Origin of the sequence: Variovorax sp. UMC13 (genome assembly GCF_014170375.1) — a bacterium.
Classification (GTDB): Bacteria; Pseudomonadota; Gammaproteobacteria; order Burkholderiales; family Burkholderiaceae_C; genus Variovorax.
On sequence record NZ_LZZW01000015.1, the window covers coordinates 1 to 226,562 of the forward strand.

Genomic DNA, 226,562 nt, shown 5'->3' on the forward strand with positions numbered 1-226,562 from the left:
GCTGCCGTCGAGCAATGCCGACTACCTGAACAACCCGAAACCGGTCTATCCCGCCATGAGCAAACGCTTGGGCGAGCAGGGCAAGACAATCGTCCGCGTGCTGATCGGTGTCGATGGCCTGCCCAAGAGCGCCAGCATCCGCGAGTCGAGCGGCTACGAACGCCTCGACGAAGCCGCGCGCACGGCCGTCCTGAGCTGGCGTTACGTGCCGGGCAAACGCAATGGGGTCGTTGAACCGATGGAGTTCAACGTGCCGATCAACTGGGTTCTCAACTAATTTTTCTGGAGCAGTTTCGTATGGATTCCCACTTTGGCCTGATGAACGTATGGAGTCAGGGCGACTTCGTCACGAAGTTCGTTGCCGTCCTGTTGATCGGCATGTCGCTGGCATCCTGGATCGTCATCTTCATCAAGGCGCTCGACGTCATCAAGTACAAGCGCTTGGCACGCCACTCGCAGGACTTCTGGCACAGCGAGGACTTCGCCACCGCGCTGAACAAGCTGGGCAAGGACGAGAGCAACCCCTTCCGCGGCCTGGCCCTGGAAGGCCGCGAAGCCGCCGCCCACCACCGCAACACCAAGGCGCACCTGCATGACGCGCTGGACGTGAGCGACTGGATCACGCGCGCCCTGCGCAACGGCATCGACGAATTCACCGCCCGCCTGCAATCGGGCCTGGCGATCCTCGCCTCGGTGGGCTCGACTGCACCCTTCATCGGCCTGTTCGGCACGGTGTGGGGCATCTACCACGCGCTGATGAGCATCGGCTCGGCCGGCCAGGCCACGATCGACAAGGTCGCGGGCCCGATCGGCGAGGCGCTGATCATGACCGCGCTCGGCCTGGCCGTGGCCATCCCCGCGGTGCTGGGCTACAACACCCTGGTGCGCGGCAACAAGTTCGTGCTGACCAAGCTCAACAGCTTCGCCCACGACCTGCACGCCTACTTCGTGACCGGCGCGCGCGTCCAGGCGACCGACGCGACCATCGTGCCGCTCAAGAAGGGCTGAGACCATGCGCCCCCAAGCTGAAACCCGTCGGGAGGCATGACCCATGGCCTTCGGTACCCAAGACGAACCCGATGAGGTGATGAACGAGATCAACATGACGCCGCTGGTCGACGTCATGCTGGTGCTCCTGATCATCTTCATCATCACGGTGCCCGTGATGAAGCACGCGGTGAACATCGACCTGCCCCAGGCGACCAGCGAGCCCGAGCAGACCAAGCCGCAGAACATCCTGTTTACGGTGGCCGCCGACGGCAGCTACTACTGGAACGAGAACAAGATCGAAGACAGCGCCCTGCCCCAGCTGCTCGCCGCCGAGGCCGCCAAGGATCCGCAGCCCGAGCTGCACATCCGCGGCGACAAGGCCGTGCGCTACGAACGCGTGGCGCAAGCCATGTCGGCCGCGCGCGAAGCCGGCGTGCGCAAGATCGGCTTCATCACCGAGCCGAACACCGCCAAGTAAGGCCCATCGAAACGACTGAAAAAAATCGATCGCAGTGATTGACCAAATTATTGCGAATCATTATCATTCAGTCATCGTTTCGATAAAGGAACTCCAGATGCAAGCCAACCCCATCGCCTCCTCCGTCCTGAGCCACCCTTCGCTCGACCAAGCGGGCAGCGGCATGGTCTCCGTTCAGGCCACGCGGCCGACGCCGATGGTGGAAAGCACCGACCTGCTGCGCGGCAGCAAGACGGTCGGGATCATGCACAACGGCTCGCTGTACCGCCTGCAAGCCACCAAACTCGGCAAGCTGATCCTCACCAAGTAAGCGATCAGCCCGCCTCTCGCGCAAGTTTCATCGTGGGGCGACTCGCGGAGATCACTCTCCAAAGGGTCGTTTTTTGCTAGCCAACGGCTTGCCGACTAGCCAAGCTTTTTTTCCACCTTGATGCCACCCAAAAAAACGCCGACCCGAGGGTCGGCGTTTTGCTTTGGCGGGGCCTGGAAGCGCTTACAGGCCGAGCGCGGCGATGCCGGCCTTGGCGATCTGCGCATCCTCGTTCGACTTCACGCCGCTGACGCCAACGGCGCCGATGACCTGGCCGTCCTTGACGATCGGCACGCCGCCTTCGAGCAGGCCCTGCACCAGCGGCGCGGTCAGGAAGGCGGTGCGGCCGCCGTTGATGATGTCCTCGTAGACCTTGCTCTCGCGGCGGCCCAGCGCGGCCGTGTGGGCCTTGGCCGGTGCGATGTGCGCCGACAGGGCGGCCGCGCCGTCCAGGCGCTGCAGCCACAGCAGGTTGCCGGCGTCGTCGGAGATCGCGATCGTCACGGCCCAGTTGTTCTTCAGGGCTTCGGCTTCGGCCGATGCGGCGATGGTCTTGACGTCGGCGAGTTCGAGAAAGGACTTGGTCTTCATGGCGTATGGCTGGTTGAGTGAACCCGCAAGCATACCGTTTGGGCTCCCAAAACCCTGATCGCGGGAGGGCGGACCGTCGGACGGTTTTTGCCGTACCCTTGGGCTCGCGCCACCTAGAATGTGCCATCTGCAGTCCTGCAGCCAACCCTGGAGCTTCAGCAATGAACGACCGCGTCACCACCCTCGACACCACCGCCGGCTACGGCCAGGCGCTGCCGCAGGCCGAACGCCAGCGTGTCCTGCGCAATACCTACTGGCTGCTGGCCCTGAGCCTGCTGCCCACCGTCCTGGGCGCCTGGCTGGGCGTCTCCACCGGCATCACCCGTTCGCTCAGCGGCGGCTTCGGGCTGATGGTCTTCATGGTCGGCGCCTTCGGCTTCATGTTCGCCATCGAGAAGACCAAGAACTCGGCCGCCGGCGTGCCGGTGCTGCTGGCCTTCACCTTCTTCATGGGCCTGATGCTCTCGCGCCTGATCGCGATGGTGCTGGGCTTCAAGAACGGCTCCGAACTCATCATGACGGCCTTCGGCGGCACCGCCGGCGTGTTCTTCGTGATGGCCTCGCTGGCGACCGTCATCAAGCGCGACCTGTCGGGCATGGGCAAGTGGCTGTTCGTCGGCGCGATGGTGCTGATGATCGGCGCGGTCATCAACGTGTTCGTCGGCTCGAGCGCCGGCATGCTGGCGATCTCGGTCGCCGCCATCGGCATCTTCTCGGCCTTCATGCTGTACGACCTGAAGCAGATCATGGACGGCGGCGAGACCAACTACATCAGCGCCACGCTCGCGCTGTACCTCGACCTGTTCAACGTGTTCCAGAGCCTGCTGGCCCTGCTGGGCATCTTCGGCGGCGAGCGCGACTGAACACGCTCCGGCACCTCATGAAGAAAGGCCCCGCGGGGCCTTTTTTCATGCGCGTTCGAACACCGCGATCGACTCGACGTGTGCCGTGTGCGGGAACATGTTCACCATGCCGGCCGCGGTGCAGCGGTAGCCCGCCTGGTGCACCAGCAATCCGGCATCGCGCGCCAGCGTCGACGGGTTGCAGCTCACGTAGACGATGCGCCCCGGCGGCGTCCAGCCATCGCTGCGCTCGCCCTGCTGGTGCAGGTCGGCCAGCGCCTTGGCCAGCGCGAACGCGCCTTCGCGTGGCGGGTCGACCAGCCACTTGTCGGCCGCACCGTCGGCCACCAGCATCTCGGGCGTCATCTCGAACAGGTCGCGGGCCACGAAGCGGGTGGCGGCCAGGGCACCGCGCGCCGGCAGCGCCGGGCGGTTGCGCTGGAAGTTGTCGGTGGCGCGGGCCACCAGCGTGTCGCTGCCCTCGATGCCCAGCACCTCGCGCGCCCGCGTCGCCAGCGGCAGGGTGAAGTTGCCCAGGCCGCAGAACCAGTCGATCACGCGCTCGTCGGGCTGCACGTCGAGCAGGCGCAGCGCACGGCCCACCAGCACACGGTTGATGTTGGGATTGACCTGGGTGAAGTCGGTCGGCTTGAAGGGCATGGTGACGCCGAACTCCGGCAGCCCGTAGGCCAGCAGCGGGCCGCCCTCGTCGAGCAGCTTCACCGTGTCCGGGCCCTTGGGCTGCAGCCACCACTGCACGCCCTCGTTCTGCGCCGCGAAGTCGCGCAGGCGCTGCAGGTCGGCCGCCGACAGCGGCTGCAGGTGCCGCAGCACCAGCGCGATCACGCCGAGCCTGGTGCTGTCGGGCGCATCGCCGCAGGCCAGCTCGATCTGCGGGCAGGTGTCGCGCGCATCGAGCGAACCGATCAGCGCGCGCAGCGGCATCAGCATCTCGCTGACCTGCGCGGGCAGCACCGGGCAGACCTCCATGTCGGCCAGGTAGCGGCTCTTGCGTTCGTGGAAGCCGATCAGCACCGTGCCCTTCTTGACCACGTAGCGCACCGACAGCCGGGCCCGGTAGCGGTAGTGCCAGGTCGGGCCCGCGAGCGGCCGCAGCATGGTTTCGGGGCGCACCTTGCCCAGGTGCCAGAGGTTGTCCTCCAGCGCCCGCTGCTTGACCGCCACCTGGGCCGCCGCGTCGAGGTGCTGCATCTTGCAGCCGCCGCAGGCGCCGGTGTGCAGGCCGAAATGCGGGCAGCCCGGGCGCACGCGCTGCGAGGACTCGCGCCGGATGGCGGTCACCGTGCCCTGGGCCCAGTTGTTCTTCTTGCGGTGCTGGTTGAACTTCACTTCCTCGAACGGCAGCGCGCCTTCGATGAAGACCACCATGCCGTCGGCCTTGTGGGCCACGCCCTGCGCGTCGAGGTCGAGCGACTCGACCTTGAGCCATTCATCTTCATAGGGTGCGGGCACTGCGTCCGCCTTGTCTGCTGTCGTCGAATCCGTCATGGGGAAATTGTCTCAGGCTGCCGATGGCGGCATCACATAACGATGCGGCGCGCGGCCCTGGGGGCCGCGCGCCGCACGGGAGGAGGAAAGGAAGGGGCTTAGCGCGAAGGCAGGTAGCGCGCGGGGTCGACCGGCTTGCCCTGGCGGCGGATCTCGAAATGCAGCTTCACACGGTCGGCGTCGCTGTTGCCCATCTCGGCGATCTTCTGGCCCTTCTGCACCGACTGGTCTTCCTTCACCAGCAGCGCCTGGTTGTGCGCATAGGCCGTGAGGTAGGTGTTGTTGTGCTTCAGGATGATCAGGTTGCCGTAGCCGCGCAGGCCGGCGCCGGCGTACACCACGCGGCCGTCCGCCGCGGCCAGCACCGCATCGCCGGCCTTGCCGCTGATGTCCAGGCCCTTGTTCTTGGCTTCGTCGAAGCCCGCGATCAGCGAACCTTGCGCGGGCCAGATCCAACCCAGGTCTTCGTCACCCGACGCGGCCGCGGGCGGCGTCGCGGGCTTGGCAGGCGCGCTGGCGGCGGCGGCGGGCGCCGACGCGACGATCGCGGGTTGCGGCGTCACCGGGCGCGTGACCACGCCGTTGGGCTCGACGGTGGCTGCCGGAGCGGCGGCGGTCGTCGCGGTCGGCGGCACCACGCGCAGCACCTGTCCCACCTCGATCAGGTCGGGGTTGTCCAGGGCGTTCCAGCGCGCGATGTTCTGCCAGGTCTGGCCGGTCTCGTTGGCGATGCGGCGAATGGTGTCGCCGGGCCGTACCGAGTAGTAGCCGGGCTTGCCGTAGTTCTCGATGCCTTGCAGGGGCTTGCCCGAGGCGTCAGTCGTGATGGGAGGAAGGCCCGTGCCCGGTGCGTTCCCTGTGCTCGTGCGGGACATGGTGCCGCGGTCTTCGACCGGCACGGGACCACTGGGTGTGGAACAGCCCGCAATCACGAGCGTCGCCACCAGCGCCAAGCCGGTCCACCAGCTCCGATTGCCAAAACCCTGCATGTGTTCTTCCTTCAAGCAATCCCCGATTTTAGGGGGACAAAATGAACCGCCTCGAGAATGCCCCGCTGCAGTCCCTTGGCCGTCTTGTCGATCACGACCAGCGCCTGTCCGCCGCTGGCCGAATGCGTGGGCGCCACGATGCGGCCACCCACGGCCAGTTGTTCGATCCAGGCCTCGGGCACGGCCTCGCCGCCGGCCGCGGCGATGATGCCCGCGTAGGGCCCGCCCTTCGCGTAGCCGATCATGCCGTCGCCCAGGATCAGGTGCAGCGTGGCCAGGCGGAAATGGCGGATGTTGGTGCGGGCCCGCTCGTGCAGGCCGCGCAGACGTTCGATGCTGTACACCTCGCTGGCCACGTGGCTCAGCACGGTCGCCTGGTAGCCGCAGCCGGTGCCGATCTCCAGCACCCGGCCCAGCTTGTCGTTGGGCTTGCCGGCCAGCGCGGGCGCGCCCAGCAGCAGCTCGATCATTCGGGCCACGACGTTGGGCTTGGAGATGGTCTGGCCCAGGCCGATCGGCAGGCTGGTGTCTTCGTAGGCCTGGTTGACCAGCGCGCTGTCGACGAAGCGGTGCCGCTCGACGGCGCCCATCGCACGCAGCACGCGCGCATCGGACACGCCCTGCGCGGCCAGCCGCTGCACCATGCGCGCGCGCACCGCATCGGACGCCATCGAGGGTGTGGCCGACACCGCTGGCGCCATCGGCACCGACGGTTGGCGGCCGCGCGGCGCCCCCGGCGCGGCGGGCGTCAGGCGCACGGGAAAGCCGGGCCTTGCGGGCGGTGGGCTGGCCATCAGCAGGGTCCTGCGCCGCGCGCAGGCACCGTCAGGCCGGGAGATCGGAGGAAGGACTTCACCGCAGCAACCGCGCCACCGTCTCGCCCCATTGCCCGAGATTGGCGTGGTCGGTCAGGTCGATCTGCAGCGGCGTGAGCGCCACGTGGCCCGCGGCCGTGGCGTGGAAATCGGTGCCCTCGCCGCTGTCCTTGGCGCCGCCGGCGCCGGCGATCCAGTACATGGTCTCGCCGCGCGGGCTCTCCTGCGTGACGACCTTCTCCGATGCATGGCGGCGCCCCAGGCGGCACACCTTGATCGGCTTGAGTTCGTCGAAGGGCAGGTTCGGCACGTTGACGTTGAGAAGCCAGGCCGGCCCTTCGAGCATGCGCTCGCGCTCGATGCGCTCGACCAGCCGGCGCGCCACGCGCGCGGCCGCGTCGACATGGGCCCAGCCCTTCTGGGTCTGCGAGAAGGCGATCGCCGGGATGCCGAACAGGTAGGCCTCCATGGCGGCGCCCACGGTGCCCGAATAGATGGTGTCGTCGCCCATGTTGGCGCCGTTGTTGATGCCGGACACCACCAGGTCGGGCCGGTAGTCGAGCACACCCTTGAGCGCGATGTGCACGCAGTCGGCCGGCGTGCCGGTCACGTAGCGGAAGCCGTTGTGGGCCTGGTGCACGTAGAGCGGCGCCTGCAGCGTCAGGGCGTTCGACTTGGCGCTGTTGTTGTGCTCGGGTGCGATGACCTCGACCTCGGCCACGTCCTTGAGCGCATCGTGCAAGGCGACGAGGCCGGGAGCCTGGAAGCCGTCGTCGTTGGAAATGAGTATCTTCATGGCGTCTGGGAGTGGCCGCGATTGTAGGCGGCGGGCCGTCACGGCAGGGACAAGAGCGCCGGGGCGCGCGACCTATCATCGCCCCGAATCACCGTCCGAACGACCCTCGAAGGAGACATCTTCATGCATGCTTGGCTTTGCGAAAACCCCACCGGCGTCGACGCCCTCACCTGGACCGAGCAGCCCACGCCCACACCCGGCCCCGGCCAGGTGCTGCTCGAGATCAAGGCCGCGAGCCTCAACTTTCCAGACCTGCTGATCGTCCAGAACAAGTACCAGATCAAGCCGCCACTGCCCTTCGTGCCGGGCTCGGAGTACGCGGGCGTGGTGCGCGCCGTGGGCGAAGGCGTCAAGCACCTGAAGATCGGCCAGAACGTCGCCTGCCTGTCGGGCACCGGCGGCTTCGCCACCCACACGCTCGCCACCGCGGCCCTCTGCATGCCCCTGCCCGACGGTTTCAGCCACGTCGACGCGGCCGCCTTCATCATGACCTACGGCACCTCCTGGCATGCGCTCATGGACCGCGCCCAGCTCAAGGCCGGCGAGACCGTGCTGGTGCTCGGCGCGGCCGGTGGCGTCGGCACCGCCGCCATCCAGATCGCCAAAGCCGCGGGTGCCAAGGTCATTGCGGCCGCATCCACCGACGAGAAATGCGCGCTTTGCGAATCGATCGGCGCCGATATCAGCATCAACTACAGCAAGCATGCATTGCCCGGCGGTTTCCGCGATGCCATCAAGGCCGCCACGGACGGCAAAGGCCCGGATGTGATCTATGACCCGGTGGGCGGCGATTTCGCCGAACCGGCTTTCCGCTCGATCGCCTGGCGCGGACGCTATCTGGTGGTGGGATTCGCGGCCGGTGGCATTCCGGCACTGCCGCTGAATTTGACGCTGCTCAAGGGCGCTTCGCTGGTCGGCGTGTTCTGGGGCGATTTCGCCAAGCGCGAACCGCAGGCCAACGCCCAAATGATGGGCGAATTGGCCCAATGGTATGCCCAGGGAAAGATCAAGCCCGTGATCGACCAGACCATGCCGATGGCCGAATTGAAGGCCGCCTACGCCTACATAGGCTCGCGCGGGGTCAAAGGCAAGCTGGTCATGGTGAACTGAGGCGCTCCCGCCAATAAAAAAGGCCCGCACATGCGGGCCTTTTCATTGGGAGAACAGAAGGCCGGGGCGCTTCGCCTCACGTTCGGCTCACTTGATTTCGTAGTCGGACAGCGACTTGCCGGCGGCCAGCGCTTCGGTCACCCAGCGCGGCTTGCGGCCACGGCCACCCGACCAGGTTTCGCCCGTCGGGCCACGGTACTTCGCCGCCGCCTTGACGGGTGCGGCCACGACGTTGCGCTTGCCTGCGGCGCGCGTCGTCAGCTTGAGGTCGCTGGCGGTCAGGCCGTATTCAGCGATCTTCTGGCGCAGTTCGTCGATCACACCTGCGCGCTCGTGATTGCGCAGCTCTTCCGCCTGCGCCCGCAATTGAGCGATGTGCTCTTCGTTCTTTTTGATCTGTGAATTGATGTCGGCAAGGGTGGAGGCCATCGAAGTTCTCATTCGGATTGAAAGGAAAAATTTTAATTCAGAATCCTATAGACACAAGCGACGGTAACAAAAAATAGGTTCCGTCTTACAAGTCGCTTTGGTCAGGGCAATTTTTGAACCTTCTGGCTGACATCGACTCCACCGGCTTGGCTTTTATCGCCTGCCCGCGTGACCGCCGTTCGACGCACGCACCAAATAGACGCAACCGCCACGGGAACAGCGCGCGCCCCGCTCAATTGGGAAGCTGGGCAGCGCTGCATCACCACCGGTAAAGCGAATTACAAAGAGAAAAACAGCGTGCAGGGACCACCCGCATCTGCTTAGAATTCCATCTGCGTTGGGGGGGTAGCTCAGCTGGGAGAGCGCCGCGTTCGCAATGCGGAGGTCGGGAGTTCGATCCTCCTCCTCTCCACCAACCGCCCATGAAAAAGCCCCGGTATAGACCATCGGGGCTTTTTTTCGGATTCGCAATTTCGCGAGGGGACGAACCGGGCGACTCAGGCGCCCAGCGCCAGATGTTGCCCGTGCAGCGCCTGCGCCGCGGGCGAAGCCAGGAAGGCGATGGTCTGGGCCGCCACCGCGGTCGACACCCAATCCGAGGGGTTCGCGTCCGGCATCGCCTGCCGGTTGGCCGGCGTGTCGAGAACGCTCGGCGCGATGCTGTTGACGCGAACGCCGTGCGGCGCGAGTTCGGCCGCCATCGCCTCCACCAGCCGCTGCAGCGCGCTCTTGGAGGCGATGTAGGCGGACATCGCCGCCAGGCCGCGGCCCGCGACCTTCGCGCTCACCGCGATCACGCTGCCCTGGCCGCGCGCGATCATCAAGGGCGCGAAGGCCTGCGCCACGGCCACGAAGGACCAGGCGTTGAGATCCATCATCCGGTCCCAGCTCGCGCGATCGAGCGCATGCACCGTCGGCCCCATCTCGAAGCCGCCCGCGGTGTGCACCACGGTATCGACATGCTGGAACACCTGCGCGATGCGCGCGGCCGCCGCCTTCATGCTGGCGTCGGACGTCACGTCGGCCGCGACCAGCAGATGCTGCGAGTTGTTGAGTCCCGGAAAGGCATCGACCAGTTGCTGTTCGTTGCGGCCGATGAGCGCGATGCGCGCGCCCTCGTCCAGGAATCGCTGCACCGTCGCGCGCCCCAACGCGCCTGCCGCACCCGTGATGACGACGTGCGCCGGGGGTGTGGATGAGGAGGAAACAGAAGAGGTCATGAAGTTTTTTCCAAAGAAGTTGAGCGGATGGTACGACAGCGCTTTTTCTGTGGCTATAATCGCAGTCTTGCCTGATAGCAGCAATGCTTCTCAGGGGCTCTTAGCTCAGTTGGTAGAGCAGCGGACTCTTAATCCGTAGGTCGAGTGTTCGAGTCACTCAGGGCCCACCATTAATTACCAAGAAAATCAAAGACTTAGCGAGCAATCGCTGAGTCTTTTTTTTCGCCTGCGCTTCGCTGAGCGCCCGTGTCCGAACCGTGTCCGAAATTTTCTCGTGCCGGTCACCGTCCCGCGCGGGGGGCCTCGCTCGCGCCCCTTGCCCGGGGCAATGCGGTCTCACTGGCGCTTCGAACAGGATAGCGCGAGATGACCGCCCGCGCGCAAGGCGCGCTCTGCGCGGCCGATGGAGGCGATGGCGCACCACTCGGTCTCAGCGCGCGGTGGCCGCGGCCTGAGCCGCACTTCTGAGCCGCACGCCTGGGCCCTGCGGCGGCGGCTCAGTCCCTCCCTTTCTCCTGCCCTGCGCCCGACGGCATCTGCCGGGCCAGGAGGTACGCGAAGGCGTCGCCCGCATGCCGCGCAGCCGTGAAGATGGCCGTGCGGTCCTTGCGCAGCACATGCAGCCACGCCTGAAGACAGACCGCATGACCTTCGACGCTCGCCCCGAGGAGCCCGATGTGACCGAGCACGAAGGCGCTGCCGAGTTCGGCCACGAGCTCCTCGAACGCATACGCCGCCTCCCCGAAGCGTCCGCCGAATGACCGTGCGAGCCGCTGCGGATGGCCGGTCCAGTGCACCAGCTCGCGCATGGCCGTGGCGCAATAGGCTTCGTGACTCGCGAACCGCTCCACGTCAGGCATGAGGATCCTGTCGGCGCGTGGGGCGTATGCCGCGCGCGCGAAGCCGTGGCGGATGTCGGGCCGGCATCCGCCGATCAGGCGCATCGCCCCCTCCACGGGCGAGCATTTTTTCCCCGGGCTCTGCGCTGGCTGCGCGCCGTGCGCCCTGGCCTGCGGCAAGCCTGCGATCTGCGCCACGTTGAACAGCCAGAACGGCTTGCACAGCACGACACCGGGCGGGCGCCGCGTGCGGTCGGCCACGCCGTCGATGTCCTCGGGCGCTTCTGCGCGCCACGCCTTGCGCTCGAAGTGCGCGCACATGACGGCCCTCTCGCCGCGACGCACCTGCGCGCCAAGCGCCCACGCCTGCCTGTGCGTGAGCCAGACGTTCGATGGATAGGCATGTTCGATGGCCGCATCCCAGAGCAGCAGCACATTTGCCCCATAGTAGTGAAGCCCGGTCGATGCGTTGCGCGGCACGCCGCGCGAAGCCGCCCGCGTCCAGCGCGCGCGAAAGACGTTGTCGCCCTGGGCCAGCATGGTGACGATGCGGTCCGTCACGTCCTGGCGCACGTCTGTGCGTTGATCGCACCATTGCCCGGCTGCCGGGGCCCGCCCAGTCACTGCCTTGGGAGAGTCCTCGGGGGGTGCGGGGGGAACGCCCGCGGATGTGCGGATGTCCGCGCACGATGTGCGCGAGGCCCCGGGGCTGGAAATGGGTGGAGTTGTGCACATGGCCGGGCCTTTCTGCGGGGTATGCCGCGGTGGTTGAACATCTGCCTTCGGAGCCGCCTCGGCGCATGAGGAGCGAGCGCAAGGGCCGATGTCCGGCAAGCGACCGGAAGCCGCAGCCGAGCGCAGCGAGGACCGGGTGAGGACGGTGGCGAAGCCCGAAGTGCTGGACAGCGAACCGGGCGAGCTATGCGTCGATGAAGAGGTGGTCCGCAGGCAGTCCAGCGCGGCATGCCCCGCCTTGGCCCTGTGGGCCAACCGGATTCATGGGTACGGCACTCGAATGTGGCACGCGATGTGGCACTCGGATGTGGCACGCGGACGCGGCATTCGCCCGTGGACTGCGGCGCAGCGCCCCTGCACGAAGGACGCGGGAGCGCGCGACATCAGGCCGGGGCGCGTCTAGCGCCATGGGTCGCACGGCGTCGAAGCCTCGGCCTGCAGGATGCCGGAAAGCGCATTGGCAAGCCGCCATGGCTGCGACCGCGCGCAGGCTTTGCGGCGCTCCCAGCAGGTCGAAGAGCTTCCCGAGTGACCGGCAGAAGGCCACTGAGCGGACAGTCCCCTCATGCATCCATCCCTCCAGGGTATTTGAGGGCAAGCCCAGGACCTCGCGATATCCCAGAGATGAAAAGACTCAATGACCTAAGAAAAATTGACTTGAAACCCTAGATATCGCAATACTGAATAACCTAAAAACAGCCGTCCGAGTCCGCCATGGCTACACCGTCTGAAAGCGTCGCCGCATCGCTTGCCGTCCTGACGACGCTGCAGGATCAGGACGTTGTTGCGAGCCGCACGAGCCTGATGCTCCGTACGCACCGGCAGCGGTCTCTCAGCTGACGCCACCGGATGGCGATGAACTGCAAAACGCTGACGTTCCCACCGATGGGGCAAGGCAGGAACTGGTAAAGGACTGCACCGCCTTCGCGAACGCGGGTGGTGGGACGATCCTGTATGGGATGGCCGAAGAAGACGTCGAGGGCGCACCTGCGGCAGCGTCACCCTCCCCCGTCACCGCCCCAGGTGTTGGCGGCGACTCGCTCACCGATGTCTTCGGAAGCAACACAAGCCCGCCCCACTGGGCCGGTTTGAGATCACGGAGATCGCCGTGCCTGGCGGTCGGATCGTCGCTGTTGAGATCGAAGCTTCATCGACGGCACATCAAAGTCTCCTCGATCGCCGGAACTACAACGTGCAGGTCCAGCACTGAGCCGATGCTCGACTTTCGGATCCGCGATGTCATGCGTCGTCGAGGTCGCACCCTGTTGAGTTCGGCGCCGGGTCGATAGCCGCAGGATTGTGCGCGCTCACGGTCTGGGGAGACTAGCGCGCAGGCCTCGAAGCGGCTTGGCCTGTCAGGGCGAGGTTCAGACTTCGCGAGGCCGTGCTGTTTCCAGTCGGAACAGCATCACCCCCGTTTCCCCACTCAAGGTGCTCTTGACTGGAACGGGCACTCCTTGGACCGAGCAGATGCTCAACCCGGGTCCGACATCCAGCTTGGCGGCGCCTTTTTGCATCACACGCAACACAGCAGCGGATGCCGTCTTGCATGGCGGCAGCGATACGTTGCCGGTCGCCCCACTGTTTGCATACGGCGCACGCGTTGCACATGCGATGAAGTTCTCGGAGGATTCGTGCACCCACCGTCCCCACCAAGGCCCCCCATGAAGTTCTACTTCCACGCTGCCACGCGACGCCGCCAGTGCACCGTCCTGCTTATTTTCTCCAGCCTCAGCCTGTGGGCAGGAGCCGCCTGCGCACAACCCACGTATCGGATCGCGACGGAGGGGACCTATCCGCCGTGGAGCTTCAAGGATTCGCAGGGCACGCTGCAGGGCTGGGACGTCGACATCGCCAAGGCGCTGTGCGAACGGATGCGGGCCCGGTGCGAGATCGTCGCGCAAGACTGGGACGGGATCATTCCGGGGCTCATGGCGCGCAAGTACGATCTGATCGTGGCGAGCATGGCGATTACCCCGCAGCGTCTGCAGCGCGTGGATTTCTCGGACAAATACAAGGAGACGGTCTCGCGCTTCATCGCCAGGAAGGGCACGCCTGCGGACGTGAGCCCGGACGCGCTTGCCGGAAAGGCAATCGGGGTGCAGCGCGGTTCGATCCAGGCGGGCTATCTCACGCAGAACTACAAGAACGCCAACATCAAGTTCTATGACACGCCGCAAGCGGCCGAACTTGATCTCGTCGCCGACCGGGTCCAGTACATCTTTGGCAATGTGGTCACGTATCACGTCGGCTTCATGACGACCCCGCAGGCGAGCGACTTTGCATTCACTGGCCCGGACATGAAGGGCGGCCTCCTGGGCGAAGGCAATGGCATCGCCATGCGCAAGGGTGACGCCGAGATGCGCGCCAGGGTGAATGCCGCGCTGGCCGCCATTCGCGCCGACGGCACGTACGATCGGATCACGGCGAAGTACTTTCCGTTCAAGCTGATGTGACGGCATGGCAGAAGCAGACCTTCTCCACGGTTTCGGCGGGCAGCTGATGCGGGGCGCAGCGACCACGGTCCAGTTGGCACTGGCCTCCCTGGCGGTCGGCACGCTGCTGGGTGCCGGGGGCTGCTGGCTGCAGCTCTCGACCCGCACGGCCCCGCGAACGGTGGGCTATGCCTACGCCGCGGTCATCCGAAGCGTGCCCGACCTCCTGCTTGTCTTCGCCGTCTTCTTCGGCGGTGCCATGACGCTTGCCACCTTGACCGGTCGTCATGTCGAGGTCGATGCGTTTCTCGCCGGCGCCATCGCGCTGGGCCTGTCCTTTGGCGCCTACGCGTCGGAGATCGCGCGGGGAGCACTGCTCAGCGTTCCGGATGCCCAGCGCGAAGCCGCGAAGACGCTGGGCCTGAGTCGGGCGCAGACCATGTGGACGGTCACGCTGCCACAGGCAGCGCGCGCCGCCCTGGCCCCCTTCGGCAACCAGACGATCGTGCTGCTCAAGCAGACGTCCATCGTCTCCATCGTCGGGTGCGACGAGGTCATGCGCAAGGCGGCGGAGGCCTCCGGAGCCACGCGCGAACCCTTCACTATGTACCTTGCAGCCGCCTGCATCTACCTTGCGCTGACGGGCATCATGAGTCTGGGGCTCGAGTGGACTGAGCGCCGGGTCTCGCGCCTCGACACACGGTGAACGGCAATGTTTGACATCAGTTTATGGTGGTCGGCCATGCCAGCGCTGATCAACGGTGCGTGGCTCACGCTGACGCTCACCACCCTTGCCGTGCTGGCGGGCATCGCACTGGCCCTGCCGGTGGCGATGTGCCGCAACGCGCCGCTCGCGGGGCTGCGCGCAATAGCCAATGCCTACATTCTGTTCGTCCGCGGCACGCCAGCGTTGGTCCAGCTCTTTCTGCTGTATTACGGCTCGGGCCAGTTCGAACTGATACGTCACTCTTTCATGTGGCCCGTGTTGCGCGATCCCTTCTGGTGCGTAGTGATCGCACTCGGACTGAACTCCGCCGCGTACACGGGCAAGACGCTGGCGTCTGCGCTGGCCACAGTTCCCGCCAGCATGCGCGAAGGCGCGTTCGTGCTCGGTCTCAGTCGACTGCAGGCCTTCTGGCAGATCGAGCTTCCCCTGGCCGTGCGATCGGCTTTGCCGGTTCTCGGCAACGAGATCGTCCTGACCTGCAAGGCGACGTCGCTCGCCAGCACCGTGACCCTGATGGAGCTCACGGGGACCGCGCGGCTGCTCGCGGCCGAGTCCTATGCACCGTACGAAGTCTTCTTTGGTGCGGGGCTCGTCTATCTGGCGCTCAACTACACCGTGCTGCACGGCATGCGCCGGCTGGAAAAGTTCCTGGGCCGCTCGCGCTGACGCCATTCATCCCGTCATACCCATCACACCCATCACACCCATCACACCTCGCTCCATGAACTTCATCACCCTCGGCCCCGCAGGCAGCAATCACGAAGTCGTGACGCATCGCTACCTGGCGCTTCACGGCATCCGCGAACGCGCGAGCGTCGCCCTGACCCGCGATTTTGAGCAAGGCGCCCAGGCAGTGCTGGATGGCAGTGCCGATTTCCTGGTCCAGTGCGCCGTACACCCGGCTACCGGTCCTACCGTGGCGAGGTTCTTCGATGGCCTGTACGTGATCGATACCTTCATCTCGGCCAGTCAGGACCTCGCGATCATTCAACGCAACGATGTCGAACGGCCGCTGTCACTCGCTGCCATGCGCCCGACGCTCGACTACATCGAACGCGGCCAGTGGGAGCGCATTGAACTGGTGGACACTGTCGCCGAGGTCACCGAGGGACTGGCCCAGGGAACGTACGAAGCCGGGCTCGGCTACGCCTCGATCGTTCAGGCCCATGCCGAACGCCTGCGCGTCGTGCAGTTCATCGGCACTGTCGACGACGCATGGCTGGTCTACGGCCGGACTCGCTTGAGCGAGGGTCGCATCACGGCGTGGCGAGACAGCCCCGCAGGCAGAGTCTTCCGCCGGGAGGCTTGAACATGGCCAAGCATGAACCTTCGACGGTGATCGCCGTGACCGGCATGTCCAAGCATTTCGGCGCACATCGGGTGCTCAACGACATTCATCTGAACGTTGCGGCTGGACAGCGCGTGGTCGTGTGCGGGCCGTCCGGCTCGGGCAAATCGACCCTCGCACGTTGCATCAGTGGCTTGGAGGGCTACGGCAGCGGCACTCTCACGGTCAACGGGACCCTCGTTTCACCGCGGATGCGCCATGCGGATCGGGTACAGGTGAACATTGGCATGGTGTTCCAGCAGTTCAACCTCTTTCCGCATCTGAGTGTGCTCGAGAACTGCATGTTGGCCCAACGCTGGGTCAGGCGTCGTCCCGGTGAAGAGGCCAAGCGCATCGCGCTGGAGCATCTCGAGAGGGTGCGGCTGGCTGACAAGGCATCAGCCTATCCGGCCCGGCTGTCAGGCGGACAGCAGCAACGGGTCGCAATTGCCCGCGCACTCTGCATGAATCCATCGGTGATGCTGTTTGACGAAGCCACTTCCGCGCTGGACCCGGAGATGGTCAAGGAGGTGCTGGACACGATGATTGCGCTGGCGAGCGAAGGCATGACGATGGTCTGCATCACCCACGAGATGGGCTTCGCGAGAGCGGTGGCCGACAAGATCGTGTTCATGGACGGTGGGCAGATCGTGCATGAAGCTTCGCCCGATACGTTCTTCGGTGAAGACGCGGACCCGCGCGTCCGAAAATTTCTCCGCCAGGTTCTCTAGTTTCAGCACCGGCCGGGCTGGCGCCAGCATCGCGCGGGTCTCGTCGCTCATTGGTGTTGCCGGGCCATGCCTGTCGACGGGTGCGAGACGGCCGGGCCTGCCGGCACCACGCTGCGAACTCGAGCCACGAGATGGCCAGACGTGGTCTCTCAACCGAATCCTCAAAGGTGTGCATCGCACCGACCCTGTCGGCGAGCAACCAACCGAACCAATGCCCGTGTGACGACGAGATCCTCGTCGTCCCTACGCCAGGAAGCGACGGGCAACGCCTCAGTTCCAGGGGACCGGGGGCCAGCCGTCAGGCATGCCTAGCAAGAATGGGAGTTGGCCTGGCCTGCGAACGTGCGCACCATAGGAATACCAAGAGATGCAAAGGACGCCGCCATGCGCACACTGTTGATCGACAACCACGACTCGTTCACCTACAACCTCTTCCAGTATCTGACGGCCTCCAATGCGGAAGCACCCCTGGTGGTCAAGAACGACGAGATGAGCTGGGATGATGTCGAGCGCCTCGATTTCGACAACATCGTGATCTCTCCAGGTCCTGGGCGGCCGCAGCACTCAAGGGATCTCGGCCTCTCGGCGGACGCACTGAGGCGAGCGCGCGTGCCGCTGCTGGGCGTGTGCCTCGGGCACCAGGCCATCGGACACTTTTGCGGGGCAACCGTGGATCTGGCGATGCGGCCCATGCACGGCCGCCTGGATCGCATCTCTCATTCACAGCGAGACCTGTTTCGAGGCATTCCCGATCGGTTCGAAGCGGTCCGGTATCACTCGCTGGCGGTCACCCATCTTCCTCGCGACCTCCTGCCGCTCGCCTGGGCAGGGGATGGCACGTTGATGGCGATGCGCCATGCGGCCAAGCCCTGGTGGGGCGTGCAGTTTCATCCGGAGTCCATCTGCACCGAGTACGGCGCCAGATTGCTGCGCAACTTCAGGGAACTGACGGACGAATGGCGCACCGCGCCGCCTCGGCGCGACCCCATGGGGAGCTTCGTTCCCGCCTTTCGTGTCGGACGCCCGCCGGATCTGCGCAGTCACGCGCGCTGCCTGGATGTATTTCCCAAGGCAGACGCCGCGTTCACCCTGCTTTTCGCCGAAGCGGACGCCTCGTTCTGGCTGGACAGCAGTCTCAGCGACCGGGGTCGCGCGCGCTTTTCCTTCATGGGGGATGCCAACGGGCCCCATGCCAGCACGCTGAGCTACAACTCGAGTGCGACCTGCCTCGAGATCCGTCGCAGCGCCGCCGTCGAGTCACGCAATCAGAGCATCTTCGACTATCTGCGCAATGAGATCACCGGACGTCGCCCCGAGGGCGACCTTCTCCCGTTCGACTTCACTGGCGGCTTCGTCGGCTATCTGGGCTATGAGCTCAAGCAGGAGCTCGGCGGGCAGGACATGCACGACGCGTCCACGCCGGACGCGATGGGTCTGATGTCAGACAGGTTCATCGCTTTTGACCACGCACAGCAGCAGACCTGGATCGTGTGCCTCGACGGGCACAGCCTGTGCGACGAGAACCATGCATGGCTAGAGGCGACCGAGCGCTCCTTGAGGCAGCTCGAGGCACAGCCTCCCCATTCTGCCGATGTGCCCGCAGCGGCTGTCGGCACGCTTGAATGGCGAGTGGATCTGCAGAAGTACCATGCGCTGGTCCTGCGATGCCAGGAAGAGATCCTCCAGGGCGAAACCTACGAGGTGTGCCTGACCAACCAGCTCAGCGGCGAGGGCACCCTCGACGTGGTGGCCGTGTACAACGTGCTACGCGCTCGCAACCCGGCACCGTACGCAGCGCTGTTCCGGTGCGCGGGCGTCTCGGTACTCTGCGCCTCGCCCGAACTCTTCCTGCGCATCGGCGAAGACCGCACGGTCGAGGCGCGCCCCATCAAGGGAACCGCACCACGCGGCGCGACCTCTGACGAGGACCAGGTCATTGCAGCCCGACTCCGAACCGACGAGAAATCCCGCGCCGAGAACCTCATGATCGTGGACCTGCTGCGCAACGATCTGAATCGGGTCTGCGATCCCGCCAGTGTCCATGTTCCGAACCTCTTCGACGTGGAGACGTTCGCGACCGTCCATCAACTGGTCAGCTCGATCCGGGGCCGCCTGCGGCCGGACCGACATCCGGTGGACTGCGTGCGCGCGGCCTTCCCGGGTGGATCGATGACAGGCGCACCGAAGATCCGAACCATGAAGATCATCGACGAGCTGGAGGGCTGCGCGCGAGGGGTGTATTCGGGAAGCATGGGATATTTTTCGCTCAGCGGTGCGGTGCAGCTCAACATCGTCATCCGAACCATCGTGTGTGCCAACGGCCGTGTGTCGGTCGGCTCGGGAGGCGCCATCGTGGCGATGTCGGACCCCGCAGCGGAGGTGCAGGAAATCGTGCTCAAGGCGCATGCCCAACAGGAGGTGCTGCGCGAGTGCGGCGCCGCCCCGTCGGCGCTCGCGGCGGATACGGGCCGCCCGCCTCCCCCGAGCGTCGATGCCTAGCGTCCGCGGCCGAGCGATCGAGATGCCCGGTCCTGCAGCAAACCGAAGAGGTATCGCGTTGATGCTCTGCGCGATGGGTGGGTACGCCCTCAATGACACATTCGTCAAACTCGCCACCCAGCAGCTTCCGCCGGGTCAGGTGCTTCTCGTGCGCAGCGTCTTTGCGCTGGCAATCCTGCTCCTGATCGCCCACGCCACCGGCGATCTGCGGCGGGCACGGTCGTTGCGCCAGCTCGCTGTGGCACTGCGATGCCTTTGGGAAGTGGCGGCAGCAGTGACCTCCGTGCTGGCGCTTTCCCTCGCGCCGCAGGTCACGGCAACCGCCATCATGATGTCCGCACCTGTGCTCACTGGCCTGGCCAGCTACGCACTGGGATCGGAAACGCCCGACGGGCGCCGCACTGTTGCGACGCTCGTCGGACTGGGCGGCGTCCTGCTGGTCATGCAACCTGGCTTCGCCATGCCCTCTTCGGCTGGCTGGGGGCTTGCCTATGCCGCCCTTTGCGCCGGCTCGCTTGCAGGCCGGGACCTTGCCACCCGAAGCATCCCGACCGATGTCCCCTCATCGATGATTGCAGCCGTGGCAACACTCGCCACGTGCGTCGTCGGGGCAGTGATGTGCGCGGCACAGGGGTGGCGAACCTTGCAGCTCGCCGAGACGGCGCTGCTGGGGCTGGCGGCAGTCTGCGCCGCGTTCGCTGGCCTGGCACTCGTTGCCGCATGCAGGGACGTCGCGCTCTCGGTCGTCGCGCCGTTTCGTTTCAGTCTCGTGGTCTGGGCAACCTTGCTGGGCTATCTTTTCTCGGGCGAGAAGCCCGATCTTCTTTCGGCACTGGGCATCCTGAGCATCTGTGCCGCAGGACTGCTGCTGTTGCGTTTCAACAGGACAAGTTCGACCATACGGCCGTGATCCGGAGCGCCAAGGCTGACTGATCTGCCCTCACCTGCTCCGTGAAATCTTCGGGCGCAAGCCGATCTGCAGCCGCCGATGCGAAACGCAGGCGGTCGCTCGCGGACCTCAAGGCGATTCACGGTGCGCACCGTTTTCAGTCACGCATGGACAAGACAATCGAAAGGTAGGAAACAGGCGGCTGAAGAATGACCTCGATGCCGTGCGGCGTGGTGGCATCGAAGAGCAGCGAATCGCCGGGATTCAGGCGGGCGAGACGCTGGCCATGGCGATAGATCAACCCGCCCTTGAGCAGATGAAGAAACTTGAGCCCCTGATGCCGGCCCGCTGGATACGGCCGGGCATCGGCGGCGAGGGTGACGAGATGGGGCTCGACAAGGAGCTTGCCGGACAGCAGATGGCCCAGCAGCTCGTGCCGATAGCCCACCAGTGCGCCGACGCCATTGACCAGGACGCCATGGCCGGAGGGCACATGGAAGAAGGCGGCGGGCTTGGGTTTTCTGGAGAAGAATCGAGTCATCGAGAGATCAGGCCCTTGGCACGTCGTTTGAAGCCTGTGTCGAGGAATGCAGTAGCTCAAGTCCTCCTTGCGCGTCCAGGTGCCAGGGGCCCTTGCGTGTCGAAACGGTGCTTCCAGGGAGCGCTGCCGCCAGACGCGGCGAGCTGATGTGCCGGGCTCTGCTGCGGCGATGCATGCAGTGCGGGCAGCGCCTTGTTCGCGCGCTCCGATCTTTGCCCGCCCTCTTGGAGAACTTCAGTTGCGGGCAATAGGCTGCCGGCTTCTCGCTGCTCATCCGCGCCACCCTGCAGCGCCCAGATCCGACGCAGGTTCCTTCGTCAAGCGTGAGACATATCGGACATTCACAATGGCACCCGTGTCCCGATGACTTCGTCCTCGAGCCGGCAGGTCTCCTCAATGATCAGCGCATAGAGCGCGTGAAGAAACGACGGATTGAGCCGGTTTGCGGCCGCAAAATCGGCAGCGCGCTGTTGGACGACGCCAATGCGCTGGGGCTGCATCATGGGTATGTCGTGGATCTTCTTGTGAGCGCCGATGCGCATGCAGCAGTCCAATCGCTGCCGCAGCGACTCGAGCAATGCGCGATCGATTTGGTCGAGCTCCCGGCGAAGGTCCTCCAGGATGTCCAGCGCAGATCCCGACGCAGCGCCTCCTTGGAACCGGGCGCAGTCAGGGGGCGGTGCGGCGGGACTCGCGAGGGATGACGACGCTCTCGCCACACGAGAGCCTTGCAGCTCGGCGTTGTCTGTCGTTCCGGTGAAAAATCGCTCTGGATGGGTCATGATTCTTCTTTCTCGGCTCAATCGAGCTTCAGGCCTTGGCGCTTGATGATTCCGCTCAATGCGGCCGTATCCTCTCGTACCCTCTCAGCGAGCACTTCCGATGAACTGCCCACAGCCTGGTAGCCCTGCGCGAACAGCTTCTGACGCACTTCAGTGCTTCTGACGATCTCGCCGATCACTTGAGAGAGGCGGGCCACGATGGGCGCCGGCATGGTCGCGGGCGCTGCAGCAGCCGTCCATATCTCCAGCTGGAATCCGGCGATGCCCACTTCGCTCAGTGCGGGGTAGCTCGGCACAAGCGGTGAGCGCGTCGCGGAGGTCACGCCGACAGCGCGCAAGCGGCCCGCGCGAATCTGCACGTCCGCCAGGCCTGGCGGCAACAGGGCCAGCTGGATCTGGCCGCCCGCCAGACCCGCTATCACCTGCGGATTGCCGAGGTAGGGAACATGGACGGGTGTGATGCCGGACTGCGCCTTGAGCAGTTCCATGCCCAGATGCCCGATGGTGCCGACACCTGGCGTTCCGTAGCTCCATGCATCACCCGCCGTGCGTGCCGCGGCAAGAAGAGCCTGTGGATCCGCGCCCGGCGCATCGGCTGGGGCCGCAAGAAGGAGCGGTGCTGTACAGATCAGGCTGATCGGCGCGAGATCCTTCTGAGGATCGTAGGGCGTCGCAGGGTTCAGCACCTTGGCGATCGTCATGTTTCCGTTGATCAGCATGCCGATGGTGTGCTCGTCCGTCGACCTCGCCACGATGGCTGCGGCAATGTTGCCGCTTGCGCCCGGATGGTTCTCGACAATCACCGGCTGACCGATCGCCCTTCTCAATGGCTCGGCCAAGGTGCGTGCCACCAGGTCGGGCGAGGAGCCTGCGGCGAATCCCACCACGATCCGCAGAGGCCGAGTCGGCCACGACGAAAGCACAGCAACAGGGTCGATCCCCTGCTCGGAACGCGAGGCACCGCCCTGAACCGCAGCGATCTGGGCGTTCGCCGCAGCAGCAAGGAACAAGGCGCCCAGCGTACAAAGTGCACGGGACGCCAGCGCGTGGAAGGTGGGTGATTTCATGACGATTGCAGGGGGTAGAGAGGCCTTCAGTCTTCTCGTTCATGTCGCGTCCATCAACTGTTGCACGCAGTGCAATTGCGCCGGAGCGCCCCCTCGTCCAGCGTGAGAAACCGACAACAGACTTCCCTGCGCAAAGCGCCCTGCGCCTCCCGCAGTCCGCTCCCTCGCGTGCATCGCATGCAATTTCACGTACCGGACGGACAGCAGCAGCGGCCCAGAATTGGCACGCTTCCTGCCCATTTTCCGGAGCCGACCTCAAGCATTCCACGGCTGCCGCAGCCGTGATGCACGCCTCCGTCCCGCCAGGAAAGGAGGGCCCGACGCGGTTGCGTCACGCATTGGATCGGCCCTCAGGACCTCCCAATCCTGCTAGTTACGCGCGTTGCCTCGCGTCGCTCTAATGGTGCGTCCACTCTGGGAACACTCATGAAGATCTTCACAGGCACGGCCGAAACATTGCCCGCCGGAATGCTTCTTGCCATGGCGCGCTACCGCCACCAAGTCTTCGTCGAACGACTCGGCTGGACATTGCAGTCACACGCGGGGATGGAGTTCGACCAGTTCGATCGACGCGACACGGTGTATGTGGTGGCCTGCGACCCACAGGCGCGCGTCATCGGCACTGCGCGCCTGCTGCCTACGCATCGTCCGTACCTGCTCGCAGAGGTCTTTCCCGAGCTGCTGGGAGATGCGCCTGCGCCGAGAACGCCCCTGGTGTGGGAGATCTCTCGGTTTGCCGCTGTCAAGCTGGAAGATGACAAGGCCCGCAGCACGATGTTCAGTACGAGCTTCTCGCTGGATCTCTTGCGCGCCGCGATGGCCGTCGCCCGGTCGGCAGGCGCACGTCGATTGATCAGCGTGTCCCCCGTGGGCATCGAGCGAATCCTGCGCCGGGGCGGCTTCAGGATCGAGCGGGCCGCGGCGCCCCTGTGCATTGATGGTCAGGCGCTGTTTGCCTGCTGGCTGGAACTTCAGCCGTGTGCGCAGCCAGTGCGATGTGATCGAAGGCAAGCTGGCAGCCGCAGTTATCCTGCATCGCCATAGCAGCCGGCACGCCACGCGGCACTGCGCTGCGATAGGCGCGGGGTCCCTCAGCTGAGCAAGCCGAGAACGATTGCACGTGCGACGGCGGCCGTCCGGTTGGCTGCTTGCAGCTTCATGATCACATTTCGCAAGTGGAAATTGGCCGTGTGTTCCGAAACCCTCAGGATGTCCCCGACCTCTCCCGATGTCTTTCCGTCGGCCATCCATCTCGCAACCTCCGCTTCGCGAGCGGTGAGTACGGGTGTTGCGTCGCCGCGGTCTTCACGCAGGGCATCGGCTATTGCCATGTGGGCGACATTGGCCAAGCAACGCAGGTAGGCCTCGTGCGCGTTCAGCTCAGCTGGCGTCAGCGCATCGTGCGCACGTGCAAGCGACAGCATTCCCACGTGGCCGCTTCCATCGAAGCACGATTGTGACCACCCGACTCTCAGTCCGAACGAACGGGCTTCGTCCCACATCTGAGGCGTGCTGTGGAACAATTCATTGCTCCAGACGACAGGGACAAGGCTGCGCATCCCGTGGCGCACCGTCGGATCGCTCGCCAAATAGTTGGCACTGAGATATCTTTCACGCCATGCTGCATCGTAGTTGCTGAGCAGCACGAACCTGGGATTGCTGAAGGGCGCTGGCGTTCGCACTCCATAGGCGCAATGCTCGAAGCCGAGAAGGCGCGCTGCGCGTTCGATCACGCCGAAGATCTCAGGGGCGGCGTGCATGCGACCGATGCCGTCGAGGAGATCTTGGGTCCAGGCCGTTGTCGGAGAGGCGTTGGTGGAGGTTTCGGCTGTCATGGGGTGGCGCGCTCAGCTTGGCTCAGTCGCGACTCACGGGGTTGTGGCGATGCAAAGTCAGCGCCTACACGCCCGTTCGGATTCGTCACTGCAAGCGCGCATGAATCGGCTGTCGTCTCGCGGACGGCCCGGCGCTGTCGGCATCCGGTCGGTCTCAGCTCGCATCGGCAGCACAGTGCACATCTGGAACGAATGCTTCTGCAGCCCACTCGAACGCCGCATTTCACACCCATCGATCAAGGCCGTGCCGTCGTGAAACACCCTTCTCCCGACCTCGCTTGCAGGGCGGACTCGTGCCCGCCGGATGGGACGATGCTGTCACATCACTGGACCTTGGATCTTCACGGTTCAGACAAAACTTCCATGGTTTCTGCCATGCCCGTCGCGTCTGTCCCCCTGAGTACGCTTGTGCTGTGCCATGCGACAAGGCACCCAATCCCGCACCCGTGCCACCGCGTGGCGCAATAGCCGAGATGCGAAACGTGTATCTCCTGCTCATGGAGCAATTCGTTCTGCCGGACGCGGTGGGTCCGCAGCAGGCCTTTGCAGCCGCAAACGAGATCCTGGCGCGCAGCGGGGCGCCGCAGGCGTATCGCCTCGGACTCTATGCAGCACGTGCAGGCGCAACGATCAGCTCCAGCGGCCCGGCGATGTGGACGGAAGGGTTACCCGAGACCGTCCCGTCGAGGCGTGGCACTGTGTTCTTGATCGGAGGGCTGGCCCCTGTCCCCGGGGGCGCGGCGCGCCTCGAGACATCGAAATTGCAAGCTTGGCTGCGGCGTCATGCACCACGCTTTGAACGGCGGGCGTCCATCGGACAAGCTGCCGCCGTGCTTGCGCACCAGGCCGGAAGTTCTGACAGGCCCCCGGGCTGCCGGTGGATCGTCGTGGACAACACGGAGGCGACCACCACCGCCCTGGCCATGATCGAACGCGACATGGGGTCAGCCATGGCACTGGCGATCGCGCGTCAGCTCGCTGCCGCATTTGGTCTCGAGGCGGTGCTGGCCCAGGGCATCGCGCGGACGCAGGCACCGACAGATGCACGATTGGACAGGCTTCACCAATGGATGGGCAAACGCCTCTCGGAGTCGATCACCGTCCAGAGCATGGCCACCTACCTGGCAATGACGCCGCGAACTTTTGCACGCTTCTACCGTCGGGCGACAGGAACAACCCCGGCCCGGGATGTCGTCCGAATGCGGCTGGAGAAGGCCTGCTGGCTCCTCGCCACCGAATGGTCCACCCTCAAGGCCGTTGCGCACGCGTGCGGCTTCTCATCCGAGGAAGTCATGCGGCGCACGTTTATTCGTCATCTCCACGTTTCACCCAAGGCCTACCGCCAGCGCCTCAGACAGACACCGAGTGACCGCAAGGCCCATGAGGAACCGCCTGCGCGCGAGCCCTGAATCCCCGACCATCTCGCCGAGCGATACCGGACCGAGTGCCAATGAGCTCACGACACTCTGCAGCGCCCCATCACGATGCGGTAAGACCGGCGCATCTGCATACCTGAACTGGGATGCCCGGGAACGGTTCTGCCTGACACGCGGAGCGGATCAAGGCCCGCTCCTCTTGGCCTGTGCCGTGCGTGCGAGCACCGCAGCGGCCCAGCGCCCGGGTTGCCACAGCCGCGCCGAGACGGTGAGCACATCGCGTTGGCGTCCTTCGAGGGAACGCGCTTGGCTAGCAAGCCGTCGGTCTGTGAGAGCTGCCCGTCCGCAAGGCCCCCGGCAACACCTTGCCACCTCCCAGCCGCCGGGCAGGTGATGGCAACCCAAGCGTCGCGATATCGCCGCCGTCGGGCGCATCCACCCAGTGCCTACCGCCGTGGAGCATGGCGGTGGTCCACGCGGTGGAGTCAGAGAGCGCTTGGCTTGAGGATGCCGGTGAAATCAAGATTCAGACACGGGCTCAACCGACCGAACGGACAAGTTCCTACGTTGCAAGAACGTAGCCCGTGCCGCGAACCGAATGCAGCGGCAAATGCATGCCCATCTGCTTTGCCTTTCGCCGTACGCGGCTGGCGATCGCGTCGATCCGGTGATCGTCGAAGTCAAATATGTCGCCGCCAAGAGCCCGGATGAGGTCGTCGCGACTGACTGCCAGGCCCTGGGAGCGAAAGAGGCAGGCGATGACAGCGCGCTCACTGGTGGTCAGCTTCATCTGGCGACCCTCCGGGTCGCTCAAGATCCAATCTCCCTCGAACAGCTGCCAAGCCCCCGCTCGCGTCGCGCCAGCTGCGGCGGTGCCTCCGCCTGCGTTCAAGCCACCAGTAGGCTCGATGTGCAACCGTCGTCCGATCGCATTCAAAGTCTCCGCCAGCTCCTCGATGACCACCGGTTTGGCCAGATAGGCATCTGCACCCTGGCGCAATCCGTGCAGGCGGTCTTCCAGCCGCCCACGGGCCGTTACCAGTACCACGCCAATACGGCGATTCCTCCGCAGGTGCGATGCAATGGACAGGCCACTCTCGCCGGGCAGGCCGATGTCAACCACGGCGATGTCGCAAGGTGCAAGCGCAAAAGCCCTGTAGAAGGCCGGCGCTGCGGAAAAACCGTGCACCTCGAAGCCGAACTCCCCAAGCGAGAAGACCATTTCTTCACGGAGATCGTCTTCGTCCTCAATCACGTGGACCCTCATCAGCGGAGCAGAACGTATGGGTGACATGTCGATCATTGTAAATTCGCATGAATCCTGCTCCCCCGGTGAGGACATGTACTTCACCTTCCCCATGCGTCTCTTGCCACTCTTTGTCAGCTTCTTCCGCGTGCTTCGCACGATGCACCGCGGCCTCTGCGCGCTGGCTTGGGTGATGGCAGCAAGCTTGCCCGCGCAAGCGATGCAGCTCTCGGCGTCCGACGGGCTGCACGATGGAAAGCCACTTGTCGGCGTGGCCGTGCAGCACGATATCGAGGGCCGTTGGCAAGTAGAGGATCTGCACCGCGGCCCCCAGCGGCATGCGTTTGAATCGCTGGGCGATTCGCTGGAAGCCGGCTTCACCCGCGACACGGTCTGGCTGCGCTTCTCCGTGACGCGCACGCAGGACGCTCCGACGCGCTGGCTGCTACGCGTGCGCCCCGCCCGCCTGAACCAGGCGACGCTGTATGCACCGGACGGCCGCGGCGGATTCATCGAAACGGCGCTTGGCGATCAGCGACCCTTCGTTGATCGGCCGCTCGCGGACCACAACCTGATCTATCCGATTGAGGTAGCGACGACCGCCGGCGACTACTACCTGCGACTTCGCAATGACGGCGCAGCATTGCGCGCGGAGCTGGACCTGTGGCAACCCGACGGCTTCGCCCGCGCCCGGACCAAAGACTACACCGCCATCGGTGTCCTCCTGGGCGCGGCGATGCTGTCGATTTGCATGAACCTGATCTTCATGGTCTGGCTGAAAGATTCACTCTACGGTCATTACGCCCTGTACGTACTGTGCATTGCCGGACTGTCCGTGGCGCGCCAGGGTTACTTGGCCGAATGGATTCTGGACACGCGCCCGGAGCGCGTGGCGCAGGCGGTGCTGGCAATGAACTGCCTCTTCAATGTAGTCGCCACTCTTTTCATGTCACGCATCTTCGGATTCCGAGAGCACTGGCGACCCGCGGCTCGCTTCTTCGACGCAGTCGCAGTATTCAACCTGCTTGCACTGGGCGTGTCCCTGACGGAATTCCACAGTTCGATCGGCGCCTGGGTAGGCCTCGGTAGCGCTGCGTCCACCCTCTTTGGCGCCCTGTTCGTAAGCTATCTGCTCCTCGTACGTCGGCAGTTTCAGTATCTGCTACCCGCAGCAGCCTTCTCGGTCGGCACGGTGCTCGGACTGTACAGCTTGCTGAAGCTCTGGCTGGGCGATCGCGTCCCCGGCGTTGCGCCCGGCCACATCTACATGCTGAGCAGTCTGACGCATCTGATCCTGCTGAACATCGCGGTCGCGGACCGGACACGCCGCGCGGAGCGCGACATCCGGCGTGAGCGCCGCCAGGCGATGCGGATTCGCCTCGAGGCCGAGCAGGTGCTCGAGTCGACCGTTGCTCGCCGAACCGTCGAGCTGGCCAGCACGAATGGCACATTGCGCGACGAGATCGACAAGCGCATTCGCCTCGAGACTCGCCTTCTGGAATCGCTTGACATCACCCGCAAAGCCGCCGAACAGCAACAGGAATTCGTCTCGATGGTCTCGCACGAGTTCCGCACACCGTTGGCGATCATCGACGCCGCGGCGCAATCGCTCGACCTGTCGAAGGTTCGAGAAGAACCCGCGGTGAAGCTGCGAACGGCAAAGATTCGGCGCTCGGTGCAGCGCCTGTCCATGCTCATCGAGAATATTCTGCTTTCTGATCGCTTGCAGCTCCAATACCGTGCGCTGCGGCTGGAGCCAGTCGATCTGTACATGCTCGCACGCGGCCTGTGCCACACCCTCAACTTGCGAGGGGCAGAACGGCTGCAACTCACGGCACCAGGCGGGTTGCCGGAGGTGCAATGCGACCGCTCGCTCGTGGAGATCGGGCTTCAGAACCTAATGCACAACGCCTTGAAGTACTCTCCGCCGGACAGCAACGTCCAGGTCACGTTGCGCCAAGTCGACGAGACGGTGCAGATCGACGTGTCCGATCGGGGCGGCGGCGTTCCAAAGGCGGACGTTGAGCAGATCTTTGAGAAGTACTTCCGCTCCGACACCGTGTCGACCGTCTCGGGTTCAGGGCTGGGTCTTCATCTCTCGCGCGAGATCGCACGCCGCCACGGCGGCGATGTGCGGCTGATCGAGACCGGCACGGAGGGCTCGACCTTTCGCATGGTCCTGCCGATGGTCGCCGCCCCTTCACAGCTCGCAGCCACCAATCCCGGGCCGACGCGCACGGCGTGAATGCTTGTACGAAGCGGCCAGGCGGCTCGGGAGACACGCGCTATTCCGAGCGCATGGACGACATCATTCCTTGAGATCGGCGGTGGCGCCCGTCGCTCCTCTTCGCGCATCGAGAAGGGCCCGCCCCACCCTGCGACGCGGTCGTTCGCTCGTAGTACCAGCGCAGCGCGGCTGCACGCTAAAGTATGCGTCGCAATCAACAGGCAGGGGGACACTTGCTCCCGTGAATTATGCAGAGGCAGCGGAGTGGCGCATCGGGCGCATCAGGCGCATTGCGGCGCAAAACGGCTATCGGGGTCCTGGTCTTCCTAGGTGCGAATCTCGACATCGCCGCTCAGGCAGAAGAGGTTCAGACGCTCGCGCCGGTGACGGTTGATGCACGGGGGCGGACAGAGGCCGTACAGGCGATACCGGCTGCGGTCGCCGTGCTTGAGGGGCATGAACTCGACGCACAACGGGTCAGGCGCATGGAGGATCTCGAGCAGCAGCTACCGAGCACGAGCATCGCGACGCCAGACGCGCGGAGGCTGAGCATCGGGGTGCGCGGCATTGGCCGCAATCCGAGCAATGACGGCCTCGAGAGCAGCACCGGGGTGTATTTGGACAACGTCTACCTCGGCCGCGTCGGCATGGCGGTGTTCGACCTTCTGGACGTCGAGCGTGTCGAGCTGCTGCGCGGGCCCCAGGGGACTCTGTTCGGAAAAAACACCACCGCCGGCGTGCTGCGCATCCAGACTCGCGCGCCAACGTTCGACGCCGAGCGCAGCGTACAGCTGTCGTTCGGCCAGCGCGAACTCAGCGAGGGCCGGGCCATCTTCTCAGGCCCGCTTTCCGACAATCTGGCGGGGCGCCTTGTCGTCTATCGTTCGCATGAGGGCGGGTCGATCAGCAACCTTTACAACGGCGATCGTCTTGGCGGCGGCGAACATTACGGTGCACGCGGTCAGCTGCTGCTGCGACACGCCGGCGACTTCAGTTTGCGCATGATCGCAGAACACCACCGCGAACGATCGAGCAGCGGCACAGCCGTGAACTATGGCCTGGGGCCGGGTCTGGCGATGGCACGCGCGCTTGCCGGCGGTGCAACGGGTATCGTCACAGACCCGCAGCGGCGAGAGGTCAACATCGATGGAGAGGAATCGGTGCGAAGCGACCAGAATGCACTGTCGGCAGAAGCGCGCTGGAAGTTCGGATCGGGAGCAGAAATCACCTCAATCACTGCAGCGCGAGACTGGCGCTTCCGACGCGTCACTGACGACAACCTCAACATCCCGGTTCTGCTCGAGGGCGGAAGTGCCTTGCGGCAGCAGCAGATCTCGCAGGAACTGCGGCTGGCCGGCCCCCTCGGCGGCCGAGTCGACTATGTAGCCGGTTTTTACCTCCTGCGGCAGCGTCTGCGAAACCAGAGTTGGACTGACTTCGGTAGCCGCGCCGACATCGTTCTGCAAGGTAACGCCGTGCCGGTGTTCGCCAATTCCTCGAGCATCAATTTTGGCGCGCTTGACACCCAGAGCTACGCGTTGTTCTCGCAGGCGACGTTGCACGCAACACCCGAACTCGACCTCACGGCGGGACTTCGGGTGACGCAGGAAGACAGGAAGGCCCGCACGCAGCGTGGCGACTCGACCGGGGGCTCGCCAGCCACAGCCTTCCTGCGCGACAACGCACTCGTGCTCGGGGCCTACGACACCGGTGCACTGCGCATCCGACAGACCAGTCCGTCGGGGCTTCTGAGCGCGAGCTACCGCATCGCGCCGACGCTGATGGCCTATGCCGGACTGGCCCACGGCGAGAAGTCCGGCGGCGTCAACCTTGCAGGCCCGGGCGCGGCACCCGGGCCGCTGGGGGCAAAGTCGCTCATCCTCGGGCCGGAGCGCGTCGACAGTCTCGACGCCGGCATCAAGAGCCGCTTTCTGGACGATCGCCTGCATCTCAACGTGAGCACATTCTTCGCCAGCGTCCGCGGGTATCAGACAGCCTATTTCGTACCCTCGGGCGCAGGCGTGGGCAACTATGTACAGATCCTGACGAACGCAGGAGATCTGCGATCTCGTGGCGTCGAGCTGGAACTCAGAGCGCTGCCCATGCATGGACTTAACCTCAGGGGCAGCCTCTCATTCAACGACGCACGCTACCGGCGGTACGACAACGCACCGTGCCCTTCGGAGATCGCCGTCCCACAACCTGCGGCGCGCTGCGACCTGTCACGCCGGCAGGTTGCCGGTGCGCCGCGTTGGATGGTCAGCCTTGGAGGCGAGTACCGCTACAGCTTGTCGGCATCGGTGAAACATACGCTGTCCGCGGTCTACGCGTGGCGTTCGGGCCAGGACGGCACGCTGGACGCCTCGGTCTACGCGCGCGTTCCGGGCTATGGGGTGCTGAACGTCTCGACGAACTGGGAGTGGATTCGCGGCACTCACGCGTGGACACTGGCGCTCTGGGCGCGTAATGCCCTCGACAAGCGCTATTTCCAAGCAGTGACCGCCACAGCCAACGGTGCCTACCTGGCCACCATTGGAGCGCCCCGAACGGTCGGGGTCTCGCTACGTGTCGACTTCTGAGGGCGTACCGGCTGTTGCCCGTCGAACAGAGAGCAAAGCCGCGCGGGGCGCGCCCATGGGATGCTCCGAGCGAGCCGGCGATCAAGCGCGAATTGGCCAGCGCATGAAACTGGCATGCGCGCATTGCTTGGTGAAGCATCTGTCCGTGCGGCGGGCCGATCAGGCCGAAGCGCAGCCCTTGCTCGATCGGGATCTGTTCAGAAGGCGCTCATTGCGTGAAGAGCGTCCTGAGCCCCCGGCGAGTCGACTCTGGTCCGGGTAAGGGCGCAAGCAAGCCGCTCCGGCACCAAGGGTGCACCGCCCGCAGTGCCTAGCCGCAGGGCCTAGCGTTCGCGAAGGGCCTCACGGGCACGGTTCAGAGGCTTGGTCAGGTACTCCCAGACTGTCTTCTTTCCTGTGCCAATGTCCGCCGTTGCCACCATGCCCGGCACAATCGGAAACCGCTGCCCACTCTTGCTCAGAAGCACGTCGGAGTTGGTACGGACCAGCACCGGGTAGTAGACAACCTCGGGTTTGACCTCATCGCGCAGGGTGTCCGGTGCGATGTTCACCACTTCCCCGTCCAGACCGCCGTAGACGGAATAGTCGTACGCAGTGATCTTCACCAACGCTTTTTGGCCTGGGTGGATAAACGCGATATCGCGGGGGGAGATGCGGGCTTCGACCAAGAGTTGATCGTCAAGCGGCACCAGTGTCATCAGCGAGCCGTTGGGCGCGACAACGCCTCCGATGGTCGTGACGTCCAAGCTCTTGACGATGCCGCGTACAGGCGAGAGCAGGGTCAGCCGGCCGAGCGTGTCGGCTCGGCCCCGCACGACCGAGGACAACGACTTCACCTCGGCGTCCGCCTTGGCCAGCTCTTCGCGACTGCGCACCATATACCCGGAGCGCGCCTCGGCGATCTTGAGTTCCAGCTCGGCCCCTTGGCGCTGGAGTCGGATCAGTTCGACATTGCTCGCGGCGCCGCTGGCCACCAAGGAGCGGGTGATCTCCAGCTCGCTGCGCACAAGGGTCAGTGCTTGGCCCAGCCCTGCGACCGTTTCGCTCAGGCTTGCACGTCGCGAGCGAAATAGCGCCGACTCCGACGCCGTGAGCTGGGGCCAGCCGCGCAGTTCGGCTGGAAAGTTGATGCTGGCCTGTCCTTCGACCTCTGCGCGCAGGCGCACACTGCTGGCCAGAGCGGCTCGATAGCGCGACGCAGACTCTTCCACATTCGACTCACCGCGTGTGGGATCGAGCTGAGCTAGCACTTCGCCTTTCTCGACGATCTGGCCTTCGCGCACACGCAGTCCGATCAGGATGCCCCCCTCGAGAGACTGCACGCGCTGCTCTCGCGAACTCGGAATCACTTTGCCGGTACCGCTTGAGACTTCATCGATCTGGAAGTACCACGCCCAGCCAAAGAAGGTGATCAGGAGCAGCGCGACCAGGCGCACGACGCGGGTGGACTTGCTCGCGCGGACCTCGTCATAGTCGTCCAGATCCGGCTCGTGGGTCCGGCCGCGGGCATGCTTGGTTGGGCCTGGCTGGACCAGCGCCGCCTTCGCGCTCATGATGCGCTCCCTTCGCGCGGCTGGCCTTTCGGCCGAGGCATTGATGTGACCGCATTGGCATTGGCATTGGCATTGGCATTGGCAGCTGATCCCCTGCGCAACCGCGCCAGTACTTCGTCGCGCGCCCCATCCATCACGATGGCACCGCCGTCCACCACGATGACCCGGTCCGCCGCTTCCAGCACAGCCGGACGATGGGTCGCAATCAACAGGGTACGGCCCGGGGCCAACGCGCGAAGCATCTTGATGACCTCGCGCTCCGCGCCTTCGTCGAGCGCAGCAGTTGGCTCGTCGAGCAAGAGCACCCGAGGCTGGCGCAGCATCAGCCGCGCGAGCAGGAGGCTCTGTCGCTGTCCGCCGGACAGACCTAGACCGCCTTCCAGAACAGGATGGTTAAGACCTGAGGGCAGTCGTTGCACGAAAGCCCATGCGCCCACCGCCTGCAGTGCAGCGGTCAGCTCGCCGTCCGTCGCATGCGGTGCGCCAAGCGTCAGGTTTTCACGCAGCGTGCCATGGAACAGGCGTGCATTCTGCGAAAGAAGAGCCACATCCCGGCGCACATCGGCTGGATCGATGTGCGCCAACGCCACGCCGTCCAGCAACACCAGTCCATCCCTGGCATCCAGGAGGCCCGAGAGGGCCTGGAGCAACGTCGACTTGCCTGCGCCGTTGCGCCCCAGCACGGCAATGCGTTCGCCCGGCTGGATCTTCAACGTCTGCACGACCAGCGCCGCGGTTTGGCCATCGTGGCTGAACGATGCCTGGCGCAATTCGAAGCCACCCTCCAATGCGGCGCGGTGGATACGCGTGCCTTCAGGGGCGTGATCCACGGGCAACTGCATCAGGTGATCCAGCGCCTGGCTGGCCACCTTGCCTTGCTGCCAGCGGTTGAGCACCTGGGTCACACCCGCGAGTGGTGCGAGCATGCGGCTTGACAGGATGGACGCGGCCACCAGCACGCCGGTGCTCATTTCACCAGCCATCACCATCGGAGCGCCGAAAAACACCACCACTGCGAAAGCACCTCCCTGCACCGTCTGCAGCCAGTTGTTCAGCCCATTGAGCAAGGCCCGCAGCTTGAGTCCCGATTCGGCACTGACGGCGTTGTAGTGATTCCATTGATTCTGAAACCGGGGCTCAGCCTGCAAAACCTTGATGTCCTCAATGCCCTGGACCGCTTCAACCAGCATGGCGTTGCGCAGAGCGGCCTCACGCATGCTCGACTGTGCCAGCTCGCGCAGCCTGCGCTGGGCGAAGAGGCTCGGCAGCAGCAGCATGGCAAACGCGGCCAGCGGCACCAAGACCAGCGGGCCGGCAATGAACCAAAAGACAATGCAGAACAAGACGAAGAAGGGCAGGTCCGCAGCTGCGACCACCGTCGTGGACGTGAGCATCTCGCGCATCGGCTCCAGTTCGCGTATTTGCGAGATGAAACTTCCGGTCGCGCGCGGGCGCGCCGTGTTGCGCACCCTCAGTGCATGACCGAACACGCGGTCGGAGATGCGAAGATCCGCGCGCTTTCCGAGCACGTCGGTGATGCGCATGCGCGCGCCTCGCATCAACGATGCGAAAAGCAGGGACAGCAGCACGCCACCGAAGAGCACCCAAAGCGTGGGCGATGATTGTGCTGGCACCACCCGGTCGTACACCTGCATGGAGAACAGTATCCCGCCGAGGGCCATCAGATTCGTGACGAACGAGGCGATCAATACGTGCCAGTACGGCCGAAGATCGGCCAGGACGATACGACGCAGCCAGTGCTGTTCCACTGGAGTGATATACCCATCCACACGTGAATCGGGGGCCGATTGCAGCGGGCGAAGCACGGCGACCACTTGGACGTGGGGCTGAAGCTCTTCGATGGTTCTCGTGGTTTCCGCGCCTTGGTCGCCGCTGAACATCAGGCGCAGACCTTCTGCAGTGAGCGCGGTGACGACGGCCACCTGACCGCTGGCGAGTTGAACGACAACGGGTAGCCGCCAGGATGTGAGCTTTTCGAGCCGGGTGTCAACGTAGCGCAGCGTCAGGCCCGCCTGTCTTGCCATTTGACGCGAACTCTCCTCCGGCGACAGCTCCCCGCTCCAGTCCGCCGCCACACGGATGTGCTCGCGCGACGCTTGCAGGTGGTAGTGAGTGCAAAGCGCCAACACGGCGTCGATCCAGCCGTCGCGCACTGCGGGCGGGGCACCACCGGCGCGTGGGTCGGCCCCTCGGGTCGCCGCATCTGGGGCTGGCGGCTTTGGCGAGCCTGCGCTCACGCGCGCTGCCTCTGGTGAGAAAGTCGCGTTCAATTGCTGCTCCCTGCAGTGGCCACGTGCGGCTCGTCGATGGCCAGGGCCGTGCGCAGCCGATCGGTTTGGTAGAGGCAGTGCACGTCCAGGCGCCGGAGCTCGTGCTCGCTCTCAGCCTGCTCGAAGCGAGCCCCGTGATATTCCTGCTCCGCGTTGAGCAGGTCGAGAAGCGAACGCGAGCCGAGCTGCAAATACTGCTGCTGGTAGAGATCGCGCGTATCGCGAATGCTCTGGACCCGTGCGGCCAGGACGGGCAGGCGTTGCGCCTGACCTTGCGATTGCGTCACCGCATCGTCCAGCGACTGTCGAACGCTCAGCAGCACTTGCGCGAGTGACGCCTCGGCCGCGTTGAGGGCATACGCCGCGGCGCGTTGACGCGCTTGGTTGCCCCCGCCCTCGTACAGAGGCATGGAGAAGTTCAACCCCACCGTCGTGGTCACTGCGTTGTCGCCAGGCAAGCGAGAGCGCGCGTCAAGACCTCGTCCTATCGAGCCATCAAGCGAGAGGGTGGGAAGCAATTGGGCGTCCGCCGCACGCAAGGCGGCCTGCGCCACAGCGCGCCGAGCCTGCGCCAACTGGACCGCTGGGGGATGGGGGGTGCGCACGTCCGCCACGAAATGGCACGCCCCGTCGAGTGCTGTCGGCGAGGCCTGTGCGACAGCAATGGGCAAGTGAGCCCCAGTCAGCTGCATCAGGTTGGCCTTCCAGCGCGCGTACTGCGCATCAGCCGTCAGCTGCTGCGCCCGGGCCGCTTCTACCCGCGACTGAGCCTGCGCCACATCCGAGCGGGAACTTGCCCCCTTGCGCTGGCGCTCCATCACGAGGTCGGCAAGCGCCTGAACCCCCCGGACCTGCTCGCGAGCGATCTCTCCGAGCGCCTGCTGCCGACGGACCTCCAGCCAGGCGAGCGCAGTCTCGCGCGCCACATCGTCCACCGACACCAGGAGCTGTGCACGCGTGGCAGCCACGGAGGCCTCGGCCTGACCGATCGCGCTCGCCACTTTTCCGAAGTCATAGAGCATCTGGGACACAGAGAGTGCCGCCGTTTGCACGCGACGACTGTCGTAGGCGCCGATGTTTCCGTTGCTGATCTGGGAGCCGATGCCGCCGCGCACCTGCGGGTAGTAGCCTGCGCGAGCGGCGGCGGTACCCTCCCCCGCCTGCAAGACTTCCTGCACCGAGGTTCGAACGGCGGGATGCCACTCGACGGCAGCGCGCGCGGCCTGTGTCAGGGTCATCGGCTCGACGGTCGCAGCCTGCCCGGAGCTCAGCGGGCCCTCGGCAGTCTGGGCGCGCCCCGCGGTTGCCAATGCAAGGAGGCACGTCCCCACGACGCAGGCACGGGCACTGGTTGATAGTTTGCGCAAAGCGCACAGGGAGAGAGAGGGCATGAGTGGGCCGAAGGGGCAGAATTTCAGACGGGCGCGTTTGAAGGCGGGATGAACACGCTGCACGGGCGTTATGCCCACGCCCCTGTGCCGGCAGTGCGAGGGCGCAGCGGTGCACGCGCACCATGGCAATGCACCCGCACGCGTGCCCCGCCGGCTGACGGGGAGGACGCGAGAGTTGCTGGGAAAGCTCGGTAGGTCTGGGGCGGCGGGAAGGACACGCAACCCTGCGCCACGCGACCGTCTTCAGCCGGGTGGAGGGCGTTACCGAGCTTCGGTTTTCAGGTTTTCTTCACCAGGTCCAGGCATTGCTGCCGCCGCCAGGATGTCCGGCGCACAGTTTCCTTTGTGTCGTCGAACACCACCTTGTATTGGCACACGAGGAAATTTTCAGACTGAGGCAGTTTGAACTTGAAGTTGTAGTCCCACTCGGTGCCCTGCGGCCCCTGGCTCACCAGCAGTGGCTGGCCGAGGAGGTTTTGCACCTGCGTCGGCGGCAGCCCCACAGGGACCTCCGGAAACCTCTGAGCTTGAGAGATCGAGCCGTCGCGCAGGAACGGTTCCTTGAAATCGGGTCGCCGCGCATCGACGTCCCGGTACTCCAGTTTCGCCGGATTGCTCACGACGTCCACGGGATTGCGATTGCCCACGGCAGCACAGCCACCGAGGATTGCAGCTGCTGCCATCACACCTGACAGCGAAGTGAAGCGGATCGTTTTCATAGAATTTTGGTATTTTTTAGGCGTCGAATCGTGCGTCACAGACGCACCGCAAAGCAGAGCTGGCATTCCCGAGGTCCACCAGCTCTGCGCCCTCAGACGTACATGACCGAGGTGTGGTGAATATCCTCATCCAATGCGCTGACAGACGGTGGCGTGTACGCGCTCGTGTCGATCAACGCACCTGCGTCACTCCAGGCCGCGGGCGAGGCCGCTTCAGCTTGCGGAGCCGCTGTCGGGAGCGCAGATGTCAGCAGGGCCTCCAACGAGGATTCGCTTGCGCTGTGCCCGCGCAGGAGATCCGTCCAGGTCATTGCTTCCGCATCGGTTTCCAGCGAGCTTTCTGCCACTGTCTCGCGGCCGGCCGCAGCGTCCAGATCAAGTGCTTCCGGCGGCGCGACGGCAGGTGCAGGATCCGCAGCGAAAGTCACATTCAATGTCTGGGTCGCGACGTTGCTTACGTCCCCGTCGCCGTCCGTCACCTGATAAGTGAGAACTTCGGTGTAGGCCTCCGGCTTCGCCTGGTAGGTGAATTCGCCAGTCGCGAAATTCACCACGAGTGTGCCGCCGGCCTCCGTGGTGATGGTCACTGCCTTCGTCAGCTCGCTGTAGGAATAGTTCGGAGCGCCTGCATCTGCCGCGACCGTCATGACGCCCGTCTCGCTGTCGTATGTATAGACATCGCCGTCGATCGTCAACGACGACACATGGCCACCATCCGCTCCGAAGCCCTGGCCCTCGCCGAGACCGCCCGCCAGAAGATTGCCCGAAGCTGGTGCGCCCACAGTGCCTTGGAGCACCTCATCGAGCTGGCTGGTATCGGAGATGATCAACCCGTTCGTGTTGGTGCCCGCCCCCCCCTCGCTGCCGTCGTAAGCAATAGGATCGACTTGGGCTTGGTGCGTGCTATCGAGGCTGTTGCCGATGCCGATTGCATAGGAATGAATGTCCCTGCCGGCTACAAACTCTACCCATTGCGATTCCCGCGAAGCAGTGATCCCGTTGCCACTGGTTGGTTCGCCGTCGGTGAAGAAATACGAGACGTTCTGCACATTCGGCCCGACGAGCTTGCCCTGCGCGTCGTAACCGCTGGACCCCATGGCCGCCTGCAGGGCAGCCCAGTAGTTTGTGCTGCCACTGGCGCTGAGGGCGTTGATCGTCGAGATTGCCACCACCGGGTCCATCCAGTCCACCCGCGCCTGCCCCCCTGTGCTGAACGTGACCAGCTTGACCTTCACGTCACCATAGCTGTCATAGCTTTCGATCAGGTTCTCGATGGCCTGTTTCGCACGCTCCAGGCGCGACGGGTTTTCGTTGCCCATGCTTCCCGAGAGATCCAGAATCACCATCAGGTTCGTCTGGAGCGGCTCGACATTCACGGTCATCGCGCCGTCGCCCAGGACCGGTGCGTCGTCCTGGACCGTCACGACGATGTTCGCTACCGGGCTGGTGTTTACGCCGTCGCTGACGGTTGCGGCGAAATTCAGCGACAGCGCATCCTCTCCGCTGGCTGGGTGGTCTATCGCTCCGGTCAGGGTCGCCGTATAGACGGCGGTGAAGTTTCCAGCACCCGTCTGGCTTACCGGACCGACCTGGATCGACATCACCTGCGTAGAGATCCCATCGACCGTCGTGGTGCCGGTCAAGGTGGTCGTGGAGGCATTCCAGCTCCAGACGACTGGCTGCCCGCCGGAGGTAGAGCCCGCGGGCCCGACCAGCGAGACCGTCAGATCCGAAGGCACGGTGCCTGTATCTCCGTCGGCGATGGAGAGGGTTCCTGTGGTCACAGTCGCAGGAGCCGGACCGCTGTGGATGCCGTCGGGCAGACCCTCTTCGTAGAGGGTACCCCCCGCCGTCACGCTGACAGTAGGAGCCTCATTGGTATCCTGCTCCGACAGCGTCACGGCAATGTCCGTTTCACCACCACTGCCATCGCTCGCGCGCACTGTCAGTGCGTGGACATTGGGACCTGCCTCGTAGTCATTGGCCTGAGCTGCTACGCCCGCGGGCGTGAGCCTGATCTGGCCGATCGCGTCGATCTCGAACCACCCGCTCTCATTGCCAGCAACAATGGCGTACGTGACTGAGGGGCTGTCGCCATCGGTCGTCTGCACGACGCCCAGAATGGCCGTCTGCGGGCTGTTCTCCTCGTAACCGAAATCGTAGGTATCGACTGGAGCGCCGTTGTCGGGGTCGACAAAGACCGGCGCATCGTTGACCGGCGTCACCGTCACGTTCACGGTGCTCGTGGTCGTGCCGCCATTGCCATCGCTGACAACTACCGTGAAGCTGTCGGTGCCGTTGAAGTTCGTGCCCGGGTTGTAGCTGTAGCTGCCGTCGGGATTGAGCACCACCGTGCCGTTGGCCGGCGAGGTGCCCACCGCATAGCTCAGGTCATCGCCATCCACGTCGCTGCCCACCACCCGGCCTTCCAGCGGCGTGTCCTCGGGCGTGGTGAGCGTGTAGTTCGGCGCCGCGGGCGCATCGTTGACCGGCGCTACGGTCACGTTCACGGTGCTCGTGGTCGTGCCGCCATTGCCGTCGCTGACCACCACCGTGAAGCTGTCGGCACCGTTGAAGTTGGTGCCCGGGTTGTAGCTGTAGCTGCCGTCGGGATTGAGCACCACCGTGCCGTTGGCCGGCGGCGTGCCCACCGCATAACTCAAGTCGTCGCCGTCCACGTCGCTGCCCACCACCCGGCCTTCCAGCGGCGTGTCCTCGGGCGTGGTGAGCGTGTAGTTCGGCACCGCGGGCGCATCGTTGACCGGCGTCACCGTCACGTTCACGGTGCTCGTGGTCGTGCCGCCATTGCCGTCGCTGACCACCACCGTGAAGCTGTCGGTGCCCTGGTAGTCCGCGTCGGGGGTGTAGGTGTACTCGCCGCTCTCCGCGTCGAGGGTCACAGTGCCGTGCTGTGGAGACTCGCCCACGGTAAACGCGAGAGTGTCGCCATCGACATCCTCGGCAGTGACTTTCCCGTCCACTGGCTGATCTTCCAGCGTCGAGAGGGGAGGCGCGCTAGCCGTGGGAGCCTGGTTCTCCGGCGGCTCCACAGTCACCGGCACGCCAACCACTGAGGAACCACCCTTGCCGTCGTCGATCGTCACTTCGAACGCATCAGAGCCCTGGTAGCCCGACTCAGGCGTGTAGGTGAACTCGCCCGTCGCCGGATCGAGCGTGACGGAGCCATGCACAGGAAGCTTGCTGAGCGTGTAGCTCACCACGTCCCCGTCCGCATCGCGCCCGACCACACGGCCTTGACCCACTTCCCCGGCACGCAGGCCGAGCGCATGTGCCTCCCCGCTCGGAGGCTGATTCACGACAAGAGAAGGAGCGGCACCGCCGCCGCCTCCGCCGCCACTCGCGGCCGCGCCGACTCCCAGCAGCGCCAAGCCGGCAAGCAGCCAAGCCGGGATGCCCTCTGTGGGCAGCACCGGCGCGCCGTCGAGCCACTCGATTTCAGTGAAATGGAACTCGCTCCAGGGCGAGGAATACTGCCCCCACCACAGGACGCCGGCGTCGTCCTCAAGAAGCAGGTCGTTGCGTCCATTGTCCGGATAGCCGGCAAAGAAGCCAGGGATGAGGGTTGTGCTCCCGTCGCGCAGGACCAAGGTCAGATCGTCTCCATGGCGTTCGAACCTGGCTACCTTTTCAGGCGCAATCTTCAGTTGGACGATGGAGGGGCGCTCGAGCGACGGGGCCTCCACCGTGGTCGCGGTGGCCGTAGCGCCATCCTTGGGGACAACTTGCATTTCAATGGTTCCTTTGGTTTGTTGCGGGCTGCCGAAGACAAGCGGCAGCCGACAGCCCTGCGCCCTGCGCGGGGTATCTCCCTCTCGATGGACCTGATTGGCCCACCGCAGGCTCGACAAAAATAGTAGCGAAGCGTGTCGCAAAGTTCTTGACGGAAAGTGTCGGCAATAGGAACTTTCTTCTAGCTCGCTCGACGAGGGGCGCCATTCGCAACCCAAACCATGTGAAGTAGTTCGCGCTTGCGTCCATTCGTTTGAATTCGCGGCCTTGCAAGCGACGCGCGCAGGAGACCCGTCGAGCGCGTGAATCTTTCCGACGCGGGACAAAACTCTCCGGCTGGAGCCAGGCCTTCGGTCACCTTTGGCAAGACGCGGTCCATCCAACGGCTCAGACGCTCAGAGCGTCGGCGAGTCGAGCACCGACGACTGATCAGGGACGACTGAAGCGGACCGGCGACTGCACGCCCGTCGGTGCAAGGTCCGAGGAAGACGTTATCGCGGCCTGGGCATGTCCGACAGCACCTCAGCGCGCCTGGCGGGCGGCGGCGGGCGCGCGAGGCTGGCGCTCGTGCGCTGTCGAAGCCGAGATGCTTGATACCCAGTGGGCAGGCGACTTGCCTGCGAAATCGCCCAGAAAACCTCACGCCTAGTGACGGTCAGCGTGAAGGCGCCGGCAAGTTCCGCAGAGTCCAGCGCGCGAATATCCTGCCGGTCATCGAGATCTGCGAGAAGCCAAGCATCTGCGCGAACGACGGGTCCGCCATCGTCTGCAGACGTCGCCCACAAGCGGTTTTGGCGGTGCAGGGTCTGTACGGCTACCCTCCGTCGCGAATCATCGCCCAGGCACCCTGAGGTGAAGTCTTCGAGCTTGTGAACACCGATCAGGGCGAGGCTGACATGAAAGTGCCCTCTTGTGCAGCGCAGGTTCTGCGATCGATTCAAGGGCATGATGACTACGCTCAGGCGGCCAACAACCCGGCAAGCTTCCTGACGATTCATGGCATTCTCAAACGTGCAGTGAGCGGGAAATACACCGCACGCAATGCAAGACTCGGGGCAGACGGCGACCGACGCATCGCTTACTTTCCTGCGCGCCGGAAGGACCAAATGATCCCCATCGAAGACTTGAGCGTAGCCTGCGCAAGGTGGCACGTCGCATCAGATGCCTATGCCACCCAATTGATCATGCTGGAGAATGGGCGACCGGACGGAATCCAGGAATTGCGCCGGCTCTGTGCTCAGCTCGAAGAATGTCGGCAAGCCGTTGATGCACTCACCGTGAAGTGAAGTTCCCGAGCGCCGGGGGATTCGTGCAAGCAGACGGCCTAGGATTTGCGCCTGCGCTTGCGCACTCTTAGAGCCTCACGAGATGCGTCGACACGTTCGGTCATCTGGGCAGCGATCGATCGGGAGTGGCGCCGGCGCAGCCAAGAGTTCGCAAGCACCAGAACTGCGAGGGCGAACAACGCAAAGATCTGCGGATAGGTCATCTTGAACCTCCTTGATCTCCATGCTATCCAGAGATAGCGTCGTTATAGACTCCCGAAGTCGGAGGCTGCCCCGGGCGTTGTGACTTCCTTGGGGATACGGGTATTTACTTAGGTCAGAAATCTGCTTCGGGCCTCTCCTCTTTGCATTGCAGGCCCCGGCAGGGCACGTCGCTTGGCGTCCGGCAACACGGACTCCTCTGTATTCGATCTGCGAGACGCTCGTGCACGAGCGTGTGATGACGTTCGATGAATCGACAAAGACCTAAGGCATGGGCTGGACCTTCGAGCTGCCAAGGGGGACGCTGGAGAAGGCTTCCTATGTGCGGAAGATCCACTTCAGGGACCGGCCATCGGCACAACATCACCACGACTGGGTGGCAACGCCTCCCTTCAGACTGGGCGTATCGGTGGACTTCGAGGACAGTGGATCGCGCTCGTGGTCCGAGTGCGGTCCGCATCAGGGTTGCACGTTGAGGTGCCAAGAAACACGCGCCAGAGGCTGTCGTGGCAGCGCATTCGTGCTCATTCCAAAGTGAAGCCAAGTTCCAACGACCGAACGCTCGAGCGTCTGCACTGGTCTCGCTGAAGCCGACAGGATGCAGGCACGGCCTGCAGACTCATACTGCGTTCCCTATCAGCGTGCCCACATCGCATGTGCTACCTCACTCGCGCGATGCGTTCTTTGAGTGTCTCGCCCAGATCCAGAGGGCACAAGCGTGTGACAAAAGTCGCAGCGTTTCTACTTTCCACCTTGGCGGCAAGTATTTGTTGATCTGCCTCGCGGCCCTGCCCGTAAATGCGCTACACCGTAGGTCTGGATCAACTGTGACAAATCGAATGGGAGATGCGCGATGAACTTCAATACCCATAGCGAAGCAGAGTGGCACGCAGCCACTGATCAGTATGCAGAAGCTCTGCGGCGGTTGGCCGCTGGCGAGAGCGGCGCGCGTGATGCTCTTCTGGACGCCTACCGGCGCCTCCGGATTGTCGGGCTACCGGTCGCACCGCCAACTGCGGCTCCGTACAGCGAGCCAATGCGGGAAAGTGGCAGGTGGTAAGCGCGTCCGCTCCCGTGAGTGGCACTGCTTTCCACGCCAGGGCGACTCAGCCTCGCAGCGGGCCACCGCAGGGCCGGCCGTCGGTCATTCGGGTTCACTCCTGATCCGCCCCGACACAGGCGGGCTTCACTCTTCAGGAAGTATCCCAAGTATCGACGTTCCGCCCTGAAGGGCGGCAATGGCCGACAACAGGGAGTGCGGTTGCACTGGCTTGCTCAGGTGATAGTCGAAGCCCGCCTCCAGGGCGCGTTCGCGGTCCTGCGGGCGGGAGAAGGCGGTGAGTGCGATGGCAAGGATGCGGGGACGCTCAAATGTGCTCGTCAGATCGCGCAAGGTTCGCATCAGCTCGTAGCCATCTCGTCCCGGCAGTCCGATGTCGCTGATCAACACGAACGGCCAGCGCTGCCGGACGGCTTCCAGCGCGGCGTCGTAGTTGTCGGCCACGCGTACCTTTGCGCCCAGTTCTGTGAGCATCATGGCCAGCATCTCGCTGGCCTCGACGTTGTCCTCGACGACCAGGACCTCAAGGCCTTCCAGGGGTTGATCGCCCGGCAGCATGGTCGCGGCAGGCCGTCGCGCGGACAGCACCTGATCAGCTTGAACACTTGCATCGGATACGCGCAGCGTCACCGTCAACGTTGCCCCTTGGTCAACGCCCGGGCTTTGTGCCGTGGCGTCGCCGCCATGGAGGTGGGCCAAGTGCTTGACGATCGACAGCCCCAGGCCCAAGCCCCCATGGGCGCGGTTGTCTGGTGAATCGCTCTGGCTGAAGCGGTCGAAGAGGTGCTCGAGAAAATCGGGGCGGATGCCGCGCCCGTGATCTTGAACGACCAGTCTGAGCATCTCGCCTTCACGTGCCAGTGAGACGCGAATGACGCCACCCTCCTTGGAGAACTTGATGGCGTTCGTCATCAAATTCCAGACGATCTGCTGCAGGCGAGTCGAGTCCAGCCAACTCATCTGCCCCTGCGGTGCCAAATCGAGTTCAAGCCGGAGCTGCTTCTTCTCAAGGGGCGAGCGGAGGCCCTCGATGGACTCGCTCACGAGGGTCGACGCGTCACACCATTGCCGGTCCAACCGCAGCTTGCCCGAACTGATGCGCGACACATCGAGGATGTCCGAGATGATGCGCGCTTGGGCGTGCACGCTGCGGTCGATGGCCTCCAGTGCGCGCAGCATCTCAGGCGCGGCGCCACGCTTCTTGAGGATGTGCACCCATCCTGAAATGGAGTTGAGCGGCGTACGAAGCTCGTGTGACAGCACGGCGACGAAATCGTCCTTGGTGCGACTGTGTCGTTCGGCGACGGTTCGGGCGGCCTGCTCCCGCTCGAGGATTTCCTGGCGGCGCCGGTCCAGTTCCTGGCGCTCTGAAACATCCACGGCAATGCCGATGCGCAGTCCCGGTTCCACGTGCGCAGAGATGCTCCATTGAAGGTACACCCAACTTCCATCGGCCCGCACGAGCGGAAACTCACCTTGCCATGCGGCGCCGACCTCGATGGAGGTGATGGTGCGCTCCTGCACGAAATCCACCCAATCAGGCGGAGCGAAGCTCCAGACCGGCTGGCCCAGCAGCTCCTTGAGAGGTCGACCCAGCATGACCTCCAAGGCAGGATTGATGTCGACAAAATTCCCGTTGGCGTGAATGAGTGCAATGCCGCTCATGGCCTGGCTGAACACGGCACGGAAACGAACGTCGCTGCGACGCAGGTTGTCCTCTGCCATGCGGGCCCGGATCAGAGCCTGCAAGGTCGCGATGAGCACCGCGGGTTCGACGGGGTGAACCAGGTAGGCATCGGCACCCGCGTTCAGCCCCGCCACCTTGTCCGCGTTTTCCACATAGGTCGCCGACAGATGGATCACCGGCAGCAGTGCCGTGGCGACATCCATGCGCAGCAGTCGACAGACCTCGAAACCGTCGATGTCCGGCAGGTGGACGTCGAGCACCACGGCGGAAATTCCCGTCGGGGCCATGGCAACCGCGGCAGAGCCGGTGCCGGCTTCCTGCGTCAGGAAGCCGGCCGCTCGGATGATGCGTGCCGTCGAGTAACGTGTGGCCGGGTTGTCATCGACCACCAGCACCGTGTGCAGCGCTCGGTCGATGGTGGCGTTGATGAGAGGCCCTTCGGTCACGCGGACTCCTGCTCGGCCACGGGAGAGACATGCAAGGGAAGAATCACGGAGAACGTCGAGCCTTTGCCGAGCTCGCTGTCGAGTTCGACCCGGCCGCCAAGGATCTCGGCGAGTTGCTTGCTCAGGGACAAGCCCAGGCCCGTACCGCGCAATCGCTTCTGCACCGGTGAGTCGACCTGGGAGAAGTCATTGAAAACAGCAGCGTGGAACTTGGGCTCGATGCCGATGCCGGTGTCGAGTACGGAGAACCGAATCGTCTGATCGTCCTGCCGTCGCGCCGACACCCGCACCTCGCCGTGCGTGGTGAACTTCAAGGCGTTCGCGATGAAGTTGCGAAGGATCTGCGACAACTTGCGATCGTCGGTGTAGAGCTTGGGCAGATCGACCGGCTCTTCGAAAACGAGTGTCACACCTGGGTTGATCAGTACCGACTTGAACATGCCGCGCAGCGCAGAGAATAGGTCGACCATTTCGAACCAGGCAGGCGAAATCTCGACCCGCCCCGCTTCGATCTTGGCCAGGTCGAGAAGGTCGTCGACCATCTCCGCGAACTCGGTTGCCATCGATTGGATGAAGTCGACCTGCTTGGCCTGTTCACTGGTGAGCGGACCATCCACACGGTCACTCAGCAGCCGCGCGATGCTTCGAATGGCGTTCACGGGCGTGCGAAATTCATGGCTCATGTAGGCTAGGAAGCGGCTCTTGAGCTCGGTGGCACGCTTGAGCTGCTCTGCCTGCCCATCGAGCTCGGCATACAGGGCCACGACGCCGCGGTTGGTCTCCTCGAGTTCGGCACGAAGCTCCTCGCTCTCTTGGCGCGCAGCCGCGAGGAGCGCACTCATCTCGGCACTCGGAGGGGCGGCAGGGAATGCCGAAATCAAGTCCGTCACGCTCTAACCTCCTGTCGGATCACCACCACCGTGGCATCGTCGCGCCCGCGTGAAAAATCCCGAAAAAGAATGGCCGCAGCGAGGGTGGGATCGCGCTCCAGCACGGGAAGGATGGGGGCCGTGTCCCAACGAGACGCCAAGCCGTCACTGTGAACAATTGTCACCCCATGCTGGGGCATTTGCAGTGTGCTCTGGTCTGGCTTGCGAATCTGGACCCCGGCCGTACCGTGCTGCGTCACCATGGAGCGGTCGAACACGCCCGAGACGATGCGCGCGACCACATTTCCTGCGCCCGCACAAGAAACGGTCTGGTTCTCGCCGTCAATGCGCAAAGCGCAGATGGCTGCGCCGCGCGTCGTCTGGAGTCGCGCATGCGTGCGCTCGACCAGGTGGCGCAAATCGTCTGCAGCATCCGCCGCGAATTCATCCAGTGCTGACTGCGATGCCGCAGCCGCATGAGGCCCGTGACCCAAGCCGTCGGCGACCAATACTGTCGCGGTCATGTCATCGAGCGCGACACTCCACGCATCTCCGCAGACCGACTCCCCTTGTATAGGCACACAGATCGCCCCGAACGCGTAGTGCTGGACATCCAGGGACTTGACCCGTTCAGCGGGCTCCTGGGCGCGCCTTACGCGCGCGACGCAGATGGTCCCGCCGGGAACCGTCGAATGCATTTCGAAGCTGCTGGCTTGGCGACGAATCGCGCCCAGGCCCGTGCCGGGTGAGCCGTGTCCGGTGGAATAGCCGTCCTCCATGGAGCGGGCGACGCTCGAAATGCCTGGGCCCTCGTCGAGGCTGATCACCTCGACATCGTCGAAAGGCAAGCGCACAGCGATGAGCAGGCGCCCTTGCGACGCGTGCCGCAAGAGGTTCGTCCCGAGCTCGGTGATGATCAGGGCGAGCTTGCCTGTCTCGACGTCGCCCCAGCCCAGTTCGGCACAGAGGTACGAAGCATGACGGCGTGCTTCCCCGATGCGGCTCGCGTCGTCGATCGGGAATACGGCATGCGTCCAGCCTCGCATCACTTCCATCGGGTGATGCTCACTCGGGTGCCCTGGCCCGGCGCAGATTGGACGTCGAAATCGTTGACCAGGCGCTTGCTCCCAGGCAGGCCCAGTCCCATGCCGCCACCACTGGTCCAGCCATCGGTCAGCGCGAGCTTCATGTCCGCGATACCAGGCCCATCGTCCTCAAAGTGGAGCTGCAATCCGCGCCTGCCGTTGCTCTCCAAGAACTCCCACCGCATCCGGCCGCCGCCGCCGTGGACGAGCGTGTTGCGAGACAGCTCGCTGGCCGCCGTGATCATCTTGGTCTGATCTACCAACGAGAACTTCAATTGCTGGCACAGCGTGCGCACCAATTGGCGGCTCGCAACAATATTCTGTTCCGATGTGAGGGGCAGGGTCCCCGAGGTTTCAGTCGACAAGGCCAGCCTCCCGGCGTGACCGCTCGAGAAGCTGCATACCGCGCTCCACGTTGAGTGCGGTGCGAACGCCTTCGAGAGACAAGCCGAGTTCGACCAGCGTGATGGCGACGGCCGGCTGCATGCCGACCACGACGGTTGTGGCGGAAAGAATCCTCGCAATACCCGAGATGCTCGCAAGCATGCGTCCGACGAAGGAATCCACGATCTCCAGTGCCGAGATGTCGATGAGAACGCCGTTGGCGCCCGTCTTGGCAATCTTTTCCGCCAGGTCCTCCTGCAGCGCCATGGCCGTCTGGTCCTGCATGTCGACCTGGATCGTGACGAGCAGCACGCTGCCCATGCGCAGGATTGGAATGCGTTCCGTCATGGGCTTACGGCCTCGCGCGTGACGCGCCAGCCCGTTTTCTGCAGCGCGACCGACAGGGCATCCGCCAGCGTCGCCTTGGTGGTAATGCCTTGCAGATCGATGCCGAGGTGCACGATGGTTTGCGCAATCTGCGGACGGATGCCACTGATGATGCAATCCGCGCCCATGAGGCGAATGGCACTGACGGTCTTCAAGAGGTGCTGGGCGACCAGGGTGTCCACTGTGGGCACACCCGTGATGTCGATGATGGCAAGACCGGATTCGGTTTCGGCGATTTTCTGCAGCAGCGTCTCCATCACGATCTGCGTGCGGTTGCTGTCGAGCGTGCCGATCATCGGGACAGCAAGTACGTCCTCCCAAAGCTTGATCACAGGGGTGGAGAGCTCGAGCAGCTCTTCCTGCTGACGCTTGATGATGTCTTCGCGCGCCTGCTGGAAAATCGAGACCGTATGCTGGGCGATCTTGTCAACCATCGTGGTCGCGGCCCAAATCGCCTCCATGAGCGCTGCAGAATCCGTACCGAACTGTTGCTGCAGTCCTGTGAACAGGGGCTTCTTGAGCGCCAGCATGAACAGGCTCGTCTCCCCGGCAGACTGACCGCGTGCGGCCCGCGAGCGCGACAGCGACTCGAGGACGTTGCGAAGCTCAGCCCAACCAGCGCCCTGAAGTGTCAAGGGGTCGCCCCCGGCGCTGAGGGCGGTGTGTAGCGCCTTGGAAACCTCGCGCGCTTCCGCCTCCATGGATCGCCGGGAAGCGGCGTCCTTCGCCCCGGCCTCTTCGACCCAGCTTTGAACAACCGCCTCCCCTCCGCCGTTGAGCGTCGAAAGGATGGCTGCGTATTCCCTCTTCATGTGTACCTGCGCGATCTGTGATTGTGGTGAGCAAGGCGTCGCCGGGCTCTGGAAATCTGTCGTGCGATTCTAGGCAGGTTGGTCAAACCACAGGTCAGGTGCTGACCCGAGATCGCCTCGCCATCGCGCACAGGTGGAGCCTCAAGCCTTTCGTCACCCCCCTGGGGAACCCTCAACTCAGCCCAAGGTGATGCGCATTCTCATGCTGTCTCCCGCGTTCCCGAGCCCTCCAAGCGGCGCAGGCCCCGCATCGGCAAGCTTGGCGCCCTCTTTGGAGAGGAAGGCCTCTGTCAGTTCGACAACCGCTGGCCGCGACCGCCCGTCCAGCCCCTGGGGTGCGTCAGACGCGCTGACATGAGCGGCCGCCAGCGACACGTTGCGCGCGGACCTTCGAAGCACATCTGACAAGGTCGGCCCGCCGTGCTTTGCCCGGGCGCGGCGCCGTCCGCCGACGGCTCACCGCGCAAGGAAGGCTGGTCAGGCAAGAAACGCAGGACACGCTGCCGCGTGCACTGTGCCTAGGTTGCCGATTCGGGCGACACACAGGAGCTGCCCCGCGGTGGCGCTGCGACGCCCTCCTCCTGCCGCGCGGCATAGCCCTCGGGATCGGCGATCCAGTCCTGCACCGCAGCATGCGACCAGCCACAGGCGCGCCCACCGAGATGCACGGGTCGCGGGAATCGGCCTTGTGCGATGCGCCTATAGAGCGTCGCGCGGCTGAGCGCAGTGATGCGCAAGACGGACGCCAGCCTGTAGAAAGCGGGGGTGGTCACCGCGGCCGTCGGCGCCATGCCGCAACCGCCTTCTGCATCATGTGGACAAGCCATGGACGTGCTCCTTTCACCAAGGTACCGGTTTGCAGCCGTCGCGCCGGGTGCCCCCCGCAACGGCATGCAAACATGGGCCGCCACTCGGCCCATCAAACTCGTTCGCTCGTTCGCTCGCGCGGTCGAGCTTGACGACATCGATCGCACCCGGGCGGCTGCTGCGCCGAAGCGTCGCACACCGACGCTCGTCGCCGCGCGACCACCGGTGCGCGATGCGCTGACGCTTTGGACAGCCGGCGGATCGTCCTGGCGCCATGCGCGCCCGGCTCGGCGTTTGCGCTCAGCGCCGCTGAGCCTCGGACCTCCCTGCAGTTCGCCGCCTGATGGGCGGGGCCAAGCGCGTGACGTCCACCGGTGCGTACAGCCACCGGTGCGTGGGCGCGCAGGCTTCGCGCTGTGCCATCGACCCCTGGCGGGTCGGGCCATCGGCCTGCCCGTCTCACGGCGCGGCCAGGTTTCAAGGCGCCAGGGCCTGCGCCGATGCGCCGGATCATGGTGGGGTCCTCGTGAAGAACAAGGGCTGATACGGCCTCAGGACCAGGTCTTTGTTGACCACCACGCTCACCGCGGACCCAGGCCGCACCGTCAGGGTCGGCTGGACGCTCATGCTGCGTCGGGTGAGATCCTGGCCCACCTCGTTGATGGACGACTGCACGCCGTCGCGCAGGGCGATCACCGTCCGGTCATCCCCCTGCACAAAGCGGTCTTGCGGCGCGGCCAGTTCCGCCCCGACGCCCAGCAGCGTCGACAGCGCAGCCGCAGACAGGATGCGATCCCAGTGCCAGTCGACACCGTCCTCCAGGCCCGCATAGCCCGCAGGATCGACACCAGGCAGGCGATCGAGCGCTATCGACGAGGCATCGGGCAGGATCAGGCGCGTCCAAATCAGGAGAACGCGGCGCTGACCGAAACTCACCTGACTGTCATAGCGCCCGATCAACCTGGACCCCTGCGGAATCAGAAGATGTTGTCCGCTGGCGGTGTCATAGACACCCTGCGTCACGGTGGCGATCACCTGACCCGGAAGATCGGAGTTGATGCCTGTGGCAAGCGCTGCCGGGATGATGGCGCCTGCCATGACCTGGTACGGTGACAGAGGCGGCAGAAGCGGCGCCGTATTGCGACTCGTGGATGTATCCTGCGCCGGCGACGCGCCAGCAAAGCGCTCTTTCTCGGCCTGCTGACCCTGGGCCCGCGTCGGATCCTGCTCACCCGTTCCGGAGCGGGGTGAACCGGGGGACGACGCACCCGCGACACGGGGGTCAAATGGCTGTGGCGCCCCTGCCGTCGGGCTGGCGTCAGCCTCCACAGGCATGGCTCGCGCCGCGCTGCGCGCGATCGGCGTCTGGCCAGCGCCAGCGCGTTGGAAGAACACCGGCGAACGCGCCGCCTCTTCGGCCGCCAACCGGGCCGCCTGGGCAGCATCGCCGCCTGCGACATTGCCCTGGCTCGGGCCCGATGGCGTGACATTGCCCACGGCGGGCCCCGGATCGCCAGGGCGCGGCTCACCGAGCACGGGCGGCGCGGAGGCCACCGCAGGCGGAATGCCTGCGTAGTCGCGCGGGAGGCGTTCGAGGCCATCCGCACGCGCGACGCGCTCGACGTTGTGCAGCTCGATGCCGCTGCCGTGCATGCGCGGCGATGCCCGAAGCGACCAGAGCGTGGCACCCAGCACCGCAACAGCCAGGACACCGGTCCCCAGCGCCAGCATGCGCCGGCTCAGACGCTTGACCGGACGCGGCCGAGCCCGCAGCGGCATCTCCTGCGGGGGCACTTTCGGGGCGGCGGTGACCTCCGCCTGCTGGGAGTCGTGCGGCTCGCGTCCGTCGTGCGCGCTCATGCTCACTCCTTGGGCCGGGCTGCGGCAACGTCGTTGCGCTCGATGCGAACGGCCTGCCCCTTGTCCCCGCCCAGACGAAGTTCGGCCGCGCCGAAGAGCCGGTCGATCACATAGTAGGGTGAACGAAACCGATAGTTGACCAGCTGGGCGTCGCCCTTGGGACCGATGACGAACAGAGGAGGGAGTTCGCCCTGCGCAATGCCGTCGGGAAACTGGACATAGACCCGCTGCCCGTCGTCAAAGGCGCGCAGCGGCCTCCAGGCCGGGCTGTCGCCGGTGATGGCATAGCGAAACCGAAGCTGCTCCAGGGCCACACCGGCGGCCACAGGCGCTTCGCGCTGGGCATCTCGCGCCTGCCGTTGCAGGGCCAGCAGCCGGTCGCGCGGGTAGTCCCATGACACCGACGCCATCCATGCCTGCGGCGTGGCTGTCAATTCGAGCAGGTAGGTTCGCCGGTTGGTCGACAGCACCAGGTTGGTCCGCAAGCCCGCGCGAGTCGGCTTCACGAGAATGTTCACCCGCTGCGTCGTGCCGGTGCCGCTGACCGTGTCGCCGACGATCCAGCGCACGGTGTCCCCGGCCGACACGGTCCCGAGTTCCTCTCCGGGCTCCAGGGCGATGACGGTCACCCGCCCTGGGCTGGTGTACACCTGGTACAGCGCGCCATCGGCATAGGGCCAGACCTGGATGGCGTTGACATAGCCCTCGCGTGTCGGCGCGATGCGTGCGTCCTCATTGGCGCGCGCAACGCGGGCCTTCTCATCGGCCGGCTCCGCGCCAGCCTTCGCCGCCAACTCGTCGGGCAAGGCCTTGAGCTGCGAGGGCAACGGAAGCGGCGCGGGCACCGCGACCACCTCGACCGGCGCAACTGCGGGAGATGCAGGGAGTGGATCAGGCGGCGTCGGCATCGCCACGGGCGGCGCTTGGTCCAGCGCGATCTCCGGGGGCGCCTTGCCCGGCGTCGTGCAGCCGACCACGCATGCGATGAAGCCGGACGAGACCAGCAGATGCAGCCCGCGGCTCACGACGGTGCCCCTCTGCCGGACTCCAGCTCGCGGCTCCACGACAGGCCGTTGACGTAGATGCCCAGCGGATTGCGCCGCAACCGCTGCTCGGTGCGCGGCGGCTGCAGCACCACCGACAGCACCGCCGTCCATCGCTCCACCCTGTCCGGTGCCCCGTTCGCGTAGCCGCGCTCGATCCAGCGAAGTTGGAAGGATGACTCGCTCGCTCGCACGACGCTCGTGACCTCGACAACCATCGAATGCCGGCCGATCTGCGCAAAGGGGTCGCTGGTGCGGGCGTGGTCGTTGAGCGTCGCGGCGCCGCGATCGGTGGTGTACTCGTAGGCGTCGAGCCAGTTTTGGCGCACCACGATCGGGTCGATGGACAGCGAGCGCACATTGCTCACGAAACGCGCAAGATGGTGCGCGATCTGGGCGTCGCTGGGCTTGTAGGGTGTGCTCGCCTCGCCAATGGCGCGCACCACGCCCGCGCTGTCGACTTCCACGACATAGGGCGTGACCTGCGACTGAGCGCTGCGCCACACGAAGCCGCCGGCCATCAGCAGCGCCAGTGTCAGGCTCCCGAAGGCCATGAGGCGCCAGTTCCTGGCCTGCGCCCGGGCGCTGCCGATGCGTTCGTCCCAGACTTGCGCGGCAGCCTGGTAGGGCGTCACGGGCTCAGGGGTGTCCGAGTACCGCACGCGCGGTCGTTTGAATGGCATGGCTTTCTCCTATGGGTTCGTGTCGTCACGCAGGCTCGGCCCGCTCGCATTGCCACCCTGGTCGCCGGAGCGCAGGGTGTGAGCGACAGTGGTCGCCGCATGGGCCACCTGCTGGCGCCGTCGCATCTGGCGTGCCCAGCCAGGCTCCGCAGATGGGGAGGCGTCCCCGGCGGTGGCGGCCGAGCGAGCGCCGGGAGCGGACGTGGCGGGCCGAGACGCCGCCGCCGCCGGCCCCCCCGCACCCGGGCTCACTGTCGATGCCGTCGTCGACGTTGCGGACGTTACCGACGCCGGCGATCTCGCGGCGTTGGACGAGGCCGCACCGGGGGCCAGGCGTGTGGCGGCAGCGAGTGCCGACCCCGCGCCTGTCAGGGCCGCAGCGCTCCCGAAGGCCACGCCCGCCGCGCCCACCGCCGTGCCCGCGGCCGCACCGGCGCCGAGCTGCGGCGCGCCGGCCACGAGACCCGTCGCCACGGCAGGCCCGAAGATGCCCAGCCCCAGCATCGAGAGCGACGCCAGCATGATCACGAGGGCATGGTCGATGGAAGGCTCTGCATCCGGCGCCAGCGTGAACTCGTCGAACAAGCCGCTGCCGATCCCGACGATCACCGCGAGCACCAGGACCTTCACGCCACTGGAGACGACGTTGCCCAGCACCCGCTCCGCGAGAAAGGCCGTCCGGTTCCACAGCGCAAAGGGGACCAGGACGAAACCCGCCAGTGTGGTCAGCTTGAACTCGATCAATGTCACGAAGAGCTGCACCGAGAGCACGAAGAACGTCAGGATCAGGACCAGCCAGGCCAGCAGGAGCACGACGAGCACATCGAGGTGCGCGAAGACCTCCGGAAAACCGGTCAGATCGCTGATCTGCGCCATGATTGGCGCGGCGGCGTCCAGGCCGATGCGCGCAAGGCGCCCGGGCTGCAACAGCTGCGACTGCGGCATGCCCGCCCCGGATGCGAGCAGGCCCAGACCCGCGAAGGAGCGGAACACGACGCCGGCCAGCGCATTGAAGTTGTTGAGGATGAAGGCGAAGGCGCCCACATAGAGGATCTTGCGCAGGAAGCGGGCCATCACGTCGTCACCGCTGCCGCCAGCGGCTTGCCCCATCGCCCAGAACAAGCCCGCCAGTGTCATGTCGATCGCCACCAGGGTCCCCGTCAGGAAGGCGACCTCTCCTGCGAGCAGCCCGAAGCCGGAATCGATGTAGCGCGAGAAGACGTCCAGGAAACGGTCGATGACCGAGACGTTGTCCATCACCGGCCCCGCCGGGATGGGCGCCGTTGCGCAGCCGTCCCGATCAGCGGCGGCAGCCACCTCGCCATGGCAGCGCCGCAGATCCGCCCGCTCTGGGCGGCCTCGGAAGGAACGTGCTCTTCCTTGAACGTCAGCACGGGCGTCGAGGCGACGGGTGTGCACATGGCGCTCAGCTCCCGTAGAAGTTCACTTCATGCGGGGTGTACGGTGTCCCGCGACCATGGAAGCGTCGGCGCACCTCCCGAGCCCTCTGCTCCGCTGCCAGGTGCCGGGCCTCCAGCAGTGCGACGGCACGGTCCTGGGTGATACGCAACTGATGTCCCTGAATGGTCTGCCTGGCCTGGAGCGCCAGCAGCTCGTTGGTTGCCTGCGCCGCCTGCAGGGCGCCCTCTGCGGACTGGCTGCGCCTCAGCAGATCGGTGAGCGCTTGCTCATCGGAGACAAGGTTCTGCATGGACTGCGCCTGGACGCGGGTGGCGGTGCGCAGCGCGTCGAGTGCTTGACGCCCTCGCACCTGCGCATCCCCGGCCATCTGCCGGCCTGAATGCGCACTGGTGTAGGCCTGCGGATACAGCCGCGCGAATTCGTCCTCCAGCTTCGACACGGTGAATGCCAGCCCTTGTGCCTGCTCGATGAGCTCCCGCGTGGCGGCCAGCGAGGCCTGGAGCCGCGCCAGCGCGCTGAAGTCAAGGGACGCGAGATGGCGGGCCTGATTGCTCAGCATCTGTGCTTCATTGCGAAGCTGACGGACCTGGTTGTCGATCTGCTCGAGCGCTCGCGCGGCGGTCAGGACGTTCTGGACCAGATTGGTGGGATCGACCACGACCCACTGCGCCCGGGCCGTTGGCGCACCGGCGATGAGCGCAGCCGCAAGAAGGGTGAACGCGTGATTCTTCATCAGAGCTTCTCCTGAGGCATTCCAGAAAAAGGCGCAACGGCTGCGCCGGGCAACGTTCCTCGGGTCGATGAGCTCAGCAGGTCCGCCGCCCAATCGAGACCCCGATGGCGCAACCAGGCGGCTGCGAACGCGGCACCGGGGGACACGGCCACGCCGTGTGACGATGTCGCGCCACCCGACGTCGAGAGCGACGCCTCGACGGCATCGATTGCGCGCTGGTCCTGAGGCGATGAAGCGCCGGCGAAAGCCAGGGCCACGGGCCCGAGCCCCAGGTCGAAGACGCGATTGCCCACATGCGACTGGTAGTAGTAGTCGCGCCTGGGCTGAGCCTGCGTGACCAAGTCGATCTGCCGGCTGTTGAGTCCGAAACCTTCATAGATGTGTCGGATCTGCGGCTCGCTCGCCTGGGCATTCGGCAGAAAGATGCGACTTGCGCAACTCTCGACGATCGCCGGCGCAATGGAGGAGTCCCGGATGTCAGCAAGCGACTGGGTTGCGAAGACCACCGATACGTTTTTCTTGCGCAAGGTCTTGAGCCACTGCCGCAGGCGTGCGGCAAACACCGGCGCGTCCAGGAAGAGCCAGGCCTCATCCAGGATGAGCAGCGCCGGAGCGCCGTCAAAGCGCGCATCGAGGCGCGAGAAGAGATATCCGAGCACAGCCAGCGCCGCGGCCTTGCTGTGCATGAGCTCCTCCATCTCGAAGCATTGGACGCCGGCGTCGCCCAGGCGGTCCGACTCGGCGTCCAGCAGGAGCCCGTGCGGCCCACCAAGCATGTAGGGCTGCAGCGCCTGGCGCAGGGCATTCGACTGCAGCAGCAATGACAGCCCGGTGATCGTGCGCTCCTCGCGGGGCGCACTCGCCAGACTCGCCAGTGCCGACCACACGGCAGCCCGCTCCGGCGGCCCGACCACCACCCCTTCGTGGGACAGCCGGTCTTCGACCCATCCGGCTGCCCATGCGCGCTGATCCTCGCGGTCGATGGAGGCGAGCGGCTGGAAGGCAATGGCCCGGTCCGCCCCGAGGTCGTAGTGCTCGCCGCCAAGGCCGAGCACGGTAGCGCGCATCGAGCGCCCCATGTCGAACGCAAAGATGCGCGAGGCCGGATAGCGGCGGAACTGCATCGCCAATGTCGCCAGCAGCACCGACTTGCCCATGCCGGTGGGTCCGACGACCAGGGTGTGGCCCACATCGCCGACATGGGTCACGAGACGAAACGGCGTGGCCCCGTCCGTGCGCGTCACGATCAGCGGCGGACCGTCGAGATGCGCATTGCGCTCCGGGCCCGCCCACACGGCCGATACGGGCAGCATGTGGGCTAGGTTGAGCGTCGAGATCAGGGGCTGGCGCACATTGGCGTACGCGTGTCCAGGAAGCGACGAGAGCCAGGCATCGACAGCATTGAGTGTCTCCGCGATGGTCACGAAGCCGCGCGACTGGATGGCCCGTTCGATGGCACGCAACTTCTCGTCGGCTCCGTAAGCCTCGGCGTCAAGCACCACGACGGTCGCCGTGATGTAGCCGAAGGCAACCTGATCACTGCCGAGGTCCTGGAGCGCCGCATCGGCATCCAGGGCCTTGTTGGCAGCGTCGGAGTCGACCAGCGGACTCTCCTGCTGGAATACCGTCTCGCGCAGCAGCGCGACGATGCTCTTGCGCTTGGCGAACCACTGGCGACGCAGCCTCGCCAGCTCGCGCTCGGCCTGCGACTTGTCCAGGCAGAGGAAGCGGTTGCACCATCGATAGGCCAACCCCAGGCGGTTGAGGTCGTCCAGAAGGCCTGGCCAAGTGGAAGACGGGAAGCCCCGCACAGTCAGGACGCGCAGATGCCGATCACCCAGCATCGGCGACAGCCCTGCGGCGAGCGCCGCGTCGGCGAGCCAGGCATCCAGGTGCATCGGCACCTCGGGCACGGCCACCCTCTGACGGTGCGCGGAGACGCAACCGTGCAAGTAGGTCAGCGTCTGTGCATCATCGAGCCAGGCCGCCTCTGGCATCACGCCCTCAAAAAGTCCGAAGAACCGTCCCGTCTCCGCGACGAAGGCCTCCAGCCGCTCCCGCCAGTCCGTGGCCTGCCCCGCAGCCTGTTCGTACAGCAGCCCTGCGGCACGCGCGCGTGCCTGCTCGCCCGGGAGGAACATCACGGTGAGGTGGTAGATGCTCTCGAAATGGCGAGCTTCTTCCTCGAACGCGGCGCGCCGCTCCTCGTCGACCAGCCATGCCAGCGGTTCGGGGAACGACGAGACGGGATAGTTCGCGGACGGACGGCGCTCCGCTTCCACGAACAGGGCCCACCCGGAGCCCAGCCGTCGCAGTGCATTGTTCAGCCGAGCCGTGGTGGCGGCCAACTCGCTCGGCGTGGCGCTGTCCAGATCGGGGCCCCTGAAGCGCGCAGTTCGCTGAAAGGACCCATCCTTGTTGAGTACGACGCCGGGTGCCACCAGGGCAGCCCAGGGCAGCCAGTCGGCGAGCAAGGAGGGCCGCGCTCGGTATTCAGCAAGGTGCATCATGGCGGTCCTTCCTCACGCGTCCAGCATGACGGGGTGCTTGATGTGGCGCGCGAAGACCTGCATGAACTGCGGGTCTGTCCGAGCCCCCCAGACGGCCAGTGCGTGGCCGATGAGCCACAAGGCAAGGCCGGGCAACCAAAGTTGCAGACCCAGGCCCACCGCCGCGGCCAGGGTTCCGTTGGCAATGGCCACCGTCCGTGGCGCGCCCGCCAGCAGGATCGGCTCGGTCAGCGCGCGATGCAGGGGCACCTCGAAGCCGGCCGCCGTCGGTGCGTCGGCCCCGTCGCCCACCGCTGCGAATGGGTGGTTCATGCCAGCACCACGCCGCCGGAAAAACTGAAGAAGGTCAGGAAGAAGGACGACGCCGCAAATGCGATCGACAGGCCGAAGACGATCTGCACGAGCTTGCGAAATCCCCCGCTGCTGTCTCCGAAGGCCAGTGTGAGTCCCGTCGCGATGATGATGATGACCGCGATGATCCGGGCCACAGGTCCCTGGATCGACTCGAGCACGGACTGCAGTGGCGCCTCCCAAGGCATGTTCGACCCCGCCGCATGCACTGGCACCGTGCCCAAAGTCAGGAGCACGGTGCCGAGCGTGGCGCGAAGACGCGCCCAACGGCGCGAAGCGATACGTGTCATGGATTCTCTCCAGTGGCTTGAATGAGGGCGGGGCAGACGGCAGGCGAAGGGCTGTGGGCGGCCCCGCCCGCCACGCTCTGTGGCTCGAGCCGGTAGGCGCGCCCGTCGAAGCCAGTGACGCGCACGATCTCCTCGACCCTTCGGGCCCGTCCGCGCCCGCGCAGGAAGACAATGACGTTGACGGTCTCGGCAATGAGCGCGCAGGGGATCGTCACGCAGGCTTCCTGCACCAGCTGCTCGATGCGCGTGAGCGCACCGGCTGCCGAGCCCGCATGCACGGTCGCAATGCCACCCGGGTGTCCGGTGCCCCAGGCCTTGAGCAAGTCGAGGGCCTCGGCGCCGCGCACTTCGCCGACCACGATGCGGTCGGGCCGCATCCGCAGGGTTGCTCGCACCAGATCGGCCATCGTGCTGACGCCTGGCTCCGTGCGCATGGCGACATGATCATCGCTGCCGCACTGCAGCTCGAGGGTGTCCTCCAGAACCACGACCCGGGCGCCCAGTTGCGCAATCTCGTGGAGCAAGGCGTTGGCCAGCGTGGTCTTTCCCGTGCTCGTGCCGCCAGCGATGACGATATTGAGTTCGTCGCGCACAGCGACTTGCAGGAACGAGGCCTGTGCCTGCGACATCACGCCATCACCCACGAAATCAGCCAGGGTGAGAATGCGCAGTGCGCGCTTGCGTATGGCAAAGGACGGGGCATGCACGAGGGGCGGTAGCACGCCGAGAAAGCGTTCCCCGGTCTCCGGCAACTCGGCGGAGAGAATCGGCGCGCCCGGGTGGACTTCCGTGCGCACATGCGCTGCCACGAGCCGGATGATCCTCTCGGCCGCCTCCGGCGCCATCACAAGGCCCATCGACGCACGGCCGGTCCCCAGCCGATCTACCCACAGAGAGCCATCGGGGTTGAGCATGACCTCGGCCACCTCGGGATCCTCCAAGGCCGCGGCGATCTCCGCACCCATTGCACTGCGCAGCATTCGGATGCGCCGCTCGAGCGGCGCAGCGAACTGACCGGCCTCGGTCTTCATGGCCGGCTCCGCTGCAGAGAGTCGGCCCCGATCGAATCCTGCCCGTCAGGCGAAGCCGATTGGGGGACGTCGCGCGCATCGACGGCGGCGATCCCGTCCTCCACCTCACGCGCCAGGCTGCGGCCGCGTTGAAGGTGGCGCACCAGCTGATCAAAGAACTGTGTGTAGCGCAGCCGTCCCTGCGCTCGCACCGCCTCCTGCTGGCTCTCCGGCACGGGCAGCGCGAGCGCCAGGGAGTGCCGAATGAAGAGAACCATCGTTTCCGTCAGGATGGCCTGGTCACGCTGCAGGAGTCCGAGCTGGCGCGACAGCCGGTCAAGGCGCCGGACGATGGCTTCCCCCTGCTGATCCGCCTGGGGCGCCAGGAAGCGAGACAAGGCCGCAGCGATCAGCGAGGATTTCGAGACGCCCCGAACGGCGGCGACCTCCGCGAGCCGGGTCGCCTGCTCGGGCTCGATGAAGATGTTCAGGCGGGCGCGGGTCACAGGACAATCCCGTCGTCGGCATCCATTGCCGTCGTGCGTGCGACGCTCGCACGGGGGCGCTGATGCACCGGCGCGCGAGAGAGGATGTCGTCCATGTCCTCAAACCCATGAAGAAGGTCCTGACTCTTTGAGAACGGCATCTCGGCGACCACGTCAAGTGACGTCCGCGGCGCGCCCTCGCCACCGAGGCCAGGATGAACCACAGTGCCGTGCGCATCCTCCATGGCGGGCAGTGGCGAGAACGCGCTCCAGTCGTCCGGGCGCGAGGCGGGTCGATCCGCGTAGCCCCTGGTGCTCAGGGGCGGCGGTGCACGAAGACGCCGCACAAAGTTGCGATCGTCGTAGTACACCAGCTTCTTTGCCTTGATCGGGGGGTACCCGGAGACCATGACCAACGCCTCGTCCGCGGGCAGTTGCATCACCTCTCCGGGCGTCAGCAATGGGCGCGCCGTCTCCTGGCGCGAGACCATCAAGTGAGCGAGCCATGGCGCAAGGCGATGACCGGCATAGTTTCGCTGCGCTCGCAATTCGGTAGCGGTGCCCAGCGCTTCGGACAGGCGCTTGGCCGTGCGCTCGTCATTGGTGGCAAACGCCACGCGCACATGGCAGTTGTCCAGGATCGAATGGTTCTGACCGTAGGTCTTGTCCAGCTGATTGAGCGAATGCGCGATCAGGTAGGCGCGAAGACCGTACCCGGCCATGAAGGCCAGCGCGCTCTCGAAGAAGTCCAGGCGCCCCAGTGCGGGAAACTCGTCAAGCATGAACAGCAGCTTGTGCTTGCGCTCGGCGCCCTCGACCTCGTCGAGTGATTCGGTCAATCTGCGGCCGATCTGGTTGAGCATCAGCCGGATCAGCGGCCGCGTGCGAACGAGATCCGACGGCGGCACGCCCAGGTAGAGGGAAACCGGATACGGCGATGCGATCAGGTCCTGAATGCGCCAGTCACAATGCGAGGTCACCCGTGCGACGATCGGATCTCGATACAGCGCCAGAAAACTCACAGCCGTCGACAGCACGCCAGAACGCTCGTTCTCGCTCTTGTTGAGAAGTTCGCGGGCCGTCGAGGCCACCACCGGGTGCACCTGTCCGGGCCGCGGCCCGCCCCCGCTGCCTTGCGAGAGATGTGGCGTGTGCAGCATCCGGCGCAGCGTGGCCTCGAAGGAGCAGGCGGGATTGGAGAGAAAGTTTGCCAGCCCGTGCAAGGACTTGTCCTCGCATGCGTAGAGCACATGCAGCATGGCGCCGACGAGCAAGGAATGGCTGGTCTTCTCCCAGTGGTCGCGGCGCTCCAGTCCCCCCTGGGGATCGACGAGCATGTCAGCGATGTTCTGAACATCGCGCACCTCGTGCATTCCACGCCTGACCTCGAGCAGCGGGTTGTTTGCGGCCGATCGCACATCCGTCGGGTTGAACAGGAGGCAGTGGGAGAAGCGTTCGCGCCAGCCCGCGGTGAGATGCCAGTTCTCGCCCTTGATGTCATGGATCACGGCAGACCCGGGCCAGGACAGCAAAGTAGGAACCACCAGACCGACGCCTTTGCCCGTGCGCGTGGGTGCGCATGCAAGGACGTGCTCAGGCCCCCCGTGTCGCAGATACGCCGCATCGGGCTCCCCCGTATGCCCCAGGAAGACGCCATGCGGGCGCATCAGCCCCGACATGGCGATCGTCTTGCGATCGGCCCAATGCGCCGAGCCGTAGGTCGTCACGCGGCCCGTCGTGCGGGCGCGCCACACCGCCATTCCTATCGCAATGCTCGCAGAGACCACCCCGCTGGCAGCAGCGAGCACGCCGCCACGCAGAAACACCTCGGGCGCATAGGTGCCGTAAAAATACCACCACTCGAAGAGCATCCAGGGCGCATAGACGGGTGTGGAGAGCACCTCGAACCAATGCGCACCGAGGCGGCTCTGATAGCCCAACGCTGCTGCGGTCAACTGCGTCGACGCCCAGACGCCACCCAGGGCCGTGCCCAGCACCGTGGCAACCTGGCTCACCAGAATGCCTGTGTGCTCGCCCTTGAGATATTGATTCAGCATAGGCGTTCCTTGAGGAGGGGCTGAAGTTGACAGAATCGTTCCGCATCGCCGCCCGCATCGATACAGGTTCCGGGTGACGACGAGGTCTGCACGGGAATCAAGTCTGAAGCGGTATCGCCAGGATCTGCACCCGAGCCAGCGCAGCGCAGCGCACGTCATCGCGACGGGACGTGGCTGCCGCCCTGCCAGTGCGGCCTGGGCGAGCCACCGGCGAGGTCATCAGGTGTGCGCCGGGGCACACCGAGGCCCACAGCGCCGTCACGCGGGGCAGCCAAGTCACTTCACGGCTCAGGCACGGGCTGACCAACAGATGCATGCCGCCCGTGATGGACGGACAAGCGCCAGGGGATGCCTTGCGAGCTCGCAGCGCAAGGGCCAACGGTGCGCGGCCGGTGGAGACGATGGGGCTGCACCTTCCCGATTGCGCGTGGCCAGACGCGGCCATGGATGTGCACTGCAGCTGCACGGCCGCCGCCGCGCGATCTCGTGCGCACGGCGACGGCCGTAACGGCTTCACCAACCAGCAGGTTGCGGCGCTGCAGGACGTCATGAACAGGGCGTTTGAAAACGGCTTGTGCAGCTTCAGCAGCGGCAACGTCACCTGTGGCACGGGCAGCAAGGCCACCGGCACGGGCGCAACTGTCATCGGTCCGAATGCTGTCGCCAACGGGGACGACACGACCGCCATCGGCAACGGTGCGCAAGCGAACTTCGCGGGCTCGGTCGCGATCGGTGCCGGTGCGAGGGCGCCGGCTGACCCCACCACCGCAGTGGGCAACAACGCGATCGCTGCAGGTAACAATTCGGTCGCGCTGGGCGCCAATACGGTGGCCTTGCGCAACAACTCCGTCGCGCGGGGCAAGGGCTCGGTTGCCACCCGCGAGAACACCGTGTCGGTGGGCGACGCGTCCGCAGGCCTGACGCGTCAGATCACGAATGTCGCGGCTGGTACGCAGGCGACCGACGCGGCCAACCTGGGACAAGTCGAGCAGGCCGTGAACGCAGCGACGCAGGATGCCCGGACCTACGCTGCGAAGGGCGTGGCTGCAGCATTGGCCATGCCGCAGATGCCGGCGCTCGCGCCCGGCAAACACTGGACCGGCGTCGCCGTGGCGAGCCTCCTCTGGAGAAAGCGCTGTGGGCGCGGCCTGGGGTTACCAGGTGAACGAGGCACTGAACGTCGGCGTGGGCATTGCCGGCGCGATGAGCAACGGCCCCAGCCGGGTTGCGACACGCGTTCAGTTGGGCTACGCTTGGTAAGGCGCACGCCTTCGTAGAGAAAGTGGGAGTCCAGCTCGACCTGTCCGGCTCCCACGGACTGCCTTTTTCAAGCGCGCTCAACGGGATGGGCGCGCAGCCTCACATTCATGCGATTCCTTTCCTCAAGTCGAATTGCACCCGTCCTCGGCAGAAGCTTCGATGCGCACCTTTGACAAGGCGGGGCTGGCACAGCCCAGGGTCACTCGCAAGCGCTCAGAGGCATTGAGGCGCGCGCTGCATACAGACCGCGCTCCCTTATTCCTGGCTTGCGTTACGCTTTTCTCTGCCTGCGTCCTGGGTGCCGTCTGGATGGCGTATGAACAGGGGGTGCAACGAGCGCAACGACGTGCGTCCGAACTCTCGGTCGGCGTGCTGCGCCGCGCCGAGCTCATTGCCACGCAGATTGACGCGGCCATGGCGGCAGCCAGCATGGATGTCGATCCAGCCACAACGTGTGGCATCGACGACATTGCGCGCATGCTGGCCGTCCAGTCGCGCTACAGCCACATCGGCGCATTGGCACGTATCGCCCCGGCCACCGGCCTCATCCTCTGCTCGACATTCGGCCCCGAGGCGAACGGCTTCGCACTTCCCCTCCCTGACCACGTCCGGCGGGAGCGCAGCGTCCGCCTGTCTGTCCGGCCGGTGCCCGCGGGTGCGGACTACTTCGTGATCGCCCAAGGGGATGTCGCAGCGTTCGTGCACAGCGGCGTTGCATCCATGTTCCTGCCGACCATCAAGGATGTCTCGCTGGGCGCCTTCATCAAGGACGGCGGGCCGATCGTCCTGCATCGCGGCACTCCTCACCTCGCCAGCCTTCGGAGACTCGAGCAGACCGGGGCCTCGGCCTCTTTCGACGGCAGCCGACTGCTGAGCCTGAGTGCATCGCGCACGTCCGACTACATCGCCTTCGTGGACTTTCCCGCGACATGGGTGCGAGCGCGCATCTATGACGCCGCGGCTTGGTTCATCCCTCTGGGGGCGGTACTGGGTCTGGCGCTCTCCGCCCTGCTCTTTCTATTCCTTCGAAACTTCACCTCGCTGCCGGCAGCGTTGCGCCGCGCGCTTCAGACAGACCGCGTCTACATGGAGTACCAGCCGATCGTCGACATGCGCAGTGGGCGTTGCGTCGGCGCGGAGGCGCTCGTTCGATGGAGGCGAGGCGGTGTTCTCGTTCCCCCGGACCGATTCATCGGTGCTGCCGAGCGCTCAGGCCTCATGCCGCTCGTCACACGTCGCGTGGTCCAGCTTGTGGCCGCCGACACGGCTCAGTTCCTGCGCAAGCATCCAGAAATGCATGTGAGCATCAACTTTTCTGCCTTGGACCTTCGCTCCGGCCTGGCCGTGGAACTACTCACCAAGCTGCTGGCGACGACCGGGCTGCCGGCACGGAACTACTGGCTCGAGGTCACCGAAACCAGTTTTGTTCGGGAGGACATGAGCCAGGTGATCAATCAGATCCGCGCCTTGGGCGTGCGAGTGGCCATCGATGACTTCGGCACGGGCTACGCCAACTTGGACGTCCTTGCCGGGACGAAGGCCGATCTGCTGAAGATCGACAGGCAGTTTGTACATGCCGCCGTCGGTCACGGCCAAGCGTCAGAAGTTGCGCTGGCCATTTTCGGCTTGGCGCGAACGCTCTGCCTTGAAATGGTCGCTGAAGGCGTCGAAACACAAGCACAGGCAGAGTTTCTAATCGGCTGCGGTGTTCAGTACGCGCAAGGCTGGTTGTTTGGGCGGCCGAACTCTGTTGCGGCTCTGAGCCAGTGGCTCGATGAGACACAGCGTGGCGTCTCGGAGGGCTGATCGTCGATGAGGCCCGCATGAAGGAGACCCTGAGGATCAGCAAGGGTCTGATCGTGGCCGAGGCGGTGATGATGGGCATGGCGCCGGACTTCGGCCGCTCGCAGGCCCACGATGTGGTCTACGACGCATGTAGCGTGGTCAACGAAACGGGCGGCACGCTGACCGAGGTGGTGGCGGCGCTGCCGGCAGGGACGCGCCACTTTGATCACGCGACCATCGGTCGACTCAAGGAGCCGGAGAACTACCTGGGTCTGGCGCCGCAGATGCTCGATCGGGCACTCACGCTGTCATCGCTGATGCCCTGAAAGGGGCTGGCCAGGAGAAAGGCTGCAACGGGGCTATCGAAGTGCCCAATATCGGCGCGTTCGTCGCCCTGATGCGCACGCGCAGTACGCACGACTGTGCTGTCATGCGCCTCCGATGCCAACCGTGACCTTGCCGCTGCCATCACACGCCTGACACTTGGCACCGTCGGCAGTGCGTCCCGTGCCCCCACACTCGCGACACAACCCCTCGCCGGTTCCAGGGCTGCCCGGCGCAGCTTCGTCACCGGGGTGAGGAGACTGAACGTGGTCCGATGCACCACGATCCTCCCCTCCTGCATCCGAGTTGGCCGACGGCGCCTTGGCCCCTGAGGCAATCGGGATCAGCTTGGTGACGCTGACCGATACGGGGTCGCTTGCAGGAAAAGACTCCTCGATGCCGTGATCGAGCGCATCTTCGCTCGGAACCTCCGTGGTGGGCGAATGTTCGACGCTCGCGCGCGCCCCATGGTCCGCGGAAGTGGGAAACGGGAAGGCAGAGACACCTTCCTTGTTCTGCGACGTAAGATTCTTCTTCATAGTGCTTCCTTGTACTCATGCCAAGTCGACTGGGTGTGCACGATAGATCCAATCTCTTGTCGAAGCTTCAGAACATCCCGGCGCCCTGCGCGGAATCGAGCAGCGCCTGCGTTAGCTCCGAAAACTGCGTCTCAAGATTGCCTGAGGGACTGGCCACGTGCGTGGCGGCCCAGACCAGCCGCCCTTCTTTCAAGTCCGTCAGGCGACCACTGGCTGCATAGCCGGTGTTGACCTCGCCGCCGCCGATCGGCGCACTGAGGCCAATGCCCGCTCCACCACCACGACCGAAACTGAATCCGCCGATCCCAACAGAAAGCCCTGAGCCGGCGCTTGCAGTCGCGGGAGTCATGGTCACCGTGAGGACCGCGCGCGCGCCCAACGCTTGCGCCGTGGGAATGAGTTGTGCGTCCAACTCCCTGTCCTGAACGAGAGGGGTGCCTGCAGGCACAGGAACTGGCGTTGCGCCTTTGGCCAGAACGCCGCGCGCCAGCCGATCTTGGCAGATCTGGCGCACAGCAGTGTCGTAGGCGTCGCAGGCAATCAGCACCCGCTGGCCTTGCAGCAGCCGGGACTGTGCGTTGAATGCGGGATCCGCCCACTGCGCTTCGAGCTTCGGGCCCGTGGTGCACCCTGTTGCCGCGAAGGTCACCAGCGCCACCGTGCCAAGGATGCGAAAAGGAGCGAGTCTGTGCATACGCGCATCCTGGCCTGCTCGTTCGAGTGTCCTGAAGGAATGGCGGGAAAGACCTTGTAGGAAGTTGCCCTCAGCATCAGTTCCCAGTCTGAGCTATCTGGGTACTGAACTTCGGGTCCCGTCCATGGCGCCCCATCGACCCGCGCCGGGCGTTGCGGCATGCCGAAGGTGGCTTTTTCGTACGTCGATGTCGTCACCGTCCGACGCAACCCCACCCGCCTCCGGACCTAGTGTTTCTCCACCATTGGAGAAGCACATGATCAAGGACATTCGTCAGCAGGTTGGCGACCGCAAAGACAACAACCGCATCTACGTCTGGGGCATTGCGGTCGTCATTTTCTTAGTGGTCGCAGCTGTCGCAGCGAACGCGTTCTTCTGGAGCTCCGATCCCAAGCCGGCGATTGCGGACACGGCGATACGACAGCCGGCCCCTGACCCAGTGGGGAATCAGGCGCCGAAGTGATCGGGCAAGGCATGGCAAAAGAGAGACGTCCTCGCGTCACTGGCCGAGCGTTCCGGTGGATGCTGCTCTTTCTGGTTTTCCTTGCGCTTGCGATCGTGGCTGTGGTCACGGTGTTCCATCTGCAGCCTGAGCATTTTGTCGATCCGCCGTCCGCGCCCAAGCCGCCCATGCACAACGCTCCGAAATAGCCGGCCGCTCGCCGTCCCTCAACGTTGCATCCGCGATCGGAGTGCGGTTTTCTCCAATGTCCCCCAAACGCTGGAGGGGCCGACAGCCATCCAGTGGATGCCTGTATTACTTTGAGTGCGAGCACTTAACGAAGGCGCAACGCGCGTGCGGTGGGCAATGGGAATGGCGAGTGCTGCACACGATCCGCTGTCGGCGCTTTCGCGATGGGACATGCTTTCAAGGCATCGCTGAGCCCCGGGTCATATGGAAACGGCCCCGATCTCGGACATGTCGTCACACTCAGCCTGCGCCTGCTCGCCCTCCCCTGGCACGGCAGCGGGAGGCTCTGCGAGCGCGGGAGCTGCGCCGCCTGGAGCCGTGCCAGCATTGCACGCATCGCACCGGCTCCAGGTTCGGGGCTGGTGCAGGTCAGGCAAAGACGCACTTGCTGCTGACGCTGATATTGCAAGACCAGACTTTCCTGCGACCGAGCCCGCTGCGCACGCCCCGGATTTCGATAGCGCTGCCCCCGTCAATGGAGTGTTCTCTAATGCGGCCTATGTTGTTCTCTCGCAGCCGAGGGCGGGCGGGATCGCCACGCCGGGATTGCCGACTTGATCTTCGGCATGCGAAGTCGCCAGCGAGGCGGGCGCATATCCTGCAAGCCAAGCTGCGAGAGCTCGTCGCGCCCTTTCTGGGTGATCGCCAGTACCTGGGCGGCAGGACGGGAGCCCGCCAGGGCAAGAGGATCAGAGGGCGCGGGAACGAGTGCAATCACGAGGCCGGCGGCTCGGAGCACCCGGACACTGTCAATTTCCTCGCTACGGTAGAACGATACGGGCAGTCGAGATCCCGCGATTTGCCTGAGCAAGTTCATGGTCATTTCATTACCTCCTTGTGGCTTGACCAGCTTCGACGGAAGGAAAGATAGCCCCTGCCGCGCAAGATTTCAAGGGTGGCAATCGGCAGTTCAAAGGGATCGGCCGAAGGAGATGTGCCGGCGTTCCATGTCCCTGGTCGGCAGGGTTTTCGGAAGCGCTGAGCCTCTGTCCGGATCAGCCGTTGTCGTACGGGTGTCGACGAAGATCGGCGCGGGGTCGTCTACACAGTGCAGCAAGCGGGTTGATCTCGGCTTCTGACCCCGCTCAGGATCTGGCGCCTTGACGGCCAAATAGAGCGGCGCCCTGCTGCGAGCGCCTCGCAGCGTTGCCCGTCAGAAAGTGCGCACAGGGCACCTTCGGGGGGTCTTGAACTCGCGAACACATCCCCTAGATAGCCGTTCGGAAGCGCTGGAGACGCCTCCGGCTCATTCTTCTGTTCAACCCATCGTATGGAGGAAATTGCCATGTACCGATCGCTTTTTCCGCGCGACGTGTTCGCCGAACTGGACCGCCTTCAGCGGGAGATGCAGCAAGCTTTCGATTTGTCGCCCACCATCCGCGGCTTCGGCCGCAACGGATTCCCGGCGCTCAATGTGGGGACCACGCCCACCGCCATCGAGGTCTACGCGTTCGCCCCCGGCGTTGACCCTGCCAAGATCGAGGTCCAGCTCGATCGCGGCCTGCTGACGATTGCCGGCGAACGCAAGAGCCCGCTGCCCGAGGCCGAAGGTGGAAGCCGGTCGACGGTGCACATCAACGAACGCTTCGAAGGCAGCTTCCGCCGCGTGCTGACGCTGCCCGAGGATGCCGACCCGGACGCGGTCGAGGCGCGCTATCGCGACGGCGTGCTGCAGATCAGCATCCAGCGCCGCGCGGCCTCCCAACCACGGCGCATCGCTGTCCAGTAAAGGGCAGATGTCTTTCTCTTCAATCCGAAAAAGAAAGGAGCTCATCATGACTACCGCCCAGACCGCCACCGCCACCGCCAAGAACCCCGACGCCCTTGCGACGGCCCGGCTGCCGTCCGAGCGCCCGCGCTATAGCGACTCGACGCTTACGCCACCCGTCGACGTGGTCGAGGACGACGGCGGCATCACGCTCTATGCCGACCTTCCCGGCGTGCCGCGCGACAAGCTGACGCTCAACGTCGAATCCGACACCCTCACCATCGAGGGCGAATCGGCACTGCCCGTGCCGGACGGCCTGCAGTCCAGCCACACAGAGGTCGGACTGGCGCGCTTCCGCCGGCTGTTCACACTCAGCAAGGAGCTCGACACTGAGCAGGTCTCGGCCGAGTTCTCGCAGGGCGTGCTGCGCCTTCGCATTCCCAAGGCACAGCACGCACAGCCGCGCCGCATCGATGTCAAAGTCGGCTAGCGCCCCATAGCGGCGGGGCGAGCCCTCTCGAGAACGCACCTTGTCGAGCAATTTCACGCTGTACCTTTATCGCACCCTTGGAGAAAGGTGGATGTCATGTCTTCGCGATTTGGCTTTTCTGTTTCAGAACGTCCTGGCGGTCCGCCCCGCAGGACAGCAGGCACGTCACGCCGGCCCGTGATGAGCGACAAACAGATCGAGGCATACCTGATCACGCGTGACGCTTTGCGTCGTCTCAAGCGTGCAGCGCTGCCCCCGCGGCATCGACCGAATCCGAATGTGATCGCGACTACGCAGTCGGAGAATCGAAATGCGCAACTGCGCCTTCGTGACGCCGACGCGGCGTAGACCCGCGGATGCGGCTCGGTACGTGCGTGCGCCACCTCTCTCCCGCGGGCGCCCAATCCAGGGCGACGCCACTGACGCCCGCACCACGCGCAGCTGCGAAGCGCCTCGAAGCAGGCTCGCGCGCGTGCGGCAGCAAGCCGCAACTTCAGTGGCCCAGGAATGGCCAAGGCGACGCTCGGCTGTCAGACAAGCGCGGCGCCTTCCCCACTGGAGGCGGTGTAATTCGCTCAGCGGCTCGAGGGTACGGTCCAGCAAGCGAAGGCCTCGATGCGCCCACTCAGGTCGAGGCGTTCGGCGCCTACGCCTCCGGCACCGGGCTGCCAACAGGATTCCCGTGTGAGCAAAAAAAAGAAGCCCACCGAAGTGGGCTCTTGAATGCTGGGCATCCTGAAGGGTAGATGCCAAGCAGCTCTCGCGTGGTGAACATGGGGCAGACAGAGGGCCTGTGCTGTGGGAAAAAAGCCCATCCCGTGGGTGCCATCTCCTCACGTGCGTGCTTCACGAAGGGCGCCGTGCAGTAGCCGAGCTTCTCGACAACCAAGCGCCTAATTCCTACATGGCGGTTCGAGGGCATGTGTATACCGGAGCATTCGACAACGGACGCGACGATGACGAAACTCCAACAACTGCCCAGCGCTGCCGAGGAGGGTTGAAATGCAGCTGCCCCATCTTGCCTTGACGGTGGTCGAAGATCCTGGCCATGACGGCTTCTATCACTGGCTGTTGTTGCGCTCGACAGAAGATGGTCGGCCCGTCGAACACTCTGCATCAGATCAGAGCTTTTCTTCCATTGTCGAAGCGTTCAGCGCCGGCACCACGCGTTGGACTGAGCTGACCGTTAAAGAAGATGAGGACGCTGACCCGGTCGGAGACAACATCGATCCATGAGAGCCAGCGCGCTGGCATCGACGAATCGGCAAGGAGCGCCCAGGGCCTCTGTCACCGAGTCTGTCTTGGGGACCAGCCGTTGCTCGAAGGGATCGATCTCACTATTTGAAAGCGACACCCATGAGAACCAAAGAGTATCGCGGCCGCACCTATGACGCCGCCTCAACGGCCGTTTCCGCCGGCGTGTACCGCGGCGTCTACGACATCGACAGCACGAGCCCCTCGGTGACGGATGGTGTGATTAACGAAGCCACAGAGGGTACGTTTCCCACGAAGAGACAGGCCGAAGAGGCCGCTGCAGCGGCGGCCCAACGTTGGATCGATAGCGAAGCGGACAAGACCTGAGGTCTACCCGCATCACACGCGAGGTGCACATGACACGCAGAGATCGAATGCTCGAAGCCTTTGACAGGTTGGCTGTCGCAGAGATGGACGACGTTGCAACCTTTGGCAGAAGTGAAACAGCAACGGCTGCGCCGGTGGCGCGTCCCGTTGTGCCTTCGCAAAGTCAAAGGTCAGGCCGAAGTGGCTGGAGCTGGGTCATTGGTGCCTGCGCCATCGGCTTGGTATTTCTTGCGACACGCAGATGAGATGAAGATGGCAAGCGCGAACTCAGCATGAATGTCGGCTAGGGCAACACGGGATTCTCTGAGGAGCATCCCATGCAGGCGAGATCATTCGAAATCCGGCAGACGCCGAGCGCGTCGCCCTTACGAGAAACACGAGTTGCGCTAGTGGAAAAAAATCTTTGAGGCGTCCGGTAGACGCTCCGAACGGCCGTCGCCTCGGCTGGTGTGATTGACCACGGACGTGGCACCCACCTTGGTCTGCCCGAGCGCGGAACGGCCGAGCATGTGCCGCGGACCGCGGCATCAAAGAATCAGACGGGTCCTGGACCTTCCCTGCGATGCGCTGCATGAATAGGCGGGGTTCGTGCGCACAGGCCCGTGGGGCGTTGTCCCTACGCAGGCCAGGGCCTGGGAAGGGCATAAACAGTGATGCCCATTTCCCTGCTACGACAGCTCGCGCTCAAAGAGTTACCGTTCACCGTTACCGGCGGCGAAGACGTCGATGCCGTCCACATTCTCGCAATTGCGGGACATGTCCACGCCGTGATCGCCTCAGCCGTGCGGTCCCCTCTTGGTTGGCGCAACCCGTCGGCCGTGGTGCATTCGATCACCGCTTCAGGTCGCCGCATGCTGAGGTTGTTCCCACAGCGGGACCATGATGGCGGCCGCGCAGCCGGTACAGACGCGTAGTGGATGTGCGAGGCGTATCCGAGCTTCGAGAGGATGGAACCTATCGGGTCGGCCTTACATCGGCACGGCGCCAGAAGCGCCATTGCTCGGTCGCTTCTGCCTGCTCTCAAGCGATGCATGTCGAGTGTGTCGAAAGCCATAAATCGCGCTCCACTGCGACGACGGAGTTCGCTCCCCAGCTCATGAGCGATGCAACGCGCTTGCAGGTCGCCATGCAGGGCACGTCGGCGCCCATCTGGGGCCAGGCGGCCCAGCTCTGCGTCGGACAGGTTGGTCGGGTCGATCATGCGGCATTTCTGCGGCCCTGCAGGAACCATGCGGCCGGCAATGAAAACGTCCTGCGACCCGATCGGCAGACGATCGCGGCTTGCCGGGCCGATGCTGTCCGACACGATTCGCCCTCCCACTGGCCGCCCCATGTTCTGGCCGCCGCGCAGCTTCGCTCGACCGGACAGCATGGAGGACGCTCGTACCTTCGCGGCCCGGCAGATCCGGCCCGGATCGACCTCAGCGAAGAGCCCCGGCACACGTCGCTGCCAGTGCCGGCGCGCTGCGCTCGCTGAACGGCTGGCCCTTCTCCGCACGTCGTTCCCGGCCACGGGACCATGACCTGCTGATCGCAGGCAAGCACGCCGCACGCCCGGCAGGCCTGCCCTTCTTGGGCAATGCGGCCCAGAAAAGCCCGCGATTGGACAGCGGGCCCATCAACCCTTGCGCCTGTGCTGAGGGTGGGCCCTGAGTGACTCGAACACTCGACCTACGGATTAAGAGTCCGTCAAATTAACCTTCTTCGGTATCACGCGAGATTTTCTGAGAGCGTAATTTCTCTTTGAAAATCATATAGTTATCTTTAAAATCGGACCTGCCGGGTCTCAGGTCGATCCGGGACATCCTTTCAGTTTTCGGACACGAACAGGACACGGTCGATCCCAAACCTACGCGATTCGGCCCCCGTCGGATCCCCGACACGGAGAAACGCCATGCCACTTCTCAGCGTCAAGGCCATCGAGGCCCACAAGCCCGCCGCGACGGCCTACAAGCTCACGCTGGACCGCGGTCTGCAGATGCGCATCGCGCCGGACGGCGCGCGCACCTTGCTGGTTCGCTACACAGTCCAGGGCACGACAGCGGAGCGGCAGTACCGACTGCCGCAGACCTATGGCGATGCGCCCGGCCAGCTCAAGCTGGCCGCCGCACGCGCCGAAGCCCATCGCATTCGCGCGCTTGCCCGCGAAGGCATCGACTGGCCTGCGCAGGAAGAAGCACGTCTGCGCGACGCGCACCAGGCGCGCACGCAGCAGGAGGCGGAGGCGGCGCTCACCTTCGGCGCAGCGCTGCGCGAGTACGTGGAGAGGAAGCGCCGCGCCCGGGACGGCCTGGCGCTCAAGGCGCGCACCCGCGCGGACTATCTGGGGATGATCACGCCAGGCCGCGTCTCGGCGCAGGGCCGGCGGTTTGCAGACGGCGAGCTGCTGCCCATCGCGCACATTCCAGTGGCGCGCCTGCAGGCCGCGGACATCCGTGCGATCTACGAGCGCCAGCTCGCACGCTCCGAGCGCCAGGCGGTGTATGCGATGCAGGTGCTGCGCGCCGTGCTGAGGTGGCATGGCGTGGTGGTGCCCGACAACCCTCTCGGTCGGGAGACGGCCGGGCGTCATCGGATCGTGCTGGCCTCGCCCAAGGGCGATCCCGCCCCGATCCCGCCGGAGCGCCTGGGCGCCTGGTGGAACGCCGCGCAGGCGTTCGATCGTGTGGCAGCCGACTACTACCGCTTCCAGCTGCTCACCGGGTGCCGCGGCGCGGAGATCCTGGGCAACAAGCGTTTCGGGTATGCGCCCCTGAAGGTGGGCGATGTGGACCTCCAGGGCGCGCGCGTGACGCTGCGCGACACCAAGAACCGGGCCGACCACAAGTTGCTGCTCTCACGCCAAGCGCTGGCCATCGCGCAGGCACGCTGCGCGGGCCGCCCGAGCGATGCGGCACTGTTCCCGATCGTGGATGCGCGCAAGACACTCGCGCGCATCAACGCCGCCGCCGGCACGCAGGTCCAAGGGCACGGCCTGCGTGTCACCTTCGCCAGCATCGCCGAGGAGCTCGTCTCCGGGGGCATTCTCAAGCGCATGATGAACCATGCCGCAGGCGGGGACGTGACGCTGGGCCACTACGTGGGCAAGGGAGAGGCCGCGCTGCGCGCGGGCTGGCAGACGGTGGCCGACTACGTGGAGGCCGCTGCAGCTCAGGCGGCACAGGCAGCACAGGCAGCGCCGCCCGCCTGACGCACCGCAGGAGGAACCGTCGGAACGGACGTCTTTGGCATCGGGCATCCCCGCCCCCTGCCCTAAGGTCTCTTGTCAGAGCGACTGATCGACTCACGCCGGTCGACATCGATGCCTTCGTGACGGCAAGTCACTGATTTCAAAAGGTTTTTCTCGAGATTCCGGAAAATCACGAAATGGGTCAGAAATCGGTGCAGTCCAACGGACGGCACTGGCCTGGAGCGCTGGGTGCTCAGGCGTTCCAACACTCGAAAACGGTTCACGCGGCCCGCTTGAAAGCCTGAAGGCTGCGGCGGAAGCGGGTCGGGCGTCCGTTCTTGCCAAAATTGCCATAGAACCTACGATCTCGCCATGAGCACGATGAATATTTCCCTGCCCGACACGCTCAAGGCCTTCGTGGACGCGCAAGTCGAGAAGCGGGCGTTTGGTACCAGCAGCGAGTATGTGCGCGAGCTGATTCGCAAAGACCAGGATCGGGCACGGCTGCGGGAGCTGCTGCTAGACGGTGCCGACTCGGCCCCGGCGGCGCCCGCCGACGGGGTCTATTTCAAGGAACTGCGTGATCGTGTGCGCGGGGCGCGCAAGGCAAGCGCGCAAAAGTGACTGTCAAGCAGGTCGTTCCCCGCGACAGGCCAACACGGATGTCGATGACGTCATTGCGTATGACTTGAGCGGAGCTGCAGAACGCGCCGCCATCGGCTTCGTCGATGCCTTGGAGGTGGCGTACGCGCATAGGCAACGAGGCATACCATGGCCTTGGTATGTAACACGGCCAAGATATGCAAATTAGCCTTGTTACTCAAAGACAGCGCCAACATGCCTTCAGACCAAAACGCCAGCGGCCGCGCCAACCACGCAGAAAGCCTGTTTGATGAGCTGTTCCTTGCCATGGTCGGCAAGTTGATGTCTTCCAAGACGAGCTTGCCAAGGCCCCAGACATGCGGGCGAAGCAGGGCTCCTCCGAGCATGCGGTCGAGGTGAAGACCCCCTCCGAAAGCCGCGCTGACAGGGGTGATCCCTCTCTTGTCCTAGGTGTGAAGTGTCAAGAGGTTCTTGCGAGTCATCGAGAGACGCGAGACAGGGGCCACGAGATTGATGCCGTGGTGCGGCCGGTGCCAGTTGTAGAAGTGATTCCACACAGGCAGGGCCTCGCGGCGCTGGTCTGAGTTCGCGTAGGCGTGGCCATAGGCCCATTCGCGTAGCGCGGACTGGATGAAGCGTTCGGCCTTGCCGTTGGTCTGCGGGCGATACGCCCTGGTGAACTTCTGGCCGATGCCCAGCTCCAGGCATGCCTCGCCGAACAGCCCCGAGCGGAACGACATGCCGTTGTCGGTCAACACTCGCTCGATCGTGACGCCCATGCTCGCGAAGTAGCCCACGGCAGCCCGCAGGAACGCCTCGGCGCTGAGCTTGGTCTCGTCGGGGTACACCCGCGTGAAGGCCAGGCGGCTATGGTCGTCCACAGCCACGAAGACGAAGTCCCAGCCGACGTTTCGGGCACGCTGCGCTCGGTCGCCGGTGATGCGGTGGCCGACCTTGTCGAAGCGCCCCAGCTTCTTGATGTCGATGTGCAGCAGCTCGCCAGGGTTGTCGCGCTCGTAGCGTTGCACCGGCTCGTCCGGGCGCAGGTCGCTCAGTCGAGACAGCCCGGCACGACGCAACACGCGGCTGACGGTCGCCCCGGACACGCCCATGTAAGAGGCGATGCGTGCCTGCAGGAAGAGCTTGCGGCGCAACTCCACGATGGCCAGGGCCACATGAGGCTCGATGGAGCGAGGTGACTTCTCGGGGCGAGAGGACTTGTCCAGCAGGCCTGCCGCACCATCGACCAGGTAGCGGGCCAGCCACTTGCGTGCAGTGACGGCGCTGACACCATGTGCGAGAGCCGCATCTGATGCGCTGACGCCACGCTCAGTGATGTCGTGAACCATCTCCAGGCGGCGCAGGTACGTCAATCGGGCATTCTTATGGGTGTTCATCCGGTTTTGGGTTTTGAGTGGATTGGGGGTTTGGCGATTTCCAGTCTCTCAAAACTTCTCCGGGTGAACACCCGAAACAACCTATGGGCCTTCACACCTAGGCCGAGCTGCAGCCAAGTTGCAGCACAGTCAAGCGGCGCTTATTCCGATGACGTGCGCTCTGTGGCAGTGATGTGCCTCAACCACGCCAGTTTGCTCTGGCGGAACAGTCATGGGTTTCTCCGAAAATTACGTTCCCGACATGGCTGTGGGCCTCGTTCCCCTGAAAACGGTTTAGTCGCTTCCGCAGGCCAAGGCTTGGAGGGCATGGACCAAGAGCCACCGGCCCGTTGTCCGCCCCCCCAAGGCAGGCACGGGCGGGGGACTTGCTACCTGACTGCGCCAGCGGCGCGCTGCAAATGCCTCTTTGGGTCTAAAATGCATCTTTCAACGGAAATGCCTTTTTCAGTTAGGACTTCGCAATGCCAAGCGACGAATCGGATTTGGAGTTGCTCCGCGAGATCAAGCACCGCACCGGCTGGGCGCCGGATGGCAAGTGGCGGAACACCTGGGTCGAAGTCAAAGATGGTGTACACAACGCGCGAGACTTGAGATCAACGCTCTTCAATTTGGCATACGCGGTAAAGGCAGATCCTGACAGCGATGCTCTCGCGGTGCTGATGAACAGCAGGATTTCGTCTAAACGCTTGGACGAAGAGCTGGCGATGTTCTCAGGGGTCGCGTCTCCTGAGCTCGTCTCAAGAATCAAGGTGTTGCATTGCAAAGACCCAGCAGACTCTCACCTCCACATAAAGGATCCCGGTTTCGCAAACTGGCTTGAGGAGCGCATGCGAGAGCGTCAAGCAGCTGCAGGGAAGTCAGCCACCAAGCATTCTGTAGCTGGCTTGATGTACTTGCTCACCCTTCGACGCAGCGAGCCGCTGACGGCTGCGCAAATCGGGGAGCTGGCCGGCGCGAGCCATCCAACGGTGGCGTATGTGCTAAAGCTGATGGAGCAACAAGGCGCAATCCATCGCGCAAACGGCCTCGTGCGGTTCGACAGGTTCCAGATATTCCCGTGGACGCGGTGGCTCAACCTTGAGGTCGGAACGCGCAAAAAGGTCTCATTCGTGGACATATCGGGACACGCCAGGTCGCCAGAAAGCATGGTGCGCCGGCTTGCGAAATTGAACCGCGCCGATGTCGCAGTTGGTGGCCTGCTGGGAGCAAAGCACTATTTCCCAAGCCTCGACATGGCCGGCACGACGAGGCTGGACCTTGTTGTTCACGGCACGCCGTCGCGCTCGCTGTCATTCATCGATGAGCTCGATCCCGCTCTGGCGCCATCAAAGGAGGCCAATGCGAGAGCCTCGGTTGTCGTGCACTTCCTCCCAAGGGCAGAACCGTTCTTCGAGCAAGACCAGGAAGGAAACCGATGGGCAGACCCGATCGTGTGTATGTCGGATCTGCAGGAAGCAGGATTCGACCAGCAGGCTGAGGACCTCTTACAAAACCTCGCGTTCAATCGCGCCTGATATGAAACTACTGATCAACCCCAGGACCGTGGTGAATCAAGTGGCCTTGGCCTTGCCCGAGAGCTGCAGAGGCGACGTGATCATCATCGGCAGCCTCGCAGCTGGCTACCATTTCTTCAGAGAAAATACAGACGACGGCCTGCGCACAAAAGACGTCGATTGCATGATAGCGCCACACGCCAAATCGATCGTTGCAGCCCAAAAGGTGACTGAGCAGCTCATTGATTCTGGATGGGGCTTCAGAGACGGTCAAGAGTGGAGCAAGCCAGGCACCAGTGATCAACCGGTCGAACAGCTGCCTCTGGTCCGCCTGCGTCCTCCCGGCCAGACAGAATGGTTCCTCGAACTGCTCGTTGCGCCCGCAGAGCTGCCTGACGAGGAGGCGGAGATACCTGGCCGGCGACTCGAGAGGTTCGAAACGAAAAAGGGCAGTTTTGCGCTCTGCAGCTTCGGATTCCTCGCCGTGACAGAAGTGGATCCCGTCGTAAGTGATCACGGCGTGCGCGTTGCTCGTGCGGAAATGATGGCGTTGGCCAATCTGCTGCACCACCCCGTCATCGGACCTGCCACGATGTCCGGGCACTTTGCTCAACGAAAGATCAAGCGCTCCAACAAGGATCTGGGCCGGGTCCTGGGCCTTGCGTTTCTCGCAGAACGTGCTCAGGAGGACTCTACGACAACATGGGCGCAGGCCTGGCAGGCGGCACTGGCAGCCAAGTTTCCTCGTCAAGCGGCGCGACTTCTCGCCCGATCTTGCGATGGAATCAAAGCACTTCTAGACAGCCCACAAGCCCTTGAAGAGGCGCTTTTGACGCTGAATCTGGGGCTACTCTACAAGTTCAACCTCGACGATCGAGCACTCGCGGCCATTGGTCAACGCTTCATGGAAGATGTCGCGCGACCGGCACGAACTCTTGCGAAATCGATGCAATGAAGGACACGGACGGCTTGGAACCCATCGTTCGAATTGCCGGTGTCGTGGCCACACACGGCCAACGAGCGCTGGCGGCCTCTTTGTCCACGCGGTTCGAGACGCAGCAGATCCAGATCTTCGACGAAAAAGCGAGAACGGTGGAACTCATGAACAAGGCCATCCCGGACGCTCTGGTCACCGGCCATGAAGACCTTATCGGCAGTTTGAAGTTGCCAGATCTCGATGATCGCCATGCCTCGCGGCAGCCATCCGGTGCAACGCAAGCGTGGTCGTCACCTTCAACGAGCGGGACTTTCCCGTCGAAGCTCTGTCAACCTTGGGCGTCGAAGTTCAGCACCCAGACGAGTTCATCGACAACCTCTTCGATCTGGATCAGGCCGCCGTCGTGTCGCAGCGCAGAAGCAGCGCAGCACCCCCCGGAGTCCCCCCATCGAAGCGGACCGATATCCGAGGATCCTGTTGAAGCAAGCCTTTCAAGGACGGTTCGAGACATGTCCAGGTTCAGATCTGTCCTGTAGCAGCGAGGATCGAGCCTTTTCGAACGACTCCGCCAAACGCAACGTTCAAGGCGCAGGTTGTTGCGCAGCGTGTCAACGCCGATGAGATCTGCCCCCCAGGTGCGTCAGAGATCGGCGGAATTCAACATCTCGACTTCACGCTCATCGTCAGTGAAGCAATCTCACGCGCCAAGGCGGTGAATGACGCAGACCAGATGATTGTGAAGGTCGACGGGGTGATGGGCGGAAAGCCCTGTTTCAAGGGGACTCGGCTACCCATCGAAATGGTTTTGTCGTCGCTCGAAAAAGGCGATCTCGGAAGACCTCTTCGCTGAAGAATGCTCTCACCAGAGGGCAAGTTCAGGCTGCGCGGTGTGCGCACAGGACCATCCCCAACGAGGGCAGCCCGTGCGGCTTGGCGCTGCCAAGCCGCACGGGCAATGAAATTACTGATCCAGGAGCGCCTGAGTTCATGCTGAACGCCAAGCTGAGCAAACGAGATGCACGCGGAACGCGATGCTCGCGCCGCGGGCGCCCAAAGGGGGGGCCGCGGGCGTCATTGCGCATCGTTCTGGCTGGGGGCCGGCGGCGACGCGTGCCGTTGCCCGCTCCGCGCGATGCTTGCTGCGAACTCCTCCGCGAAGAGCCGCCGCCGCGCCGGTGTGAGTTGCTTCCCCAAGGGCAGCGAAGCACTGCCGCTGCGCAGTGTCAAGGCGCCTGACCGATCGCGCTCGAGCCGTACCCAGCAAGCATGAAAGTCGACCTCCCGCTCGCGACCGCCGTGGCTGGTTTCGATGTGGACAGCACCGGCCTCGACACGGATTCGCTCGCCGTCGTTCGCATGGCGCGCATACACCAGCCCGGCGATGCAGAGCGCGGCCAGCTGACATCCACAGAAGAACATCACGAGCGGATAGCCGGCGACCCAGAAGCCCGCGCCGACGAGAGCCATGAGCAACGCGAGTGCGCCGATATGCCAGAAGAAGGTGCTTGGCCGCATGGCGCAGTTGCGCGTGAGCTTCCAGGCGGCAGGCTGCATGGACGTGGGCGTTTCCTGCGCTGTCCGGGACGAGGTGGGTGGCGGAGTCGGCATAGGCGCGAACAAATCGAGATGGATGGCCGGCCTGGGCAACCGTTGTGCCCGGGCATGGAAATACCTTCCGGGCCCCGGGCCGAAGACCCGGCGATCTCCAAATTCAGGCGCGATCCCGGCCCGCTGCCTGGCGGCGACCGTACCGTGACCAGCTTTCCTTGTCCCCATGGTCGGCTCCGCGCGCTCGGGCGCACGGACCGCAGAGTCGTCGCCAGGTCGATCGGGCGCGCGCTGCAGATCGCGCCAGCGCCCCGGAGAGGCAAGCGCCGAAAACGTGGTTGCGGCAACGCCGGCCGCACGGCACGCCCCGGGTCGCGCGTGGCCAGAGGTGCCATGCGCACCACCGGGGAATCCTGACGTGCCGCACCGCGGGCACCACCAGACTCGTCGCGCGCGTCTAGGATTGCGCAGGCTTCGAATCGCTGGGTTGGTTGCGGTCGGAGAACTGCTCCGAGGGCGGACCCAGGCGCCCGCTGTCGCCTCCCTTCGCGTGCGTCGTGCCTCCGGTACGCGCCATGTTGCCTCGGCCCGCGTAGATTTCGTCATCGTCGAAATTCAATGGCGCCCTGTCTTCTGCGCCGCCACCGCTCACAGTGGCGCCCGGCACCGGGGTGTCTTGGCCATGAGGGCCGATTGCGTCCAGCGGGCCGGCAACGTCCTGCGGCTCGTCGTCTTGCGGCTTCGCGATTGTCATGAGGGGCTCCTTGAATGAAAGCCCTGATGTTGACCCACGCAGCCGCGATGCGCGGCCGCATGCAGCGCATCAGCCTGCCGGACCGCGCCTACGCACCGGTGCGAGGAAGCTTCTACGCAACGCACTGTCGAATGTTGCGCGCTGACTGTCCCTCGGGCTGCGCTAGCCGGGCACGTCCCTTGCCAAGTCGCTGCACCCTCCAACTGACGGCTGTGCCATGACGACTTACACATCGGACGGACGTTCCGTCCCCGACGCCCCCCCGCATGGCGCATCCGCCCATGACGAGCACCACGCGATACCCGCGGGCTGGAGGCGATGGCTGTTCGCCACCAACCACAAGGACATCGGGAGCCTGTACCTCCTCTTCAGCCTGACGATGCTGATGGCGGGCGGCGTGCTGGCGCTGCTGATCCGGGCGGAGCTTTTCAGGCCCGGGCTGCAGCTCTTCAATCCCGAGGTGTACAACCAGTTCGTCACCATCCATGGGTTGGTGATGGTGTTCGGCGCGATCATGCCGGCCTTCGTGGGCTTCGCGAACTGGATGGTGCCGCTACAGATCGGCGCCTCGGACATGGCGTTCGCGCGCATGAACAATTTCAGTTTCTGGCTGCTTCCGCCAGCGGCCATCTTGCTGATCGCGCCCTTCTTCATGGACATCGGTTCGGCGGCGTCGGGCTGGACGCTCTACCCGCCTCTGAGCCTGCAGATGGGTCCGGCCATGGACTTCTCGATCTTCGCCGTGCACATCATGGGCGCCAGCTCGATCATGGGCGCCATCAACATCGTGGTCACCATCCTCAACATGCGTGCGCCGCGCATGACGCTGATGAAGATGCCCATGTTCTGCTGGACCTGGCTGATCACCGCCTATCTGCTGATCGCCGTCATGCCCGTTCTGGCGGGCGCTGTGACCATGCTGCTCACCGACCGCCACTTCGGCACCGCCTTCTTTCAGCCAGCAGGCGGCGGAGATCCGGTGCTGTTTCAGCACATCTTCTGGTTCTTCGGCCATCCCGAGGTCTACATCATGATCCTGCCGGCCTTCGGAATTATCAGCCAGGTGGTGCCGGCGTTTTCGCGCAAGCGACTGTTCGGCTATGCGTCGATGGTCTACGCCACCGCGTCGATCGCGATCCTCTCGTTCATTGTCTGGGCGCACCACATGTTCACCACCGGCATGCCGGTGACGGGGCAGCTCTTCTTCATGTACGCGACGATGCTGGTGTCGGTGCCGACGGCGGTCAAGGTATTCAACTGGGTCGCCACCATGTGGATGGGCTCGATCACCACGGAGACCCCGATGCTGTTCGCGATCGGCTTCATCTTCGTGTTCAGCATGGGCGGCTTTACCGGGCTGATCCTGTCGGTCTCGCCGATCGATATCCAGGTCCATGACACGCACTATGTCGTGGCTCACTTCCACTATGTGCTGGTGGCAGGATCGCTGTTCGCCATGTTCGCCGGCTACTACTACTGGTCACCCAAGTGGACCGGCGTGATGTATCGGGAGCGCCGCGGGCAGATCCACTTCTGGGTCTCCCTCGTCAGCTTCAACGTCGCGTTTTTCCCGCTGCATTTTCTGGGCCTGGCGGGCATGCCGCGGCGCTACGCAGACTATCCCATGCAGTTCGCGGACTTCAATGCCGTGGCCAGCGTCGGCGGGTTCGCGTTCGGACTCGCGCAGGCCTATTTCGTCCTGTTCATCGTGCTGCCGGCGCTGCGTGGACGCGGTGAGCCGGCACCCGCCAAGCCCTGGGAGGGCGCCGAGGGGCTGGAATGGGAGGTCCCCTCGCCTGCGCCTTTCCATACCTTCGAGACCCCGCCTCGCCTCGACCCGACCGCCACACGCGTCATTGGCTGAGACAGCGAAGCGCCGAGACCGTCGTCATGAACAACGCTGCCTGGCTCCTTGTCGGAGGACTGCTGGGTTGGGGGCTGAGCTTCGCGCTGGCGTACTGGCGGGAAACTCGCCAGCCGGTGACCCTGCACATCCTGCTTGGCGCCGTCGTTGCCGGCATCGCCCAGTGGGCGGTGCGAGGGTTCTAGACCCGAGGCCCTTGCGGCGCATGAACGCCGTGCGCGGCGGAGCCGGAGAAACCGCCCCGCTCGGCATGGACCAGCGACTGCGTGGCATGGAGGCCCTCGGGCGTCCAATGGTGACCTGGAGAAAGTACATCGACCCCGGCTTCGGAGGCTGGCAGCGCATGCGTGCGCAGGCCGAGTGCCGGATTGTGGACCCCCTTGCGCTTCGAGGCCGGCGTGTGTGTCCGGAGGTCCAGCCTGGCCTGCGAACGAAAGCTTCGCGCGCGCGCGCCGCGCTCGGCAACGCTGGCGTCGAAGCGCAGCCCATCGGCGCTGTGGTCGCCGCGCAGCCAGTCGAAGATGACCTGCAGCTCGTAGTCGGTAAAGACACCGAACATCTCCGCACGCTCGCCCTGCAGCAACTGCCAGAAACGCGAGCCGCTCGGATCGGCACCCTTGACGATCCAGCCCTTGGCCTCCAGCGCGCCGAGAAAGGCGCCGACTGGTTCGCCGCCGCCGAGCCACTCGTTGACCGTGCGCCCGCCGATGCGGCAATAGTCTGAATGCGCCCCGGCGCCGGCGGCGGATTTGGCCGTGAAGATCCGCAGCACCTCGGCGTCCACATCGAAGGCCTTGATGGCCGCCGTGGTTCCCAGCCCCAGATCGTTGAGCCGATAGCCCGTGCGGACCCGGCGCCAATACCCGGCCGCGTCGCCATAGCGCGATGCATTGAGCGCTACCGCGTCGATCGCCTTCTTCGCATGGCCGCTGTCGGTGTTGTCCACGGTCACGTGCAGGGTGAAGTAATACGGGTCGATTCCGAGTTCGTCGAGTTCGAAGGCCGTGATGAGCAGGTGCAAGGGCAACTGCTCGTAGCCCAGATTGAAGCCGATCACTTCGGGCAGCATGCGCTGCGTCACCACGCCCAGGGCCAGCTGGATGGCCCCCTGCTCGAAGTACTCGTCGGGCAGATGGGCACCGCAAGTGAGCCCGTTCGCGTCGAGCAGCTTCTTGTACAGGAGCACATGGTTCTTGGTCTCGTCGCCGTTTCCGAGCTCTTCCAGATAGGTCTGCGCCAGTCCGCTCATCCGCGGATCGGCGCGATGCCGCAACGTGCCATAGAGCCACGACCCGTCGACCAGCTTGGTCGGCGCCACGCTCTGCAGGAAGTTCAAGGCGTGGGCGCGGTTCGAGAAATAGCGCCGCGGCGCCCCCTCCTTGCGGCTGGCCAGATAGGCCTGGTAGGCGCAGGTGGCCCGACGCGCCGAAGCTTCCATCCAGTCGGACAGGCCCGCAGGCGAGTCCGGGAGATCGTCGGGCTGCTGCGCCACCCTGTCGATCGCCTGGCCAAGCAGCAACTCCGCACGCCGGCGGGCCGCGTTCTTGTCGGCGCGGGGGTGGAGCAGCGAGTGATAGACATCACGGAACAGCGCCTGCGATGCGATCGCCGGGGCCGTGGAGGCCACGGCGGCGAGATAGCGGTCGTCCGAGCAGGCATAGCGCTGGGGGCCCGGCGTCGGCAAGTTGGCCTGCGCAGGAGCGGACGAAGCGCCGGATGCGACGGCCGAAAGAGGGACTGGCGACGAGGCGTTCGTCCGATCAGGGGGCGAGATAAAAGGCGTGGGTGAGGTTGCGGCTGTCATGCACCAAGAATCCACCTTCTGGACTTGGCCGGCTTCAGGATTCGGACCCTCTGCCTGTGGGACAGCGTGCCGGCGCGCCATGGGTCGCTGTACGACAGCCCCAATTGCGGCACGCCGGAAAACACCTTGCCCCCGGCGTCAGACTGTGCCGCGCAGCGCCGGCAGCACCTGCGCGCCGAACACGTCGATGAAGCCCTCCTGGTCGCGGCCCACCTGGTGCAGGTCGATGGCCTCGACGCCGAGTGCGGCACAAGCCTGTAGATGTGCGACGTGGGCCTGCGGATCGCTCGAGACGAAGACATGCGACTGCATCGCTTCGGCCGTCAGATGACGGGTGGCCGCATCGAAATCCTCCGGCTGGCGCAGCTCGGTGTTCGCGTCGCCTGGCGCCGCATTGAAGCGCCAGTTTTCATGCGCCTGCTGCAGCGCTTCGGCTTCCGACGGCGCCCAGCTCAGATCGACCTTGAGGAAGACGGGTTTGCCGCTGCCCCCGCCGCGCCGGAATGCGGCGATGGTGCTGCGCAGCGCTTCGACGTCACGCCCGACCGTCAGCAAGCCGTCGGCCCAGCCGCCCAGCCATTGAGCAGTGTCGGCACTGGTGGCAGCCCCGACCAGAAGCGGCGGCGTGGCCGGACGGCACCACAGCCGCGCGTCGCGCAGCATCGGGGGCCCTTCGGTCGTCACCCGTTCTCCGGCGAACAGGGCCTTGATGGCCATCGCGGCATTGAAGAGCCGCTGGTTGCGTCCGGCCTTCGGCGGCCATTCGGGGCCGGCCACGGCCTCGTTCACCGCTTCTCCGCTGCCCAGCGCCACCCACGGCAGGCGGCCGGGAAACATCGCGGCCAGCGTGGCGATGGCCTGCGCCAGCACCACCGGCTGGTAGCGCCACCCGCCCGGTACGGTGACCGTGCCGAAGTGCAGGCGTTCGGTCGCCTGCATCGCGGCCCCAAGCCATGACCAGGTGAAGGCGGATTCGCCTTGCGTGGGCGACCAAGGCTGCAGGTGGTCGGAACTGAAGGCGCCGTCGAAGCCGGCCTGTTCGGCGCGCTGCACCCAGCCCAACAGCGCTCGCGGCGGGAACTGCTCCTGTGAAACGTGATAGCTGTAGACCGTCATGCCAGCGCGCTGGCAAGGCGCATGCCGCCCGCTCGCTTCAAGCCTGCGCGCCCAGGCGCCGGTGGATGGTCGAAGCGGCAATGGCCGCACCGCCCGCGGCCACGGCGATCTGGTTGAGACCCTGCGCGACATCGCCGATCGCGTAGAGGCCGTCGACGTCGCTCGCATGGTGCGCATCCACCACCACGTAGCCGCTGTCATCGGTCGTCGCGCCGAGCGCACGGGCGAACTGCGCGTGCACATCGAGGCCGAGCGCGCAGTACAGCGCGTCGCGGCGCGTCTCGCGTTCGCCATGCACCACCGTGACCTGCCCGTTCCAATGGCGGATGCTGCGCACCGGCTCCTCGGGGCATACGATGCCGGCGCGGCCGAGGCGCAGACGCTCTTCGACGGAAAGCACCCCTGCCCCGCCTTCCATGAAGAGCACCAGATCGGCCGTGAAATGCCGCAGGTAGATCGCCTCGCCGACGCCGTGCGCCCCGTCGGCATAGACGCCGACGGCGCGGTCGATCACCTCGTAGGCGTCGCACACCGGGCAGTAGCGCAACGCGCCGGCACGCAACGCCTCCAGCACATGCGGCATCGCGGGAGGAATGTCGGTGGCGCCGGTGGCCAGCAACAGACATTTGCCGCGCGCAGAACCGCCCTTCCAGTGCACGGCGAAGCCATCCGGATCGTGCTGCACCCGCTGCGCCGTGGCGACGACCGAACGCACCGGGTATTGCCGCAGCTGCGTGCGCAGCGCCTCCAGCAGCGTGCTGCCCGCGATTCCGTCCACGAAGCCAGGATAGTTGTGGGACTGCGGGATCTTCGAGAGGCGGCTCTGGTTGGCGTCGATCAGCACTACCGAGCGGCGAAAGCGTGCGAGGTAGATCGCCGCGGTGAGTCCTGCCGGGCCGCCACCGACGATCACGACGTCGGCGGACGTTGCGGTCGGGGCTGTGTTGTCGTGGTCGGCTTCCATGCGTTTGATGTGACGGCGCCCCGACGTGGGGGCGCGCTTGTGCAATGCGTCGGCATGAGCAAGCGGCGTGCCGCAAAGCACCTCGGCATCGCTTCAGCGGCACTTTCCAAAACTGCACCTGGGCAATGGGACGACACCTACACGCGCGCTTGGGCACGGTTGCCAGCCTTGGCCTTTTCACCCGCCGGAGTACCCCATGCCCATCAAGTCGATCAACGATCTTTTCGTCCACGAAATTTCCGACACGTACAACGCAGAGGAGCAGACGACACGGTCGTTGCCGAAGCTCGCGCGTGCCGCGACCGACCCCGAACTCCAGAAGGCTTTCGAGGAGCATCCGGAGGAAACTCGCGGCCAGGGGGAGCGACTCGAACAGGTTGCAGAGCTGTGCGGCTTCAAGCGCAAGCGCATCAGGTGCGACGGCATGGAAGGTCTGTTGAAGAAGCCATGTCGCTGGTCGACCGGATCGGCGCCGGACCCATCCTCGATGCCGCGCTGACCGGCTCTGCGCAGAAGGCCGAGCACTACGAAATCGCAGGCTATACCTCGCTGTGCCTCCTGGCCGAGAAGCTCGGTCTCTCTGACGCGGTGCCGCTGCCGCAGGCGACGCTTGCGGAAGAACAGGCAACCGACCAGCGTCTCGGTCTGCTGCCCAGGCCACGCAGATCGAAGAAGCCGTCGGCTGAGGGACATCCACCCGGCGCAGGGCGGCGTTGCGGCGCGTTCCCCCCTGTTCCGCCCTCCGACCGAAGCGCGTTCCGCGTACCGCTGACGCGGGCGGTGAGCACATGGCTTGCCGCGGGCTGGGCAGCAATGCCCGCCCCCCCCACGGAGCCCGCGATGAACCCAGTGCCTCAGCCTGCCTGCCCGCACCTTCCCTGGAGCCCCGCGCACCGGGCCTTGCGCCTCCAGCGAATGCAGTTGCCGCAGCCTCGATGCGCACTCGGCCGTTTCGCCGACGGCGTGCGCGGTCACTAGCGCTGCAGCTCAGGCGATCGAGAATGTCCCGGCGACGTGGCGCGGCAGATCGTCTTCGCGCGAAAGGCGCGCGACAGGGGTGCTTCAATGACGCGCACACGCGAAGCGCCCGGAAAAATATGCAGCATCAAAAGCAGCGCCCCCCTCGCACTCAGGCACGGTTGCGCAACACCACCAGCCGCGAGAGTCCGAGCAGGTTCACCGGCTCCAGTGCAAGGACCCGCCAATCGTGCGCGAGGATCTGTTCCTCGTAGCGGAAGTCGGAACGAAAGCCGACATGCTCGGCGGCCGACCGCACTGCCCGCTCCAGCAGCCACCATGCCCGGCTGCCGCTGAAATGATTGAGCACCACGATGGTCCCGCCGGGCTTGCACACCCGCCGAATCTCGCGCACCAGCTCCGCCGGGCGCGGCGTGACCGACAGCACGTAAGGCACGGTGACGCAGTCGAAGCTCGCATCCGGAAAGCGCATGCACTCGGCGTCCATCTGCTCGATGCCGATGCGGTGGGTCGGCAGCCGGGCCGAACGTTCGCGCGCCCGAGCGAGCATGGCCTGCGACAGGTCGATGCCAACGATGTCCGCGGTCGACGGATACCCCGCCAACGCGAGCCCCGTGCCCACGCCCACCTCCAGCAAGGTCCCGGGCGCCAATGCGCGCACCACCGTCGTCATGCGGCGGCGGCCGGGCTCGAGCACTTGACCGAACATCAGGTCGTAGAGCGGTGCGAGTCGCGCATAGGTGCGTGCCACGCCCGATTCGGACCCCTCGGTGTCGGGCACCGACGCCACGGCTGTCGGCACGTCGGCGCCGGTATGGGCCTGCGTTTGCGCATCGCGCATGGCGTTCTCGTTCACTGGCATCGTCGCTGCTTCAAAAAGTGGGCGGGTCGGTCGCATGCGCAGCGCAAGCAAGCGGGATGCCCGGCGCGCGACGCGCAGCGGCCCATCGCGCGGCACCCCGTTTGCCTCGCTCTCGGACACAGGAGGCGTGTGCGTCGCCCTACCGACCCGGTTCTCTTCTCAGGAAACGAAATGCATCAACCATTCACCGTGCAGGACCTCTTCCTGCACCACAAGGTGACCGACCTTCATTGCGCACCTGGCCTCGATCTTGCCGCCTGCGCCGTACGATCGGCCGACAGCGAGAACGACAGTTACGTGTCCCGCATCTGGGCCTTCGCGCTCGACGGATCAATGGCCCGCCAGATGACACATGGGCCTGGACTTGACCAGGCGCCCTGCTGGTCCCCCACCGGCGATCGACTCGCTTTCCTGTCCAGCAGGGGCGGTGCCTCGCCGCAGGTCTTCCTGATGCAGCGCGACGGCGGCGAGGCGTGCCAGCTCGGCCGCTTCAGCGAATCCGTGACCCAAATGAAGTGGGCACCGCACGGGCGATCGCTGATGGTGTGTGCAGCGGTTCGGGTAGATCCTGAACTGCGCGGCAAGCCCTCATCTGCCCCGCCGCCCGAACGCAAGGCGTCCGCGCCTGAAATTGCCTGGCGGCTGCCCTACAAGGAAGACGGCATCGGCTACTTGCTGCAGCGGCAGATTCACCTGTTCTCGCTCGATGCGCGAAGCGGCGAGCATGCGCAGATCACGGACGGCGCATTCGACGTCATGGCCTTCGACATTTCTGCGGACGGCAAGCAGATCGCCTATTCGCGGTCGCGTGAAGGCCGATTTGCGCACGCCACCGACCTGTGGACCTGCGACGTCGAGGGCAAGCACCACCGGAGGCTGACGCGCGAACATGCCATCGTGATGCAGCCCGTCTGGTCGCCGGACGGCCGCTTCATCGCGTTCACCGGCGCCAAGGAAGACGGCGATGCAGAGCCCAAGCTGTGGCTGTTCGACGTCGCCACCGAAGAGGTCCGGATGCTGGGCGACGAATCCTTCGATGTCGCCGATCCGCAAGCGCTGAAATGGACGCGTGATGGCGCAGCCCTCATGTGCCCACGCGCTTGGCGAGGCCGCCACCAGATCGTGTCGATCTCTGTGCCCGGCGGCGACCTGAACGTCATCGCCGCAGGCGATCGGCAACTCGGCACCTTCGCGCTGACCGACAAGCACTTTGCCTATTCCATCGATCATCCTTCGCTGCCGAGCGAACTGTGGTCCTGCGCGCTGGACGGCAGCGGCCAGAGGCAGATCAGCGACCTGAATCCGTGGTGGAAGGAACGCACGCCCATCGAAGCCGAGATCCGCTCCTTCGAAGTGCCCGACGGCCACGGCGGCACCGAGATGGTCGAAGGCTGGCTGCTGCGGCAGCGGGGCGCCAATGGCCGGCAGCCGCTGCTCAACGACATGCACGGCGGACCGGCCAGCTACGCCCTGCTCGATTTCGACACCAACGTTTTCTGGCAGGTGCTGTGCGCGCGTGGATGGTCGGTGCTGGCATTGAACGCCGTCGGGTCCTCGAGCTACGGCCGCGAGTTCTGCCAGCGGCTGGCCGGGCATTGGGGCGAGTACGACCTGCCGCAACACGTCGCCGCCATCGAGCAACTGCAGCAGGAAGGCCTGGTGGACGAACGCGTCGCCTGCTCCGGGAAATCCTATGGCGGCTACCTGAGCGCGTGGGCCACCGGGCACACGGCGCTGTTCCGAGCGGCGGTGGTCATGGCGCCGGTGGGCAACATCGAAACCCACTATGGGACCTCGGACGGTGGCTACTATGCCGACCCCTACTACGTCGCCTCGGCGCCGCATTTCGATCGCGGCGTGGCGCGCGCGCTCTCGCCGCTGCATCACATCGAGAAGTCGCGCACGCCGACGCTGTTCCTTCAAGGCAAGGAAGACGAGCGCTGCCCCAAGTGCCAGTCCGAAGAATTGTTCGTGAGTCTTGCGCGCGCGGGAGACACGCCGGCCGAGCTCGTTCTCTATCCCGGTGAGTACCACGGGTTCCTGGGCACCGGCAACCCCTCGTGTCGGGAGGATGCCGCGGGCCGCATCATCGATTGGGTCTGTCGCTACAGCGTGCTGCCGGTCGAGCCGCTCGAGCCGGAGCGCTCGGAGGAGCCAGCGGGGTCTGCCCAAAGCAGGCGAGCGCAAGACCACGAACAAGAGGTGTCTCTGGCGCTGAAATGATCGAAGAGGCAAGGTTGAGCGCGCTACCCATGAAGGTTCTTCTGGTTGAAGACGATCACCTCCTGGCGGCGCAGCTGGGACAGGTCATCCGGGCGATGGAGGGTGCCGAGCTGGTCCACGCCGCCGTGAACGACCGCGACGCATGCGACTGGATCGCTGCTCATCCCGACGGTTGGGACCTGGCGCTGGTCGACGTTTTCCTTGCCGCCGGACATGGCTTCAAAGTGCTTCGGCAATGCGCCGACCGATCGCCGCGACAGCGCGTGGTGCTGATGTCCAGCTATACCCGCGAACCGATGCGCCAGCGCGCGCTGGAAGCGGGGGCGGATGCGTTCTTCGACAAGACCGAACCGGAGAGACTTATCGACTTCTGCATCGATCTCCTCAAGAGTCGGCGCACGGCTTCCGCCGAAGACAAGGCCGACCCAAGCGATCGATGAGCGACCGGCGCGCCTCTGCGGCCCGCCTGGGCACGGGGCTTGCCGCAGGGAGCGCATGAAGAACACTCCGATTTCGCGTGAATCCAGCCCCATGCTTACGGTCTCCGCCTGGGGCCAGGGCCGGAACCTGCGCGCCTACTTCGACGGCCTGTACGCCACGCGCGACCCGTACGGCACGGCGCATCGATGGTACGAACAACGCAAGCGGAACATTTTGCTGAGTTCGCTGCCGCATCCCACCTACGAGCAGGTGTTCGAACCGGCTTGCGGTACCGGGGAGCTGACGCGCGAGCTCGCAGCCCGGTCATCGCATGTGCTGGCGAGCGACTTCTGCGAGCACGCGGTGGCGCAGGCGCGTGGGCGGCTGCAGATGTTCGACAACGTGAGCTTCGGCAACCACCGCATCCCTGCGCAGTGGCCGGCAAGCGACCCGTCGTTCGATCTGATCGTCGTGAGCGAGGTCTGTTCTTTCCTCCACCCTACCGAGATCCAGGACGTTGCGCAACGCTGCGCGGAGTCCATGGCGCCCGATGGCGTTCTGGTGATCTGCGACTGGCGTTGGCCCTTCGACGCGCGTGTCACGGACGCCGATGAAGCGCACAAGATGTTCGATGACTTGCCGCTCCATCCCCTGGTCCAGCATGCAGAGGAAGACTTCCTGTTGAGCGTGTGGAGCAACGACCCCCGTTCGGTGGCCCGGCGGGAGTCGCTTGTCTGACCGCCTGCGCGCGGCCTGCACCACCGCTCAGCCGTCGACCTTCGTTGAGCGGAAATAGGGCTGAGACGACTCCATGAAGGCGTGGTGCAGCCGCGCCAGTTCGAGTGCCTGCGCCTGCGCCTCTGCGCGCCCCTCTGCAGCGCCGTTGCGCATGGCGTTCACGGCGGCTTCGAAACGCACGGTGGCGGCTTTCCACGCCTCGTAGCGCGCGTGAAATTCGCGCCAGTCCAGCGCGTCTTCGGCGCGCGGCCCCTCCAGCGGCGTCTCGCCTCCCGCGGCCTGCACTTCCCAGGGACTGAATTGGACGTTCGGCCCTTCGATGAAGTTGTCTGCGGCGCGCTTGAGATCGGATGCGGACGGCGCGGCCTCCGCGGGCTCGATGCGGCCCGCGGCGTCCTAAGGGTCGGTGTGCTTCATGGAAAGAGGTCCTCCAAGATCAGTGAGGGTTGTTCAACCGCAGCCCGCGCACGCCTGCCAGGAATTGCGCGACCCGTGCGGGCGTACCGAGAGATTTCGAATGGGTCCCGCATCGCTCATTGCGGACCGACCATGAGCCGCGTGCGCGCGTGCTCGGCGCTCGCCACGTCTTCGGCAGGAATCCAGGTGTCCCGCTGATAGTCGAAGGTATGCACGACGGCAACGACCAGCAAGCCGACGAAGGACAACGCCGCCAGCACCCACATGTACCAGATCAACGCAAAGCCGCACAGCGTGGAGAGGCCCGCCACGGCCACGCCCGCCCAGGTGTTGCGCGGCATGTGAATCGGCCGATAGCCCTGAAGCGGGCGCGCGTAGCCTCCCTTCTTCATGTCGTGCCAGGCGTCGAGCTCGTGCACACGCGGCGTGAACGCGAAGTTGTAGGGCGGCGGCGGCGATGCGGTGGACCATTCGAGCGTGCGGCCGTCCCACGGATCGCCCGTGAGGTCGACGAGCGACGCGCGCCGGCGGAAGCTCACGTACATCTGCACCAGGAAGCAGGCGATGCCCAGCGCGATCAAGCCCGTGCCGAACGCCGAGATTCGGAACCAGATCTCGACGGCCGGGTCCTCGAAGCGGCTCATGCGGCGCGTGACGCCCATCAGTCCGAGCACGTAGCCCGGCATGATCGCGAGGTAGAAACCGACGACCCACAGCCAGAACGAGCACTTGCCCCAGAATGACTCGAGCCTGTAGCCGAAAGCTTTCGGAAACCAGTAGTTCATGCCGGCGAACAGGCCGAAGAGCACCCCGCCGATGATCACGTTGTGGAAGTGCGAGACCAGGAAGAGGCTGTTGTGCAGCACGAAGTCCGCCGGCGGCACCGCCAGCAGCACACCCGTCATGCCGCCGATCACGAAAGTCACCATGAAGGCCACGGTCCACATCATCGGCAGCTCGAAGCGGATGCGGCCGCGGTACATGGTGAAGAGCCAGTTGAATATCTTCGCACCGGTCGGGATCGAGATGATCATGGTGGTGATGCCGAAGAAGGAGTTGACGCTCGCACCCGAGCCCATTGTGAAGAAGTGGTGGAGCCACACGAGGTACGACAGGACCGTGATCACCACAGTGGCGTAGACCATCGACGCATAGCCGAAGAGCCGCTTGCCCGTGAAGGTCGAGACCACCTCGGAGTAGATGCCGAAAGCGGGCAGGATGAGGATGTAGACCTCCGGATGGCCCCATATCCAGATGAGGTTGATGTACATCATGGGATTTCCGCCGAAGTCGCTGGTGAAGAAGTTGGTGCCGACGTAGCGGTCCATCGCCAGCAGTCCCAGCACCGCGGTCAGCACCGGAAAGGCGGCGACGATCAACACGTTGGTGCACAGCGCGGTCCAGGTGAAGATCGGCATCTTCATCAGGTTCATGCCAGGTGCGCGCATCTTGATGATCGTCGCGATCAGGTTGATACCCGACAGCAGCGTGCCGACGCCCGCGATCTGCAGCGACCAGATGTAGTAATCCACCCCCACGCCGGGGCTGAAGTCGAGGTTCGACAGAGGCGGATAGGCGAGCCAGCCGGTGCGCGCGAACTCGCCGACGAAGAGCGACATCATCACCAGCACGGCGCCGCCCACGGTCATCCAGAAGCTGAGGTTGTTGAGATACGGAAAGGCCACGTCGCGCGCGCCGATCTGCAGCGGCACCACGTAGTTCATCAAGCCGGTGACGAGCGGCATCGACACGAAGAAGATCATGATGACGCCGTGCGCCGTAAAGATCTGGTCGTAGTGGTGCGGCGGCAGATAGCCTTCTGCGCCGCCCACGGCGATGGCCTGCTGGAGCCGCAGCATGACGGCGTCGGCGAAGCCGCGCAGCAGCATCACCAGCCCGAGCACCATGTACATGATCCCGATCCTCTTGTGGTCGATGCTGGTGAACCAGTCTCGCCAGAGCCGCCCCCACAGTCCGAAGTATGTGATGGCCCCCAGCAGCGCTGCGCCTATGAGGGCGACCATCGCGAAGGTGTAGAGCAGGATGGGTTCGTGAAATGGAATGGCGCTGGCGTCGAGCCGCCCGAGGAGGAGCGAAGTGGAGGGGCTGGGGTCGGTCATCTGGGGTGCCTGGCGAGATCGCGCGCGAAGATGCGCAGCCACCCGCCGTGGCAATCCGTGTGCCTGCTCGGGTCGGGCACCGTCAATGCAGCTTGAGTTCCGGCTGGTAGGTACGCCCCAGCCAGTCGCTCAGCAGGCGTGCCAGCGCGCCCCGCCATCCGTGGATGGCCAGCTCGTGCCTGCGGTAGAGCGCGGCGTACACCAGCCTTGCGCTCAGGCCTTGAACGTACTGGTCCCGACTGTGGCGGCCGAAGCGCGTGGTGAGATTGCCCGCAGCGCCACGGTCGCCGAGGGACACGATGGCGCCGGCGCTCTCGAAGCGGAAAGGCGCCACGGCCTGCCCCGCTGCGCGGGCCTTCAGCGCTGCCGCGAGATAGCGAGCCTGGGCCGACGCGATCTGTGCCGTGTAGGGCGCAGGCCGCCCATCGGCGGGGTCGACCCATTCGGCGCAGTCGCCGATGGCATAGATGTCCGGCAGTCCTGCGCAGCGCAGTTCGGCATCGACCTGCACCCGGCACGAGCGCGTGCGCGGCAGGCTCGGCATCTGCTCGAACACACGCGGCCCGCGGATGCCGGCGGTCCAGATGCGAAGCTGCGCATCGATGCGGCGCCCGCTCTGAAGCTGCACGCCCTGTGCGTCGATACCGGCGACGCGTTCGCCGAGGACGAGGTCGACCTGCCGTGCCTGGAGCGCGCGGGCCGCATAGACCGATACCTCGGACGGATTGGCGCTCAGCAGGCGGTCCGCGGCTTCGACCACCGTGAGCTGCACCTTCGAGCGTTCCAGCGTCGGCTCGTGCACCCAGAGCGCATCGATCGCGTGATTGATCTCGGCCGCCAACTCGACGCCGGTGGCGCCGCCGCCGATGACCACCACAGACAGCCGGTCCTGCTCGCCCCGAGCGACACGAAAGGCGCCCACCAGGAGGGCGTCGCGAATCTGCACGGCCTGGTCGGTGTTGTTGAGGAAGAGGCAATGCTCGCGCGCGCCTGGCGTTCCGAAGTCGTTCTCCTCGCTGCCCAACGCCAGCACCAGCCGGGCGTAGGAAATCGTGCGCTCGGGAAGAACGTCTTCGCCGTCGGGTCCGAGCAGCGGCGCCAGTGTCATCGTGTGGCCGACTGGGTCGACCTGTTGAATGTCACCGATCTCGAACCGGTAGCCGTGGGCGGTCGCATGGCCAAGGAACGAGCTCTCGGCAGCGACCGGGCTCTGCATCGCGGTGGCGATCTCGTGCAGCCGCGGCTTCCAGATATGGCCCAGGGCGCGGTCCACCAGCACGACCGACGGGGGATCGCCGTTTCGGCTTTTCTCGCGCGCTTGTCTGCTCAGGCGCGTGACGAGTTCCAGTCCTCCCGCGCCGCCGCCCACTACCACCGTGGGTCCGTCGCGCCAACGCGTCGCGGGTTCTGTGTAGGTCTCCAAGGCTTGGGGCTGGGTGGAACCATCGGAAGGCGCGGTGGGCTCGGTGAACATACGCCGCACGATGGCAAACCACGTTCCCGGCGGGCACGCGTGGTAAGCACGACACGCGTGGCATGGCATGCGCGGGAACGGCGATTGCCCGCCGGTGCGGATCACCTTCAGAAGATGCACATGGCGATATCCACAGAAACGTCCAATTCCGCGGCGGGCCCTTCCAGCGCCGGCGCCACCGGGTCGCATCCGGGGGCGGGACCCGCAACAGGAGGCCGTCAAGACGCCCGACGGCGTCGAGTTCCTGCATGCGGGGAGCGGCAACTCGCTGGGCAGCGCCTGACCGCCGGCGGCCAGTCCAACATCGCGTCGCGTGACGCACTGCCCGACACCAACGCCGAGGACGAACGGGAGGCCAAGGGCCGCAGCGCCGGCGAAGGCGGCTCCGAAGCACACCCATGACCGAAGGCGCGGTCGACCCACTACAGCCACCGCGCCAGGACGAGCGGCCGGTCTTCCTCAACCCGCTGAAAGTCCACCTGCCGGTCACGGCGACGGTGTCTCTGGGTCACCGCATCTCCGGACTGCTGCTGGTCCTGGTGTTGCCGCTGGTGGCCTACCTTCTGCACCGAAGCCTCGCCGCGGACGCCGACCTGAGCGGCTGGGCGTCCGCGTTGCGGAGCTGGCCCGGCCGCTTCGTCCTGCTGCTGTTGACATGGGCAGCGGTGCACCACACCGCTGCGGGCGTGCGGCACCTTCTGTTCGATGCGGGCTACGGCAACCGCTACCGCCAGGCCCGGCGCACCGCCTGGACAGTGCACGGGATCGCGATCGCGGTCACCCTGCTGGCGCTGGTGGCCATGGTGTGGGGAGCCGTGCGATGAAAGCCGTCCACGGCGCCGTGCGCAGTTGGGCGCTTCAGCGCGCCACGGCGGTGCTTGCCCTGGCACTCTTGCTGTACTTCCTTCTGCATCTTGCGCTCGCCCCACCTGCCACGCAGGCCGAGTGGCGCGCGTGGCTGCTGGCGCCGGCGATGCGCCTGGCGATGCTGCTGTTCTTCATCGCGGTCGCGCTGCATGCGTGGGTTGGCGTGCGCGACGTGATCCTCGACTACATCAAACCTCTCGGCCTTCGGCTGGGCGCCCTGCTGCTGCTGGCGCTCTGGCTGGCCGGCACCGTCGGCTGGGTGGGTCTCTCGCTTTCTCCGGCGGCGTGATGCCGCGCAACACCAGGAACCCACCGTGAAACTCTCCATCTACCGCTACGAGCCCGAGAAGAGCGCCAAGCCGCGCATGGTCGACTACGAGATCGAACTCCAGGGCGAGCGCATGCTGCTCGACGTGCTGGAACGGCTCAAGGCCGTGGATCCGAGCGTGAGCTACCGGCGCTCCTGCCGCGAAGGCGTCTGCGGCTCGGACGCGATGAACATCAACGGGCGCAATGGCCTGGCCTGCCTGACCAACATCCGCACGCTGAAGGAACCCGTCGTGCTGCGACCATTGCCGGGCTTCCCGGTGATCCGCGACCTGGTGGTCGACATGACGCGCTTCTATCGCCAGTACTACGCGGTGCGCCCGCACGTCATCGCCCACGCGCCGCCGCCCGAGCGCGAACGCCTGCAATCGCCCGAGCAGCGCGAGGCGATCGATGGCCTGTACGAGTGCATCCTCTGCGCCTGCTGCTCGAGTTCGTGCCCGTCCTACTGGTGGAACCCGGAGCGCTTCCTCGGGCCCGCGGCGCTGCTCCAGGCAGCCCGCTTCATCGCCGACTCGCGGGACGACGACACCGACCGGCGTCTGGAGGAACTCAACGATGCCTACAAGCTCTTCCGGTGCCGCGTGATCATGAACTGTGCGGACGTGTGCCCGAAGGGCCTGAACCCGGCCGCTGCGATCGAAGGACTGCGTACCGCGATCGTCAAACGCAGCTTTTGATCGCATGAGATGCCGGCACCGCGGGCGCCGGCTCTGCCGTCAGCTGCCCTCCTGCTGCTGCGGCGGCTCGGCCGCGCCGGCCTCTCGCGCGACGCCCCGAACATCGAGCCCCGGCGACGTCGCGAGCAGTGCCTCCATGCTCGCCCGGCGAGCGGGATCGACCGCGTCGACCACCAGCAGATACACGCCCCGCGTGATGACTTTCGATAGGTTGTGCTCGTAGGGTGCGCCGGCCCCCCCGCCCGGCGCGATGCGAGAGGCGGCGCCTGCCGTGGGCCGCCCGTTGCCGACGAGGAAGTTGCCCTCCACCGGACCGGCCTCGTCCTGCAGCACCTCGATCCTGACGGTGCCGGGCGGCAAGCCCGCGTCGAGCAAGGCAGTGCGAGCCGCCTCGGCGTGCTCGAAGCTGTCGAAGCTGCGGAGCAGGCCGGGTTCCGACGCGCCGGCGCTGGTCATGGCACGTCAAGGGGCGGAACCACGGACGTCGTCGGCGCCATGGCGGTGCCCATCAGGCTCGCGTCCTGCAGCGTGAGGTCGCGCACCAGGTCACGCAGGCGTGTGAGGTGCAGCGCCTCCTGGTCGCGGGCCAGCAGGCAGCTGTCGGCGATGCCGTTGTGGCCGCTGGCCTGCGCGAGCGCGATCAACAGATCCCAGCCGGCGTTGTCGATCAGCTCGGCATCGAGCATGACGTGCAGCGACTGGACCAGCGACGTGCGCGGATCGTTCATCGCCTGCACCATGCCCATGGTCTCGACGCCGACCAGGTCGGCGCAAGGCGTCTGTGCGGTGGGGTCGGCGCCGAGCGATTCCAGGGCCTTCACCAGGATGCCGAAATGCTGAGCCTCTTCGTCCCGGTTTGTCTCGAGCATGGCGAGAGCTTCGCCCGGCAGCGCGACCGTCGCGACACGGCACTTGGCCAACAGCGTGTCGTAGAGCCGCACGCCGCCGCGCTCGAACGCCAGTCGCTCGCCGAGTTTGTCGACCAGCACTTGAGGCCGCGAACCGGTGACCATGTCCACGCCCGACTTCAGCATGCCCTTGGCCGTGCCCGGCACCGGCACCGAGCCGAGACTTTCGCTGCCCTGCGCGTACTCGGCGCGGATAGCGAGGTCGTCGCGCCCGTTGTTGCGGTCGGGAAAGAAGCCGCTCAGGCCGGCCTCGAGTTCGGCAGTATCGAACGGGGACATCTGCACGCCAGTGCGGTTGATGCCCAGGTGGGTCTTGGTTTCCATGGGGTGCTCCTTCGTTGGATGGGTGCAATGGGTGCGATGGGTGCAGGACTCAGGCGGTCCGGACGTTCGGTGCCGGCTGCTCGAGACCGGCCGCCGGGTCGGCGCGCAGTTCGGTGCCCGGCCGCCAGCGGTAGCCCGACGCCACCGCGTTCGAGGGCGAGCCGGCCGAGTTGATGTGCTGGCGATAGGCGAGCGAGCGTTCGCTTTCCTGCTCCTTCGGCACGAACTGGGTGCCGTAGGCGCGCAAGTCGACCTCCGCCGCCAGCACCTGGCGGATGAACTCGCGCTGCGAGGCGATCGGAATCGGGTCCGGCAAAGTGGCCGGAAGAATCTCTGCGACGTCGCGGCGCTCGATTTTCTGGAACTGCTCGATGGCCACATGCAGCTGGCCCAGCTCGTAGTCCAGGAAGCGCTCCCATATCGCGCGAATGCGCGGGTTGCTTTCCTGCGTGGCACAGCCGTGGTAGTTGTAGACCTCCATGGCTTCGTGCAGCACCCACTTCTCGAGCCAGGTCTCGGTCGGATCGATGATCGATTCGTACTGCGTGGTGTGCTGCTCCTCGATCGATGCGATCTCGGCATACAGCAGCCGGGCCATGGGGTCGGAGAACAGCGGCCCGACGTTCATGTAGTAGTTGTGGGTCTGCTGCTCCGACGCCATGATGGTCAGCGCATGCAGCTTCGACAGCGGCGCGGCCGTGGTGCGGTCGTAGTGCTCGCGCAGGTCGTCCATCGGGTCGCGATGCTCTTCGACGGTCGGGCGACCCGGCAGGATGTCGGTGTAGCTCTGCAGGATGTTGTTGGCGTCCTTGCCTTCGAGCCGGTCGAGCAGCGCCGAGTAGCGGTGCATGTGGTCGAAGTCTTCGAGCAGTCCGAAGCGGTAGACCTGCGCGAGGTACGGGTCGGGCTCCCGCAGCGCCACGCCGGCCGTCACGTCGATGGCCACCTGCTCGTAGGCGATGGTGGTTTCCAGCGGCGAATGGTCCGCACCGAGCAGCCAGTTGACCGTGGTGGCCTGGTGCTGCTCCACCCGCCGAAGCTGCGCCAGCACCGGCTGCAGCGAGCGGTTCATGCGGGCGCACGCGTGGGAGAAGTTCAGGGCTTCGATCTCGAGCCCGTTCATCAAAATGATGCGCACGCGGGTGTAAGCGTCGTCATCGAGCTTGCTGATCGGCTTTTGAACCATGTCGCGCCAGGTGAAGCGCTGCCGGTCCAGTGGCATGCCGCGGTTGTCCAGGATGTTCAATGTCATGTCGGTTTCCAAGGTGGGGTGGGACGAGAGGGCCGAGAAGCCCGGGCCTGGCACCTCGGCAAGGCAGATGCCTGCGAGGCGCCGAAGGGCATGGCACGCGCGTTGCCCTTCACATCTCCTCAATCGCCGCACTCGGCGCACCCTCTGACGACCCTCTCTCTCTGGAGCCACTGATGACAACGATTGCCACGGACGAACTGACCGACGGGCAGCTGGTCGACTTGCCGCCCGAAGCCGGCGACGTGAACGCGCCGCGCTTCGAACCGAACGACGATTGGCTGCGCAACACCGATGCCGCCTCGCAGAAAACGGCGATGTGGCGCTGGTTTGCCACGCGCTACGAAGAACTGGAGACCTCCACGCCGCATAACAAGGAGGGCAACTTCTTCTTCGGCAGGAAGGACCCTCCGGTGAGCGCGCAAGGGGTGCTGCGCGAGCGGTTCGGCGCGGTCGTGCCACCGGAGGTGCTGGCCGGCCTCGTCAGCGCGCTCCAGGCCAAGGCCGGTGACGCATGGGCCAAGGTGGAAATGGACAAGCTCAGCAGTTGAACGTCGCCCGGCGCATCAGTGTGCATCGGTGCGCGTCGCCGTCTTGGCTTTAGCGCCCGGCCGGAGTGCCGACGGTGCGGTGCAGCGTGCCGGCAGACGACGCGGCCGGCGGCGCCTCCCGCATCTGGGCGCGGTGCGCGATGTCGGCCGAGAGCCGCTCCGTGAGATCGGGCAGCATGCGGTGCGACGCATAGCCGCCGACGGCTTTCCAGCCGACCGGCAGCTCTTCAACCGGGTTCACGGTGACCCAGACGATGGCTTCCACCACCTTCTGCGGGTCGTCCATGGCCACCATCGTTGGCACATGGCCGCTGTAGTTGGCGGTGTGTTGGAAGAATGGAGTCGCCGCAGCCCACGGCATGACCGTCACGACCTGAACGCCGTCGAGGCCGGCCAGCCGCAGTTCTTCGTTCAACGTGCGCCCGAGGCTCAGCACGCCGGCCTTGCTGGCCGCGTACGAGGCCTGGTAGGCCAGCGGCACCTGGCTTTCCACCGAACCGATGTTGACCAGCACGCCGGCCCCCCGCGCGCGGAACTGCCGAAGCGCGACATGGCTGCCGTAGATCGCGCCCTTGAGATTGATGTCGATCAGCCGCGCATGGTCCTGCAGCGGGATGTCGTCGAACCGGCCGATGGCGCCCACGCCGGCGTTGTTGATCCAGACATCGACACCGCCGAAGTGCGCGACCGCCGCCGCCATCAGCCGCTCGATGTCGCCCGGGTTCGCGACGTCGGCACCGACGACAAGCGCGCGACCGCCGGCTGCGGTGAGCTCGCTGGCAACGGTCGTCAGCGCATCGACACTGCGCGCCGCAACGACCACGTTCGCGCGGGCCGCACCCAGGCGCAGCGCCACGCCGCGTCCGAAGCCGCTGGACGCGCCCGTGACGACGAAGGTCTTGCCGGCGATGCGGCGCTCGTCGTCGGGTCCGGCCCGCGGCGAGATCGCGCAGCCGGCCAGGGATGCGACGCAGAGCGCGAGGGACGCGAGCCGGGCCGCGGTGAAAGGCAGAGAAGGCATGGTTCCCTTTTCGTCGGTGAGGTTTGCTCGGTTCAGCCGCGAGCGCACAAGGCCCTGCACGCTTCGACGAAGCGTGCAGCGGCGCGGGCCTCGCGGTCCTCGCCGCCGAGGCCGGCCTGGCGAGCCATGGGCATGTCGTCGGCGCCCTGCGCGCTTCCGCCGCATGCGCTGAGCGCGATGGCGAGCGATCGGCGCAGGGGTTCCGGGAGCGTCGCTTCCTTCACCAGCAGTGCCGCGGCAATCCGTGCGGCGCGTGGGGAGAGATCGACTGCCTGTTCGTAGAGAGGACCAATGCGCATGCGCTTCAGCCGGCAACGCACATACCCGACGCGCTCGACGCCGGCGGCCCGCGGGCGCTTAGGTGGTCGCACACGGCGGCGTACACAGCGCCACGAATCCTCGATGAACAGAAGACCTACGACGGCCGTCCCGGCCAGTACGACCTCGAAGAACATCGGCGCCAGGATCGGCACGCCCACCTCCGCGAGCATCTGCCGCCGCCGTGCGCGTTGGGCTTGGCCGCTGGCGTCGACATCTGGGTTGGACCGGGTGTCGGGAAAGGGGGTGCTTGCGTGCCGCATCGGCGCGGCGCAGGCCGCGCGGCGGAAAACCATGCCGTACGGATCGTGCGCAGGGCCCACGCTGCCGCCTCCCTGCACACGACCGGCTGCACCGGGCACGCGGGTTGCCGCTGACGCGCATGCACAAGGAAGAACAACGCAGCGGGCGAAAGCCCTTGGACACGCGCGAAAAAATGCCCGCAGCCGTCGTGTTCGACATGGACGGCCTGCTGCTCAACACCGAAGCCCTGGCCAGACGCGCCATGCGCCTGGCCGGCACCGAACTCGGCGTCGAGCTGCCCGAAGCTTTCTGCGCGCTGATGATTGGCGTACCGGTCGACGGCTGCCGCCGCCTGCTGCTCGAGCACTACCAGGACGCGTTGTCTGCCGACGATCTCTTCGCGGCATCGACACGGCACCTGAAGGCCCAGATCGACGCGGGCGAGATGCATCTCAAGCCGGGTGTGCAGGAACTGCTCGACCTGCTCGACGAGCACCACATGCCGCGCGCCGTGGCCACGTCCTCATCGCGCGACAAGGCGGCGCACCACCTTTCACGCGCCGGCATCCGGCATCGCTTCGACGCGCTACTCACGCGGGACGATGTCTCGCAGGGCAAGCCGCACCCCGACCTCTACCTCGCCGCCGCCCGGGCATTGGGAATGGCGCCTTCACATTGCCTGGCCCTCGAAGACTCCTACAACGGCGTGCGGGCGGCCAGCGCGGCCGGCATGCCGGTGGTCATGGTGCCGGATCTTCTTGCGCCCACCGACGAGATGCGCCGACTGAGCCGCGCCGTGATGCACGACCTGCACGAGGTGGCCGACATGCTGCGCGCACGCATGGTCAGCGACACCTCGCCGTTGCAGCCGGTGCCGGCGGGCGGCTGACCGGGCCATCCGCCAGCGGCACGTCGCTTGCCACTCGGAGGTATCGCTAACAGCAGGGAGCCATCTCCCGCCCACCCCGTGACACGCAAGAACCTCGTCATCGCCCGCGTCGGCCAGAACTCACTTCATCCCGCCTGGCTCGCCGCCTCCCAGGACCGCAACTGGGATCTTTACCTGTGCCCCTACCAACCGCTCTCCCCGCAAGACGCCTTCGACCTGCGGCTGGGCGACGTGATGCCCGGCCCCAAATGGACCGGGCTCGCGCAGCTGCTCACGCACTGGAGCGGATGGCGCGAGTACGAGCGCATCTGGCTTCCCGACGACGACATCTTCGCGAGCTCGACCACCATCGACCGCATGTTCGAATTCGCCGCCGCGCTCGACTTCGACCTGTGCGCGCCGGCGCTGCACGAGAGCTCGTACTACGCCCACTTCGACACCATGCGCAACACGCGCTGTCTGGCTCGCCGCTGCGGCTTCGTCGTCGAGATCATGGTGCCTTGCTTCAGCGCCGGCGCGCTGGACCGGCTGATCCCGACGCTGGAGCTGACGCCCACCGGCTGGGGCTGGGGCCTCGACTCTCTCTGGCCCAAGCTGCTCGACTATCGCAAGGTCGGCCTCATCGATGCGGCACCGGTGCTGCACACCCGGCCGGTGGGCATGTTCCGCGACGACGACCTCGCGCGCAGGGTGCGCGCCGAGTCCGACCGCATCATGGCCGAGCACGACTGCGCGCAGGTGCACACCACCTTCGAGGCCATCGGCGCCGACCTGTCGCCGCTCGACCTTTCTGCAGAAGCGCTTGCCGCCCTTCTTGCAGACGGCTGGCGCTATCTGTGGCGCAGCGAGCCGATGGTTTTGGCCTGGCTGCTTGCGGCACAGCGCCCCGCGGCCGGCTGGCCGGACTACCCGATCGCGGGGCGCCCGTCATGTGCAGCACGCTGAGCACCGGCACGGCAGCGCTCGACGACGCTGCGATCGAGCCGCCTCCGAGGCGCCTGTCGCTCTCGCGGCTGCATGAGCTACCGCAGCAAGTGCGCCGGCCCGCCTTCGACCCCGCCGCCCTGCAGACCGGCATCCTGCATTTGGGTTGCGGTTCGTTCCACCGCGCCCACCAGGCCTTGCTGACGCAGCTGGCGATCGAGGCCGAGCACGGCGTGAGCCGCCGCGCGGCCGGGCGGGCATTGCCGCCCTGGGGGATCGCCGCCTGCAGCCTGCGCTCGCCCGCCATCACGCAGGCACTCACGGCGCAGGACGGCCTCTACACCGTGCTCGAACGCGGGCCCGAGCGCACGGGCGCCATCGTGGTCGGCACGCTGCGGCGCGCGCTCTACGTGCCGGAGAACCTGGCCTGGATCGACCTCGCCTTTCGTGACGCCGACATTCGCATCGTGAGCCTCACGGTGACGGCAGGCGGCTACTGCACCGACGCGGCCGGCCGGCTCGACGTGCAGCGTGCGGACGTGCAGTCGGACTTGCGCGCGCCCTGCCCGCAGACGGCCATCGGGCTGCTGGTGCGCGGCCTGCGGCATCGGCGCGACAGCGGCGTCGCGCCGCCGGTGCTGCTGTCCTGCGACAACCTGCCGGGCAACGGCCGCATCCTTCGGCAGGCCTGCATCGACTTCGCCGCGTTGCACGACGACGCACTGGCCGGCTGGATCGCGCGCGAGGTGCAGTTTCCATCGACCATGGTCGACCGCATCGTGCCCGGCGCCAGTCCCGAGGACCGCGACGACGCGCGCGCCGCGCACGGCCTCGAAGACGCGGCCCCGGTCTCCGCCGAGCCCTACCACCAGTGGGTCATCGAACGCTTCGACGGACCCCGGCCGCGCTGGGACGCCGCCGGCGCGGAGTACGTCTCGGACGTCGGGCCATGGGAGGCCTCGAAGCTGCGCCTGCTGAACGGTGGCCACCTGGCGCTCGCCTGGCCCGGCCGGCTGGCCGGCTGCAGCGCCGTGGCCGACGCGATGGCCGTTCCCGGACTCTCCGCCTTCGTGCTGCGCTTCATGCTGGACGAACAGAAGCCGACGCTGCCGCCCAGCAACCACGACATCGACCTCTATGCGCGGCAGCTGCTGGCGCGTTGGCGCAGCCGCAGCATCTCGCACCCGCTAGACCAGATCACGCGCGACGGATCGGCCAAGCTGCCCGCTCGTGTGGCGGCGTCGCTGCTGGAGAACCGCCGCGCGGGCCGTCCGGTGCCCTGCACGGTGCTCGCCGTCGCCGCGTGGATGCGGTGCATTGCGGGACGCGACGACGGCAGCAGGACGATGGCGTTCGACGACGAACTCGGCGCCCGTCTCCGCGCGCATGTCGCCGATGTTGCCGACGACCCGGCCGCGCTGGTCAACCGGCTGCTGGCGTGCCGCGAGGTTTTCGACGACGCGTTGGCGCACGACGCGGCCCTGCGACTGGCGCTGAAGGAAGCGGTCGTGCTGCTGCAGCAGCGCGGCGCCCGCGCGGCGTTGCCGCTGTGGGCCGGCGGCAGCACGCGCTGAAGCCCGCACGGCGCGGAAGTGCCTGAAGCACCTCAGTCCGGCGCGGCGCCGCGGCCGCGCCGGATGTCGCGCCGTATTTCGCGCCGCCATTGCGAGACCCGCGAGAACGGAAGCGCGCCGCCGATCATGCCGCCGATGGACGACAGGTGATTGACCGTTCGCAGCGCTTCGAGCGCGAGCTCCTGCATCACCACGCGCTCGCTGATCTCCTCGCCTTCCGAGACGCGCGACAGCGCATGCATCACGTACAGGCCGAGCAGGGCCGACAGCGCGAAGAGGAATTCCCAGTGGGCAAATCCGAGCACCACCATGTCTTCGGCGCGCGAGGGAGAGATCCATCGAGCGATCAGTGCCAGTTCGCTCTGGGCGAGCCACTGCGCAATGGCGCCGCCGAGCAACGGCGCGGCGCCGCCGGCCAGCGCCGCCACCAGGCCAATGGCGGCGAGGTAGGCGGTGCCGCGGCCCTGCGGTGCCAGCTTGAGGCCGATGTTGCCGGTCGCCAAACCGATGCCGCCCGATGCGGCGCCCATCAGCACGTGCAGCAGGTACAGCAGCACGAGCCGGACCTCCGCCAGATCGGCAGCGGCAGCGAACACCAGGCCCAGCATGCTGGCGAAGTACGCGGGCAGCGCCACGGCGAGGATCGCCTTGTTCGACAGTCGGTCCGACAGCCGCCCCCAGAGGTACAACGCAACGGCGTTGGCGAACTGGCTGGTGACCCACAGCGTCGTCACCGTCCCGAGGCCGTAGTTCAGCTGCTGGAGCAGGTACACCGTGAGTAAGGGTGCGGCGATGTTGCTCGCCACGTTCCACGCGCCCAGCAGGATCAGCAGACGGCGAAAGTTGGTGTCGTGCAGCGGCTCGGCCAGCATCGTCCGCCACGTGGGGTGCGGCCCCGGTGGCGCCATCAGCGGCTCGGGCGTCCGTGCCAGGCACCACGAACTCGCCAGGCCGGCCACGCCGGCACCAACGAAGGCCGCGGGATAAGCCAGGCGCGGATCGCCGAAGGGCGCATGGTCGATCAGGAAACCGGCCGACAGCGTGCCGGCGCAGGCGAGCACGCTGGCGATGAGAAGACGGCGGCCGAAGAACGCACCGAGGCTCGCCGCCGGCAGCAATTGGTGAATCCAGGAATTGATGGCACCCGCGGCCACCGAACCCAGCACCGCCACCAACAGCTGCCCGCCGACCAGCAGGCCCACGCGCGGCCCGGCCTGCGGCAGGAACGGCAGCACGGCCAGCAGGAGGATGATCAGCCGCGCGCCGGTGACGGCGCTCACGCCGATCAGCTTGCGCTGCCGCAGGCGTTCCACCAAGAGCGTGGTGGGCAACTGTGCCGCCTGCGCCATGAAGGGGATGGCGGCGAGCAGGCCGATGGTCATCGGGTCGGCCCCCAGGCTGAGCGCGAACGCCACCAGCACCACGCCGCCGGACCAGGCGCCGGTGATGCTGGCCCAGGCCGCGTCCCAGACGAGCTTGCGCTTGCCGGCGGCCAGTGCCTCGGCGGACACCTCGGGGACCGGAAGCAGCGCGCTAAGCATTGGTCGGTGTGCGCCCCGGTCGGGGCGACGCGCCCGGCGCGCCCCCCGCGTCTCGCGCCGTCGCGTCTTCGGCTCCGAAATACAGACTCCCGAGGCCGCTCGGCCGCACGTCGCGCAACAGGCGCGCCTGGGCGGCGGTCAACGCGCCGGCGCTCCCGCCGGGCTGGCGCTGCCGCGCACGCACGCATGCAAGCAGGTGGAACAGACTGAAGGCCATGGGCGCCTGGCCGGTGGTGCTGGCGCGCGCTCAGGCGGCCAGCGCCTCCTCTTCGTCTTGGGCAATCGGGCGCTGCGGCGCGATGGTGCCGCCGCGCGCCAGATGCAGGGCGATCTTGCGGCTCTCCATCCACGTCACGAGGTTCCGGTTGAAGCCGTCGTGCATCGGCCACCGGTAGTGGTGCCCCTCCGGCTCAGTGCGCATGTCGCCCCATCGTGGAAGATGGCGATGCACTGCGGCCAGCTCTTCCCCCGGGTCGATGCCTCGACGGCGCAGCATGTCGTAAAAAGGTCCGCCCGCCCGGTCCATTGGCTTGGTGTGCTGCATCGGGACGGCGTCGACGATGCTCAGCCGACCCTGGCCCTGCAGCAGCGAAGACCACGCGTAGTCGATGCCCCAGGTGCATGCGGTGAGCAGGAAGGTCGGCTCCATGAGTTCATCGAGCGCAGCCTGCGAAAAGCACGGGGCCATGACCTCGACGAAGTTCACGCGCCGCACGCGACACGACGGATTGCGGATGTTGATCAGGTGGTTGGCGTGGCTGCCCCAGGCGATCGCCGGCTGGGCCACATACAGCGACGCCTTCTCGCACCAATCGAAGAAGCGCGACACGTCACCCGGTGAAAACAGCAGGTCGTCGTCGAGCAGCAGGTGGAAGCGGTACCGCGGGCCGGCGCTGCGCCGGCTCCACGCCCGGAACGCCTCGAACTTGTTGATGCTCTCGTCGCAAAAGATCTCGACATCGGGATCGCCGCGGTCTGCCTCGCTGGCGCCGGCCCAAGCGTTGATGCAGCAGTCCCAATTGCGTCCGGGGTCTTCCTCGAGCATTTGCCGGTGGAGCGAGTGCCGGCCGGCACGGACGAAGACAAGGTGTTGGCGCATCGGGCGAGCCTGAAGTGGGAGTGCGTCCCCCTGGCAAGGCACGTGCCGCCATGCGCACCACGGCCTGCCTGGGAGGAACCCCTCGCTGCACGCCGCCCGGTCCTGCTGGAAGTCAAGACCGACCCGAACGTGCCTGCGCTGCCGCCGCACATCAACTTCGAGCAGGCGAAGAAGTTCGGCCGGGCCGTGATTAAGCGCGGTGCGGGCGGCCGCTCCATGCTGGCGCGCATCATCGGCCAGGCCACGGCGGGTTGACGCGCGAGCGCGGCCCGCGCGACGACCCTGCATCGGGCCACAACGGGTCGCAAGCCGCTCAGCCTTTTTTCCCTTCCCCGTGCACGCGGCCCGACCCGCTGGCCTCGTACAGCGCACCCTCCGGGTCGTGCGGCGCTTCGGGCTTCTGCTGCCTGTCGGCCTGCTTGGCCGACATCTTGTCGCCCAGCGATGGCGCGATCTTGGCCATGGTCGTATTCAGGACCGACATCGCGCCGACCTTCACGTCGCGCCCGCCCTCGACCGCCGCCTTCAGGATGGCTTCGGCCACCTTTTCAGGCTCGATCATCGGATCGGGCAGCTTCGGCTCGCGGTCCATGTAGTTCTTGGCATTTTCCGGGTACGGCGTGTCGACCGCGGTCGGCTGGATGAGCGTGATGGACACCGGCGCTTTGTCGATGTCCTCGATCTCGACCCGCAACGCGTCCGTGAAACCCTTCACGGCGTGCTTGGAGGCCGAGTAGATGCCCTGCAGCGGAATGACCGCATCCGAGACCTCGCTGCCGATGTTGATGAGCGCACCGCCCTGCCCCTTCAGGTGTGGCAACGCGGCGAGCGAGCCGTTGAAGACGCCCCAGAAGTTGGTGTCGAAGAGCCGGCGGGCGTCTTCCTCGCTCACTTCGTCGATCCGCGCGTAGATCGAAACGCCTGCATCGTTGACCCAGGTGTCGATGCGCCCGAATTCCGCGATGGCACGCGCGGCGACCTCCTCCACCTGCTGACGATCGGCCACGTCGACCGCGCACGCCAGCGCTTTCGCGCCGTTCTTGGAGAGCTCCTGCACCACGTCGTCCAGCACCGCGTCGCTGCGCGCGGCCAGCACGACCGACGCGCCACGCTCGGCGGCCATCCGTGCGGTACACAAGCCGATGCCGCTGGACGCGCCGGTGATGACGATGACCTGTTCTGCAAGTGGCTTCAATCCATTTGCCATGGAATCTTCTTCGGGTTGGGAAAGACAAAAAGAAACGACGGGGGGCCCGCGCCTCATCGCGCCACGGGAATGCGTACACCCGTCGGGTGGGTCGCCTCGTACGCCTCCTGGCAGGGCACGCAGCGCTCGCTGAACGGCAGCGCCTCCAGCCGGGCGAACGGGATCGCGGTGCCGCAGTCGATGCACAGGCCGTAGCTGCCGCCGTGCAGGCGCTCGCGCGCTTCGGCGATCTGGCGCAGTTCCTGGATGTCGCGCTCCTTCTCGGCGTAACGCGCCGCATCTCGGATGCGCTCCTCACCCTGTTCCCTAAGGTCGCCGACCTGCAGGTGCGGCTCGCGTGAGGGTGTTTCCGCAGCCTCTTCGTTGACCGCGCGAACCTCTGCCTGCAGCTCGCGCTCCCGCGCGTCGAGCCGGACCGAGAGGGCGGCCTGTTGGATGGGCGTCAAAGTCGAATCGGACATGGTCGTGTTCCCGTCGTCGGACGGGCGGCAAGCTGCGTGCCCGGGTGCCTGCCGGCATCGAGGTCGCCGCTCCTGCTGCGTTCCCCACGCGATGAATGAGGGTCGTGGGCCAGGTGACGGCGCAGGAAGGATTGACTGCAGTTTTTTGCATAGCGACGCGGCATGAATTCGGCGGGCCCGACTTGTCGGTTGGCTTGTTCCAGACGATCGCTGGCGAGTGGCGTGTCGAAGGCGCGGGCACACGGTTTGCCCCACCTGCGCGGAGCCCTTCAACTTTTCATTTGATCGACCGCGCCCGTGGCCTTCTGTAGACCGACGTTTGACACCGATGCGCTGGACGCGTCGAACGCGAATCACCGTGCCTGCGAAGCCGGCGCCGCCCCGGGCGTCTCGCGCCGGGCGGCGGTCGTCTGGCTGGGACTGGCGGCCACGGCAACGGCGGCGGCTGTCGAGGACATGCGCAGAGCGCCCGCTTCACAGCAAGCCGCGGCCGTCGCGCCGCCAGCGCTGGACGCGGCGGAGGCCGGCTTCCTTGCCTTCTCTCGAAGCATGACTGGCCACGGCGATCTGGCACCGCAAACGGCGCAGCGCATCTATGCAGCCATGGCGCAGCGGTCGGCCGACTTTCCGATGCAGGCGCAGCGTCTTGCGCAACTCGCCAGGACTGCGGGCGACCCGAGTGCCCTGCTGACCAGCGCGAGCGAAGCCGGCCTGCGCGACACCGCACTGGCGGTGGTGGCGGCCTGGTACACCGGCACGGTGGGCAGCGGCGGCCGTGCGTCGGTGGTCGCCTATGCCGACGCGTTGATGTATGCGCTGGTGCGCGATGCGCAGACCGCGCCCACCTATTGCGCCGACGGCCCCGCCTGGTGGACGCGCGACCCGCCGCCCATCGGCGTGTCGCCACCCGTCGAGAAGGCAGCCACCGCGCCGCCGACCACCGGCTTCCCGATGCCCACCACCGGTTCGCCACCACCGCCACGCACCGAGCCGCAAGGCAGCACGCCGGCCGGAGGCGCGAAGTGAGCCGCGGCGTGGCCTTCGACGCCGCCGGCGATGCGACCGCCGACGCCGTGATCGTCGGCTCCGGCGTGGTCGGCGCGATGATCGCCGACCAGCTCGCCGCCGCCGGCCACTCGGTGCTGGTGCTCGAGGCCGGGCCGCGCATCGACCGCGCCCAGGTGGTGGAGAACTGGCGCAACATGCCCTTCGAGAACCGGGTGGGCTCGGACTACCAGGGGCTCTATCCGCAGTCGCCGCTGGCGCCCGCGCCGCTCTACTTTCCGAAGAACGACTACGTCGCCACCAGCGGCCCGAGCGGCGGCAGTTTTCTGCAGGGCTACCTGCGCGTGGTCGGTGGCACCACCTGGCACTGGGCGGCCTCATCGTGGCGCCATCTGCCGGTCGACCTGCGCATGCGCAGCGTCTATGGTGTCGGGCGCGACTGGCCCATCACCTACGACCAACTGGAGCCCTACTACTGCCGCGCCGAAGAGGGCATGGGCGTGGCGGGCCCGAACGATCCAGCGCAGCAGTCGCCCGTCGAGCGCAGCCGCCCCTACCCGATGGACATGATCCCGTGGGGCTACGGCGACCGCCGCTTTGCGGAGGTGGTCAACCCACACGGCTACCGATCCGTGCCCATTCCCCAGGGCCGCAACACCATTCCTTGGGAGGGCCGCCCGGCCTGCTGCGGCAACAATAACTGCCAACCGATCTGCCCGATCGGCGCGATGTACAACGGCATCCACCATGTGCAGGCGGCCGAGCGCAAGGGCGCCACGGTGCTGGCCGAGGCGGTGGTCTACCGCATCGACACCGACGAGAACAATCGCGTGAGCGCCGTGCACTGGTACGACGCGCAGCGCCGCTCGCACCGGGCATCCGGCAAAGCCTTCGTGCTGGCCTGCAACGCGGTCGAGACGCCGCGGCTGCTGCTGCTCGCGGCCAACGACCGCAACCCGAACGGCATCGCCAACCGTTCCGACCAGGTCGGCCGGAACATGATGGATCACTCCGGCTTCCACTGCACCTTCCTCGCGCGCGAGCCGATCTGGACCGGCCGCGGCCCGGCACAGAGCAGCTGCCTGGTGGGTCCGCGCGACGGCGCCTTCCGCGCGCAGTACTCGGCCAACAAGATGATCCTCAACAACATCACGCGGGTCGGGCCGGCCACCACGCAGGCGCTCAAGCTGGGCCTGGTGGGGCGCGAGCTGGACGACGAGATCCGCCGGCGCACCGCGCACGGCGTCGACCTGTCGATCAGCCTCGAACCGCTGCCCGAGCCGGGCAACCGGCTCACGCTGAGCCGCACCCGGCGCGATCCCTTGGGGCTGGCATGCCCCGACATCCACTACGACGTCGGTGACTACGTACACAAGGGCGCCGAGGCCGCGCGCCGCCAGCTCGAACACATCGGCAGCCTGTTCGGCGCAGTGGAGTTCCACATCACCAGCAGCCTGAACGCCAACAACCACGTGATGGGCTCGACCGTCATGGGCGCGGACCCGAATGACTCGGTGGTCGACGGCAACTGCCGCGCGCACGACCACGCCAACCTGTGGCTGCCCGGCGGCTCGGCAATGCCTTCGGCCAGCGTGGTGAACAGCACGCTGAGCATGGTCGCGCTGGGCCTGCGCTCGGCCGACGACGTGGCGCGTACGCTGAGCGGAGGGCGGTGACGTGGAGCGCGACGACGCAGTGGCCCCCGGCGTGTCGCTTACGGGCGCATGGTGGCAATCGCTGCTGCAGCGCCTCCTGCTGGTGACGCTGTTGCTGGCGTACTGGTTCGGCATGCCGGCCGATGCACAGACCGCGCCCGCGCCAGCCGATGCCACGCTGGTCGAGAGGGGCCGGTACCTGGCCATCGCCGGCGACTGCGCCGCCTGCCATACGAACACGAATGCGGGCAAGCCCTTCGCTGGCGGCTACAGCATCCAGTCGCCGCTGGGCGTCATCGTCGCGACCAACATCACGCCGTCGAAGACAGCCGGCATCGGTCACTACACCGAGGCGCAGTTCGCCCGGGCGTTGCGCCAGGGCGTGCGCGCCGACGGCAGCCACCTGTATCCGGCCATGCCGTACACCGCGTACACGCAGCTGACCGACGACGACACGCGGGCGCTGTACGCCTATTTCATGCACGGCGTGGCCCCGGTTGACGAGGCGCCGACGGCGACCGGGTTGCCGTTTCCGTTCAACGTGCGCGCGTCGATGGCGGTGTGGAACCTGATGTTCCTGGACGACCGGCGCTTCGTGCCCGACGGATCGCGCAGCCAGCAGGTCAACCGCGGTGCCTACCTCGCGAACGCGCTGGCCCACTGCGGCACCTGTCACACGCCGCGCAACGCACTGATGGCCGAGCGAGGCCGGCGCTTTCTGGCTGGAGGACAAGTCGGCGCCTACTACGCACCCAACATCACGCCCGACGCGGGCGGCATCGGCCGCTGGAGTGACGCCGAACTGCTGGCGTATTTGCGCACCGGTCACGTCGTTGGACGGTCGCAGGCCAGCGGTCCCATGGCGGAGGCCGTGGAGAAGAGCTTTCAGCATCTGGCGGTCGAGGATCTTTCGGCCATCGTGGCCTACCTGAAGACCGTACCGCCGCAGGTGGAGCCGCGGCAGGCGCGGTCAACCGCCGACTATGGCAAGCCGTCCCAACTCGAGCCGGCCCTGCGCGGCACCTCCGGGCCGAACGAGCGCGACAGCCTGGGCAGCGGCGCCGCGCTGTTCAGCGGCAACTGCGCGAGCTGCCACCAGCCCGACGGAAGCGGCAGCCGCAGCCAGTTCTATCCCGCCCTGTTCGGCAACACCACCACCGGCTCGGTGCATGCCGACAACCTCGTCGCGGCCATCCTGTTCGGGGTCGAACGCACGGTGGGCAGCCGACAGGTGTTGATGCCGCGCTTCGACAAGGATTCGCGCGTCAACCAGTTGTCCGACGCGCAGATCGCCGACCTCGCGAACTACGTGCTGGGCCAGTTCGGCAACCCGGCCGTGTCGGTGCGCGCAGAGGACGTGGCGCAGACGCGGGCAGGTGGCCCGCGGCCCTTCCTGGCGAAGGTCCAGCCCGTCATGGCACCCGTGGCCGCGGCGGCCGCATTGCTGGTGCTGGCCGCGCTGGGGTGGCGGGCCGTGCGGCGGCGCCGCGGTGCCGCCTCAGCCCGCGCGAAACACGCATGAATGTCAGCGTTCAATGCCGGCGCGCGCCCAGCGCAAGCGCACGGGGATCGCCTTGACGCGGGCACCTTGCTCTGCTCGGCATGGTGCGCAAGTGATATCAGCGGACTGCATTCCAAGTAGTAGTCCGCCACGTACCCCGGCCGCAATGTCGAACGGCGTCATCGGTAGGCCACGGCGACGCCTCGATGGGTCCACCAGTGCGAGCGACGCAACGACGGCGATCGGTATCATCTGACGGAGTGTGGCACCGGCGAGCGAGGCAGATCGCCTGCGCCCTCAGGCCCGGTGCGCAAGCCCCCCAGGTGCGACAGCCGAAGAGGTTGACCGGTTCCAGCGTCAGCACACGCGCCAGTCATGCGCCAGGACCTGTTCCTCGTACCGGAAGTCGGAGCGGAAGCCTACGGGGTCGGCGGAAGAGCACGGCCCTCTTCAGCAAATACCACGCCGGGCTGCCGCTCAGATGGCGCAGCACCACGATCGTTCCGCCTGGCTTGCACACGCGCCGAATCTCGCGCACCACTTCCGCCGGCCGCGGCGTGACCGACAGCACATAGGGCGCGCTGACGCAGTGGAAACTCGCATCGGGGAAGCGCACGCGCTCGGCATTCATCGACTTCAGGACGACGCGATGCGCCGCCAGGCGCGCCGCGGGCGCGCGGGCTCGCGCAAGTCTGTCCACCGCCCCTTCGCGCCCCTGCACCCGGGCGCAGAAGCTCGGCCCGTTGATGAAATGCGGCGCCCGATGGCGGCGTCGGCACTCATCAGCAGGGGCTTCCAGAAAGGGTGGCGGGTCATGCACAGGCAACAGCAACCGGATGCCCGACGGTCCCGCGACCGAGTCGCAGGCACCTCCGCTGCCCCAGCCACCGGCCATGTCATTGACCTCTTCCGCCTCCTCCGTCCCACCCGACTCCGTGCCGGCGCACTCAGCCGACGAGACACCAAGCGGCACGCCGCAAAGTGGCGAGGGCCCCTGCCCACGCTGCGGTGGCAGCGGCCGCCTGACCTGCACCGATTCCCCGGATTGCGAAGGCAGCGGCCCGTGACGGTCATCGTCGGAGACGCCTGAGGGGCATCGCACCTCGCCTTCAGTACTTCTCTTCTTCTCCTCTTCTTCAGTTCCTGAAAGCACGCACCCTTGAACCAGCCCGCACAGCAACAGGACCCGACCTGCCGCGAGGCCCCCTGGCCTGCTGCGGACCACGGCGAGCAGAGCTACCGGGCTACCAGGACTCGGGCCACCTGGCCAGCAAGGCGGTGCTGCTCTCCGGCGGCGACACGGCATTGGACGTGCCGCGGCGATCGGGACCGATGGAACGAACTGCATCCTGCCCCACGGGGAGACGATCCGACCCACTGCAGGAGCTTCGCGCGCGAGCTGTCGGCATTCCTGCGCACGCTCCAACTCGGACTGCACGGCCGCCCCATCTGCAGACCGCGTCGGTGTTTGGTCCAGGACTGCGCTGCGATGCACGCCGGTCCCTTGCGAACCGGTGTTCAGGCGCCCGACGCTGCATTTCGCGTGCCGGCGGAAGAGGCCGCGTCCCGGCGGGTCGAAGTGCATGGCCGACAGCCGGTGACTACTGGTTGATGCACTTCGACACGACCTTCGGCGTGATGCTTCGCGAGGTGGATCCACCGCGGCGGCGACGCGCCGATGCTGCAGTGCGGCCCAATCGCCAGCAACCGGGCATTGCCGTCGCGCGGCGACTCCGGCATGACGGCACGTCTCTTGCCGGGAACACCGTGCGAAATCCGCCTTCGCATGACGCCCCGATGCCCCCTCCGCTTCCAGCCCTGACAACCCGCATGACCAACCCAACTTCTCCTGAGGCCTTCGGTGGCTACACCGTCAGTGTGCGGTTGCATCGGCGCCGTTTGATCATGCACGTTGCACAGGACGCCCTGGTGAAGCTGGGCGCGCGGCCGCACGACGGTGCCGATCAGCTCCGAACGCTCAACAGGCACATGCCGCGCTTCCATGCGCTGGCCCTCCAGTTCGGGGCGCGCGACGCCGGCTCCGAGGTCACGATTCGCGCCGACGACGTATGGTGGTCGGCCGATGAATGGACGGAGGACACGGCGCAGACATAGCGTGTCCATGGCCACGTCGGTCAGAGCGCCGGCTTGGCAACCATCAGCCAGAAGATCGCGACGAAGAGGAGGAAGGCCGGCACGCCCAGCGCGAACCACCAGCGGAACAGCTGCCAGTAGCGCCGCGGCAGCGGAGTCTGCTCGCGCGCCGCCGCTGCGGCCAGGTCCCGCAGCCGGATCTGCAGCCACACGACCGGGAACCAGCATAGCAGCGCGAGCACGTAGCCGACGATCGACAGCCTGAGCCAAGGCGTGGCCAGCGGGAAGCCCGCCAGGTGGACCATCCAGAAGCCGGTGAGTGGCTGCAGCAACGCCGTGGTGGCGGTGAACAGCCAGTCGGCCCGCACCACCATCCGCGCCACCACGGCCACCGCACGCACGTCGCGCGACAGCGTGCTCGCCAACAGGTGGAACGCTGAGCCGATGCCGGTGCCGAACAGCACGGTCGAGGAGAGCACATGCAGCCATTTGACGACGAGGTATTCCATGGTGCGAGCGGGTTCAGCGGCGGCGGGGCGGCCCGTCGAGCGCCCAGGCCACGACGATCGCTGCGCACATCGGCAGGTTCTTAGATAGCGGCCCGAAGGGATGGAGCCAGAAATGCGGCATCGTCAGCGTGATGGCTGCCATGTAGAAGCCAATCAGCAGCAGTTGCAGCGGCCACAGCAGGCGTGAGCGCAGCGCCGCCGGCAAGGCCAGCGTGCCGATCCCCAGTGAGAGGTCGAACAGCGCCGCAGCGCTCAGCAGCAGTTCGGCCCAGGCGCCGTGCGCGCCGACCTGCGCCAGCAGGTCCAGGCTTTGCGCGCGCGGGTAGAGGCCGATCGACACGACGAAGGTCCAGATCCAGACGAAGGCGATCGACAGCCGCAGCAGGGGTGCCAGCCAGCGCAGCCACGCGCGCTGGCGCAACGGCTCGGCGTCGGCCGGCGCGATGAAGGTGCGATGCGCGCGCGGCGGGCGCTGCAGCCACCGGCTGATGTCGTCGGCAGGCGCCGCATTGCCCCGCAGCAGCATGCCGGCGGTTTCGGCATCGAGAAAGCTGTGGCGTGATCGGCCGGCCAGCGAAGCACCCGCGAGGAACAGGCCGCGCGGCATCGGCAGCACCCGGGCGCCGCCGCAGTATCCGAGCTGCCGCCGCAGGTCGCGCAGGTACCCGCGGAAGCTCACCGGCGCGGGGCCGACGAAGGCGACCGTGCGCGTGCCGACCGGCCGCGCACGCACCAATGCCTGCACGCCCGCGACCACGTCGTCCAGATGGATCGGCTGCAGCGGCTGCCGCCCGCCTTCGGGCAAAGCCAGCACCGGCAGCACGGCCAGGGCCGCGAACAGGTTGGCGCTGGCGCCTTCGCTACCCCACACCAGCGACGGCCGCACGATCGCCGATGCGATCTGCAGGCCGCGCAGATGGCGGTCTGCCAGACCCTTGCTGCGGTGGTAGCCGCTGGCTGCATCGTCGGCGGCGCCAAGCGCGGACACCTGCACCACCAGACGGACACCGCAGGCAGCGCAGGCATCGAACAGCGCCGCGGGCGCGCGGTGATGCACCGCGTCGAAGTCTCCCGCCGTGTGTTCGCGCAGGATGCCGGCGGCGTTGATCACCACGTCGCCCGGGCGCAGATGGGTCATCCAGAAGGTAGCGTCGGGCACGCTGGCCAAGTCCACGGCGAGCCAAGCCGCGTGCGTCACCGGCCAGCGCGCCGCGCCGGCTGCGGCGCCGGGGTCGCGCGAGGTGCAAAGCAGCGGTTCACCCTCGCGCGCAAAGGCGTCGGCCAGTGCATGGCCGAGAAAGCCCGAGGCGCCGACGATCACGACCCGCACCATTCCCCCCTGCGCACCCGGCCGTCAGCGCCGGCCGCGGTTCGCTGCCAGGCAGCCTGCGGCCAGACCGAGCGCGAAGCCGGCATAGACCAGCACCATCGAGGACTTCGACAAATGGTGCTCGAAGCCGGGCGTGAAGCGCTTGGGCGTCAGCGTGTAGTCGACGGTGCAGGCGACAGCGGAAGCGACCGCCGCACCGGCCAGCGCGGCCGGAACCGACCGGGCACGCCGACGGTTGCCGTGGAGCCAGGCGTAGAGCACTGCCCAGAGCGTGGCGGTTCCGTGGTGGATGACATAGCCGGTCGCCGTGTGACGCCAAGTCGGCACATGGACACCGAAAGCCTCGTCGCGCCACAGCCAGTGGCTTGTGGCGTTGGTGGGTGCGCTGCAACTGCCGACATCGCGCTCGCCACGCCACAGCAACACCAGCGTTGAGAGAAAGCTGGCGGCGCCGCCGGCGATCAAGCCGGTGCGCATCGCAGGCGATGGCGGCCGGGGCGGCGAAAGCGAGCGGCGTGTCATGCAGCGATCATGGCGACGCAAGCCGTGCGCGCTTGTGCGGCAGGGTGAAGGTCCGCGTCGGCGTGCGCCGCAGCGACCCGTTGCAGAGCCACCGACATATGGGGCGCATTTCAAAAGAGGCGCACGCGGTCAGCGCTCCTGCCGCGTCGGGTTCTGTCCTTGCTGGCCGTTCTGGCTGCCTTGCTTGTTCTGGCCCTGTTGGTTGCCCTTGCTGCTTTGTCCTTGCTCGCCCTTCTGATTGCTCTGTCCCTGCTGGCCCCCCTGGTTGTTCTGGCCCTGCTGGTTCTTCTGGCCTTGCTGCTTGTTCTGCTGTGTCATGGTGTCTCTCCTGTTGACTGAGGTGTTGGCGGAATCGCCGCAAATGCCCTGGCAAACCGGATTCCCGGCACCTGCTTCGCCGGACCGTCGACGCAGCACCGGGGCCCGCCCCGGGGGGCACTGCAGGAAAAGGGGTGATTCCTTTACATGCCGCGCGGGGCGCCGGCGTGCCCAGCGCTTGCATCCTCTGCGGCAAGCGGCATGTCGGCGGACGCCTCTCAGCTCCTGGCGTCGGACGACGCGTCTTGCTCGTGCGGCAACCTGAGCGGGGTGTCGCCCTGTACGACCGTGTGCGTGGCACCGCGCCCACGCCGCCTTTCTCGACCTGAGGCTTGCGCTCCAGGCGATCAGCATGTGCTGCATGCCGGCTCATGCGTTCCCCCGGGGCATGTGCAATGCCGCCATCGTGCCCGCGCTTCAGTGCTTTGCGGTGGCGTTGGGGGTTTCGTCGCGCAACAGGAACTCGCGGGTGATCGCGGGCAGCTGCTGCGCCAACCAGTCTGCCATGGCGATCTCTTCCTGCAGGATCTCCTCGCAGACGCGCTGCGTTTCGGCATCGTTGCAGACGGCTGCCGCAGCTGCCAGGGTGCGGTAGCTGGCGATCTCCATGTGCTCGAAGGCATAGCTGCTGATGCTGGCCTTGACCACTTCGTCAGAGACGAACATCCCGCTCATGCCCTGGGCCATCGCGACGATGCGGCCGGTAATGTCCTTGACGGCTGAGGTGTCACCTCCGCGCCGGTCGATGCAGCTGCGCACGAGCGTGGCCTGGCGCCGCGTCTCCTGCAGATGCTGCTCGATGCGTTGCTTGAGAATCGGGTAGTTTTCCAGTCTGGCAGCCGTGGCGGCGAGCATCTTCTCGGCCTGCTCTTCCATCGCGTGCGCATCGCGCAGCCAGTCCATCAGGTTGTCTTCGGCTCGGGTGGTCATTGCGGTCCTTCGTCAGGGGGTTGGGGGGGGGCGGCTCCTGCAGCCTCTCGGCGCGGCGCCTGCGCGCGGTGCGGCAAGACAGATGCCCGTTGGGGCCGCCGGCCTAGGCGGGCAGCTGCTGCCGGCGTCGGCAAGAGTGGCCGCAAGAATTTCCGGTTGATCGGCCGCGCGCGTCAACGGTGCCCGGAGCCCATCCAGCCGCTCCGTACCGAAGGCCAGCGAGACCGGCGGCCTGCCGGCGCAGTGGTTCTCGGCATGCCCTTTGCCCGATCTGCGCGCTGCGGCACTGGTCCCGCGCGCCCGGGAGCACCATGGCCACCAGCCTGCTGGCATTGCTGGACGACATCACGACATTGCTCGACGACCTGTCGGTGCTGGCCAAGGTGGCCGCCCGCAAGACCGCCGGCGTGGTGGGCGACGACCTGGCGCTCAATGCACAGCAGGTCTCGGGCTTGCGGGCCGACCGCGAATTGCCGGTGGTCTGGGGCGTCGCCAAGGGCTCTTTCCGGAACAAGGCCATCCTGGTGCCCGCCGCGCTCGCCATCAGCGCGTTCGCGCCCTCGGCGATCACGCCGCTGTTGATGCTCGGCGGCGCCTACCTGTGCTACGAAGGCGTCGAGAAGCTGGCGCCGCCGTGGCTGCACGGCCTTGGCGAGGCGAGCGCGGCCGACCCGCAGCGCACGACCGCCGCGGCCGGCACGCTGCGGGACGTGCGCGCCCTCGAGCAGGTCCGGATCCGCGGCGCGGTGCGCACCGACTTCGTGCTCTCCGCCGAAATCATCACCATCACCCTGGGCACCGTGAGGGGCAGCCCGTTCCTCGCCCAGGTGATCGTGATGGCCGTGGTGGCCGTGCTGATGACGGTGGGCGTCTACGGCCTGGTCGCGGTCATCGTCAAGCTGGACGATGCCGGGCTGTATCTGAGCCGCCAGCCCGGTGCACGGGCCGCAGTCGGGCGCGGCATCCTCGCCGCCGCGCCCTGGTTCCTGCGGGCGCTCTCGGTGGCCGGCACAGCGGCGATGTTCCTGGTCGGCGGAGCCATCCTGACGCACGGTGTGACCGCGCTGCATGCCGGCATCGAGCAGATGGCAGCCGCCACGGCGGTCTGGCCCGGCGGCGAACTCTGGGAGGCTGCGGCACGTGCGCTGCTGAACATCGCCTTCGGCATCGGCGCCGGCGCGGTCGTGCTGGCCGGCATGGTGCTGGTCAGGCGCCTGCGCCGCTGACCGGCGCCACGGACCGGTCGTCCGGCGCGGGAATGTGGCTTGCCGCACGCCTGCATGGCACACACGACATCCTCCGCCGCATCGATCCGGCCCGGTTGGGGGCGCCTCGCGGCCTGGGACAGCACACTGGCCCTGGCGGCCGACCCCTACCGCTTCATCTCGCGCGCGTGCGCGGCACACGGCACGCGAGGCGTGCGCGGCCGCCTGCTGCTGCAGCCCACCGCGTTTCTCACAGGTACGGCCGCAGCGCGCGTGTTCTACGAATCCCCGCAGCTGATGCGCCACGATGCTGCACCCGGCGCGCTGCTGGCCACGCTGCTGGGGCGCGGCGGTGTGCAGACACTCGACGGCGCGGCGCATCAGCACCGCAAGGCGGTATTCCTGCACCTGCTGCACGGCCCGGCGGTCGGCGCGCTACTGCAGGCGGCCGAGGCCCGCTGGGCGCACTGCGTGCAGCTGCGCAGTGCAGCCGATGCGTCAAACGGCGAACCGCTGTATCCGCTCATGCAGCATTGGCTCTTCGAGACCGCCATGCAGTGGGCCGGCGTGCCGATGCCGTCCGGCGCCGACCATGCGCGCTGCGAAGCGGCGATGGTGGACCTGTTCGACCGCGCGGCCTCCTCCGTGCCGGGCCACCTGCGGGCACGTGCGTCCCGCAAGTGGCTGGAGCGCTGGCTTGGCCGCTGCATCGACAGGGCACGCAACGAGGAGGTGGTGTTCCGCCCGGGCGGTGCAGCGCTGGCCCTCGCCCTGCACCGCGACCCGGGCGGCGCGTGGCTGCCTACCCAGGTGGCGGCCGTGGAGCTTCTGAACGTGCTGCGCCCGATCGTCGCGGTATCGGTTTTCGTCACCTGGTGCCAGCATGCGCTGGTGCTGCATCCAGAAGGACGAGGCCTGCTGGACAGCGACCGCGGCGTGCTGGCCTTCGTGCAGGAGGTGCGCCGCTTCTACCCGTTCTTTCCGGCGGCGACGGCGCGGGTGCACGGCGCGTTTGAAGCGGATGGTATGGATTTCAGGGACGGCGAACGGGTGCTGCTGGATTTGTACGGTACCAACCGCGATCCGCAGCACTGGGAGGAGCCGGACGCCTTCCGGCCCGCCCGCTTCCTGCGGGCCGCGCCGGGACGCTTCAGCTTCGTGCCCCAGGGCGGCGGCGATGCAGCGTTGCACCACCGCTGTCCGGGCGAGGATTTCGCGGTGGCCCTGATGGCGCTGGCAGTGAACAAGCTGGCTCACTGCGCGCGCTGCGAGGCGTCTGCGCAAGACCTTTCGATCGACATGCGTCGGCTACCGGCCTTGCCGCGCACCGGTTTGCGCGTCCGCTTCCTGTGCGAGCGTGTCAATGCGATCCGACACGGGCATCCGCCGCCGCCGATGCGCCGGCCTCCGGAGGACCTACATCCCGTCCGGTCAGTGCATTGAATCATCACCCGCACGCGGGCCGATTCGCGAAGCCCGCCGTCCCCTCTCTCCCCTTTTTTTCCACTGGTACAAAGGAGTTCACCATGGCTGTCAAGACGATCAAGGAACTGTTCATCCACGAGCTGTCGGATACCTACAGCGCCGAAAAGCAGATGACCCGCTCGCTGCCCAAGATGGCGCGCGCCGCGTCCGACGAACAGTTGGCCCAGGCCTTCCGCGACCACCTGGAGGAAACGCGCGCGCAGGTCGAGCGCATTGACCGGATCGTCGAGCTCACGGGCCTCAAGCTCAAGCGCATCAAGTGCGCCGCAATGGAAGGCCTGGTCGAGGAAGGCAACGACCTCATCGACGAGATCGACAAGGGCCCGGTGCTGGACGTGGCGCTTATCGGGGCGGCACAGAAAGTGGAGCACTACGAGATCGCCGGCTACACCACCCTGGTGCTGTTAGCGACCAAGCTCGGTTTCAAGGATGCGCTGCCGCTGCTCGAAGCGTCACTGGGCGAGGAGAAAGCGACCGACGAGAAGCTCGGCACACTGGGCCAGGCCGCATCCATCGAGGAAGCGGTCGAGAGCTGACCCATCGCCGCGACGCCGAGCCGCGGCAGCGGCTCCGGCGCTTGCAGTGGTCCGCGCGCGGCGCATGCAGCGCCACCGCGCCTCCAGCAGCGGGCCGAGGTTGGGCGCCAGCACCGCGCCGGTGACCGTGGCCCCGCCCGGGTCCGGCAGCGAGTCAGGCCGCAACCGCAGTCCACCGGTCCACCTGCACCATCGGGCGGCGGCAGCCGTGTCAGGAGAAGCAGCCTCGCCATCGGCGGGATTTCCGGGAAGCTGTGCCCCTTTTGCTCGCACGGCACTGCTCGATGGCGGTCGACGACGACGCGTTGCGCCAGCCACACCGTGAACTCGTGCCCGTCAATCAAGACCGCGAAGACCGCGATCATGGGAACTGTCGGCTCCAGCAGCAGCGCCCTCAGCGCACTGCCATCTGCACAAACATCGCAAGACAATGGGTCCATTCCCGCCTGCGCTGCTGCGCTCGATCGCGGTGGGGCGCTGGCACCTTCAGTCCGCAAAGCCCGCCACGGTCCGCGCAGCAGGACCACCCGCATCCACAGTGACAGCGCGAGGCCCGTTGAATCGTTCATCTTTGCGGCCCTCAGGCGCGCAGCGCGACCGAGCCGGGAAGATTGCCGCGAGCCGATCGCGGCAGACTGCGTCGCGATCGACATCGATCGCACAGCACCCGTGCGACTCAGCCGCTGCCGCGTGGCGTGCGGCCGGCGCCTCCGCCGCCCTTGCGCGCCGAGATCTGGTTCTGCGGACCTGCGCCCATGGCTTGCCGGTCATGCCTGCTGGCCGGCGTGCGCCGGCCCTGGTTCGTCTGGGTCGGCGCCTGGTTCCCGGTCTTGTTGTGGTCGTTGGCGAACTTGCCCGTGCCAGGCTCCTGCTGATCGGGCTGCTGGTGATGCTGCGCGGCACGGGTTTGCAGTTGGGCAGGACTGCCGACCTGGTCCTTCTCGGGGTGCTTTTGACGCGACTGCTCGTCGCGAAGGAAATCAAGCTTCTTGCTCATGGGCCTCTCCATCTGGGCTGAAAGTCCGTGGATCCGGACAGGCAGACCGAGGGCAAATGGCGGTCCCGGCAGGTCGACCGACGGACGCCGGCCGTGCACGTCATGAACTTCAGTTGCAGTCGCGCGCTGGACAGCGTCCATTCGTGCATGCGCGCGCACCACGCCCTGAGTCTCGGGGCAACATCCAGTCCACCTGGTCAACCACGCCGCCGCGCCAACAGTACACCAGGATCGGACTCGCCACGACGCCGCCTGGCCGAGGCGGGAGCCCCCGCACTCGCGCTGCGCATCTGTGCGCGTGAATTGCCGCCCAGCCGGTTCGGCACCGCCGACGGCGCGCAGCGCAGATGGGTGGGCCGCGTCCCGGCTGTCAGCGATCGGGGACGTGACCGCGCCGGGCCGCCTTTGCATTGGTGTCACTGCTGATGCAGGCCGATGGGGTCGACCGCCCGAGCGGGGAGCGGGCAAGCGGCGCAGCGGTGGCGCCACCTCAGGCGACGAGCCCGGCCACCAAGCGCAGGTGCTGCGCCTCGGCGGCGGCGAGGTACCAGTCCTTCTCCCAGACCCGGGCCTGCAGGTCGCCCAGCGTGATGGATGCGCCTTCGACCAACTCGGCGAAACCGTCGCGCTCAAGGCGCTGGCCCGATTCGATCTCGGCGAGCACGTTCCTGACCTGCGTGGCGCAGGAGCGCAGTGCGCCCTGGAGCTGCAGGTCCATTTGCAGCTTGCGCTCGTGGATCAGCAGCTCGCAGTCTTGCGACAGGAAGCGCCGCTCCCGCCGGAATGCCGCCATGATGGAGATGCCGGCGGAGTACACGTTGGACTTGCCGAAGAAGTAGAGCTCCTGGCCGGCGCGCTGCCACTGGCGGACCTCCTGCGCGATGCGGCGGCCGGCGTCCGCGTCGCCGCCAAGGGTCCACAGTTCCAGCACCAGGGCGCGATCGGTCGGCGCCTCGGCCTGCTGGCGCAAGAACTCGCTCACCATCTGCTGGTCGACCGTACCGAAGAGCCGGATGTCAGGGCGGGTGCAAGGCAGGGATTCGCTCATGGCATGCCGACGGCGGATGCCGTTGCGCGGTGCAGGCGGGCCGCAGGCGGCGTGGTGTGGTTCGATGTCATGGAAGCTGCTCGGATCCTTGGGAACCAGGCCGCGGCAAGCCGCGTTCCTGGGCTCCGCCGCGCGCCAGGTAGCGCGCCGCGAGGTCGACCGGCGGCGGCAGGCTGCCTGCGTCGGCGCGCGCAGCCAGCCAGCGCTCGCAGGCCGCATGCCCGCGTTGGCGCAGCGCCTCGAACAGCTCCATGCTCACCGTGCGCTTGATCGACGGCTCGGTCTCCAGCGGCGTCCCGCCGTCGGGCAGGCTCACCACATGCAGCCTGACGCCGGCGCCGTCGGCGGCGCGGTTCGCGCTATCGATGGTGCGCAACTCGGCCAGCATGCCCTGGATAGAGGCGATCTCGTTGATGCGGTTGAGGATGTTCTTGGCCGTGACTGGCGTTTCGTCGCGCTCCTGCGGCGTGAGCTCCACCAACAGGATGTCCACATCGGGCGACGGCTCGTACAGCGGCCACAGCGCAGGGTTGCCCGCATAGCTGCCGTCCCAGTAGGCCTGCCCGTCGATCTGCACGGCCTGGAACAGCAGCGGCGCGCACGCCGATGCGAGCAAGGCCTGCACACTCTGGCTGCCCGGCCCGAACACCCGGCAGCGACCTGTGTTCACATTGACAGCGCTGGTGAACAGGGCCGTAGGGCCCGGCGCGTTGAGCACCTTGGTCTCCACGATGCCCGACAGCACCAGCCGCAGCGGTTCGAGCGCGAGCGGATTGGCCTGGTAGGGCGACAGCAGCGGCATGGCGTCGTCCCAGATGCCCAGGCCCGGCTTGCGCAGCGGCGACAGCATCCAGGTCATCGGGATCGCAGCCGTGGCGATGCCGTGCCAAAGGCGGCTGAGGTGGGAACGGGCGCCTTGGCGCCCCCCTGCGGCCAAACCGCACACCAGCGCAGCGCCGTTGAGCGCCCCGGCGCTGGTGCCGCTTACGCGGCCGATGTCGATCGCCTCCTCATCGAGCAGGCGGTCCAGCACGCCCCAGGTGAACGCGCCGTGCGCACCGCCCCCCTGCAGGGCCAGCTGCAGCTGCGGCCTGCCACGCGGCGCGGGGGCAGAGTTGGCGGCCACCGTACTCACTTGCGGTGGTGGCGCATGGCGCCGTCCTGGCCAGCCGCCAGCCTGTTCGCCCGTGCGAGCTGGGCACGCAGCATGGGCGCGGTTGCCGCCGCGCTGCGAGGTGGAGGCAGGCTGATCCGCACGTCGATCGGCATCGGCATCAGCGCGCCGATGCTGCGGCGCTGCGCATGGGTTCGGTCTCCTCCTCCCCTGCCTGACCGTCGGCGAGCCGCTCGCTCAGCCACCGGACGACCAGCCGGCCATACGATTCCAGCCAGGCTGGGTCGGTCAGCTGGTGGTCGGCGCCCGGCAGCGTGTGGCGCGACAGCGATCGGGCGCGCGTGAAGGCCGCCGCATAGCTGGCGGCGACGGCCAGTGGCATCACCTGGTCGTTGCCGGATTCGACCAGCAGCACATCACTCTTGAAGCGCGCACAGCACGCCAGCGCCCGGTTCTGGGAGGGTGCGAGATGCTGCTCGCGATAGCGCGCCACCACATCGCGGTCCAGCGTTTCCTTGGGCGCCGACCAGTCCGCATCGGCGTAGATCGCGGGCGAGCGCAGGATCAGATGGCGCACCGGCCTGGCGACGGCCAGGAAGGCGCCCACGTAGGCTCCAAAGCTGAACCCGGCCACGGAGATCGGCCCGCCGTGCACGGCGCGCTCGAGGGCACGGAATTTCTGCAGCGCCTGGTGCAGTGCCGATGCACGACTGACCTGGGCGCGCCGGGCCGCAGGCCAGCTGCTGTCCGGCAGGTCGGCACGCCGGCAGATCCAGCCGTGGCCTTCCAGCCGTACCCGCAAGACGTCGAACTGGTGCTGGCCGTCGTCGTCCCAGCCGGGGAGTACCAACAGGCCGGGGGATGAATTCGGATGGATCGGAACGGGCGCCATTGCAGATGGGTAGCAATCGGCGTTCCCGCGCGGCTGGACGCGGTCGCGCGGCGCGGCATCGCATTTGCCGGTCAGGCCTGACACTTCACTCTCAGACCACCATGGAGAACCTCTCATGCGAGCGACTCGAACCCGCACCCGGCCAGGCCGGTCACTTCTCACGATCTGCATGGCCGCGGGCGCCATGGCAGCCGGACCGGCCGCCGCGCACGCGCCGACCACGGCCGACACCGTCGGCGGCACCGCGTCGGACAAGACGACTGAACGAGCGACGTGCCCAGATCGATGACCCGTCCCGCCGACCCGAAACCGCCGGACTCCCTGTCGTCCGATCGTGCCGCACATGGCACCGCCCTGCTGATCATCGACATGATCAGCTGCTGGGACTTTCCCGACGCGGACGCCCTGATGCACTGCGCTGTCGCCATCGCAGCCCCGATCGCGCAGCTGAAGAGCCACTGCGCGGCCGCGGGCGTGCCCACGATCTACTGCAACGACAACCGCGGCCGCTGGCGTTCGGATTTCCGCTCCCTGGTCGACAGCGCGCTGGCTTGCGGCGGCAAGGGCGGCGAGATCGCACGGCGCCTGGCGCCCGGCCCGGAGGACTACTTCGTGCTCAAGCCCATGCAGTCGAGCTTCTTCGAGACGCCGCTTGCCTCGCTGCTCAAGTACCTGGACGTGCACCGCCTGATCCTCACGGGCATCTCCAGCGACCAGTGCGTCATGGCCAGCGCCATGGAGGCGGGCCTGCGCGCCCTGGACGTGGTGGTGCCGCAGGAAGCCGTCGCGTCGCAGACGCCTGAGCGCAACGAGGCCGCACTGCGCCAGTTCAGGGAAACCCACAAGCTCGAGGTCGTCTCGGTGCGCAGCCTCGTGCGACAGCTGGCGGTACCGAAAGTCCGGCGCTGAAGCGGGTCTGGCGCGAGGCCTGGCGTGCGCCGCGTCCACGGTGCAAGGCAGCAGACCTTGCAGCCGGTGCAGCCGGTGCACGTCAGTCTTCCGGAGACCGAATTGCCCACCGGCAGACGGGTACACCGATTGCCAGTCCGTCCGCGGAACGCCGCTACGCTTTCGGTGGCATCGCAGCCTTCGCTTCGACAGCTGGGGACGGCCCAACACGCAGGAGGATCCATGCAGGTCTTCGACACCCGCACGCGGGGCCCACGCTGACGCGCATGTCCGACCTTCGCGGCCCGGACCCGGAGGAACGCTTCGACGTGGCCGTCGCCGGCGCCGGGGTGGCCGGGCTCGGCTGCGCTGGCGTGCTGGCCGGTGCCGGGCTCCGAGTGGCGGTGTGCGAGCGCGCGGCCTACGCCGGCGGGCGCGCGGCCAGCTGGCTCGACGAGCAGACCGGAATGCGGGTCGACATCGGCCCGCATGTCATCACCAGCGAGCACAGGAACTACCTGGCACTGCTGCAGCTCGCGGGCACGACGCAGCAGATCGTGTGGCAGCCCGAGCCGTTGATCACACTGCTGGACGCCGGCCGTGTGCTGCGCATGCGCGCACCCGCGTGGCCAGCACCGCTGCACGGCCTGGCCAACCTGCGCCAGGCGCTGCACTGCGTCGCCCCTCGACCTCCTGTCGAACGCACGCGTGGCTTGGGCCGCCGCGCGCCTGACTTCGCCTGAACTGCGTCGTCTGGACGGCCTGGACGCACTCAGCTACCTGCTCTCCATGGGTGTGTCCGAGCGCTCCATCCATTGGTTCTGGACATCGGCCATGCTGGCCCTGCTCAACCTGCCGCTGGCGCGCTGCTCGGCCGCGTCGGTCATGCGCGTGTTCCGCCTGCTGGTCGGACGCAGCGGCTATTGCTTCGGTTTCCCGCGTATTGCGCTGGCCGACCTGTTCGTGCCTGGCTGTCACCGCATGGTCGAGCAGGCCGGTGGACAGCTGCGGCTCGAAGAACAAGTCCACGCCGTGGCGGTCGAGCAAGGCCGGTTCGCCGGTTTCGTGCTGTCAGGTGGACGCTTGCTGCGAGCCCGCGCCGGCGTGCTGGCACTGCCACCGCAGGCGCTGGCCCACTTGGCGCGGGATGATCCGGCCGTGGCCTCGGCCTTCCCGGCGGCGCGGCCTGACTGGTTCGCACCCAGCCCCTACGTCAGCACGCTGCTGTGGCTGGACCGCAAGGTGACATCCGACCGCTTCTGGGCCCGTGTCTACGCGCCGCAGGACCTCAACACCGACTTCTACGACCTGGTGAACATTCGCGGCGATCTGGCGGGCGGCCCCTCGGTGATCGCGAGCAACGCCATCCACGTTCCCGAGGCGCATCGGCTGGAGGATGCACACCTGGTGCAGCGTACGCGCCGCGAACTGCTGCAGTTCGCGCCGCGCGCCCGCAAGGCGCGGGTGCTGCATACGCGCGTGCACCGTATCCCCATGGCCGTGCCCTGCGCCGTCCCGGGCAACGAATCGCTGCGCCCGCCGACGGCCAGCAGCCTGCCCGGCCTGTTCGTCGCGGGGGACTGGACGGACACGGGGCTTCCGTTCTCCATGGAGAGTGCCGCGCGCTCCGGCGCACTGGCTGCCGAGGCGGTCAGCGATGCCGTCGGGCGCAGCCTGCGCGTGGCGCTGGAGCCACCCGGCACCACGGGCTTGATCGCCTGGCTGGGAAAGCGCGCTTAGGCACGCGCGCCGGCACCGACACAGCGCCGTCCCGGGGCGCCTTGAACCGGCCTCATGCCGCGCTGAGGCCAGGCAGCCCCGCAGGTCTGCTGTCTTCCAGCGGAATCATCCCGGCTGCCCGGCGCATCGCCGTCGCCAGGTACCACCATCGGCGCTCTCTTGGCAAGGCGGGCCGGCGCGCGAAGCGGGCACCAAACGTGAGCCATGCGGCACTCGGTACACCCGCGGTCGTGCAGGCATCACTGCAGGCGAAGCGCGCGCCCCGGCGAGGATGAGCGCGCGAATTGTTTGCAGCAACTCTTGCATCAGGAACTCCCGTTTGCCGAAAGCGCTGCTTCCTGTACGGGCTCGCCGATCTGCAACGGGTGCCGCCCCGTTCGATCCGCAAATCGCCCCGTGACCGGGCACAGCTGGCTTGCACGGCGCCACGAGCCGCCGCGCGGCCTTGATACCGTGGGGATTGCCGCCCCGCCCGAACGCCAAATCATGGTCCCGGTTCCCGGTCAATGGCGCTGTGCGTCGCGCCGCAGGTCGGCAGGCACCAGTGGTTCTTCGGCGGGTAGCGCTGCGGCAATCCTCGTCGCCAAGGGACAGGTTCCGGCCTGCGCGTGGAGCAATCCGTGTGCATGGTCCACCCACAGCCCTCTTCTGAACCACGGTGTGCCGGCCGGCGCGGCATCACGCATGCCGCCCCAGGCGGACTGCTCGCACGGCGGCCCTGGTCTTGTTGGCCTCGTCACAAAGCACAGAACGGGTCCTGTCTCGGCCCTGTCTCGCCGTCACGGCCTTCGCACGGCATGCCCGACTGCTTCAGGGGTCTGCGGCCGGGTTGGCATGGCGCGCCCGGAAATCGGCCAGTTCCGCTGCGTCCGGCAATGCCAGCCGCAAGCTGCAGATCACGCAGACCGCGTCCTCGTCCGCGCGATAGCGCTGTAGCTCCGTCGTGCAGTTCGGGCAGTAGATAAAACTCGCAAGCCTGGGTTCATGCGTCGGTGGATGCGGTGCCTCCACCAGGGCCACGGCCTCGGACATCGCACGGGCCAGCCGGGTCGTCTCCAGCCGTGCATGCTCGCTGCATCACTCGCATGCGCCACCAGGCAGACCGCCCGGGCCGCGAGCTCCCGAGCGGATGGTTCTGCGCTGTCGCTGCGCCGCAGCGGCAACTGGCGCTTGTCTGCGTCGCGGCTCTCGCGAACTGCCGCAGCGGCACGACGACGCCATGGGCGTCACGCGTTCTTAGTGATACATCCGCGGACGGCTGGGGCAGCGGAGCTGGTTTGCTGATGTACCGCTGTGCCGGAGTGCAGGCGCCCCCCGCGCCCGGCCGACCCCGTGCGCTGACGCGACGGGGTCTTCGAGGAGGAGGTGTCCCGTAGACCCCGGCGGCCGTTCCGACCGGTGCGGTTCGGCGCATGCCCGGCGGGGGCCCTTGACCGACGCGCAGGCCCAATGCCTTGAACCATAATGAAATGTCGTATGGCGCGTTGCGCCGAACGCCGTCACCTCGACGCGGATCTTGCGAAGGATGTCCCGAGAATGTCCACCGACGCTGCACCCCACTCCTCCGACGGGGACGACCCCGGCCCCCTGGCCGGGGACCACCGTTTCCAGGTCCTGGTCGACGCCATCAAGGACTACGCGATCTATCTGCTCGACGAAAAAGGCCACGTCAGCAGCTGGAACACCGGCGCCCAGCGGCTCAAGGGCTACACGGCCGAGGAGATCATGGGCCAGCATTTCAGCCGTTTCTACACACCCGAGGACATCGACGCCGGCCTTCCTGCACGGGCGCTGGCGACTGCGCGCGCCCAGGGGAAGTTCGAGGCCCAGGGCTGGCGGGTCAGGAAGGACGAAACCCGTTTCTGGACGAGCGTTCACATCGAGCCGGTGCTCGAGCTCGACGGCAGGGTGATCGGCTTCGCCAAGGTCACGCGCGACATGTCGGAGATGCTGCATTCCGAGCGGGCGCTGATCGCGAGCGAGGAGAGGTTCCGCCTTCTGGTCCAGGGCGTGCGCGACTACGCGATCTACATGCTCGATCCCGTGGGGCGCGTGAGCAACTGGAACGCGGGCGCCCAGCTGATCAAGGGCTACGCCGCGCACGAGATCCTCGGTCAGCATTTCTCGCGCTTCTACACGCCGGAGGACCGCCAGCGAGGTGAACCCGCCCGCGCACTCCAGGTCGCGCTGAGCCAGAGGAAGTACGAGAGCGAAGCCTGGCGCCTGAGGAAGGACGGATCGCGGTTCTGGGCGAGCGTGGTCATCGACCCGCTCTACGACGAACAGGGTCAGCACATCGGCTTCGCGAAGATCACGCGTGACATCACGGAGCGAAAGCGCGCCCAGGACGACATGGATCGCGCACGGGACGCGCTCGCGCACGCCCAGAAGCTCGAGGCCATCGGCCGCCTGACCGGCGGTGTGGCGCACGACTTCAACAATCTGCTGACGATCATCCGCTCGTCCGCGGAACTGCTTCGAAGGACCGGGCATGACGAGGTACGGCGTGCACGCTACGTCCAAGCCATCGCCGACACGGCCGACCGCGCCGCGCTGCTGACGCGCCAGCTGCTGGCGTTTGCGCGGCAGCAGCCGTTGCGCCCCGAGGTCTTTCGCCCCGACGCGCGAATCACTGCCATGACGCAGATGATCGAGACGCTGCTGGGCGCGACAGTCCGCCTGGAGATGCAGTTTCCCGACAGCCTGGGACCGGTGGAGGCGGACGCCGGCCAGTTCGACACGGCAATCCTCAACATGGTCATCAATGCACGGGACGCCATGCCGCAGGGCGGCCGCCTGAGGATCTCTGCCCGTGACGCCGACAACGTGCCGTCCGTGCGCGCGCATGCAGCCGCCCCCGGCCAGTTCGTGGCGATTTCGCTGGAGGACTCGGGCTCGGGCATCGACCCGGGAGCGATCGAGCGCATCTTCGAGCCCTTCTTCACCACCAAGCCGGTCAACAAGGGAACCGGCCTGGGACTCAGCCAGGCTTACGGCTTCGCCAAGCAATCCGGCGGCGAAATCGACGTGAGCAGCCGCGCAGGCGAGGGAACCTGCTTCACCCTCTACCTTCGCCGCGCCACAGGTCAGCCCCTCGTCGCCGATCCCGAGGCGGTGGCGACCCGCCCCGAGCCGAACCGCCCGCTGTCGATCCTGATGGTCGAGGACAACAACGAGATCGGCGAATTCGGGCTCGGTCTTCTGACGGAAATGGGGCATTCGGCAGTTCGGGTGGCCAATGCGGACGCAGCGCTCAGCCTCCTGCAGGACCAACACGACGACTTCGACCTGGTCTTCACCGATGTGGTGATGCCGGGGAAGAACGGCTTCGAGCTTGCCAAGGAGATTCGCCTGAGATGGCCGGACCTGCCGGTTGCGCTGACCAGCGGCTACAGCCATGTCCTGGCGGACGATCGCAGCCGGGAGTTCGAACTCCTGCACAAGCCCTACTCTCTTCGGGAACTGCAGGCGCTGTTCGAGCGCGTCGTGCCGCGTTCCAGAGAAAGTCGACGAATCTCGCCGTAGTCGATTCCGGGGCGGTGCCAGCGTTGCACCACGGCCCACGCCGCCGGTGCGCGTCGCAAGGTCGCCGGGGGCTGCGAGGCCGATGAACCGTTGGCCATCGGTGCCGCGCGAAGCGCGTTGGCATACCCATCGAGGCGGTGCGCGCATCGCTCGACAGGCGAGAAGCGTCTCTGACCGCCTCCTACCATCTTGGCTCAGCTTCTTAGTTGGGGGGGCGCAGGCGTGGCCTGATGCAGAGACGCCTACGCGCGACGTGGGTCTGGCGAGCATGCCGTCTGCAGTTCAATGCTAAGCGGAGGTCGGCAGTGCCGCCTACGGCCCCAACGCTGCAGTGCGACATGGCCTGGAACGACGTTGGCTTGCGCCGCCCTGAAGCCCCGCATCCGGTCGACGCCCAACATCGTGCATGGATCACGTGTTTGAACTCGAAGAGTCATGCGCCTCCAGCCCGACGACCACGTTGCGTGCGCTTTTTACCTCGTGTGGAAATCGATCAATTCCTACGGTGCCGCAGAGCGCCCCGCGCAACTCTTCCCTTCCCACACACCCAAAAGGAGCTCAATAATGACTGCCGCCCGAACCCCTTCCGACGCCTGCAGCCTGCTCGACGCGGATCATAGAAACGTGAAGAAGCTGTTCAAGGAGTTCGAGCCGCTGGCGCAATCGAAGGCCAAGAGCGCACCGCAAAAGCGACGTGAACTGGCCGACCAGATCTGCCTGGAGCTGACCGTGCACGCGCAGATCGAAGAGGAGATCTTCTACCCGGCACTGCGGGCCGCGATCAAGGCGGAAGACCTACTGGACGAAGCCGAGGTCGAGCATGCCAGCGCAAAGGACTTGATCGCGCAGATCCAGGATGGCGACGAGAATGATCACAGGTGGTGCGCGAAGGTCATCGTGCTCGGCGAGTACATCGACCACCACGTGAAGGAAGAGCGCAACGAGATCTTCGTCAAGGCGCGGGCCGCGCGTCAGCTCGATCTCGTGGCAATGCGCGACCAGCTGATGGCACGCAAGGAACAGTTGATGGAAGAGATGATGGCTGCGGCGTAGCCGCCGCGCTGATGCAGAAGATCAGCCCGCCCGCGCGGGCTTTTTCGTGCTCAGTGCCGGCGCACCAGAGGGTGCTGCCCATTTCGCCCGATCGTACCTGCTGACGCTGGTCAGCCGACACGGGCGATCCTGTGGCGAGTCGGATGGTTCTTGGCCCACCCCGTTCGGCGCAGGGCCGCCGGGCCTCTACCCTGCCCTTCCCGAGCGAGACGGCGCAGTCACGACTGAGGTGAGGTCGATCCTGCGCGCCAGACGGCCGGCCCGGTTGCCGGTCCGACCGCCGTGGCCGGGGCCTCTGCGAACGATCTTCAGCTGACAACGGGTAGAACCACGCTCGCGAACGGGCGCACCTGGAGGATGTTCAGCGACTGGTCCATGGCCATGCTGGAGTGGACCGACTCGACGAAATGGATCTTCCGCAGCTTCTCCCCTGGAATCGAGCTGGACCTGTACAAGACAGACCCCGCCACAGCGGCGCCGCTTTTCAGGGCATGGGCAACCACGGACGACTGGCACCGGATGATCTGAATTGCCCGGGCGGCCTCCAGACGCATGGTCCGCCGCAGCAAAGCTGCGGAGCACAACCATCCATGGCTGCGCACCGTCGATGCATCCTGGCGACGACGCTCTTTTCGTCTTGACGGCGGCAGGATGAGCTGCCGCTAGCGCGGGTAAAGGAGCGCTGGATCGATCTGGCGACCGTCGCGCAGCATCGTTTCGACCCCCGCTGCAGGCAATGCCGCGCTGAACCAGTAGCCTTGCATCTGGTCGCAGTGGCTGGCCGCCAGGAGAGCCGCCTGCCCCTCGCTTTCGACGCCTTCGGCGAGCACCTTGGCCTTCAATTGGTGCGCCATCGTGATGATGGCGCGGGTGATCGACACGTCCTCCGCCGGCGCGGTGACGTCGGGCACCAGCGAGCGGTCGATCTTGACGACGTCCACCGGCAGACGGCGCAAGTAGCTCAGGCTCGAGTAGCCGGTGCCGAAATCATCGAGCGAGACTTCTACGCCGAGCGCGCGCAGCGCTCGCAGGTGCTCCACCGCCTGCTCGAGGTTGCCGATCAGCATGCTCTCGGTGACCTCGACGCCGAACAGCCGCGCGTCGAGGCCAGCCGAGGCGAGCAGGAGTTCGATGCGCTGTGCCAGGTCCGGCTGCATCAACTGGCGCGCCGAGAGGTTGACCGACATGCGCACCGGGGGCAGCCCGGCGTCCTGCCAAGCCGCGGCCTGCTCGATGGCGCGGCGCAGCACCCAGTCGCCGATGGCAACGATCAGACCGCTCTCTTCGGCGACGGGAACGAAGCGGTCCGGCGCCATGCGGCCCATCGTCGGGTGCTGCCAGCGCAGCAACGCCTCGACGCCAACAATGCCGCCGTGCGCAAGATCCACTTGCGGCTGGTAGTGCAGATCGAACTGCTCATCGCGCAGCGCCTTGCGCAACGCTGTCTCCAGCGCCAGGCGTTCGGGGTCGTCGTCGTGCGGCGTACCGGCGTAGACGCTGGCCTGGTTGCGGCCCAGGTGCTTGGCCTGGTGCAGCGCGGCGTTGGCGCGGCGCAGCAAGGTGTCTGCCTGGTCGCCGTCGGCGGGTGCCGAGGCGATGCCGATGCTGCAGGTGACATAGACCTCGTGCTCCTCGATTCGCATCGTCTGGGCGATGCCGTCGAGCAGTGCTTGCGCCGTTTGCAGCGACGGTACCGAAGGGGCCGGCATCACGATCACGAACTCGTCTTCGCTGCGGCGCGCCACCAGATCGACACTGCGCACGGTGGCGACGATTCGCTGAGCCACTTCACGTAACACTGCGTCGCCGATGTGTGGGCCGAGGCCGTCGTTGATACGCTTGAAACGGTCGAGCACTAGGACCAACACCGCGGTCTGCGTGCCGCCCTGCAAGGTCGCGCTCAGACGCTCCAGGAGCAGTTGCCGGTTCGGCAGCCCGGTCAGTTCGTCGAACTGCAGCAGTTGCAGGATGCGGCGCTCGGCGGCGCGGCGTTCCCGCAGGTCGGTGATGCAGACATGGGCGAAGGAGACCCCGTCGCTGGTGACCAGGCTCACGGAGACGCTCACCGGAATCTCGTGACCCGCCAGGTGGCGGACGTTGGTCTCGAAACGCAGCGAACCTCGGTCGCACAGTTCGCGCCAGTGCCGCGGCCACTGCACTGCATCGACCTGCGTGTCGATGTCGGGCACGCGCAGTCGCAGCAATTGCTCGCGGTCCAGGCCCAGCAGTCGGCACGCCGCCGCGTTGGCATCCCTGTAGGCACCGTCGGGCCCGACCTGCAGCAGCGCATCGTGGGCCTGTTCGACGGCGTGGCGCGTGAGTTGCAACTGGTGCTGCGCCTGCTCACGTTCGCTCACGTCGCGCGCAGACGGGATCAGCCAGACCACCCGCCCTTCCAGGTCGTAGAGCGGCAGCAGCGAGAAGTCCATCGACAGGGCGACGCCGCCGCTCGTGGCCACTCGCACGTCGAAGCGCGAGACCTCGCCGCGCAGCGCTGCGGCCAGGGCCTGCTGGAGTCGCCGCCGCGAGATCTCGCAGGCTTGCCACCAGGGGGTGGTGTCGAAACGCTGGCCGAGCACCTGCTCCGGCGCGCTGCCGATGGCCCGCAATGCCGCCTGGTTGGCATAGCGCAGCACCCCGTCGGTGTCGAGCAGCCCGGCGAAAATCGACGGGCCCAGCCGGTCCAATACCTCCTGCACCGTGGTCTGCAGGTCTGTCGGGACAAGGCGGGCCGGCACTGACGTCAGCCCGGCATCGTGATGCGGGGCACTTTGAAGGGCTCGTTCCTCAGGCATTTCGACAGTTTGTCCTGCAGCCTGCACCCAGGACATGCGCAGTTGCACTCCAAAAGACCGTATCAGATCGATGGTCGCTGCGCGGCAGTCACCTTGCGCGCCGGGCGCGACCTTTTCCGGGGCGTTGTCCAAGGCCGGTCCCGGTTGCCCTCATGACAGCGTCAGGCGCTCATGCGCAGGTACTGCATCGCCCGCAGGCCAAGGGGAGTGATCTGCAAAACCACCGCCGGCTTTTGCAAATTGATCGTCCAGGGGGGGATGTCGGCATCGACGTGGCCGGCGTCGTGAAGCACGCGCAGTTTCTCGATGTCGTCGGCGTCCGTCAACTCGACGGGCAGCGGCTTGCCTTTCAAGCTGTGAAGCAGTTCCATCGGCATGGTTACCTCGGCAAAAGTAAGAAGTACGTGCTATTTGAAGCAACCAATGCCTCCCCGGGCAACAGGCCGTACGGCATATGCCTGCGTCTGCTGCAGCACTGCACAGACACCTGGCACCGGCATGACTCTAGACAGCTTCGATCGTACAAAGTCGCGCGCGGCCGAGCCAGCGGCCCGTCAGCAAGGGTGCTGCCCGTAGCACAACGGCCGGCTGCTCGGCGTCTGCAGAGTGCGGCTGTCAGCGATCCGGAGCGCCGGACGCGATCCGATGGACGCGCTCGCGGACGGCCAGCACCCGCATCAAGGGCACGCAGGTTCGCTGAACATCTCGGCAGGCGCCCCTGGAAACCGATCGTCTTGCTCGGCCTCCCATCGAGTTATCTCGGGACCGCGCTGCTGCCCAGAAGGTGAATCCGCTTGACCGCACGATGACCTGCCCGAGTGACCTGGGGATGAATGTGGGCTGCACAGAGCTCGGCGACGGGCAGCAGTGCCACCGCCGGGCGCTTCTCGATTACGTTGGCGACGGCCTCGCCGAGAAAGAAGTCTTCGTCTTCTGCAAGCCGTTGCAGCAGACCGATGTCCTCGAGGTTCAGCGACGGAACGAGGGATACCACCACGTCGCCCCGCGCCGAGGCAAGGAGGCTGCGAACAAAGGCGCTCAATGCGCCCTGGTCCTTCGCGATCGGCGACTGGTCCGGATGCAGATCGGTCACCTCGATGCCCTTGTCGTGCGCTTCGCGGACCGCAGCCAGGAAGGCTGCTCCCGACTCGAACACGGCGCGCGTCTCTCCGTCATGCGAGAGGAAGACCACATTTCCGATGAGAGGCGAACCGGTCGCAAGCACGTGGTGGTCGCTTGTATCGGCATCGTCCAGGATGTATCCCCCCAGGTGCTGAACGAGGGGATGGTATGCAAAGCGTTCGCTTTGTTCGAGAACCGCGGAGCGCGAAAGCAGATGGAATACGTCTTCGTGGAAAGATGCAGAGGCATCGAAGTAATCCCGGAGCACGGCCCGGCCCTCCTCCGAGGCAGGCCACGCGGTCTCGTCCGGAACGGTCGCGGGATGCCGCGGGTCACCCTTGGGCAAGCTGTCGAAGAAATCTGTCATCGATGTACTTTCCTCAAAGTCGGCTGGGGCATGGCGCCTGGTTGCTGCAGCCCGGGATGCTAGCCGAACGGCACCTCGCTCGAGGGTTGTTCACGGCCTGCCCAGCCATTGCAATGCCGTCCGACGGGGCAGTGGAAGCGCGTCGGTGCGCCATGCGTGCGTCGCGTATCGATCGGTGTCCGATGCCGCCTTCGAGCAAGACGCGGTCAAGTGCGCCGAGCTGGCAAGACGCTGCGGACGCTGGCTAATGGAAGAAGCGCCAGTCCAGGCCCACCCGGCGCTGATCGACTTCGCGGCTCAGCAGGAAACAGGCATGTCGCTCACAAGACCGCACCCAGCGCATGCCATCGGTCCGACCGCTTGAACAGCAGCGCCTGACGCGCACAGGCGCGAGACGGACACGTCGGACTCCGATGGACATCCGAGATGCTTGTGCGACGTCGACGTCCTCCGCGGTCCGCGGGATCCGGTTTCTTCGAACGCGAGCTTGCCGGCACACCGACCAAGCCAGCTCGCTTCGGGCGACCGCGCCGCGCTCAAATGCTCAAGGAAGGGCCGTCGTCGTCGAGTTGAAGCGACTGCTTCTGGGCCCGGGTGAGCGAAGCGATATGGGCTTCGAGTCGACGATCCCACCCCGCCTTGATCTGACGCGCGATATCGCTTGCGGATACCAGCTCCTCCCCGGACGAGACGCTCAGAATCGCCAGCGGGACGATCGCATTCTGTGACGCAAGGTCATCGACAAACTTCAGCACTGCCGCGCTGTTATCGAAGTGGCCATGGGTGGGGTCACTGCTCAACAGCAGGACAAGCTCCTGCAAACGTGTCCCGTCCTCCGCCAGATCGACATGGCAGGTGCTGCCTCGCACTGGATCAACCGATGCGAGGTCCGCCACGGGGATCGATGCGAAGAAGTCATAGTCCATCGCAGCAAGGGCGTAGAGGCCAAAGGAACCGAGCTTCGGTCGATGGGCGACGCGCAGGGCCCCGAGTTGCGTTCCTCCAGCGGCGTTGGGCGTCCGGTAGACGTTGAGGTCCATGGGCTTCTTCACGTCGGTGGCTTGCTTGAACTGCAGCCACAGGAGTCTCAAGCCGCCCTTGGGAACGAGCCCGTCACCGGAGACCAACAGCAAGAGATCGGCGCCAACCGAGATCTCCTTGAGAGCAGGCTTGAGCTTCTTGTGAATCTCGCCGGCGTAGACATCGAGGACTGACCCCAGGAGCTTCTTCGCGCAGTCAAGCTGCCTTTGCAGCTCGACCACGAAGTCAGAGGTCATGACGTCCTCTTTGTCGAGCTGCAGGATCGATTTTTTCCCGCTCAAGGATGCGTGCGTCAGTGCCCAATAGAGGCCCGCCGGATTGATGCCCCCTTTGAACTGGCCGAGCACGCCGAGCCTGAGCCCGGTTGCGAATTGACGCCATGCCAAGACCGTGTTCCTCACCAACTCCCTGAAGTCATTCCGCAAGGAAAGGAACTCGACATGGTATGGATCGATCCACTCGCATATCTCGAACAACTGGTCGGCGGTGGCCTTCGCAGCCTTGGCAGCATCCAGCTCCTGGGACAGCGTGTGAAGCTGGCTCTCGAGGCTGCGCGTACGGGTCAATGCCGCCGCCAGGTCCTGCTGTGACTGCTTGAGCTCCTCTTTTTTCGCAGCGAGCTCCGCTGCGGGTACGGCGCCGATCTTGCGAAGTATCCAGCGCCTGGGGAGAAAATTTGACATGCGAGCGTGCGGTTGGCAAGGGGTGACGATCGTAGCGCTGTGCCGCGGCTGCGCGCGCCTTCGCACCGAGAGGATCGACGCCTTGCCGCCCCGCGCCCGTGCCGTGACCGCCTGGCCTGCTCCGATCTCGGGGGCACGCTGGGTAGCCGGACGACCAGTCAAGGGGCGCACCTGCGGCGTCGTCTCCCTGCACAGGTCGCGCTCCACGCGATCGACGCTCCAGCCCCGACCTTTGGGTGCCGTTCGCAGCCTCCGATGATCGGATGTGCCGTCTGCGAATGCGCGCATGGCGCTGCGGCGATCGTCACGACAGGAAGAGAAAGCGCTGCGAAGGTAGCGTCCGAGAAGAAGAATGAGCTTCCGTCACCTCGCTTTGCGCCGGCCAGCGACTGCCTGTGTGCCCTAAGGAGGCTCAGAAGGGATGAAGTGGGAGCAAGGACCTCGTCCGATGCACACCTTGGCCTCCGGCAGGCACTGCGTCGGCAATGACTGCCCGCGTCGCCGACTCGCGGCGGCGCGGCAATAGAGCATCGCCCCCGGCGCGGCGGACACGCCGGCAACCGAACGTGAGGCGCTCAAGGCTCCGACGTCGTGGCTCAAGACAGCGCAGGCCTCGCCGAGCCTGCCGGCCTGAGGCGTTCTCGCGGAGCGTTCAGGCAAACACGAGACCGCGCGACACGCCGTCGCGAGCGCCGGCTTGACCCTAAACGGTGCGCAACTCCAGCCCGGGACCGGCGCTGCCGCCGCGCGTTGGGCCCTGGCACCCCTGAACTGAAGAGACAGACAATCGGGGAATGCAACATACCCCGAACCAGCTCAACCAGTACTTTGCCGATTGCCTCAGCGGCAGCTACGACGACCTTCCTGAGCCCAAGCCCGAGATTGCGATTTCGGATGATCATGAGCAGATCATCAAGATCGCCCGCCCCGAGGGCGGCTACGACGTCTACCGGCGCAAGCCAGGCAGTGAGTGGGAAGACGCCGGCCCATTGAGCGTCAACGGGGCCGCGTAACCTTCCAGACTGCGCCTGCGGCACGCAGATGCCCGGCCCCAGGACACATCCGCCACGCTGACCTCCAGCATGCGCGCCGCGCCAGGCTGTTCTGGCCACCGCGAATCGAGGGCCTCACAACGTCGTGCGCCCAGCCGCGGCGGATTCGCTCGCCGCCGGGCTTTCGCATCGTCCGGCCGATCACGGCGCCATGCGTCGCAACGGCCAGCGCTTCGGCACATGGGCGAAAAACGCATCTCGGCATGTTCGCCTGCAGGCGATCACGACAAAGACCAGGACATTTGTGACGGATGAACGAACTGCTGATGCCATGAATGAACCAGAACCCTCGTCCGAGGAATCGATGCTGCGCAAAGTGTTCGAGGCATCGCCCTCGTTCCTTCACGTGCTGCGCGGACCCAGCTTCATTTTCGAGTACGCCAACGAGGCCTACTACCGGCTGGTCGGTCGACGCGACCTGATAGGACGCCCTGCATTTGAAGCCATGCCCGAAGCTGCCGGAAATTTTCCGGCGCTGATCGCTGGCGTCATGGAAACTCATCAGCCTTTCCATGGCCATGAAGTCCCCGTCATGCTTGCGCGCACCCGTGACGGCGAGCCGGAAGAGCGCCTGATCGACCTGATCTATACGCCGCTGATTGATGCGGACGGCCACTGCACCCGCGTCCTGGGCCATGGCACAGACGTGACAGACAATGTTCGGTTGCGTCAACGTGCCGAGGAGGCGGAACGACGCTCCCACCGACGCCTGACGGATGCACTGTCAGCGGGACGCATGATCGCGTGGGAGTGGAACGTCCAGAGCGACGTCCTGACCAGTCGCGGCGCCTGGCTGGAGCTTTTCGATCGCACAGAACAGCTGTTCGCCACCGGCACGCAAGCCCTGGCCTTCCTGCACCCTGACGATCGTGCTGCACGGGCGGAGACGGTACGGCAGGCCGTGGCTTCTGAGACCTCCTGGCACCTGCAATACCGCGCGCTGCATCCGGATGGAGGCACCGTATGGCTCGAAGAGCGCGCCGCTTTGTCTCGCGACCCGACGACGGATCAGCAGATCGTCACGGGCCTGGTGTGGGACATCAGCGGCAGAAAGAAGGCCGAAGAAGAGCTTCAATTGGCCGACAGGCGAAAAAACGACTTCCTGGCGACGCTGTCGCATGAGCTTCGCAACCCTCTGGCGCCGATCCGCAGCGGGCTGCAGATTCTCAAGCTTCGGATGCCGGATGACCAGCAGATCAACAAGACCCGGTCGATCATGGAGCGTCAGATGAGCCACCTCGTGCGGCTGATCGACGACCTGATGGAGGTGAGTCGCATCAGTCGTGGCAAAGTCGTGCTGCGTCCCAAGCGACTTCTTCTCGGATCCGTCCTGTCCACGGCGATCGAAGCCGCGTGGCCTTCGATCGAAGCGAAGTCGCTTCAGCTCGAGCAGGTCCTCGGAGAGACGCTGGCCGTCGATGGCGACAAGGACAGGTTGACGCAGGTCTTTGCCAATCTTCTGAGCAATGCAGTGAAATTCAGCCCGGACCATTCGACGCTGAGGCTGACGATGCACCGCGAAGAAAACGAGGCCGTCGTCGTCGTCGAGGACGAGGGGCAGGGAATCGATGCTGTCTCGCTGCCGACGGTGTTCGACCTCTATGCCCAGGGCCCGTCGCATCAGATGAGCGGAAGCCTGGGGATCGGTCTGGCGCTGGTCAAGCAACTGGTGGAGCTCCACCACGGCAGCATTGCGGCCCGGAGCGAGGGGAAGGACCGCGGAAGTGCGTTCACGGTCCGCTTGCCGCTTGCATCCACCGAAGCAGCCATGCAGGATCTCACTGAAGCGGGCGAACCGATGGAGGTGCGCTTCTCGGAACGTCCACGGGTCCTGGTCGTCGACGACAACCAGGATGCGGCAGATACCCTGGTCACGTGCCTCCGACTCGAGGGGTACTCGGTGGACGTGGCCTACGACGGCTTTGCGGCGCTCGACGTCTTCAACAGGCATTCTCCCGGCCTGGTGCTGCTGGACATCGGGATGCCCGAAATCGACGGGTATGAGGTAGCACGACGCATCAGGCAGTCTGACGCCGGAAAGCTCGCGAAGCTCGTTGCATTGACAGGCTGGGGCCAGCCTGAAGACAAGGCACGGGTGTTGGCCGCCGGATTTGATCAGCATCTGACCAAACCAGTGGAACTGGAAGCGCTGGCCATGGCGCTGGGTTCGGAGAAGCAGTAGCGAAGCTGGACCTCCACGATGGGCCATGCGCTGACCTTCAGGTGCGTGCATCACGACGACGAGGCTCATGCTGAACGCTGACCGTCCGGGCTGAGGATGGACCGCCTCACAGCCGAGAGCTGCAGCCAAGGCAAGCCAGGCTGATCGGCCACGGGCACCGCGCCGCTGGCGAACCCGCGGCCCTCCCCCGCGTACCAAGCTGCCGCATCGCTTCGACTGCGCGGCGCTGTTCGGGCAGCCCGTCGCGCGGGGGCTCGAACGCAGCCTCGATGTGCGCCCGGGCGAGCGCGACACGGCAGTAGTCAACCGCCACTGCGTGCTCGGCGTGCTCTCCGACGAGTGCGCCTTCCTGGGCTGGCAAGCTCGAGCAAAGCACCTCAACGCACATCCACGCACACCGGTCATCCGGCCGACATACGCCATGCCAGCATCCTTGAACCCCTTCACTTTCTGGCTCGGCCTCTCGGGAATGGCCCCGAGCTGGTTTGTCGGTGCTGCGCCTGCGCCCCACGCGACCGGCTCGACACGCGGCAGCTTCACTCGCGGCGTCTGCCCGGAGGGCACGTACGCGCTGTTCCTTCCGCCGCCCTCGCGCAACCCCCTGTCACTGCTCGTGATGCTCCACGGGTGCTCGCAGACCGGCGAGGACTTCGCAGCAGCCACCGCCATGAACGAGGCTGCGGCCGACGCCGGTTTTGCGGTGCTGTATCCGGCGCAATCGGCGCGCGCGAATGCCCACCTCTGCTGGAACTGGTTCCAGCCTTCGCACCAGCAGCGGGGCCGGGGTGAGCCGGCCATGCTGGCTGCGATGACGCTCGCGGTCATCGGCGCGCACCGCATCGACCGCAGACGCGTGTACGTCGCGGGCCTTTCGGCCGGAGGGGCCATGGCCGCGGTACTGGGCGAGGCGTATCCGGACATATTCGCCGCAGTCGGCGTGCACTCGGGCGTCGCAACGCAAGTCGCCATCGACGCCAGCACCGCGCTGGCGGCGATGCGAGGCGTGGGCAACGCGTCCTGCGACACGCCAACCGGCGTGGCGACCATCGTCTTCCACGGCGACGCGGATGACACCGTCCATCCGAGCAATGTCGCGCGCTTGATGGCTGCGTGCGCCGGGAACGATGTCGTGATCGACCATCAGCGCATCGAGGAAGGCGGTCGTGAGAGCACGCGTACCCGATACAAGACGCAAGACGGCACAGTGATCGCCGAGCACTGGAATGTTCACGGCGCCCGGCATGCCTGGTCGGGTGGTTCGGGCGAGGGGTCGTTCGCCGACGAACGAGGACCCGATGCGAGCGCGAGGATGCTGCAATTCTTCAAGGCGCATCCCCGGCCGCCGGAGTCCGACGATCGCAGCTCGACAGGCTTGTGCGACGTCAGGGGCTGAGTTGCCCTGCGAAGGGGAACGTCGCTGCCGATCGATGGCGGCCCTCGGCAGGTGCGAGCGCCCCGGCTTGCATGGGTGAAAGTCAGGCGCGGCGTGCGGCATGCGATCGCGGGCCGGACCCGTCTCAACGCTGGAGTCCAATGGCGTCAACTCGGCAAGGGTCTTCGCCACGATGGCCCCTGCGGCCGGCCGTCCTGAGCCGCGGCTGCAGTCGTATCTCGGCCGACGGGCCCGGCAGCGGCTGCAGGCTCCTTCACGCGCCCTGCGCTCTTGCGCTGCGGCAGGTGCTGTCCGACAAGACGTGCCCGGGGGGCAACGGGGCTGGGCAAGGAGCGGATGCAGCGAGGCGGAGATCATCGCCGTCTCAGGCTTCCCGAGCGGCGACCGAGGAAGTCTCCTCACTAGAGTGATTCGGCCAGGAGGCCCGCAGGGAGGCGACCGGCCGTACGAAGTCAGGCTGGAAGCATCGGCGACTGCCGTCGCCGAACGCCACGGTGACAGACAGCGCATCCGCCGCCACCACGACCCCGCGTCCGTAGCGCTTCACGGCCACCGACTGTTCGACATCGAACAGACCGGTCGCACGCCGTGGGGTGGATGGCACCTCGGGCACCACGATCCGAGTGGCCATCGCCGCCTCGTGCGCTGCGATGCGTCGGCAGCTGTCGCACGTGCCGCACCTTGCGCTCTCGGTGCCGTCGAGATCGGCCAGCAGGACCTGCCAACGGCATTGCCCTGTCTGCGCATAGAAGACCATGCGCTCGAGCGCGGCCTGGTCTTCCGCGCGGCGCGCGCGGTAGCTCGACGCCATCGCTTCGAAGTGGTCGTCTGCAACGTCGGGCCGCCTCACGCACAGGGTGCCCTCGCGCGTCGCACCGATCACCTTCTCCTGACGCAGCAAGGCGAGAGCGGCCTGCACCTTGTTGCGTGGTCGCTCCAGGGCCGACATCAGGGTCGCTGCGGTCCACCCCGCGCCTTCGGTCTGCGGGGCGAGCAGTTGACGGTGCACGGCCCGCAGGTCGACCGCCGACGGGTATCGGCCGCCAAGGAAGAACTGCTGTACCGCCCTGTCGCGCGGGTGAAACAGCAAGGTGCAGGCGGCCGGTTCCCCGTCGCGACCGGCGCGGCCCGTCTCCTGGTAGTACGCCTCGAGGCTCGGTGGCAGGTGGTAGTGGACGACAAAGCGGATGTCCGCCTTGTCGATGCCCATGCCAAAGGCGTTGGTCGCGACCATCACCCGTGTGTCGCCGCTCATGAAGCCATCCTGCGCGAGGCGCCGATCGGCGGCCGCGAGCTTGCCATGGTAGAGCCCGACGGAGACGTCAGCAGCCCTCAGCGCCTCGAAGACCCGTTCGGCGGCCCTCACGGTGGCCGCGTAGACGATGCCGCTGCCGGCCTGCGTCGCGGCAAGGCAGAGCACGCGCTCGATCTTCGCCGTGTCGTCCTTCACGGCCTCGACCGCGTAGTGGAGGTTTTCGCGGAAGGCCCCGGCCTGGACGAGTCCGTTCGAGGGGATGTGGAGCCGCTTCATGATCTCGGCGGCCACGTCCTCGCCAGCCGTCGCAGTCAGCGCCAGGACCGTCGGATCGCCCAGTGCGCGGACCGCGCCCTCGAGCTCGAGAAATGCCGGGCGGAAGTCGTGCCCCCATTGCGCAATACAGTGGGCTTCGTCGACCGCCAGCAATGACACACGCCGCTGGCGCAATCGCCGCACGAAATCGTTGTCCGCCAGGCGCTCCGGCGTCGCGAGGATGATCCGCGCGAGCCCGCTGTCGACCGCCTGCTCGGCTTCGGCCAGCTCGCGCGCTGCAAGCTGGCTGTTGAACTGGACTGCGGCGATCCCTCTCTCCCGAAGCTTTTCGCACTGATCCTTCATGAGCGAGATCAAGGGCGAGACCACCAGCGTGCAGCCATCGAGCAGCACCGCGGGCAGCTGGTAGCACAGCGACTTGCCGGCGCCCGTGGGCATCACCGCCAGTGTGGACTGGCCTGCGAGCACCCGCTCGATGACTTCCGCCTGGCCGGCGCGCAGGCGGGAGAGACCAAAGACCGTGCGCAAGGCCTTGCGCGCCTCCCTCATCGACGGCGGGGCGCGCTGCGCGCGCACGTCGCCCGTGGAACCGACGGCGGCAGCGCCTGTCTGCGAATTCGATGCATGCGACGTCCCTGTCCTTGTGGTCATCCCGGCTCCTGCGTGAGAGGGTCATTGGAGCCAGGACGCTCAGCCCGAGAGCCGCAGAAAATCGCCACCGTCCCGGTAGGACGCCATCGTTTTCGCTGCCACGCCGCACCCGCGTGCAGCCGATCGGCCGGGGCTGCGCCAGACCCTGCGGTCCTCGCGGGCCTGGCCATGGAGCCCCCCCGGTCGGGGCGTCGACCGCAGCCGGCAGGTCGTGCGAGTCCGCGCAGCCATTCGGGCGCCTGCCGCGATCGTGGCGGGCTTGAGAGCAATGGACCTTCACAAGGGTGCTACGCACCCCGCGGTTACGGCCCGGCCTGCGGATCAGCCGGAGTCCAGGCAAGCCTGCACGCCCTCAGACTTCACGCGCGCTCGGAATGGAAGCGCGCACGTGCATGTCATAGAGATAGTTGTCGGGCAGCCCCAGACGTCGGCACGACTGAACGGCCGGGCTCGAAGGCAGCAACAGGCGGTCGGCCTGGCGACCCACTCGCTGAATCAGCGGTCGCTCCCAGGGGCGAAGCCCATGCTCGGCCTTCAGGCCGAGATCGTCGCGCAACCAGGCCGGCGTGATGTCGACCGCGGCGCGCGTCAGCAGTCGCTGCAGCGCGCGCAGCGGCCTCGGAAAGGCCGCCGCGCTGCCCACGATGTCCAGGAACGCGAAGATCGTGGGTGAAGCCTCGAGTCCGGGGCGCATGGCCTCGAACAACCTCGCCCTGTCCGCATCGCACGCGGGGGCCTGCAGCGCGCCGTAGCGTCGTGCTGCAGACCCTGCCTCCGCATAGAAGCGGTCGACGTCGACCTCGCTCAAAGGATGAACGAAGTGGCGGTAGGCCTCCACGAATCCGAAACTCGCGGTGGCTTGAACCCAGTTCAGCAGCTCGACATCGTCGGCTCGGTAGCTCTTGCCAGTGCTTGTCCTTCCCGTGACCTGCCCATGGGCGCGCCCGACGCCGGCGATCATCGCCTCGGCCTTGCTGCGCGCGCCGTAGACCGTCACCATCGCGGCCAGTCCGGTGCGCTGCAGCCGGGTGACCGGATCCGTGCGAAACGTCGAGTGATCCCACACACCCGCGCGCACGGAGGGCTCGGCAAGTTCCAGGATCACCGCCGCGACGCCGCCGACATAGAGCGCCACGGGATTCTTGAACACCTGCCACGCGATCGAGTCCGGCGCGACCAACGCGGGCTCGCCCCGGGGGTGCGAGAAATCGACGGCGGGCCTGGAGGATGGCTGCAGGCGCTCGAAGAACGCCTGGTCGACCCACCGGCGCACGAACCAGGGCAGTCGCAATGGCGTGGACAGGGACGGATGGGCCATGACGTTTCCGGACGAAAGTGAGAAGAACAAACGAGATCCTCGGTGCACCGGATGAGGCCGCCGGGCGGCCGAACACCCCCTCGTCCTCGGAGCATGCGGGCAAAGCAGTCGCATGACGCTGCGGGTCGGTGTGAGCCTTGGCAGAAACAGCGTCGTCGAATCCCGGTCGGGCCCGAGGCCGACGTCTGCATGTCGATCAGGAGCATGGGGCCGTCGGGACACCGCCGGCGCCAGACGGGCGCTCGACGCCATGTCGTGGGATACCGGGCCTGCCTTGCCGCAGACCCGCCATCGCGACGCCGGCCGCGCTCGAGACTAGCCCCCCGCTGCCCGCGCCGGAAAAGGGCCGCTGATCCCCTGGGGCGCTCAGGATCCGTGAGGAAGCGCTTATCTCCGACAGCCCGGCCACCCGAAATCCGCCAGCATGCTTCTTTTCAGGACGCAGCCACCCATGAACATGGCACGCACCGGCGCGGTCGCTTTCGACGAGCAGCACCTTCTCGTCGCTTTGGAGGGACTGTCCGAAGCCGAGCTCGATGCGCTGGAGTTCGGCGTCATCGGCTTCGACGAGGCTGGCGTCGTCCGGCGGTACAACACATTCGAGTCCTCCGCCGCCGGCCTCTCCCGCCCGAGGGTGGTGGGCCACGCGCTTTTCACGATCGTGGCGCCTTGCATGAACAACTACCTGGTCGCCCAACGCTTCGACGATGCGCTCGCCAACGCAACGGTGCTCGACGACACCATCGACTATGTGCTCACACTTCGCATGCGGCCGATCGCGGTGAAGCTTCGCCTTCTGGCGGCCGCGGGCGTCCCCATGCGCTACGTGGCGGTCCTGCGCAGGCCATGAGCGCTGCGCCATGACATCGGGCTCCCCGGGCGCGCCGGCAGCGCTGTCGCCGTTCAACGGCACAAGGAACCGACACGCATCCGAAACGAGGTCGTGCCAGGCCGCACACCGCAGGCGCGTGGGGCGAGTGTTCGGCCGTACCTCGGCGTCCGTCCGTGTGCAGGGAACTCGCGCCGCCGAGGATGCAGGTGCTTCGCAGGTCCACGGGCACGACAGGGGCCCGACGCGCACCGATGCACGCGTCTACCCTCGGGCGGCATGATGCAGGAAGACACGAGTGCGCAACAGCTCGAGGCGCTGATCCAGTTTCTCTATCAGGCGCCGATCGGGCTGGTACAGACGACGCTGGAGGGAGACATCCTGATGATCAATCCGCTGTCGGCCCAGCTCCTGATGCCCCTGGCGCACCAGGGGCGGCTGACCAATCTCTTCGAAGTGCTCGCGACGGTCGCGCCTCAGCTGCGTGCGCTGGCTGCGGGCGCACACGATCCCGGCGCGGTCATCTGCGACAGCTTGCGCCTGAATGCGCCGTGCGCCCAAGGCGGGGCGGCGCCGTCGATCCTCGCGCTCAAGCTGGTTCGCCTGGACGACGTTTCGCTCATCGGCACGATCAGCGATGCGACCGCACTGGTGCAGCGCGAGCAGCAGCAAATGGCCGCACAACTGCACATCGCAGCGCATCTCGACAGCCTGACCAGGATGCCCAATGCTCTCGCGCTGGCACAGCGCATCGACGTCGAGCTCGGCCGGATGCAGGACGACGCGGCCGCCAGGTTCGTGCTCCTGCTGGTCAATGCCGACCGCTTCGATCGCATCAACATCACGCTGGGCCGCACCATGGGCGATGCCGCGCTTCAGTCGATGGCGTCGCGCCTGCAGTCGATGAACTGGGCACCCGCCTGGGCTCGCGAAGGCGAAGGGGGGTTCATCGCGCGACTCGATGCCGACGAGTTTGCGGTCCTCCTTCCGCTTCCCGCCCAGCAGGCCGAGGCCACGGAGCTCGCTCTCGCGTGTGTCGAGGGGCTGCGCAAGCCCTACCTGATCGCGGGCATGGCGATCGATCTGAGTGTCAGCGTGGGCAGTGTCATTCCGTCTTTCGCGGCCCGCAGCGCCGAGGTCGTCCTGCAGGAGGCGGTGGTGGCATTGCGGCAAGCCAAGCGCGCTGGCGGTGCCCGACATTGCGCCTTCGTGCCCGCCCTGCTCGACGAGGCGGTGCGTCGCGGCAGCCTGGAGACCGAATTGCGCACGGCCCTCGCCCAGGACCAACTTTTCGTGGTTTACCAACCCATCGTCGACCTGGACGATGGAGCGAGAGTGACTGCCATGGAGGCGCTGGTGCGCTGGCGCCATCCGGTGCGCGGGATGGTCTCTCCCGTCGAGTTCATCGGCATCGCGGAAGAGACGGGCCTGATCGGCGTCCTGGGGGAATGGGTGTTGAACGAGGCATGCGACCAGCTGGTCGCGTGGCAGCATTCGCTCGGGCCCGCTGCGCCGGTGACGATGTCTGTCAACCTCTCCCGGGCACAGATCGTCGAGCCGGGCGTCGTCGAGATGGTCGCCAGTGCCATTGCGCGCTCGGGCCTGAGCGCCAGCTCGCTCCAGCTCGAAGTCACTGAGACTATGGCGGCCCAGGATGTTGCGATCCAGGCGCGGCTGCGTGCGCTGAAGTCCCTGGGCGTCGTCATCGCGCTGGACGACTTCGGAACCGGCTACTCCTCGCTCGCGAGCTTGCATGGACTCCCGATCGACGTGCTGAAGATCGACCGCTCCTTCGTCAGCCAGTCGACCACCAGCGCGCACCATCGCGTGCTCATCGCGGCCGTGTGTCGCATCGCTCGGAGCCTGGGGATGCAGACCGTCGCCGAGGGAATCGAGACGCGATCAGAGAGCGAACTGATGGCGCAGCTCGATTGCGACAAGGCTCAGGGCTTCTGGTACTCGAGGCCGCTGCCCTCGGCAGAGGCCTCCGCCTGGCTCGTTTCTCATGCACATGCTGGCGCTATCGGCCCCGCCTAGCCGAGCGCGACTGCCGGTGCCATCTGGGATGCCACCGCCTGCAGCAGTGCATCGGCGAACCCACCGGGTGCACGAGCGACCTTGCGTGCACTCGTGCGAACCCGGGGTCGGGCGCTCCAGCAAATGTTTGCGCCGATGCGTTCGAGCGCGGCCACCATGGCCACATCCTCGCTACAACGCCGAGCTTCGAATCCACCCGTCCGAAGGTAAGCCGCTGCAGACAAACCCAAGTTTGCGCCGTGCACATGCCTGTGGCCATCGGCATCGCAGTAGCTCTGCGAGAAGTGCCGCGCCAGGAACGCCGCATGCACGCCATGAGGGGTCCAGTCGGTCACTTCGACAGTTCCGCATACAGCGTCAGCGTTCAACGCAAGCTGCTGCGACAGCCAGTCGGGAGCGACCAGGGTGTCGGCGTCCGTGAAACTCAGCCATCTCGCGCCGAGCGTGAGCATGAAGTGAGCGCCAGCGGCGCGTGCGGCACCAACGTTGTGGGCCTGTATAGAAAGCACCGTTGCGCCGCCCAGCGCCGCAAGCGCGGCAGTTGCGTCTACACAGCTGTCTGCCACCACGACGATCTCCACACACTCTCCGTCCAGCCCTGAGTCGCTCGCGCACGCACGTGCATGCGCAACGCAAGTCTCGATCGACGCCTCCTCGTTATGCGCCGGAATGACAATGCCAATCATGGAGCTCCTTCAATGAGAGATCGACGCAGGCCCCGGGGCCTGCAACGCACCGGTGGTGGGAACGCGAGAGGCACGCCTTCAGCGTTGGGGCGGATCGTTCTCTCGTTCGAACCGGCGCACCGGCATCGCTTCGATGAACGCTGAGATCGCCTCGTCTGCCCTGCCTGCCTCTGCCAGGATCAGTCCCGCATCTGGCGAACCGTCAGGCAGTTCGAGCGGAATCTGGGCTTCCGTCAGCAGTGCTTCAGATGCTCCGAAAGCGAGGATCGCCTTGCAATGCCAGTACTGGGCACGAAGGAACTCCAGCGTGTGGGCGTCGGCGTCCAAGGCCTCCACTGCAGCGGCGCCATCTGGCAGGATCAGGGCATCGAACAGGAAGCCGGGCGAGTTTTCCATCGTGGCATCGGCTTCGAACTTTTCCCCGCCGGCACCGATGTACGTTCCCAGGCGAGCCGCAACCAGACGGGGCACGGCGCCTGCTGCCATCAGCGCGTTGATGGCCTTGGCGATCGATGTATCTTCGATGCCATGCGCGATGAGGATGGCGACCTTCCGCGTGCGAATGCCGCCATCGCCGGGGCGCGCAAGAAGCGACAAGGCGGGCGACAGCTCCACCTCCGGTGTGGCCGGTGTCTCCAGGGCCCTCGGCAGCGGCGCGGGCAAGTCCATGCCCAGATCCTGTGCAAGTCGCGCGGCCAGTTCCGGCGATGCATTCGCGAGACTTGCAACCACCCGCTCGCGGATTGCCGGAACCGTCACCTTCGAAAGTTCGAATCGGAAGGCGTTGCCGATATGAGCCTTCTCAGTCTCAGACTGGCTTTCAAAGAAGAGTCGAGCTTGCGTGTAGTGGTCGGCGAACTTCTCGGGCTTGGCGCGCACCTTGTCGCTGGACGCCTGCGCGTCGATGCGCCTGGCCACGCTGGTGAAGCCCTGCGCCGCGCCGGCCTGGAAGGGACAGCCGCCGGCCAGCGAGTTGGGCTCGTAGGCCACGCGGCCGCGGTGGATCGCCTGGCGGTGCATGCCGTCGCGCTGGTTGTTGTGCACCGGCGCGATCGGTGCGTTGATCGGCAGCTCGTGGAAGTTCGGGCCGCCCAGCCGGCTGATCTGCGTGTCGACGTAGGAGTGGATGCGCCCGGCCAGCAGCGGATCGTTGGTGAAGTCCAGGCCCGGCACGATGTGCGCGGTGCAGAAGGCCACCTGCTCGGTCTCGGCGAAGAAGTTGTCGGGGTTGCGGTTGAGCACCATGCGGCCCACGATCTGCACCGGCACCAGTTCCTCCGGCACGATCTTGGTCGCGTCGAGGATGTCGAAGCTGAAGCCCTCGGCCTGTTCCTCGGTGAAGATCTGCAGGCCCAGTTCCCACTCGGGATACTCGCCCGCGTCGATCGCTTCCCACAGGTCGCGGCGATGGAAGTCCGGGTCCGCGCCCGAGATCTTCACCGCTTCTTCCCACACCAGCGAGTGCGTGCCCAGCTTGGGCTGCCAGTGGAACTTCACGAACACCGATTCGCCCGCCTCGTTGACCAGGCGGAAGGTGTGCACGCCGAAGCCCTGCATCATCCGGTAGCTGCGCGGGATCGCGCGGTCGCTCATCTGCCACATCAGCATGTGGGTGGATTCGGGCATCAGGCCGACGAAGTCCCAGAAGGTGTCGTGGGCCGAGGCGGCCTGCGGCATGCCGTGGTGCGGCTCGGGCTTGACCGCGTGGACCAGGTCGGGGAACTTGATCGCGTCCTGGATGAAGAACACCGGCATGTTGTTGCCCACCAGGTCCCAGTTGCCCTCGTCGGTATAGAACTTGACGGCGAAGCCGCGCACGTCGCGCGCCGTGTCCTTGGAGCCGCGCTCGCCGGCCACGGTCGAGAAGCGCACGAACACCGGCGTGACCTTGCCGGCCTCGGCGAACAGCGAGGCCTTGGTGTATTCGGTCAGCGGCGCGTAGGCCTCGAAGAAGCCGTGGGCGCCCGATCCGCGCGCATGCACGATGCGCTCGGGAATGCGCTCGTGGTCGAAGTGCGTGATCTTCTCGCGCAGGATGAAGTCCTCGAGCAGCGCCGGCCCGCGCACGCCGGCCTTGAGCGAGTTCTGGTTGTCGGCCACCGGCACACCCTGGTTGGTCGTGAGGCGCTGGCCGGCCGAATCGACGCGCACGCGGTCCAGCGTGTCGATGGTGGCGTTCACGCCTTCGGCCGCGACCGTGCCGGTCTTGTCCGAGGCATTGGCTTCCGAGAGCGTGCTGCCGCCGGGCAGGCGCGAGGCCGGCGTGGCGCGCAGGCCTTGCGGTGCCCGTTGCGCATTGGCTTCGCCGTGTTCGAGCGGCTTGTTGGTATTGGCTGGCATCGCTGCGGCCAGGGCCTGCGTGTCGACCATGCGTTGCGCAGGAGCATCGCCTTTGGCTGCGCTCGCAGGAGCAGGCGTAGCGGGACCGCTGTCTGTGTTGCGAGCCGCAGCGCGCGCTGCGCTCAGTTCAGGGCTGGAAGGCGTGGTGTTTTTCTTGGGCATGTCATCTCGCAGGCGGTTGATCGAAGGCACCACACTTTGATGATCAGCAGTGAGCCTGCTCGTAGGATGAAATCCACTCGTTGAGTATTTGCTACGGTGGATCAGATTCAGACGGAAAGTTAATCCACGTTAATGCGCTGTTCTGTGAAGCGGTGCACCATCAATTGCAAGGTCTTATCCATGCTTACCGAGAACCTACTTCGAAATCGCACTGCTGATCTGTCTGAAGCCGAGAGAGCGCTTCTGGAGAGTGCCGTTTCCCACACGCAGACCTATTCGGCCGAACAGGTTGTGGTGCGCCAAGGCACACCGGTCGAAATCAGCACATTGCTGATAAAGGGGCTCATGACCCGCCATGTAGATGCCCCCGACGGTCGGCGTCACCTTGTGGCCTTGCATGTCCCGGGTGACTTCGTGGATCTGCACGCTTATGCGCTGAAGAGGCTGGATCACGACGTCGCAGCACTGACCGACGTCACGGTGGCCGTTTTTCCGCATGCGTCGTTGGAGAAAATTCAGGAGAGTGACGCACGCCTGACAAGACGACTCTGGTTTCTCACGCTGCTGGATGCGGCAATGCACAGGCAGTGGATATACAGGCTGGCGAGCCTCAATGCAACGCAACGCGTTGCCCACTTCCTCTGCGAGACGAACGCCCGTCTTTTTGCCATTGGGGCGTCGGATGGCAGGACCTTCAGCCTTCCGATGACACAAGCCGACATTGGCGAGGTCTGCTCGTTGACGAACGTCCATGTCAATCGCGTGCTGCGCGAACTCCGTGAAGCCCAACTCTGCAGCGTTCGCGCTTCTCGCGTGGAAATACTGGATCTGCGAGGTCTGGTCGCGAAGGCCATGTTCGATCCTCAGTACCTCTACCTCAATCCCTCACTTGCTGCACGCTCGTCTGCCCAATAGGAGTCTTACATGGCCCACATCGAATCCAGACCTGCACCGCGCGAAGACGCAGGTCAAGCTTCTGCTGAAGACGGTGTCGTGATGCTGGATGGTCCGGACGGCGTTGCGGTGACGATGACGGCTGACGCAGCGGTGCAGACGGCCGACAGCCTTCTTGCCGCAGCCGAGATGGCTCGACGTCAGCTCGCTGCCAGTGCGACTGGAATCGATGACCGTTGACCTGCTGCCGGACGGCTGGGACATCGAGTTCAGGTGTGATGGCCACCCTGCATCGCAGTACCAAGCCATCGTGCTACGGGACGGCGTACAGCGGTGTCGGCTTTCTCTGGCAAATCAAGACCTGACACGGGAGGCCGCCGAGATGCATCTGCGCACCCGCGCCGTGCAATGGGTCACGGACTACTCACGGCGCCATCCACAACCAGGCGTTTCCGCGCAGCCATGTCAGGCAGACCACGTGGCATAGAGCGCACGATCGTGCGGCTCGCAGTTTTCCAGGCGCCTGCGGGTCACATGCAACAGTCCACTTCAGAACGAACCTCTCATGAATGATGCCCGTTACAGCAGCGGTAGATCTTGGCGGTCTCAACGGTAGTTCGTCAGCCCGCTCAGCGATCGCGACGTGCTGTCGTCCGGAGGTCAGTGAAGAAGCCGCCGAGATCGGCTCGGCGTTTGCCTCGGGTCATCCTCGCTGCACCACAGTCGAGGAAACCACGGCTCCATGACCACGCCTGACGGATGGGGCTGGTCAGGAGCACTACTTCCTACCAGCGAGCCTTGAGGCCCAGCGATCCTTGTACGCCACTCTTCACGCGAGCGTCGCCGCCGATCGAGAAAAGTCGACCAATCTCACCGTAGACGCTCCAGGTCGTGTTCAGTGCCAGCGTCGCACCGCCGGCCACTTCGCCCCAGCTGCCGCCGGTGCGCGTCGCGATGTCGGTGGTGGCCGCGGGGCCGATGAAGCGGGCGATGTCGGTGCCGCTGGAGGCGCGGTAGAGGTTGAAGCGGCCGTAGGGCTGCAGCGCGCCGAGCGCGGTGCTCGTCTCGCCCTTGACCCGCACGCCCGCACGGGCGATCCAGCCGTTGTCGGCGTCCTGCTGCACGCGGGCGCCGGAGATCACGACGTCGTCGAGGTCCACGCGCTGGTGGATCAGCTGCAGCTGCGGCTCGATCGTCCAGCCCTGGCCCAGCGCGAAGGACTGGCCGAGCTCGATCGAGGCCAGCAGGCTGTCGCCCTTGCCCGTGACCGACGCATTGCCTTGCGGACGCAGCGTGTAGCGGTGGTCGCCGGCCTGCAGCACGGCGTCCGCATAGAAGCCGCGGCCGTTGGTCCAGGTGGCGTAGAGGCCGAGGTAGCGCGCGCGCAGGTCGTTGCTGCCCACGCCGCCCCAGACGCCGTTGGCGAAGCCGCTGGTGCGCATGTCGCCGTCGAGCTGGCCGACGTAGACGCCGGCGTGCCAGTTGGCGTCGGCGAACAGGTCGGTGCCGACCTGGAAGCCGTCGACGCGGCCCTTGCTCGCGGGCGAGACCGTGCCTTGCTGGCGCACGTCGATGTCGCTGGAGATCACGCGGCCCCAGGCGTTGCGCGGGCCGTTGGCGGCCGGCGCGCCGGCCACCGGCTCGTCGCCGATGCGCTGGTGCAGGTTGCCCAGCATGGCCAGGTCGGCCTGGCGCAGCTGCTGCGGCAGCGCGGCGAACAGCGGGACTTCGTTGCGATAGGTCGGCACGGTGGCCGGCGGCGTGGCCGGCGTGCCGGGCGTGACCGGCGTGCCGGGGTTCACCGGCGGGGCCGCGTCGGTTTCCGAACGCAGGAACCAGCTCTGGTCGGCGCCGTGCAGCGTGTAGGCGTAGGCGCCCGCGTCGACGTGGCCGTTGGCCAGGGTGAAGGCGTTGGCGGTCGAGGTGGCGCCGTTGCGCGCGGCCACGACCTCGATGCCGTTGCCCGTGGTCTGCGCGCCCAGGCCGCCCAGGTTGGTGATCTGCACCGTGGTGTTGCCGCTGGCGTTGCCGCCGTTGAGCAGCAGGCGGTCGGTCGCGCTGCCGCTGTCGCCCAGGGCCGTGCCCAGGCGCAGCACGCCGCCGTTGCCGACGTAGTTGCCGTTCACGGTCAGGGTGGTGCCCGGGGCGGCGCTCAGCAGCGAGACGGTGCCCGCGTTGTTGAGCAAGGCCACGGTCTGGTTGAAGCCGCCCACGTCGAGCGTGGCGCCGGCCGCCACGGTGTGGGCCGAGGCCGCGCTCAGCGTGTTGGCCGCGCCCGCACGCAGCGTGCCCTGGCCGACGGTGGTGGCGCCGCCGTAGGTGTTGGCCGCCGTCAGCACCAGCGTGCCGGTGCCGGTCTTGGTCAGCGCGCCGCTGCCGCCGATCGCGCCGGCCAGCGTGCCGGTGAAGGCGCCGGTGTCGACCGTCGGCTGGCCCGTGCCCAGCGTGACCGCGTTGGCGATCTGCAGGCCGTCGGCCGCCAGGCGCAGCGTGCCGTCGTTGAGCGTCAGGGTGCCCGATGCAGCGCCCAGGTTGGCGTTGCCGGTCAGCGCCAGCACACCGGCGTCGACAGTCCAGGGCGTGACGCCGGCCTGGGCGCCGGTCAGCGTCCAGACGCTGGTGCCGCTCTTGTGGAAGGCGTCGAAGCCCTGGAAGGCGGTGCCGATGGTGGCCACGTCGAAGGTGGTCGCGGTGGCGTCGCCGCCCAGCGCCAGCGTGTTGTTGCTGCCGCCCGGCGCCACGACGGCGTTGCCGTCGAAGACACCGCCGGCGCGCAGTTCGAGCCGGTTGCCCGAGCCCTGGAGTTCGACCGCGTTGGCGCGCACGGCGCCGCTGCTGTCGAGGCCGCCCGAGATGCGGCCGGCGTTGACCACCGTGTTGCCACCCGCGGCCGAACCCGCGATGCCGACGCCGCCCGCCGCGCCCGTGCCGGCCGCGGCAACACCGGCGTCGCCGCCGCGCACCGTGCCGTCGTTGCTCACCGTGGCGCCGGCGTCCAGCAGCACCACGCCGCTGCCGCCGCGGCCTGCCACCGAGGCGCTTTCGGTGCCGCCCACGGCACCGCCGGTGCCGCCGAGGATCTGGCCCGCGGAGGTGTTGGTCACGCTGGCCGAGCCGCTGGCGACGATGCCGTTGCCGCCGTTGCCGCCCAGGGTGGCCACGCCGCCGGTCCCGCCCTGCGCCGTGCCGGCGTTGGTGATCTGGCCGCCGTTGCTGCGCACCGCGTCGCCGCCGTTGCCGCCGCGGCCGGGTTCATTCCCGCCGACATCGACGATGCCGCCGGTGCCGCCTGCGCCGCCCGTCAGCTGGCCGCCAGCGCCGTTGTTGAGGCTGCCGCCCTGGTAGAGGAAGACGCTGCTGCCGCCTTCGCCACCGTTGTAGCCGTTGCCGCCCGCGCCGCCGACGATGCGGCCGGTGGCGTTTTACCACGCTGCCGCCGTTGACCAATGCCAGGCCGGCGCCGCCGCCGCCCGCGCCGTCCCACATCGTGGAGCCGCCCGCGCCGCCGGTGACCGTGTGGCCCGCGGTGTCGACGGTCGCGCTCGCGCCCGTCAGCACCAGGCCGCCGCCACCGCCACCACCACCGCCCGAGTAGACGATGGCCGGCGGCGGGTTCGCGCCGGCCGTGCCGGTGAGGTCGCCGCCCAGCGTCAGGGACGCGCTGGCATTCTGGGTGCCCGCGCCGCCGGCGCCGCCGGGGCTGCCGTTGGAGTTGGAGAACGCGCCGCCACCGCCACCGCCGCCGCCCGCGCTCAGGTCAGGACCGCCGGCGGCACCGCCGCTCGCGCCGCTGGCGGCGCTGTTGTTGCCACCCGCCGTGCCGGCCTGGGCGGGCGTGCCGACCTGCGCACCCGCGCCGCCGTTGCCGCCCAGCCCGGGATCGGGGTCGGTGGAATAACCACCGGCACCGCCGCCGCCGCCGCCGGCCAGGCCGCCTGCGCCGCCCTGGCCTTCATCACGGTCGGCCCGGCTGCCGTTGCCGCCGCCGGAAACAATCGTGGTCTGCGCCTGCACGCCGGCCGTGGGCCAGACCGAGATCGTCAGCACCGAAGCGAGGGCGATCGCGTGGATGGCGAAGCGGGCTGCGGTACGCCGGGTCGAGAGAACGCCCGCCGGCATGGCAGGCGAGGTGCGCGACGCGAGGGTCGGGCAATGAAGAACGTGGGTAGCCTGGTGTTTCATATTCATTTCACGCACCGAGATGGTGCAACTTGTGAATGAAATGTTAAAACAATAATACTAGTAAGAGTACAAAAGCTTACACATACCCCGAGGATTTGCGAAATTGTCCCGGGATCGTTTATTGCGTAGGCCGTTCGAAGCAGGCGCGAACCCGACGATCCCTCGCGCTCCCGCCCAGAGGCGCCAGGCCCCGGTTTGCATTTGTCAATCTGGCAAAGGGTGTGTGGCTTCTGTTGTAGCCGCCGGGGGGGCGGCCTAGACTCCGGCCCATGCAAGGTCCGACCGCTTTCCTCTCCACCGTTTCCTGCGGCCGGCACGGCCGCGGCGGGTGGGCGGCGGCGCGCCGACCGGCCCTCTTCACGTTCGCCGGACCGACGGCAGGGTCAGCTCAGACCCTCGCAGATTCCTGAGCCCGGCGGTCAGCCTCCCTTTCTTCAGCGCATCCCATCGACCGCCGGGCACCCGTCCCGCGCCGTAGCGCACCCGCACGTCCGTGCGGGCCGCGCGCCATCGGCGTGACGATGCGCACACCCCTGCCCGGGGGGCTCACGCCCCCGATCGGCGACGCCCGCGGTCCGGGCGCGCGCGGCCACGCCACGCGCCAGCCCCCGGCATCCCTCGCCGCCCTCGCCTGATCCGCCCCGCCCCGGCGGACCCACTGCCACGTCTGCACGCCGCCCCCGGCGCTGCCGACGCCCACCGAAGGCCCGCGGCCCGCCGCGTCGCCGCGGTGCCGTCCATCCCTGCGGAGAACAACGATGAACATCCAATCGATCCTGGCCCTGACCGATCTCTCGGCGTCCAGCCGCCGCGCGGTCACGCGCGCGGGGCTGATCGCCGCCGAACACCGCGCCCTGCTGAAGATCCTCTATGCCGCGCCGGCCCTGGACCGCTGCGCCGACAGCGATGCCGCGGCCCGCACTTCGGCCCTGGCGCGGGAGATCGCCGCGCACTTCGGCATCCTGGTCAAGTGCATTCCCCACGCCCCGGGCAGCGGCCACCTGGCGGACGTGCGCGCCGCCGCGCGCCGGGTCGACCTGCTGGTGGTCGGCGCGGACTGCGAACGCGGCGGCCCGGCGGGCTTCGGCGGTTCGCCGCTCACGCGGCTGCTGCGCGCCGTGGCCTGCCCCGTGCTCGTGACGCAGCGCGAGGCGCTGCACCGCTACCGCCGCCTGCTGGTGGCGGTCGACTTCACGCCGGCCTCCCAGCGCATGGTGGCGCTGGCCTGGGCGCTGGACGGCACGGCCCAGGTCGAGCTGTTCCACGCGCTGTCCCGCGCCCCGGAAGGCCGGCTGCGGCTGGCCGACGCCTCGGAGCAGGCGCTCAAGGCCAGCCGCCACCAGCGCCTGGGCGAGGCGCGCGAACGCATGTTCTGGCTCAGCGAGGCGACGCCCGCGGCCGAGCGCCGGGTGGTCTCGGCGATCGGCCAGGGCGACCCGGCGCGCCAGGCCGCGGTGCAGCAGCAGGCCAGCGGTGCCGACCTGCTGGTCGTGGGCAAGCGGCAGCGCCACGGACCGCTCGCGGCCCTGGCGGACTTCCTGCTGGGCAGCGTGGCGCAACGCGTGCTGGGCATGGCCACCGCCGACGTGCTGGTCGTGCCGTACGACGCCCGCACACGGCCCGAAGCCGTCGACGCCCCCCTGGGCGCCGGCCTGCAGGCCGTCCCCCGATGAGCGCGCCCGAACCCCTGGACGCCTACCCCCTGCGGCAGGCGCTGCTGCCGGGCGCTCCCGGCCTGCCGGTGTTCGCCACCCGGGGCCCGGTCGACTGGCTGTCGCGGCCCGAGCGCTACCAGGTGGTCTGCGAAGGCCGGGGCGGCCGGATCTACGCGGCCAGCGAAGCGGCGCTCGAGGAAGCGCAGCAGGTGCTGCAGGATGCCTACGGCACCCAACTGGTGCTGCGCGCCCCCGAAGTCCACACCTTCACCGACCCGGCGGGCCGCGGGCCCTTCGAACCGGTGATGTTCCTGCGCATCAAGAGCCCCCGCGACCGCTGCGTCGGGCTGCTCAGGGAACTGGCGAAGCGCCGCGTGCGCGTGATCGAGCAGGACGTGCGGCGCGACGACCTGGTGGTGCGCGCCGAGGTCCGGCTGGCCGATGCGCTGGGCCTGGCCGCCACGGCCGCGCGCCTGACGAACGGCACGGCCGCGGTCTGGATCTGGCTGTCGCGCTACGAGGCCGAATGGCCGCCGCCCGCGGGCGCTGCACCATGAACGCCGCATGTCCCCTCTTCTTCGGCGCCCCGGCCCGGCGGTCCTGGCAGCTGCTGCGGCCGGCCGAGCTCCGCATCGACGTCGACCCGCGCGCCGCGGCCGCGGACGACGCCGCACTGGACGCCCTGCACCAACGCCTGCACACGCCCGGCGACCGGCTGCACGGCCTGCCGGCCTTCGCGCTGCACGACCCCGCGCTGCGCCTGCACGTGCGCGAAGCCGACGGCGAGTTCTATGCCTATGTCGAGGACCTGCGCCGGGGCTGCCTCGCGGGCTCGACGGTCTTCAACCGGCTGGTCGAGGTCGGGCGCCGCGCCGATCCGCACCTGCGCGCGCCGCACTCGCGCTACCGGCCCGCCTACCAGCGCCGCGGCATCGCCAGGGCCGTCTACCGCTGGGCCCTGGATTCGGGCATCTGCCTGATGACCGGCGCGCGCCAGTCGCCCGGCGCCCATGCGCTGTGGCAGAGCCTGGCGCGGGAGCACCCCCGCGGCTTCGTCGAGGTGCAGCGCAAGCAGCTGCGCTACCTGGGCCGCGACATCGCCGGGCAGGACCTCGAACGGCTGGAGACCCGGATGTTCCTGCTGGGCCGCGGCTGGACGCTGGAAGGTTTCCGGCAGGCCACGCGGATGGACTAATCGGCCCGCTCGGCTTCGCTACGCAGCCGCAGCGCCGTGTCATAGAGCGCATTGCGCGGCGCGCCGCTGATCTCGGCCGCCAGCTTGACCGCGGTCTTGAGCGGCAGCTCGGCCAGCAGCAGGCGCAGCACGCGCTCGGCCTCGGCGCCGTCGTCGGCCGCCACCGCCACCGGATGCAGCACCAGCGCGAACTCGCCGCGCGTGCGGTCGCGTCCGGCCGCGAACCAGTCGGCCAGCGCCGCCGCGGCCACCGTCGCGATCTCCTCGAACTGCTTGGTGAGCTCGCGCCCGACCGTGATGCGGCGCTCGCCCAGCACGCCCAGCGCGCGCGCCAGCGCCTCGATGCGGTGCGGCGCCTCGAGCAGCACCACGCTGCGGGTCTCGTGCGCCAGTTCGGCCACGGCCGCGTCGCGCTCGCCGGCCTTGCTCGGCAGGAAGCCCGCGAACACGAAGGCGCTGCGCTCGTCGCCGCCGTCGGCCACCAGGCCGGCGGCCTGCACCAGCGTGACCACGCTGCTGGCACCCGGCAGCGGCAGCACGCGGTGGCCGGCCGCGCGCACCGCGGCCGCCAGGCGTGCGCCGGGGTCGCTCACGCCCGGCGTGCCGGCGTCGCTCACATAGGCGATGCGCTCACCCTGCGCCAGCCGCGCGACCACCGCCTGCGCGGCCTCGGCCTCGTTGTGCTGGTGCACCGCGAGCAGCCGCGCGCCGGGCCGGTCGATGCCGTAGGCGCGCAGCATGCCCTGGGTGTGGCGCGTGTCCTCGCAGGCGATCACGTCCACGATGTCCAGCACATGGAGCGCCCGCAGCGTGACGTCGGCCAGGTTGCCGATCGGCGTGGCGACCACGTAGAGCGTGCCCTGCGGATAATGCTGGGCACCCGCGGCATCGCGCGCGGCCGACAGGGCGGCGCCGAAAGAGGCGGGAGCGAGAGCATTCAATGGGATTTCTCCAGAACTACAACAAGAAGACGGCAGGGAGCGGCGGATCGGCCACCACCAAGCAGCGCGGCGACGCGGCGGAAGACGCCGCGCTCGCCCACCTGCAGAAGGCGGGCCTGCGGCTGGTGGTGCGCAATTATCGAACCCCCGGCCGCGGTGGCGGCGAGATCGACCTGATCGTGCGCGATCCGCGCGACGGCACGCTGGTCTTCGTCGAGGTCCGGCAGCGCGCCGCCGGCACGCATGGCGGCGCGGGCGGCAGCATCACCGGGGTCAAGCAGCGGCGCATCGTCTTCGCTGCGCGACACTACCTGCTGGCGCTGCGCACGGCCCCGCCGCCGTGCCGCTTCGACGTGGTGCTGGTCGAACCCCAGGGCATCGAATGGCTGCCTGCCGCGTTCGACGCGGGAACTGCCTGAGCCCGCATCGCTCCACACCTCAGCCACACCTTTTGTTTCACCCCCCACGGCTATCATCACCGCCCATGCTCGAGCAACGCATACAGCAGCACTTCATCGACAGCGCCGACCTCAAGTACCAATCGGGCCCGGTGCTCAGCAAACCCATCTCCCAAGCGATGCAGGCCGTGCTGGCCTGCGTGACCAGCGGCGGCAAGATCCTCGCGTGCGGCGCCGGCGTGTCCGGCCTGCTGGCCGCGCAGTTCGCCTCGCAGTTCGTCGGCCGCTTCGAGCGCGAACGGCCCGAGCTGGCCGCCATCGCCCTGACAGGCGATGCCACCGACCCCACGGCCGACACCGCCGAAGCCGCCGACCCCGACCGCTTCGCGCGCCAGGTGCGCGCGCTGGGCCAGGGCGGCGACGTGCTGCTGGCGCTGAGCGTGAGCGGCAAGTCCGCCGCCGTGCTGGCCGCGGTCGAGGCCGCCCATTCGCGCGACATGACGGTGGTGGCCCTGCTGGGCGCCAACGGCGGGTCGGTCGGCCGCGCGCTGCGCGAGACCGATGTCCAGGTTTCCGTGCCGCACGAACGTGCGTTGCGCATCCATGAAATCCACCTGCTCGCGCTGCACTGCCTGTGCGACGGCGTGGACGCCCAGTTACTCGGAGAACAGGAAGCTTTCACATGAAGACCTCATCGATCCCCCGCCTCGTGCTGACCCTCACCGCCGGCGCCGCGCTGGCAGCCGCGCTCTCGGCCTGCGTGCCGCTGGTGGTCGGCGGGGCCGCCGTGGGCGCCGGACTGGTCGCGACCGACCGCCGCACCTCGGGCGCGCAGCTCGACGACCAGGGCATCGAGCTGCGCGCGGCCTCGCGCATCCGCGAGATCGCCAACGACCAGATGTACGTCAGCGTGACCAGCTTCAACCGCCAGATGCTGCTGACCGGCACCGTGGGCAACGCCGACGACCGCCGCCGGGCCGAAGCCGCGGTGCAGGGCGTGGACAACGTGCGCAACGTGGTCAACGAGATCCAGGTCGGCCCGTCGCGCTCCTTCCAGCAGCGCTCCAACGACACCTTCATCACCGGCAAGGTCAAGGCCTCGCTGCTGGACGCCAAGGACCTGTTCGCCAACTCCTTCAAGATCGTGACCGACAGCGGCGTGGTCTACCTGATGGGCCTGGCCACGCGGCGCGAGATCGACCGCGCCACCGACATCACGCGCGGCGTGTCCGGCGTGCAGAAGGTGGTGCGGGTGGTCGAGGTGATCACCGAAGCCGAACTCGCCAACCAGGCGACCTCGGGCGGCACGCAGCAGAACACGGCACCGGCGGCTTCGACGAACAGCAGCTCGCGCGTCCCGCTGCCGCCGATGGAGCCGCTCAAGACCGCTCCGGCCACGGGCGGCGCGACCGTCTCCCCGGTCCGCTAAACCCCGGACCCCGTTCCAGGCACACCGCAGGATCGGCTTTGCCGGGCTGCGGGTGTCGCCCTCCAGGGGGCGAGTCATTTATTAAGATGCGTCTTACAATCCAGACGTGTCCTCCACCTCTCCCGATCCGGCGCTGTGCGCCGCGCGTCTTCGCAGTGCGGTGTCGCAACTGGCCCGGCAACTGCGCGGCGCCACGCCCGACGGCCCGAGCGTCGCCCAGCTCAGCGTGCTGGGCCAACTCCACCGGCAGGGGCCCAGCACGCCCACGGCGCTGGCGGCGCTCGAACGCGTCAAGCTGCAGTCGCTGACCCGGCTGCTCGCGACGCTCGAAGCCGAAGGCTGGATCGACCGCAGCGCACACCCGAGCGACGGGCGCCAGTCCCTGCTGGCGCTGACCCCCGAGGGCCGGCGCCGGCTCCAGGCGCTGATGCGCGCGCGCGAGGCCGCGCTGGCCGCCGCCATCGCCGCGCTCGGTGCCGAGCAGCAAGCCCTGTTGATGCAGGCCTGCGGGCTGATCGACGGCCTCGCCGCTTCGCTCGACGGCACCGGGCCGCCATGAGCGGCGCCCCGGCCCTGCGGCGCCTGGCCGGCTTCTGGCGGCCGGGCCTGCCGCTGGCGGCGGCGGTGGCGCTGGCCTGGGGCCTGTCCGCCGCCCTGGGCCTGCCCGAGCGCTTCTGGTCGGTGATGAGCGTGCTGATCGTCATGCGCCCGAGCGCCGGCGCCACGCTCGACGCCGGCTGGGAACGTGTGCGCGGCACCGCGGCCGGCGCGCTGTGCGGCCTGGCGGGCCTCTTCCTGCTGCACCACGGCCTGCCCGCGCTGGCCGGCACGCTGGGCATCGTCCTGCTGCTGTCCCTGGCCGGCGCGGCGCTGCCCGGCTGGCGCAGCGCGCCGGTCGCGGCGCTGATCGTGCTCTCGGCCGAATCCCTCCCGGGCCATCCCGCGCTGCAGGTGGCGCTGCTGCGCATGCTGCAGATCGGCATCGGCGTGGGCGTGGCGCTGGCGGTCTCGACCTTCCTGTCGGAGTACCACGCGGGCGCGCGTTGCGACGCCGGCTGCGCCGCGCTGCTGCGCGGCGTCGCGCAACGCATGGCCAGGCTGCCGCGGCCCGCGCCGGCCGACGCGGCCACGCGCGCGGCGCTGAGGCGGTTGGCGCTGCTGGCCGGCAGTGCCGACCTCGAAGCCCGCTGGTGGCGCCGGGGCACGGCCGACGGCCGTTCGCGCGCCTACCGCGACAAGGCGCGGCTGACGGCGCGCATCGTCCAGGACGCCGTCGTGCTGGACCGGGTGCTGCGGCTGGCGCCGGACACGCCGGCCGACCGCGGCTGGCAGGACGCCGCACAGGCCGCCAGCGCGGCGGTGGCGGGCCTGGCCGAGGCGATGGCAGGCCGGGGCGACGCCGACCTGGCGGCGCTCGCGCAGCGGGCCGCCACGCCCGCGCACGCCTTGCTGGCCGCGCCGCTGCAACTGCTGCTCGACGACCTGCGCGGCCTGCAGCGCGGCCTGGGGATCAGTCCTTAGCGCCGGCGCGGCCCAGGTGCCGCCACAGGAAGGCATAGCCCAGCGCGTCCATGAAGGCGGCGTCCTTGTTGTCCGTGGCCGCGCTGTGGCCGCCGTCGAGGTTCTCGTAGAAGAAGCTCGCATCGTGGCCCAGCGCCAGCATCTTCGCCTGCATCTTGCGGGCATGCGCCGGCCCCACGCGGTCGTCGCGGGTGGAGGTGGTGAACAGCGCGGGCGGATACGGCTGGCCCGCGCGCGCGTTCTCGTAGGGCGAGAAGGCCTGGATGAACTCCCATTCCTCGGGCACCTCCGGATCGCCGTATTCCGCGATCCACGAAGCACCCGCCGACAGCTGCGTGTAACGCCGCATGTCGAGCAGCGCCACCTCGCTCACCACCGCGCCGTAGAGCTGCGGGTACAGCGTGAGCATGTTGCCCACCAGCAGGCCGCCGTTGCTGCCGCCCATCGCGCCGAGGTGCGCGGGCGAGGTGATGCCGCGCGCGATCAGGTCCTCGGACACGGCCGCGAAATCCTCGCAGCTGCGCAGCCGGTTTTCCTGCAAGGCCGCCTGGTGCCAGCGCGGGCCGTACTCCGAGCCCCCGCGCACGTTGGCGACCACATACACGCCGCCCTGCTCCAGCCAGGCGCGGCCGATGCCGCCGCCGTAGCTGGGCTGCAGCGAGATCTCGAAGCCGCCGTAGGCGTACTGCAGCGTGGGGTTCGTGCCGTCGGCCTGCAGGTCCTTCGATGCGATCTCGAAATAGGGCACGCGCGTGCCGTCCTTGGAGGTCGCGAAGTGCTGGCCCACGCGGTAGCGCGCGGCGTCGAAGAAGGCCGGGCTGTGCTTGAGCGCCTGCGGCTCGCCCTGGCCGACGGTGCCGATGTAGAGCGTGGTCGGCTGCAGGAAGCCGCTCACGGTGAGGAAGTAGTCGTCGTTCTCGTACTCGTCGATGGCGCCCGCGTCGATGGTCGACAGCGCCGGGGCGCCGCCCAGGCCCTGGCGGGTCCAGGCCCCCGTGCCCCCGGCCGGCGGCGTGAGCAGCTCGAGCCGATTCACCACGTCGTGCATCACGTTGAGGATCAGGTGGTGGCGGGTCCATGAATGGCTGTCCAGCGCGCTGTGCGCGTCGGGCGCGAACAGCACCGTGAGTTCGCGCCGGCCCGCCATCCAGTCGTCGAAGCGCGCGGCCAGCAGCGAGCCCGCGGCGTGGGTCGCGCCGCCCACGGTCCAGTCGCTGCGCGGCTCGACCAGCAGCCATTCGCGCGTGATGTCGACCAGCGCGTCGTCGGGCACATCGATCCTGGCCAGTGTGCCGTCGGCATGGCGCAGCCAGGTCTGGCTGTCGTAGAAGTCGATCTGGCGCGAGACGAAGTCGCGCTCGAAGCCGGGCGTGTTGTCGCGCCAGGCGCCGACCGACATGTCCTCGTGCCGGCCCTCGTAGACCACCACGGCGCTGGCCAGCGGCGTGCCGCGTCGCCAGAGCTTGACGATGCGCGGGTAGCTGGACTCGGTCATCGAGCCGGGGCCGAAGTCGGTCGCCACGTAGAGGTGGTCGATGTCCTGCCAGGCCACCTGGCTCTTGGCCTCGGGCAGCGCGAAGCCGCCCTCGACGAAGCGCAGGGTCTGGAGGTCGAACTCGCGCAGCACCTCGGCATCGGCGCCGCCGCGCGACAGCGAGACCATGCAGCGCAGGGGATCGGGATCGAGGCAGTCGGCGCCGTGCCAGACCCAGTTCTCGCCTTCGGCCGCGGCCAGCGCGTCGATGTCGAGCACGGTCTCCCAGGCCGGTTGCGGCAGGCGGTACTCCGCCAGCGTGGTGCGACGCCACACGCCCTTGGGATGCGCCTTGTCGCGCCAGAAGTTGTAGAAGAAGCGCGGGCCGATCTTGTCGACCATCGGGATGCGTGCCTCGGAATCGAGCACCTCGAGGATGCCCTGCCGAAGCGACTCGAAGGCGGGCGACTGTGCGTACTGCTGCACGGAGCGCGCGTCCTGGGCGCGCACCCAGGCGAGCGGCGCATCGCCGTCGATGTCTTCGAGCCAGAGGTGGGGGTCTTGCGGTGCGGAACTGGAGGTCATGCCCCAGTGTACGAAGCCTCCGGGGCGCGCCTCAGCGCAGCCGCGTGATCAGGCTCGAGGTGTCCCAGCGCGCGCCGCCGGCCTGCTGCACGTCGGCATAGAACTGGTCGACCAGCGCGGTCACCGGCACGCGCGCGCCGTTGCGCTTGGCCTCGTCGAGCACCAAGCCCAGGTCCTTGCGCATCCAGTCGACCGCGAAGCCGTAGTCGAACTTGCCCTGGATCATGGTCTTGCCACGGTTCTCCATCTGCCAGCTCTGGGCCGCGCCCTTGCTGATCACGCCCAGCACGGCTTCCATGTCGAGGCCGGCGCGCTGGCCGAAGGCGATGGCCTCGGACAGGCCCTGCACCAGGCCCGCGATGCAGATCTGGTTGACCATCTTCGCCAGCTGGCCCGCGCCACTCTCGCCCAGCAGCGTGACGGCGCGCGCGAAGGCCGTGGCCACCGGCTGCACCTGTGCGAAGGTGGCGGCGTCGCCGCCGCACATGACGGTGAGCGCGCCGTTCTGCGCACCCGCCTGGCCGCCGGAGACCGGCGCGTCGATGAACTGCAGGCCGCGTTCGAGCGCGGCCTTGGACAGCTCGCGCGCGACGTCGGCCGAGGCCGTCGTGTGGTCGACGAAGACCGCGCCCCGGGCCATGCCGGCGAAGGCGCCGTCGTCGCCCAGCACCACCGAGCGCAGGTCGTCGTCGTTGCCCACGCAGCAGAACACGATCTCCGCACCGGCGGCGGCCTCGCGCGGGGTGGCGGCGCTCCGGCCGCCGAACTCGGTGGCCCAGGCGGCCGACTTGGCCGGCGAACGGTTGTAGACCGTCACGCTGTGGCCAGCCTTGGCGAGGTGGCCGGCCATGGGGAAGCCCATCACGCCCAGGCCGAGGAAGGCCACCTTGCGCGAGGGAACGGAATCGTAGGTCTTGGGGTTGAGGCTGCTCATGGCGCCAGCTTAAACGAGCCGTGCCGTCTCAGTCGAAAACCGGCCGGAAGAAGCTGCGCTCGTAGCTGAGGATGCAGCGCGTCTCCGCCGCATAGCGGAACGCGGCCTGGCACTCGGCGTCCTCGAAGGATTGGATGCGGTAGGCCTCGTAGGCCGCCAGCGAGGGAAAGGAGAAGGAGGCCAGCGCGATGTTGTTGGCGCCTTCGGAGGGCAGCAGGTAGCCGTGGTGGATGCCGCCGAACTTGCGCACCAGCGGGATCCAGAGCCGGCCGTAGTGCTCGAATTCCTCGAGCTTGGCCGGGTCGATGACATAGCGGAGATGGCAGGTGATCATGGGGCGGTGGGTGCGGTGTGGGGAGGGCCTGCGGCGGCGCAGGGGGTCCGAGATTCTGCTTCATAGGGGCGGCAGCGGCCGCGACACCTTGCGCGCGCGCCGTGGCCGCCTGTCCGAGGCCAAGGCACTGCGCTCTTCGCCGTAGACCAGGGCGCGCTCCACCGATTCGACGCCGCCCACCGGCACCGCGCCGCCCGCGGCTTTTTCCAGCTGGGCCACCATGCGCGCGATGCGGTCGGCCACGCTCTCGTTGCTGAGCTTCTCGCGAAAGCGCTCGACTATCAGCGGGAACGCGAAGGGCGTGGGCCGCGCGAGGGGCTGCACCACCAGGCGCTGCGTCGCCATGCGCTCGAGGCTGGCGCGCAGCCGGCCGATCTCCAGCTCCTGCGCCAGCAGTTCCTGCTCGGCCTGCAGCAGCAGCTTGTTGGCCGGGTCGTACTTGCGGAACACCTCCCAGAACAGCGAGGAAGAGGCCTGCAGCTGCCGGTTGCTGCGCTTCTCGCCCGGGTAGCCCTGGAAGATCAGCCCCGACACCCGGGCGATCTCGCGAAAGCGGCGCTGTGCGAGTTCGCTGGCGTTGAGGCTGGCCAGCACCTCGTGCAACAGCGCGGCCTCGGCGTCGTGGTGCGCGATCGCATCCTGCGCCTGCGCGTCGTGGCCGGCGCGCAGCACCTCGGGCAGCAGCGCGGGCCAGTCGAGTTCGGTGGCGCAGAGCAGCTCGAAGCCGTAGTCGTTGACCGCGATCGAGAAGGTGCGCGGCGTGTGCTGCGCCACCCGCCAGGCCAGCAGGTTGGCCAACCCCAGGTGCACCTGCCGGCCGGCGAAGGGATAGAGGAACAGGTGCCAGCCCTCGCGCGTCTTGAGCACCTCGGCCAGCAGGGTCTGCGGCGTCGGCAGCGCCGACCACTGCTGTTGGATCTCGAGCAGCGGCCGCACGCACTGCAGCTCGGGCGTGTCGTAGCGGCCCGCGCCCGCCAGCGCGAGCTGCTGCACCACGGCATCGGCCAGCGTGGTCGACAGCGGCATGCGCCCGCCGTTCCAGCGCGGCACCGCGGGCCGCTTGCCGCTCGCGCGCCGCACCCAGGCCGTCATCTCGCGGATGCGCACCAGCTCGAGCATGCGGCCGCCGAACAGGAAGCAGTCGCCGGGCTTCATGCGCGCCGCGAAGCTCTCTTCCACGCTGCCCAGCTTGGCCCCGCCGATGTACTGCACCGTCATGCTGGCGTCGCTCACGATGGTGCCGATGTTCATGCGATGGCGGCGCGCCAGCCGCGCATCGGGCACGCGCCAGGTGCCGTCGGCATCGGGCACCGCGCGCTGGTAGTCGGGATAGGCCGCGAGCGAGGGGCCGCCCTGGCGCACGAAGGCCAGGCACCAGTCCCAGCTCTCGCGCGACAGCTGGGCGTAGGCGGCGGTGCTGCGCACTTCCGCGTACAGATCCTCCGGCACGAAGCCGCCGCCCAGCGCCACCGTGACCAGGTGCTGCACCAGCACGTCGAGCGGCTGCGCGGGCGTGCGGCGCGCCTCGATGTGGCCGGCCGCGATGGCCTCGCGCGCGGCCGCGCCCTCGACCATCTCGATGCTGTGCGTGGGCACCAGCGTGATGCGCGAGGGCCGGCCCGGCGCATGGCCCGAACGCCCGGCGCGCTGCAGCAGCCGCGCCACGCCCTTGGGCGAGCCGATCTGCAGCACGCGCTCGACCGGCAGGAAGTCCACGCCCAGGTCCAGGCTGGAGGTGCAGACCACCGCGCGCAGTTCGCCGCTCTTGAGCCCGGCCTCGACCCACTCGCGCACCGCGCGGTCGAGCGAGCCGTGGTGCAGCGCGATCACGCCGGCCCACTCGGGCTTCGCCTCGAGGATCGCGTGGTACCAGATCTCGGCCTGCGAGCGCGTGTTGGTGAAGACCAGCGTGGTGCTGCTGCGCGCGATCTCGTCCACCACCTGCGGCAGCATCGTGAGGCCCAGGTGCCCGCCCCAGGGGAAGCGCTCGGCGCGGCCGGGCAAGAGCGAATCGATGACCAGTGGCTTGGGCACCTGGCCCTGCACCAGCGTGCCCCGGTCGTGCCCGAGCAGCGTGTGCATGGCCTCGTCCAGGTTGCCCAGGGTGGCCGACATGCCCCACACGCACAGGGCCGGGTTCCAGCGCCGCAGCCGCGCCAGCGCCAGCTGCACCTGCACGCCGCGCTTGTTGCCCAGCAGCTCGTGCCACTCGTCGACCACCACCATGCGCACCGTGCCCAGCACCTCGGCCGCATCGGCGCGCGACAGCAGCACCGACAGGCTCTCGGGCGTGGTCACGAGCACCGTGGGCAGGCGCTGGTTCTGCGCGCTGCGCTCGGCCGCGGCGGTGTCGCCGCTGCGCGCGCCGGCCGACCAGTCGGGCGCCAACGCCTCGAGCGGCTGCTGCAGCGCGCGCAAAGTGTCGGCGGCCAGCGCGCGCATGGGGGTGATCCAGAGCACGGTGAGCGGCGGGGCCAGCGGGCGGCGGGTGCTCTTCGCTGGCGAAGCCTTCTTTTTCTGCACGAAGGCCGCGAGCGCCGCCAGCCAGACGGCATAGGTCTTGCCCGCGCCCGTGGTGGCATGCAGCAGGCCGGATTCCCCGGCCGCCACGGCCTTCCATACCGCGCGTTGAAAGGCGAAGGGCTTCCAGCCGCGGGCGGCGAACCAGGCGGCGAGGGCGGCGGCGTTCATCGCTGCGAGCTTTGCCGCGGCAGGGCGCCGACGCCATAGGACGACAGCCCATCGTGCGCGACGGGCTTCCGCCCGACATAATCCGCTCCCCGGTGCCCCCAACCCACGACCCACGCTTCGGCGAACAGAACATGTCCTCCATCACCCTGCGCTTCCTGGCCGAACCCAGCACCGTCAACTTCGGCGGCAAGGTCCACGGCGGCACCGTCATGAAATGGATCGACGAGGCCGGCTACGCCTGCGCCACCAGCTGGTCCAAGCGCTACTGCGTCACGGTGTTCATCGGCAGCATCCGCTTCCACCGGCCGATCATGATCGGCGACCTGGTCGAGGTCGAGGCACGCATGGCCTACACCGGCAAGACCAGCATGAACATCTCGGTGGAAGTGCGCAGCGGCGACATGAAGGGCGGCGGCATGCAGACCACCACCGAGTGCCTGATCGTCTTCGTCTCGGTCGATTCGCACGGCCAGCCGATGCCGGTGAACGCCTTCACGCCGGCCACGCCGGGCGAGATGGCGCTGGCCGAGCGGGCCAAGAACCACCTGGACGCGAGCCGGGCCGCCTCGGGCAGCACCGGCGCCAAGCCCTAGCGAGTCGCCGCGCTCGGCAGCACCGTGCCGCTGACCTCGCCCAGCCCGATGCGCACCGCGCCCGCGCGTTCGCAGTAGCCGCGCAGCGTGAGCGTGTCGCCGTCCTCGAGGAAGGTGCGGCGCTCGCCGTTGGGCAGGGTGAGCGGCTGCTTGCCGCCGAAGGTCAGTTCGAGCAGCGAGCCGGCCTCTTCCAGCGTCGGGCCCGAGAGCGTGCCCGAGCCCAGCAGGTCGCCCGGCTGCAGGTTGCAGCCGTTGACCGTGTGATGCGTGACCAGCTGCGCCGCGGTCCAGTAGGCCGCCTGCGTGGTGTTGCCGCGCGTGAGGCGGGTGGCGGGCTCGCCGGCTGCGCGCATCTTCGCGGTGTGCAGCCAGACCTCGAGCGTGACGTCGAGCGCGCCGCCCTCGCGGTTGGCGGGCGAGTCGAGGTAGGCCATCGGCTGCGGGTCGCCCGCGGGGCGCTCGAATTTCGCGCGGAAGGGCGCGAGCGCTTCCATCGTGACAATCCAGGGCGACAGCGTGGAGGCGAAGTTCTTCGCCAGGAAGGGGCCCAGCGGCTGGTACTCCCAGGCCTGCAGGTCGCGCGCCGACCAGTCGTTGAGCAGGGTCACGCCGAACAGGTGCTGCTCGGCCTCGCCGATGGCGATCGGTTCGCCCAGTGCGTTGCCCTGGCCGATCAGGAAGCCGAGCTCGAGCTCGTAATCGAGCCGCTTTGACGGACCGAAGCTGGGCTCGGCCGCATCGGGCGCCTTCGTCTGGCCCTGCGGCCGCTTGAACTGCTGGCCGCTGACCGCGATCGACGAGGCCCGGCCGTGGTAGCCGATGGGCACCCACTTGTAGTTGGGCATCAGCGGCTGGTCGGGGCGGAACAGCTTGCCGACCGTGGTGGCGTGGTGGATGCCGGTGTAGAAGTCGGTGTAGTCGCCGATGCGGCAGGGCAGCGCCATCTCGACCGCCGACTGCGGATACAGCGCGATCTCCCACTCGCCCTGCTTGGGGCTGCCTTCCTGCAGGCCTTCGGACAGCGCCGCGCGCAAGGCCACGCGCTCCGCGGGCGTTGCCGCCATCAGCCGGTTCATGTCGGCGTGGTCGACCACCTTGGCGGCCTTCAGGTCCAGCACCTGGTCGCCGATGGCCACGCCGATGCGGAAGTCCTCGTCGGTGCCGGCCGGCCGGAAGCGGCCGAAGGGCAGGTTCTGGATCGGGAAGTCGGTGCCCGCGACGTGGGCGGATTCGACCCAGCTGCGCAGCTTCGGGTCGTGGGTGGCGTTGAGTGCGGTCATGGGTTCTTTCAGTCTGCGGACATGCCGGCCTTGCGGGCGACATCGCCCAGGCGTTGGTATTCGGATTGGGTCAGTTGGTTCAATGCCTCGGCGGTCGAGCTGCGCGGCGTGAAGCCAGCCTGCGTGAGCTTGTCCTTGACCTCGGGCAGGGCCAGCGCCTCGACGAAGGCCTGGTTGAGCGCCTTGACGATCGGCGCCGGCAGGTGGGCCGGGCCGTAGACGCCGAACCAGGGATCGAGCGCATAGCCCTTGAGCCCGGCCTCGGCGATGGTCGGCACGTTGGGCAGCGCGGGCGAACGCGCCGGGCCGGCCACGGCCAGCGCGCGCAGCTTGCCGGCCTGGATGTGCGGCAGCGAGGCCGGCAGGTTGTCGAACATCACGCCGATGGTGTTGCCCAGCATGTCGTTGATGGCCGGGCCGCTGCCCTTGTAGGCGACATGCGTGAGCTCGGTGCCGGTCATCTGCGCGAACATCACGCCGGCCAGGTTCATCGAGGTGCCGGCGCCCGCGGTGGCGTAGGGCAGGCCGGGGTTCTTCTTCGCCGCGGCGATCAGCTCGGCCACGCTCTGGATGGGCGAGGCCGCCGGCACTTCGAGCACGATGGTCGAGGTGCCCAGCAGGCTGATGGCGCTGAAGTCCTTGCGCGGGTCGAAGGCCATCGACTTGTAGATGTGCGGGTTGAGCGCATTGGTCGAGATCGCGCCGAAGCCGATGGTGTAGCCGTCGGCCGGCGCCTTGGCCACCGCGTCCATGCCGATGTTGCCGCCGGCCCCCGCGCGGTTGTCGATGATCACCGGCTGGCCCAGCTTCTCCGAGACCTTCTGGCCCACGGTGCGCGCCACCAAGTCGGTGGTGCCGCCGGCCGTGTAGGGCACGACGAAGCGGATCGGCTTGCTCGGATAGTCGACCGCCTGCGCGGCGAAAGGCAGGCCGATCCAGGCGGTGGCGATGAGGGCAGCGAAGGTGGCGCGGCGGGAGGGCGTGAAGGTCATGTGTCTCTTTGTTGGAAATGGGTCGCGAACGGGCTCAGGGCTTCTGGAACAGGTCGCCCAGGCCCGCCCAGCAGTCGGCGTAGGCATCGTCCAGCGCCGGGCTCTGCATGGCGAAGGGCGTGGGAATGAAACGGTAGCGGCTCTCGAACATGAAGGCCAGCGTGTGGTCGAGCTTGTGCGGCTTCAGGTCGGCGTGGCTGGCCTTGTCGAAGGCCTCCTCGTCGGGGCCGTGCGGCACCATCGGGTTGTGCAGGCTCGCGCCGCCGGGCTTGAAGCCGCCCGGCTTGGCGTCGTACTGGCCGTAGACCAGGCCCATGAACTCGCTCATCAGGTTGCGGTGGTACCACGGCGGACGGAAGGTGTCCTCCATGACCAGCCAGCGCGGCGGGAAGATCACGAAGTCGCAGTTGGCGGTGCCGGGCGTGTCGCTGGGCGAGGTCAGCACGGTGAAGATCGACGGGTCCGGATGGTCGAAGCTGATCGAGCCGATGGTCATGAAATGGGCCGTGTCGTACTTCACCGGCGCCAGGTTGCCGTGCCAGGCCACCACGTTGAAGGGCGACTGCTTCATCGGCGCGCGCCAGAAGCGACCGCCGAACTTCTTGACCACCTCGTAGGCGCCACCGGGCGCGTCGGCGTCCTCGTAGGCCGCCACCGGCGCCTGGAAGTCGCGCGCGTTGGCCAGGCCGTTGGAACCGATCGGGCCCAGCTCGGGCAGCCGGAACTGCGCGCCGTAGTTCTCGCACACATAGCCGCGCGACGGGCCCGCGCCCGCCTCCGAATCGGGCAGCGCGACCTTGAAGGCCACGCCGCGCGGCAGCACCGCGATCTCGCCCGGCTTGACCTCCAGCACGCCCATCTCGGTGGTGATCACGAGCCGGCCCTGCTGCGGCACCAGCAGCATCTCGCCGTCGGCATTGACGAAGGCGCGGCGGCCCATCGATTGGCCGGCGAGGTAGACATGCGCGGCCACGCCGACCTGCGTCTCGGCGTCGCCGTTGGCGGCCAGCGTGTGCATGCCGTCGACGAAGTCGGCCTCGGCCGCGCCGGCCTCGAAGGGGATCGGATGCCAGCGCAGCGGCTCGGGCGGCAGCGCCATGTCGCGGTTGGCGCCGGTCTCCCAGTGCGTCTGCGCGTAGGGCTGGTAGCGGCCCGACACCACCGAGGGCTGGCGGCGGTAGAGCCAGCTGCGGCGGTTGGCGTGGCGCGGCGCGGTGAAGGCCGTGCCCGAGACCAGCTCGGGGTAGAGGTCGAAGGGCGCGCGCTGCGGGCTGTTGCGGCCCTGCGGCAGCGCGCCGGCCACGGCCTCGCTCGCGTACTCGTTGCCGAAGCCGTGCTGGTAGCGCAATGCGCCGGTGTCGTCGGTGCTCATGGTCGAAGTCTCCGTCATGAAGTTCGTCTAATCCAAATGCGTTCGCATGGAGCGAATTCGCGCAGTGTAATCCGGGCCACGGTTCATGTCTAATGCGCTCTCCCATCCCGAACCACCGCGGAGAGACACAGACCGATGGTCAGCAGCAGCAGCAAGGACAGCACGGCCCAGCGCGGCATCCAGAGCATCGAGGTCGGCGGCCAGCTGCTGCGCGCGCTGGTGCACCAGGGCCGCCCGCTGGCGCTGAAGGACCTGGCGCGCGAGGCCGACATGACGCCCGCCAAGGCCCATCCCTACATGGTCAGCTTCGGCCGGCTGGGCCTGATCGAGCAGGACGGCACCAGCGGCCACTATCGGCTCGGACCGCTGGCGCTGCAACTGGGGCTGATCGGCCTGCAGCAGGCCGAGCCGGTGCACATCGCGGCGCCGCTGATGGCGCCGCTGGCGCAGCAGATCGGCCAGACCGTGGGCCTGGCCGTCTGGGGCGCGCGCGGCGCGACCATGGTGCACATCGCCGAGGCGCCCTCGCCGGTGCACGTGAGCCTGCGGCACGGCACGGTGTTCTCGCTGACCCGCACCGCCTCGGGCCGGCTGTTCGCGGCCTACCTGCCGGCGGCCCAGGTCAAGGCCATGCTGGAGGACGAACGGCGGCGCGAGAAGCAGCGCAAGCCCGAGGACGACGCCCGCGCCGGCATGCCGCCGGTGCAGCCGCTGCCCGGCTGGAGCGCCTTCGAGGCCGAGCGCGCCGAAGTGCGCGCCCAGGGCGCGAGCCGCTCGGAGAACGAGGTGATCCCGGGCGTGAGCGCCATGGCCGCGCCGGTGTTCGACCACACCGGCGCGATCGTGCTGGCCGTCACCGCCATCGGCCCCACGGGCATCTTCGACACGCGCTGGGACGGCGCGGTGGCGCAGCCGCTGCGGGCCTGCGCGCGCGCCGTGTCCGAGCGCCTCGGCGCCCCGGCCCGGACCTGAGTCCGGACCGCGCGCGCCGCCCCCAGGTCCAGGCCATGCGCAGCCCCGCCGAGTTGCCACCGTCCTACCTGCTGCAGCGCCTGCGCGACGCCGCGGCACGCTCGCGCAGCGGTCTGTTCCTCTACCCGCTGTTCTGGATCGTGCTCACGCAGGCCGGCGGCTATTCGGCCAACCATATGGCGATGGTGCTGCTGCACGCCTGCGGCCTGGTGCTGGGCGCGGCCGGCCGGCTCTACCTGGAGTTCGACCTGGAGCGTGCAGCGGCGCACAACTTCGGCAGCGCGCAACGCGGCTTCCGCTGGGCCGCCTGGGGCTACCAGGGCTACTGGGGCCTGCTGTGCGCCTGCATCTTCGGCACCGCCGAAGCCGACAACGTTCGCTGGCTCATGCTGATGGCCACCATCGGCCTCGCCGCCGGCGCCTGCGCGATCATGGCGGTCGATGCGACGCTGGCCCGCTGGTACCCGCCGTTGCTGCTGGGCCCGACGGCGCTGCTCATGGCCTGGCAGGGCGGCTATTCGAACTGGGCGCTGGCGGCCGTCTTCGTGGTGTTCTTCTTCTACGCGCAGCGCATCATCCGGCTGGTCGCGGGCGACTACGAAGGACGGCAGCGCGCCAACCTGCTGCTGGAGGAGCGGGCCCGGGAGATCGCGGCCGCCCACGACCACATGCGCCGGCTGGCCTCGCACGACCACCTCACCGGGCTGGTCAACCGCCGCCACGCGACGCAGCTGCTGCAGCACCAGGCCGACCTGCACCGGCGCAGCGAGGCCGCCTCGTTCTCGATCGCGCTGATCGACCTGGACCACTTCAAGCGCATCAACGACCAGTGGGGCCACGGCGTCGGCGACGAGGTGCTGCACGGCTTCGCCCAGCTCGCCCGCGGCGTGCTGCGCGAGAGCGACACGCTGGCGCGCTGGGGCGGCGAGGAGTTCCTGCTGCTGCTGCCCGATGCGCCCGACAGCTTGCCCGAGGCCGGCATCGAGCGCCTGCGCACGCAGCTGAAGGATCTCCGGATTTCGCCCACCGTGCCCGCGCTGCGGCTCGACTTCTCGGCCGGCATCAGCCGCCACCGCCCGGACGACACCGTGGAGCAGACCATCGACCGCGCCGACCGGGCGCTCTACCTGGCCAAGGCCGAGGGGCGCGGGCGCTCGAAGCGGGGCTGAGCGGAGAATCGCGCGATGTTCAGCGAACTCCGATCCAGCGCCTGGGCCTATCCGGCCCTGGAGGTCGTGCACATCGTCGGCATCGCCCTGCTGCTGGGCAACCTGGTGGCGCTGGAGATCCGCGTCTGGGGCGGAGCCGCGGCCCTGCCGGTGCGGGCCCTGGCGCGCCTCTCGCTCGGCATCGCACTCGCCGGCTTCGGCCTGGCCGCCGCCAGCGGGCTGCTGATGTTCGCCACCCAGGCGGCCGAACTGCTGGCCAACCGGAGCTTCGTCTGGAAGATGGGCCTGCTCGCCACGGCCGGCTGCAACGCGGCCTGGTTCCATGGCCGCGGATCGCTGCAGAAACTCGACCTGATGGCGCGGATTCAGATGCTGGTGTCCACTGCGGTCTGGCTCGGCGTCGTCGTCTGCGGACGCTGGATCGCCTACTGATTCGATGTTCCATCCCCGTCCAAGGAGTGCCGCCATGTCGATGTCCCGCCGCCGATTCGCCCTCGTGGCCGCCGCCACGCCCCTTGCCGTGGCACTGGCCACACCCCCCTCCGCCTGGGCCCACCACGGCTGGAGCAGCTTCGACCAGGAAAAGCCGATCTACCTCGAAGGCAGGGTGGTTCAGAGCAAGTGGCAGAACCCGCATGCCGAACTGTTGATCGAGCGGCGCCCCGAGCTCGTGCTGCCGCCCGACCTGAAGCAGCGCCCGCTGCCGGCCCAGAGCGCCGGTGTCGACGGCCCCGGCCTGCTGGCCCGGGCCGCCCTGCCCCGGCGCAAGGACCGGCGGTGGGAACTGGAGCTCGCGCCGCTCACCCGCATGGCGGCGTGGCAGGTGGCGGAGATCAAGGTCGGCGAGACGGTGTCGGCCGTCGGCTTCACCACCAAGGACGAGGCCGGCGAGGCCGTGATGCGCGTGGAGTACCTGTTCGTGGCCGGCAAGGCCTACGGGCTGCGCTCGAGCCCGGTGTGAAGGAGGGGGCGGGGCGCCCGCCGCCCTTCCTGTCCAATACGGCCATGGCACATCCCCGCACCCCCGAACACCGACTCGACGATCTCGAGATCAAGGCCAGCTTCACCGACGACCTGCTCGACCAGCTGAACCTCACGATCTACCGGCAGCAGCAGCAGATCGACAGCCTGTCGCAGCAGCTGATCCAGCTGCGCCGGCAGATGCCCGAGGCGGGTTCGGGCGGCCCCCGGGACCCGGGTGACGAATTGCCGCCACACTATTGACGCCATTTCGCGCGAAAAGAGTTCTTTCCGCCTCATCGGAAGGCCGCATCCTGTGTCAAATGCCCCACCTCCCGCGCCAATGCACACAATTCTTGACATGATCTGATCGAGAATGGCGCCGCCGTGGTGTCGATCGGCGAGGGCGGTGGAGAAAAGGGCGAGGTCCCTTGCCCTGCAGCCGGCGCGGCCGACCGATGCCATCGCCCTGCCTATACCTACAAGACACCTGCTGCACCATGCGCCCTGCATCCTCCTGTCCGGCCGACACCCGCCAGCCTGACATCGCCCTCTTTGCCGGGCACGCTTCATGATGCGAAGGCCGCTCACGCGGACGGTGGTGTCGATGGCCTGCGGCGCGGCGATCGCGATCGCGCTGGCGCTGGCCGTCGGCGAATGGACGGTGCGGCGCCAGCAGTACGCCGATGCGGCCGAAATGGCCGAGACCTACATCGCGCGCTCCGACCAGATCACCTCCGAAGCGGTGGCCGCCCTGGTGGAGATCGACAGCGTCAGGAGCGGCGCCTGCACGGCGGCCGAGGTCTCGCGGCTTCGGCGCATCGTGCTGGCCTCGCGCTACCTGAAGAGTGCCGCGCGGCTGCGCGACGGCGAGATCTACTGCAGCTCCACCGTGGGCGCGATCGACCCGCCGGAGCCGGCGCCGCCGGTCGACGTGGTGAACCAGCAGGGCCAGCGCATGAGCTTCAATGCGCCGCAGGCCGGCGTGCCCGGCGCACGGGCGCTGCTGATGCAGCAGCGCAGCGCGGCCGTCGGCGTCAATGCCCAGGCCTACCTCGAGACGGCGGACCCGCGGCTGGACTATGCGGTGGTCAGCGGCCGCCTGCCGCCGCTGCGCGCCCTGAACTCCGCCGGCCCGCGCCTGCCGCTGGAGGGCGTGACGCTGGAGTCGGGCGAACCGCTCGAGTTGCAGGGCAAGCGTTACGAGGTGCGGTGCTCGAGCGCCCACTCCTCCTGCATCGTGGCGGCGCTGCGCCAGCCCGCGTCGATCCTGCACTCGCCGGTGATGCTCGAGTTCGCCGTCTTCGGCCTGCTGATCGGCCTGAGCGGCGGCTTTGCCGCCAGCATCGCGATCGGACGTTCGAAGTCGCTCGGCAAGCAGCTGCGCCTGGCGATGCGCTCGGGCCAGCTGAAGATCGTCTACCAGCCGATCGTGCGGCTGTCCGACCGCCGCCAGGTCGGCGCCGAGGCCCTGCTGCGCTGGACCGACGCGACCGGCAAGCCGGTCAGCCCCGACGCCTTCATCAGCGCCGCCGAGCACGAAGGCTTCATCGGCCAGGTGACGCGCTTCGTGATCCACCGCGTGCTGGACGAGCTGGGCGAGGACCTGCGCCGGCGCCCCGACTTCCAGGTGACGATCAACGTCGCCGCCAGCGACATCCTCGACAGCGCCTTCCTGCCCTACCTGAGCGCGCGCCTGCAGGAGGCCGGCCTGCCCTCGTCCAGCATCGGGCTCGAGCTCACCGAGCGCACCACGGCCAACAGCCGCGAACTGGGCAAGTCCATCGCCAGGCTGCGCGAGGCCGGCCACAAGGTCTACATCGACGACTTCGGCACCGACTACTCGAGCCTCTCGTACCTCTCGCGGCTGCGGGTGGACGCGATCAAGATCAACCGCACCTTCATGCAGGCCCTGCACGACCAGAGCGACAAGGACACCATCGCGCCGCAGATCGTGGCCATGGCCGAGGTGCTGGGCCTGAGCATCGTGATCGAGGGCATCGAGGAAGAGCAGCAGGCCGCGTACTTCCTGGCGCTGGCGCCGCAGGCGATGGCGCAGGGCTGGCTGTTCAGCAAGCCGGTCGAGTCGGGGCGGCTGTTCACCGCCTGAGGCGGCAGGCGCCTCGCCTCAGCCCTTGTCGGGGCCGAACAGCGCGGTGAGCGAACGGATCTCCGCCGCGCAGGCGGCCGCGGCCCGGGCTTCGATGGCGCGGTAGTGCTCGATCACCTGCAGGCCCACCGGCGTCAGGATGCTGCCGCCGCCGTTGCCGCCGCCCTTGCCGGACTCGACCGCCGGCGCCTTCAGGGCGGTGTTGAGCTCGTTGACCAGCACCCAGGCGCGGCGATAAGACATGTCGATGCGCTTGGCGGCGGCGGTCAGTGAGCCGGTCTCCAGGATCGCCTCGAGCAATTGCACCTTGCCGGGGCCGATCGCGATCGCGTCGCCCACCGTGATGCGCATGCGAAAGCGGAACTCGGGCCGGGCAGGCGGTGCGGGGGAAGGCGAAGTGGACATGGGCGCGGGGCAGGTTTCGTCGGCGTGGCGCCGAGGTTACTCCTCCGCCCGCTGCCGCGGCGGCACGGCTCAGGGTGCGGACGGCGCCGCGAAGACCTCGATCGCCACCAGGTTCGAGACCGAGCGGCTGGCCTTGAGGTCGCCCGGCACCACCAGCCGCGCGACGCCCCTGGCGCCCAGCGGCGCGCCGTTGAGTTCGTAGGCCACCAGCGCCGGCTTGTTGCCGAAGCCCGGATCGATCTCGCCCAGCGACACGGTCGCGCGGTAGCCGTCGCTGCCGGTGGCCACCGCGTACATGGCGAGCGACGCGTTCTTCGAGCCCGGCGGCACGCTCAGGCCGAGGGTGTTGTTTAGCAGCGTCCAGAGGCTCACGCCGACGTAGGTGTCGGTGCCCACCACCTGCGTCGTGGGCGCCAGCTTCTGCAGGGCCGCCAGGTCGAACTGCACCGGCGCGCCGACGACCGCGCCGGACACCGCGAAGCCGCTCGAGATGCCGCCGCCGCTGCCCACCGCCGTCGCCGCCGACGCGGCCACGTCCAGGCGCACCAGGTTCGACACGTAGCGCCCGCCCTTGACGTCGCCCGGGGCGGTGACGCGGAACGGGCCGTCGGCCGCGCTCAGCGGCACCGCGGTGCCCGAGGCGGTGTCGGCGTACGCGACCGTGCTGCCCTTGCGGCCGAAATCGGGGTTGAGCTCGCCCAGCGCGAAGACCACCTTGTAGCCGTCGGCGCCGGTGGCCAGCACGTAGCGGCTCAGCAGGTCGTTCTTGCGCGCCGGGTCGGCCTGCAGGCCGGCGTCGACGAGCAGCGACCACAGGTCGACGCCGACGTAGCTGCGCGTCTGGGCGCCGCTGCCGCTGCTGTAGGCCACCGACTGCGGGACCGCGGGGCGCGCCGACAGCGCCGCCACGTCGAGCCTGGCCGGATGGTCGACCGCGCCGCCGAGCTGGAAGCTCGCCGCCGGTGCGGGTTCAGGCTGGGGCGCCGGATCGGGCGTCGGCGCGGTCGGCTGCACCGGCGCGGCCGTGAAGCCGCCACCGTGGTTGCCGCCACCGCAGCCGCCCAGCAGCAGCATCAGGGCCGCAGCGGCGCCAGCGGAAATCAGAAGAGAAGGGGCCCTGCGCATGTCGTCGGTCTCCTGCAAGCGTTGTATTCATTCTGACATAACGCTTCGGGAGCAACGGCTGCGGCGCGACGGGTGCGCGCCTGCGCGGGAAAGTGGCGCTCAGCCCTTGGCGGCCTCGAGCCCGTCGCGGGTGCGCATCGCCTCGCGCCGGGCCGCGTCGGCGAAATCGTCGCCGTCCGAGGCGTAGCAGATCGCGCGCGAGGAGTTGACGATGATCGGCGCGTCGGCGCGCCAGCCGGCACGCACCGTCGCGACCGCATCGCCGCCCTGGGCGCCGACGCCCGGGATCAGCAGCGGCACGGTGGGCGCGAGCTCGCGCACGCGCTCGATCTCGGCCGGGTAGGTGGCGCCCACCACCAGGCCGAGCTGGCCGTTGAGGTTCCACGGGCCTTGCGCCAGCCGCGCGACATGCTCGTACAGCAGGGGCTCGCCCTCGACGCTGGCCAGGCGCTGGCCCTGCAGGTCGGCACCACCCGGGTTGCTGGTGCGGCACAGCAGGAAGGCGCCCTTGCCCTGGTACTTGAGGTAGGGGGCGACCGAATCGAAGCCCATGAAGGGCGACAGCGTGACCGCATCGGCGCCGTAGCGCTCGAAGGCCTCGATCGCGTACTGCTCGGCGGTGGAGCCGATGTCGCCGCGCTTGGCGTCCAGGATGATCGGCACCTGCGGCGCGACGCGGCGGATGTGCTCCATCAGCCGCTCCAGCTGGCCCTCGGCGCGGTGGGCCGCGAAGTAGGCGATCTGCGGCTTGAAGGCGATCGCCAGGTCGGCGGTCGCGTCGACGATGCGGGCGCAGAAATCGTAGATCTTGTTGGCGTCGCCCTTGAGGCGGGCCGGGAAGCGGGTCGGTTCGGGATCGAGCCCCACGCACAGGAGAGAGCGGTTCTGCAGTTCCGCGGCGCGCAGTTGTTCGATGAAAGTCATGGCGGGAATTTTAGGTGCCCGGTGGCACGCCCCTGCGCCCGGCCGGCACGCACGCCGCCTGCGAGCCCGCCACGGCGGGCAGGCCGCGCGCCTCGTGGCGGATTTTCACCATCAGTTGGCAGAAAGGACGCCCTCTTCTGGGGCAGACCCTCTGGCGCCCAAACGTATCAATAAGTCACAATTATTTCCTTTTGTGAGACAAATGGAAGTTTCCGACCTATGAACCGCATCCACCGCACCGTCCTCAACCGCGCGCTCAACGTCTGCCAGGCCGTGTCCGAAGTCGCTTCGGGCGGACGCGGCGGCGCCGACGCCAGCGCCTCGGCCACGGCCTTGGGCAGCCATTCCGGCGCCAGGCTGTCCACGCTGGCGGGTGCCTGTGTGCTGGCGTTGGCGGCGATGGGCGCGGGCCACGCCCGGGCGGCCGGCCCGGTGGATGTGCTGGCTGGAACCGACCAGGTCTTCACCGGCAGCGACAGCGCCGACGGCCTGGTGATCAACGTGGCGCCGCGGCCCGTGCCCGAGGCCTGCATCAACAGCGGCTTCCTGCAGTTCAAGGACAACAGTTCGGTCGGAAACGCCACGGTGAACAACCAGGGCTCGGTCGAATTGCGCGACAACGCAAATGCGGGCAGCGCGCGCATCACGAACAGCGGCGGCGGCGGTACCGTGTTCTGGGAAAACACCACAGCCGGCACGGCGCAGATCCTCAACAAGGCTGGCGGCGAAACCCTGTTCTGGTACGACAGCTCGGCTGGCAACGCCACGCTGACCAACGAAGCCGGCGGCACCGTCGGGTTCTATGACAGCAGTTCGGGCGCCACCGCCACGGTGATCAACCAGGCTGGCGGCACGGTCGACATCCGCTCCATGACCTTGCCTGGTGTCGCCATCGGCTCGCTGCAGGGCGACGGCCGCGTGCGGCTGGGCAGCAAGGCCCTGACCTTCGGCAGTCTGGACTCCGTCAGCAGCCGCACCACCATCGGTGGCGTGATTTCAGGCAACGGCGGTTCGCTGGTGAAGACCGGTGCCGGCACGACGACGCTGACCGGCGTCAATACCTATACCGGCGGCACCACGGTGAACGGCGGCGTGCTCTCGGCGGGCGTGACGGGCGCGCTGGGCAGCGGGCCGGTGGCGGTCAACGCCGGGGGTTTCCTGCGCTTCGAAAGCAACGCCAGCGCCGAGAACCTTGTGATCAACGTGGCCGCACGCCCCGTGCCCGAGGCCGGCATCAACCAGGGCTTCCTGCAGTTCGCAGAAGACAGTTCTGTCGGCAACGCGACGGTGAACAACCAGGGCTCGTTCGAACTGCGCAACAACGCGAGCGCGGGCAGCGCCCGCATCACGAACAGCGGCGGTGGCGGTACCGTGTTCTGGGAAAACACCACGGCCGGCACGGCGCAGATCCTCAACAAGGCTGGCAGCGAAACCCTGTTCTGGGACAGCAGCTCGGCCGGCAATGCCACGCTGACCAACGAAGCCGGCGGCACCGTCGGGTTCTGGGACAACAGCTCGGGCGCCACCGCCACCGTGATCAACCAGGCCGGCGGTACCGTCGACATCCGCTCCATGACCTTGCCTGGCGTCGCCATCGGCTCGCTGCAGGGCGACGGCCGCGTGCGGCTGGGCGACAAGACCCTGACCCTCGGCGGCCTGAACACCGACACCACCATCGGCGGCGTGATCTCGGGGACGCGCGGCGCGCTGGTGAAGATCGGCACCGGCACCACCACGCTGACCGGCATCAACACCTACACCGGCGGCACCACTGTCAATGGCGGCATGATCGCCGTCGGTACGACGGGCGCGCTGGGCAGCGGCCCCGTGGCGGTCAATGCCAACGGCGGCTTGCGCTTCGACAGCAACACCAGCGCCGGCGACCTGGTGATCAACGTGGCGGCACGGCCAGTGCCGGAAGCGGGCATCAACCAGGGCTTCCTGCAGTTCGTCGGCAACAGCTCGGTCGGCAACGCCACGGTGAACAACCAGGGCTCGTTCGAGTTGCGCGACAACGCAAGCGCGGGCAGCGCGCGCATCACGAACAGCGGCGGCGGCGGTACCGTGTTCTGGGAAAACACCACGGCCGGCACGGCGCAGATCCTCAACAAGGCCGGCAGCGAAACCCTGTTCTGGGACAACAGCTCGGCCGGCACTGCCACGCTGACCAACGAAGCCGGCGGCACCGTCGGGTTCTGGGACAACAGCTCGGGCGCCGCCGCCACCGTGATCAACCAGGCCGGCGGCACCGTCGACATTCGCTCGATGAGCACCGCCGGCGTGGCCATCGGCTCGCTGCAGGGCGACGGCCGCGTGCGGCTGGGCAACAAGACCCTGACCTTGGGCGGCCTGAACACCAGCACCACCATCGGTGGCGTGATCGCCGGCACCGCCGCAGGCGGCGCACTGGTCAAGGTCGGCACCGGCACGCTCACGCTGACCGGCACCAACACCTACGCCGGCGGCACCACCATCAGCGGCGGCACGCTGGTGGGCCATGTGAACAGCTTCGGCACCGGCGCGATCGTCGACAACGCGGCGCTGGTGATCGACCAGGCGAGCGACGGCACGCTGGCCAATGCGCTGTCGGGCAGCGGCAACCTGAGCAAGACGGGCGCCGGCGTGGTGCGCTACACCGGCGACGGCTCGGCCTTCACCGGCAGCACGCAGATCCTCGGCGGCACGCTGCTGATCGACAGCGTGCTGGGCGGCAGCACCAGCATCGGCGACAAGGCCGTGCTGCAGGGCACGGGCACGCTGGGCAGCACCACGCTGCTGGCCGGCGCGACGGTGGCCCCCGCTGGCAGTGGCATCGGGACGCTCCAGATCAACGGCGACCTGCGCTTCGACGCCAATGCCAAGTACCAGGTGCAGGCCGCGGCCGATGGCCGCAGCGACCTGATCCGCGTGAGCGGCACCGCCACGCTGGGCGGCGCCTCGGTCGTCGTGCTGGCAGCCGACGGCAGCTGGAACCCCGTGACGCGCTACACCATCCTCAGTGCCGGATCGCGCGTGGGCACCTTCGGCGGCGTGTCCTCGAACTTCGCCTTCCTCACGCCGGTGCTGAGCTACACCGCGCAGGACGTGCTGCTGGGCCTGACGCGCAACGACCTGCGCTTCGACAGCGTCGGCGTCACGGCCAACCAGCGCGCCAGCGGCGGCGCGATCGACAGCGTGCGCACCGGCGCGCTCTACAACGCGGTGGTGCAGCTCGATGCGCCGACCGCGCGCAGCGCCTTCGACCAGCTCTCGGGCGAACTGCACGCCTCGGTCAAGTCGGCCGCCATCGAGGACAGCCGCTTCGTGCGCGAGGCCGGCCTCGACCGCGCGCGCCAGTCGCTGGGCGGCGTGGCCGCGGCCGACGACCTGGCGGGCCGCGGCGGCCTCTGGGTGCGCGCGCTGCGCTCGCTGGGCAGCAACGCCAGCGACGGCAATGCGGGCAGCATCGACCGCGACACCACCGGCCTGCTGGTCGGCGCCGACACCGCGCTGGGCAGCGACGCCCGCGTGGGCGTGATCGGCGGCTACACCCGCGGGCGCACCGCGCTGGCCGCACGCGCCTCCTCGGCCGAGAGCGACACCTACCACCTGGGGGCCTACGGCGCCAAGCAGTGGGGTGCGCTGGGCCTGCGCGCCGGCGCCAGCTACAGCCTCAGCCAGGTCGAGACGCAGCGCCAGGTCGGCTTCACCGGCTTCTCCGACCGGCTCAAGGGCGACTACGACGCCAAGGCGCTGCAGGTCTTCGGCGAGCTGGGCTGGGCCCTGCCGGCCGGCGGCGGCCTGCTGGAGCCCTTCGCGGGCCTGGCGCATGTGCGGCTGAAGACCGACGGCTTCACCGAATCCGGTGGCGCGGCCGCGCTCGGCGTGGCCGGCGACACCACCAGTACCAGCTTCAGCACCCTGGGCCTGCGCGCCAGCAACGCGGTCGCCCTGGGCGGCCTGCAGGCGACGCTGCGCGGCATGGTCGGCTGGCGCCATGCCTTCGGCGACACCACGCCGACGTCGTCGGCCGCCTTCGCGGGCGCCTCGGCCTTCAACGTGGCCGGCGTGCCGATCGGCAAGGACGTGGCGGTGCTGGAAGGCGGTCTCGACTTCGCCCTGCAGCGCAACCTGACGCTGGGCGTGTCGTACAGCGGCCAGGTCGGCAGCGGCGTGGAAGACCACGGCGTGCGGGCCAACCTGCTTTGGAAGTTCTGACGCCGCGCTGAGCGCCCGGCATCGGCCTGGAAGGCGACACGGCGCAGGCCGTGTCGCCTTCGTCGTTCAGGCCTGCGCCAGCTGCGCCGCCGCCAGGCAGAGGTCGGCCCAGGCGCGGGCCTTGTCGGCCGGGTTGCGCAGCAGGTAGGCCGGGTGGTAGGTGGCCACCACCGGCAGGCCGCCCCAGGCCGCCATCGGCACGGCACGGCCGCGCAGCCTGCCCAGCGGGTCGCTGCTCTGCAGCAGGCTCTGCGCGGCCAGCGGGCCCATGGCCAGCACCACGCGCGGCGCCAGCGCCTGCGCGTGGGTCGCGAAACTCTCGTCCAGCGGACTCGGGCTGCCGTCGCGGCCGGAGGCGACGCCGCGGTGGGTGCGCATCAGGTGCACCGGCCGCTCGCCGCCCTGCAGTTGCAGCGCGCGCAGCATGTTGTCGAGCAGCCGGCCGGCGTCGCCCGCGAAGGGTTCGCCGTGGCGGCCGTCGGCCTCGGGCGGCATGTCGGCCACGATGAGCCAGCCGCCGCCCGGCGAGGCCACGCCGCCATGCAGCAGCCGCGGCGCCTCGACCAGCACGGCGGCGCCGTGGGGGCGCGCGGCCGGTGCGGCGGCCGGGGCCGGGGTCGGGGCCGGCACGGCCGGCGCACGCACCGGGGCCGGCGGCGCGACCGGCGCGGCCATCGGCGCCGGGGCTTCGCGCGCGGTGCGGGCGGGTGCCGGCACCTCGGCCACGGCGGCGGACACGGTCTCGGCCGCCGCCGGCGCGGCGCTGGGCCACCAGACCTTGATGCCCATTTCGTCGAGCATGGCGCGCTGGCGCGCATCGAGGTTCATCGTTGATCCAGTGTTCATGCCGTCAATCCGCCCCAGGCGCTGGTGGGTTCGTCCAGGCGCAGGCTCATCACCACCGCGTCCTCGCGGCCGCCGAAGGCCGGGTAGTAGCCCTTGCGCACGCCGACGCGGCGAAAGCCGTGGTGTTCGTAGATGTGCAGCGCGCGCGCGTTGCTCACGCGCACCTCGAGCCACAGCCATTGCGCGTTCTGGCCGCGCGACCAGCCGGCCAGCGCCTCGAGCATCAGCAGGGCCCAGCCCTGGCGCTGGAACTCGGGCGCCACCGTGATGTTGAGCAGGTGCACCTCGTCGACGCCCTTCATGGCCACGAAGTAGCCGATCACGGTCTCGCCGCCCATCAGCAGCTGGCAGCGGTAGCCCGCGGCCATCGAATCGATGAAGTTGGCATGGGTCCAGGGGTGGGTGTAGGCCTGCTTCTCGATCGCGCAGACCGCCGGCAGCCGCTCGACGCTCATGGCGTCGAAGCGGGCTTCGAGGGGCTGCAGGACGGCACTCATGGCGTGGGCGTGGCTTGCTGCTGCGCGGCCTTGAGGGCCGCGCGTTCTTCGGTGGTCTGCGCCACTTTATCGCGAACGTAGAGCGGTGCGGCATCGGCCGGCGCCACCGCGCGGCCGGCCGCCATCAGCGCCGGCGCGAGCCGCAGCAGGGCCTCGGCGGTGGGCAGCACCTCGTGCCGCATAAGCGCGGGCAGCCGCATGCCATAGGCCGCGAAGGCGTTGCCGGCCAGCACCCAGTCTTCGGCTGCGGCCACGGCCTCGGGCGCCAGCAGTTCCGCTTCGACGGGGGCATCGATGGGCGCGCCGAAGTCGTAGCGCGCGGCATAGACCTGGTCCATGCGCGCATCGAGCAGCGCCACCACGCGCTGCGCGCCGAAACGGTGGCGGGCCTCCTCGGCCACGGCCTGCAGCGTGTCGACCGGCAGCAGCGGCACGCCGGCGCCGAAGCCCAGGCCCTGCGCCACTGCGCAGGCTGTGCGCAGGCCGGTAAAGGAACCGGGGCCGCGGCCGAAGGCGATGGCGTCGAGGTCGGCCAGCGCCAGGCCGGCGTCGGCCAGCAATTGGCGGATCAGCGGGATCAAGGTGGCCGAGGCCTGCGCGCCGCCCACACCGCTGTGGGCGAACACGCGCGCGCCGTGGCGCACGGCCACGCTCAGCGTGTCGGTGCTGGTGTCGAAGGCGAGCAGCTTGTCAGCCATGGGCCGCGTCGGTCGTGAAAGCAGAAGGTCGGAAGGCGGCGGGCATCCCCCGATTATCCCGGTGCCGCGCCGCGGCCGCCGTGATGGGGGCAAGCGGCGATGGCACGCCGGGATAATGGACCGATGCCTCGTCCCGTCCTGCCCCGCGCCCGCTCTGCCCTCTGCCTCGCCGCCCTCACGGCTCTGCTGCCCCTGGCCGCCGCCGCCCAGGCGCTGCCGCCCGAGGTCGAGGCCGCGCTGGCGCGCGCCAAGGTGCCGCGCGAGGCCGTGACCCTGCTGGTGGCCGACGCCGACGGCGTGCGGCCGCCGCGCCTGGCCTGGCGCACCCAGGTGCCGGTGAACCCGGCCTCGATCATGAAGCTGGTCACCACCTACGCCGGACTCGACCTGCTGGGGCCGGCCTACACCTGGAACACGCCGGTCTACATCGACGGCCCGATCCGCAACGGCGTGCTCGAGGGCAACCTCTACATCCGCGGCCAGGGCGATCCCAAGCTGGTGATCGAGCGGCTGTGGTTGCTGATGCGGCGGGTGCAGGGCCTGGGCATCCAGAGCATCGCCGGCGACATCGTGCTCGACCGCAGCGCCTTCGACACGCCGGAAACCGATCCCTCCGCCTTCGACGGCGAGGGCCTGCGCCCCTACAACGCGGCGCCCGACGCGCTGCTGGTCAACTTCAAGTCGGTGGTCATGAGCTTCCAGCCCAACCGCGCGAACTCGACCGCGCAGGTGAGCTTCGACCCGCCGCTGCTGGGCGTGGCGATGCAGTCCACGCTGCCGCTGTCGGCCGGCGAATGCGGCGACTGGCGCACGACGATCGGTGCCGAGGTGGCCGACCCGGCGCGCATCGGCTTCACCGGCAGCTACCCGGCGGCCTGCGGCGAGAAGAGCTGGGCCGTGGCCTATGCCGACCCGGGCCGCTACGCGGCGCGCGCGATCGGCGGCCTCTGGACCGAGATGGGCCATCCCCTCAAGGGCCAGGTGCGCGACGGGCGCGTGCCGCCCGAGCTCAAGCCGGTCTTCGAGCTCAGCTCGCCGCCGCTGGCCGAGGTGATCCGCGACATCAACAAGTACAGCAACAACGTGATGGCGCAGCAGCTGTTCCTCACGCTGGGCCTGCAGCAGAAGAAGCGCGGCTCGCTCGAGGCCTCGCGCAGCGCGATCCGCCAATGGTGGAACGACCGCATCGGCACCGGCGAAGGCCAGCCGGTGTTCGACAACGGCTCGGGGCTGTCGCGCGACGAGCGCATCAGCGCCGCGGCACTGGCCAAGATGCTGCAGGTGGCCTGGCGCTCGCCGGTGATGCCCGAGCTGATGTCCTCGCTGCCGGCCTCGGGCGTGGACGGCACCCTGCGCAGGCGCGCGCTGCGCTCGGGCGGCGCGGCCCACCTCAAGACCGGCACGCTGCGCGACGCGGCCGGCGTGGCCGGCTACGTGCACGGCGCCAGCGGACGGCGCTACGTGCTGGTGGCGATCGCCAACCACGGCAATGCGGCCGCGGCGCGGCCAGCCTTCGACGCGCTGGTGGACTGGGCCACGCAGGACAACTGAGCGGCGCCGCGGCGCAGGCAAACCCCATTGCATCGGGCGCGGAGCGCTGAACAGAATCGGACGGTCGTTCGATTCCATTCAACGCAGGAGACACACCGTGCAAAAACAACATCTCTCCACCCCGCTGCGCCACGCAGCGGCCCTCGCGGGCCTCGCGCTGCTGCTCGCGGCCTGCGGCGGCAGCGACGGGGACAGCAGCGTCGCCGTGACGCCGCCGGCCCCCCCGCCCGCGCCGGCGCCCGCGCCGCCGCCCGTCGCCGACACGGGCCGGGGTTCGGTGGTCGCCCCGCCCGAACAGGCGGCCAAGCTCTCGGCCGCCGACTTCACGGCCAGCCTGCAGGGCAGTGCCCAGGGCGGCGCGGTGCTGCAGGTGGCGGGCACGCCCAAGTGCGGCGTCGACACGCGCTACCTCGAGTACCGCACCATCGGTGCCAAGAACGAAGCCACCAACGCCACCGCCGCAGTGATGGTGCCCACGGGCACCGACGCGGCCTGCAGCGGCAAGCGGCCGGTGCTGCTCTATGCGCACGGCACCACGGCGGACCGCAGCTACAACCTCGCCAAGTGGACCGACAGCACCCAGGCGGCGGCCGGCGAAGGCCTGCTGGTCGCGGCCACCTTCGCGGCCCAGGGCTTCATCGTGGTGGCGCCCAACTACGCGGGCTACGACAAGTCGACGCTGCCCTACCACCCCTACCTCAACGGCGACCAGCAGGGCAAGGACATGGTGGATGCGCTCACCGCCGCCCGCAAGACCTTCGCCACCATCGGCGCCAGCGATGCCGGCACGCTGTTCGTCAGCGGCTACTCGCAGGGCGGCTACGTGGCCATGGCGGCCCACCGCGAGCTGCAGGCCACGGGCCAGGCGGTGACGGCCTCGGCACCGCTGTCGGCGCCCTCGGCCATCAGCCTGCTGACCGACTACACCTTCCAGGGCTGGCCGGCGCTGGGTGCGACGCTGTTCGTGCCGCTGCTGTCGACCAGCTGGCAGCAGCAGTTCGGCAACGTCTACGCCACCCCCGCCGACGTCTACGAAGCGGCCTACGCCACCGGCATCGACACCCTGCTGCCCAGCCTGTCGCCCAACACGCTGTTCAGCTCGGGCAAGCTGCCGCAGCTGGCGCTGTTCCCGGCCGGCGCCTCGCCGGGACCGGTCGACCCCTCGTTGTCGATCTTCTACGGCGCCAACAACCTGGTGCGCCAGAGCTACCTGACGCAGGCGGCCGGCGACATCCAGGCCAACCCCTGCCCCGGCAATGCGCTGCCGCCCACGCTGGTGTCGCTGGGCACGGCGACGCCGCTGGGCTGCACGCCGTCCACGGGCTTCCGCAAGGCGGCGGTGGCGAACGACCTGCGCAACTGGACGCCGACCCGGCCGGTGCTGATGTGCGGCGGCGCCAACGACCCGACGGTGAACTTCGTGAGCACCCGCGCGACGCTCGGCTATTTCCTCGCCAAGGGCGTGCCGTCCGCTGCGCTGACGATGGTGGACCTGGAGGAATCGGCCGCGAGCGACGCCTACGCGCCCGCGCGCGCCGGCTTCGCGCAGGCCAAGGCCTCGCTGGCGGCGAACACCGTGGGCACGCCGAGCGAGAAGGCCCAGGCGGTCACGCTGGCCTACCACGGCTCGCTGGTGCCGCCCTTCTGCCTGGCCACGGCCCGCGGCTTCTTCCAGGGCGTGCTGGCTGCGGGCAGTTGAGCGTCAGGCGGCTGCGGCGCGCTGCAGCCGGTCCTTCACGCCTTCCCACTCGGGCGTGTCGGGCGGGGTCTCGACCCAGATCAGCTTGACGCCCTCGGTGTCGAACTCGCGCAGCACCGCGAACAGCTGCTGGGCCGCGGCCGCCGCGTCGTCGGGCATGCGCCGCTGCACCACCCGCTGCGAGCGGTGCTTGAGCGGCGTGCGCGACCAGACGGCGATGTGCGCGGCCTGGGCGCCGAGCACGTCGAGCGCGGCCTGCAGGGCGCGCGCGTCCATCAGCCGCAGCTTGGCCTCGGGCGCGTAGTGCGCGGCCAGCGTGCCCGAGGCGCGCGGGTCGGGCGCGGCCAGGTCGTGCTTGTCGCGCAGGGCTTCGCCGCAGGCGGCCTCGATCTGGTCGCGGGTGATCGCGCCGGGCCGCAGCAGCACCGGGGCGCCGCGGCTGCAGTCGACGATGGTCGACTCGATGCCCACCGCGCAGGGGCCGCCGTCGACCACCATCAGCGTCTCGCCGAACTCGGCGTGCACATGCTGGGCGGTGGTCGGGCTCACGCGGCCGAAGCGGTTGGCGCTGGGGCCGGACAGGCCGAGCACGCCCTGCGCGGCGCAGGCCTCGAGCAGCGCCTGCGCCACCGGGTGCGCGGGGCAGCGCAGGCCGATGGTGTCCTGCCCGCCGGCCGAGGCCGTGGCGACGCCGGGCTGGCGCGTGACGATCAGGGTCAGCGGGCCGGGCCAGAAGGCCAGCACCAGCTTCTCGGCAAAGGCCGGCAGCGGCTGCGCGAAGTACGACAGCGCCTCGGTGCCCTTGGGGCCTGCCGGCACGTGGACGATCAGCGGATGGTCCGCCGGGCGGCCCTTGGCGCGGAAGATGCCGGTCACGGCCGCGTCGCTGCCGGCGTCGGCGCCCAGGCCGTAGACGGTCTCGGTCGGGAAGGCCACCAGGCCGCCCGCGCGCAATTGCACCGCCGCGGCGGCGATGGCGTCGGGGGAATGGCCGTCGACGATCATGGGTTCATTCCGAAAGCGGGATGGGCAGGCCCAGCACCGCGGCGGCGAAGTCGGCGGTGGCGCGCACCGTGGCGATGTCGGCGCCGGTGATGTTCAGGTGGCCCATCTTGCGCCCACGCCGCGCCGCGGTCTTGCCGTAGAGGTGCAGGTGGGTGCCGGGCAGCGCCAGCACGTCGGCCCAGGGCGGCTCGGTCGGCATGGCGTCGTCGCCGTCCTCGAACCAGAGGTCGCCCAGCAGGTTGAGCATCAGTGCCGGGCTGTGCTGGCGCGGCGCGGTCAGCGGCAGGCCGGCCAGGGTGCGCACCTGGAGCTCGAACTGCGACACGTCGCTGGCGTCCATCGACCAGTGGCCGCTGTTGTGCGGGCGCGGCGCCATCTCGTTGACCACCATCGCGCCGTCGGCCAGCACGAAGTACTCGACGCACAGCACGCCCACGTAGGCCAGGCCCTCGGCGATCGAGCGGGTCGAGGCGATCGCGCGCTCGGCCAGCGCGGCCGGCATGTTGTCCGGGTGCACCTCGGTCACGGCCAGGATGCCGTCACGGTGCAGGTTGCGCTGGGGCGGCAGGTGGACCATCTGGCCGTCATGGCCGCGCGCCACGATCACCGAGCACTCGAAGTCCAGCGGCAGCAGCTTCTCGAGCACGCAGGGCACGCCGCCGGTGGCTTCCCAGGCGGCGGCCAGCTGCGCGCGCGTGGCGACGCGCTGCTGGCCCTTGCCGTCGTAGCCCAGGCGCGCGGTCTTGAGGATGCCGGGCAGAAGTTCGTCGGCGACCGCGTCCAGCTGGGCTGCGGTCTCGATCACCGCGTGCGGCGCGCAGGCCACGCCGCAGCGGATGAAGTGCGCCTTCTCGCGGATGCGGTCCTGCGCGATCGCCACGGCGGCGGCGCCGGGCGCCACTGGCCGGGCCGCGGCCAGGTGCTCGAGCGAGGGCGCGGGCACGTTCTCGAATTCGGTGGTGATGGCCTCGGCCAGGCCGGCCAGCCGGGCCAGGCCCGCGACGTCGGTGTAGTCGGCGTGGACGTGGTGGTGGCTCACGCGGCCGGCCGGGCTGTCGGCATCGGGGTCGAGCACCGCCGTGAAGTAGCCCATGCGCTGGGCCGTCTGGGCGAACATGCGGCCGAGCTGGCCGCCGCCGAGCACGCCCAGCGTGCTGCCGGGCCGCAGGTAGGGCGTGACGGCGTCGCTCACAGCGCGCCCCCGCCCTGGGGCGAGAAGGGCGACACGGCCGGCGCCACGGGCGCGCCGGCCTCGGGCGGCGGCAGCGTCATGGCCTGGGCGGCCGCGGTCTGGGCCGTGCGGAAGGTGTCGAGCTGGGTGCGCAGCCGCGGATTGCCCACCGCCAGCATGGCGATCGCGAACAGCGCCGCGTTGGCCGCGCCGGCGTTGCCGATGGCGAAGGTCGCGACCGGCACGCCCTTGGGCATCTGCACGATGCTGTAGAGCGAATCGACGCCCTGCAGGTGGCGGCTGGCCACCGGCACGCCCAGCACCGGCACCGTGGTCTTGGCCGCCAGCATGCCCGGCAGGTGGGCCGCGCCGCCGGCGCCGGCGATGATCGCGGCCAGCCCGCGCGGGGCCGCGCTCTCGGCGTAGGCGAAGAGTTCGTCCGGCATGCGGTGGGCCGAGACCACCCGTGCTTCGTGGGCGATGCCGAATTGCTGGAGAATCTCGACCGCGTGACGCATCGTCTCCCAGTCGGAGTTCGATCCCATCACCACGCCGACCTGAATAGTTTGGTTCATGGTCGCAATTTTACGTTTTGCCTCCATCTGCATCCGATGATCGATATCACCCTCGAAAACTTCCAGACCGCGCTGATCGAAGGTTCGGCCACCACGCCGGTGCTGCTCGACATCTGGGCCGAATGGTGCGGACCCTGCAAACAGCTGGGCCCGGTGCTCGAACAGCTCGAGACCGAGTACGCCGGCCGCTTCACGCTGGCCAAGCTCGACGCCGACAAGGTGCCGCAGATCTCGACCCAGCTGTCGCAGATGTTCGGCGTGCGCAGCATCCCCTTCTGCGTGATGTTCGTGGGCGGCCAGCCGGTCGACGGCTTCGTCGGCGCCATCCCCGCCGAGAAGATCCGCGAATTCCTCGACAAGCACGTGCCGGCCGCCGAGGAACTCGAGGCCGCCGCCCAGGAGGAAGCCGCGCAGGAAGCACTGGCCGAGGGCGACACCGAGGGCGCGCTCGAAAAACTGCAGCACGCCGTGGCCACCGACCCGGCCAACGACGACGCGCGCTTCGACTACGTCAAGCTGCTGCTGCAGGGCGGCCGTGGCGACGACGCCAAGGTGGCTTTCGCGCCGGTGATCGCCAAGGCGCCTGCGGTGCGCCGCTTCGACGCGCTGCAGCGCTGGATGAACGCGATCGACTTCGCTACGCCGGTGAACGGCCCGGCGCCGGCGCTGGCCGACTTCGACGCCCGCATCGCGGCCGGCAAGCGCGACTTCGAGGCCCGCTTCGGCCGCGCGCAGCTGCTGATCGCCGGCCAGCGCTGGACCGACGCGATGGACGAGCTGCTGGAAATCCTGATGCGCGACAAGGCCTGGAACGAGGATCTGGCGCGCAAGACGTACATTGCGGTGCTCGAACTCATCGAGCCGCCCAAGCCCAAGGTGGCCGACGGACAGATCCCGCCCGACGATCCGACGGTGGCGACCTACCGCCGGCGCCTGAGCAGCGTCGTGCTGAGCTGACGCCCTCCCGCCCCCTCGTTGTTCCTGAAAGGACCTCTCCCATGCGCCCCTTCGTCCGGCCCACCGCCCTGACCGCACTGCTCCTGTCCGGTGCCGCCCTGCTGGCGGCCTGCGGCACCACGGTGAGCCTGGACGAGCCGATCGAGTCGCGCACCTGGCGCCTGGTGAGCATCGGCGGCCAGCCGCTGCCGGTCGACCCCGATCCGCAGCGCGGCGCGCAGCTGCAGTTCGACGGCGCGCGGGTCACGGGTTCGGGCGGCTGCAACCGCCTGACCGGCAGCTACCAGCGCACCGGCCACGCGCTGAAGATCGAGCAGCTGGCCGCCACGCGCATGGCCTGCCTGGACAACACGCGCAGCATCATCGAGACCGACTTCCTGGCCGCCATCAAGGCCACCACCCAGTACAGCCTGGCCGGCGGCAACCGGCTCACGCTGCTGGACGGCAGCGGTCGCACGACCGCGGTGCTCGAGAGCCGCTGAGCGCGGCCCGCCTCGAACCCCCTCAGCCGGCGGTCAGCCGGTCCAGCGCTTCGCGGTACTTGGCCGCGGTCTTCTCGGTGATCTCGGCCGGCAGGCGCGGCGCCGGCGGGGTCTTGTCCCAGGGCTTGCCGTTGACCTTGGTCGACTCCAGCCAGTCGCGCACGAACTGCTTGTCGTAGCTCGGCGGGTTGGTGCCGTTGGCCAGCGCCTCGTCGTAGCCCTCGACCGGCCAGTAGCGCGAGCTGTCGGGCGTGAGCACCTCGTCCATCAGCACCAGCGTGCCGGCCTCGTCGAGGCCGAACTCGAACTTGGTGTCGGCAATGATCATCCCCTTGGCCAGCGCGATCTGGGCCGCGGCCTCATAGATCGCGATGCTGGTGTCGCGGATCTGCTGGGCCAGCGTGGGGCCGACGATCTCGACCACGCGGTCGTAGCTGATGTTCTCGTCGTGCTCGCCCATTGCGGCCTTGGCCGCGGGCGTGAAGATCGGGCGCGCCAGCTTGCTGGCGTTGCGCAGGCCCTCGGGCAGCGGCACGCCGCAGACCGAGCGCGATTCCTGGTATTCCTTCCAGCCGCTGCCGGCCAGGTAGCCGCGCACCACCGCCTCGACCGGGATCGGCTTCAGGCGCTTGACCAGCATCGAGCGGTCCTTGACCTGCGGCACCTCGGCCTCGGTCACCACGCTCTCGGGCGCCTCGCCCGTCAGGTGGTTGGGGCACAGGTGGCCCAGGCGCTCGAACCACCACAGCGCCATCTGCGTGAGCAGCACGCCCTTGCCCGGGATGGGTTCGCCCATGATCACGTCGAAGGCCGAGAGCCGGTCGCTCGCGACCATCAGGATGCGGTCGGTGCCGACCGCATAGTTGTCGCGCACCTTCCCGCGCGCGAGCAGGGGCAGGCTTTGGATGGAGGAAGTGTGGACGGTCGTCATGGCGGGGCGTGATGGAAACAGGGGAAGGGAAAGCGGATTGTGCGCGCAGAAAAAAGCCACCGCGAACGGTGGCTCGTTGTCCGCCGCTTTCGCTCAGCGGACTTGTTGAGCGAGTTCGCCGTTCGCGTACTTGGCGGCCACGACCTGCAGCGTGTCGCCCTTGATCTTCGCAGCCTGGCCTTCGCAGCCGAACTCGATGTAGCGCTGCTTGCAGACCAGCTTGGCGGCCTCGCGCGCCGGCTTGAGCCACTCGCGGGCGTCGAACTTCTCGGGGTTCTCGAACAGGAACTTGCGCACCGCGCCGGTCATGGCCAGGCGGATGTCGGTGTCGATGTTGATCTTGCGCACGCCGTGCTTGATGGCTTCCTGGATCTCCTCGACCGGCACGCCGTAGGTTTCCTTGATCTGGCCGCCGTACTGGCGAATGATCGCCAGCAGCTCCTGCGGCACCGACGAGGAGCCGTGCATCACCAGGTGGGTGTTGGGAATGCGCTGGTGGATTTCCTTGATGCGGTCGATCGCCAGGATGTCGCCGGTGGGCTTGCGCGTGAACTTGAACGGGCCGTGGCTGGTGCCGATGGCGATGGCCAGGGCGTCGATCTGGGTCTGCTTGACGAAGTCGGCGGCCTGCTCGGGGTCGGTCAGCAGCTGTTCGCGGGTCATGGTCGCGTCGGTGCCGTGGCCGTCTTCCTTGTCGCCCTTCATGGTCTCGAGCGAGCCCAGGCAGCCCAGTTCGCCCTCGACCGTGACGCCGACGCGGTGCGCCAGCTGCGCGACCTTCTTCGTCACTTCGACGTTGTACTCGTAGCTGGCGATGGTCTTGCCGTCGGCCTCGAGCGAGCCGTCCATCATCACCGAGGAGAAGCCCAGGTCGATCGCGCCCTGGCACACGTCCGGGTTCTGGCCGTGGTCCTGGTGCATCACCAGCGGAATGTTCGGGTAGCTTTCGAGCGCGGCCTGGATCAGGTGCTTGATGAAGCCTTCACCCGCGTACTTGCGGGCGCCGGCGCTGGCCTGCAGGATCACCGGCGCGCCGGTTTCCTTGGCCGCTTCCATCACGGCCTGGACCTGTTCGAGGTTGTTGACGTTGAAGGCCGGAATGCCGTAGCCGTTGGCGGCTGCGTGATCCAGCAGTTCGCGCATCGAGACGAGAGCCATGGGAAATACCTCGCGGGAAGATTGGTGGGAAGACTGTAGAAAAACTGTCTCGATTCTACCGAGCGACCTTGTCGGACAGGTCCGACGGCAACCCTACGAAGTCGAGGATCGGCGGCAGCACCGGCCCGCCGATCCAGCGGATCGGGGTGGCAAGGGCCCCGATCAGCGTCACATGGCTCAGGTTGTCGAAGGATTCGGTCTGCACCGCGACGCCGTCGGCGCGCAGCTTCTGCGCCATCTGGCCGGTGTTGCGCACCGGGTCGACCAGGGTGTCCTTGCTGGCTGCCATGAGCAGCGCGCGCGGCGAGGCGGCCGAGACATGGGCGATGGGCTGCGAGCTGCGCGGCGTGTTCGGCCAGTCGAAGGCGCGCTGCGCATCGGGGTCGCCCATGGGCAGGAAATCGTAGGGTCCGGCCAAGCCGATCCAGCCGGCCAGCTGCTTCGGGCTCGCGCCCACCGCGCCCAGCCAGCGCGCGTCGAGCGCCAGCATGGCGGCGTTGTAGCCGCCCGAGCTGTGGCCCATCACATAGACCTGCTGCGGGTCGGCGCCCAGCCGGGCCGCGTGGTCCAGGCCCCATTTCAGGGCCAGCGCGCTGTCCTGCACGAACACCGGGTAGGTCACGCCCGGCGCCAGCCGGTAGTCGGGGATCACCACCACGGCGCCGCGCGCCGCCAGCGCCTCGCCGACGAAGCGGAAGCTGGCGCGCTCGCCGGTGGTCCAGGTGCCGCCGTAGAAGAAGACGATCAGCGGGCGCCGGCCTTCGGGCGGCGAGGTGGCCGGCAGCGGCCGGTAGACGTCGAGCTGCTGGCGCGGCGCGCTGCCGTAGGCGATGCCGGTCTCGGCCTGGTAGGTGTCGCTCGGCGTGAGCCGGTCGAGCAGCTTGATCGGAGAACAGGCGGACAGGGCCAACGCGCCGGCGGCCAGCAGCGCGCTGCGGCGGCGGCGGAGGAAGTGGGAGAAGGGCATCCCGGCTGTACGCAGCCCAGACGCATTTGGTTTTGCCCCGGCCGGCAGGACACGGCCCCGGCCTACGCGGCCGGGGCGCCGCTCAGCTCGCCCGGCAGATCTTCAGCATGTTGGTGCCGCCCGGCGCGCCCATGGGCTCGCCGCAGGTGATGGCGTAGACGTCGCCGCTCTGCACGATGCCGCGCTTCTTCAGGTGGGCCTCGGCCTGCTCGAGCGCGGTGTCGCGGTCGGTCTGCGAGTCCATCAAGAGCGGGCGCACGTTGCGGAACAGCGCCATCTTGCGCTGGGTCGACAGCCGCGAGGTCAGCGCATAGACCGGGATGTGGGCCGAATGGCGGCTCATCCACAGCGGCGTCGAGCCCGACTCGGTCAGCGCCACGATGGCCTTGGCGCCCAGGTGGTGGGCGGTGAACAGCGCGCCCATGGCGATGGCCTGGTCGATGCGGGCGTAGGTGTGACCGCTGAAGTCGGTGTCGCGCGCCGTGTCCTCGGCCTGCTCGGCGGCTTCGCAGATGCGGCTCATCTCCTGCACGGTGGCCAGCGGGTAGCGGCCCGAGGCGGTCTCGGCGCTCAGCATCACGGCGTCGGTGCCGTCGAGCACCGCGTTGGCGACGTCGCTCACCTCGGCGCGCGTGGGCACCGGGTTGGTGATCATCGATTCCATCATCTGGGTCGCGGTGATGACCACGCGGTCCATCTCGCGCGCCATGCGGATCATCTTCTTCTGCAGCGCCGGCACCGCCGCGTTGCCCACTTCCACCGCCAGGTCGCCGCGGGCTACCATGATGCCGTCGCTGGCGCGCAGGATCTCTTCCAGGTTGGGGATCGCCTCGACGCGCTCGATCTTGGCGATCATGCCCGGCCGGTGGCCGAACTCGGCCGCCGCCACGTTGCACAGCTGGCGCGCCATTTCCATGTCGGTCGCGTTCTTGGGGAAGCTCACGGCCACGTAGTCGGCCTGGAAGCTCATCGCGGTCTTGATGTCCTCCATGTCCTTGGCGGTCAGCGCCGGGGCCGTGAGGCCGCCGCCCTGCTTGTTGATGCCCTTGTTGTTCGACAGCTCGCCGCCCAGCACCACGGTGGTGTGCACCGCCTGGCCGCGGACCAGGTCGACCTTGAGCACGATCAGCCCGTCGTTGAGCAGCAGGCGGTCGCCGGCCTTCACGTCGCGCGGCAGGTCCTTGTAGTCGAGGCCCACGGCGTCGACGTCGCCCAGCTCGGTGCGCGAGGCATCGAGCACGAACTTGGCGTCGGGCTCGAGCCAGATCTTGCCCTGGGCGAACTTGCCCACGCGGATCTTCGGACCCTGCAGGTCGGCCATGATCGCGACCTCGCGGCCGGCGCGGCGCGCGGCCTCGCGCACCATGGCGGCACGGTCGATGTGGTCCTGGGCGATGCCATGGCTGAAGTTCAGGCGCACCACGCTGACCTTGTAATGGATCAGCTGCTCGATCAGCTCGAGCGTGTTCGAGGCCGGACCGAGGGTCGCGACGATCTTGGTGGCATGGCGGGGAAGGCGGGTGGTGTCCACGGGGTTGCGTCTCCTGGGGGTATTCGGGCTTTTGGCACAATTCTCACATGCGGGGATGACCTCGCGCGATATGACACGGTTGCCCAGACAACCCTGGAGGTCCTTGATCTCCGTCATATCCCCTTCCGATGAATACGCTACGGTGCAGCCTTGCGCCGTCGTCCTTCCTCCTTTTGCCCGTCTTATGCAGAGCCCATCTGATCCCGTTGTCACGCCCTTGCCGCCGGAAGCGCCGCTGCCGCACCGCAAGATCATCCGCTCCTGGCTGATCCCGATCTCGCAGCGCACCACCGTGCGCGCGCTGGTGATGCTGGCCATCGACTACCTGCTGTTCGGCGCGCTGCTGACCGGCACGGTGCTGCTGAAGTCGGTCTGGCTCAAGCTGCTGGCGGCGCTGCTGGCGGGCTTCGTGATCGGCCGGCTGTTCATCATCGGCCACGACGGCTGCCACCAGAGCCTGACGCCGCACCGGCGCCTGAACAAGTGGCTGGGCCGGATCGCCTTCCTGCCCTCGCTCACCGCCTACAGCCTCTGGGACATGGGCCACAACGTGGTGCACCACGGTTTCACCAACCTCAAGGGCGTGGACTTCGTCTGGGCGCCGCTCACGCAGGACGAGTACCGCGCGCTGTCGCCGGTGCGCCGCGGGCTCGAGCGCATCTACCGCAGCGGCTGGGGCCCGGGCCTCTACTACATGATCGAAATCTGGTGGAAGAAGATGATGTTCCCCCGCCGCTCGGTGATGGGCAACAGCTACCGCCCGATCTTCGGCAAGGACTGCGCGCTGGTCACCGGCTTCGCCGCGCTCTGGATCGCGGCCCTCGCGGCCGCCGCGCTGGCCACCGGCCAGTCGGTGCCGCTGGCGCTGCTGATCGGCTTCGTGGTGCCGATGGCCTTCTGGTTCAACATGATGGGCTTCGTGATCTACGGCCACCACACGCACGTCAAGGTGCAGTGGCACGACGAGAAGGCCGCATGGCAGCGCGCCCAGCCCTTCGTCTCGACCACCGTGCACCTGACCTTCCCGATGCAGGTCGGCGCGCTGATGCACCACATCATGGAGCACACCGCGCACCACGTGGACATGAGCATCCCGCTGTACAAGCTCAAGGAAGCGCAGAAGATGCTCGAGCACCTGCTGCCCGAGCGCATCATCGTCCAGCCCTTCTCCTGGAAGTGGTACTTCTCGACCGCGCGCGCCTGCAAGCTCTACGACTTCTCGCGCCAGTGCTGGACCGACTTCCAGGGCCGCGCCACCAGCGCGATGCGTGCGCCGGTGCCGACCGCGGCGTGATCCGCTCGCATCGCCATTGAAAAAGCCCGCATCCGCGGGCTTTTTCGTTGGCGCCGGGGTCGATCAGCCGGCCGCGCGCTTGGTGAGAATCTCGAAGGCCGGCAGGGTTTTGCCCTCGAGGATCTCGAGGAAGGCGCCGCCGCCGGTGGAGATGTAGCCCACGTCCTTCTCGATGCCGTACTTGGCGATCGCGGCCAGCGTGTCGCCGCCGCCGGCGATCGAGAAGGCCTTGCTCTCGGCGATGGCACGGGCGATGGCCTCGGTGCCGTGCGAGAAGGCCTCGAACTCGAACACGCCCACCGGGCCGTTCCAGACGATGGTGCCGGCCTCGCGCAGCTGCGCGGCCAGCAGTTCGGCGGTCTTGGGGCCGATGTCCAGGATCAGGTCGTCCTCGGCCACCGCATCGGCGGCCTTGACGGTGGCCGGCGCATCGGCCGCGAAGGTCTTGGCCGTCACCACGTCGACCGGGATCGGCACCGCGGCGCCGCGCGCGCGCATGGCCTCGATCACGGCCGTGGCCTGGTCCAGCAGGTCGGGCTCGGCCAGCGACTTGCCGATCGACAGGCCCGCGGCCAGCATGAAGGTGTTGGCGATGCCGCCGCCGACGATCAGCTGGTCGACCTTCTCGGCCAGGCTCTTGAGGATGGTGAGCTTGGTGCTGACCTTGGAGCCGGCCACGATGGCCACCAGCGGGCGCGCGGGCTGGGCCAGCGCCTTGGTGATGGCGTCGATCTCGGCCGCCAGCAGCGGGCCGGCCGAGGCGATCTTGGCGAACTGGGCGATGCCGTAGGTGGTGGCTTCGGCGCGGTGGGCGGTGCCGAAGGCGTCGTTCACGTAGATGTCGCACAGGGCGGCCATCTTCTTCGCGAGCGCCTCGTCGTTCTTCTTCTCGCCCTTGTTGACGCGGCAGTTCTCGAGCAGCACGACCTGGCCGGGCTGCACCTCGACGCCGTCGACCCAGTCGGCCACCAGGCGCACTTCGCGGCCCAGCAGTTCGGCCAGGCGCTCGGCCACGGGGGCGAGCGAGTCCTCGGGCTTGAACGCGCCCTCGGTCGGGCGGCCCAGGTGCGAGGTCACCATCACCGCGGCGCCGGCGTCGAGCGCCAGCTGGATGCAGGGCACCGAGGCGCGCACCCGCGTGTCTTCGGTGATGCGGCCGGCGTCGTCCTGCGGCACGTTGAGGTCGGCACGGATGAAGACGCGCTGGCCGGCGGCCTTGCCTTGCGCACAGAGATCGGTGAAGCGGATGACGTTCATGGCGGGAGAGGAAGTGAGGAAAGAGGGAAGACGGGGGCTGGGGCCATTGTAGTTTTGGGCCTGGCGCGGGCTGGCACCCCGCGCGCGCCTACCAGCCCAGGCCCAGGTGCAGCGGCAGGTAGACGGCCATGCCGACCACCATCGTGCCCAGCACGCCGCCGCGCCAGAAGTAGTAGCCGGCGCCGGCCAGCGCCGCGTAGAGGCGCGCTTCCTGCCAGGTGCTCACCAGGTGGCCCTGGCTCATCACGATCTCGGGGATGACCACCGCCGACAGCGCGGCGATCGGCGCATAGTGCAGCGCCCGGTGCGCCCATTCGGGCAGGCCCCAGGGGCGGTCGAGGATGAAGAAGAAGCAGCGCGTGAGCACCGTCACGCCGGCCAGGCCCAGAATCACCACCAGGGTCCAGGGATCGGTGTCGCCGTTCATCGATCGGCCTCCGTGGGGTTGCGAACGAACTGCTTCTCGAGCCAGAAGCACAGCAGCACCGCGACCCCGATGCCGGTCACGATGTTGAGCTTGAGCGGCAGCGCATAGGCCGCCACGGCGGTGGCGCCCGCGATCAGCCCCGACAGCACGCGCAGCCGCGTGGTGGCCATCGAACACAGGATGCCGACCAGGCTCAGCACGCCCGCGAAGCCCAGGCCCCAGGCCTGCGGGATGAAGTTGGCCAGCGCGATGCCGACCGCGCTCATGCCCATCCAGGCGCACCAGGTGATGAAGTAGCCGCCGGTCAGGTAGGCCTCCTGCGCCTGCTGCTCAGCCTCGTCGGTCGGCGGCACCGGGTAGCGGGTGGTGAAGACCGCGTAGCTCAGGTCGGCCGTGAGGTAGCCGTGCAGCATGCGGCGCCAGCGCGGCATGTGCATCAGGTAGGGCCGCAGGTGCAGGCTGAACACCACGAAGCGCAGGTTCACGCAGAAGCCCGTGGCCAGCACCACCCAGGCCGGCGCGCCGGCCACCAGCAGCGGGATCGCCGCCAGCTGCGAACTGCCGGCATAGACCAGCAGCGTCATCGCCACCGCCTCGAACACGCTCATGCCCGACTTGACCATCGCCACGCCGGTCATCAGGCCCCAGGCGCCGATGCCCAGCGCCATCGGCGCCATGGTGACGACGCCTTCGCGGAAAGTGGGTCGCCGGCGAACCGCTGCGCTCAGGAACATCAGCCGAACACCTGGCCGGGCTTGACGTCGAAGCCGTGCAGGAAGTCGGCCGCGGCCAGGCGCTTGCCGCCGGGGCGCTGCAGCTCGGTCAGGCGGACCGATCCGCCGTGCACGGCCACGTCGATGCCCGCGGGCGACACGGCCAGCACCGTGCCGGGGGCCTCGGCCGCGCCGCCGCTGTGCACCTCGGCCGACCAGCACTTGACGGCCACGCCGTCAAGCACGCTGCTGGCGCCGGGGAAGGGGTCGAAGGCGCGCACGCGGCGCACCAGCGTCGCAGCATCCTGCCGCCAGTCGATGGCGGCTTCGTGCTTCTCGATCTTGTGGGCGTAGTTCACGCCTTCGGCGGGCTGCGGCACCGGCTGCAGCGTGCCGGCCTCGGCCTGGTGCAGCGCCTCGACGATCAGCCGGCCGCCCATGGCCGCCAGCCTGTCGTGCAGGCGCGCGGTGCTGTCGTCGCCGATGGGCAGCGACTCGCGCAGCAGCATCGCGCCGGTGTCCAGGCCCGCGTCCATCTGCATGATGGTGACGCCGGTCTCGGTGTCGCCGGCCTCGATGGCGCGGTGGATCGGCGCGGCGCCGCGCCAGCGCGGCAGCAGGCTCGCATGGATGTTGAGGCAGCCCAGCCGGGGCGCGTCGAGCACCCACTGCGGCAGGATCAGGCCGTAGGCCGCGACCACCAGCACGTCGAGTCCGGCGGCCAGGATCGTGTCGCGCGCCGCGGCGGCCTCGTCGGGGACCTTGCCGTCGAGCCGCAGGCTGCGCGGCTGCGCCACGGGCCAGCCGTGCTGCAGCGCGAACTGCTTGACCGGCGAGGCCTGCAGCTTCATGCCGCGGCCGGCCGGGCGGTCGGGCTGGCTCAACACCAGGCGGATGTCGAAACCGGCACCCTGCAGGGTTTCCAGGGCGACACGGGCGAACTCGGGGGTGCCGGCAAAGCCGATCTTCAGACTCAAGGAAAACCTCTCACCAGCGCACGTCGTCGCGCATCACGTCATCGGCGGTGTGGTAGCGCGCCACCTCGCCGGTCGGGTCGATGTAGATGTGCAGCAGGCGCGGCGCATTCATCGACTTGAAGCGCCAGGTCCAGACCACGCCGTCGAAGGAGCCCACGCGCGCGGTCTCGTAGGGCCGGCCGTAGGTGCGCAGCACATCGGCCTCGCGCCAGCGGCCCGGCTGGATGGTGCGGTCGAACAGCGACTCCTGCAGTTCCTGGCGGGTCGACACCACCCGGCCCTGCGCGTCGACGTCGACGTTGTTCACTTCGTAGCCCATCGGGCCGCGCGAGTACTGCAAACGCTCGCCGCCGCCGGGCAGCGGATAGACCGCGGTCGGCATGCCCAGCCGCTGCAGCGCCTCGGCGCGCGTGACGCCCAGTGCCAGGCGCGTGGGCTCGCTGGCGCAGCCGGCCAGGACCAGGGCCGCCAGCGCGGCACAGGCCAGGGACGGGCGCCAGCCGGCGGTCACCGCCGGGCGTCCTGCGCGGCGTCGCGCTCTTCTTCGCGCTGCTGCTTGAGCAGCTTGCTCTTGATCCGGTTGCGCTTGAGCGGCGACAGGTACTCGACGAAGACCTTGCCCAGCAGGTGATCGAGCTCGTGCTGGATGCACACGGCCAGCAGGCCGTCGGCCTCGATCGTGTGCGGCTTGCCGTCGGCATCGAGGGCGTTCACGCGCACCGAGGTCGAGCGCATCACGCCGTCGTAAATGCCGGGCACCGAGAGGCAGCCCTCTTCGTTGAGCACCTTCTCGTCGCTGGCCCAGACGATCTCGGGGTTGATCAGCACCAGGGGCGCATCGCGCTCCTCGGACACGTCGATCACCACCACACGCTGGTGCACGTCGACCTGGGTCGCGGCCAGACCGATGCCCTTCGCGTCGTACATGGTCTCGAGCATGTCGGCGACCAGCGTGCGGGTCTGCGCGTCGATGCCCTGCACCGGTTTGGCGACCGTGTGCAGGCGCGGATCGGGGAAACTCAGGATGGTTCTTTTGGCCATGAAGTCGGGGGGAAATTGTGGCTATTTTCGCCAATTCCAAAGGCGCCCGGCGGCCCCTGGCGCGATAAGCGTTGCCCTATCAAGGGCTTCAGCGCAAAATTCGTAGCAAATTGTGAGGATTCGTACGCCCGGTGCGGCCTCTGCGTGGACATCGATTCAATCATGAAAAAAACCTGCCTCCCTCGCCAGCGTTCGACCGTCCTCACCGCGCTGGCGACCGTGGCCGCACTTGGCTTGGGCATGGGTGCCGCAGCGCAGAACTATCCCGTCACCTCCCAGCAGCGCGCCACGGCCCAGCAGGCCGCGCAGACCGGCGTGCCGCTCGGCGAACTGGCGCCCGGCGCGCCCGACGAATACACCGTCAAGTCCGGCGACACGCTCTGGGCCATCTCGCGGCTCTACCTGCGCAGCCCCTGGCGCTGGCCCGAGCTCTGGGGCATGAACCTCGACGACATCGCCAACCCGCACCGGATCTACCCGGGCCAGGTGCTGTACCTCGACAAGAGCGGCGGCCGCGCGCGGCTGAGCACCCGGCGCGGCGCCGGCGGCAGCGGCGATGGCGGCACGATCAAGCTCTCGCCGCGCACCCGCTCCGAATCGCTGTCCGGCCTGGCCCTGCCCACCCTCAACCCCAGCCTGATCGAACCCTTCCTCAGCGAACCGATCGTGGTCGACGAAGGCACGCTGCTGGCCGCGCCGCGCATCGTCGCGGGCAACGACAGCCGCGTGCTGCTGGCGCGCGGCGACCGGGCCTATGCGCGTGGCGAGCCGAATGCGCCGCTGATCGACGCGGGCGGACCGCAGAAGACCTTCCGCGTGTTCCGCAACGCCACGCCGCTCAAGGACCCGGGCACCGGCGAGATCCTGGGCTACGAGGCGCAGTACCTGGGCAAGGCCCTGCTGCAGCGCGGCGAGTCCGTGGCCCAGGTGCTGGAGGACGGCAAGGCGGTCTCGACCGTGGTGCCGGCCACCGTCGACATCGTGGCGGCCCGCGAGGAGATCCGCGCCGGCGACCGGCTGCTGCCCGAGCCGGCGCGCCAGCTGCTGAGCTACGTGCCGCGCGCACCCGCACAGCCCTTCAACGGCCGCATCGTCTCGGTCTACGGCAACGCGGTGCAGTTCGCGGCCCAGAACCAGGTGGTCGCGATCAACAAGGGCCTGCGCGACGGCATCGAGAACGGCCATGTGCTGGCCATCCTCAAGAACGGCGAGACCATCGTCGACCGCACCGGCGGCAGCAAGGAAACCCTCAAGCTGCCCAACGAACGCATCGGCCTGCTGATGGTGTTCCGGCCCTTCGAGCGGGTCTCGTACGCGCTGGTGCTCGAGATCAACGACACGCCGCGCGTGGGCGACCTGCTGGTCAACCCCTGAGGCCGGCGCGGGTTCGTCGACGTGGAACGTGACGAACTCGCCGACTGGCTGCGGCTCGCGCTGACGCCGGGCATCGGCGACGGCACGGCGCGCCGGCTGCTCACCGCCTTCGGCTTGCCCGGGGCCGTGTTCACGCAACCGCCTGCGGCCCTGCGCGACGTCGTCACGCCGGCGCAGGCGGCCGCGCTGCAACGGCCGCCCGCGGATCTCGACGCACAGCACGCCAAGACCTGGGACTGGCTGCAGACCGTCGAGCCCGACGGCGCAGTGCGGCGACTGGTGACGCTGGGCGATCCGGGCTATCCCGCCGCCTTGCTCGAGACCGCCGATCCGCCGCTGATGCTCTACCTGCTGGGCGCCGCCGAATTCGACCTGACGCAGCTGGCACGCAGCGTGGCCATCGTCGGCAGCCGCAACCCCACGCCGCAGGGCGAGCTCAATGCCCGGGCCTTCGCCCGCGCGCTGGGCGAGGCCGATGTCGTGGTGGTGTCGGGCCTGGCGCTGGGCGTCGACGGCGCGGCCCACCAGGGCGCGCTGGACGCGGTGGAGGCGGCCCAGCGCGGCCCCCGGCTCGCGACGGTGGCGGTGGTCGGCACCGGCCTCGACCGCGTCTACCCGGCCCGGCACCGCGCGCTGGCCCACCGCATCGCGTCGAATGGCCTGATCGTCAGCGAGTTCGCGCTCGGCACGCCGCCGCTGCACCCGAACTTCCCCCGGCGCAACCGGATCATCGCCGGGCTCGCGCGCGGCACGCTGGTGATCGAGGCCGCGCTGCAGTCCGGCTCGCTGATCACCGCCCGGCTGGCGGTGGAGCAGGGCCGCGAGGTGTTCGCGATCCCCGGCTCGATCCATTCGCCGCAGTCGCGCGGCTGCCATGCGCTGATCCGCCAGGGCGCCAAGCTGGTCGAGTCGGTGCAGGACGTGCTCGAGGAGCTGCGTTTCGACAGTGCCGCCACGGCCACATCCCACGCGGATGCCGAAGAAACCCCGGACCACGCCGACCTCGCATTGCTGCAGGCGATCGGCTTCGATCCGGTCGGCCTCGACGCCCTGTGCGCGCGCACCGGCCATGGCGCCGCCGCGCTGCAGGGCCTGCTGCTGGAACTCGAACTCGAGGGGCGCGTGGCGCGCCTGCCGGGCGGGCTGTTCCAGCGCGTCGCGCAGGGCTGAGCCAGGGACGAAGAAACGGGCCCGCCGGCAGGCGGCGCGTGGGCTATATTGAGCCCATGTTTGAAGTGCTTGTGTTCGTCTACGAAAACTACTGGCGCGGCAACGCGTGCCCCGAACCCGAGCAACTGGGCCGCAAGCTCAGCGCCCAGGGCTTCGAGGACGAGGAGATCCGCGCCGCACTGCAATGGCTCGACGAGCTGAGCTTCGCGACCCAGGGCGTCCCGCTGCAGCAGCAGGCCGATGCCTCGAGCGCGACGGTGCTGGCGCGCACGCCCGGCGAGGCGGCGCTGGCGCCGGCGGCCGATTCGATGCGCATCTACTCCGCGGCCGAACAGGATCACCTGGGCGCGGAATGCCTGGGCTTCGTGCACTTCCTGGAAGCGGCCGGCGTGCTCAACGGCGGCCTGCGCGAGATCGTGATCGAGCGCGCCATGGCGACCGCGGGCCAGCCGGTGGCGCTCGACGAGCTCAAGATCATCGTGCTGATGGTGCACTGGAGCACCGGCATCGAACCCGACGCCCTGGTGCTCGACGAGCTGTGCGACGGCCGCCGGGACCGCATCGCGCATTGAGGCGCCGCGGCGCCGCCCTCAGTTGAGCAGGCGCTCGGGGTTCGCGTCCAGCTTGGCCAGCGCCTCGCGCGTGGCGCGCACGGTGAGCGTCTCTTCCTCGGCCGGCACCAGCAGGCCGGCCTGCAGGTAGGAGGCCAGCCGCCCGGCCTGGATCAGGAAGCTGCGGCCGTCGGCCGAGGCGAACAGATGCAGCTGCTTGCGCTCGCTGCGCCAGACGAACTGCACCTGGCTGGCCCGGTTGTTGTGGTCGAGCATGAACCAGTTGCCGACCTGGAGTTCGCGCGCCCACTGCAGCATGTCCTCGTCGATCTTCGCGCCGCGGGTGTCGGGCACGACCTCGATCGAGGCGGCGTCCACGCCCAGCAGCAGCTCGATGCTGGCGGCATCCAGCGCCAGTTCGGCCGTGCCCTCGTCGCTCACGAAGTCCTCGAGGTTGGCCAGCCTGGAGGCCATGGCCTCGATCTTGGCCTGGGGAATGGCCTCGGTCTTCGACAGGAAGGCGTCGGACAGCGTCACGCCGATGGTCTTGATCTGCGCTTCCTGCGGCTCGCCCACGATGCCCAGCAGCGCCATGCCCGAGCGCAGCCGCTGCAGCAGCTTGGGCAGGTCCTGGATCACGCGGGTGCGGTCGTTGCGGTTGGGCTTGGCACTGGCGGCCCAGACCAGCTCGGAGGCCGCGCGCTTGAGCGTGACGGTCTGCTCGTCCTGCGCGCCGTACTTGAGCGCGGCGATGGCCAGCACCTCGGCCCAGATCTTGAACAGGAACTCGCGGATCTCCTCGCGCACCGGCATGTCGTTGAGCATCTTGCGCAACTCGATGGTGTACTGGATCGCCATCGTCTCCTTCTGCTCGACCTGCTGCGCCACGCTCATCACGCGCTGCGTGCTGTCGCTCTGCGTCAGGTACTTGTTGAGGAAGGCGACGAATTCGTCGAACACCAGCTTGAACACGCGCTGGCCGGTCTCGGGGTATTGCTCGATGACCTGCACCACGCGGCGGATCTCGCCCTCGAGCGCGCTGCCGGAGATGGCGGCGGCGTCGAAGCCCATCACCACCGAGCCCATGCGGTCGATCAGCATGCGCGCCGGATGCTGCAGGGTGCCGAAGAACTCCGGCTCGGCGATCGCCACGCGCAGCACCGGCATCTGCAGGCGCGCGAACCAGACGCGGGCCGAGAAGGGGATGCGCTCCTCGGCCAGGATGGCCTGGAACATCAGCGCGACGATCTCCACCGTGGCCTTGTCGGCGGTGGTCGGCGCCCGGCGCTTGAGATCGGTGGCGCGCCGGCGCAGCTCGGCCGCGCTGTGCTGCAGGGCCGCGACCTCGTCGCCGACCACGTACTGCGACGAGGCCAGCTGGTAGGCCGCGCCGGCATCGGAGATCGCCGCGGCAAAGCCGCCCGGCATGCCGGCGCCGGGGCCCGCGCCGCCGCGCGGGAGTCCGCCTTCACCGGTGCCGCCGGCACCGCGAGGGGCCATGTCGCCGCCGATGCGCGCCGTGACGAAGCGCTTGAGGTTGAGCAGCACGCCCTGGGCGCGCTGGCGCGCCATGGACAGCGGGGAGCCACCGGTCGCGACCAGGGTGTCGCCCGCCATGCCCATGGCATGCATGGCGCCCATTGCACCGGCCTGGAAGCCCATGCTCTCCGGCGCCATCGGCCGCCCCGCGCCGGAGGGGGCGTTGCCGCCGCCCAGGGGCATCACGCCGGAATGGCCGGAAGCGGTGCGGCGCACGAAGCTCTTAAGGTCGATCTCCGGCATCACGCCCTGCTGGACCAGGTGCCTGTTCGCATCGGCATAGGCCTTGGCGGTGGCCTCGAGCACGCCGCGCTCGATCACGTCCTGCACGCGGGTCCAGAGCACGCGCGAGAGCCCCACGGCCAGCCACTGTTCGACCATGGTGCGGGCCAGGGCCTCGGGCTTGAGCACGTCCTTGGCGCCGAGCTCTTCGGTGCCCTCCAGGTGCTGGATGCGCAGGCGCAGGTCGTTGATCTCGAAATTGGACTTGCCCTGCACCGCCTGGCCCAGCCGGGACGAGAGGATCTGGGTCTCGACCACGTCGTCGTCCATCAGCGCCAGGTTCGACAGCGAATGGGTGTCCACGCCGACGGCCGTGACCTCCTGCGCCTTGCGCCAGGCCTCCTGGGTCTGGGCCACCCAGCGGCCGCCCAGCGACTGGAAGGCCAGGAAGTCGTCGCGCCAGTCCTGCATGTCGCGCGCATTGCCCATCTGGGCCGCCGAGGCCGAGAGCCGGTCGCGGATCGCCTGCGCCAGGGGCTCGATCAGCGCCTGCGTCGCCGCGATGAAGCGCTGTCGCGTCTCGCGTGCGAGTTGCTGGGACAGGACCTGGGGACGCGCGGTGCTCATGGGAGGGTTTCAGGACGGCGGAAGAACATCATCGGACCCTGCGAGCTTGCCCGGGTCGGGGCGGACGCACAAGGGCATCCGATGCTCCCCAACCCGAAGCCGCCGGGTCCTGCATCATGTCATCGGGCCCGAAGGCTCACACCGTGGCGCCGGCATTCGGATCGTCCGGATCGCCTTCGTGCTTGACGGGGGTCTTGACCAGGTCTTCGCGCTTGATGCCCAGCCACATGGCGATGGCCGCGGCCACGAAACACGAGGAGTAGATGCCGAAGCAGATGCCGATGGTCAGCGCCAGCGCGAAGTAGTGCAGCGTCGGGCCGCCGAAGAAGAACATCGAGAGCACCACCAGCTGCGTCGAGCCGTGGGTGATGATGGTCCGGCTGATGGTCGAGGTGATCGCGTTGTCGATGGTCTCGACCGTGCTCAGCTTGCGGTAGCGCCGGAAGTTCTCGCGGATCCGGTCGAAGATCACGACCGATTCGTTGACCGAGTAGCCCAGCACCGCCAGCACCGCCGCCAGCACCGCCAGCGAGAATTCCCACTGGAAGAAGGCGAAGAAGCCCAGGATGATCACCACGTCGTGCAGGTTGGCCAGCACGGTCGACAGCGCGAACTTCCACTCGAAGCGGAAGGCCAGGTAGATCATGATGCCGATCACCACCATGCCCAGCGCCTTGAGGCCGTTGGTGGTGAGTTCCTCGCCGACCTGCGGGCCGACGAACTCGTTGCCGCGCAGGGTGGCGGTCGGCTCGACCGCCTTGAGCGCCTCCATCACCTGGGCGCTCTGCTGCGCCGAAGTCTGGCCCTTCTGCACCGGCAGGCGGATCTGCACGTCGCGCGAGGTGCCGTAGTTCTGCACCTGCACGTCGGCATAGCCCAGCTTGCCGATGGTGTCGCGGACCTTGCCGACGTCGACCGACTGCTGGTAGGCGACCTCCATCACGGTGCCGCCGGTGAATTCCACCGACAGGTGCAGCCCGCGGTGGAACAGGAAGAACACCGCCAGCAGGAAGGTCGCGATGGAAATCAGGTTCAGCACCTTGGCATGGCGCATGAACGGGATGGTCTTGTGGATGCGGAAGAACTCCATGGCATCGATCCTTTAGTTGGCTTCGGCCGGGGTCGTGCCGTCGGTCTTCGGGCGCCAGACGGTGCCGATCGAGACGCTCTTGAGCTTCTTCTTGCCGCCGTACCAGAAGTTCACCAGGCCGCGCGAGAAGAACACGGCCGAGAACATCGAGGTGACGATGCCGATGCAGTGCACCACCGCGAAGCCGCGCACCGGGCCCGAGCCGAAGGCCAGCAGCGCGATGCCCGCGATCAGCGTGGTCACGTTGGAGTCCAGGATGGTGCCCCAGGCGCGGTCGTAGCCGGCGTGGATCGCGGCCTGCGGCGAGGCGCCGGCGCGCAGTTCCTCGCGGATGCGCTCGTTGATCAGCACGTTGGAGTCGATCGCCACGCCGATGGCCAGCGCCATGGCGGCGATGCCCGGCAGCGTGAGCGTGGCCTGCAGCATCGACAGGATCGAGATCAGCAGCAGCAGGTTGACCGCCAGCGCGATCGACGAAAACACGCCGAACAGCGCGTAGTACAGGCACATGAAGACCATGATGGCGATGAAGCCGTACATCACGCTCTTGAAGCCCTTGTCGATGTTGTCGGCGCCCAGGCTGGGGCCGATGGTGCGTTCCTGGATGATCTCCATGGGCGCAGCCAGCGAGCCGGCGCGCAGCAGCAGCGCGAGGTCGTTGGCCTCGACCACGTTCATCGAGCCGGAGATCTGGAAGCGGTTGCCCAGCTCGCCGTTGATCGACGGGGCGGTGAGCACTTCGCCCTTGCCCTTCTCGAAGATCAGCATCGCCATGCGCTTGCGGTAGTTGTCGCGGCTCACGTCGCGCATGATCCGGCCGCCCTTGGCGTCCATCGTCAGGTCGACCTTGGGCTGCTGCGTCTGCGAGTCGAAGCCGGGCTGGGCGTCGGTCAGGTTCTCGCCGGTGACCAGCACCTGCTTCTTGACGATGACAGGGCGGCCTTCACGGTCGAGGAAGCGCTCGGAGCCGAAGGGCACCGGGCCGGTGCCGAGTTCGGCGGCGCGGCCTTCGGTCGACTCGTCGACCATGCGCATCTCGAGCGTCGCGGTGCGGCCCAGGATGTCCTTGGCCTTGGCCGTGTCCTGCACGCCCGGCAGCTGGACCACGATGCGGTCCAGGCCCTGCTGCTGGATCACCGGCTCGGCCACGCCGAGTTCGTTGATCCGGTTGTGCAGCGTGGTGATGTTCTGCTTGAGCGCCGCGTCCTGCAGCCGGCGCGCGGCCTCGGGCTTGATGGAGGCGGTGAGCTTCCACTCGGCGCCGTCCTGGCTGTCGACCGTCGAGAGGTCGGCGAACTGGTCCTGCACCAGGCGCTTGGCCGCCTCGAGGCTGGCAGCGTCGCGGAAACGCACTTCGACCGACTGGCCGTTGCGGCTGACCGCGCTGCCGCGGATGCCCTTGTCGCGCAGGGCGGTGCGCAGGTCGCCGGCGAAGGACTCGGCCTTCTTGTCGATCGCGCCCTTCATGTCGACCTGCAGCAGGAAGTCGACGCCGCCGCGCAGGTCGAGGCCCAGGTACATCGGGAAGGCGTGCAGCGCGGTGAGCCAGGTCGGCGAGCGCGAGACCAGGTTCAGCGCGACCACATAGGACGGATCGGCCGGATCGGGCACCAGCGCGCGCTGGAGCACGTCACGTGCCTTGAGCTGGTCGTCGGTGCTGAGGAAACGGGCGCGCACCGAGGTGGCGTCCAGCGTCAGCACGTCGGGTGTGAGCCCGCCGGCCTGGAGGGCCTCGGTCACGCGGGTCTGCGTGGCCGCGTCGACCTTGACGGTGGCCTTGGCGGCAGACACCTGCACGGCCGGCGCCTCGCCGAAGAAATTGGGCAGGGCGTAGATCAGCCCCACCAGCAGCACGACCACCAGGATCGCGTACTTCCAGACCGGGTAACGGTTCATATGAGAAGAAATTCAGCGTTGGGCGTTGCGCGCGAACCGGACGGGCCGGAGAGAGGGGAGCACCGCTCGGCGGGCGATCGGTGCCCGGCCCCGATTACTTGATCGCGCCCTTGGGCAGCACCTGGACCACCGCCGAGCGCTGGACCTTGATCTCGACGCCGTTGGCGATCTCGAGGCCGAGGTACTGCTCGCCGAGCGAGGTGATGCGGCCGAGCACGCCGCCCGCGGTGGCGACTTCGTCGCCCTTGGCCAGCGCCTCGATCATGGCGCGGGCTTCCTTCTGACGCTTCATCTGGGGCCGGATCATGACGAAATACAGCACCACGAACATCAGCACCAACGGCAGCATGCTGCCGAGCGATGACAACATGTCGCCGCCCGCGGCTGCGGGTGCGGTCTGGGCGAAAGCAGAGGAAATGAACAAGAGAGTCTCCAGCAGAAGAGCGGGTGGGAGCGCGCCGCGGGGGCGGCGCTGCCGTGGCCGCGGATTGCGGCCATGGGGCGCGGCAGGGGCCGCGCAGCACCCGGCATTGTATTCGGCGCGCCGGCCCGAGGGGTCGCGCGTTATCCGGCGCGGGATCGGGGTCTTGGCGGGGGCGCGCGCGGCCGGCGGCCCCGCGGGACACAGCCCGCGGCGTACGGCCTAGAAGGGGGAAATACAAAAATGTTGCGAGGCGCCCCGACGCGAAGGAGGAGGGAGGGAGGAGGAGGAGGGTCGCCCCGGGATTTCAGTCCAGGCAGATGCCTGGAAGGCCTCGCAACATAAAAACATTTGTCATCGTTCGATCACGATGCGATGGATTTATGAGCGGGCCGGCGGGGGCCCGGTTCCCCGTGCCAGGGCCCCAGATTGTCACCAAATGCATCCGCAAGGCAGCGCCACGTCCGACCCTGCAACGCGGAGGGTGGATGCGCGTGCCGGGCGCCAAAGCCGCTTAGGCTGGCGGCACCCGCCGCGGCAAGCCGCCCGCGCGGATCGCGGCCCTCCCTCCGCCACCTAGAATCCGCCGGCCCACGAAGGACGCACATGCTCTACCCCGAACTGTTCAGACAACTCGAATCCGTCCGCTGGGACATGGACCGCGACATCCCGTGGCAAGCCTTCGAGGGCACCAAACTGTCCGAGGAGCAGGCGCAGACCATCAAGATGAACGCCATCACCGAGTGGGCGGCGCTGCCGGCCACCGAGATGTTCCTGCGCGACAACCGGCACGACAGCGATTTCTCCGCCTTCATGTCGATCTGGTTCTTCGAGGAACAGAAGCATTCGCTGGTGCTGATGGAATACCTCAAGCGCTTCAGCCCCCAGCACGCGCCGACCGAGCAGGAGCTGCACGACATCCGCTTCGACTTCGATCCGGCGCCGCCGCTGGAGACGCTGATGCTCCATTTCTGCGGCGAGATCCGGCTCAACCACTGGTACCGCCGCGCGGCCGAGTGGCACACCGAGCCGGTGATTAAGCACATCTACACCACGCTGAGCCAGGACGAGGCGCGCCACGGCGGCGCCTACCTGCGCTACATGAAGCGCGCGATGGAGAAGTTCGGCGACGAGGCCCGCGCGGCCTTCACCAAGGTCGGCGTGCTGATGGCCAGCGCGCGCCGCACCGCCCAGGCGCTGCACCCGACCAACCTGCACGTGAGCAAGGCACTGTTCCCCAACGACACCATCCAGAGCCGCATGCCCGACCCGGACTGGCTCGAGCACTGGCTGGACAACCAGATCAAGTTCGACGCGGTCTGGGAGAACAAGGTGGGCGAGCGCATCCTGCACAACCTGAGTCTCTTGATGAACCGAAGCTTCAAGTCGGTGCAGGAGCTCAACCGCTACCGCAAGGAACTGTCGGCCTCGCTCGGCCCGAAGCCGGAATACCAGGGCGCCTGAGGCCCCTGCGCCGCGCGGGCTGTCACAACGGCCCGCGCCCCTTCGTCTGAGCGGCATGGACGACCCCACCCTCACCTTCGACCGCCTGCGCCCCCGGCTGCAGGGCATCGCCTACCGCATGCTGGGCTCGCTGGCCGAGGCCGAGGACGTGGTGCAGGACGCCTGGCTGCGCTGGCACGCCGCGGCGCACCACACCCTCGACAGCGCCGAGGCCTGGCTGGTCACCGTGACCACCCGGCTGGCCATCGACCGGCTGCGCGCGGCCAAGCTGCAGCGCACCCAGTATGTGGGCACCTGGCTGCCCGAACCGCTGATCGACGACGGCCCGCGCACGCCCGAACAGCTGCTCGAGCGCGCCGACGACCTCTCGATGGCCTTCCTCACGCTGCTCGAGCGGCTGGCGCCCGAGGCCCGGGCCGCCTTCCTGTTGCGTGAAGTGTTCGATGCCGAGTACGGCGAGATCGCCCACACGCTGGGCAAGAGCGAGGCCGCCTGCCGGCAGCTGGTGCACCGGGCCCGGACCCAGGTGCGCGAGGGCGAGCGGCCGCGCCAGGCCGTGACGCGCGACACCCACCTGCGGCTCCTGCGCGGTTTCGCCGAGGCGGCGCAGAAGGGCGACCTGCATGGCCTCAAGGCGCTGCTGGCCGAAGACGTGGCGATCCTCGGCGACGGCGGCGGCAAGGTGCCGTCCTTCGGCAAGCCCATCGTCGGCGCCCAGCGCGTGGCCCAGATCTACTTCGCGCTCGCGCGCCGCTACCCCGGCCTGGTGCGCATCGAGATCGCCGAGGTCAACGGCGCGCCGGGGATGCTGCGCTACGTCGACGGCGTGCTCGAGTCGGTGCAGGGCATCGAGTGGGACGGCGAACGCATCGTGCGCATCCATGCGCAGCGCAATCCCGACAAACTGGCGCACGTCGCCGCGAATTTCGGGCCTTGAGCGTCACAGGCGCCCAGGCTGGCGCGTCTTCAGGGGGTATCCAGTGACTTTCATCCAAGGAACCCTGTCATGAACACCCCCCGCCTTTCCTGGTTCAAGATCGCGCCCAAGGCCTACCAGGCCATGCTCGGCGTCAACGGCGCGCTGGCCGGCCACACGCTGGGCCAGCGCCTGTTCGAGATCGTCCAGGCCCGCGTCTCGCAGCTCAACGGCTGCGCCTTCTGCCTCGACATGCACGTGCGCGACCTGCGCAAGCTCGAAGTCGACTGGCAGCACATCAACAGCATCGCGACCTGGCGCGAAGTCGGCTTCTACGACGCGCGCGAACGCGCCGCGCTCCACTGGGCCGAGAGCCTGACCCGCCTGGTCGAGCACCACGGCGACCGCGATGCCGACTTCGCGCAGCTGCAGGCGGTGTTCAGCGACGCCGAGATCGTCGACCTGACGGTGGCGATCGCGCAGATCAACGCCTGGAACCGGCTGGGCGTGGGCATGCGCCTGCCGGTGGCCGAGAAGACCATCGCCTGAGCAAAGCGGCTCAGCGCCGCTCGACCACGATCGGTGCGATGCGCAGTTCCTCGCGCACCTGCGACACGGTCGCGGCGGCCGCGTCGCGGGTGGCGAAGGGCCCGGCCTGGAGCCGGTGCGTGCCGTCCTCGCTGAACACCCGCAGCTGCGGCGCCAGCGCGGGCAGGCCGCGCGCGGCCCGGCTGCGCAGGCCCTCCGCGCCGTCGCGCTCGCGGAAGGCACCCAGCTGCAGCCAGAAGCCCGCGGACGGTGCGTCGGCATTCGACGGCTGCAGTGGCGACGGCGTTGGCGCCGCGGCGGGCGTCAAGGGCGGCAGCTCGGTCACGACCATCGCCGAGGGCGCGGGTGCCGCGGAAGGCTGCGCGGGCAGCGCCACGCTGTCGGCTGGCGACGCCGCGGCGTTCGCGGTCCAGGCTGCGGGCACGGGGACGGGTGCCGGGGCCACGGTCCTGGAAGCAGGAGGCGGAGGCGGCGGAGGCGGTGCAGCCGCCGCCAGCATCGTCTCGCCGCCGCGACGCCAGGCCCCGGTGCGGATTTCCTCGTTGGTAATGCGCTCGATCTCCACCGGCCCCACGCCGCGCAGCAGGTCGAGCTTGAGCGCGGCGGTGTAGCTCAGGTCGATGATGCGGCCGTCGTGGAAGGGGCCACGGTCGTTGACCCGCACCACCACCTCGCGGCCATTGGCCGGATTGCGCACCCGCACATAGCTGGGCAGCGGCAGCGTCTTGTGCGCCGCCGTCATGGCGTACATGTCGTAGGGTTCGCCGCTGGCCGTGGACTGGCCATGGAACTTGTTGCCGTACCAGGAGGCGATGCCGCTCTCGCGCAGCGGCCGGTCGTCGGTGATCGGCACATAGGCGCGGCCCAGCACGGTGTAGGGCTTGCTGGTGCCGCCGCTGCTGCGGATCGACTCGATGCGCGGCTCGGCGTCGGGCACGCTGCCCAGGTTGGCCGGCGGATTGGCGCCCGGGCCGTCGCGCCCGCTGCGACCCTCGCCGCCCTTGGGGCCGCTGGCGCAGCCCGCCAGCACCAGCGCCGCCGCGAGGGTCGACCAGGCCGCGGCGCGCGGGACTGCGAAGCGCTCAGCCAAAGACCGCATGCCACAGCGCCAGCATGGCTTCGCGTTCGGCCGCCAGGGCCGGCAGCGGCACCTGCGTGGGTTCTTCGTTGAGCCGCGCGCGGTGCTGCACGCGGCGCAGCTCGCGGTAGGCCGCCGCGGCCCGCTGGCCCACGCCCTCGGGCAGCAGCCCGGCGGCCTCGGCGCGCTGCAGCAGCGCGATGTTGCCCAGGTTGGGCACCAGCTCGCGGTGCCCGCAGGCCTGCGACAGCACCAGGAACTGCACCGCGAACTCGGCGTCGACCATGCCGCCGGGGCTGTGCTTGACGTCGAAGCGCCTGGCCTTGACCGGGTGCGCGGCGCGGACCTTGTTGCGCATCGCGAAGATCTCGGCGCGCAGCGCCTCGTGGTCGCGTGGGGCGCAGATCACGGCGTTGCGGATGCCCTCGAAGCGCTCGCCCAGCGCCGGGTCGCCCAGCACGAAGCGCGCCCGCGTCATGGCCTGGTGTTCCCAGGTCCAGGCGGTGTTGCTGCCGCGGCCCAGCTGGTACTTCTCGTAGGCCGCGAAGGTGGTGATGAGCAGGCCGGAGTTGCCGTTGGGCCGCAGCGCGGTGTCGATCTCGAACAGGTCGCCCTCGCGCGTCTTGGTCGTGAGCCAGTTGATGAGCCGGCGGATGTAGGCCGCGTAGACCTCGCCCGCGCGCTCGTCCTCGTCCTCGTAGACGAACACGATGTCGAGGTCGCTGCCGTAGCCCAGTTCCTTGCCGCCCAGCTTGCCGTAGCCGATGACCGCGAACTGCGGCGCTTCGCGATGGGTGTTGCGCACATGCTGCCAGCACCAGCGCGCGGTGATGCGCAGCACGGTGTCGGCCATGGCGCTCAGGTCGTCGGCGACCTGCTCGACCGTGATCCGGCCTTCGACGTCGCGCGCCAGCGTGCGGAACACCTCGGCATGGTGCGCGTGGCGCAGCAGGTTCAACAGGCGCTCTTCATCGTCTTCACCGGTGCGGCGCAGCGACACCAGCCGCGACTCGAGCTCGCGCTCGAACTCGGCGGCGACAAAGCGCCCGCCCAGCATCTCGTCGCTGGCCAGTTCGTCGATCACGCCCGGGTGCTGCATCAGGTAGCGCGCCGGCCAGCGGGCCGAACCGAACAGCCGCAGCAGCCGCTCCTGCACCGCCGGCCGCTCGACCAGCAGCGCCAGGTAGCTCTCGCGCCGCAGCAGCGGCTCGATCCAGTCGGCCCAGCGCAAGGCCGCCTCGGTGCGCTGCGCCTTGACCTCCTCGGAGGCGTCCTCGGCCACGCCGTCGATCCACTGGCCGGTGCGGCGCACCAGCTGGCGCAGGCGCGCGCGCGTCTCGTCGCGCAGCGCCAGGATGCGCGGGCTCTCGCGCCAGCGCTCGACGCGCGCGGCAAAGGCCGCGGGCAGTTGCGCGATCAGGTCGTGGAGGTCGGCCGGCGGCTCGGCCTTGGCCTTGCCGTTGCAGCCGGTGCATTGCTTCTCGCCGCCCAGCAGCTTGTCGAACTCCTGCGCCACGAACTCGCGGTGGGTGTCGAGCTCGGCCAGGAAGGCGCAGCAGTCGGGCAGGCCCATCGACTGCGCGATCCAGCGCACGTCCTCGTCGTTGACCGGCAGCACATGGGTCTGCTGGTCGTCCAGGTACTGGATGCGGTGCTCGACGCGGCGCAGGAACTCGTAGGCCACGGCCAGCGCATCGGCCGTGTCCTGCGGCATCAGGCCGGCGCGCGCCAGCCGCTGCAGCGCATCGAGCGTGGGCCGGGTGCGCAGCTCGGGGAACTGGCCGCCGCGCACCACCTGCAGCAGCTGCACGGTGAATTCGATCTCGCGGATGCCGCCGCGCGACAGCTTGACGTCGTTGGCGCGCTCGGGCCGGCCGGCGCTGCGGCGCGCCGCCTGCTCGCGGATCTGCCGGTGCAGCGTGCGCAGCGAATCGAAGACGCTGTAGTCGAGGTAGCGGCGGAACACGAAGGGCAGCACCACGCCGCGCAGCGCCTGGGCCGAGCCGTCGGCCACCACCGAAGCGGGCGCCACCACCCGGCTCTTCATCCAGGCGAAGCGCTCCCACTCGCGGCCCTGCACCTGCAGGTACTCCTCCAGCGCATCGAGCGAGACCACCGGCGGGCCGGAGTTGCCGTTGGGCCGCAGCGCCAGGTCGACCCGGAACACGAAGCCGTGCTCGGTGGTGTCGCCCACCAGCGCATAGATGCGCTTGACGGCCAGCGCGAAGTACTCGTGGTTGGAGATCCGGCCGCGGCCGTCGGCGTCGCCCGCGGTGTCGCCGTCCTGGTCGTAGAGGTAGATCAGGTCGATGTCGCTCGACACGTTGAGCTCGCGCGCGCCCAGCTTGCCCATGCCCACCACCCAGAACTGGGCGCGCCGGCCGTCGGGGCCCAGGGGGGCGCCGTGGCGGGCGTCGAGCTCGGCCGCGCTCTCGGCGCAGGCGACGTCGAGCGCGAACTCGGCCAATTGGGTGACGGCGGTGGTGACCACGGCCAGCGGGGCCTGGCGGTCGCAGTCGAGCGTGACCAGCCGTTCCATGACCAGCTGGCGCACGATGCGCAGCGCATCGGCGGCGCTGTCGCCGCGGGCGCGCAACTGTGTGTAAGCCTGCTGCATCTGCGGGCGCAGGGGCTCGCCCGCGGGCAGCAGCGCCAGCTCGCCGGCATAGCGGCGGCGCAGCCGCTGGACGAAGCGCGAATGGGCGGACAACGGCACCGAGGCCGTCGTGGGGGAGGGATGCACGATGGCATCGGTGGGAGCGGAACCCGTCGAGAGGCTGGGGGTCATAATTCCTGCACAGCGCGATCCTCAATGAACGACACGGCGTCCCATCCTTCCAAGCTGCTCAAGTTCACCGCTGTCATGGCGCGATGGCTGCTGGGTCTGTTGATTGCCGCGTGGTCGTTGTTCGCCTTGGCGGTCGTTGTCCTACACGGCTGGATTGTGCCGCGAATCGGGGACTACCGTGAGGCCATCGAGGCGCAGGCCTCCCGTGCCGTCGGGGTACCGGTGCGCATCGGCGACATCCGCGCGCGCTCCGGCACCCTGTTTCCGGTGCTCGAGCTGCGCGACGTGGTGCTGCTCGATGCCCAGCAGCGCGAAGCGCTGCGGCTGGTGCGGGTGGTGGCCAGCGTCTCGCCACGCTCGCTGTGGCACCTCAACTTCGAGCAGCTCTACATCGAGAAACCCCAGCTCGAGGTGCGGCTGGACGCGCTCGGCAAGCTGCACGTGGCCGGGCTCGACATGTCGACCGACACCAGCGGAGAGACCCGCGGCGCCGACTGGTTTTTCGCCCAGCGCGAGTTCGTGATCGAGGGCGGTACGGTGCGCTGGACCGACGAACGCCGCCAGGCCGAACCCCTGATGCTGACCGACGTGCGCTTCGTCGCGCGCAACGCCGGGCGCCGCCATGCGCTGCGCCTGGACGCCACGCCGCCCGAGGGCTGGGGCGAGCGCTTCACGCTGCGCGGCCAGTTCCGCCAGCCGCTGCTGTCGGTGCGCCGCGGCAACTGGCACAGCTGGACCGGCCAGATGTACGCCGAGCTGCCGCACATCGACGTGCGCCGGCTCGGCCGCTACGTGGCACTCGACGCCCGCATCCGCGAAGGCAGCGGCGGCCTGCGCGCCTGGGCCGACGTGCGCAACGGCCAGATCGTCGGCGGCGCCACCGACCTGGCGCTCGACCAGATCGACGCCTCGCTCGACACCGGCCTGGAGCCGCTGGTGCTGCGCGGCGTGACCGGCCGGCTCGCGGGCCGGCTCAACGACAAGACGCTCGAGTTCTCCACCACGGCCCT

205 protein-coding genes, 3 tRNA genes and 2 pseudogenes (1 of these 210 running past the window's edge) are annotated in these 226,562 nt (G+C 67.7%); 97 read left to right on the forward strand and 113 right to left on the reverse strand.

The features are described 5' to 3' along the window. The 4 genes from A9977_RS12110 to hemP form a co-directional block, all read left to right on the forward strand. On the forward strand, positions 1-277 hold a 277-nt coding region (locus A9977_RS12110), incomplete at its 5' end, for an energy transducer TonB (protein WP_259651926.1). Between the two features lie 20 nt (positions 278-297). Further along, the gene (locus tag A9977_RS12115) at positions 298-1,008 is read left to right on the forward strand and encodes a MotA/TolQ/ExbB proton channel family protein (protein ID WP_183025103.1); all 711 of its coding nucleotides are present in this window, start codon (positions 298-300) and stop codon (positions 1,006-1,008) included. 43 nt (positions 1,009-1,051) lie between these two features. Further along, positions 1,052-1,468: a biopolymer transporter ExbD gene (locus A9977_RS12120; protein WP_183025104.1), complete on the forward strand. Its 417-nt coding sequence runs from the start codon at positions 1,052-1,054 to the stop codon at positions 1,466-1,468. 97 nt (positions 1,469-1,565) lie between these two features. Then, entirely contained in the window at positions 1,566-1,778 is a 213-nt protein-coding gene (gene hemP, locus A9977_RS12125) for a hemin uptake protein HemP (protein WP_183025105.1), read from the forward strand. 183 nt (positions 1,779-1,961) lie between these two features. On the opposite strand, the gene A9977_RS12130 is transcribed toward hemP, so the two are convergent. Next, on the reverse strand, positions 1,962-2,369 hold the full coding sequence (locus A9977_RS12130) for a heme-binding protein (protein WP_183025106.1): 408 nt from the start codon (positions 2,367-2,369) through the stop codon (positions 1,962-1,964). A 161-nt stretch (positions 2,370-2,530) separates the two neighbouring features. On the opposite strand from A9977_RS12130, the gene A9977_RS12135 reads away from it, so the two are divergent. Next, positions 2,531-3,232, forward strand: a complete 702-nt coding sequence (locus A9977_RS12135) for a Bax inhibitor-1/YccA family protein (RefSeq protein WP_183025107.1) — start codon at positions 2,531-2,533, stop codon at positions 3,230-3,232. A gap of 45 nt (positions 3,233-3,277) precedes the next feature. Here A9977_RS12135 and rlmD read toward each other — a convergent pair whose 3' ends face one another. The 4 genes from rlmD to surE all read right to left on the reverse strand — a co-directional run bounded on the left by rlmD (position 3,278) and on the right by surE (position 7,320). Beyond that, positions 3,278-4,720 carry a 23S rRNA (uracil(1939)-C(5))-methyltransferase RlmD gene (rlmD, locus tag A9977_RS12140; RefSeq protein WP_183025108.1) on the reverse strand — a complete coding sequence of 481 codons (1,443 nt, stop codon included), beginning with the start codon at positions 4,718-4,720 and terminating at the stop codon, positions 3,278-3,280. A 98-nt stretch (positions 4,721-4,818) separates the two neighbouring features. Next, positions 4,819-5,709, reverse strand: coding sequence for a peptidoglycan DD-metalloendopeptidase family protein (locus tag A9977_RS12145; protein WP_183025109.1), 891 nt, complete (start codon positions 5,707-5,709; stop codon positions 4,819-4,821). 11 nt (positions 5,710-5,720) lie between these two features. After that, complete coding sequence (locus A9977_RS12150) at positions 5,721-6,503, reverse strand: protein-L-isoaspartate(D-aspartate) O-methyltransferase (protein ID WP_183025110.1); 783 nt, start codon at positions 6,501-6,503, stop codon at positions 5,721-5,723. A 58-nt stretch (positions 6,504-6,561) separates the two neighbouring features. Beyond that, positions 6,562-7,320 carry a 5'/3'-nucleotidase SurE gene (gene surE / locus A9977_RS12155; RefSeq protein WP_183025111.1) on the reverse strand — a complete coding sequence of 253 codons (759 nt, stop codon included), beginning with the start codon at positions 7,318-7,320 and terminating at the stop codon, positions 6,562-6,564. Positions 7,321-7,443: 123 nt separating this feature from the next. Here surE and A9977_RS12160 point away from each other — a divergent pair, with 123 nt between their 5' ends. Beyond that, entirely contained in the window at positions 7,444-8,430 is a 987-nt protein-coding gene (locus tag A9977_RS12160; protein ID WP_183025112.1) for an NADPH:quinone oxidoreductase family protein, read from the forward strand. Between the two features lie 87 nt (positions 8,431-8,517). Here A9977_RS12160 and A9977_RS12165 read toward each other — a convergent pair whose 3' ends face one another. Further along, complete coding sequence (locus A9977_RS12165) at positions 8,518-8,859, reverse strand: H-NS family nucleoid-associated regulatory protein (protein WP_183025113.1); 342 nt, start codon at positions 8,857-8,859, stop codon at positions 8,518-8,520. A 339-nt stretch (positions 8,860-9,198) separates the two neighbouring features. Between A9977_RS12165 and A9977_RS12170 the strand changes: the two genes are divergently transcribed. After that, positions 9,199-9,274: transfer RNA gene (locus A9977_RS12170), tRNA-Ala, on the forward strand. Positions 9,275-9,356: 82 nt separating this feature from the next. Here A9977_RS12170 and A9977_RS12175 read toward each other — a convergent pair. Continuing rightward, on the reverse strand, positions 9,357-10,079 hold the full coding sequence (locus tag A9977_RS12175) for an SDR family NAD(P)-dependent oxidoreductase (protein WP_183025114.1): 723 nt from the start codon (positions 10,077-10,079) through the stop codon (positions 9,357-9,359). A 94-nt stretch (positions 10,080-10,173) separates the two neighbouring features. Between A9977_RS12175 and A9977_RS12180 the strand changes: the two genes are divergently transcribed. Beyond that, a tRNA-Lys gene (locus tag A9977_RS12180) sits at positions 10,174-10,249 on the forward strand. Between the two features lie 327 nt (positions 10,250-10,576). On the opposite strand, the gene A9977_RS12185 is transcribed toward A9977_RS12180, so the two are convergent. After that, positions 10,577-11,491 carry a zincin-like metallopeptidase domain-containing protein gene (locus A9977_RS12185; RefSeq protein ID WP_310936120.1) on the reverse strand — a complete coding sequence of 305 codons (915 nt, stop codon included), beginning with the start codon at positions 11,489-11,491 and terminating at the stop codon, positions 10,577-10,579. Between the two features lie 1,826 nt (positions 11,492-13,317). Here A9977_RS12185 and A9977_RS12190 point away from each other — a divergent pair. The 7 genes from A9977_RS12190 (at position 13,318) to A9977_RS12220 (ending at position 20,282) form a co-directional block, all read left to right on the forward strand. Further along, positions 13,318-14,109 carry a transporter substrate-binding domain-containing protein gene (locus tag A9977_RS12190; RefSeq protein WP_183025116.1) on the forward strand — a complete coding sequence of 264 codons (792 nt, stop codon included), beginning with the start codon at positions 13,318-13,320 and terminating at the stop codon, positions 14,107-14,109. A gap of 4 nt (positions 14,110-14,113) precedes the next feature. Continuing rightward, positions 14,114-14,794, forward strand: coding sequence for an ABC transporter permease (locus tag A9977_RS12195; RefSeq protein WP_183025117.1), 681 nt, complete (start codon positions 14,114-14,116; stop codon positions 14,792-14,794). Between the two features lie 36 nt (positions 14,795-14,830). Further along, entirely contained in the window at positions 14,831-15,481 is a 651-nt protein-coding gene (locus A9977_RS12200) for an ABC transporter permease (RefSeq protein ID WP_259651927.1), read from the forward strand. A 55-nt stretch (positions 15,482-15,536) separates the two neighbouring features. After that, positions 15,537-16,124, forward strand: a complete 588-nt coding sequence (locus A9977_RS12205; RefSeq protein ID WP_183025119.1) for a hypothetical protein — start codon at positions 15,537-15,539, stop codon at positions 16,122-16,124. Between the two features lie 2 nt (positions 16,125-16,126). Beyond that, entirely contained in the window at positions 16,127-16,873 is a 747-nt protein-coding gene (locus tag A9977_RS12210; RefSeq protein ID WP_220811714.1) for an amino acid ABC transporter ATP-binding protein, read from the forward strand. A gap of 384 nt (positions 16,874-17,257) precedes the next feature. After that, positions 17,258-19,372 (forward strand): aminodeoxychorismate synthase component I, encoded by a 2,115-nt coding sequence (gene pabB / locus A9977_RS12215; protein WP_183025120.1) that lies wholly within the window; start codon positions 17,258-17,260, stop codon positions 19,370-19,372. A gap of 58 nt (positions 19,373-19,430) precedes the next feature. Beyond that, the gene (locus A9977_RS12220) at positions 19,431-20,282 is read left to right on the forward strand and encodes a DMT family transporter (RefSeq protein WP_259651928.1); all 852 of its coding nucleotides are present in this window, start codon (positions 19,431-19,433) and stop codon (positions 20,280-20,282) included. A gap of 136 nt (positions 20,283-20,418) precedes the next feature. Here A9977_RS12220 and A9977_RS12225 read toward each other — a convergent pair whose 3' ends face one another. The 3 genes from A9977_RS12225 to A9977_RS12235 form a co-directional block, all read right to left on the reverse strand. After that, entirely contained in the window at positions 20,419-20,802 is a 384-nt protein-coding gene (locus A9977_RS12225) for a cupin domain-containing protein (RefSeq protein WP_183025121.1), read from the reverse strand. 341 nt (positions 20,803-21,143) lie between these two features. After that, positions 21,144-21,584: a chorismate mutase family protein gene (locus A9977_RS12230; protein ID WP_183025122.1), complete on the reverse strand. Its 441-nt coding sequence runs from the start codon at positions 21,582-21,584 to the stop codon at positions 21,144-21,146. A 17-nt stretch (positions 21,585-21,601) separates the two neighbouring features. Further along, entirely contained in the window at positions 21,602-22,651 is a 1,050-nt protein-coding gene (locus tag A9977_RS12235; protein ID WP_183025123.1) for a tripartite tricarboxylate transporter substrate binding protein, read from the reverse strand. 426 nt (positions 22,652-23,077) lie between these two features. Here A9977_RS12235 and A9977_RS12240 point away from each other — a divergent pair, with 426 nt between their 5' ends. Then, a complete protein-coding gene (locus A9977_RS12240; protein WP_183025124.1) occupies positions 23,078-23,695 on the forward strand; it encodes an acyl-homoserine-lactone synthase in 618 nt (205 codons plus the stop codon). Between the two features lie 47 nt (positions 23,696-23,742). On the opposite strand, the gene A9977_RS12245 is transcribed toward A9977_RS12240, so the two are convergent. After that, complete coding sequence (locus A9977_RS12245; RefSeq protein ID WP_259651929.1) at positions 23,743-24,486, reverse strand: LuxR family transcriptional regulator; 744 nt, start codon at positions 24,484-24,486, stop codon at positions 23,743-23,745. Positions 24,487-24,983: 497 nt separating this feature from the next. Here A9977_RS12245 and A9977_RS12250 point away from each other — a divergent pair, with 497 nt between their 5' ends. After that, positions 24,984-25,895: a GlxA family transcriptional regulator gene (locus A9977_RS12250; RefSeq protein WP_220811715.1), complete on the forward strand. Its 912-nt coding sequence runs from the start codon at positions 24,984-24,986 to the stop codon at positions 25,893-25,895. A 529-nt stretch (positions 25,896-26,424) separates the two neighbouring features. On the opposite strand, the gene A9977_RS12255 is transcribed toward A9977_RS12250, so the two are convergent. Beyond that, positions 26,425-27,117: a response regulator transcription factor gene (locus A9977_RS12255; RefSeq protein WP_310936121.1), complete on the reverse strand. Its 693-nt coding sequence runs from the start codon at positions 27,115-27,117 to the stop codon at positions 26,425-26,427. Positions 27,118-27,202: 85 nt separating this feature from the next. Between A9977_RS12255 and A9977_RS12260 the strand changes: the two genes are divergently transcribed. Then, positions 27,203-29,353, forward strand: coding sequence for a sensor histidine kinase (locus A9977_RS12260; protein WP_259651930.1), 2,151 nt, complete (start codon positions 27,203-27,205; stop codon positions 29,351-29,353). A gap of 230 nt (positions 29,354-29,583) precedes the next feature. Continuing rightward, positions 29,584-31,914, forward strand: coding sequence for a TonB-dependent receptor (locus A9977_RS12265; protein ID WP_183025127.1), 2,331 nt, complete (start codon positions 29,584-29,586; stop codon positions 31,912-31,914). 323 nt (positions 31,915-32,237) lie between these two features. Here the strand turns inward: A9977_RS12265 and A9977_RS12270 are convergent, their stop codons facing one another. The 5 genes from A9977_RS12270 to A9977_RS12290 form a co-directional block, all read right to left on the reverse strand. Further along, the gene (locus tag A9977_RS12270; protein WP_183025128.1) at positions 32,238-33,467 is read right to left on the reverse strand and encodes an HlyD family efflux transporter periplasmic adaptor subunit; all 1,230 of its coding nucleotides are present in this window, start codon (positions 33,465-33,467) and stop codon (positions 32,238-32,240) included. Beyond that, positions 33,464-35,641, reverse strand: a complete 2,178-nt coding sequence (locus A9977_RS12275) for a type I secretion system permease/ATPase (protein ID WP_310936128.1) — start codon at positions 35,639-35,641, stop codon at positions 33,464-33,466. Before A9977_RS12275 ends, A9977_RS12270 begins: the two co-directional genes overlap by 4 nt. Before the next feature lie 113 nt (positions 35,642-35,754). Beyond that, on the reverse strand, positions 35,755-36,996 hold the full coding sequence (locus tag A9977_RS12280; RefSeq protein ID WP_183025129.1) for a TolC family outer membrane protein: 1,242 nt from the start codon (positions 36,994-36,996) through the stop codon (positions 35,755-35,757). A 431-nt stretch (positions 36,997-37,427) separates the two neighbouring features. Further along, on the reverse strand, positions 37,428-37,868 hold the full coding sequence (bamE, locus tag A9977_RS12285) for an outer membrane protein assembly factor BamE (RefSeq protein ID WP_183025130.1): 441 nt from the start codon (positions 37,866-37,868) through the stop codon (positions 37,428-37,430). A gap of 92 nt (positions 37,869-37,960) precedes the next feature. Then, positions 37,961-41,617: a tandem-95 repeat protein gene (locus A9977_RS12290; RefSeq protein ID WP_183025131.1), complete on the reverse strand. Its 3,657-nt coding sequence runs from the start codon at positions 41,615-41,617 to the stop codon at positions 37,961-37,963. Positions 41,618-42,514: 897 nt separating this feature from the next. Here A9977_RS12290 and A9977_RS12295 point away from each other — a divergent pair. Then, complete coding sequence (locus A9977_RS12295) at positions 42,515-42,904, forward strand: hypothetical protein (protein WP_183025132.1); 390 nt, start codon at positions 42,515-42,517, stop codon at positions 42,902-42,904. A 38-nt stretch (positions 42,905-42,942) separates the two neighbouring features. Here A9977_RS12295 and A9977_RS12300 read toward each other — a convergent pair whose 3' ends face one another. The 19 genes from A9977_RS12300 to A9977_RS12390 form a co-directional block, all read right to left on the reverse strand. After that, positions 42,943-43,107 (reverse strand): hypothetical protein, encoded by a 165-nt coding sequence (locus A9977_RS12300; RefSeq protein WP_183025133.1) that lies wholly within the window; start codon positions 43,105-43,107, stop codon positions 42,943-42,945. A gap of 1,184 nt (positions 43,108-44,291) precedes the next feature. After that, positions 44,292-46,298 (reverse strand): response regulator, encoded by a 2,007-nt coding sequence (locus A9977_RS12305; RefSeq protein ID WP_183025134.1) that lies wholly within the window; start codon positions 46,296-46,298, stop codon positions 44,292-44,294. After that, positions 46,295-47,140, reverse strand: a complete 846-nt coding sequence (locus A9977_RS12310; RefSeq protein ID WP_183025135.1) for a sensor histidine kinase KdpD — start codon at positions 47,138-47,140, stop codon at positions 46,295-46,297. Before A9977_RS12310 ends, A9977_RS12305 begins: the two co-directional genes overlap by 4 nt. Positions 47,141-47,184: 44 nt before the next feature. Further along, on the reverse strand, positions 47,185-48,222 hold the full coding sequence (locus A9977_RS12315; protein ID WP_183025136.1) for a SpoIIE family protein phosphatase: 1,038 nt from the start codon (positions 48,220-48,222) through the stop codon (positions 47,185-47,187). Beyond that, complete coding sequence (locus tag A9977_RS12320) at positions 48,213-48,617, reverse strand: anti-sigma regulatory factor (RefSeq protein WP_183025137.1); 405 nt, start codon at positions 48,615-48,617, stop codon at positions 48,213-48,215. The genes A9977_RS12315 and A9977_RS12320 overlap by 10 nt, the downstream gene beginning before the upstream one ends. Beyond that, positions 48,607-48,984, reverse strand: a complete 378-nt coding sequence (locus A9977_RS12325; RefSeq protein WP_183025138.1) for an STAS domain-containing protein — start codon at positions 48,982-48,984, stop codon at positions 48,607-48,609. The genes A9977_RS12320 and A9977_RS12325 overlap by 11 nt, the downstream gene beginning before the upstream one ends. Then, the gene (locus A9977_RS12330; RefSeq protein WP_183025139.1) at positions 48,981-49,835 is read right to left on the reverse strand and encodes an STAS domain-containing protein; all 855 of its coding nucleotides are present in this window, start codon (positions 49,833-49,835) and stop codon (positions 48,981-48,983) included. Before A9977_RS12330 ends, A9977_RS12325 begins: the two co-directional genes overlap by 4 nt. Before the next feature lie 518 nt (positions 49,836-50,353). Next, positions 50,354-51,088: an AlpA family phage regulatory protein gene (locus A9977_RS34620; RefSeq protein ID WP_310936122.1), complete on the reverse strand. Its 735-nt coding sequence runs from the start codon at positions 51,086-51,088 to the stop codon at positions 50,354-50,356. A gap of 64 nt (positions 51,089-51,152) precedes the next feature. Continuing rightward, positions 51,153-52,502, reverse strand: coding sequence for a TrbI/VirB10 family protein (locus tag A9977_RS12340; RefSeq protein WP_183025141.1), 1,350 nt, complete (start codon positions 52,500-52,502; stop codon positions 51,153-51,155). A 2-nt stretch (positions 52,503-52,504) separates the two neighbouring features. Beyond that, the gene (trbG, locus tag A9977_RS12345; RefSeq protein ID WP_310936123.1) at positions 52,505-53,527 is read right to left on the reverse strand and encodes a P-type conjugative transfer protein TrbG; all 1,023 of its coding nucleotides are present in this window, start codon (positions 53,525-53,527) and stop codon (positions 52,505-52,507) included. Continuing rightward, positions 53,524-54,228, reverse strand: coding sequence for a conjugal transfer protein TrbF (gene trbF / locus A9977_RS12350; protein ID WP_183025142.1), 705 nt, complete (start codon positions 54,226-54,228; stop codon positions 53,524-53,526). The genes trbG and trbF overlap by 4 nt, the downstream gene beginning before the upstream one ends. Positions 54,229-54,237: 9 nt before the next feature. Then, positions 54,238-55,485: a P-type conjugative transfer protein TrbL gene (gene trbL / locus A9977_RS12355; RefSeq protein WP_183025143.1), complete on the reverse strand. Its 1,248-nt coding sequence runs from the start codon at positions 55,483-55,485 to the stop codon at positions 54,238-54,240. A 169-nt stretch (positions 55,486-55,654) separates the two neighbouring features. After that, positions 55,655-56,383, reverse strand: a complete 729-nt coding sequence (trbJ, locus tag A9977_RS12360) for a P-type conjugative transfer protein TrbJ (protein ID WP_183025144.1) — start codon at positions 56,381-56,383, stop codon at positions 55,655-55,657. Beyond that, positions 56,383-58,893 (reverse strand): conjugal transfer protein TrbE, encoded by a 2,511-nt coding sequence (gene trbE, locus A9977_RS12365; RefSeq protein WP_183025145.1) that lies wholly within the window; start codon positions 58,891-58,893, stop codon positions 56,383-56,385. Before trbE ends, trbJ begins: the two co-directional genes overlap by 1 nt. A 12-nt stretch (positions 58,894-58,905) precedes the next feature. After that, the gene (locus A9977_RS12370; protein ID WP_183025146.1) at positions 58,906-59,205 is read right to left on the reverse strand and encodes a VirB3 family type IV secretion system protein; all 300 of its coding nucleotides are present in this window, start codon (positions 59,203-59,205) and stop codon (positions 58,906-58,908) included. Further along, positions 59,202-59,534 carry a TrbC/VirB2 family protein gene (locus A9977_RS12375; RefSeq protein WP_183025147.1) on the reverse strand — a complete coding sequence of 111 codons (333 nt, stop codon included), beginning with the start codon at positions 59,532-59,534 and terminating at the stop codon, positions 59,202-59,204. Before A9977_RS12375 ends, A9977_RS12370 begins: the two co-directional genes overlap by 4 nt. Then, positions 59,531-60,565 (reverse strand): P-type conjugative transfer ATPase TrbB, encoded by a 1,035-nt coding sequence (gene trbB, locus A9977_RS12380; protein WP_259651931.1) that lies wholly within the window; start codon positions 60,563-60,565, stop codon positions 59,531-59,533. The genes A9977_RS12375 and trbB overlap by 4 nt, the downstream gene beginning before the upstream one ends. Continuing rightward, the gene (locus A9977_RS12385) at positions 60,562-61,050 is read right to left on the reverse strand and encodes a CopG family transcriptional regulator (protein WP_183025148.1); all 489 of its coding nucleotides are present in this window, start codon (positions 61,048-61,050) and stop codon (positions 60,562-60,564) included. Before A9977_RS12385 ends, trbB begins: the two co-directional genes overlap by 4 nt. Continuing rightward, on the reverse strand, positions 61,047-63,086 hold the full coding sequence (locus tag A9977_RS12390; RefSeq protein WP_183025149.1) for a conjugal transfer protein TraG: 2,040 nt from the start codon (positions 63,084-63,086) through the stop codon (positions 61,047-61,049). The genes A9977_RS12385 and A9977_RS12390 overlap by 4 nt, the downstream gene beginning before the upstream one ends. Before the next feature lie 314 nt (positions 63,087-63,400). On the opposite strand from A9977_RS12390, the gene A9977_RS12395 reads away from it, so the two are divergent. The 3 genes and pseudogenes from A9977_RS12395 to A9977_RS12405 all read left to right on the forward strand — a co-directional run. Next, on the forward strand, positions 63,401-64,363 hold the full coding sequence (locus tag A9977_RS12395; RefSeq protein ID WP_259651932.1) for a hypothetical protein: 963 nt from the start codon (positions 63,401-63,403) through the stop codon (positions 64,361-64,363). 292 nt (positions 64,364-64,655) lie between these two features. Continuing rightward, complete coding sequence (locus A9977_RS12400; protein ID WP_259651944.1) at positions 64,656-66,152, forward strand: EAL domain-containing protein; 1,497 nt, start codon at positions 64,656-64,658, stop codon at positions 66,150-66,152. Further along, positions 66,140-66,457: pseudogene (locus tag A9977_RS12405) on the forward strand (3-carboxy-cis,cis-muconate cycloisomerase); the annotation flags it as partial. The gene A9977_RS12400 and the pseudogene A9977_RS12405, both read left to right, overlap by 13 nt. Before the next feature lie 102 nt (positions 66,458-66,559). Here the strand turns inward: A9977_RS12405 and A9977_RS12410 are convergent. Both A9977_RS12410 and A9977_RS12415 read right to left on the reverse strand, forming a co-directional pair. Continuing rightward, entirely contained in the window at positions 66,560-66,994 is a 435-nt protein-coding gene (locus A9977_RS12410; RefSeq protein ID WP_183025306.1) for a hypothetical protein, read from the reverse strand. Positions 66,995-67,061: 67 nt separating this feature from the next. Beyond that, positions 67,062-67,688 (reverse strand): hypothetical protein, encoded by a 627-nt coding sequence (locus A9977_RS12415; RefSeq protein WP_183025152.1) that lies wholly within the window; start codon positions 67,686-67,688, stop codon positions 67,062-67,064. Positions 67,689-67,944: 256 nt separating this feature from the next. Here A9977_RS12415 and A9977_RS12420 point away from each other — a divergent pair, with 256 nt between their 5' ends. The 7 genes from A9977_RS12420 (at position 67,945) to A9977_RS12445 (ending at position 73,072) form a co-directional block, all read left to right on the forward strand. Next, positions 67,945-68,151: a hypothetical protein gene (locus tag A9977_RS12420; protein WP_183025153.1), complete on the forward strand. Its 207-nt coding sequence runs from the start codon at positions 67,945-67,947 to the stop codon at positions 68,149-68,151. A gap of 59 nt (positions 68,152-68,210) precedes the next feature. Further along, on the forward strand, positions 68,211-68,339 hold the full coding sequence (locus A9977_RS34245; RefSeq protein ID WP_259651933.1) for a hypothetical protein: 129 nt from the start codon (positions 68,211-68,213) through the stop codon (positions 68,337-68,339). Positions 68,340-69,664: 1,325 nt separating this feature from the next. After that, the gene (locus A9977_RS12425; RefSeq protein WP_183025294.1) at positions 69,665-70,108 is read left to right on the forward strand and encodes an Hsp20/alpha crystallin family protein; all 444 of its coding nucleotides are present in this window, start codon (positions 69,665-69,667) and stop codon (positions 70,106-70,108) included. Positions 70,109-70,154: 46 nt separating this feature from the next. After that, on the forward strand, positions 70,155-70,577 hold the full coding sequence (locus A9977_RS12430; RefSeq protein WP_183025154.1) for an Hsp20/alpha crystallin family protein: 423 nt from the start codon (positions 70,155-70,157) through the stop codon (positions 70,575-70,577). A 1,002-nt stretch (positions 70,578-71,579) separates the two neighbouring features. Further along, a complete protein-coding gene (locus tag A9977_RS12435; RefSeq protein ID WP_183025155.1) occupies positions 71,580-71,813 on the forward strand; it encodes a hypothetical protein in 234 nt (77 codons plus the stop codon). A gap of 120 nt (positions 71,814-71,933) precedes the next feature. After that, positions 71,934-72,158 (forward strand): hypothetical protein, encoded by a 225-nt coding sequence (locus A9977_RS12440; protein WP_183025156.1) that lies wholly within the window; start codon positions 71,934-71,936, stop codon positions 72,156-72,158. Positions 72,159-72,811: 653 nt separating this feature from the next. Continuing rightward, entirely contained in the window at positions 72,812-73,072 is a 261-nt protein-coding gene (locus tag A9977_RS12445; protein ID WP_183025157.1) for a hypothetical protein, read from the forward strand. Between the two features lie 729 nt (positions 73,073-73,801). Here the strand turns inward: A9977_RS12445 and A9977_RS12450 are convergent. After that, a tRNA-Lys gene (locus A9977_RS12450) sits at positions 73,802-73,865 on the reverse strand. Between the two features lie 187 nt (positions 73,866-74,052). On the opposite strand from A9977_RS12450, the gene A9977_RS12455 reads away from it, so the two are divergent. Together A9977_RS12455 and A9977_RS12460 are read left to right on the forward strand one after the other, a co-directional pair. Further along, on the forward strand, positions 74,053-75,348 hold the full coding sequence (locus A9977_RS12455) for an integrase family protein (protein WP_183025158.1): 1,296 nt from the start codon (positions 74,053-74,055) through the stop codon (positions 75,346-75,348). A 351-nt stretch (positions 75,349-75,699) separates the two neighbouring features. Beyond that, entirely contained in the window at positions 75,700-75,951 is a 252-nt protein-coding gene (locus A9977_RS12460; protein WP_183025159.1) for a type II toxin-antitoxin system ParD family antitoxin, read from the forward strand. A 425-nt stretch (positions 75,952-76,376) separates the two neighbouring features. On the opposite strand, the gene A9977_RS12465 is transcribed toward A9977_RS12460, so the two are convergent. Beyond that, a complete protein-coding gene (locus A9977_RS12465; protein WP_183025160.1) occupies positions 76,377-77,327 on the reverse strand; it encodes an IS481 family transposase in 951 nt (316 codons plus the stop codon). Positions 77,328-77,788: 461 nt separating this feature from the next. Between A9977_RS12465 and A9977_RS12470 the strand changes: the two genes are divergently transcribed. The 3 genes from A9977_RS12470 (at position 77,789) to A9977_RS34250 (ending at position 80,607) form a co-directional block, all read left to right on the forward strand. After that, positions 77,789-78,841, forward strand: a complete 1,053-nt coding sequence (locus A9977_RS12470) for a MarR family transcriptional regulator (RefSeq protein WP_183025161.1) — start codon at positions 77,789-77,791, stop codon at positions 78,839-78,841. Between the two features lies 1 nt (position 78,842). Next, positions 78,843-79,775, forward strand: a complete 933-nt coding sequence (locus A9977_RS12475; protein WP_183025162.1) for a hypothetical protein — start codon at positions 78,843-78,845, stop codon at positions 79,773-79,775. A 736-nt stretch (positions 79,776-80,511) separates the two neighbouring features. Continuing rightward, positions 80,512-80,607 carry a DUF433 domain-containing protein gene (locus A9977_RS34250; RefSeq protein ID WP_259651945.1) on the forward strand — a complete coding sequence of 32 codons (96 nt, stop codon included), beginning with the start codon at positions 80,512-80,514 and terminating at the stop codon, positions 80,605-80,607. A 221-nt stretch (positions 80,608-80,828) separates the two neighbouring features. Here A9977_RS34250 and A9977_RS12490 read toward each other — a convergent pair whose 3' ends face one another. After that, complete coding sequence (locus A9977_RS12490) at positions 80,829-81,311, reverse strand: DUF2244 domain-containing protein (protein ID WP_183025163.1); 483 nt, start codon at positions 81,309-81,311, stop codon at positions 80,829-80,831. A 451-nt stretch (positions 81,312-81,762) separates the two neighbouring features. Next, positions 81,763-82,059, reverse strand: coding sequence for a hypothetical protein (locus A9977_RS12495; protein ID WP_183025164.1), 297 nt, complete (start codon positions 82,057-82,059; stop codon positions 81,763-81,765). A 217-nt stretch (positions 82,060-82,276) separates the two neighbouring features. Between A9977_RS12495 and ctaD the strand changes: the two genes are divergently transcribed. Continuing rightward, positions 82,277-83,923, forward strand: a complete 1,647-nt coding sequence (ctaD, locus tag A9977_RS12500) for a cytochrome c oxidase subunit I (RefSeq protein ID WP_183025165.1) — start codon at positions 82,277-82,279, stop codon at positions 83,921-83,923. Between the two features lie 26 nt (positions 83,924-83,949). Beyond that, positions 83,950-84,108 (forward strand): hypothetical protein, encoded by a 159-nt coding sequence (locus tag A9977_RS12505; RefSeq protein WP_183025166.1) that lies wholly within the window; start codon positions 83,950-83,952, stop codon positions 84,106-84,108. Here the strand turns inward: A9977_RS12505 and A9977_RS12510 are convergent. The 3 genes from A9977_RS12510 to A9977_RS12520 all read right to left on the reverse strand — a co-directional run bounded on the left by A9977_RS12510 (position 84,105) and on the right by A9977_RS12520 (position 87,807). Further along, the gene (locus A9977_RS12510; RefSeq protein WP_183025167.1) at positions 84,105-85,727 is read right to left on the reverse strand and encodes an iron-containing redox enzyme family protein; all 1,623 of its coding nucleotides are present in this window, start codon (positions 85,725-85,727) and stop codon (positions 84,105-84,107) included. The two genes, A9977_RS12505 and A9977_RS12510, sit on opposite strands and share 4 nt — an antisense overlap. 138 nt (positions 85,728-85,865) lie before the next feature. After that, a complete protein-coding gene (locus tag A9977_RS12515; protein ID WP_220811718.1) occupies positions 85,866-86,975 on the reverse strand; it encodes a TIGR03885 family FMN-dependent LLM class oxidoreductase in 1,110 nt (369 codons plus the stop codon). Then, positions 86,881-87,807, reverse strand: coding sequence for an NAD(P)/FAD-dependent oxidoreductase (locus A9977_RS12520; RefSeq protein WP_183025169.1), 927 nt, complete (start codon positions 87,805-87,807; stop codon positions 86,881-86,883). The genes A9977_RS12515 and A9977_RS12520 overlap by 95 nt, the downstream gene beginning before the upstream one ends. Before the next feature lie 196 nt (positions 87,808-88,003). Here A9977_RS12520 and A9977_RS34760 point away from each other — a divergent pair. Further along, a pseudogene (locus tag A9977_RS34760) lies at positions 88,004-88,785 on the forward strand (ferritin-like domain-containing protein). Positions 88,786-88,936: 151 nt separating this feature from the next. On the opposite strand, the gene A9977_RS12530 reads toward A9977_RS34760, so the two are convergent. Continuing rightward, complete coding sequence (locus A9977_RS12530) at positions 88,937-89,641, reverse strand: methyltransferase domain-containing protein (RefSeq protein ID WP_220811720.1); 705 nt, start codon at positions 89,639-89,641, stop codon at positions 88,937-88,939. Positions 89,642-89,818: 177 nt separating this feature from the next. Between A9977_RS12530 and A9977_RS12535 the strand changes: the two genes are divergently transcribed. The 3 genes from A9977_RS12535 to A9977_RS12545 are packed head-to-tail and all read left to right on the forward strand — an operon-like array spanning position 89,819 to position 93,028. Further along, the gene (locus A9977_RS12535) at positions 89,819-91,870 is read left to right on the forward strand and encodes a S9 family peptidase (RefSeq protein WP_183025171.1); all 2,052 of its coding nucleotides are present in this window, start codon (positions 89,819-89,821) and stop codon (positions 91,868-91,870) included. A gap of 29 nt (positions 91,871-91,899) precedes the next feature. Then, positions 91,900-92,310 carry a response regulator gene (locus A9977_RS12540; RefSeq protein ID WP_183025172.1) on the forward strand — a complete coding sequence of 137 codons (411 nt, stop codon included), beginning with the start codon at positions 91,900-91,902 and terminating at the stop codon, positions 92,308-92,310. 55 nt (positions 92,311-92,365) lie between these two features. Further along, positions 92,366-93,028: a class I SAM-dependent methyltransferase gene (locus A9977_RS12545; RefSeq protein ID WP_183025173.1), complete on the forward strand. Its 663-nt coding sequence runs from the start codon at positions 92,366-92,368 to the stop codon at positions 93,026-93,028. 27 nt (positions 93,029-93,055) lie between these two features. Here A9977_RS12545 and A9977_RS12550 read toward each other — a convergent pair whose 3' ends face one another. From A9977_RS12550 to A9977_RS12560, 3 genes are all read right to left on the reverse strand, one after another. Then, the gene (locus A9977_RS12550) at positions 93,056-93,313 is read right to left on the reverse strand and encodes a hypothetical protein (protein ID WP_183025174.1); all 258 of its coding nucleotides are present in this window, start codon (positions 93,311-93,313) and stop codon (positions 93,056-93,058) included. 248 nt (positions 93,314-93,561) lie between these two features. Then, positions 93,562-95,565 (reverse strand): cytochrome o ubiquinol oxidase subunit I, encoded by a 2,004-nt coding sequence (gene cyoB, locus A9977_RS12555; RefSeq protein WP_183025175.1) that lies wholly within the window; start codon positions 95,563-95,565, stop codon positions 93,562-93,564. Positions 95,566-95,647: 82 nt separating this feature from the next. Continuing rightward, positions 95,648-96,988 carry an NAD(P)/FAD-dependent oxidoreductase gene (locus tag A9977_RS12560; RefSeq protein ID WP_220811721.1) on the reverse strand — a complete coding sequence of 447 codons (1,341 nt, stop codon included), beginning with the start codon at positions 96,986-96,988 and terminating at the stop codon, positions 95,648-95,650. A gap of 449 nt (positions 96,989-97,437) precedes the next feature. On the opposite strand from A9977_RS12560, the gene sdhC reads away from it, so the two are divergent. Genes sdhC through A9977_RS12575 form a run of 3 tightly spaced genes read left to right on the forward strand, consistent with a single transcriptional unit; the run spans position 97,438 to position 98,913 of the window. Continuing rightward, complete coding sequence (gene sdhC / locus A9977_RS12565; protein WP_183025177.1) at positions 97,438-97,863, forward strand: succinate dehydrogenase, cytochrome b556 subunit; 426 nt, start codon at positions 97,438-97,440, stop codon at positions 97,861-97,863. Beyond that, positions 97,860-98,195 carry a succinate dehydrogenase, hydrophobic membrane anchor protein gene (gene sdhD, locus A9977_RS12570; protein ID WP_183025178.1) on the forward strand — a complete coding sequence of 112 codons (336 nt, stop codon included), beginning with the start codon at positions 97,860-97,862 and terminating at the stop codon, positions 98,193-98,195. Before sdhC ends, sdhD begins: the two co-directional genes overlap by 4 nt. A 25-nt stretch (positions 98,196-98,220) precedes the next feature. Then, a complete protein-coding gene (locus tag A9977_RS12575) occupies positions 98,221-98,913 on the forward strand; it encodes a succinate dehydrogenase iron-sulfur subunit (RefSeq protein WP_183025179.1) in 693 nt (230 codons plus the stop codon). 39 nt (positions 98,914-98,952) lie between these two features. Here A9977_RS12575 and A9977_RS12580 read toward each other — a convergent pair whose 3' ends face one another. From A9977_RS12580 to A9977_RS12590, 3 genes are read right to left on the reverse strand one after another with little or no spacing between them, the layout of a single operon-like run. Continuing rightward, a complete protein-coding gene (locus A9977_RS12580) occupies positions 98,953-99,369 on the reverse strand; it encodes a hypothetical protein (RefSeq protein ID WP_183025180.1) in 417 nt (138 codons plus the stop codon). Beyond that, a complete protein-coding gene (locus tag A9977_RS12585; protein WP_220811723.1) occupies positions 99,366-100,145 on the reverse strand; it encodes a ferritin-like domain-containing protein in 780 nt (259 codons plus the stop codon). Before A9977_RS12585 ends, A9977_RS12580 begins: the two co-directional genes overlap by 4 nt. 49 nt (positions 100,146-100,194) lie before the next feature. After that, positions 100,195-101,397, reverse strand: coding sequence for a hypothetical protein (locus tag A9977_RS12590; protein WP_183025181.1), 1,203 nt, complete (start codon positions 101,395-101,397; stop codon positions 100,195-100,197). Positions 101,398-101,570: 173 nt separating this feature from the next. On the opposite strand from A9977_RS12590, the gene A9977_RS12595 reads away from it, so the two are divergent. After that, positions 101,571-101,945: a hypothetical protein gene (locus A9977_RS12595; RefSeq protein WP_183025182.1), complete on the forward strand. Its 375-nt coding sequence runs from the start codon at positions 101,571-101,573 to the stop codon at positions 101,943-101,945. Between the two features lie 49 nt (positions 101,946-101,994). Here A9977_RS12595 and A9977_RS12600 read toward each other — a convergent pair whose 3' ends face one another. Both A9977_RS12600 and A9977_RS12605 read right to left on the reverse strand, forming a co-directional pair. Further along, positions 101,995-102,966, reverse strand: coding sequence for an SDR family oxidoreductase (locus tag A9977_RS12600; protein ID WP_183025183.1), 972 nt, complete (start codon positions 102,964-102,966; stop codon positions 101,995-101,997). Positions 102,967-102,998: 32 nt separating this feature from the next. Beyond that, positions 102,999-103,580, reverse strand: coding sequence for a hypothetical protein (locus tag A9977_RS12605; RefSeq protein ID WP_183025184.1), 582 nt, complete (start codon positions 103,578-103,580; stop codon positions 102,999-103,001). A 140-nt stretch (positions 103,581-103,720) separates the two neighbouring features. Here A9977_RS12605 and A9977_RS12610 point away from each other — a divergent pair, with 140 nt between their 5' ends. The 3 genes from A9977_RS12610 (at position 103,721) to A9977_RS12620 (ending at position 106,914) form a co-directional block, all read left to right on the forward strand. Continuing rightward, positions 103,721-104,416 carry an HAD family phosphatase gene (locus A9977_RS12610; RefSeq protein WP_220811725.1) on the forward strand — a complete coding sequence of 232 codons (696 nt, stop codon included), beginning with the start codon at positions 103,721-103,723 and terminating at the stop codon, positions 104,414-104,416. A gap of 78 nt (positions 104,417-104,494) precedes the next feature. Next, positions 104,495-105,361 carry a hypothetical protein gene (locus A9977_RS12615; protein WP_183025185.1) on the forward strand — a complete coding sequence of 289 codons (867 nt, stop codon included), beginning with the start codon at positions 104,495-104,497 and terminating at the stop codon, positions 105,359-105,361. Further along, positions 105,346-106,914, forward strand: coding sequence for a mannitol dehydrogenase family protein (locus tag A9977_RS12620; RefSeq protein ID WP_183025186.1), 1,569 nt, complete (start codon positions 105,346-105,348; stop codon positions 106,912-106,914). Before A9977_RS12615 ends, A9977_RS12620 begins: the two co-directional genes overlap by 16 nt. Positions 106,915-106,946: 32 nt before the next feature. Here the strand turns inward: A9977_RS12620 and A9977_RS12625 are convergent, their stop codons facing one another. Next, a complete protein-coding gene (locus tag A9977_RS12625; RefSeq protein WP_183025187.1) occupies positions 106,947-108,425 on the reverse strand; it encodes an MFS transporter in 1,479 nt (492 codons plus the stop codon). 277 nt (positions 108,426-108,702) lie between these two features. Further along, positions 108,703-109,554, reverse strand: a complete 852-nt coding sequence (locus A9977_RS12630) for a hypothetical protein (RefSeq protein WP_183025188.1) — start codon at positions 109,552-109,554, stop codon at positions 108,703-108,705. 129 nt (positions 109,555-109,683) lie between these two features. Here A9977_RS12630 and A9977_RS34260 point away from each other — a divergent pair, with 129 nt between their 5' ends. Beyond that, positions 109,684-109,809, forward strand: coding sequence for a hypothetical protein (locus tag A9977_RS34260; protein ID WP_259651935.1), 126 nt, complete (start codon positions 109,684-109,686; stop codon positions 109,807-109,809). Between the two features lie 58 nt (positions 109,810-109,867). Here A9977_RS34260 and A9977_RS12635 read toward each other — a convergent pair whose 3' ends face one another. Both A9977_RS12635 and A9977_RS12640 read right to left on the reverse strand, forming a co-directional pair. After that, entirely contained in the window at positions 109,868-110,761 is an 894-nt protein-coding gene (locus A9977_RS12635; protein ID WP_183025189.1) for an SDR family oxidoreductase, read from the reverse strand. 53 nt (positions 110,762-110,814) lie between these two features. Then, on the reverse strand, positions 110,815-111,222 hold the full coding sequence (locus A9977_RS12640; protein WP_259651936.1) for a TraR/DksA family transcriptional regulator: 408 nt from the start codon (positions 111,220-111,222) through the stop codon (positions 110,815-110,817). A 297-nt stretch (positions 111,223-111,519) separates the two neighbouring features. On the opposite strand from A9977_RS12640, the gene A9977_RS34265 reads away from it, so the two are divergent. The 3 genes from A9977_RS34265 to A9977_RS12655 are packed head-to-tail and all read left to right on the forward strand — an operon-like array spanning position 111,520 to position 115,404. Beyond that, complete coding sequence (locus tag A9977_RS34265) at positions 111,520-112,248, forward strand: sugar dehydrogenase complex small subunit (protein ID WP_183025190.1); 729 nt, start codon at positions 111,520-111,522, stop codon at positions 112,246-112,248. Next, positions 112,245-113,903 carry a GMC family oxidoreductase gene (locus tag A9977_RS12650; protein WP_183025191.1) on the forward strand — a complete coding sequence of 553 codons (1,659 nt, stop codon included), beginning with the start codon at positions 112,245-112,247 and terminating at the stop codon, positions 113,901-113,903. The genes A9977_RS34265 and A9977_RS12650 overlap by 4 nt, the downstream gene beginning before the upstream one ends. Before the next feature lies 1 nt (position 113,904). Beyond that, a complete protein-coding gene (locus A9977_RS12655; RefSeq protein WP_310936124.1) occupies positions 113,905-115,404 on the forward strand; it encodes a c-type cytochrome in 1,500 nt (499 codons plus the stop codon). Between the two features lie 352 nt (positions 115,405-115,756). On the opposite strand, the gene A9977_RS12660 is transcribed toward A9977_RS12655, so the two are convergent. Beyond that, the gene (locus A9977_RS12660) at positions 115,757-116,278 is read right to left on the reverse strand and encodes a class I SAM-dependent methyltransferase (protein ID WP_183025192.1); all 522 of its coding nucleotides are present in this window, start codon (positions 116,276-116,278) and stop codon (positions 115,757-115,759) included. Positions 116,279-116,994: 716 nt separating this feature from the next. Between A9977_RS12660 and A9977_RS34075 the strand changes: the two genes are divergently transcribed. Beyond that, positions 116,995-117,498 (forward strand): hypothetical protein, encoded by a 504-nt coding sequence (locus tag A9977_RS34075; RefSeq protein ID WP_220811727.1) that lies wholly within the window; start codon positions 116,995-116,997, stop codon positions 117,496-117,498. A gap of 20 nt (positions 117,499-117,518) precedes the next feature. Here the strand turns inward: A9977_RS34075 and A9977_RS12670 are convergent, their stop codons facing one another. The 5 genes from A9977_RS12670 to A9977_RS12690 all read right to left on the reverse strand — a co-directional run bounded on the left by A9977_RS12670 (position 117,519) and on the right by A9977_RS12690 (position 121,086). Then, positions 117,519-117,986 (reverse strand): DUF2269 domain-containing protein, encoded by a 468-nt coding sequence (locus tag A9977_RS12670; protein WP_183025194.1) that lies wholly within the window; start codon positions 117,984-117,986, stop codon positions 117,519-117,521. Between the two features lie 13 nt (positions 117,987-117,999). After that, positions 118,000-119,319 (reverse strand): SDR family oxidoreductase, encoded by a 1,320-nt coding sequence (locus A9977_RS12675; RefSeq protein WP_220811729.1) that lies wholly within the window; start codon positions 119,317-119,319, stop codon positions 118,000-118,002. 21 nt (positions 119,320-119,340) lie between these two features. Continuing rightward, positions 119,341-119,838: a hypothetical protein gene (locus tag A9977_RS12680; protein WP_183025195.1), complete on the reverse strand. Its 498-nt coding sequence runs from the start codon at positions 119,836-119,838 to the stop codon at positions 119,341-119,343. A 129-nt stretch (positions 119,839-119,967) separates the two neighbouring features. Beyond that, positions 119,968-120,156, reverse strand: coding sequence for a hypothetical protein (locus A9977_RS12685; RefSeq protein WP_183025196.1), 189 nt, complete (start codon positions 120,154-120,156; stop codon positions 119,968-119,970). 417 nt (positions 120,157-120,573) lie between these two features. Then, complete coding sequence (locus tag A9977_RS12690; protein ID WP_183025197.1) at positions 120,574-121,086, reverse strand: ferritin-like domain-containing protein; 513 nt, start codon at positions 121,084-121,086, stop codon at positions 120,574-120,576. A gap of 311 nt (positions 121,087-121,397) precedes the next feature. Between A9977_RS12690 and A9977_RS12695 the strand changes: the two genes are divergently transcribed. The 3 genes from A9977_RS12695 (at position 121,398) to A9977_RS12705 (ending at position 124,312) form a co-directional block, all read left to right on the forward strand. Next, positions 121,398-122,312, forward strand: coding sequence for a DUF808 domain-containing protein (locus A9977_RS12695; protein ID WP_183025198.1), 915 nt, complete (start codon positions 121,398-121,400; stop codon positions 122,310-122,312). A 54-nt stretch (positions 122,313-122,366) separates the two neighbouring features. After that, positions 122,367-123,734: a cytochrome P450 gene (locus A9977_RS12700; RefSeq protein ID WP_183025199.1), complete on the forward strand. Its 1,368-nt coding sequence runs from the start codon at positions 122,367-122,369 to the stop codon at positions 123,732-123,734. 83 nt (positions 123,735-123,817) lie between these two features. After that, entirely contained in the window at positions 123,818-124,312 is a 495-nt protein-coding gene (locus tag A9977_RS12705; protein WP_183025200.1) for a ferritin-like domain-containing protein, read from the forward strand. A 676-nt stretch (positions 124,313-124,988) separates the two neighbouring features. Here A9977_RS12705 and A9977_RS12710 read toward each other — a convergent pair. The 4 genes from A9977_RS12710 to A9977_RS12725 form a co-directional block, all read right to left on the reverse strand. Beyond that, positions 124,989-125,309 (reverse strand): hypothetical protein, encoded by a 321-nt coding sequence (locus tag A9977_RS12710; RefSeq protein ID WP_310936125.1) that lies wholly within the window; start codon positions 125,307-125,309, stop codon positions 124,989-124,991. Positions 125,310-125,799: 490 nt separating this feature from the next. Further along, entirely contained in the window at positions 125,800-126,357 is a 558-nt protein-coding gene (locus tag A9977_RS12715; RefSeq protein ID WP_183025201.1) for a peptidase S14, read from the reverse strand. 67 nt (positions 126,358-126,424) lie between these two features. Further along, positions 126,425-127,483 (reverse strand): patatin-like phospholipase family protein, encoded by a 1,059-nt coding sequence (locus A9977_RS12720; RefSeq protein WP_183025202.1) that lies wholly within the window; start codon positions 127,481-127,483, stop codon positions 126,425-126,427. Positions 127,484-127,631: 148 nt separating this feature from the next. Then, positions 127,632-128,363, reverse strand: coding sequence for an alpha/beta fold hydrolase (locus tag A9977_RS12725; protein WP_183025203.1), 732 nt, complete (start codon positions 128,361-128,363; stop codon positions 127,632-127,634). A gap of 285 nt (positions 128,364-128,648) precedes the next feature. On the opposite strand from A9977_RS12725, the gene A9977_RS12730 reads away from it, so the two are divergent. The 3 genes from A9977_RS12730 (at position 128,649) to A9977_RS34275 (ending at position 130,991) form a co-directional block, all read left to right on the forward strand. Then, positions 128,649-129,272: a cysteine hydrolase family protein gene (locus A9977_RS12730; protein ID WP_183025204.1), complete on the forward strand. Its 624-nt coding sequence runs from the start codon at positions 128,649-128,651 to the stop codon at positions 129,270-129,272. Between the two features lie 266 nt (positions 129,273-129,538). Beyond that, a complete protein-coding gene (locus A9977_RS34270) occupies positions 129,539-129,994 on the forward strand; it encodes an FAD-dependent oxidoreductase (protein ID WP_259651937.1) in 456 nt (151 codons plus the stop codon). Further along, positions 129,960-130,991 carry an FAD-dependent oxidoreductase gene (locus A9977_RS34275; RefSeq protein ID WP_310936126.1) on the forward strand — a complete coding sequence of 344 codons (1,032 nt, stop codon included), beginning with the start codon at positions 129,960-129,962 and terminating at the stop codon, positions 130,989-130,991. Before A9977_RS34270 ends, A9977_RS34275 begins: the two co-directional genes overlap by 35 nt. A gap of 810 nt (positions 130,992-131,801) precedes the next feature. Here the strand turns inward: A9977_RS34275 and A9977_RS12740 are convergent. Further along, complete coding sequence (locus A9977_RS12740) at positions 131,802-132,023, reverse strand: hypothetical protein (protein ID WP_183025205.1); 222 nt, start codon at positions 132,021-132,023, stop codon at positions 131,802-131,804. 504 nt (positions 132,024-132,527) lie between these two features. Between A9977_RS12740 and A9977_RS12745 the strand changes: the two genes are divergently transcribed. The 3 genes from A9977_RS12745 to A9977_RS12755 all read left to right on the forward strand — a co-directional run bounded on the left by A9977_RS12745 (position 132,528) and on the right by A9977_RS12755 (position 136,097). Beyond that, positions 132,528-134,516, forward strand: coding sequence for a PAS domain-containing sensor histidine kinase (locus tag A9977_RS12745; protein ID WP_183025206.1), 1,989 nt, complete (start codon positions 132,528-132,530; stop codon positions 134,514-134,516). Positions 134,517-135,080: 564 nt separating this feature from the next. Then, positions 135,081-135,569, forward strand: coding sequence for a hemerythrin domain-containing protein (locus tag A9977_RS12750; protein WP_183025207.1), 489 nt, complete (start codon positions 135,081-135,083; stop codon positions 135,567-135,569). A gap of 375 nt (positions 135,570-135,944) precedes the next feature. Then, entirely contained in the window at positions 135,945-136,097 is a 153-nt protein-coding gene (locus A9977_RS12755; protein WP_183025208.1) for a hypothetical protein, read from the forward strand. A gap of 134 nt (positions 136,098-136,231) precedes the next feature. Here the strand turns inward: A9977_RS12755 and A9977_RS12760 are convergent, their stop codons facing one another. From A9977_RS12760 to A9977_RS12775, 4 genes are all read right to left on the reverse strand, one after another. Further along, entirely contained in the window at positions 136,232-138,496 is a 2,265-nt protein-coding gene (locus tag A9977_RS12760; protein WP_183025209.1) for a bifunctional diguanylate cyclase/phosphodiesterase, read from the reverse strand. Between the two features lie 29 nt (positions 138,497-138,525). Next, positions 138,526-138,741 carry a hypothetical protein gene (locus A9977_RS12765; protein ID WP_220811731.1) on the reverse strand — a complete coding sequence of 72 codons (216 nt, stop codon included), beginning with the start codon at positions 138,739-138,741 and terminating at the stop codon, positions 138,526-138,528. Between the two features lie 377 nt (positions 138,742-139,118). Continuing rightward, positions 139,119-139,853: a hypothetical protein gene (locus A9977_RS12770; RefSeq protein WP_183025211.1), complete on the reverse strand. Its 735-nt coding sequence runs from the start codon at positions 139,851-139,853 to the stop codon at positions 139,119-139,121. 536 nt (positions 139,854-140,389) lie between these two features. Continuing rightward, the gene (locus A9977_RS12775) at positions 140,390-141,784 is read right to left on the reverse strand and encodes a hypothetical protein (RefSeq protein ID WP_183025212.1); all 1,395 of its coding nucleotides are present in this window, start codon (positions 141,782-141,784) and stop codon (positions 140,390-140,392) included. 587 nt (positions 141,785-142,371) lie between these two features. On the opposite strand from A9977_RS12775, the gene A9977_RS12780 reads away from it, so the two are divergent. From A9977_RS12780 to A9977_RS12790, 3 genes are all read left to right on the forward strand, one after another. Beyond that, complete coding sequence (locus A9977_RS12780) at positions 142,372-142,590, forward strand: hypothetical protein (RefSeq protein WP_183025213.1); 219 nt, start codon at positions 142,372-142,374, stop codon at positions 142,588-142,590. 124 nt (positions 142,591-142,714) lie between these two features. Further along, complete coding sequence (locus A9977_RS12785) at positions 142,715-144,811, forward strand: response regulator (protein WP_183025214.1); 2,097 nt, start codon at positions 142,715-142,717, stop codon at positions 144,809-144,811. A gap of 421 nt (positions 144,812-145,232) precedes the next feature. Further along, positions 145,233-146,204, forward strand: coding sequence for a PHB depolymerase family esterase (locus A9977_RS12790; RefSeq protein WP_183025215.1), 972 nt, complete (start codon positions 145,233-145,235; stop codon positions 146,202-146,204). A 364-nt stretch (positions 146,205-146,568) separates the two neighbouring features. Here A9977_RS12790 and A9977_RS12795 read toward each other — a convergent pair whose 3' ends face one another. Both A9977_RS12795 and A9977_RS12800 read right to left on the reverse strand, forming a co-directional pair. Next, complete coding sequence (locus tag A9977_RS12795) at positions 146,569-148,386, reverse strand: ATP-dependent DNA helicase RecQ (RefSeq protein ID WP_259651938.1); 1,818 nt, start codon at positions 148,384-148,386, stop codon at positions 146,569-146,571. Positions 148,387-148,738: 352 nt separating this feature from the next. Then, positions 148,739-149,704: an oxygenase MpaB family protein gene (locus tag A9977_RS12800; protein WP_183025216.1), complete on the reverse strand. Its 966-nt coding sequence runs from the start codon at positions 149,702-149,704 to the stop codon at positions 148,739-148,741. 451 nt (positions 149,705-150,155) lie between these two features. Here A9977_RS12800 and A9977_RS12805 point away from each other — a divergent pair, with 451 nt between their 5' ends. Both A9977_RS12805 and A9977_RS12810 read left to right on the forward strand, forming a co-directional pair. Continuing rightward, positions 150,156-150,554 carry a phosphonate transporter gene (locus A9977_RS12805; RefSeq protein WP_183025217.1) on the forward strand — a complete coding sequence of 133 codons (399 nt, stop codon included), beginning with the start codon at positions 150,156-150,158 and terminating at the stop codon, positions 150,552-150,554. Between the two features lie 258 nt (positions 150,555-150,812). Next, a complete protein-coding gene (locus A9977_RS12810; protein WP_259651939.1) occupies positions 150,813-152,570 on the forward strand; it encodes a bifunctional diguanylate cyclase/phosphodiesterase in 1,758 nt (585 codons plus the stop codon). Here the strand turns inward: A9977_RS12810 and A9977_RS12815 are convergent. Together A9977_RS12815 and A9977_RS12820 are read right to left on the reverse strand one after the other, a co-directional pair. Next, on the reverse strand, positions 152,567-153,256 hold the full coding sequence (locus A9977_RS12815) for a glycosyltransferase family 2 protein (protein WP_183025218.1): 690 nt from the start codon (positions 153,254-153,256) through the stop codon (positions 152,567-152,569). The genes A9977_RS12810 and A9977_RS12815 overlap by 4 nt on opposite strands. A 78-nt stretch (positions 153,257-153,334) precedes the next feature. Next, complete coding sequence (locus A9977_RS12820; protein ID WP_183025219.1) at positions 153,335-155,758, reverse strand: catalase; 2,424 nt, start codon at positions 155,756-155,758, stop codon at positions 153,335-153,337. A gap of 180 nt (positions 155,759-155,938) precedes the next feature. Between A9977_RS12820 and A9977_RS12825 the strand changes: the two genes are divergently transcribed. Then, a complete protein-coding gene (locus A9977_RS12825) occupies positions 155,939-156,673 on the forward strand; it encodes a Crp/Fnr family transcriptional regulator (RefSeq protein WP_183025220.1) in 735 nt (244 codons plus the stop codon). A 9-nt stretch (positions 156,674-156,682) separates the two neighbouring features. Then, entirely contained in the window at positions 156,683-156,892 is a 210-nt protein-coding gene (locus A9977_RS12830; protein WP_183025221.1) for a hypothetical protein, read from the forward strand. Positions 156,893-157,437: 545 nt separating this feature from the next. Here the strand turns inward: A9977_RS12830 and A9977_RS12835 are convergent. Together A9977_RS12835 and A9977_RS12840 are read right to left on the reverse strand one after the other, a co-directional pair. Beyond that, complete coding sequence (locus A9977_RS12835) at positions 157,438-159,873, reverse strand: autotransporter outer membrane beta-barrel domain-containing protein (RefSeq protein WP_183025222.1); 2,436 nt, start codon at positions 159,871-159,873, stop codon at positions 157,438-157,440. 31 nt (positions 159,874-159,904) lie between these two features. Further along, positions 159,905-160,840 (reverse strand): hypothetical protein, encoded by a 936-nt coding sequence (locus A9977_RS12840; protein WP_183025223.1) that lies wholly within the window; start codon positions 160,838-160,840, stop codon positions 159,905-159,907. A gap of 752 nt (positions 160,841-161,592) precedes the next feature. On the opposite strand from A9977_RS12840, the gene A9977_RS12845 reads away from it, so the two are divergent. Genes A9977_RS12845 through A9977_RS12855 form a run of 3 tightly spaced genes read left to right on the forward strand, consistent with a single transcriptional unit; the run spans position 161,593 to position 163,684 of the window. Then, positions 161,593-162,507, forward strand: coding sequence for a universal stress protein (locus A9977_RS12845; RefSeq protein WP_183025224.1), 915 nt, complete (start codon positions 161,593-161,595; stop codon positions 162,505-162,507). Beyond that, positions 162,504-163,046, forward strand: coding sequence for a hypothetical protein (locus A9977_RS12850; protein ID WP_183025225.1), 543 nt, complete (start codon positions 162,504-162,506; stop codon positions 163,044-163,046). Before A9977_RS12845 ends, A9977_RS12850 begins: the two co-directional genes overlap by 4 nt. Beyond that, positions 163,016-163,684 (forward strand): N-acetyltransferase, encoded by a 669-nt coding sequence (locus A9977_RS12855; protein ID WP_259651940.1) that lies wholly within the window; start codon positions 163,016-163,018, stop codon positions 163,682-163,684. The genes A9977_RS12850 and A9977_RS12855 overlap by 31 nt, the downstream gene beginning before the upstream one ends. Here the strand turns inward: A9977_RS12855 and rsmI are convergent. Next, positions 163,681-164,625 carry a 16S rRNA (cytidine(1402)-2'-O)-methyltransferase gene (gene rsmI, locus A9977_RS12860; protein WP_183025226.1) on the reverse strand — a complete coding sequence of 315 codons (945 nt, stop codon included), beginning with the start codon at positions 164,623-164,625 and terminating at the stop codon, positions 163,681-163,683. The genes A9977_RS12855 and rsmI overlap by 4 nt on opposite strands. Between rsmI and A9977_RS12865 the strand changes: the two genes are divergently transcribed. From A9977_RS12865 to A9977_RS12885, 5 genes are all read left to right on the forward strand, one after another. Further along, complete coding sequence (locus A9977_RS12865) at positions 164,625-165,044, forward strand: YraN family protein (protein ID WP_183025227.1); 420 nt, start codon at positions 164,625-164,627, stop codon at positions 165,042-165,044. The two genes, rsmI and A9977_RS12865, sit on opposite strands and share 1 nt — an antisense overlap. 65 nt (positions 165,045-165,109) lie before the next feature. Then, entirely contained in the window at positions 165,110-165,709 is a 600-nt protein-coding gene (locus tag A9977_RS12870) for an SIS domain-containing protein (RefSeq protein WP_183025228.1), read from the forward strand. After that, the gene (locus tag A9977_RS12875; protein WP_183025229.1) at positions 165,706-166,452 is read left to right on the forward strand and encodes a BON domain-containing protein; all 747 of its coding nucleotides are present in this window, start codon (positions 165,706-165,708) and stop codon (positions 166,450-166,452) included. Before A9977_RS12870 ends, A9977_RS12875 begins: the two co-directional genes overlap by 4 nt. 106 nt (positions 166,453-166,558) lie before the next feature. Continuing rightward, positions 166,559-167,011 carry a MarR family winged helix-turn-helix transcriptional regulator gene (locus tag A9977_RS12880; RefSeq protein ID WP_183025230.1) on the forward strand — a complete coding sequence of 151 codons (453 nt, stop codon included), beginning with the start codon at positions 166,559-166,561 and terminating at the stop codon, positions 167,009-167,011. Further along, a complete protein-coding gene (locus A9977_RS12885) occupies positions 167,008-167,973 on the forward strand; it encodes an FUSC family protein (RefSeq protein ID WP_183025231.1) in 966 nt (321 codons plus the stop codon). The genes A9977_RS12880 and A9977_RS12885 overlap by 4 nt, the downstream gene beginning before the upstream one ends. Here A9977_RS12885 and A9977_RS12890 read toward each other — a convergent pair. Genes A9977_RS12890 through A9977_RS12905 form a run of 4 tightly spaced genes read right to left on the reverse strand, consistent with a single transcriptional unit; the run spans position 167,963 to position 173,991 of the window. Then, complete coding sequence (locus A9977_RS12890; RefSeq protein WP_183025232.1) at positions 167,963-170,032, reverse strand: prolyl oligopeptidase family protein; 2,070 nt, start codon at positions 170,030-170,032, stop codon at positions 167,963-167,965. The two genes, A9977_RS12885 and A9977_RS12890, sit on opposite strands and share 11 nt — an antisense overlap. A gap of 31 nt (positions 170,033-170,063) precedes the next feature. Then, on the reverse strand, positions 170,064-170,966 hold the full coding sequence (locus A9977_RS12895; RefSeq protein WP_183025233.1) for an NAD(P)-dependent oxidoreductase: 903 nt from the start codon (positions 170,964-170,966) through the stop codon (positions 170,064-170,066). Between the two features lie 28 nt (positions 170,967-170,994). Continuing rightward, positions 170,995-171,300 (reverse strand): NIPSNAP family protein, encoded by a 306-nt coding sequence (locus A9977_RS12900; protein WP_183025234.1) that lies wholly within the window; start codon positions 171,298-171,300, stop codon positions 170,995-170,997. Positions 171,301-171,360: 60 nt separating this feature from the next. After that, positions 171,361-173,991: a ligase-associated DNA damage response DEXH box helicase gene (locus A9977_RS12905; RefSeq protein ID WP_183025235.1), complete on the reverse strand. Its 2,631-nt coding sequence runs from the start codon at positions 173,989-173,991 to the stop codon at positions 171,361-171,363. Positions 173,992-174,122: 131 nt separating this feature from the next. Between A9977_RS12905 and A9977_RS12910 the strand changes: the two genes are divergently transcribed. After that, positions 174,123-174,584 (forward strand): acyl-CoA thioesterase, encoded by a 462-nt coding sequence (locus A9977_RS12910; protein WP_183025236.1) that lies wholly within the window; start codon positions 174,123-174,125, stop codon positions 174,582-174,584. Here the strand turns inward: A9977_RS12910 and fahA are convergent. From fahA to hmgA, 3 genes are read right to left on the reverse strand one after another with little or no spacing between them, the layout of a single operon-like run. Beyond that, positions 174,581-175,864: a fumarylacetoacetase gene (gene fahA, locus A9977_RS12915; RefSeq protein WP_183025237.1), complete on the reverse strand. Its 1,284-nt coding sequence runs from the start codon at positions 175,862-175,864 to the stop codon at positions 174,581-174,583. The genes A9977_RS12910 and fahA overlap by 4 nt on opposite strands. A gap of 8 nt (positions 175,865-175,872) precedes the next feature. Next, positions 175,873-176,856, reverse strand: coding sequence for a tripartite tricarboxylate transporter substrate binding protein (locus A9977_RS12920; protein WP_183025238.1), 984 nt, complete (start codon positions 176,854-176,856; stop codon positions 175,873-175,875). 34 nt (positions 176,857-176,890) lie between these two features. Further along, positions 176,891-178,228: a homogentisate 1,2-dioxygenase gene (gene hmgA, locus A9977_RS12925; protein WP_183025239.1), complete on the reverse strand. Its 1,338-nt coding sequence runs from the start codon at positions 178,226-178,228 to the stop codon at positions 176,891-176,893. 135 nt (positions 178,229-178,363) lie between these two features. Here hmgA and A9977_RS12930 point away from each other — a divergent pair, with 135 nt between their 5' ends. The 6 genes from A9977_RS12930 (at position 178,364) to A9977_RS12955 (ending at position 183,439) form a co-directional block, all read left to right on the forward strand. After that, the gene (locus tag A9977_RS12930; protein WP_183025240.1) at positions 178,364-179,200 is read left to right on the forward strand and encodes an IclR family transcriptional regulator; all 837 of its coding nucleotides are present in this window, start codon (positions 178,364-178,366) and stop codon (positions 179,198-179,200) included. 35 nt (positions 179,201-179,235) lie between these two features. Continuing rightward, positions 179,236-180,369, forward strand: a complete 1,134-nt coding sequence (locus A9977_RS12935) for a diguanylate cyclase (protein ID WP_183025241.1) — start codon at positions 179,236-179,238, stop codon at positions 180,367-180,369. A gap of 15 nt (positions 180,370-180,384) precedes the next feature. Further along, complete coding sequence (locus tag A9977_RS12940) at positions 180,385-180,801, forward strand: hypothetical protein (RefSeq protein ID WP_183025242.1); 417 nt, start codon at positions 180,385-180,387, stop codon at positions 180,799-180,801. Between the two features lie 34 nt (positions 180,802-180,835). Next, the gene (locus tag A9977_RS12945; RefSeq protein ID WP_183025243.1) at positions 180,836-181,330 is read left to right on the forward strand and encodes a DUF6152 family protein; all 495 of its coding nucleotides are present in this window, start codon (positions 180,836-180,838) and stop codon (positions 181,328-181,330) included. Positions 181,331-181,374: 44 nt separating this feature from the next. Continuing rightward, entirely contained in the window at positions 181,375-181,593 is a 219-nt protein-coding gene (locus A9977_RS12950) for a SlyX family protein (protein WP_183025244.1), read from the forward strand. 307 nt (positions 181,594-181,900) lie between these two features. Then, positions 181,901-183,439 (forward strand): EAL domain-containing protein, encoded by a 1,539-nt coding sequence (locus tag A9977_RS12955; RefSeq protein WP_183025245.1) that lies wholly within the window; start codon positions 181,901-181,903, stop codon positions 183,437-183,439. Between the two features lie 18 nt (positions 183,440-183,457). Here A9977_RS12955 and A9977_RS12960 read toward each other — a convergent pair whose 3' ends face one another. The 3 genes from A9977_RS12960 to pyrF all read right to left on the reverse strand — a co-directional run bounded on the left by A9977_RS12960 (position 183,458) and on the right by pyrF (position 185,893). Continuing rightward, positions 183,458-183,844, reverse strand: coding sequence for a winged helix-turn-helix domain-containing protein (locus A9977_RS12960; RefSeq protein ID WP_183025246.1), 387 nt, complete (start codon positions 183,842-183,844; stop codon positions 183,458-183,460). Positions 183,845-183,913: 69 nt separating this feature from the next. Next, complete coding sequence (locus tag A9977_RS12965) at positions 183,914-184,969, reverse strand: molybdopterin-dependent oxidoreductase (protein ID WP_183025247.1); 1,056 nt, start codon at positions 184,967-184,969, stop codon at positions 183,914-183,916. Positions 184,970-185,068: 99 nt separating this feature from the next. Next, complete coding sequence (gene pyrF, locus A9977_RS12970) at positions 185,069-185,893, reverse strand: orotidine-5'-phosphate decarboxylase (protein WP_183025248.1); 825 nt, start codon at positions 185,891-185,893, stop codon at positions 185,069-185,071. 219 nt (positions 185,894-186,112) lie between these two features. On the opposite strand from pyrF, the gene A9977_RS12975 reads away from it, so the two are divergent. Then, complete coding sequence (locus A9977_RS12975) at positions 186,113-190,090, forward strand: autotransporter domain-containing protein (RefSeq protein ID WP_183025249.1); 3,978 nt, start codon at positions 186,113-186,115, stop codon at positions 190,088-190,090. A gap of 66 nt (positions 190,091-190,156) precedes the next feature. Here the strand turns inward: A9977_RS12975 and A9977_RS12980 are convergent, their stop codons facing one another. From A9977_RS12980 to tsaB, 3 genes are read right to left on the reverse strand one after another with little or no spacing between them, the layout of a single operon-like run. Further along, positions 190,157-190,936 (reverse strand): uracil-DNA glycosylase, encoded by a 780-nt coding sequence (locus A9977_RS12980; RefSeq protein WP_183025250.1) that lies wholly within the window; start codon positions 190,934-190,936, stop codon positions 190,157-190,159. Further along, positions 190,933-191,433: a ribosomal protein S18-alanine N-acetyltransferase gene (gene rimI / locus A9977_RS12985; RefSeq protein WP_183025251.1), complete on the reverse strand. Its 501-nt coding sequence runs from the start codon at positions 191,431-191,433 to the stop codon at positions 190,933-190,935. The genes A9977_RS12980 and rimI overlap by 4 nt, the downstream gene beginning before the upstream one ends. Next, positions 191,430-192,131 (reverse strand): tRNA (adenosine(37)-N6)-threonylcarbamoyltransferase complex dimerization subunit type 1 TsaB, encoded by a 702-nt coding sequence (gene tsaB / locus A9977_RS12990; RefSeq protein WP_183025252.1) that lies wholly within the window; start codon positions 192,129-192,131, stop codon positions 191,430-191,432. The genes rimI and tsaB overlap by 4 nt, the downstream gene beginning before the upstream one ends. A 123-nt stretch (positions 192,132-192,254) precedes the next feature. Between tsaB and dacB the strand changes: the two genes are divergently transcribed. Together dacB and A9977_RS13000 are read left to right on the forward strand one after the other, a co-directional pair. After that, positions 192,255-193,682 carry a D-alanyl-D-alanine carboxypeptidase/D-alanyl-D-alanine-endopeptidase gene (gene dacB / locus A9977_RS12995; protein ID WP_259651941.1) on the forward strand — a complete coding sequence of 476 codons (1,428 nt, stop codon included), beginning with the start codon at positions 192,255-192,257 and terminating at the stop codon, positions 193,680-193,682. 97 nt (positions 193,683-193,779) lie between these two features. After that, the gene (locus tag A9977_RS13000; protein WP_310936127.1) at positions 193,780-195,381 is read left to right on the forward strand and encodes a prolyl oligopeptidase family serine peptidase; all 1,602 of its coding nucleotides are present in this window, start codon (positions 193,780-193,782) and stop codon (positions 195,379-195,381) included. Positions 195,382-195,384: 3 nt separating this feature from the next. Here the strand turns inward: A9977_RS13000 and A9977_RS13005 are convergent, their stop codons facing one another. Genes A9977_RS13005 through purE form a run of 3 tightly spaced genes read right to left on the reverse strand, consistent with a single transcriptional unit; the run spans position 195,385 to position 198,132 of the window. Then, positions 195,385-196,386 carry an L-threonylcarbamoyladenylate synthase gene (locus A9977_RS13005; protein ID WP_183025254.1) on the reverse strand — a complete coding sequence of 334 codons (1,002 nt, stop codon included), beginning with the start codon at positions 196,384-196,386 and terminating at the stop codon, positions 195,385-195,387. A gap of 4 nt (positions 196,387-196,390) precedes the next feature. After that, positions 196,391-197,578 carry a 5-(carboxyamino)imidazole ribonucleotide synthase gene (locus A9977_RS13010; protein ID WP_183025255.1) on the reverse strand — a complete coding sequence of 396 codons (1,188 nt, stop codon included), beginning with the start codon at positions 197,576-197,578 and terminating at the stop codon, positions 196,391-196,393. Beyond that, the gene (gene purE, locus A9977_RS13015; RefSeq protein ID WP_183025256.1) at positions 197,575-198,132 is read right to left on the reverse strand and encodes a 5-(carboxyamino)imidazole ribonucleotide mutase; all 558 of its coding nucleotides are present in this window, start codon (positions 198,130-198,132) and stop codon (positions 197,575-197,577) included. The genes A9977_RS13010 and purE overlap by 4 nt, the downstream gene beginning before the upstream one ends. Before the next feature lie 36 nt (positions 198,133-198,168). On the opposite strand from purE, the gene A9977_RS13020 reads away from it, so the two are divergent. After that, positions 198,169-199,089, forward strand: a complete 921-nt coding sequence (locus A9977_RS13020; protein WP_183025257.1) for a tetratricopeptide repeat protein — start codon at positions 198,169-198,171, stop codon at positions 199,087-199,089. Positions 199,090-199,130: 41 nt separating this feature from the next. After that, the gene (locus A9977_RS13025; protein ID WP_183025258.1) at positions 199,131-199,571 is read left to right on the forward strand and encodes an META domain-containing protein; all 441 of its coding nucleotides are present in this window, start codon (positions 199,131-199,133) and stop codon (positions 199,569-199,571) included. Positions 199,572-199,593: 22 nt separating this feature from the next. Here the strand turns inward: A9977_RS13025 and A9977_RS13030 are convergent, their stop codons facing one another. The 4 genes from A9977_RS13030 to pyk form a co-directional block, all read right to left on the reverse strand. Further along, the gene (locus A9977_RS13030; RefSeq protein ID WP_183025259.1) at positions 199,594-200,502 is read right to left on the reverse strand and encodes a phosphoribosylaminoimidazolesuccinocarboxamide synthase; all 909 of its coding nucleotides are present in this window, start codon (positions 200,500-200,502) and stop codon (positions 199,594-199,596) included. 93 nt (positions 200,503-200,595) lie between these two features. After that, positions 200,596-201,660 carry a class II fructose-bisphosphate aldolase gene (gene fba / locus A9977_RS13035; protein WP_183025260.1) on the reverse strand — a complete coding sequence of 355 codons (1,065 nt, stop codon included), beginning with the start codon at positions 201,658-201,660 and terminating at the stop codon, positions 200,596-200,598. Positions 201,661-201,715: 55 nt separating this feature from the next. Beyond that, positions 201,716-202,627: an alpha/beta hydrolase gene (locus tag A9977_RS13040; protein ID WP_183025261.1), complete on the reverse strand. Its 912-nt coding sequence runs from the start codon at positions 202,625-202,627 to the stop codon at positions 201,716-201,718. Between the two features lie 82 nt (positions 202,628-202,709). After that, positions 202,710-204,158 carry a pyruvate kinase gene (gene pyk, locus A9977_RS13045; protein WP_183025262.1) on the reverse strand — a complete coding sequence of 483 codons (1,449 nt, stop codon included), beginning with the start codon at positions 204,156-204,158 and terminating at the stop codon, positions 202,710-202,712. Positions 204,159-204,342: 184 nt separating this feature from the next. On the opposite strand from pyk, the gene A9977_RS13050 reads away from it, so the two are divergent. Further along, entirely contained in the window at positions 204,343-205,452 is a 1,110-nt protein-coding gene (locus tag A9977_RS13050) for a fatty acid desaturase (RefSeq protein WP_259651942.1), read from the forward strand. Between the two features lie 63 nt (positions 205,453-205,515). Here A9977_RS13050 and A9977_RS13055 read toward each other — a convergent pair whose 3' ends face one another. From A9977_RS13055 to def, 6 genes are all read right to left on the reverse strand, one after another. After that, positions 205,516-206,709, reverse strand: a complete 1,194-nt coding sequence (locus A9977_RS13055) for a phosphoglycerate kinase (RefSeq protein ID WP_183025264.1) — start codon at positions 206,707-206,709, stop codon at positions 205,516-205,518. Between the two features lie 88 nt (positions 206,710-206,797). After that, positions 206,798-207,136 carry an AzlD domain-containing protein gene (locus tag A9977_RS13060; protein WP_183025265.1) on the reverse strand — a complete coding sequence of 113 codons (339 nt, stop codon included), beginning with the start codon at positions 207,134-207,136 and terminating at the stop codon, positions 206,798-206,800. Continuing rightward, a complete protein-coding gene (locus A9977_RS13065; RefSeq protein ID WP_183025266.1) occupies positions 207,133-207,870 on the reverse strand; it encodes an AzlC family ABC transporter permease in 738 nt (245 codons plus the stop codon). Before A9977_RS13065 ends, A9977_RS13060 begins: the two co-directional genes overlap by 4 nt. Next, positions 207,870-208,820, reverse strand: coding sequence for a methionyl-tRNA formyltransferase (gene fmt, locus A9977_RS13070; RefSeq protein ID WP_183025304.1), 951 nt, complete (start codon positions 208,818-208,820; stop codon positions 207,870-207,872). The genes A9977_RS13065 and fmt overlap by 1 nt, the downstream gene beginning before the upstream one ends. 16 nt (positions 208,821-208,836) lie before the next feature. Continuing rightward, positions 208,837-209,337, reverse strand: coding sequence for a hypothetical protein (locus A9977_RS13075; RefSeq protein WP_183025267.1), 501 nt, complete (start codon positions 209,335-209,337; stop codon positions 208,837-208,839). Continuing rightward, complete coding sequence (gene def / locus A9977_RS13080; protein WP_183025268.1) at positions 209,334-209,867, reverse strand: peptide deformylase; 534 nt, start codon at positions 209,865-209,867, stop codon at positions 209,334-209,336. The genes A9977_RS13075 and def overlap by 4 nt, the downstream gene beginning before the upstream one ends. A gap of 162 nt (positions 209,868-210,029) precedes the next feature. On the opposite strand from def, the gene A9977_RS13085 reads away from it, so the two are divergent. The 3 genes from A9977_RS13085 to A9977_RS13095 are packed head-to-tail and all read left to right on the forward strand — an operon-like array spanning position 210,030 to position 212,983. Next, positions 210,030-211,241 carry a LysM peptidoglycan-binding domain-containing protein gene (locus A9977_RS13085; protein WP_183025269.1) on the forward strand — a complete coding sequence of 404 codons (1,212 nt, stop codon included), beginning with the start codon at positions 210,030-210,032 and terminating at the stop codon, positions 211,239-211,241. 21 nt (positions 211,242-211,262) lie between these two features. Continuing rightward, the gene (gene dprA / locus A9977_RS13090) at positions 211,263-212,411 is read left to right on the forward strand and encodes a DNA-processing protein DprA (protein WP_183025270.1); all 1,149 of its coding nucleotides are present in this window, start codon (positions 211,263-211,265) and stop codon (positions 212,409-212,411) included. A gap of 56 nt (positions 212,412-212,467) precedes the next feature. Then, positions 212,468-212,983 carry a DUF494 family protein gene (locus A9977_RS13095; protein ID WP_183025271.1) on the forward strand — a complete coding sequence of 172 codons (516 nt, stop codon included), beginning with the start codon at positions 212,468-212,470 and terminating at the stop codon, positions 212,981-212,983. 18 nt (positions 212,984-213,001) lie between these two features. Here A9977_RS13095 and A9977_RS13100 read toward each other — a convergent pair whose 3' ends face one another. The 4 genes from A9977_RS13100 to yajC all read right to left on the reverse strand — a co-directional run bounded on the left by A9977_RS13100 (position 213,002) and on the right by yajC (position 218,760). After that, entirely contained in the window at positions 213,002-215,350 is a 2,349-nt protein-coding gene (locus A9977_RS13100) for a DUF1631 family protein (RefSeq protein WP_183025272.1), read from the reverse strand. A 136-nt stretch (positions 215,351-215,486) separates the two neighbouring features. Continuing rightward, complete coding sequence (gene secF / locus A9977_RS13105) at positions 215,487-216,440, reverse strand: protein translocase subunit SecF (RefSeq protein ID WP_183025273.1); 954 nt, start codon at positions 216,438-216,440, stop codon at positions 215,487-215,489. 12 nt (positions 216,441-216,452) lie between these two features. Then, complete coding sequence (secD, locus tag A9977_RS13110; protein WP_183025274.1) at positions 216,453-218,336, reverse strand: protein translocase subunit SecD; 1,884 nt, start codon at positions 218,334-218,336, stop codon at positions 216,453-216,455. Positions 218,337-218,430: 94 nt separating this feature from the next. Continuing rightward, entirely contained in the window at positions 218,431-218,760 is a 330-nt protein-coding gene (yajC, locus tag A9977_RS13115; protein ID WP_183025275.1) for a preprotein translocase subunit YajC, read from the reverse strand. 603 nt (positions 218,761-219,363) lie between these two features. On the opposite strand from yajC, the gene A9977_RS13120 reads away from it, so the two are divergent. From A9977_RS13120 to A9977_RS13130, 3 genes are all read left to right on the forward strand, one after another. Further along, on the forward strand, positions 219,364-220,221 hold the full coding sequence (locus tag A9977_RS13120) for a ferritin-like domain-containing protein (RefSeq protein ID WP_183025276.1): 858 nt from the start codon (positions 219,364-219,366) through the stop codon (positions 220,219-220,221). A gap of 55 nt (positions 220,222-220,276) precedes the next feature. Beyond that, positions 220,277-221,158 (forward strand): RNA polymerase sigma-70 factor, encoded by an 882-nt coding sequence (locus A9977_RS13125; RefSeq protein ID WP_183025277.1) that lies wholly within the window; start codon positions 220,277-220,279, stop codon positions 221,156-221,158. A 69-nt stretch (positions 221,159-221,227) separates the two neighbouring features. Then, the gene (locus A9977_RS13130; protein WP_183025278.1) at positions 221,228-221,686 is read left to right on the forward strand and encodes a carboxymuconolactone decarboxylase family protein; all 459 of its coding nucleotides are present in this window, start codon (positions 221,228-221,230) and stop codon (positions 221,684-221,686) included. Between the two features lie 10 nt (positions 221,687-221,696). Here the strand turns inward: A9977_RS13130 and A9977_RS13135 are convergent, their stop codons facing one another. Both A9977_RS13135 and glnE read right to left on the reverse strand, forming a co-directional pair. After that, on the reverse strand, positions 221,697-222,776 hold the full coding sequence (locus tag A9977_RS13135) for a septal ring lytic transglycosylase RlpA family protein (RefSeq protein WP_405054686.1): 1,080 nt from the start codon (positions 222,774-222,776) through the stop codon (positions 221,697-221,699). Beyond that, positions 222,769-225,552 (reverse strand): bifunctional [glutamate--ammonia ligase]-adenylyl-L-tyrosine phosphorylase/[glutamate--ammonia-ligase] adenylyltransferase, encoded by a 2,784-nt coding sequence (glnE, locus tag A9977_RS13140; protein ID WP_183025280.1) that lies wholly within the window; start codon positions 225,550-225,552, stop codon positions 222,769-222,771. The genes A9977_RS13135 and glnE overlap by 8 nt, the downstream gene beginning before the upstream one ends. Before the next feature lie 24 nt (positions 225,553-225,576). Between glnE and A9977_RS13145 the strand changes: the two genes are divergently transcribed. Then, a protein-coding gene (locus A9977_RS13145; RefSeq protein ID WP_183025281.1) for a YhdP family protein crosses the window boundary here: on the forward strand, positions 225,577-226,562 show its 5' portion. It continues 3,085 nt past the right edge of the window; 986 of the gene's 4,071 nt are visible here — the first part of the coding sequence; the start codon lies at positions 225,577-225,579; its stop codon lies off the right edge, out of view.

Bases quoted from the DNA above. Each gene is read 5' to 3' on its own strand.
- A9977_RS12115 (WP_183025103.1), top strand. From the start codon at position 298: ATGGATTCCCACTTTGGCCTGATGAACGTATGGAGTCAGGGCGACTTC.
- A9977_RS12120 (WP_183025104.1), top strand. From the start codon at position 1,052: ATGGCCTTCGGTACCCAAGACGAACCCGATGAGGTGATGAACGAGATC.
- hemP (WP_183025105.1), top strand. From the start codon at position 1,566: ATGCAAGCCAACCCCATCGCCTCCTCCGTCCTGAGCCACCCTTCGCTC.
- A9977_RS12130 (WP_183025106.1), bottom strand. From the start codon at position 2,369: ATGAAGACCAAGTCCTTTCTCGAACTCGCCGACGTCAAGACCATCGCC.
- A9977_RS12135 (WP_183025107.1), top strand. From the start codon at position 2,531: ATGAACGACCGCGTCACCACCCTCGACACCACCGCCGGCTACGGCCAG.
- rlmD (WP_183025108.1), bottom strand. From the start codon at position 4,720: ATGACGGATTCGACGACAGCAGACAAGGCGGACGCAGTGCCCGCACCC.
- A9977_RS12145 (WP_183025109.1), bottom strand. From the start codon at position 5,709: ATGCAGGGTTTTGGCAATCGGAGCTGGTGGACCGGCTTGGCGCTGGTG.
- A9977_RS12150 (WP_183025110.1), bottom strand. From the start codon at position 6,503: ATGGCCAGCCCACCGCCCGCAAGGCCCGGCTTTCCCGTGCGCCTGACG.
- surE (WP_183025111.1), bottom strand. From the start codon at position 7,320: ATGAAGATACTCATTTCCAACGACGACGGCTTCCAGGCTCCCGGCCTC.
- A9977_RS12160 (WP_183025112.1), top strand. From the start codon at position 7,444: ATGCATGCTTGGCTTTGCGAAAACCCCACCGGCGTCGACGCCCTCACC.
- A9977_RS12165 (WP_183025113.1), bottom strand. From the start codon at position 8,859: ATGGCCTCCACCCTTGCCGACATCAATTCACAGATCAAAAAGAACGAA.
- A9977_RS12175 (WP_183025114.1), bottom strand. From the start codon at position 10,079: ATGACCTCTTCTGTTTCCTCCTCATCCACACCCCCGGCGCACGTCGTC.
- A9977_RS12190 (WP_183025116.1), top strand. From the start codon at position 13,318: ATGAAGTTCTACTTCCACGCTGCCACGCGACGCCGCCAGTGCACCGTC.
- A9977_RS12195 (WP_183025117.1), top strand. From the start codon at position 14,114: ATGGCAGAAGCAGACCTTCTCCACGGTTTCGGCGGGCAGCTGATGCGG.
- A9977_RS12200 (WP_259651927.1), top strand. From the start codon at position 14,831: ATGCCAGCGCTGATCAACGGTGCGTGGCTCACGCTGACGCTCACCACC.
- A9977_RS12205 (WP_183025119.1), top strand. From the start codon at position 15,537: ATGAACTTCATCACCCTCGGCCCCGCAGGCAGCAATCACGAAGTCGTG.
- A9977_RS12210 (WP_220811714.1), top strand. From the start codon at position 16,127: ATGGCCAAGCATGAACCTTCGACGGTGATCGCCGTGACCGGCATGTCC.
- pabB (WP_183025120.1), top strand. From the start codon at position 17,258: ATGCGCACACTGTTGATCGACAACCACGACTCGTTCACCTACAACCTC.
- A9977_RS12225 (WP_183025121.1), bottom strand. From the start codon at position 20,802: ATGACTCGATTCTTCTCCAGAAAACCCAAGCCCGCCGCCTTCTTCCAT.
- A9977_RS12230 (WP_183025122.1), bottom strand. From the start codon at position 21,584: ATGACCCATCCAGAGCGATTTTTCACCGGAACGACAGACAACGCCGAG.
- A9977_RS12235 (WP_183025123.1), bottom strand. From the start codon at position 22,651: ATGAAATCACCCACCTTCCACGCGCTGGCGTCCCGTGCACTTTGTACG.
- A9977_RS12240 (WP_183025124.1), top strand. From the start codon at position 23,078: ATGAAGATCTTCACAGGCACGGCCGAAACATTGCCCGCCGGAATGCTT.
- A9977_RS12245 (WP_259651929.1), bottom strand. From the start codon at position 24,486: ATGACAGCCGAAACCTCCACCAACGCCTCTCCGACAACGGCCTGGACC.
- A9977_RS12250 (WP_220811715.1), top strand. From the start codon at position 24,984: ATGGAGCAATTCGTTCTGCCGGACGCGGTGGGTCCGCAGCAGGCCTTT.
- A9977_RS12260 (WP_259651930.1), top strand. From the start codon at position 27,203: ATGTACTTCACCTTCCCCATGCGTCTCTTGCCACTCTTTGTCAGCTTC.
- A9977_RS12265 (WP_183025127.1), top strand. From the start codon at position 29,584: ATGCAGAGGCAGCGGAGTGGCGCATCGGGCGCATCAGGCGCATTGCGG.
- A9977_RS12270 (WP_183025128.1), bottom strand. From the start codon at position 33,467: ATGAGCGCGAAGGCGGCGCTGGTCCAGCCAGGCCCAACCAAGCATGCC.
- A9977_RS12280 (WP_183025129.1), bottom strand. From the start codon at position 36,996: ATGACCCTGACACAGGCCGCGCGCGCTGCCGTCGAGTGGCATCCCGCC.
- bamE (WP_183025130.1), bottom strand. From the start codon at position 37,868: ATGAAAACGATCCGCTTCACTTCGCTGTCAGGTGTGATGGCAGCAGCT.
- A9977_RS12290 (WP_183025131.1), bottom strand. From the start codon at position 41,617: ATGCAAGTTGTCCCCAAGGATGGCGCTACGGCCACCGCGACCACGGTG.
- A9977_RS12295 (WP_183025132.1), top strand. From the start codon at position 42,515: ATGAAAGTGCCCTCTTGTGCAGCGCAGGTTCTGCGATCGATTCAAGGG.
- A9977_RS12300 (WP_183025133.1), bottom strand. From the start codon at position 43,107: ATGACCTATCCGCAGATCTTTGCGTTGTTCGCCCTCGCAGTTCTGGTG.
- A9977_RS12310 (WP_183025135.1), bottom strand. From the start codon at position 47,140: ATGAGTGCGCTCCTCGCGGCTGCGCGCCAAGAGAGCGAGGAGCTTCGT.
- A9977_RS12315 (WP_183025136.1), bottom strand. From the start codon at position 48,222: ATGGAAGTGATGCGAGGCTGGACGCATGCCGTATTCCCGATCGACGAC.
- A9977_RS12325 (WP_183025138.1), bottom strand. From the start codon at position 48,984: ATGACGGAACGCATTCCAATCCTGCGCATGGGCAGCGTGCTGCTCGTC.
- A9977_RS12330 (WP_183025139.1), bottom strand. From the start codon at position 49,835: ATGAAGAGGGAATACGCAGCCATCCTTTCGACGCTCAACGGCGGAGGG.
- A9977_RS34620 (WP_310936122.1), bottom strand. From the start codon at position 51,088: ATGGCCCGACCCGCCAGGGGTCGATGGCACAGCGCGAAGCCTGCGCGC.
- A9977_RS12340 (WP_183025141.1), bottom strand. From the start codon at position 52,502: ATGAGCGCGCACGACGGACGCGAGCCGCACGACTCCCAGCAGGCGGAG.
- trbF (WP_183025142.1), bottom strand. From the start codon at position 54,228: ATGCCATTCAAACGACCGCGCGTGCGGTACTCGGACACCCCTGAGCCC.
- trbL (WP_183025143.1), bottom strand. From the start codon at position 55,485: ATGGACAACGTCTCGGTCATCGACCGTTTCCTGGACGTCTTCTCGCGC.
- trbJ (WP_183025144.1), bottom strand. From the start codon at position 56,383: ATGAAGAATCACGCGTTCACCCTTCTTGCGGCTGCGCTCATCGCCGGT.
- trbE (WP_183025145.1), bottom strand. From the start codon at position 58,893: ATGATGCACCTTGCTGAATACCGAGCGCGGCCCTCCTTGCTCGCCGAC.
- A9977_RS12370 (WP_183025146.1), bottom strand. From the start codon at position 59,205: ATGAACCACCCATTCGCAGCGGTGGGCGACGGGGCCGACGCACCGACG.
- A9977_RS12375 (WP_183025147.1), bottom strand. From the start codon at position 59,534: ATGACACGTATCGCTTCGCGCCGTTGGGCGCGTCTTCGCGCCACGCTC.
- trbB (WP_259651931.1), bottom strand. From the start codon at position 60,565: ATGAAGACCGAGGCCGGTCAGTTCGCTGCGCCGCTCGAGCGGCGCATC.
- A9977_RS12390 (WP_183025149.1), bottom strand. From the start codon at position 63,086: ATGCTGAATCAATATCTCAAGGGCGAGCACACAGGCATTCTGGTGAGC.
- A9977_RS12395 (WP_259651932.1), top strand. From the start codon at position 63,401: ATGCCGCCCGTGATGGACGGACAAGCGCCAGGGGATGCCTTGCGAGCT.
- A9977_RS12400 (WP_259651944.1), top strand. From the start codon at position 64,656: ATGGCGTATGAACAGGGGGTGCAACGAGCGCAACGACGTGCGTCCGAA.
- A9977_RS12410 (WP_183025306.1), bottom strand. From the start codon at position 66,994: ATGAAGAAGAATCTTACGTCGCAGAACAAGGAAGGTGTCTCTGCCTTC.
- A9977_RS12415 (WP_183025152.1), bottom strand. From the start codon at position 67,688: ATGCACAGACTCGCTCCTTTTCGCATCCTTGGCACGGTGGCGCTGGTG.
- A9977_RS12420 (WP_183025153.1), top strand. From the start codon at position 67,945: ATGATCAAGGACATTCGTCAGCAGGTTGGCGACCGCAAAGACAACAAC.
- A9977_RS34245 (WP_259651933.1), top strand. From the start codon at position 68,211: ATGCTGCTCTTTCTGGTTTTCCTTGCGCTTGCGATCGTGGCTGTGGTC.
- A9977_RS12425 (WP_183025294.1), top strand. From the start codon at position 69,665: ATGTACCGATCGCTTTTTCCGCGCGACGTGTTCGCCGAACTGGACCGC.
- A9977_RS12430 (WP_183025154.1), top strand. From the start codon at position 70,155: ATGACTACCGCCCAGACCGCCACCGCCACCGCCAAGAACCCCGACGCC.
- A9977_RS12435 (WP_183025155.1), top strand. From the start codon at position 71,580: ATGCAGCTGCCCCATCTTGCCTTGACGGTGGTCGAAGATCCTGGCCAT.
- A9977_RS12440 (WP_183025156.1), top strand. From the start codon at position 71,934: ATGAGAACCAAAGAGTATCGCGGCCGCACCTATGACGCCGCCTCAACG.
- A9977_RS12445 (WP_183025157.1), top strand. From the start codon at position 72,812: ATGCCCATTTCCCTGCTACGACAGCTCGCGCTCAAAGAGTTACCGTTC.
- A9977_RS12455 (WP_183025158.1), top strand. From the start codon at position 74,053: ATGCCACTTCTCAGCGTCAAGGCCATCGAGGCCCACAAGCCCGCCGCG.
- A9977_RS12460 (WP_183025159.1), top strand. From the start codon at position 75,700: ATGAGCACGATGAATATTTCCCTGCCCGACACGCTCAAGGCCTTCGTG.
- A9977_RS12465 (WP_183025160.1), bottom strand. From the start codon at position 77,327: ATGAACACCCATAAGAATGCCCGATTGACGTACCTGCGCCGCCTGGAG.
- A9977_RS12470 (WP_183025161.1), top strand. From the start codon at position 77,789: ATGCCAAGCGACGAATCGGATTTGGAGTTGCTCCGCGAGATCAAGCAC.
- A9977_RS12475 (WP_183025162.1), top strand. From the start codon at position 78,843: ATGAAACTACTGATCAACCCCAGGACCGTGGTGAATCAAGTGGCCTTG.
- A9977_RS34250 (WP_259651945.1), top strand. From the start codon at position 80,512: ATGGGCGGAAAGCCCTGTTTCAAGGGGACTCGGCTACCCATCGAAATG.
- A9977_RS12490 (WP_183025163.1), bottom strand. From the start codon at position 81,311: ATGCAGCCTGCCGCCTGGAAGCTCACGCGCAACTGCGCCATGCGGCCA.
- A9977_RS12495 (WP_183025164.1), bottom strand. From the start codon at position 82,059: ATGACAATCGCGAAGCCGCAAGACGACGAGCCGCAGGACGTTGCCGGC.
- ctaD (WP_183025165.1), top strand. From the start codon at position 82,277: ATGACGACTTACACATCGGACGGACGTTCCGTCCCCGACGCCCCCCCG.
- A9977_RS12505 (WP_183025166.1), top strand. From the start codon at position 83,950: ATGAACAACGCTGCCTGGCTCCTTGTCGGAGGACTGCTGGGTTGGGGG.
- A9977_RS12510 (WP_183025167.1), bottom strand. From the start codon at position 85,727: ATGACAGCCGCAACCTCACCCACGCCTTTTATCTCGCCCCCTGATCGG.
- A9977_RS12515 (WP_220811718.1), bottom strand. From the start codon at position 86,975: ATGTCGCGCAGGGTCTCAACCAGATCGCCGTGGCCGCGGGCGGTGCGG.
- A9977_RS12520 (WP_183025169.1), bottom strand. From the start codon at position 87,807: ATGGAAGCCGACCACGACAACACAGCCCCGACCGCAACGTCCGCCGAC.
- A9977_RS12535 (WP_183025171.1), top strand. From the start codon at position 89,819: ATGCATCAACCATTCACCGTGCAGGACCTCTTCCTGCACCACAAGGTG.
- A9977_RS12540 (WP_183025172.1), top strand. From the start codon at position 91,900: ATGAAGGTTCTTCTGGTTGAAGACGATCACCTCCTGGCGGCGCAGCTG.
- A9977_RS12545 (WP_183025173.1), top strand. From the start codon at position 92,366: ATGAAGAACACTCCGATTTCGCGTGAATCCAGCCCCATGCTTACGGTC.
- cyoB (WP_183025175.1), bottom strand. From the start codon at position 95,565: ATGACCGACCCCAGCCCCTCCACTTCGCTCCTCCTCGGGCGGCTCGAC.
- sdhC (WP_183025177.1), top strand. From the start codon at position 97,438: ATGACCGAAGGCGCGGTCGACCCACTACAGCCACCGCGCCAGGACGAG.
- sdhD (WP_183025178.1), top strand. From the start codon at position 97,860: ATGAAAGCCGTCCACGGCGCCGTGCGCAGTTGGGCGCTTCAGCGCGCC.
- A9977_RS12580 (WP_183025180.1), bottom strand. From the start codon at position 99,369: ATGACCAGCGCCGGCGCGTCGGAACCCGGCCTGCTCCGCAGCTTCGAC.
- A9977_RS12585 (WP_220811723.1), bottom strand. From the start codon at position 100,145: ATGGAAACCAAGACCCACCTGGGCATCAACCGCACTGGCGTGCAGATG.
- A9977_RS12590 (WP_183025181.1), bottom strand. From the start codon at position 101,397: ATGACATTGAACATCCTGGACAACCGCGGCATGCCACTGGACCGGCAG.
- A9977_RS12595 (WP_183025182.1), top strand. From the start codon at position 101,571: ATGACAACGATTGCCACGGACGAACTGACCGACGGGCAGCTGGTCGAC.
- A9977_RS12600 (WP_183025183.1), bottom strand. From the start codon at position 102,966: ATGCCTTCTCTGCCTTTCACCGCGGCCCGGCTCGCGTCCCTCGCGCTC.
- A9977_RS12605 (WP_183025184.1), bottom strand. From the start codon at position 103,580: ATGGTTTTCCGCCGCGCGGCCTGCGCCGCGCCGATGCGGCACGCAAGC.
- A9977_RS12610 (WP_220811725.1), top strand. From the start codon at position 103,721: ATGCCCGCAGCCGTCGTGTTCGACATGGACGGCCTGCTGCTCAACACC.
- A9977_RS12620 (WP_183025186.1), top strand. From the start codon at position 105,346: ATGTGCAGCACGCTGAGCACCGGCACGGCAGCGCTCGACGACGCTGCG.
- A9977_RS12630 (WP_183025188.1), bottom strand. From the start codon at position 109,554: ATGCGCCAACACCTTGTCTTCGTCCGTGCCGGCCGGCACTCGCTCCAC.
- A9977_RS12635 (WP_183025189.1), bottom strand. From the start codon at position 110,761: ATGGCAAATGGATTGAAGCCACTTGCAGAACAGGTCATCGTCATCACC.
- A9977_RS12640 (WP_259651936.1), bottom strand. From the start codon at position 111,222: ATGTCCGATTCGACTTTGACGCCCATCCAACAGGCCGCCCTCTCGGTC.
- A9977_RS12660 (WP_183025192.1), bottom strand. From the start codon at position 116,278: ATGGCCGGTGGCTGGGGCAGCGGAGGTGCCTGCGACTCGGTCGCGGGA.
- A9977_RS34075 (WP_220811727.1), top strand. From the start codon at position 116,995: ATGCACTTCGACACGACCTTCGGCGTGATGCTTCGCGAGGTGGATCCA.
- A9977_RS12670 (WP_183025194.1), bottom strand. From the start codon at position 117,986: ATGGAATACCTCGTCGTCAAATGGCTGCATGTGCTCTCCTCGACCGTG.
- A9977_RS12675 (WP_220811729.1), bottom strand. From the start codon at position 119,319: ATGGTGCGGGTCGTGATCGTCGGCGCCTCGGGCTTTCTCGGCCATGCA.
- A9977_RS12680 (WP_183025195.1), bottom strand. From the start codon at position 119,838: ATGACACGCCGCTCGCTTTCGCCGCCCCGGCCGCCATCGCCTGCGATG.
- A9977_RS12685 (WP_183025196.1), bottom strand. From the start codon at position 120,156: ATGACACAGCAGAACAAGCAGCAAGGCCAGAAGAACCAGCAGGGCCAG.
- A9977_RS12690 (WP_183025197.1), bottom strand. From the start codon at position 121,086: ATGACCACCCGAGCCGAAGACAACCTGATGGACTGGCTGCGCGATGCG.
- A9977_RS12695 (WP_183025198.1), top strand. From the start codon at position 121,398: ATGGCCACCAGCCTGCTGGCATTGCTGGACGACATCACGACATTGCTC.
- A9977_RS12700 (WP_183025199.1), top strand. From the start codon at position 122,367: ATGGCACACACGACATCCTCCGCCGCATCGATCCGGCCCGGTTGGGGG.
- A9977_RS12705 (WP_183025200.1), top strand. From the start codon at position 123,818: ATGGCTGTCAAGACGATCAAGGAACTGTTCATCCACGAGCTGTCGGAT.
- A9977_RS12710 (WP_310936125.1), bottom strand. From the start codon at position 125,309: ATGAGCAAGAAGCTTGATTTCCTTCGCGACGAGCAGTCGCGTCAAAAG.
- A9977_RS12715 (WP_183025201.1), bottom strand. From the start codon at position 126,357: ATGAGCGAATCCCTGCCTTGCACCCGCCCTGACATCCGGCTCTTCGGT.
- A9977_RS12725 (WP_183025203.1), bottom strand. From the start codon at position 128,363: ATGGCGCCCGTTCCGATCCATCCGAATTCATCCCCCGGCCTGTTGGTA.
- A9977_RS12730 (WP_183025204.1), top strand. From the start codon at position 128,649: ATGACCCGTCCCGCCGACCCGAAACCGCCGGACTCCCTGTCGTCCGAT.
- A9977_RS34270 (WP_259651937.1), top strand. From the start codon at position 129,539: ATGTCCGACCTTCGCGGCCCGGACCCGGAGGAACGCTTCGACGTGGCC.
- A9977_RS12740 (WP_183025205.1), bottom strand. From the start codon at position 132,023: ATGTCCGAGGCCGTGGCCCTGGTGGAGGCACCGCATCCACCGACGCAT.
- A9977_RS12745 (WP_183025206.1), top strand. From the start codon at position 132,528: ATGTCCACCGACGCTGCACCCCACTCCTCCGACGGGGACGACCCCGGC.
- A9977_RS12750 (WP_183025207.1), top strand. From the start codon at position 135,081: ATGACTGCCGCCCGAACCCCTTCCGACGCCTGCAGCCTGCTCGACGCG.
- A9977_RS12755 (WP_183025208.1), top strand. From the start codon at position 135,945: ATGGCCATGCTGGAGTGGACCGACTCGACGAAATGGATCTTCCGCAGC.
- A9977_RS12765 (WP_220811731.1), bottom strand. From the start codon at position 138,741: ATGCCGATGGAACTGCTTCACAGCTTGAAAGGCAAGCCGCTGCCCGTC.
- A9977_RS12770 (WP_183025211.1), bottom strand. From the start codon at position 139,853: ATGACAGATTTCTTCGACAGCTTGCCCAAGGGTGACCCGCGGCATCCC.
- A9977_RS12780 (WP_183025213.1), top strand. From the start codon at position 142,372: ATGCAACATACCCCGAACCAGCTCAACCAGTACTTTGCCGATTGCCTC.
- A9977_RS12790 (WP_183025215.1), top strand. From the start codon at position 145,233: ATGCCAGCATCCTTGAACCCCTTCACTTTCTGGCTCGGCCTCTCGGGA.
- A9977_RS12795 (WP_259651938.1), bottom strand. From the start codon at position 148,386: ATGACCACAAGGACAGGGACGTCGCATGCATCGAATTCGCAGACAGGC.
- A9977_RS12800 (WP_183025216.1), bottom strand. From the start codon at position 149,704: ATGGCCCATCCGTCCCTGTCCACGCCATTGCGACTGCCCTGGTTCGTG.
- A9977_RS12805 (WP_183025217.1), top strand. From the start codon at position 150,156: ATGAACATGGCACGCACCGGCGCGGTCGCTTTCGACGAGCAGCACCTT.
- A9977_RS12810 (WP_259651939.1), top strand. From the start codon at position 150,813: ATGATGCAGGAAGACACGAGTGCGCAACAGCTCGAGGCGCTGATCCAG.
- A9977_RS12815 (WP_183025218.1), bottom strand. From the start codon at position 153,256: ATGATTGGCATTGTCATTCCGGCGCATAACGAGGAGGCGTCGATCGAG.
- A9977_RS12820 (WP_183025219.1), bottom strand. From the start codon at position 155,758: ATGCCCAAGAAAAACACCACGCCTTCCAGCCCTGAACTGAGCGCAGCG.
- A9977_RS12825 (WP_183025220.1), top strand. From the start codon at position 155,939: ATGCTTACCGAGAACCTACTTCGAAATCGCACTGCTGATCTGTCTGAA.
- A9977_RS12830 (WP_183025221.1), top strand. From the start codon at position 156,683: ATGGCCCACATCGAATCCAGACCTGCACCGCGCGAAGACGCAGGTCAA.
- A9977_RS12840 (WP_183025223.1), bottom strand. From the start codon at position 160,840: ATGAATATGAAACACCAGGCTACCCACGTTCTTCATTGCCCGACCCTC.
- A9977_RS12845 (WP_183025224.1), top strand. From the start codon at position 161,593: ATGAACATCCAATCGATCCTGGCCCTGACCGATCTCTCGGCGTCCAGC.
- A9977_RS12850 (WP_183025225.1), top strand. From the start codon at position 162,504: ATGAGCGCGCCCGAACCCCTGGACGCCTACCCCCTGCGGCAGGCGCTG.
- A9977_RS12855 (WP_259651940.1), top strand. From the start codon at position 163,016: ATGGCCGCCGCCCGCGGGCGCTGCACCATGAACGCCGCATGTCCCCTC.
- A9977_RS12865 (WP_183025227.1), top strand. From the start codon at position 164,625: ATGGGATTTCTCCAGAACTACAACAAGAAGACGGCAGGGAGCGGCGGA.
- A9977_RS12870 (WP_183025228.1), top strand. From the start codon at position 165,110: ATGCTCGAGCAACGCATACAGCAGCACTTCATCGACAGCGCCGACCTC.
- A9977_RS12875 (WP_183025229.1), top strand. From the start codon at position 165,706: ATGAAGACCTCATCGATCCCCCGCCTCGTGCTGACCCTCACCGCCGGC.
- A9977_RS12885 (WP_183025231.1), top strand. From the start codon at position 167,008: ATGAGCGGCGCCCCGGCCCTGCGGCGCCTGGCCGGCTTCTGGCGGCCG.
- A9977_RS12890 (WP_183025232.1), bottom strand. From the start codon at position 170,032: ATGACCTCCAGTTCCGCACCGCAAGACCCCCACCTCTGGCTCGAAGAC.
- A9977_RS12895 (WP_183025233.1), bottom strand. From the start codon at position 170,966: ATGAGCAGCCTCAACCCCAAGACCTACGATTCCGTTCCCTCGCGCAAG.
- A9977_RS12900 (WP_183025234.1), bottom strand. From the start codon at position 171,300: ATGATCACCTGCCATCTCCGCTATGTCATCGACCCGGCCAAGCTCGAG.
- A9977_RS12905 (WP_183025235.1), bottom strand. From the start codon at position 173,991: ATGAACGCCGCCGCCCTCGCCGCCTGGTTCGCCGCCCGCGGCTGGAAG.
- A9977_RS12910 (WP_183025236.1), top strand. From the start codon at position 174,123: ATGTCCTCCATCACCCTGCGCTTCCTGGCCGAACCCAGCACCGTCAAC.
- fahA (WP_183025237.1), bottom strand. From the start codon at position 175,864: ATGACCGCACTCAACGCCACCCACGACCCGAAGCTGCGCAGCTGGGTC.
- A9977_RS12920 (WP_183025238.1), bottom strand. From the start codon at position 176,856: ATGACCTTCACGCCCTCCCGCCGCGCCACCTTCGCTGCCCTCATCGCC.
- hmgA (WP_183025239.1), bottom strand. From the start codon at position 178,228: ATGAGCACCGACGACACCGGCGCATTGCGCTACCAGCACGGCTTCGGC.
- A9977_RS12930 (WP_183025240.1), top strand. From the start codon at position 178,364: ATGGTCAGCAGCAGCAGCAAGGACAGCACGGCCCAGCGCGGCATCCAG.
- A9977_RS12935 (WP_183025241.1), top strand. From the start codon at position 179,236: ATGCGCAGCCCCGCCGAGTTGCCACCGTCCTACCTGCTGCAGCGCCTG.
- A9977_RS12940 (WP_183025242.1), top strand. From the start codon at position 180,385: ATGTTCAGCGAACTCCGATCCAGCGCCTGGGCCTATCCGGCCCTGGAG.
- A9977_RS12945 (WP_183025243.1), top strand. From the start codon at position 180,836: ATGTCGATGTCCCGCCGCCGATTCGCCCTCGTGGCCGCCGCCACGCCC.
- A9977_RS12950 (WP_183025244.1), top strand. From the start codon at position 181,375: ATGGCACATCCCCGCACCCCCGAACACCGACTCGACGATCTCGAGATC.
- A9977_RS12955 (WP_183025245.1), top strand. From the start codon at position 181,901: ATGATGCGAAGGCCGCTCACGCGGACGGTGGTGTCGATGGCCTGCGGC.
- A9977_RS12960 (WP_183025246.1), bottom strand. From the start codon at position 183,844: ATGTCCACTTCGCCTTCCCCCGCACCGCCTGCCCGGCCCGAGTTCCGC.
- A9977_RS12965 (WP_183025247.1), bottom strand. From the start codon at position 184,969: ATGCGCAGGGCCCCTTCTCTTCTGATTTCCGCTGGCGCCGCTGCGGCC.
- pyrF (WP_183025248.1), bottom strand. From the start codon at position 185,893: ATGACTTTCATCGAACAACTGCGCGCCGCGGAACTGCAGAACCGCTCT.
- A9977_RS12975 (WP_183025249.1), top strand. From the start codon at position 186,113: ATGAACCGCATCCACCGCACCGTCCTCAACCGCGCGCTCAACGTCTGC.
- A9977_RS12980 (WP_183025250.1), bottom strand. From the start codon at position 190,936: ATGAACACTGGATCAACGATGAACCTCGATGCGCGCCAGCGCGCCATG.
- rimI (WP_183025251.1), bottom strand. From the start codon at position 191,433: ATGAGTGCCGTCCTGCAGCCCCTCGAAGCCCGCTTCGACGCCATGAGC.
- tsaB (WP_183025252.1), bottom strand. From the start codon at position 192,131: ATGGCTGACAAGCTGCTCGCCTTCGACACCAGCACCGACACGCTGAGC.
- dacB (WP_259651941.1), top strand. From the start codon at position 192,255: ATGCCTCGTCCCGTCCTGCCCCGCGCCCGCTCTGCCCTCTGCCTCGCC.
- A9977_RS13005 (WP_183025254.1), bottom strand. From the start codon at position 196,386: ATGATCGTCGACGGCCATTCCCCCGACGCCATCGCCGCCGCGGCGGTG.
- purE (WP_183025256.1), bottom strand. From the start codon at position 198,132: ATGAACCAAACTATTCAGGTCGGCGTGGTGATGGGATCGAACTCCGAC.
- A9977_RS13020 (WP_183025257.1), top strand. From the start codon at position 198,169: ATGATCGATATCACCCTCGAAAACTTCCAGACCGCGCTGATCGAAGGT.
- A9977_RS13025 (WP_183025258.1), top strand. From the start codon at position 199,131: ATGCGCCCCTTCGTCCGGCCCACCGCCCTGACCGCACTGCTCCTGTCC.
- A9977_RS13030 (WP_183025259.1), bottom strand. From the start codon at position 200,502: ATGACGACCGTCCACACTTCCTCCATCCAAAGCCTGCCCCTGCTCGCG.
- fba (WP_183025260.1), bottom strand. From the start codon at position 201,660: ATGGCTCTCGTCTCGATGCGCGAACTGCTGGATCACGCAGCCGCCAAC.
- A9977_RS13040 (WP_183025261.1), bottom strand. From the start codon at position 202,627: ATGCCCTTCTCCCACTTCCTCCGCCGCCGCCGCAGCGCGCTGCTGGCC.
- A9977_RS13050 (WP_259651942.1), top strand. From the start codon at position 204,343: ATGCAGAGCCCATCTGATCCCGTTGTCACGCCCTTGCCGCCGGAAGCG.
- A9977_RS13055 (WP_183025264.1), bottom strand. From the start codon at position 206,709: ATGAACGTCATCCGCTTCACCGATCTCTGTGCGCAAGGCAAGGCCGCC.
- A9977_RS13060 (WP_183025265.1), bottom strand. From the start codon at position 207,136: ATGAACGGCGACACCGATCCCTGGACCCTGGTGGTGATTCTGGGCCTG.
- A9977_RS13065 (WP_183025266.1), bottom strand. From the start codon at position 207,870: ATGTTCCTGAGCGCAGCGGTTCGCCGGCGACCCACTTTCCGCGAAGGC.
- def (WP_183025268.1), bottom strand. From the start codon at position 209,867: ATGGCCAAAAGAACCATCCTGAGTTTCCCCGATCCGCGCCTGCACACG.
- A9977_RS13085 (WP_183025269.1), top strand. From the start codon at position 210,030: ATGAAAAAAACCTGCCTCCCTCGCCAGCGTTCGACCGTCCTCACCGCG.
- A9977_RS13095 (WP_183025271.1), top strand. From the start codon at position 212,468: ATGTTTGAAGTGCTTGTGTTCGTCTACGAAAACTACTGGCGCGGCAAC.
- A9977_RS13100 (WP_183025272.1), bottom strand. From the start codon at position 215,350: ATGAGCACCGCGCGTCCCCAGGTCCTGTCCCAGCAACTCGCACGCGAG.
- secF (WP_183025273.1), bottom strand. From the start codon at position 216,440: ATGGAGTTCTTCCGCATCCACAAGACCATCCCGTTCATGCGCCATGCC.
- secD (WP_183025274.1), bottom strand. From the start codon at position 218,336: ATGAACCGTTACCCGGTCTGGAAGTACGCGATCCTGGTGGTCGTGCTG.
- A9977_RS13120 (WP_183025276.1), top strand. From the start codon at position 219,364: ATGCTCTACCCCGAACTGTTCAGACAACTCGAATCCGTCCGCTGGGAC.
- A9977_RS13125 (WP_183025277.1), top strand. From the start codon at position 220,277: ATGGACGACCCCACCCTCACCTTCGACCGCCTGCGCCCCCGGCTGCAG.
- A9977_RS13130 (WP_183025278.1), top strand. From the start codon at position 221,228: ATGAACACCCCCCGCCTTTCCTGGTTCAAGATCGCGCCCAAGGCCTAC.
- glnE (WP_183025280.1), bottom strand. From the start codon at position 225,552: ATGACCCCCAGCCTCTCGACGGGTTCCGCTCCCACCGATGCCATCGTG.